206 protein-coding genes, 1 tRNA gene and 5 pseudogenes are annotated in these 223,590 nt (G+C 72.1%); 105 read left to right on the forward strand and 107 right to left on the reverse strand.

All coding sequences use genetic code 11. The features are described from left to right. The coding region (locus IE257_RS37810; protein WP_229920105.1) for a hypothetical protein at window positions 1-502 on the forward strand (502 nt) is incomplete at its 5' end. 262 nt (window positions 503-764) lie between these two features. Here IE257_RS37810 and IE257_RS04110 read toward each other — a convergent pair. Next, a complete protein-coding gene (locus IE257_RS04110; RefSeq protein WP_189964822.1) occupies window positions 765-1,172 on the reverse strand; it encodes a PPOX class F420-dependent oxidoreductase in 408 nt (135 codons plus the stop codon). Between the two features lie 255 nt (window positions 1,173-1,427). Then, window positions 1,428-1,793 (reverse strand): DUF1330 domain-containing protein, encoded by a 366-nt coding sequence (locus IE257_RS04115; RefSeq protein ID WP_189966105.1) that lies wholly within the window; start codon window positions 1,791-1,793, stop codon window positions 1,428-1,430. A 371-nt stretch (window positions 1,794-2,164) separates the two neighbouring features. Here IE257_RS04115 and IE257_RS04120 point away from each other — a divergent pair, with 371 nt between their 5' ends. Together IE257_RS04120 and IE257_RS04125 are read left to right on the forward strand one after the other, a co-directional pair. Then, window positions 2,165-2,746, forward strand: a complete 582-nt coding sequence (locus IE257_RS04120; RefSeq protein ID WP_189964824.1) for a hypothetical protein — start codon at window positions 2,165-2,167, stop codon at window positions 2,744-2,746. Further along, the gene (locus IE257_RS04125) at window positions 2,736-3,371 is read left to right on the forward strand and encodes a Fic family protein (RefSeq protein ID WP_229920106.1); all 636 of its coding nucleotides are present in this window, start codon (window positions 2,736-2,738) and stop codon (window positions 3,369-3,371) included. Before IE257_RS04120 ends, IE257_RS04125 begins: the two co-directional genes overlap by 11 nt. A 244-nt stretch (window positions 3,372-3,615) precedes the next feature. Here the strand turns inward: IE257_RS04125 and IE257_RS04135 are convergent, their stop codons facing one another. The 3 genes from IE257_RS04135 to IE257_RS04145 all read right to left on the reverse strand — a co-directional run bounded on the left by IE257_RS04135 (window position 3,616) and on the right by IE257_RS04145 (window position 5,162). After that, window positions 3,616-4,467, reverse strand: coding sequence for an aldo/keto reductase (locus IE257_RS04135; RefSeq protein WP_189964826.1), 852 nt, complete (start codon window positions 4,465-4,467; stop codon window positions 3,616-3,618). 80 nt (window positions 4,468-4,547) lie between these two features. Further along, entirely contained in the window at window positions 4,548-4,721 is a 174-nt protein-coding gene (locus IE257_RS04140) for a hypothetical protein (RefSeq protein ID WP_189964828.1), read from the reverse strand. A gap of 69 nt (window positions 4,722-4,790) precedes the next feature. Then, window positions 4,791-5,162: a DUF2255 family protein gene (locus IE257_RS04145; RefSeq protein WP_189964830.1), complete on the reverse strand. Its 372-nt coding sequence runs from the start codon at window positions 5,160-5,162 to the stop codon at window positions 4,791-4,793. A 300-nt stretch (window positions 5,163-5,462) separates the two neighbouring features. Between IE257_RS04145 and IE257_RS37815 the strand changes: the two are divergent. From IE257_RS37815 to IE257_RS04160, 3 genes and pseudogenes are all read left to right on the forward strand, one after another. After that, window positions 5,463-5,663: pseudogene (locus tag IE257_RS37815) on the forward strand (MmyB family transcriptional regulator); the annotation flags it as partial. 408 nt (window positions 5,664-6,071) lie between these two features. Continuing rightward, window positions 6,072-6,842, forward strand: coding sequence for an RNA polymerase sigma factor (locus tag IE257_RS04155; RefSeq protein ID WP_189964834.1), 771 nt, complete (start codon window positions 6,072-6,074; stop codon window positions 6,840-6,842). Further along, the gene (locus IE257_RS04160; protein WP_189964835.1) at window positions 6,839-8,287 is read left to right on the forward strand and encodes a M48 family metallopeptidase; all 1,449 of its coding nucleotides are present in this window, start codon (window positions 6,839-6,841) and stop codon (window positions 8,285-8,287) included. Before IE257_RS04155 ends, IE257_RS04160 begins: the two co-directional genes overlap by 4 nt. 156 nt (window positions 8,288-8,443) lie before the next feature. Here the strand turns inward: IE257_RS04160 and IE257_RS04165 are convergent, their stop codons facing one another. The 9 genes from IE257_RS04165 to IE257_RS04205 form a co-directional block, all read right to left on the reverse strand. After that, window positions 8,444-11,455 carry a condensation domain-containing protein gene (locus tag IE257_RS04165; RefSeq protein WP_189964837.1) on the reverse strand — a complete coding sequence of 1,004 codons (3,012 nt, stop codon included), beginning with the start codon at window positions 11,453-11,455 and terminating at the stop codon, window positions 8,444-8,446. Further along, entirely contained in the window at window positions 11,445-13,295 is a 1,851-nt protein-coding gene (locus IE257_RS04170; protein ID WP_189964839.1) for a non-ribosomal peptide synthetase, read from the reverse strand. The genes IE257_RS04165 and IE257_RS04170 overlap by 11 nt, the downstream gene beginning before the upstream one ends. A 1-nt stretch (window position 13,296) precedes the next feature. Beyond that, complete coding sequence (locus tag IE257_RS04175; RefSeq protein ID WP_189964841.1) at window positions 13,297-15,219, reverse strand: non-ribosomal peptide synthetase; 1,923 nt, start codon at window positions 15,217-15,219, stop codon at window positions 13,297-13,299. Beyond that, window positions 15,219-18,404 (reverse strand): non-ribosomal peptide synthetase, encoded by a 3,186-nt coding sequence (locus IE257_RS04180; RefSeq protein WP_189964842.1) that lies wholly within the window; start codon window positions 18,402-18,404, stop codon window positions 15,219-15,221. The genes IE257_RS04175 and IE257_RS04180 overlap by 1 nt, the downstream gene beginning before the upstream one ends. 294 nt (window positions 18,405-18,698) lie before the next feature. Further along, window positions 18,699-20,000 (reverse strand): condensation domain-containing protein, encoded by a 1,302-nt coding sequence (locus IE257_RS04185; protein WP_189964845.1) that lies wholly within the window; start codon window positions 19,998-20,000, stop codon window positions 18,699-18,701. Between the two features lie 182 nt (window positions 20,001-20,182). Continuing rightward, the gene (locus IE257_RS04190; RefSeq protein WP_189964847.1) at window positions 20,183-21,529 is read right to left on the reverse strand and encodes an MFS transporter; all 1,347 of its coding nucleotides are present in this window, start codon (window positions 21,527-21,529) and stop codon (window positions 20,183-20,185) included. 358 nt (window positions 21,530-21,887) lie between these two features. Beyond that, window positions 21,888-23,033 (reverse strand): glutamate--cysteine ligase, encoded by a 1,146-nt coding sequence (locus IE257_RS04195; RefSeq protein ID WP_189966109.1) that lies wholly within the window; start codon window positions 23,031-23,033, stop codon window positions 21,888-21,890. A 178-nt stretch (window positions 23,034-23,211) separates the two neighbouring features. Beyond that, window positions 23,212-23,757, reverse strand: a complete 546-nt coding sequence (locus tag IE257_RS04200) for an EF-hand domain-containing protein (protein WP_189964849.1) — start codon at window positions 23,755-23,757, stop codon at window positions 23,212-23,214. Between the two features lie 208 nt (window positions 23,758-23,965). Continuing rightward, on the reverse strand, window positions 23,966-25,924 hold the full coding sequence (locus IE257_RS04205) for a stealth family protein (protein WP_189964852.1): 1,959 nt from the start codon (window positions 25,922-25,924) through the stop codon (window positions 23,966-23,968). 194 nt (window positions 25,925-26,118) lie between these two features. Between IE257_RS04205 and IE257_RS04210 the strand changes: the two genes are divergently transcribed. After that, window positions 26,119-27,813, forward strand: coding sequence for an AMP-binding protein (locus tag IE257_RS04210; RefSeq protein ID WP_189964854.1), 1,695 nt, complete (start codon window positions 26,119-26,121; stop codon window positions 27,811-27,813). Between the two features lie 399 nt (window positions 27,814-28,212). Next, a complete protein-coding gene (locus tag IE257_RS04215) occupies window positions 28,213-29,883 on the forward strand; it encodes a purine-cytosine permease family protein (RefSeq protein ID WP_189964856.1) in 1,671 nt (556 codons plus the stop codon). 103 nt (window positions 29,884-29,986) lie between these two features. Here the strand turns inward: IE257_RS04215 and IE257_RS04220 are convergent, their stop codons facing one another. Together IE257_RS04220 and IE257_RS04225 are read right to left on the reverse strand one after the other, a co-directional pair. Next, window positions 29,987-30,196 carry an I78 family peptidase inhibitor gene (locus IE257_RS04220; protein WP_189964858.1) on the reverse strand — a complete coding sequence of 70 codons (210 nt, stop codon included), beginning with the start codon at window positions 30,194-30,196 and terminating at the stop codon, window positions 29,987-29,989. An 88-nt stretch (window positions 30,197-30,284) separates the two neighbouring features. Next, the gene (locus IE257_RS04225) at window positions 30,285-31,649 is read right to left on the reverse strand and encodes an AMP-binding protein (protein WP_189964860.1); all 1,365 of its coding nucleotides are present in this window, start codon (window positions 31,647-31,649) and stop codon (window positions 30,285-30,287) included. Between the two features lie 149 nt (window positions 31,650-31,798). Between IE257_RS04225 and IE257_RS04230 the strand changes: the two genes are divergently transcribed. Beyond that, window positions 31,799-32,404 (forward strand): DUF2231 domain-containing protein, encoded by a 606-nt coding sequence (locus tag IE257_RS04230; protein WP_189964862.1) that lies wholly within the window; start codon window positions 31,799-31,801, stop codon window positions 32,402-32,404. A gap of 100 nt (window positions 32,405-32,504) precedes the next feature. Then, entirely contained in the window at window positions 32,505-32,723 is a 219-nt protein-coding gene (locus tag IE257_RS04235) for a hypothetical protein (protein ID WP_189964864.1), read from the forward strand. 91 nt (window positions 32,724-32,814) lie between these two features. Here IE257_RS04235 and IE257_RS04240 read toward each other — a convergent pair whose 3' ends face one another. Beyond that, entirely contained in the window at window positions 32,815-34,326 is a 1,512-nt protein-coding gene (locus IE257_RS04240) for a glutamate synthase subunit beta (protein ID WP_189964866.1), read from the reverse strand. 332 nt (window positions 34,327-34,658) lie between these two features. On the opposite strand from IE257_RS04240, the gene IE257_RS04245 reads away from it, so the two are divergent. Together IE257_RS04245 and IE257_RS04250 are read left to right on the forward strand one after the other, a co-directional pair. Beyond that, complete coding sequence (locus IE257_RS04245; RefSeq protein ID WP_189964868.1) at window positions 34,659-35,294, forward strand: VOC family protein; 636 nt, start codon at window positions 34,659-34,661, stop codon at window positions 35,292-35,294. Then, window positions 35,207-35,598, forward strand: a pseudogene (locus tag IE257_RS04250) (transposase family protein); the annotation flags it as partial. The gene IE257_RS04245 and the pseudogene IE257_RS04250, both read left to right, overlap by 88 nt. Before the next feature lie 15 nt (window positions 35,599-35,613). Here the strand turns inward: IE257_RS04250 and IE257_RS04255 are convergent. Continuing rightward, entirely contained in the window at window positions 35,614-36,759 is a 1,146-nt protein-coding gene (locus tag IE257_RS04255; RefSeq protein ID WP_229920195.1) for a glycoside hydrolase family 64 protein, read from the reverse strand. Window positions 36,760-37,037: 278 nt separating this feature from the next. On the opposite strand from IE257_RS04255, the gene IE257_RS04260 reads away from it, so the two are divergent. From IE257_RS04260 to IE257_RS04270, 3 genes are all read left to right on the forward strand, one after another. Further along, complete coding sequence (locus IE257_RS04260) at window positions 37,038-38,012, forward strand: 5'-nucleotidase (RefSeq protein ID WP_189966111.1); 975 nt, start codon at window positions 37,038-37,040, stop codon at window positions 38,010-38,012. Window positions 38,013-38,103: 91 nt separating this feature from the next. Then, complete coding sequence (locus tag IE257_RS04265; RefSeq protein WP_189964872.1) at window positions 38,104-38,520, forward strand: SsgA family sporulation/cell division regulator; 417 nt, start codon at window positions 38,104-38,106, stop codon at window positions 38,518-38,520. A 164-nt stretch (window positions 38,521-38,684) separates the two neighbouring features. Further along, window positions 38,685-38,930, forward strand: a complete 246-nt coding sequence (locus IE257_RS04270) for a hypothetical protein (protein ID WP_189964874.1) — start codon at window positions 38,685-38,687, stop codon at window positions 38,928-38,930. 5 nt (window positions 38,931-38,935) lie between these two features. Here the strand turns inward: IE257_RS04270 and IE257_RS04275 are convergent, their stop codons facing one another. The 4 genes from IE257_RS04275 to IE257_RS04290 form a co-directional block, all read right to left on the reverse strand. Next, complete coding sequence (locus tag IE257_RS04275) at window positions 38,936-39,517, reverse strand: TetR/AcrR family transcriptional regulator (RefSeq protein WP_189964876.1); 582 nt, start codon at window positions 39,515-39,517, stop codon at window positions 38,936-38,938. 81 nt (window positions 39,518-39,598) lie between these two features. Continuing rightward, entirely contained in the window at window positions 39,599-40,489 is an 891-nt protein-coding gene (locus IE257_RS04280; RefSeq protein ID WP_189964878.1) for an SDR family NAD(P)-dependent oxidoreductase, read from the reverse strand. Between the two features lie 210 nt (window positions 40,490-40,699). Then, window positions 40,700-41,065 carry a darcynin family protein gene (locus tag IE257_RS04285; protein ID WP_189964880.1) on the reverse strand — a complete coding sequence of 122 codons (366 nt, stop codon included), beginning with the start codon at window positions 41,063-41,065 and terminating at the stop codon, window positions 40,700-40,702. After that, on the reverse strand, window positions 41,055-41,966 hold the full coding sequence (locus IE257_RS04290; RefSeq protein ID WP_189964882.1) for an NAD(P)H-binding protein: 912 nt from the start codon (window positions 41,964-41,966) through the stop codon (window positions 41,055-41,057). The genes IE257_RS04285 and IE257_RS04290 overlap by 11 nt, the downstream gene beginning before the upstream one ends. A 113-nt stretch (window positions 41,967-42,079) precedes the next feature. On the opposite strand from IE257_RS04290, the gene IE257_RS04295 reads away from it, so the two are divergent. Next, the gene (locus IE257_RS04295; protein ID WP_372452932.1) at window positions 42,080-43,027 is read left to right on the forward strand and encodes a LysR family transcriptional regulator; all 948 of its coding nucleotides are present in this window, start codon (window positions 42,080-42,082) and stop codon (window positions 43,025-43,027) included. Between the two features lie 138 nt (window positions 43,028-43,165). Here the strand turns inward: IE257_RS04295 and IE257_RS04300 are convergent, their stop codons facing one another. The 6 genes from IE257_RS04300 to IE257_RS04325 all read right to left on the reverse strand — a co-directional run bounded on the left by IE257_RS04300 (window position 43,166) and on the right by IE257_RS04325 (window position 48,867). Then, on the reverse strand, window positions 43,166-43,504 hold the full coding sequence (locus IE257_RS04300) for a MerR family transcriptional regulator (protein ID WP_189964886.1): 339 nt from the start codon (window positions 43,502-43,504) through the stop codon (window positions 43,166-43,168). A 425-nt stretch (window positions 43,505-43,929) separates the two neighbouring features. Next, window positions 43,930-44,256: an SCO5918 family protein gene (locus IE257_RS04305; RefSeq protein ID WP_189966112.1), complete on the reverse strand. Its 327-nt coding sequence runs from the start codon at window positions 44,254-44,256 to the stop codon at window positions 43,930-43,932. A 49-nt stretch (window positions 44,257-44,305) separates the two neighbouring features. Then, on the reverse strand, window positions 44,306-45,850 hold the full coding sequence (locus tag IE257_RS04310) for a DEAD/DEAH box helicase (RefSeq protein WP_189964888.1): 1,545 nt from the start codon (window positions 45,848-45,850) through the stop codon (window positions 44,306-44,308). Window positions 45,851-46,233: 383 nt separating this feature from the next. Then, window positions 46,234-46,437 carry a cold-shock protein gene (locus tag IE257_RS04315; protein WP_004986771.1) on the reverse strand — a complete coding sequence of 68 codons (204 nt, stop codon included), beginning with the start codon at window positions 46,435-46,437 and terminating at the stop codon, window positions 46,234-46,236. Window positions 46,438-46,753: 316 nt separating this feature from the next. Next, window positions 46,754-48,148: a sensor histidine kinase gene (locus IE257_RS04320; protein ID WP_189964890.1), complete on the reverse strand. Its 1,395-nt coding sequence runs from the start codon at window positions 48,146-48,148 to the stop codon at window positions 46,754-46,756. Beyond that, a complete protein-coding gene (locus tag IE257_RS04325) occupies window positions 48,145-48,867 on the reverse strand; it encodes a response regulator transcription factor (protein WP_189964892.1) in 723 nt (240 codons plus the stop codon). The genes IE257_RS04320 and IE257_RS04325 overlap by 4 nt, the downstream gene beginning before the upstream one ends. 73 nt (window positions 48,868-48,940) lie before the next feature. On the opposite strand from IE257_RS04325, the gene IE257_RS04330 reads away from it, so the two are divergent. The 3 genes from IE257_RS04330 to IE257_RS04340 all read left to right on the forward strand — a co-directional run bounded on the left by IE257_RS04330 (window position 48,941) and on the right by IE257_RS04340 (window position 51,686). Further along, window positions 48,941-50,128: a UDP-N-acetylglucosamine--N-acetylmuramyl-(pentapeptide) pyrophosphoryl-undecaprenol N-acetylglucosamine transferase gene (locus tag IE257_RS04330; RefSeq protein ID WP_189964894.1), complete on the forward strand. Its 1,188-nt coding sequence runs from the start codon at window positions 48,941-48,943 to the stop codon at window positions 50,126-50,128. Further along, window positions 50,125-51,120: an SDR family NAD(P)-dependent oxidoreductase gene (locus IE257_RS04335; RefSeq protein ID WP_189964896.1), complete on the forward strand. Its 996-nt coding sequence runs from the start codon at window positions 50,125-50,127 to the stop codon at window positions 51,118-51,120. Before IE257_RS04330 ends, IE257_RS04335 begins: the two co-directional genes overlap by 4 nt. A gap of 86 nt (window positions 51,121-51,206) precedes the next feature. Then, window positions 51,207-51,686, forward strand: a complete 480-nt coding sequence (locus IE257_RS04340) for an SRPBCC family protein (RefSeq protein ID WP_189964897.1) — start codon at window positions 51,207-51,209, stop codon at window positions 51,684-51,686. Window positions 51,687-51,902: 216 nt separating this feature from the next. Here IE257_RS04340 and IE257_RS04345 read toward each other — a convergent pair whose 3' ends face one another. After that, window positions 51,903-52,121, reverse strand: a complete 219-nt coding sequence (locus IE257_RS04345) for a hypothetical protein (RefSeq protein WP_189964899.1) — start codon at window positions 52,119-52,121, stop codon at window positions 51,903-51,905. A gap of 275 nt (window positions 52,122-52,396) precedes the next feature. Here IE257_RS04345 and IE257_RS04350 point away from each other — a divergent pair, with 275 nt between their 5' ends. Further along, window positions 52,397-53,632 (forward strand): NAD(P)/FAD-dependent oxidoreductase, encoded by a 1,236-nt coding sequence (locus IE257_RS04350; protein ID WP_189964901.1) that lies wholly within the window; start codon window positions 52,397-52,399, stop codon window positions 53,630-53,632. On the opposite strand, the gene IE257_RS04355 is transcribed toward IE257_RS04350, so the two are convergent. Genes IE257_RS04355 through IE257_RS04370 form a run of 4 tightly spaced genes read right to left on the reverse strand, consistent with a single transcriptional unit; the run spans window position 53,622 to window position 55,443 of the window. Next, on the reverse strand, window positions 53,622-53,906 hold the full coding sequence (locus IE257_RS04355; RefSeq protein ID WP_189964903.1) for a DUF3817 domain-containing protein: 285 nt from the start codon (window positions 53,904-53,906) through the stop codon (window positions 53,622-53,624). The two genes, IE257_RS04350 and IE257_RS04355, sit on opposite strands and share 11 nt — an antisense overlap. Window position 53,907: 1 nt before the next feature. Next, window positions 53,908-54,417, reverse strand: coding sequence for a hypothetical protein (locus IE257_RS04360; protein ID WP_189964904.1), 510 nt, complete (start codon window positions 54,415-54,417; stop codon window positions 53,908-53,910). Further along, entirely contained in the window at window positions 54,414-54,722 is a 309-nt protein-coding gene (locus tag IE257_RS04365; protein WP_189964906.1) for a hypothetical protein, read from the reverse strand. Before IE257_RS04365 ends, IE257_RS04360 begins: the two co-directional genes overlap by 4 nt. Window positions 54,723-54,774: 52 nt before the next feature. Beyond that, complete coding sequence (locus tag IE257_RS04370) at window positions 54,775-55,443, reverse strand: DJ-1/PfpI family protein (RefSeq protein WP_189964908.1); 669 nt, start codon at window positions 55,441-55,443, stop codon at window positions 54,775-54,777. Between the two features lie 219 nt (window positions 55,444-55,662). Between IE257_RS04370 and IE257_RS04375 the strand changes: the two genes are divergently transcribed. Next, window positions 55,663-56,616, forward strand: a complete 954-nt coding sequence (locus tag IE257_RS04375; RefSeq protein ID WP_189964910.1) for a GlxA family transcriptional regulator — start codon at window positions 55,663-55,665, stop codon at window positions 56,614-56,616. Between the two features lie 639 nt (window positions 56,617-57,255). Here IE257_RS04375 and IE257_RS04380 read toward each other — a convergent pair. The 4 genes and pseudogenes from IE257_RS04380 to IE257_RS04395 all read right to left on the reverse strand — a co-directional run bounded on the left by IE257_RS04380 (window position 57,256) and on the right by IE257_RS04395 (window position 61,424). Continuing rightward, window positions 57,256-58,464, reverse strand: a complete 1,209-nt coding sequence (locus IE257_RS04380; protein WP_189964912.1) for a serine hydrolase domain-containing protein — start codon at window positions 58,462-58,464, stop codon at window positions 57,256-57,258. Between the two features lie 175 nt (window positions 58,465-58,639). Beyond that, entirely contained in the window at window positions 58,640-59,095 is a 456-nt protein-coding gene (locus IE257_RS04385) for a DUF6841 family protein (RefSeq protein WP_189964914.1), read from the reverse strand. A gap of 310 nt (window positions 59,096-59,405) precedes the next feature. Beyond that, a pseudogene (locus IE257_RS39290) lies at window positions 59,406-59,513 on the reverse strand (hypothetical protein); the annotation flags it as partial. A gap of 762 nt (window positions 59,514-60,275) precedes the next feature. Next, a complete protein-coding gene (locus IE257_RS04395; protein ID WP_189966114.1) occupies window positions 60,276-61,424 on the reverse strand; it encodes a nuclear transport factor 2 family protein in 1,149 nt (382 codons plus the stop codon). Between the two features lie 232 nt (window positions 61,425-61,656). On the opposite strand from IE257_RS04395, the gene IE257_RS04400 reads away from it, so the two are divergent. Further along, window positions 61,657-61,920 carry a hypothetical protein gene (locus tag IE257_RS04400; RefSeq protein ID WP_189964917.1) on the forward strand — a complete coding sequence of 88 codons (264 nt, stop codon included), beginning with the start codon at window positions 61,657-61,659 and terminating at the stop codon, window positions 61,918-61,920. A 100-nt stretch (window positions 61,921-62,020) separates the two neighbouring features. Here the strand turns inward: IE257_RS04400 and IE257_RS04405 are convergent, their stop codons facing one another. Then, on the reverse strand, window positions 62,021-62,680 hold the full coding sequence (locus IE257_RS04405) for a maleylpyruvate isomerase N-terminal domain-containing protein (RefSeq protein WP_189964918.1): 660 nt from the start codon (window positions 62,678-62,680) through the stop codon (window positions 62,021-62,023). A gap of 203 nt (window positions 62,681-62,883) precedes the next feature. On the opposite strand from IE257_RS04405, the gene IE257_RS04410 reads away from it, so the two are divergent. After that, the gene (locus IE257_RS04410; protein WP_189964920.1) at window positions 62,884-63,075 is read left to right on the forward strand and encodes an SRPBCC family protein; all 192 of its coding nucleotides are present in this window, start codon (window positions 62,884-62,886) and stop codon (window positions 63,073-63,075) included. A 204-nt stretch (window positions 63,076-63,279) separates the two neighbouring features. Here the strand turns inward: IE257_RS04410 and IE257_RS04415 are convergent, their stop codons facing one another. Both IE257_RS04415 and IE257_RS04420 read right to left on the reverse strand, forming a co-directional pair. Continuing rightward, the gene (locus IE257_RS04415) at window positions 63,280-63,927 is read right to left on the reverse strand and encodes a hypothetical protein (protein ID WP_189964922.1); all 648 of its coding nucleotides are present in this window, start codon (window positions 63,925-63,927) and stop codon (window positions 63,280-63,282) included. A gap of 573 nt (window positions 63,928-64,500) precedes the next feature. Beyond that, window positions 64,501-65,118 carry a TetR/AcrR family transcriptional regulator gene (locus tag IE257_RS04420; RefSeq protein WP_189964924.1) on the reverse strand — a complete coding sequence of 206 codons (618 nt, stop codon included), beginning with the start codon at window positions 65,116-65,118 and terminating at the stop codon, window positions 64,501-64,503. 68 nt (window positions 65,119-65,186) lie between these two features. Between IE257_RS04420 and IE257_RS04425 the strand changes: the two genes are divergently transcribed. The 8 genes from IE257_RS04425 to IE257_RS04455 all read left to right on the forward strand — a co-directional run bounded on the left by IE257_RS04425 (window position 65,187) and on the right by IE257_RS04455 (window position 73,125). Further along, on the forward strand, window positions 65,187-66,521 hold the full coding sequence (locus tag IE257_RS04425; protein ID WP_189964926.1) for an alpha/beta hydrolase: 1,335 nt from the start codon (window positions 65,187-65,189) through the stop codon (window positions 66,519-66,521). A gap of 191 nt (window positions 66,522-66,712) precedes the next feature. Continuing rightward, entirely contained in the window at window positions 66,713-67,114 is a 402-nt protein-coding gene (locus IE257_RS04430) for a GntR family transcriptional regulator (RefSeq protein ID WP_189964928.1), read from the forward strand. After that, window positions 67,111-68,115 (forward strand): ABC transporter ATP-binding protein, encoded by a 1,005-nt coding sequence (locus IE257_RS04435; protein WP_189964930.1) that lies wholly within the window; start codon window positions 67,111-67,113, stop codon window positions 68,113-68,115. The genes IE257_RS04430 and IE257_RS04435 overlap by 4 nt, the downstream gene beginning before the upstream one ends. Then, window positions 68,112-69,140 carry an ABC-2 membrane transporter-related protein gene (locus IE257_RS04440; protein ID WP_189964932.1) on the forward strand — a complete coding sequence of 343 codons (1,029 nt, stop codon included), beginning with the start codon at window positions 68,112-68,114 and terminating at the stop codon, window positions 69,138-69,140. The genes IE257_RS04435 and IE257_RS04440 overlap by 4 nt, the downstream gene beginning before the upstream one ends. A gap of 633 nt (window positions 69,141-69,773) precedes the next feature. Beyond that, the gene (locus IE257_RS37840; protein WP_229920109.1) at window positions 69,774-70,115 is read left to right on the forward strand and encodes a hypothetical protein; all 342 of its coding nucleotides are present in this window, start codon (window positions 69,774-69,776) and stop codon (window positions 70,113-70,115) included. 48 nt (window positions 70,116-70,163) lie between these two features. Further along, on the forward strand, window positions 70,164-70,319 hold the full coding sequence (locus tag IE257_RS37845; protein WP_229920110.1) for a hypothetical protein: 156 nt from the start codon (window positions 70,164-70,166) through the stop codon (window positions 70,317-70,319). Window positions 70,320-70,448: 129 nt separating this feature from the next. Continuing rightward, window positions 70,449-70,784, forward strand: coding sequence for a hypothetical protein (locus IE257_RS04450; protein WP_189964933.1), 336 nt, complete (start codon window positions 70,449-70,451; stop codon window positions 70,782-70,784). A gap of 13 nt (window positions 70,785-70,797) precedes the next feature. Next, window positions 70,798-73,125, forward strand: coding sequence for a hypothetical protein (locus tag IE257_RS04455; RefSeq protein ID WP_189964935.1), 2,328 nt, complete (start codon window positions 70,798-70,800; stop codon window positions 73,123-73,125). A 120-nt stretch (window positions 73,126-73,245) separates the two neighbouring features. On the opposite strand, the gene IE257_RS04460 is transcribed toward IE257_RS04455, so the two are convergent. After that, on the reverse strand, window positions 73,246-74,268 hold the full coding sequence (locus IE257_RS04460) for a helix-turn-helix transcriptional regulator (protein WP_229920111.1): 1,023 nt from the start codon (window positions 74,266-74,268) through the stop codon (window positions 73,246-73,248). Between the two features lie 98 nt (window positions 74,269-74,366). On the opposite strand from IE257_RS04460, the gene IE257_RS04465 reads away from it, so the two are divergent. Next, window positions 74,367-75,002, forward strand: coding sequence for a TIGR03086 family metal-binding protein (locus tag IE257_RS04465; protein ID WP_189964937.1), 636 nt, complete (start codon window positions 74,367-74,369; stop codon window positions 75,000-75,002). 192 nt (window positions 75,003-75,194) lie between these two features. Here IE257_RS04465 and IE257_RS04470 read toward each other — a convergent pair whose 3' ends face one another. After that, window positions 75,195-76,193, reverse strand: coding sequence for an NADP-dependent oxidoreductase (locus IE257_RS04470; protein ID WP_189964939.1), 999 nt, complete (start codon window positions 76,191-76,193; stop codon window positions 75,195-75,197). 56 nt (window positions 76,194-76,249) lie between these two features. On the opposite strand from IE257_RS04470, the gene IE257_RS04475 reads away from it, so the two are divergent. Continuing rightward, window positions 76,250-77,191, forward strand: coding sequence for a LysR family transcriptional regulator (locus IE257_RS04475; RefSeq protein WP_229920112.1), 942 nt, complete (start codon window positions 76,250-76,252; stop codon window positions 77,189-77,191). 604 nt (window positions 77,192-77,795) lie between these two features. Here the strand turns inward: IE257_RS04475 and IE257_RS04480 are convergent. After that, window positions 77,796-78,692, reverse strand: a complete 897-nt coding sequence (locus IE257_RS04480; RefSeq protein ID WP_189966118.1) for a LysR family transcriptional regulator — start codon at window positions 78,690-78,692, stop codon at window positions 77,796-77,798. 137 nt (window positions 78,693-78,829) lie between these two features. Here IE257_RS04480 and IE257_RS04485 point away from each other — a divergent pair, with 137 nt between their 5' ends. The 5 genes from IE257_RS04485 (at window position 78,830) to IE257_RS04505 (ending at window position 83,111) form a co-directional block, all read left to right on the forward strand. After that, complete coding sequence (locus tag IE257_RS04485) at window positions 78,830-79,648, forward strand: inositol monophosphatase family protein (RefSeq protein ID WP_189964941.1); 819 nt, start codon at window positions 78,830-78,832, stop codon at window positions 79,646-79,648. Window positions 79,649-79,689: 41 nt separating this feature from the next. Continuing rightward, window positions 79,690-80,286 carry an NADPH-dependent F420 reductase gene (locus IE257_RS04490; protein WP_189964943.1) on the forward strand — a complete coding sequence of 199 codons (597 nt, stop codon included), beginning with the start codon at window positions 79,690-79,692 and terminating at the stop codon, window positions 80,284-80,286. A 756-nt stretch (window positions 80,287-81,042) separates the two neighbouring features. Beyond that, the gene (locus tag IE257_RS04495; protein ID WP_189964945.1) at window positions 81,043-82,317 is read left to right on the forward strand and encodes a DUF1266 domain-containing protein; all 1,275 of its coding nucleotides are present in this window, start codon (window positions 81,043-81,045) and stop codon (window positions 82,315-82,317) included. A 90-nt stretch (window positions 82,318-82,407) separates the two neighbouring features. After that, the gene (locus tag IE257_RS04500) at window positions 82,408-82,749 is read left to right on the forward strand and encodes a hypothetical protein (RefSeq protein ID WP_189964947.1); all 342 of its coding nucleotides are present in this window, start codon (window positions 82,408-82,410) and stop codon (window positions 82,747-82,749) included. A 167-nt stretch (window positions 82,750-82,916) separates the two neighbouring features. Next, entirely contained in the window at window positions 82,917-83,111 is a 195-nt protein-coding gene (locus tag IE257_RS04505) for a hypothetical protein (protein WP_229920113.1), read from the forward strand. Between the two features lie 584 nt (window positions 83,112-83,695). Here IE257_RS04505 and IE257_RS04510 read toward each other — a convergent pair. From IE257_RS04510 to IE257_RS04535, 6 genes are all read right to left on the reverse strand, one after another. Next, the gene (locus IE257_RS04510) at window positions 83,696-84,112 is read right to left on the reverse strand and encodes an LppU/SCO3897 family protein (RefSeq protein WP_189964949.1); all 417 of its coding nucleotides are present in this window, start codon (window positions 84,110-84,112) and stop codon (window positions 83,696-83,698) included. An 820-nt stretch (window positions 84,113-84,932) separates the two neighbouring features. Then, window positions 84,933-85,733, reverse strand: a complete 801-nt coding sequence (locus tag IE257_RS04515; RefSeq protein WP_229920114.1) for an SMI1/KNR4 family protein — start codon at window positions 85,731-85,733, stop codon at window positions 84,933-84,935. A gap of 219 nt (window positions 85,734-85,952) precedes the next feature. Further along, complete coding sequence (locus tag IE257_RS04520) at window positions 85,953-86,918, reverse strand: LLM class F420-dependent oxidoreductase (protein ID WP_189964951.1); 966 nt, start codon at window positions 86,916-86,918, stop codon at window positions 85,953-85,955. Window positions 86,919-86,982: 64 nt separating this feature from the next. Continuing rightward, a complete protein-coding gene (locus IE257_RS04525) occupies window positions 86,983-87,351 on the reverse strand; it encodes a PRC-barrel domain-containing protein (RefSeq protein WP_189964954.1) in 369 nt (122 codons plus the stop codon). Window positions 87,352-87,436: 85 nt separating this feature from the next. Next, window positions 87,437-88,456: an NAD-dependent epimerase/dehydratase family protein gene (locus tag IE257_RS04530; RefSeq protein ID WP_189964956.1), complete on the reverse strand. Its 1,020-nt coding sequence runs from the start codon at window positions 88,454-88,456 to the stop codon at window positions 87,437-87,439. Next, a complete protein-coding gene (locus tag IE257_RS04535) occupies window positions 88,456-89,052 on the reverse strand; it encodes a hypothetical protein (RefSeq protein ID WP_229920115.1) in 597 nt (198 codons plus the stop codon). Before IE257_RS04535 ends, IE257_RS04530 begins: the two co-directional genes overlap by 1 nt. 516 nt (window positions 89,053-89,568) lie before the next feature. On the opposite strand from IE257_RS04535, the gene IE257_RS04540 reads away from it, so the two are divergent. From IE257_RS04540 to IE257_RS04555, 4 genes are all read left to right on the forward strand, one after another. Next, the gene (locus IE257_RS04540) at window positions 89,569-90,111 is read left to right on the forward strand and encodes a hypothetical protein (protein WP_189964958.1); all 543 of its coding nucleotides are present in this window, start codon (window positions 89,569-89,571) and stop codon (window positions 90,109-90,111) included. Between the two features lie 2 nt (window positions 90,112-90,113). Beyond that, window positions 90,114-90,617: a hypothetical protein gene (locus IE257_RS04545; RefSeq protein WP_189964961.1), complete on the forward strand. Its 504-nt coding sequence runs from the start codon at window positions 90,114-90,116 to the stop codon at window positions 90,615-90,617. A 119-nt stretch (window positions 90,618-90,736) separates the two neighbouring features. Further along, a complete protein-coding gene (locus IE257_RS04550) occupies window positions 90,737-91,156 on the forward strand; it encodes an ATP-binding protein (protein ID WP_189964963.1) in 420 nt (139 codons plus the stop codon). A gap of 52 nt (window positions 91,157-91,208) precedes the next feature. Then, window positions 91,209-91,772: a hemerythrin domain-containing protein gene (locus IE257_RS04555; RefSeq protein WP_189964965.1), complete on the forward strand. Its 564-nt coding sequence runs from the start codon at window positions 91,209-91,211 to the stop codon at window positions 91,770-91,772. A 25-nt stretch (window positions 91,773-91,797) separates the two neighbouring features. On the opposite strand, the gene IE257_RS04560 is transcribed toward IE257_RS04555, so the two are convergent. Then, window positions 91,798-94,296, reverse strand: coding sequence for a SpoIIE family protein phosphatase (locus IE257_RS04560; RefSeq protein ID WP_229920116.1), 2,499 nt, complete (start codon window positions 94,294-94,296; stop codon window positions 91,798-91,800). A 235-nt stretch (window positions 94,297-94,531) separates the two neighbouring features. Here IE257_RS04560 and IE257_RS04565 point away from each other — a divergent pair, with 235 nt between their 5' ends. Further along, complete coding sequence (locus tag IE257_RS04565; protein ID WP_189964967.1) at window positions 94,532-95,074, forward strand: GNAT family N-acetyltransferase; 543 nt, start codon at window positions 94,532-94,534, stop codon at window positions 95,072-95,074. Between the two features lie 54 nt (window positions 95,075-95,128). Here the strand turns inward: IE257_RS04565 and IE257_RS04570 are convergent, their stop codons facing one another. Further along, window positions 95,129-95,983: a hypothetical protein gene (locus IE257_RS04570; RefSeq protein WP_189964968.1), complete on the reverse strand. Its 855-nt coding sequence runs from the start codon at window positions 95,981-95,983 to the stop codon at window positions 95,129-95,131. Window positions 95,984-96,052: 69 nt separating this feature from the next. Then, complete coding sequence (locus IE257_RS04575; RefSeq protein ID WP_229920117.1) at window positions 96,053-96,535, reverse strand: hypothetical protein; 483 nt, start codon at window positions 96,533-96,535, stop codon at window positions 96,053-96,055. Window positions 96,536-97,000: 465 nt separating this feature from the next. On the opposite strand from IE257_RS04575, the gene IE257_RS04580 reads away from it, so the two are divergent. The 4 genes from IE257_RS04580 to IE257_RS04595 all read left to right on the forward strand — a co-directional run bounded on the left by IE257_RS04580 (window position 97,001) and on the right by IE257_RS04595 (window position 101,296). Beyond that, window positions 97,001-97,744 carry a class I SAM-dependent methyltransferase gene (locus IE257_RS04580; RefSeq protein ID WP_189964970.1) on the forward strand — a complete coding sequence of 248 codons (744 nt, stop codon included), beginning with the start codon at window positions 97,001-97,003 and terminating at the stop codon, window positions 97,742-97,744. Window positions 97,745-97,989: 245 nt separating this feature from the next. Continuing rightward, window positions 97,990-99,441: a glucose-6-phosphate dehydrogenase gene (gene zwf, locus IE257_RS04585; protein ID WP_189964972.1), complete on the forward strand. Its 1,452-nt coding sequence runs from the start codon at window positions 97,990-97,992 to the stop codon at window positions 99,439-99,441. 140 nt (window positions 99,442-99,581) lie between these two features. Continuing rightward, on the forward strand, window positions 99,582-100,670 hold the full coding sequence (locus tag IE257_RS04590; RefSeq protein WP_189964974.1) for an acyl-CoA dehydrogenase family protein: 1,089 nt from the start codon (window positions 99,582-99,584) through the stop codon (window positions 100,668-100,670). A 182-nt stretch (window positions 100,671-100,852) separates the two neighbouring features. Then, window positions 100,853-101,296, forward strand: a complete 444-nt coding sequence (locus IE257_RS04595) for a glutaredoxin domain-containing protein (RefSeq protein WP_189964976.1) — start codon at window positions 100,853-100,855, stop codon at window positions 101,294-101,296. Window positions 101,297-101,346: 50 nt separating this feature from the next. Here the strand turns inward: IE257_RS04595 and IE257_RS04600 are convergent, their stop codons facing one another. After that, on the reverse strand, window positions 101,347-102,249 hold the full coding sequence (locus IE257_RS04600; RefSeq protein WP_189964978.1) for a GNAT family N-acetyltransferase: 903 nt from the start codon (window positions 102,247-102,249) through the stop codon (window positions 101,347-101,349). A 326-nt stretch (window positions 102,250-102,575) separates the two neighbouring features. Further along, a complete protein-coding gene (locus IE257_RS04605; RefSeq protein ID WP_189964980.1) occupies window positions 102,576-103,157 on the reverse strand; it encodes a TetR family transcriptional regulator in 582 nt (193 codons plus the stop codon). Between the two features lie 101 nt (window positions 103,158-103,258). Here IE257_RS04605 and IE257_RS04610 point away from each other — a divergent pair, with 101 nt between their 5' ends. Then, a complete protein-coding gene (locus IE257_RS04610) occupies window positions 103,259-104,242 on the forward strand; it encodes an aldo/keto reductase (RefSeq protein ID WP_189964982.1) in 984 nt (327 codons plus the stop codon). 62 nt (window positions 104,243-104,304) lie between these two features. After that, the gene (locus tag IE257_RS04615) at window positions 104,305-105,744 is read left to right on the forward strand and encodes a hypothetical protein (RefSeq protein WP_189964983.1); all 1,440 of its coding nucleotides are present in this window, start codon (window positions 104,305-104,307) and stop codon (window positions 105,742-105,744) included. Here IE257_RS04615 and IE257_RS04620 read toward each other — a convergent pair. Further along, a complete protein-coding gene (locus tag IE257_RS04620; RefSeq protein ID WP_189966128.1) occupies window positions 105,734-107,089 on the reverse strand; it encodes an aminobutyraldehyde dehydrogenase in 1,356 nt (451 codons plus the stop codon). The two genes, IE257_RS04615 and IE257_RS04620, sit on opposite strands and share 11 nt — an antisense overlap. A 145-nt stretch (window positions 107,090-107,234) precedes the next feature. After that, a complete protein-coding gene (locus tag IE257_RS04625) occupies window positions 107,235-108,575 on the reverse strand; it encodes a flavin monoamine oxidase family protein (RefSeq protein WP_229920118.1) in 1,341 nt (446 codons plus the stop codon). Between the two features lie 52 nt (window positions 108,576-108,627). Here IE257_RS04625 and IE257_RS04630 point away from each other — a divergent pair, with 52 nt between their 5' ends. The 7 genes from IE257_RS04630 to IE257_RS04660 all read left to right on the forward strand — a co-directional run bounded on the left by IE257_RS04630 (window position 108,628) and on the right by IE257_RS04660 (window position 116,339). Beyond that, complete coding sequence (locus IE257_RS04630; RefSeq protein WP_189964985.1) at window positions 108,628-109,992, forward strand: NADH-ubiquinone oxidoreductase-F iron-sulfur binding region domain-containing protein; 1,365 nt, start codon at window positions 108,628-108,630, stop codon at window positions 109,990-109,992. Next, window positions 109,989-110,180 (forward strand): ferredoxin, encoded by a 192-nt coding sequence (locus IE257_RS04635; protein ID WP_030385056.1) that lies wholly within the window; start codon window positions 109,989-109,991, stop codon window positions 110,178-110,180. The genes IE257_RS04630 and IE257_RS04635 overlap by 4 nt, the downstream gene beginning before the upstream one ends. Window position 110,181: 1 nt before the next feature. Continuing rightward, on the forward strand, window positions 110,182-112,251 hold the full coding sequence (locus IE257_RS04640) for an acetate--CoA ligase family protein (RefSeq protein WP_189964987.1): 2,070 nt from the start codon (window positions 110,182-110,184) through the stop codon (window positions 112,249-112,251). 43 nt (window positions 112,252-112,294) lie between these two features. Further along, window positions 112,295-113,467, forward strand: coding sequence for an acyl-CoA dehydrogenase family protein (locus IE257_RS04645; protein ID WP_189964989.1), 1,173 nt, complete (start codon window positions 112,295-112,297; stop codon window positions 113,465-113,467). Between the two features lie 38 nt (window positions 113,468-113,505). Beyond that, window positions 113,506-114,678, forward strand: a complete 1,173-nt coding sequence (locus tag IE257_RS04650) for an acyl-CoA dehydrogenase family protein (protein WP_189964991.1) — start codon at window positions 113,506-113,508, stop codon at window positions 114,676-114,678. A 90-nt stretch (window positions 114,679-114,768) separates the two neighbouring features. After that, entirely contained in the window at window positions 114,769-115,731 is a 963-nt protein-coding gene (locus IE257_RS04655; RefSeq protein WP_189964993.1) for a 3-hydroxybutyryl-CoA dehydrogenase, read from the forward strand. Next, window positions 115,728-116,339: a TetR/AcrR family transcriptional regulator gene (locus IE257_RS04660; protein WP_189964995.1), complete on the forward strand. Its 612-nt coding sequence runs from the start codon at window positions 115,728-115,730 to the stop codon at window positions 116,337-116,339. The genes IE257_RS04655 and IE257_RS04660 overlap by 4 nt, the downstream gene beginning before the upstream one ends. A gap of 68 nt (window positions 116,340-116,407) precedes the next feature. Here the strand turns inward: IE257_RS04660 and IE257_RS04665 are convergent, their stop codons facing one another. After that, window positions 116,408-116,761 carry a DUF8108 domain-containing protein gene (locus IE257_RS04665; RefSeq protein WP_189964997.1) on the reverse strand — a complete coding sequence of 118 codons (354 nt, stop codon included), beginning with the start codon at window positions 116,759-116,761 and terminating at the stop codon, window positions 116,408-116,410. 808 nt (window positions 116,762-117,569) lie between these two features. On the opposite strand from IE257_RS04665, the gene IE257_RS04670 reads away from it, so the two are divergent. The 5 genes from IE257_RS04670 (at window position 117,570) to IE257_RS04690 (ending at window position 124,478) form a co-directional block, all read left to right on the forward strand. Beyond that, window positions 117,570-118,667 carry a DUF5954 family protein gene (locus tag IE257_RS04670; protein ID WP_189964999.1) on the forward strand — a complete coding sequence of 366 codons (1,098 nt, stop codon included), beginning with the start codon at window positions 117,570-117,572 and terminating at the stop codon, window positions 118,665-118,667. 136 nt (window positions 118,668-118,803) lie between these two features. After that, window positions 118,804-119,235 carry a VOC family protein gene (locus tag IE257_RS04675; protein WP_189965001.1) on the forward strand — a complete coding sequence of 144 codons (432 nt, stop codon included), beginning with the start codon at window positions 118,804-118,806 and terminating at the stop codon, window positions 119,233-119,235. 162 nt (window positions 119,236-119,397) lie between these two features. Further along, entirely contained in the window at window positions 119,398-120,792 is a 1,395-nt protein-coding gene (locus tag IE257_RS04680) for an LCP family protein (RefSeq protein WP_229920119.1), read from the forward strand. 160 nt (window positions 120,793-120,952) lie between these two features. Next, complete coding sequence (locus IE257_RS04685; protein WP_189965003.1) at window positions 120,953-123,040, forward strand: SpoIIE family protein phosphatase; 2,088 nt, start codon at window positions 120,953-120,955, stop codon at window positions 123,038-123,040. A 112-nt stretch (window positions 123,041-123,152) separates the two neighbouring features. Next, complete coding sequence (locus IE257_RS04690; RefSeq protein WP_229920120.1) at window positions 123,153-124,478, forward strand: cytochrome P450; 1,326 nt, start codon at window positions 123,153-123,155, stop codon at window positions 124,476-124,478. 56 nt (window positions 124,479-124,534) lie between these two features. On the opposite strand, the gene IE257_RS04695 is transcribed toward IE257_RS04690, so the two are convergent. The 3 genes from IE257_RS04695 to IE257_RS04705 form a co-directional block, all read right to left on the reverse strand. Next, window positions 124,535-125,902, reverse strand: a complete 1,368-nt coding sequence (locus IE257_RS04695) for a pyridoxal phosphate-dependent decarboxylase family protein (RefSeq protein WP_189965005.1) — start codon at window positions 125,900-125,902, stop codon at window positions 124,535-124,537. Window positions 125,903-125,942: 40 nt separating this feature from the next. Next, complete coding sequence (locus IE257_RS04700) at window positions 125,943-126,293, reverse strand: hypothetical protein (protein ID WP_189965007.1); 351 nt, start codon at window positions 126,291-126,293, stop codon at window positions 125,943-125,945. Window positions 126,294-126,401: 108 nt separating this feature from the next. Continuing rightward, window positions 126,402-127,064, reverse strand: coding sequence for a DUF4232 domain-containing protein (locus IE257_RS04705; protein ID WP_189965009.1), 663 nt, complete (start codon window positions 127,062-127,064; stop codon window positions 126,402-126,404). Window positions 127,065-127,212: 148 nt separating this feature from the next. Here IE257_RS04705 and IE257_RS04710 point away from each other — a divergent pair, with 148 nt between their 5' ends. Next, window positions 127,213-128,142, forward strand: a complete 930-nt coding sequence (locus IE257_RS04710; protein ID WP_189965011.1) for a hypothetical protein — start codon at window positions 127,213-127,215, stop codon at window positions 128,140-128,142. Here the strand turns inward: IE257_RS04710 and IE257_RS04715 are convergent. From IE257_RS04715 to IE257_RS04725, 3 genes are all read right to left on the reverse strand, one after another. Beyond that, window positions 128,095-128,319, reverse strand: coding sequence for a hypothetical protein (locus IE257_RS04715; protein WP_189965014.1), 225 nt, complete (start codon window positions 128,317-128,319; stop codon window positions 128,095-128,097). The genes IE257_RS04710 and IE257_RS04715 overlap by 48 nt on opposite strands. 130 nt (window positions 128,320-128,449) lie before the next feature. Beyond that, window positions 128,450-128,950: a hypothetical protein gene (locus IE257_RS04720; protein ID WP_189965016.1), complete on the reverse strand. Its 501-nt coding sequence runs from the start codon at window positions 128,948-128,950 to the stop codon at window positions 128,450-128,452. A 21-nt stretch (window positions 128,951-128,971) separates the two neighbouring features. Next, window positions 128,972-129,973: an RNA ligase family protein gene (locus tag IE257_RS04725; protein ID WP_189965018.1), complete on the reverse strand. Its 1,002-nt coding sequence runs from the start codon at window positions 129,971-129,973 to the stop codon at window positions 128,972-128,974. Between the two features lie 112 nt (window positions 129,974-130,085). On the opposite strand from IE257_RS04725, the gene IE257_RS04730 reads away from it, so the two are divergent. Further along, entirely contained in the window at window positions 130,086-130,973 is an 888-nt protein-coding gene (locus IE257_RS04730; RefSeq protein ID WP_189965020.1) for a S41 family peptidase, read from the forward strand. Between the two features lie 18 nt (window positions 130,974-130,991). Here IE257_RS04730 and IE257_RS04735 read toward each other — a convergent pair whose 3' ends face one another. From IE257_RS04735 to IE257_RS04750, 4 genes are all read right to left on the reverse strand, one after another. Next, window positions 130,992-133,745 carry a SpoIIE family protein phosphatase gene (locus IE257_RS04735; protein WP_189965021.1) on the reverse strand — a complete coding sequence of 918 codons (2,754 nt, stop codon included), beginning with the start codon at window positions 133,743-133,745 and terminating at the stop codon, window positions 130,992-130,994. Further along, on the reverse strand, window positions 133,664-135,661 hold the full coding sequence (locus tag IE257_RS04740; RefSeq protein WP_189965023.1) for a VanW family protein: 1,998 nt from the start codon (window positions 135,659-135,661) through the stop codon (window positions 133,664-133,666). The genes IE257_RS04735 and IE257_RS04740 overlap by 82 nt, the downstream gene beginning before the upstream one ends. 189 nt (window positions 135,662-135,850) lie before the next feature. Beyond that, entirely contained in the window at window positions 135,851-139,885 is a 4,035-nt protein-coding gene (locus tag IE257_RS04745; protein WP_189965025.1) for a trypsin-like peptidase domain-containing protein, read from the reverse strand. A 10-nt stretch (window positions 139,886-139,895) separates the two neighbouring features. Next, entirely contained in the window at window positions 139,896-140,219 is a 324-nt protein-coding gene (locus IE257_RS04750; RefSeq protein ID WP_189965027.1) for a trypco2 family protein, read from the reverse strand. Window positions 140,220-140,401: 182 nt separating this feature from the next. Between IE257_RS04750 and IE257_RS04755 the strand changes: the two genes are divergently transcribed. Next, window positions 140,402-142,267, forward strand: coding sequence for a serine/threonine-protein kinase (locus tag IE257_RS04755; RefSeq protein WP_189965029.1), 1,866 nt, complete (start codon window positions 140,402-140,404; stop codon window positions 142,265-142,267). An 8-nt stretch (window positions 142,268-142,275) separates the two neighbouring features. Here IE257_RS04755 and IE257_RS04760 read toward each other — a convergent pair whose 3' ends face one another. The 3 genes from IE257_RS04760 to IE257_RS04770 all read right to left on the reverse strand — a co-directional run bounded on the left by IE257_RS04760 (window position 142,276) and on the right by IE257_RS04770 (window position 148,796). After that, the gene (locus IE257_RS04760; RefSeq protein ID WP_189965031.1) at window positions 142,276-143,226 is read right to left on the reverse strand and encodes an SDR family NAD(P)-dependent oxidoreductase; all 951 of its coding nucleotides are present in this window, start codon (window positions 143,224-143,226) and stop codon (window positions 142,276-142,278) included. 149 nt (window positions 143,227-143,375) lie between these two features. Beyond that, a complete protein-coding gene (locus tag IE257_RS04765) occupies window positions 143,376-144,788 on the reverse strand; it encodes a M1 family metallopeptidase (protein WP_189965033.1) in 1,413 nt (470 codons plus the stop codon). 96 nt (window positions 144,789-144,884) lie between these two features. After that, the gene (locus IE257_RS04770; RefSeq protein WP_189965035.1) at window positions 144,885-148,796 is read right to left on the reverse strand and encodes a Pls/PosA family non-ribosomal peptide synthetase; all 3,912 of its coding nucleotides are present in this window, start codon (window positions 148,794-148,796) and stop codon (window positions 144,885-144,887) included. A gap of 260 nt (window positions 148,797-149,056) precedes the next feature. On the opposite strand from IE257_RS04770, the gene IE257_RS04775 reads away from it, so the two are divergent. Further along, window positions 149,057-149,440, forward strand: coding sequence for a hypothetical protein (locus tag IE257_RS04775; protein WP_189965038.1), 384 nt, complete (start codon window positions 149,057-149,059; stop codon window positions 149,438-149,440). A gap of 24 nt (window positions 149,441-149,464) precedes the next feature. Here the strand turns inward: IE257_RS04775 and IE257_RS04780 are convergent, their stop codons facing one another. Further along, complete coding sequence (locus IE257_RS04780) at window positions 149,465-149,875, reverse strand: Fur family transcriptional regulator (protein ID WP_189965040.1); 411 nt, start codon at window positions 149,873-149,875, stop codon at window positions 149,465-149,467. A 422-nt stretch (window positions 149,876-150,297) separates the two neighbouring features. Here IE257_RS04780 and katG point away from each other — a divergent pair, with 422 nt between their 5' ends. Further along, window positions 150,298-152,529, forward strand: coding sequence for a catalase/peroxidase HPI (gene katG / locus IE257_RS04785; RefSeq protein WP_189965042.1), 2,232 nt, complete (start codon window positions 150,298-150,300; stop codon window positions 152,527-152,529). Window positions 152,530-152,713: 184 nt separating this feature from the next. Continuing rightward, window positions 152,714-152,872: a hypothetical protein gene (locus IE257_RS04790; protein ID WP_189965044.1), complete on the forward strand. Its 159-nt coding sequence runs from the start codon at window positions 152,714-152,716 to the stop codon at window positions 152,870-152,872. A gap of 70 nt (window positions 152,873-152,942) precedes the next feature. Here IE257_RS04790 and IE257_RS04795 read toward each other — a convergent pair whose 3' ends face one another. The 8 genes and pseudogenes from IE257_RS04795 to IE257_RS04815 all read right to left on the reverse strand — a co-directional run bounded on the left by IE257_RS04795 (window position 152,943) and on the right by IE257_RS04815 (window position 158,430). Beyond that, window positions 152,943-153,284 (reverse strand): avidin-fold protein, encoded by a 342-nt coding sequence (locus tag IE257_RS04795; protein ID WP_189965046.1) that lies wholly within the window; start codon window positions 153,282-153,284, stop codon window positions 152,943-152,945. A 154-nt stretch (window positions 153,285-153,438) separates the two neighbouring features. Further along, window positions 153,439-153,864, reverse strand: a complete 426-nt coding sequence (locus IE257_RS04800) for a secondary thiamine-phosphate synthase enzyme YjbQ (protein WP_189965048.1) — start codon at window positions 153,862-153,864, stop codon at window positions 153,439-153,441. A gap of 64 nt (window positions 153,865-153,928) precedes the next feature. Then, the gene (locus IE257_RS37850) at window positions 153,929-154,639 is read right to left on the reverse strand and encodes an ABC transporter ATP-binding protein (protein WP_229920121.1); all 711 of its coding nucleotides are present in this window, start codon (window positions 154,637-154,639) and stop codon (window positions 153,929-153,931) included. After that, a complete protein-coding gene (locus tag IE257_RS37855) occupies window positions 154,636-154,860 on the reverse strand; it encodes an ABC transporter ATP-binding protein C-terminal domain-containing protein (RefSeq protein WP_229920122.1) in 225 nt (74 codons plus the stop codon). The genes IE257_RS37850 and IE257_RS37855 overlap by 4 nt, the downstream gene beginning before the upstream one ends. 25 nt (window positions 154,861-154,885) lie before the next feature. Then, window positions 154,886-155,395 (reverse strand): annotated as a pseudogene (locus IE257_RS39295) (ABC transporter ATP-binding protein); the annotation flags it as partial. Next, window positions 155,392-156,378, reverse strand: a complete 987-nt coding sequence (locus IE257_RS37860) for a branched-chain amino acid ABC transporter permease (RefSeq protein ID WP_229920123.1) — start codon at window positions 156,376-156,378, stop codon at window positions 155,392-155,394. The gene IE257_RS37860 and the pseudogene IE257_RS39295, both read right to left, overlap by 4 nt. After that, the gene (locus IE257_RS37865; protein WP_229920124.1) at window positions 156,375-157,253 is read right to left on the reverse strand and encodes a branched-chain amino acid ABC transporter permease; all 879 of its coding nucleotides are present in this window, start codon (window positions 157,251-157,253) and stop codon (window positions 156,375-156,377) included. The genes IE257_RS37860 and IE257_RS37865 overlap by 4 nt, the downstream gene beginning before the upstream one ends. A 1-nt stretch (window position 157,254) precedes the next feature. After that, window positions 157,255-158,430 (reverse strand): ABC transporter substrate-binding protein, encoded by a 1,176-nt coding sequence (locus IE257_RS04815; RefSeq protein ID WP_189965052.1) that lies wholly within the window; start codon window positions 158,428-158,430, stop codon window positions 157,255-157,257. A gap of 229 nt (window positions 158,431-158,659) precedes the next feature. Between IE257_RS04815 and IE257_RS04820 the strand changes: the two genes are divergently transcribed. Further along, window positions 158,660-160,294: a carboxylesterase/lipase family protein gene (locus IE257_RS04820; protein WP_189965055.1), complete on the forward strand. Its 1,635-nt coding sequence runs from the start codon at window positions 158,660-158,662 to the stop codon at window positions 160,292-160,294. Window positions 160,295-160,304: 10 nt separating this feature from the next. On the opposite strand, the gene IE257_RS04825 is transcribed toward IE257_RS04820, so the two are convergent. Further along, entirely contained in the window at window positions 160,305-161,144 is an 840-nt protein-coding gene (locus tag IE257_RS04825; RefSeq protein WP_189965057.1) for a PaaX family transcriptional regulator, read from the reverse strand. 94 nt (window positions 161,145-161,238) lie between these two features. Continuing rightward, the gene (locus IE257_RS04830) at window positions 161,239-162,579 is read right to left on the reverse strand and encodes a phytase (RefSeq protein ID WP_189965059.1); all 1,341 of its coding nucleotides are present in this window, start codon (window positions 162,577-162,579) and stop codon (window positions 161,239-161,241) included. A 377-nt stretch (window positions 162,580-162,956) separates the two neighbouring features. Between IE257_RS04830 and IE257_RS04835 the strand changes: the two genes are divergently transcribed. The 3 genes from IE257_RS04835 (at window position 162,957) to IE257_RS04845 (ending at window position 166,694) form a co-directional block, all read left to right on the forward strand. Continuing rightward, window positions 162,957-164,363 (forward strand): MFS transporter, encoded by a 1,407-nt coding sequence (locus IE257_RS04835; RefSeq protein WP_229920196.1) that lies wholly within the window; start codon window positions 162,957-162,959, stop codon window positions 164,361-164,363. A gap of 139 nt (window positions 164,364-164,502) precedes the next feature. After that, on the forward strand, window positions 164,503-165,276 hold the full coding sequence (locus IE257_RS04840; protein WP_189965061.1) for a response regulator transcription factor: 774 nt from the start codon (window positions 164,503-164,505) through the stop codon (window positions 165,274-165,276). Further along, window positions 165,273-166,694 carry a sensor histidine kinase gene (locus tag IE257_RS04845; RefSeq protein ID WP_209468326.1) on the forward strand — a complete coding sequence of 474 codons (1,422 nt, stop codon included), beginning with the start codon at window positions 165,273-165,275 and terminating at the stop codon, window positions 166,692-166,694. The genes IE257_RS04840 and IE257_RS04845 overlap by 4 nt, the downstream gene beginning before the upstream one ends. A 17-nt stretch (window positions 166,695-166,711) precedes the next feature. Here IE257_RS04845 and IE257_RS04850 read toward each other — a convergent pair whose 3' ends face one another. The 3 genes from IE257_RS04850 to IE257_RS04855 are packed head-to-tail and all read right to left on the reverse strand — an operon-like array spanning window position 166,712 to window position 168,455. After that, complete coding sequence (locus tag IE257_RS04850; RefSeq protein WP_229920125.1) at window positions 166,712-167,743, reverse strand: TAXI family TRAP transporter solute-binding subunit; 1,032 nt, start codon at window positions 167,741-167,743, stop codon at window positions 166,712-166,714. A gap of 23 nt (window positions 167,744-167,766) precedes the next feature. Beyond that, complete coding sequence (locus IE257_RS39090; protein ID WP_308277832.1) at window positions 167,767-167,973, reverse strand: DUF4389 domain-containing protein; 207 nt, start codon at window positions 167,971-167,973, stop codon at window positions 167,767-167,769. Continuing rightward, a complete protein-coding gene (locus tag IE257_RS04855) occupies window positions 167,949-168,455 on the reverse strand; it encodes a DUF4389 domain-containing protein (RefSeq protein WP_308277833.1) in 507 nt (168 codons plus the stop codon). Before IE257_RS04855 ends, IE257_RS39090 begins: the two co-directional genes overlap by 25 nt. A 319-nt stretch (window positions 168,456-168,774) precedes the next feature. Between IE257_RS04855 and IE257_RS04860 the strand changes: the two genes are divergently transcribed. The 7 genes from IE257_RS04860 to IE257_RS04890 all read left to right on the forward strand — a co-directional run bounded on the left by IE257_RS04860 (window position 168,775) and on the right by IE257_RS04890 (window position 175,965). Further along, window positions 168,775-169,125: a hypothetical protein gene (locus IE257_RS04860; RefSeq protein ID WP_189965064.1), complete on the forward strand. Its 351-nt coding sequence runs from the start codon at window positions 168,775-168,777 to the stop codon at window positions 169,123-169,125. A 680-nt stretch (window positions 169,126-169,805) separates the two neighbouring features. Next, a complete protein-coding gene (locus tag IE257_RS04865; RefSeq protein WP_229920126.1) occupies window positions 169,806-170,630 on the forward strand; it encodes a hypothetical protein in 825 nt (274 codons plus the stop codon). Then, window positions 170,627-171,379: a class F sortase gene (locus IE257_RS04870; protein WP_189965065.1), complete on the forward strand. Its 753-nt coding sequence runs from the start codon at window positions 170,627-170,629 to the stop codon at window positions 171,377-171,379. Before IE257_RS04865 ends, IE257_RS04870 begins: the two co-directional genes overlap by 4 nt. A gap of 126 nt (window positions 171,380-171,505) precedes the next feature. Next, window positions 171,506-172,375: a PhzF family phenazine biosynthesis protein gene (locus IE257_RS04875; RefSeq protein WP_189965067.1), complete on the forward strand. Its 870-nt coding sequence runs from the start codon at window positions 171,506-171,508 to the stop codon at window positions 172,373-172,375. Window positions 172,376-172,523: 148 nt separating this feature from the next. Then, the gene (locus IE257_RS04880) at window positions 172,524-173,789 is read left to right on the forward strand and encodes a serine hydrolase domain-containing protein (RefSeq protein ID WP_189965069.1); all 1,266 of its coding nucleotides are present in this window, start codon (window positions 172,524-172,526) and stop codon (window positions 173,787-173,789) included. Window positions 173,790-174,050: 261 nt separating this feature from the next. Further along, window positions 174,051-174,791, forward strand: coding sequence for a cyclodityrosine synthase (locus IE257_RS04885; protein WP_078626157.1), 741 nt, complete (start codon window positions 174,051-174,053; stop codon window positions 174,789-174,791). Further along, a complete protein-coding gene (locus IE257_RS04890; RefSeq protein ID WP_189965071.1) occupies window positions 174,781-175,965 on the forward strand; it encodes a cytochrome P450 in 1,185 nt (394 codons plus the stop codon). The genes IE257_RS04885 and IE257_RS04890 overlap by 11 nt, the downstream gene beginning before the upstream one ends. A 160-nt stretch (window positions 175,966-176,125) precedes the next feature. Here the strand turns inward: IE257_RS04890 and IE257_RS04895 are convergent, their stop codons facing one another. Further along, window positions 176,126-176,953, reverse strand: coding sequence for an alpha/beta fold hydrolase (locus tag IE257_RS04895; protein WP_189965073.1), 828 nt, complete (start codon window positions 176,951-176,953; stop codon window positions 176,126-176,128). A gap of 77 nt (window positions 176,954-177,030) precedes the next feature. Between IE257_RS04895 and IE257_RS04900 the strand changes: the two genes are divergently transcribed. From IE257_RS04900 to IE257_RS04910, 3 genes are all read left to right on the forward strand, one after another. Next, window positions 177,031-177,708, forward strand: coding sequence for a sigma-70 family RNA polymerase sigma factor (locus IE257_RS04900; RefSeq protein ID WP_189965075.1), 678 nt, complete (start codon window positions 177,031-177,033; stop codon window positions 177,706-177,708). 117 nt (window positions 177,709-177,825) lie between these two features. Next, entirely contained in the window at window positions 177,826-178,257 is a 432-nt protein-coding gene (locus IE257_RS04905; protein ID WP_189965077.1) for a DUF2690 domain-containing protein, read from the forward strand. Continuing rightward, the gene (locus tag IE257_RS04910) at window positions 178,257-178,691 is read left to right on the forward strand and encodes a hypothetical protein (RefSeq protein ID WP_189965079.1); all 435 of its coding nucleotides are present in this window, start codon (window positions 178,257-178,259) and stop codon (window positions 178,689-178,691) included. The genes IE257_RS04905 and IE257_RS04910 overlap by 1 nt, the downstream gene beginning before the upstream one ends. Before the next feature lie 76 nt (window positions 178,692-178,767). Here IE257_RS04910 and IE257_RS04915 read toward each other — a convergent pair whose 3' ends face one another. Then, window positions 178,768-179,778: a LuxR C-terminal-related transcriptional regulator gene (locus tag IE257_RS04915; protein WP_229920127.1), complete on the reverse strand. Its 1,011-nt coding sequence runs from the start codon at window positions 179,776-179,778 to the stop codon at window positions 178,768-178,770. Window positions 179,779-179,857: 79 nt separating this feature from the next. Beyond that, window positions 179,858-180,268: a helix-turn-helix domain-containing protein gene (locus tag IE257_RS04920; RefSeq protein ID WP_189965081.1), complete on the reverse strand. Its 411-nt coding sequence runs from the start codon at window positions 180,266-180,268 to the stop codon at window positions 179,858-179,860. Between the two features lie 2 nt (window positions 180,269-180,270). Here IE257_RS04920 and IE257_RS04925 point away from each other — a divergent pair, with 2 nt between their 5' ends. From IE257_RS04925 to IE257_RS04935, 3 genes are all read left to right on the forward strand, one after another. Further along, entirely contained in the window at window positions 180,271-180,786 is a 516-nt protein-coding gene (locus tag IE257_RS04925) for a hypothetical protein (RefSeq protein ID WP_189965083.1), read from the forward strand. 37 nt (window positions 180,787-180,823) lie between these two features. Then, window positions 180,824-181,273: a helix-turn-helix transcriptional regulator gene (locus IE257_RS04930; protein ID WP_229920128.1), complete on the forward strand. Its 450-nt coding sequence runs from the start codon at window positions 180,824-180,826 to the stop codon at window positions 181,271-181,273. A 130-nt stretch (window positions 181,274-181,403) separates the two neighbouring features. Continuing rightward, entirely contained in the window at window positions 181,404-181,934 is a 531-nt protein-coding gene (locus tag IE257_RS04935; RefSeq protein ID WP_189965087.1) for a hypothetical protein, read from the forward strand. A 70-nt stretch (window positions 181,935-182,004) separates the two neighbouring features. Here IE257_RS04935 and IE257_RS04940 read toward each other — a convergent pair whose 3' ends face one another. Next, entirely contained in the window at window positions 182,005-182,904 is a 900-nt protein-coding gene (locus tag IE257_RS04940; protein ID WP_209468327.1) for an aminoglycoside phosphotransferase family protein, read from the reverse strand. Window positions 182,905-183,053: 149 nt separating this feature from the next. Here IE257_RS04940 and IE257_RS04945 point away from each other — a divergent pair, with 149 nt between their 5' ends. Next, window positions 183,054-186,305: an amidohydrolase family protein gene (locus tag IE257_RS04945; RefSeq protein ID WP_189965089.1), complete on the forward strand. Its 3,252-nt coding sequence runs from the start codon at window positions 183,054-183,056 to the stop codon at window positions 186,303-186,305. A gap of 259 nt (window positions 186,306-186,564) precedes the next feature. Here the strand turns inward: IE257_RS04945 and IE257_RS04950 are convergent, their stop codons facing one another. The 4 genes from IE257_RS04950 to IE257_RS04965 form a co-directional block, all read right to left on the reverse strand. Next, complete coding sequence (locus IE257_RS04950) at window positions 186,565-186,966, reverse strand: nuclear transport factor 2 family protein (protein ID WP_189965091.1); 402 nt, start codon at window positions 186,964-186,966, stop codon at window positions 186,565-186,567. Between the two features lie 22 nt (window positions 186,967-186,988). Beyond that, on the reverse strand, window positions 186,989-187,780 hold the full coding sequence (locus tag IE257_RS04955; protein ID WP_189965093.1) for a class I SAM-dependent methyltransferase: 792 nt from the start codon (window positions 187,778-187,780) through the stop codon (window positions 186,989-186,991). A gap of 103 nt (window positions 187,781-187,883) precedes the next feature. Next, on the reverse strand, window positions 187,884-188,408 hold the full coding sequence (locus IE257_RS04960; RefSeq protein WP_189965095.1) for a GNAT family N-acetyltransferase: 525 nt from the start codon (window positions 188,406-188,408) through the stop codon (window positions 187,884-187,886). Between the two features lie 51 nt (window positions 188,409-188,459). Further along, the gene (locus IE257_RS04965) at window positions 188,460-190,559 is read right to left on the reverse strand and encodes a SpoIIE family protein phosphatase (RefSeq protein WP_372452936.1); all 2,100 of its coding nucleotides are present in this window, start codon (window positions 190,557-190,559) and stop codon (window positions 188,460-188,462) included. A gap of 444 nt (window positions 190,560-191,003) precedes the next feature. On the opposite strand from IE257_RS04965, the gene IE257_RS04970 reads away from it, so the two are divergent. Together IE257_RS04970 and IE257_RS04975 are read left to right on the forward strand one after the other, a co-directional pair. Next, complete coding sequence (locus tag IE257_RS04970) at window positions 191,004-191,336, forward strand: metalloregulator ArsR/SmtB family transcription factor (RefSeq protein WP_189965097.1); 333 nt, start codon at window positions 191,004-191,006, stop codon at window positions 191,334-191,336. Next, window positions 191,333-192,079 (forward strand): DUF2071 domain-containing protein, encoded by a 747-nt coding sequence (locus IE257_RS04975; protein WP_189965099.1) that lies wholly within the window; start codon window positions 191,333-191,335, stop codon window positions 192,077-192,079. Before IE257_RS04970 ends, IE257_RS04975 begins: the two co-directional genes overlap by 4 nt. Window positions 192,080-192,171: 92 nt before the next feature. On the opposite strand, the gene IE257_RS04980 is transcribed toward IE257_RS04975, so the two are convergent. Further along, window positions 192,172-192,447 carry an isoamylase early set domain-containing protein gene (locus IE257_RS04980; RefSeq protein ID WP_189965101.1) on the reverse strand — a complete coding sequence of 92 codons (276 nt, stop codon included), beginning with the start codon at window positions 192,445-192,447 and terminating at the stop codon, window positions 192,172-192,174. A 359-nt stretch (window positions 192,448-192,806) separates the two neighbouring features. Next, on the reverse strand, window positions 192,807-194,294 hold the full coding sequence (locus tag IE257_RS04985) for a lipase family protein (protein ID WP_189965103.1): 1,488 nt from the start codon (window positions 194,292-194,294) through the stop codon (window positions 192,807-192,809). A 335-nt stretch (window positions 194,295-194,629) separates the two neighbouring features. Here IE257_RS04985 and IE257_RS04990 point away from each other — a divergent pair, with 335 nt between their 5' ends. Both IE257_RS04990 and IE257_RS38830 read left to right on the forward strand, forming a co-directional pair. Next, window positions 194,630-195,274 carry a GAP family protein gene (locus tag IE257_RS04990; RefSeq protein ID WP_189965105.1) on the forward strand — a complete coding sequence of 215 codons (645 nt, stop codon included), beginning with the start codon at window positions 194,630-194,632 and terminating at the stop codon, window positions 195,272-195,274. 73 nt (window positions 195,275-195,347) lie between these two features. Continuing rightward, window positions 195,348-195,473: a hypothetical protein gene (locus tag IE257_RS38830; protein ID WP_268251376.1), complete on the forward strand. Its 126-nt coding sequence runs from the start codon at window positions 195,348-195,350 to the stop codon at window positions 195,471-195,473. 67 nt (window positions 195,474-195,540) lie between these two features. On the opposite strand, the gene IE257_RS04995 is transcribed toward IE257_RS38830, so the two are convergent. Next, window positions 195,541-196,332: an MMPL family transporter gene (locus IE257_RS04995; protein ID WP_229920129.1), complete on the reverse strand. Its 792-nt coding sequence runs from the start codon at window positions 196,330-196,332 to the stop codon at window positions 195,541-195,543. A gap of 37 nt (window positions 196,333-196,369) precedes the next feature. On the opposite strand from IE257_RS04995, the gene IE257_RS05000 reads away from it, so the two are divergent. Then, window positions 196,370-197,032, forward strand: a complete 663-nt coding sequence (locus tag IE257_RS05000) for a response regulator (RefSeq protein WP_189965107.1) — start codon at window positions 196,370-196,372, stop codon at window positions 197,030-197,032. A gap of 609 nt (window positions 197,033-197,641) precedes the next feature. On the opposite strand, the gene IE257_RS05005 is transcribed toward IE257_RS05000, so the two are convergent. Continuing rightward, window positions 197,642-197,839 (reverse strand): hypothetical protein, encoded by a 198-nt coding sequence (locus IE257_RS05005; protein WP_189965109.1) that lies wholly within the window; start codon window positions 197,837-197,839, stop codon window positions 197,642-197,644. 454 nt (window positions 197,840-198,293) lie between these two features. Here IE257_RS05005 and IE257_RS37870 point away from each other — a divergent pair, with 454 nt between their 5' ends. Further along, window positions 198,294-198,812 (forward strand): hypothetical protein, encoded by a 519-nt coding sequence (locus IE257_RS37870; protein ID WP_229920130.1) that lies wholly within the window; start codon window positions 198,294-198,296, stop codon window positions 198,810-198,812. A gap of 75 nt (window positions 198,813-198,887) precedes the next feature. Here the strand turns inward: IE257_RS37870 and IE257_RS39300 are convergent. The 3 genes and pseudogenes from IE257_RS39300 to IE257_RS05020 all read right to left on the reverse strand — a co-directional run. Then, window positions 198,888-198,992 (reverse strand): annotated as a pseudogene (locus IE257_RS39300) (BRCT domain-containing protein); the annotation flags it as partial. A gap of 14 nt (window positions 198,993-199,006) precedes the next feature. Next, window positions 199,007-199,366 (reverse strand): DoxX family protein, encoded by a 360-nt coding sequence (locus IE257_RS05015; RefSeq protein WP_189965111.1) that lies wholly within the window; start codon window positions 199,364-199,366, stop codon window positions 199,007-199,009. A 46-nt stretch (window positions 199,367-199,412) separates the two neighbouring features. Continuing rightward, window positions 199,413-199,907: a cupin domain-containing protein gene (locus IE257_RS05020; RefSeq protein ID WP_189965113.1), complete on the reverse strand. Its 495-nt coding sequence runs from the start codon at window positions 199,905-199,907 to the stop codon at window positions 199,413-199,415. An 81-nt stretch (window positions 199,908-199,988) separates the two neighbouring features. Here IE257_RS05020 and IE257_RS05025 point away from each other — a divergent pair, with 81 nt between their 5' ends. From IE257_RS05025 to IE257_RS05040, 4 genes are all read left to right on the forward strand, one after another. Continuing rightward, complete coding sequence (locus IE257_RS05025) at window positions 199,989-200,876, forward strand: LysR family transcriptional regulator (protein ID WP_229920131.1); 888 nt, start codon at window positions 199,989-199,991, stop codon at window positions 200,874-200,876. A gap of 367 nt (window positions 200,877-201,243) precedes the next feature. Further along, a complete protein-coding gene (locus IE257_RS05030) occupies window positions 201,244-202,044 on the forward strand; it encodes a maleylpyruvate isomerase family mycothiol-dependent enzyme (RefSeq protein WP_189965115.1) in 801 nt (266 codons plus the stop codon). Window positions 202,045-202,639: 595 nt separating this feature from the next. Next, entirely contained in the window at window positions 202,640-202,906 is a 267-nt protein-coding gene (locus IE257_RS05035) for a hypothetical protein (RefSeq protein WP_189965117.1), read from the forward strand. A 220-nt stretch (window positions 202,907-203,126) separates the two neighbouring features. Then, window positions 203,127-203,747 (forward strand): L-threonylcarbamoyladenylate synthase, encoded by a 621-nt coding sequence (locus IE257_RS05040; protein ID WP_189965119.1) that lies wholly within the window; start codon window positions 203,127-203,129, stop codon window positions 203,745-203,747. Window positions 203,748-203,783: 36 nt separating this feature from the next. On the opposite strand, the gene IE257_RS05045 is transcribed toward IE257_RS05040, so the two are convergent. The 4 genes from IE257_RS05045 to IE257_RS05060 form a co-directional block, all read right to left on the reverse strand. Beyond that, window positions 203,784-205,940 (reverse strand): bifunctional serine/threonine-protein kinase/ABC transporter substrate-binding protein, encoded by a 2,157-nt coding sequence (locus IE257_RS05045; protein ID WP_189965121.1) that lies wholly within the window; start codon window positions 205,938-205,940, stop codon window positions 203,784-203,786. Window positions 205,941-205,946: 6 nt separating this feature from the next. Continuing rightward, window positions 205,947-208,103, reverse strand: coding sequence for a bifunctional serine/threonine-protein kinase/ABC transporter substrate-binding protein (locus tag IE257_RS05050; RefSeq protein WP_189965123.1), 2,157 nt, complete (start codon window positions 208,101-208,103; stop codon window positions 205,947-205,949). Then, the gene (locus IE257_RS05055; RefSeq protein WP_189965125.1) at window positions 208,103-208,909 is read right to left on the reverse strand and encodes a hypothetical protein; all 807 of its coding nucleotides are present in this window, start codon (window positions 208,907-208,909) and stop codon (window positions 208,103-208,105) included. Before IE257_RS05055 ends, IE257_RS05050 begins: the two co-directional genes overlap by 1 nt. A gap of 133 nt (window positions 208,910-209,042) precedes the next feature. Then, window positions 209,043-209,450 (reverse strand): GNAT family N-acetyltransferase, encoded by a 408-nt coding sequence (locus IE257_RS05060; protein WP_189965127.1) that lies wholly within the window; start codon window positions 209,448-209,450, stop codon window positions 209,043-209,045. Between the two features lie 298 nt (window positions 209,451-209,748). Between IE257_RS05060 and IE257_RS05065 the strand changes: the two genes are divergently transcribed. Then, a complete protein-coding gene (locus IE257_RS05065) occupies window positions 209,749-210,387 on the forward strand; it encodes a LamG domain-containing protein (protein WP_229920197.1) in 639 nt (212 codons plus the stop codon). Here IE257_RS05065 and IE257_RS05070 read toward each other — a convergent pair. Next, window positions 210,367-211,074 carry a ribonuclease H family protein gene (locus IE257_RS05070; RefSeq protein ID WP_189965132.1) on the reverse strand — a complete coding sequence of 236 codons (708 nt, stop codon included), beginning with the start codon at window positions 211,072-211,074 and terminating at the stop codon, window positions 210,367-210,369. The two genes, IE257_RS05065 and IE257_RS05070, sit on opposite strands and share 21 nt — an antisense overlap. A gap of 174 nt (window positions 211,075-211,248) precedes the next feature. Further along, entirely contained in the window at window positions 211,249-211,641 is a 393-nt protein-coding gene (locus IE257_RS05075) for a MerR family transcriptional regulator (RefSeq protein ID WP_189965134.1), read from the reverse strand. A 50-nt stretch (window positions 211,642-211,691) separates the two neighbouring features. On the opposite strand from IE257_RS05075, the gene IE257_RS05080 reads away from it, so the two are divergent. Then, window positions 211,692-212,990 (forward strand): MFS transporter, encoded by a 1,299-nt coding sequence (locus IE257_RS05080; RefSeq protein ID WP_189965135.1) that lies wholly within the window; start codon window positions 211,692-211,694, stop codon window positions 212,988-212,990. Window positions 212,991-213,114: 124 nt separating this feature from the next. Here the strand turns inward: IE257_RS05080 and IE257_RS05085 are convergent, their stop codons facing one another. Then, on the reverse strand, window positions 213,115-213,318 hold the full coding sequence (locus IE257_RS05085; RefSeq protein ID WP_030384970.1) for a cold-shock protein: 204 nt from the start codon (window positions 213,316-213,318) through the stop codon (window positions 213,115-213,117). Between the two features lie 287 nt (window positions 213,319-213,605). On the opposite strand from IE257_RS05085, the gene IE257_RS05090 reads away from it, so the two are divergent. The 7 genes from IE257_RS05090 (at window position 213,606) to IE257_RS05120 (ending at window position 218,874) form a co-directional block, all read left to right on the forward strand. Further along, a tRNA-Met gene (locus IE257_RS05090) sits at window positions 213,606-213,679 on the forward strand. 330 nt (window positions 213,680-214,009) lie between these two features. After that, entirely contained in the window at window positions 214,010-214,507 is a 498-nt protein-coding gene (locus tag IE257_RS05095; RefSeq protein ID WP_189965137.1) for a SigE family RNA polymerase sigma factor, read from the forward strand. Beyond that, window positions 214,500-214,940: a hypothetical protein gene (locus IE257_RS05100; RefSeq protein WP_189965140.1), complete on the forward strand. Its 441-nt coding sequence runs from the start codon at window positions 214,500-214,502 to the stop codon at window positions 214,938-214,940. Before IE257_RS05095 ends, IE257_RS05100 begins: the two co-directional genes overlap by 8 nt. 130 nt (window positions 214,941-215,070) lie before the next feature. Beyond that, window positions 215,071-216,309, forward strand: coding sequence for a mannosyltransferase family protein (locus IE257_RS05105; RefSeq protein WP_189965142.1), 1,239 nt, complete (start codon window positions 215,071-215,073; stop codon window positions 216,307-216,309). A gap of 123 nt (window positions 216,310-216,432) precedes the next feature. Beyond that, complete coding sequence (locus IE257_RS05110; protein WP_229920132.1) at window positions 216,433-217,668, forward strand: serine hydrolase domain-containing protein; 1,236 nt, start codon at window positions 216,433-216,435, stop codon at window positions 217,666-217,668. A gap of 67 nt (window positions 217,669-217,735) precedes the next feature. Then, complete coding sequence (locus tag IE257_RS05115; RefSeq protein ID WP_189965144.1) at window positions 217,736-217,966, forward strand: antitoxin MazE7; 231 nt, start codon at window positions 217,736-217,738, stop codon at window positions 217,964-217,966. A 77-nt stretch (window positions 217,967-218,043) separates the two neighbouring features. After that, the gene (locus tag IE257_RS05120; protein WP_189965146.1) at window positions 218,044-218,874 is read left to right on the forward strand and encodes a class I SAM-dependent methyltransferase; all 831 of its coding nucleotides are present in this window, start codon (window positions 218,044-218,046) and stop codon (window positions 218,872-218,874) included. Window positions 218,875-218,905: 31 nt separating this feature from the next. On the opposite strand, the gene IE257_RS05125 is transcribed toward IE257_RS05120, so the two are convergent. After that, entirely contained in the window at window positions 218,906-219,865 is a 960-nt protein-coding gene (locus tag IE257_RS05125; RefSeq protein ID WP_189965148.1) for a LysR family transcriptional regulator, read from the reverse strand. Window positions 219,866-220,049: 184 nt separating this feature from the next. Between IE257_RS05125 and IE257_RS05130 the strand changes: the two genes are divergently transcribed. Then, a complete protein-coding gene (locus IE257_RS05130; RefSeq protein ID WP_189966154.1) occupies window positions 220,050-223,523 on the forward strand; it encodes a M28 family peptidase in 3,474 nt (1,157 codons plus the stop codon). Window positions 223,524-223,590 lie beyond the last annotated feature (67 nt).

The following is a 223,590-nucleotide window of genomic DNA, read 5'->3' on the forward strand; positions in this document are numbered from 1 at the left end:
CATCGAGGACGAAGCCCGCGGCGGAACCAATGCTGAAATCATCGACCGCGCCCCGACCCAGGAACCCGCCCAGTTCAACAGACCACTCCACATACCACTACAGCACTCCCAACCCACCATCACGGCAGCGGCCCAGACCGTGGACGACCAGCAGTTCAGCCCACAGCCGGCACACCGTGAGATCAACACCGATGGGATGGGCCAGTTGCTTCCGCCCATCCTGTTGCTCGATCACGCCGGCGAGTACGAGACTCGTCGCTCCTGCATCGAGGTAGTTACCAGCGATGCTCCGCAGGTTTCGCAGGTTTCGCAGCAGCATGTCGAAGGTGAAACGGTCATCCGGAGGAGAGGGCCAGAACTGCCTCAGCCAGTCAAGGTCGAGCACGGCATGAGGGACCCCGCCATCGGCGAGGAGGTCGCCCCCCGCCTCGGCAACGGTGGTTTCCCCCACGCCTACGATGCCATTGATCAGGAGAGCCCGAGCTCCCCGGGGGCTGCCTGAGGGCATCTCGGCATCCTACGTCGAGACGCGAACCTCCGATGTGCGCTCAAGTCCGCAGCCACCCACGTCCAAAGCGTGCGCATCGCTACGCCAAGGCAGCCGCCCGTCCGAGCACCACAACCGGGCAGCCGGAGCTGACGGAATGGCCGGGGCACTGCCATCGGCCGGCGAGGACGCGGAGCTCGCAGCCGGCCGCCTCTCGAGGTGGCCCCGTCGGTGGCCCGGGGCACGCGGTGGTGTCAGCGGACAGGCGGGAGGTGGGTCACAGGGATCCGACGACCTTGCGGGGGGTGATACGCACGACGACGCGTTCGTTGTCCTCGGCCGACGCCGGATTGAAATCGGCGTATGCCTTGCCCGTGTACTTGCGCGACAACGCGTCGATCAACTCCTGCCCGCCCTCCGTCGTCAACCGCGCCGTCCCGCGGATCTCCGCATACGTATACGGAGCATCACTCGGATTCACCAACACGGTGACACGAGGATCACGCCGCAGATTCCGCTCCTTACGACGCCCCACCGTCGTCGACACCAACAGGTCATCACCATCTCGCGCCAACCACGTCACAGACACCTGCGGACTGCCATCAGGCTGGATCGTCGCAACCGAGGCGAAAACCGGAGTGTCGTCAATGACTTTCCTCAGCTCCTCGGAGAGCACAACCGACACGGTCGAATCCTTTCCCGGCTGGGTACCGCCATCATCGGGTGAGCGGCGACAACACCATGCGTAAACCACCCGCACCTGACAAACCGGAAACCGCGCCCGCCCTACGCCGCTCCGAACGCGAAATCATCCGAACAGCCCACGCCACCCACCGGGGGCAGGGACGGACCTCGGCCTGCGAGTCCGGCCCATCCGGAAGGAGGACACACAACCCCTGAGCCGGATGAGCACTCCCCGCTCCAGCAGGCGCCTGCAGGACTACCCGGTCGACCGGCCGCCCTCTCGGCCGGCTTCCGTTCGCAGTTTGCGAGCCCGCTCGGCCGGGTCGCAATTCGGACCGACGCCCTCGATCAGCACCACATCACCCTCCACGTGGTCCGTACGCAAACGCAGAATGGCCCGGTAGGCGGGAGAGTCGTACCAGGCACGGGCCTCGGCCAGACCGGGAAACTCGATCAGCACCATGCTGCCGGGCCACTCGCCCTCCACGACTTCGACCGGCGGACCGTGGATCACGAACCGACCGGCGAAAGGGTCCAGGGTCGCCTGGATGCGCTCCAGGTACTCGAGAATGTCGGAGTGATTCCGGCGGCTGCGGAGATGCGCGAAACCGTAAGCGGACACCACAGGTCTCCCTTCGTTCTGTGCCTGTGAGCGACGACCAGAACGTAGCCGCGGACGGCTCGGCAGCACGATTACCTCCGGTGTAATCGCCGAGGGCACACACCAAGCCGCCGCCGGGCCGGGCGGGCTCCAGACCGGCGGGCCGGCGTTGTGTGTCATGGAGGTAGATCGGCGGCGCCGGAAACTCGTATGACAAGGCGGCGAGCCTTTGCCACGATCGCCGAGTTGTCCCGCACGCCCAGCCCCGTTCTTGGAGGAACACCACGGCCATCAATTACGACCTCGCTCCACGCCGGTTGCCGTGGTCTGCCGTCGATCCCGACCTCATTGCCTTCTCGTGGGACGATGCGCAGAGCTCTGAAATCGCCGCAGTGATCGCCTCGATGGTGCCCCCCGCCGGTGCCGGGTGGGAAGAACAACATCGCTTCACCACCGAGGTCACCGCACTCCTCGCAGCCCGATACGGCCGGTGGGTCTGCGGATGGCATTGGGCGGTTGGCGAGGGCGGCGGCGGTGGCGTCGTCACCAGCTGGTGCTGCACCTCCCATTCGATCGGTGAACCCGCAGAGACGGCTGCCAGGGTGATCGCGTCGCTGCTGGAGTGGCGCGACTGGCTGGAGGAGCTGGCCGAGAAGTTCGCCCGGTTGGCGCCGCCCGCCGGAGCGGACGCCGAGGGCCGCAGCTGGCACCTGGAACGGGCGGCTACCCGACTCGTGACGGTGGTAGTGGACCGCACGGGTGCCGAATGCGGTTGGTACGGGCTCTGCCACACGGTGCTGACGTGGTTCCTCTCTTCCACGGGCATGGGGCCGGAACGTGCGAAGGACGCGGTCGAGACCGCAATCGGAGGACGGTTCAAGAGCTGGACGGAGCCACCGCGGCGCCTGGTCGACGCCGTGGGAGAGGATCTTGCCGTGGGGCTGACCGGAGAGCTGCCGTACCGTGACCGCTGACGCTCTGGCTGCCTGGTGCCACGTCAGGAGCCAGGTGGACTGGGCTTCCGCGGCCGGTGAGACGCCGGCTCCGGTCGAGGCGGCCATGGACGGCCTCGTTGCCTGGTGCGATGCGGGAGGCCGGGCCTCGGATCCGGCACGAGCCGACCGGTTGCTCGCGGCGGTGGCCCAGTCGCGCGCCGACGCCTCCCACAAGCGGCCCCTCACCTGCGCGCTTCTCACTGAATGGCAGCAGCTTGTCCTCGGTCTGCCCGGGGTTGAGTTCCGACAGGGCGATGCCTTCGCCAAGGGTGGCAGGGAACGCTACGCACTTACGCCACACACCCGGCGGGACTTCGAGCGGTGCCTGCGCGACAGTGCCGACCTGCGGGTCCCCTTGGCCTCCCGCGCGGCCAGGGCCTACCTGGACGTGGCCTTCTTCCACCCCTTCGACGACGGCAACGCCCGCCTGGCCATGCTCACCCTCGCCCATGTACTGGAGCTGGAGGGAGTCCGGCTGGATCGGACCGGCCCCTTGCAGACCACGCGATACGCGGACGACGCTGCCGGCGCAGCAGACCTGGCAGTCCTTGTCTCCGTCCTCATCCGGTCGACCCATCAGCGGGCGGCCAGAGCCCGGCCCTGAGGCCGCCTCGCACCCGGCTCTCCTGATCAGTCCGGCCGTCTCTCCTTCGCGGGGAGAGGTCAGTGGGCGCGGGTGCGCGGGGCGTTGTACTGCTCGTCCGTGATGTGCTCCAGCCAGGTGGTCTCGGGCCGCTCGGCGTCGGGTGCGGTGCCGTCCCGCAGAGCGAGGTGCTGCATGAACCGGCTGCCCGGACCTTCTCCTGCCGGGTTGAACTCGCGGTGGCCGCTGCTGCGGTGGCCGGCGTTCAGCTGTCCAGGCGGCGCTTGCTGAGCCAGGCGACCATCTCGGGCTCGCGGTGGTCGAAGAACAGCGTCGTGTCGGTGTCCAGGTCTGCGATCCGTGCCATCTGGCCCTCGGTGAGTTCGAAGTCGAAGACGTCGAAGTTCTGCGCCATCCGGTCGGGGCTGACCGACTTCGGGATCGTGACGATGCTCCGCTGGATCAGCCAGCGGAGCACGACCTGGGCCGCGGACTTGTCGTACGCCTTACCGATCTCGCTCAGGACGGGGTGCGTGAACAAGTCGTTCCTGCCTTCGGCGAAGCCGCCCCAGGACTGGTGCTGGACCCCGTGCTCCCGCATCAGGTCCTGGTCGGTGGCGCGCTGGAAGAAGGGGTGGGTCTCGATCTGATTGACCGCCGGGGCGATCTCGTTGTTGAGGATGAGGTCCAGGAGCCGGTCGGGGTAGAAGTTGGCGACCCCGATCGCCTTGGCCAGGCCTTCTCGGCCTGCGGCCTCCATCGCGCGCCACTGGCCGTACACGTCGCCGTAGGGCTGGTGCATCAGGTACAGATCGACGTGGCCCAGGCCCAGCTTGGTCAGGGACGTCTCCAGGGCGCGGCGGGTGTTCTCCTCGGCGGGTGCGTCCTGGATCCACAGCTTGGTGGTGACGAACAGCTCTTCGCGCGGGATCCCGCTGTTCTTGATGGCCCGACCGACGGCCTCCTCGTTGCCGTAGGCGGCCGCGGTGTCGATGAGCCGGTATCCGGCGGCGAGGGCGTCGGCAACGGCCTGCTCGGTCTGCTCCGGCGGGATCTGGTAGACGCCGAAGCCGAGGATCGGCATCCCGATGCCGTTGTTCAAGGTGACGGTCTGCATGGGATCTCCATATTGCTCGGGTGCGTGGCAGGCAGCGGCCGGACGTGCGCCGGCCTGCTGCCGCCCGGTCGGTGGGGTGGTCACTCTCCGGCGGGGAACTCCGTGGACCGTGCCAGGTCGCGCCGGGTCTCGACGTCGTCGATCCGCTTGCGCAGCACGGCGAGGGTGGAGTCCGGCGCCTGCGAGCCGAGCACCATCCGTAGCGGCGCCTGGTCGGTGTCGACGGGTTCGATGATGCGGCTGCCTTTCGTCACCGCTGCGGTGGCTGTGTCAGCTGGAGGGACGCCGGTGGGAGTGGGGTCCGGGCCCGGAGTCCGGGCTGTTCAACGCGGTTCGAGGCGCAGGGTCGAGGCTCGGGCACGGCCGGTCAGGACGTGCTCGACGATGCTCGTGTGGTGCCCGTACTTCTCCCGGTAGGCCGCGTCCACGCCTGGGTACTCGTCGGGGCCGGCGCGGTGGAAGGCGACGTCCTGACGGACGCCGCCGGCTTCGATGCGTCCCCGGTGGCGGGACTGCGTTCCCCGGTACCAGGGGCCGGCCGTGCCCTTGACCGAGCGGACGTACAGCCGGTCGCCGGAGCGGACCACCCACATCGTCACCGGGTCGCGCAGGGTGCCGTTGGGCCGTTCGGATGACAGGTCCAGCTCCTCGGCCGCGGCGAGCGTCTCCAGCTCCGGGGCGTTCCAGTCCGTCATCGCCATTCCTTTCCGCTGTGCGAGGCCGGGAGCCGGAGCTCCGACCAGCCGTGTCGGCGTTCACCACGTCCACCGTTCCCCGCACGCGAGGGGCGCGCCATCGGAGCGGGCCGGACCACCCGGGATCCGGTCGACCGCCGCCCGGGACACGGTGCGACACGACGCGACACGGTCACCGTGCCCCCTCCCGGCCGCCGCAGGCAGGCCGGGCTGTGTCAGGGGGTGATGAGCGGGGGTGTGACAGGGCCTCCTCCAGACGCATACCGCACCGGCGGCGGAGTGACGCAGGCGGGGTGGCATCCGAGCCGCACAGCGCGCCCGCACGTGCGGCTCCTGCTGGAAACGGTGCGCCCGAGCCCCGCCTACGTGGTCAGCCGCAGCATGGACGGCCTGGCGCACAGTCCCGGCGGTCTCGCCCCGTACGCGGGCATCGAGTACTGGCCCGCCGGTCAGCGCAACCTCGGCCGCTACCTCTTCCTCCACCCCGCCGCCCGCCGGGTGCTCGACATGACCGCCACCCGCACCGAGTCCACGCCGTCCCGGCAGGAGCCGTAGGCCCCCCGGAAAGTTCTTCGGCCGACGGGTAAACGCGCAGCCCTGCCACGGGTGTTCAGCGGTGTCGCAGTCGGCAGAGCTTCTGCCGACGTTACGTGGTCGGCAGGGGACGTGGTCGGATATGTGGGAATCAGTGGTGTTTGCGGCACTGGCCGCTACGGTGAGGATCACCCTCCAGGTGGTGGCCTGGCGCCGGGAGTTGGCCCGTGAACGTGAACGGGTCCGGCTGGTGCTCGAAGCGGTACGTCTGGCGGGTCACGGTGTCCAGGTGGAGGACCGCCGGTCGGACGGGGGTGTCCTGATCGTGCGGGGTGATGGCCTGGCCGCGTCGACCGGCCAAGAGGGTGAGGCACGATGAGCGGTGGGACGGGCAGTGCCCGGGCGGGTGCGCATGAGCCCGCCCGGGAGGGTGGCGCGGAGGCATCGGAGGGCGGGCGTCCTCCGGCCGACTTCGACGCGTTCTTCACGGCTCATCGTCCGGCGCTGCTGGCACGGGCGGTGATGCTGTGCGGCAACCGTCAGGACGCGGAGGACGCCGTCCAGGACGCCTTCCTCGCCGCGCTGGAGAACTGGGACCGGATCAGCGGCTACGAGCAGCCGAACGCGTGGGTGAATCTGGTGATGCGGAGAAAACTGTGGCGCATGCTGCGGCTGCGCCTGAGGGCGAAGCGCGCGACGCTGGACGTGTCCCTGCCCCGCCAGGCCCTTCCGGACGAGACGGCGCAGGCCCGACGGGTGCTGACCGCGATGGCCGCACTGCCGCCGCGCCAGCGGATGGTGCTGGTCATGTACAGCCTCTACGCCATGACCCACGAGGAGATCGCCGATGACCTGAACATCGCGCCCTCCACGGCACGAGGGAACCTCCGCAAGGGACGCGACAACCTCCGGCGCATGCTCGGTCTCGACCCGGACACCAATCCTCTGGGTGAGGTGCCGCTGGTGGGAACCGGTGGCCCCGCGCCCGGGGACCGGCTCGCAGCGGCCCTGAGCGCCACCGACTCCTGGCTCTGCTCGGCATTCGAGGAGGACGAACAGGCACAGCGGCAGGCCCGGGCGGGCCTCGCCGGCCGCCAAGGCAATGGCAATGGCAATGGCAACGGCAACGGCACGGGGCGCGCGTGAGAGGGACGGAGCCGACGGCGATCACATCGCGTGCCCTGCTCGGCTGCGCGCTGCTGGCCGGGGTCCATCTGCTCGCCGTCGCCGTCCTGGCCGTCCAACTCCTGCTGGTCATCGCCGTCCTGAGCACGGAGACCTGGCAGATCGCCCTGCTGGGCGCCCTCACCGTGCTCCCCGTGTCCACTCTGGCCTACGGCCTGCTCGCCGGTACGTCCGCGGGCGTGGCCGAAGGTCCCCGGATCGTGCTGACCCCGCAGCAGCAGCCCGAACTGTGGGCTCTGACGGTGAAACTCGCCGACGAGCTGGGCACCGACCCACCCGCGACGATCCGCCTGGCCGACACCGTCAACGCCTACGCCGGCGAGCGCGGCAGGCTTCTGGGCCTGATCGGGGGTCCCCGCACGCTGGACCTGGGTCTGCCGCTGCTCCTCGGCCTCACCGCGGACGAGCTGCGCGGCGTCGTGTGCCACGAACTGGGGCACTACGCGGGCCGGCACACCCGGCTGGCTGCCGTCAGCCACCGCGGCAGCGTCGCCCTGGAACGCACGGTCCGCTACCTGCAGTTCCTGGAATCGGACCGGACCACCGTCAAACCGCCGGTGCGGCTGCTCCTGAAGCTCACCAAGGCGTACAACGGCATCTATCTGCGCCGGACCCTGGCCGTACGGCGCGCTCAGGAGCTCGAGGCGGACGCCGTGGCGGCCCGGATCACCGGGGCGGCCACGTTCGCAGGGGCTCTACGGACCGTGCACGTCCTGGCACCGTTCTGGGACGGGTTCACCGCGGACCGGGCCCGGCCGGAGGGATCGTCGGCGCCTGCGGCCGGGAAGGGCGGCGGGCCTCTGCCCGGAGTGATGCTGCCCGAGGGCGTGTTCCGGGACTTCGCCCACCGACTCGCCGATCCGGTGGGCCTGCCCTTCACCGACGGCAGGGGGGAGGCCCCGGCACGGAACGTCGTCCCCGAGGACGGGCTCGGCAGTCACCCACCTCTGGAGATCCGGCTGGCGGCGCTGTGCCCCGGCGGCGACGCGGACAACGCCCACCGGCCGGGCGCGCGCGCACGTCATTGCGCCGCGAGCCTTCTGCGGGACCTTCCCGAGCTGGCCGGGGCCTTGCAGGACGCGATGCGCCCGGTCGGGGGCACGGCGCCCGACGGGGGCGGCACCACTGTGTCCATGGGACCACCGCCTCGGCGCAACAGGTCCTTCGTCCGGTTCAAGGTCAGAACGACGCTGATCGGGATGTTCCTGATCCTGGTGGCGAGTGCGTTCGTCCACACGGTCATCTCCCCGCCCCGCACCGATTCTCCGCCGTTCTCCCCACCGCCCACCACGCGGAACGTGTGGCCGGAGGCGTCGCCGCCGCCTCCGACACTTCCGACGTCCGTGCTCCCACCTCTCCCGTCGCCCGGCCGGCTCACCCCGCTGCCGCTCCTGCCGGTGAGGTAGTCGGCCGAATCGACGGGCCGCGGTGGGCAGGAGCCGGGGTGCCCACCAGCAGGCCGTGCTCCGTCGGGCGGCAGAAGCGGCGGTGCGGGCGGGCTGCCCCGCAGGAGCCCCGGAGCCCCGGAGCCCCCGCAGGAGGCTCCGGACGCAGGCGGCGTGTCAGCGCTTGTCGGGTGGCACGGCGCCGATCATCTCCGCCAGTACGGTCCGCCGGTCCTCGCCCCGGCGGGCGCGGAGCGGACGGGCCAGGCGGGCACTGTCGTAGTGCCAGCGGTGATCGAGGTCCCGGGGAACCGCTTCGGTCGTACGGAAGTCCGCGCGGGTGCCGAGCAGTTCCGTGAGGTCCTGCGCCAGGTCACGCCAGGACACATGGCCGCTGCACGCGTTGGCGACTCCGTGCACGGGCCGGTCCAGGCACTCGGCTACCGCGCGGGCCAGGGCGGCCGCGTGCACCCAGGCGGCGCCGTACCAGGCGTGTCCGTCGGTACCGGGGCTCGGCAGGTCGATCGGTCGGCCCTGGCGGGCGGACTGGTAGAGCGTGCCGATGGCGCCCCAGCGCAGCTGTTCGCGCAGCCGGTCGTGCGCGCCCCAGACGAGCGGTGACCGCACGGCGCTCGCTCCCCCGCGTCCCTCGGTCCCCGCCGCGCGCAGCACCATGGCTTCGCAGTCGAGCTTGGCCCTTCCGTACGGGCTCACGGGCTCGTGGGGTGCGGACTCCTCGGCGACCCGGTCCGTCCCGGGGTGACCGTAGGCGTCGACGCTGCTGACGAAGACGAACGGTCCGCGCCGCCAGGCACCGACCATCGCCTCCATCGCTGCCAGGTCCACGTCGTGCCGGGTGAAGGTGCAGGCGGCGTGGACGACCGCGTCCGCCTGCGCGACGGCGTCCCGCAGCCCGGCCGGGTCGGAGAGGTCGCCCTCGATGACGTCGACGCCTTCGGTGGCGATCAGATGGGCGGACTCGGGCCGGGCCAGCGCCAGCACGGGGCGGCCCCGGGCGGCGAGTTCACGCACGACGAACGCTCCCACGCCGCCGGTCGCGCCGGTGACCAGTACCGTGCCCGGGCGGATGTCCCGGGAGCGGGGGGCCGGCCTGCTCGCGGCCTTCGCCGCGCTCTGCCGTGCCGCCCGTTCTTCGAGGAGCGCGGTCAGCGCCCGGGGCGTACGGGCCTGGAGCACGTCGAGGCCCGTGAGGGGCAGTCCGAGGTCGGTACGCAGCCGTTCGGCGAGCTGCACGGCTTTCAGGGAGTGGCCGCCGAGGGCGAAGAAGTCGTCGTCCGGCGACGGGAGGACACCGAGCGCGGCGGCGAAGGCCTCCTCGACCGCTTCGGCCCGGGGGCCGGACGGGACGTTCGGCGTGGGCGGCCCGGGCAGCCGGGCCCGGTCGAGAGGCCCGGCGGCCGTGCGCGGCAGCGCGTCGAGCAGTGTGACCGTGGCGGGTACCGTCTCGGACGCGAGCGACCGGCGCAGCAGGCCCAGCAGTTCGTGGCCGGACGGGCCGACGCTGTCGTGCAGCACGGCATAGGCCACGGGCGGCCCTTGCGCGGGCCGGACCACCGTGGCGTCGGCGACACTCGGGTGCGCGCGCAGGGCCTGCGCGGCCGGGTGGCGGTCGCCTTCCGGGTCAGCTCCGTCCCCGGGGCCGGAGCCGTCGTCCGGGCCCGGGAGGGGCAGCTTGCTCAGGGCGAGTTCCGGGTCGGCCGCGACCGCGTGGAGGAGGGCCGCGTAGTCCCGTACGGCTGTCTCCGCCGCGGTGTCGTCCAGCGCGTTCGGGTCGTACTGGACGATCGCCCGGGGCTGCGCGGCGTCTCCCGGGACCAGGCCGTAGGACAGGGTGAACTTCGCGCCGTCGGAGGGGACGTCGACGTACTCGGTCGAGGTGCCCGGCAGCCGCAGTACCGTCGGCTCACCGAGGACGTCGGAGGTGACGCGGACCAGTGCCGTGCCGTCGGCGCCGCGTGCTCCGGCGCCGAGGCGTTCGAGGACCAGGTCGAAGGGGATGTGGCGGTGGTGCTGGGCTTCGAGGAGCGCGTCACTCACGCGTCGCAGCAGTTGGGCGAAGGACGGGTCGCCCGAGACGTCCACCCGTACGGGCAGGGTGTTGACGCACAGGCCGACGAGGCCGCGCATCGCGCTGCCGCTGCGGTGGGTGCCCGCCACGCCGATGACGAGGTCGTCGTCGCCGGTGAGGCGGTGCAGTGCGGCGAAGGCGGCGGTGAGGGACACCGCGAAGAGCGTGGCCTGCCGCTGTGCGCCCAGTGCCCGCAGGGCTTCGGGCACGGCGGGGGCGAGGGGTGCGCTGTGCGCGGCCCCGGGACGCACGGATGCGAGAGGCGCCGCCGGCCGGGGCAGGCGTGGTGGGGCGGCGTCGGCCAGCAGGTCGCTCCAGCGGTTCAGTTCCGCCTCGAAACCGGGCAGGTCGTCGTGTTCGCGGCGCGCGTGGTCGGCGTACTGCGGCGCTGCGGCGAGTGTGGGCCCGCTCGTTCCGTCGGTGGCCGCCGTGTAGAGGACGGCGAGTTCCGTGGCCACCGTCTCCAGTGAGGCGCCGTCGACGGCGATGTGGTGGAACGTCAGCAGCAGCGTGTGGTCCTGCGGGCCGTGGCGCAGGACGAGCGCCCGTACGGCGTCGCCGGCCGCGAGGTCGAACGGCCGGGCCGTCTCGCGACGCAGCAGCTCCGGAGCTTCCGTCGCACCGGTTTCGACGACGTGGACGGGGACCGTCCGCGGCGTCGGGAGCACTTCCTGGCAGGGCTCGCCCTCGTGCTCCGTGTAGCGGGTGCGGAGGATGGCGTGCCGGGCCACCAGCCGGGTGAGGGCGGTGGCGAACGCGGCCACATCGAACGGACCGCGCACACGGGTGGCGAACGGTACGTGGTAGGAGTCGCCGGCGCCGCCGAGCCGCTCCATCAGCCACATGCGGCGCTGGGCGCGGGAGAGGGGGACGCGCCCTGTCTGCGGGACGTTGGTATCGGACTCGGCAGGGGTACCGGGCTCGGCGGTGGTGCCGGAGCAGGCGGTGTCCCGCGGTGCGTGGCCGTCCTGACCGGCGCGGGCACCGGCGGTGGGCCCGGCCGTTGCACGGCGGCCGGTTCCGGCGCGGGCGCGGCGCAGCAGCTCCTGCTGGAGCTGCTGCCGGCGGTCGCCGGCCACGGAGTCGGCGTCAGTGGACATCGCTGTGCTCCGGGGTCTCGGGGTGGAGGTCTGCGTGGGCGGCCAGGAGGGCGCGTTCGACCAGCGCGGCCTGCGCGGCGACGGTCGGGGCGGCGAAGAATTCGGCGAGGGACAGTTCCACGCCGAGTTCCTCGCGCAGGTCGTCGGTGACGGCGAGGGCCAGCAGGGAATGGCCGCCGAGGAGGAGGAACTCGTCCTCGGCGCAGGTGACTTCCACACCCAGGGACTGACTCCACACCTCGGCGACGGCCTGTTCCAGCGGTGTCATCCGCCCTGTCGGCCCGTGGGCTGGCCGGCCCTCGGCAGCGTGCGCACGTGCGCTGGGTACGCGTCCGGAGAGCGCGCGCCGGTCGACCTTGCCGGCCGGGGTGAGGGGAAGCCGCTCCAGCACGGTGACCGTGTCGGGAACCAGGTGGGCCGGCAGGACTGCGGTGAGCCGCTCCCGCAGCGCCGCGCCGTGAGGTACGGGGCCGGGCGCGGCCACGACGAAGGCGACCAGGCTCGCCTCCAGGGTGCCGGCGCCGTCGACCGTGACGGCGGCGTCTGCCACGTCCGGCTGCTCGCGGAGGGTGTGTTCGACCTCGGCGGGTTCGATGCGGAAGCCGCGGACCTTCACCTGGTCGTCGTTGCGGCCGTGGAACTGGAGGATGCCGTCGGGCCGGAGGGAGACGATGTCGCCCGTGCGGTAGAGCCGCAGGCCGGCCGAAGGATGTTCGACGAACCGTTCGGCAGTGAGGGCGGGCAGGCCCGTGTACCCGTGGGCGAGCCTGCTGCCGCCGATCCACAGTTCGCCCCGGTCTCCGTCGGCCACCGGGTGGCCGTCGGCGTCCAGGACGTGCACCGTGGCCCCGGAGATGGGCCTGCCGATCGGTATCGGTCCCTCGCAGTCCTGCTCGGTGACCCGGTGGGCGGTGGCGAAGGTGGTCGTCTCGGTGGGCCCGTAGCCGTTGACGAGCTCCAGCCAGGGGAAGGCGGTGAGCACCTCACGGGCCTGTGCGGCAGCCATCGCCTCGCCGCCCACGACGACCGAGCGGAGCTGGGCGAAGACGCGCGAGCGGCGTGCGGCGAGCTGGTGGAAGAGGGCCGTGGTGAAGAAGGCCACCGTCACGCCGTGCCGTTCGACGTGCCGGGCCAGGTCCTCCAGGGAGGGCCGCTGCTCGGTGCAGACGACGACCGCGGCGCCGTTGGCGAGCGCGCCCCAGACTTCGAACGTCGAGGCGTCGAAGGTCATGGGCGAGTGGAACAGGACGCGGTCGCGGCCGGTGAGGGTGACGTAGTCGGGTGCGGTGACCAACTCGGCAATGGCCCGGTGCGGTACGAGGACGCCCTTGGGGCGGCCGGTGGAACCGGAGGTGAACATGATGAATGCCGGGCTGTCCGGGTCCGACTCGTCGAGCGGCTGACCGCTCGTGAGCGGCTCCTCGGGCAGGGCGAGGACGGGTCCGGGCAGTGTGGCCGCATCAAGCAGCTTCGCGTCGCCGACGGTGAGCGTCACCTCCGCGTCGGCGATCATCGCCTCGGTGCGCGGGCGGGGCTGGGCGGGATCGAGCGGCACGCACACGGCTCCGGCCAGCCACAGCCCGAGCTGCGCCACGACCGTGCGGGAGGATCGCGCCGTCAGGAGCGCGACCCGGTCGCCGCGAGCCACCTCGTGTGCGCGCAGGTGTGCCGCGAGGGCGTGGCCGGCCTGGAGGAGACGGCGGTACGTGAGGGTCGTGTCGCCGTCCACGACGGCGAGGCCGTCGGGGGTGAGTTCGGCGTGCCGCGCGACGAGTGCCGGCAGGGCGGTCGTGGGGACGGCGGACTGCGGGGTGGCGAACTGCGGGGTGGTGAGTGTCATGTCAGGCTCCTTCCGGGCGCGGGGTCCGGCGCTGATCGAGGAGGGCGGCGAAGGCGCGCAGGTCGGTGCTGCGCAGCAGTTCGGGGGCGCGCAGGCGTACTCCGGCCTCGCGTTCGACGGTCGCCAGCAGCCGTGCGGCGACGACGGAGGTGCCGCCGGCGTCGGTGAAGTTGTCGCCGAGGCCGATGCCGGGGCGGCCGAGGAGCTCGCGCACGGTCGTCAGTACGAGCCGCTCGGAGGCGGTGGCGGTGGCGGTGGCGTCGGCGAGGTCGTCCGTGGTGGTGGCCCTGGGCGGCACCGGGACCTGGGCCTGGGCTGCCAGGGCGGGCCGGTCCACCTTGCCGTTGGCATCGAGCGGAAAGCCGTCGACGATCCGTACCGCGCTGGGTACGGCCTGCTCGGGGAGCCAGGACCGGACCGCGGCGAGCAGGTCCCCGGTCACGGGCTCGGCGCCGTCGGCGGGCCGAACGTGTGCGACGAGGCGGCCGTGGCCCGCGCTGTCGCGCAGCACGGTGACGACGGCGGTGCGCACCCGGGGGTCCTGCTCGAAGGCGGCCTCCACCTCGACCGGTTCGATCCGCACCCCGCTGATCTTCACCTGGTCGTCGAGACGGCCGAGGAAGTCCAGGCTGCCGTCGGCCCTCATCCGTACCCGGTCGCCGGTGCGGTAGAGGCGGCCGATCGCGGGCAGCGCCAGTTCTCGGGGAGGCGGGGTGAACCGGCGTGCGGTGAGTTCGGGGTCGAGGTAGCCGAGCGCCAGGCAGTGCCCGCCGACGCGCAGCTCACCCTCCTGCCCGCGGGCGACCGGGCGTCCTTCCCCGTCCGTGACGACGAGGGTGACGCCCGGCAGCGCGGTGCCGATGGGGGGCGGGGCCTGGTCGCCGGCCTCCGGGTCGGTGCCGCGCATCGTGTGGGTGGTGGTGACGACGGTGGCTTCGGCGGGGCCGTAGGCGTTGTGGACGGTGGCGGTGACGTCGGTGCCGGGGCGGCGGCGCATGCGGTCGCCGCCGACGACGAGGTGGCGCAGCTTCAGGTCCTGCGGCCAGGGCCGGTCCAGGAGGGGTTCGACGGTCGGGGTGGCCGCCACCGCGTGGGTGAGGGCGGTGTCACGCCACCAGTCGGTGAGCAGGTGCGAGTCCCAGCGGGTGTCGTCCGGGGCCGGGACGAGGGCGGCACCCGAGGTCAGGGCGGACCACAGTTCCAGCAGATGGGGGTCGAAGGCAACGCCGATCAGCAGGGACTGGCGGTCGCCCGGGGCGAGGCCGGTCTCGGCCCGGTACCAGTCGAGGGCGACGGACAGCGATGACTCGGCGACGGCCACTGCCTTGGGGCGGCCGGTGGAGCCGGAGGTGAGGACGGCGTACAGGGCGCCTTCGGGCGCACGCCGGGTGCCGCGGACGGAGCCGGCGAAGGCCGCCACCGCGGCGGCGGGGGCGTTGACCCCGTCGGTGGGCAGCAGCAGCGGGAAGTGCGCTCCGCTGCGGTGTTCCCCGGGCAGCAGGCCGGGGTCGCCTATGAGGCAGGCGACGTCGAGGTCCTCGGCGACGGCCTGGATGCGGCGTTCGCCGGGGCGGGGGCCGAGCGGCAGGTAGACGGCACCGAGGCGGGCGAGCGCGACGGCGGTCACCACCAGGGCGGTGGAACGGTCGAGGCAGACACCGACCAGGTCACCGGGGCGGACCCGGTCTGCCAGGTCGGCGGCGACGAGCGCGGCCGCCGCGTCGAGGTCCTGGTAGGTCCAGATCTGTGTGCCGTCGATGACTGCGGGAGCCTGCGGGGTACGCCGGGCCCAGTCCTCGAAGCGGGCGACCACACTGGTCGGTTCGGCGGCGGGGCCCTGGGCGATGCTCAGCGCGGAGCCGGTCGCGAGGTGGGCCGTGCGGGGCGTGGTGGGGATGACGGGCGCGGTCGGGGACTGGGTCATCACGACTCCGTGGAAAGGGTGGTGGTGGCGAGGGCTTCGGCCTGGTCGGCGAGCACGGGGTTACGGAAGAGCACCCTCAGCGGCGGGCGCGTGCCCAGCCGGGGCTCCAGCCAGGCGGCCAGCTCGGCGGCCAGCAGGGAATGGCCCCCGCTGTGGAAGAAGTGGGAGCGGGCGTCGAACCTGCCGTGGCCGAGGACCTTGCGCCAGCCTTCCGTGAGCAGAGCCGTCATCGGATCGTCGGACGCGGCGGACCCGGCGGTGGCCGCGGGCCCGGGCCCGTGGCCGGTTCCGGGCTCGGAGCCGGTCGCGGCATCGGACGTCGCGGCGTCGTCGGGGTCGAGCGCCGCGGCCCGGCGGGACAGGGCCGTACGGTCGGGCTTGCCTCCGGCAAGGGTCGGCATGGTGTCCAGCCGTGCCCACCGGGCGGGCACGAGGGGGCCGGGCAGGCGGCGGCTCAGCTCGGCGTGCAGTGCCTTGTCGTCGAAGGCCGCGCCGTCGGCCCCGTCTTCGAGGAATCCGACGAGCCTGGGCCCGCCGGGGTTCTCCCGGTCCAGTACGACGGCGCAGGACCGGCCGCCCAGCGCTGCGGACGCCGCTGCCTCGATCTCCTCCAGCTCGATGCGGTGACCGCGCAGTTTGATCTGGTTGTCGCGCCGCCCGAGGAAGTACAGCAGACCGTCCACACCGCGGTAGCCGAGGTCGCCGGTGAGGTAGACGCGCTGCCCGTCGAGTGCGTCGAGGGTGACGAACCGGGCGGCCGTCGCCTCCTCGTTGCCCGCGTAGCCCTGGGCGAGACCGGGCCCGGCGACGGCGAGTTCACCGACTGCGCCGGACGGCAGCGGGCGCCGGTGGGCGTCCAGTACGTGGATCCGCTCGCCCGGGAGCTCGGTGCCCAGGGGGATTTCGGCGCCCTCGGCGAGGGCGTCGCGGGAGACCTCGTGGACGGTCGAGCTGATGGCTGCCTCGGTGACGCCGTACACGTTGAGGACGGTGGCGTCGGTGTCGGTGAGGACGCCGCGCAGTGCCTCCACGGGGAGGCGCTCACCGCCGAGGACCAGCAGCCTGGGCGCCCAGCTCTCGTCACGCAGCGCGGGGCGCAGGTCCTCGCGGGTGGCGAGGAAGTAGCTGGTGGGCAGGTTGGCCACGGTGACCCGGGCGGACGCCAGCAGTTCGGCGAGCTCGGCACCCGTGGGTACCTCGTGCTCGGGCAGGACCAGGCACGCACCGGCGTGCAGGGCCGGCAGCACCTCTTCGAGCGCCACGTCGAAGGAGGGCTGGGCGAACATCAGGACCCGGTCCGAGGTGGTGAGGCCGAACCGGTCGGCGGTCGCCGTCAGATGGTGCACGAGCGCCGCGTGGCCGACGGCGACCGGCTTCGGCGTCCCGGTGGAGCCGGAGGTGTGGATGACGTACGCGGTGCCGGGGAGTTCGGCGGTCCCGCGCGCGGGAGGCAGTACCGGGGCGTCGATCCGGGCGGTCGGCAGTGCTTCCGGCAGGGCCGGGGTGCCGTCACCGGTGAGGACCAGCGCCGGGGCGAGCCGCTCCAGCAGCAGGCCGAGCCGGGCCGGCGGATCGGACGGGGACAGCGGGCAGTAGACGGCACCGGTCCGCAGGCATGCGAGCAGGGCGACGAGCGAGTCGGTCCCCCTGGGCAGGACCACGGCCACCGGCCGGCCGGGCGTCACGCCGGCGGTGCGCAGTCGCTCGGCGAGCGAGCCGACGCGGTCGTCGAGTTCGCCGTAGGTGAGACGGCGGGCGCCGCACAGCAGGGCCGGCTGCGACGGGTGGTGAGCGGCCACGGGATCCAGCGGATCGCGGTCGGCCGGGACCGGCACGGGCTCGGCGGCCGGCTCGACGACGGTCGGTACCAGGTCGGCCAGCGGCGTCTCGGGGCTGTCGAGATAGGCGCGCAGCAGGTCCAGGAAGCGGCCGGAGAGCAGCCGGGCGACGTCTTCGCCGAGCAGGTCCATGTCGTAGTCCCAGACCAGCGTCATGCCGGGCGAGCCGTGGCGCGGGGTGACGCCGCGCCGGTCGTCCGGGAGCAGGACCACGTCGAGGTCGAAGCGGGTGGTGCCGGTGTTGAAGCCCTCGAAGAGGGTGATGTCGAGGCCGGGCACGTCGATCTCGGGCAGCGGTGCGTCGTGGGCGCTGAACATGACGGAGAAGAGCGGGTTGTCGGCGCCGGAGGTGTGCATGCCGAGCGTTCGGGTCAGCTCCTGGACCGGCACGTCCTGGTGCGGCAGGGCCCGGATGAGGGTGTCGGTGACCTCGTCCATGGTGTCCTGGGCGGGGGCGGCGCCGTCCGGGGCGAGCGGCAGCGGGATGGTGTTGACGAACATGCCCACGGCGTCCTCGTAGCCGACGGGCCGGTTGCCGACGGCGGTGCCGATGACCATGCGGGAGCGGCCGCTGTGCCGGCGCAGGAGTTCGGCGAAGAGCCCGAGGAGCGTGGAGAAGGGGGTGAGACCGCGTGCACGGGCGTGCCCGCGCAGGCGTTCGGCGAGATCGGCGCCGATCGTCTGGCGCAGCTGTCCGCCGTGGTGGTTGCGGCGGGCGCCGGGGCGGGTCAGGCCCGGTAGCGGCAGGTCGTGCTGCTGGTCGCGCAGTTCGGCCCGCCAGAAGTCGAGCGATTCGGGGGCGTACCCGGCACCGGCCCGGTCCCGGACGTGGTCCGCGTACGACGGGGCGGCCGGGAGTTCCAGGGTCTCCCCGAGGACGTGGGCGCGGTAGACGCGGAAGATGTCGTCGAGCAGGATCGCGAAGGAGTGCCCGTCGTGGATCAGGTGGTGCTCGACGTGGATCAGCCGGTGATGACGCTCGGCCAGTCGCACGAGCGTCCAGCGGATCAGGGGTGCCTGGAAGGTGTCGAGGGGTGTCTCGGCCTCGGTGCGCAGGAGGCGGGCGAAGGCCGCCTCGGGGTTCGCCGCCGTACTGAGGTCGACCGTGCGCAGCCTCGGCGCACATTGTCGGGCGACCCGCTGCGCCGGTACGGACCCGGTGGAGACGACGAGTTCGAGCCGCAGACCGGGGTGGCGGGCCAAGGTGGCGTCGAGCCCCCGGCGCAGGGCCTCGCTGTCGAGGGTGCCCCACAGGTCCAGTGAGGCGGTGAAGTTGTAGGCGCGACTGCCGGGCTGCATCTGCTCGTGCAGCCAGACGATCTCCTGCGAGGAGGAGAGGGGAAGCATGGGCGATCCCTGAGGTTGTCGGGTCGGTCTCCGGTGCCGGTCACGGTCGTGTCCGGTCGTCGGGCGGGCGGCTTCGCGGGTCGCGCGGCGCCGCTTTCTGCGTGGGGGGATGCCATGGGGGGTGTTGGGGTGCGTGCCGGCGTGGGGTGCGCGGCGCGGGGGATGTGCTGCGGTGCCGGGCGGTGCTGTGGTGCCGGGCGGTGCTGCAGCGGCGGGTGGTGCTGTAGTGCCGCCCGGCGCGGGGTCCGCGTGAGCGCCGGTGCGCGGTGGCCGCGGGGCGGTGGGGCCGCGGTGTCACTGCACGGGGTGCTCCGAGGGGCTCAGTGCCCGGGTGAGCGTGTGGGTGAGCGCGTCGAACGCCCGGTGCGCGGTCTCGTCGGCGAGTACCGCCCGGTCCCACACCATCCGCAGGCGGATCTCCGCTCCCTGGGTGACGGAGACGGCGAAGGGTCCGCGGACCGGTCTGCCGTCGATGTGGACCTCCCGTCCCTCGACGCCGGCGAGTACCAGGGGCGGGCGACGGCTGTCGTCGTCCACGGTGAGCAGTCCGTCGAGCCCTCCGGTCCAGCCGGAGCCGGCTGCCCGCGCGGCGGTCACGACCGCGTCGAACGGTACGTCGGCCCGGTCGAGGTCGTCCCACCACGCGTCGGCCGTCACCTCCGTGCCGGGTCCGTGGCCGGTGTCGGCCGGAAAGACGAGGGTGTTGAGGAAGCAGCCGACGACCGGCTCCGCTCCCGCGGGACGGCCGCCCCACGGGTAGCCGAGCGGGACCGCGCGGCCGGGGCCGTACAGCTCGCGGGCCGCGGAGCGGCAGGCGTCGAGCAGTTGGGGGAAGGCCACGCCGCCGTCGTGCGCGGGCAGCCGGGCCTGCGCGGCGCCGCTGGGCCATGCGCCGTCGGGCACGCGTGCCGGGCGGGGTGCCGGGGCGTGGGTGTGCAGCGCGTGCAGCCGGTCCGACCAGTAGGCGGCCGCTTCGGGCGTCTCCGCCCTTTCCTCGGCGGCGAGTTGGCGCAGGACCGCGTCCCGGTAGGCGGTGAGTTCGGCTTCCGTATCCCCCGGTGTTGCGTGGGGTTCGGTGGCCTCCTCGCCGTAGGCGGCGCCGAGTTCGTCGACGATCCGCGCCAACGAACGGCCGTCGCAGACGGCGTGGTCCAGGACGACGGCGAGGATGTCCTCCTCCCGCTCCTCGTCGCGCACGAGGAAGAGCCGCACGGGGGGACCCTGCGCATCCCAGGAGTCCACCGCGCGACGGAGCGCGTCGGCGGGCGACTCCCCCGGTTCGAGGGCCGGCCGGGTGACGCCGACGTCCGGATCGGCGACGCGCAGGACGGGAGTGCCGCGGAGGACGGCGGGTCGCGAGCGCAGGGCGGTGTGCCGTGCAGCGAGCCTGGTTGCCGCTGCCCGCAGGCGTCCGGGGTCGATGGTTCCGTACGGGAACGCGAAGAACATGGGCACCACGTCGGGGCGTCCCGCCGGGTCCAGCGAACGCACCAGCAGGAAGCGGCGCTGTGCCCCGGTGACCGGCAGCAGGACGTCGGGACGGTCACCGGTGAGACGCCGGTAGCGGGCCAGGTACTGACTGGTGATGCTGGGCATGTGGTCCTCCTTGTCGTGGCCGCAGTCGCGCGCAACGGTGTGGCGGCGGCAGGGGTGGTGGTGACCCTCGCCCCTGCGGACATGGCGGTGTGGTCGGTGGTGGCGGGCCGTGCCCGCGCGGGGGCCCGTACCCGGCCGCCGTGCGGTGTTCGGGCGATGGCCGGGCAGTGGCCGGGTGGTGGTCAGGCCCTGGGCGCGGGGGCCGGCCGTTCGTCGCCGGCGGCGGAGGCCGTGTCCCGCGGTTTCCCCTGGACGCGGTCGGCGCCGCCGTCGTCCTGCGCACCGGGCAGGTCCCGCATCCGGCGCAGCGGGGAGAGCACCAGCGGCAGTGGTACGGCGAGGATGCCGACGGCGCACCAGGCGAGTGCGGTACGCGACCCGTAGGACTGGGCGAGGGCACCGCCCAGGAGCGCGCCGAGCGGCAGGGTTCCCCACATGAGGAAGCGCAGCGTGGCGTTCATCCGGCCGAGCAGCCGTGGTGGGCACATCCCTTGGCGGAAGCTGACCTGGGCGACGTTGTAGACGACGGCTCCGAAGGAGACGACCGCTGATCCGGCGGCGAAGAGGACCGCCCCGGGGAGACCGTGCCCGGACAGGGGCCACAGCAGCGCGAACGGGCCGGTCACGAGGACGGACAGGAGCATGACCCGGGCCTGCCCCAGCCCGGCTGCGAGGCGCCCGGCGCACAGCGCGCCCAGCAGCCCTCCGACGGCCGACGCGGACAGCACCAGCCCCAGTCCGCCGGCCTCCAGGCCGACGACACGGACGAGATGCACGGTCTGCGTCGCCATGAGGACGGCCGTACTGAAGTTGGCGAGGCCGGTGGTGAGGGCGATGACGCGGAGCAGCGGATGGCCGAAGACGAAGCGGACACCCTCGCCGATCTCCTTGCGCAGGGATGCCCCGGCGGGAGCGGGAGCGGGTGTTTCCTCGGGCTGCTCGACGCGCAGGAGGAAGAGGGCGGAGAGCACGTAGCCGATGGCGTCGACGATGACCGCGAGGTGCGCTCCGACGAGCTGGACCAGTCCGCCGCCGATGCCGGGGCCGGTCACCTGGGCGGTGGAACGAACGGTCTCCAGGGCGCCGTTGCCGGCCACGAGTTGGTCACGGGGCAGGATCTGCGGCAGGTAGCTCTGATGGGCGACGTCGAAGAACACGGTCGCCACTCCGGTCACGAGCGCGACGACGTAGAGCTGCGCCATGGTCAGGACGTCGGCGAGCGCGGCCACGGGGATGCTCGCCATGGCCACGGCACGCACCAGGTCCGCGCGGATCATCAGGGGCCGCTTGCGCATGCGGTCGGTCAGTGCCCCGGCCGGCAGCCCGACGAGCAGGAAGGCGGCGGTCTCCGCGGCGGTCAGGAGGCCCACCTGGAAGGCGGGAGCGTCGAGTTCGAGGACGGCCACGAGGGGCAGCGCCACCAGTGTCACCTGGGCGCCGAGCTGTCCGGTGGCAGCTCCCGCGAGTAACAGTCGGAAGTCGCGCAAGCGCAGAGGGCCACCGGCGGCGGCGCGGGATGTGTCGGACATGTGAACGACATTCATGGATCCATCGCTCAAGAGTCAAAGCAAACCTGTCACTTTCGGACTTGTTTTGCGGCGGTGTGGACACAGATCGGGAAATCCTTCGCACTACCCGGGGTACAGCCGCGTGAATTCCTGCCGGTTGCGCCCCAACGCGGGACAGGTGGGGCAAGGGAGGACAGGGGAGCACCGGGAGGCGCCGGGCGACGCCCCTTACCCTTAGTAACCGGTTCGATCCTGACCGAAAAGACTCACCCGTGATCATGCTTCTGCGGAAGCACCCGTTCCGTCCGCTATGGACGCAGCGGCTGCGGGGTACGGAGATTCGCGCGGCAGGGTCCGGAAGTGCCCCGGCGGCTCCTCGTCAGCGCCGCGTGTCCGGGGCCGCCCGGTCGGCGCCGGCCGTGGTCCGGCGCGCGCAGTGCCGGACGACCGAGGCCAGGTCCCCCTCCGACCGCAACAGGCTCCGCTGGACGCGCGCGCCGTTGCCGTGCTCCAGGAGGCCGGCGATCCCGGCCCGCACGAGCTCCGCGTCGCCGGAGTCGGCCAGGGCGTCGGCAACGTGCCGGTACAGGGCGTCGACGGCGGCCTCGGGCTCGGTCTCCGCCAGCGTCTCGGGGTGCAGCAAAGGACCGTCGAGTCCGGAGCGGCCCGCCTGCCACGACGCGAGCCGGAGCAGTCCGGTGCTGACCCGGGCCGGGGGGTCACCGGCTCGCCACTCCCGGGCCGCGGTATCCACCAGCGCACGCACGAGGGCGGCCAGCAGGACGGGGGTCGACGCGTCGAGACACACGTCCGCCACCCTGACCTCCACCGTCGGATAGGAGGCGGACAGCCGGGCGTCGAACCAGATCATCCCCGTGTCGCGCAGTACGCCCGACTCGACCATGGCCCGCACCTCCGCGTGGTAGCGGTCCGCAGAGCCGAAGACGTCCACCGGCCCGGCCGTGGGCAGCCGGTTCCAGACCCGGCTGCGGTAGCTGCCGTACAGGGTGTCCTCGCCCTGCCAGAACGGGGAGTTCGCGCTCATCGCGGTCAGTACGGGCAGCCAGGGCCGGATGCGGTCCAGTACGGCCACGCCCTCCTCGTCCGACTCGACCGACACGTGGACGTGGCAGCCGCAGGTCAGCTGCTCCTGCGCGGTCATGCCGAACTGCCGCGACACCCACTCGTAGCGGTGCCCGGGGGACATCGAGGGGCGGACGGCCAGCGGTGAGGTGCCGATGGCCGCCACGACCGCACCGGCCTCGGCGGCGTGCCGGGCCGCCTCGCCGCGCCACCGGAGGATCTCCTCCTGCAGCTCGCCCATCTCCGTCACCGGCTTCGTGCCGAATTCGACCTGCTCCTCCTGGAGCTCCGCCTCGAACGTGTGGCCGGACTCCTTGCCGTCCGCCGCATCGGCGGTTGCGGCGCGGTCGGCCGCGGCGAGCACGGCTCCTGACACGGCGAGCGGCTCCCCGCTGTCCGCGTCCGCCAGCAGCAGCTCTTCCTCCACGCCCACGCTTCGCATGCGATCGCCCATCACTTCGCCGTCCTGTTCACCGATCGGTTGTCACCGTCTGCCCGGGCCCACCGCGGATATGCGGAAGGGGACCCGCCGCAACGGGCACCGGGGATGTACAGAACAGCAGGTGGCGGGGGGCTCGGGGGCGAGGCGCGGCCGACCGTCCGCAGCGGGAGGGCGATACTCAGCGGGGACCGGGGATCCGGCCGCAGAGCACGTTGCCCGGCTCCGCCGGGTCGTCGCTGATCCAGAACTGACGCCACAGGAGGGCGAACCGCTCACGGCTGAGGTGGCCGTCGCCGTCCGGGTCGAGCAGCTCGAAGACGCCGTCCAGGTCGGCCGGGCGACCGTTCCAGGTCTCCACGAGTCGCTGGTGCTCCTCCGGCGAGATGACGCCGTCGCCGTTGCTGTCCACGGCGTCGAAGACGGTGTCGGCGGTGGCGGTGACATCCGCGACCATGGTGGGCAGGCGGTCGACGAGGACGAGCAGTTCGCCCATGTCGACCGCCCCGTCGCCGTTCGTGTCGCCGGCCTCCAGCAGCGCCGCCCACCAGCCCATCAGCAGCGCCTCCACCCGCGCCCGCAGCTCCGTGCCGGGCTCGACTCCCGGCAGCCGGCCCCAGCGGCCGACCAGCGCCGTGAAGTCCTCCTCGCGCAGGTAGCCGTCGCCGTCCGCGTCGAACGCGGCGAACATCCCCCTGAGCTTGCGCTCCTGAAACGTGCCGGCCATGAGCGGCCTCCCTCGACGCCGAACGGAACCGTGAACCGCCGCCCACCGCTGCCCGGGGGGCGGCAGCGCGTAACTATAGGTCGGCGACCGCACCGGCTCCCACGGGCACGTATGCACGAAATGTCACCCCGGAGGCGGTGGGTGGGGGCGTCGGCGCAGCGCAGCGCGTTCGTCGCCGGGGCAGGGCCGACGGCGACGCGCGAGACGGTCAGTCGACGGGCCGGGAGGAATCGTTTCCGGTGGGGGTCGACTGCGACTTCTCGAACGGGGAGGGCACCGGGAAGTAGGCCTCCAGGAAGGCCGTGACGACGTTGTGCTGCTGCGTCGCCGACAATCCCCCTCCGGCTCCGCCTTCGTCGGGTTCGTCCGGGTCCTCGTCGTCCGCGAGGCAGAAGGCGTCGTGGCCGCGCTCGGCGGCCAGATCCGGCAGCCGCTCGATCTCGCTGCGGCGCGCGGTGCTGACGTACGTGTGCGCGAGGTCGCCCTCGACCGCATGTCCCTCGGCGAGCGCCAAGTGGGCGGTGAGGGTGACAGGAGCGATGTCGTCGGCGCTGCGGAAGACCGAGCGGGCGGTGGCGGCGAGCCGACCGGGCAGCAGTTCCTCGACGCGGGTGAAGGCGGAACGGGTGAGGGGGTAGGGGGTGTGCGCCAGGATGTGGGGATAGGTGCGGCCGACGGCCTCCTCGACGGCCTGCCGGGTGACCTTCTGGGAAGAAGTGAACACGTCGTCCCCGGCCCGACTGCCCGGGTCCACCGCCCGCCAGTCGTGGAAGACCTTGGGCAGTCCGGAAGGCAGGAAGTAGTTCTGCGGGCGCTGGGGCCGGCCGAGGAAGATGTCGTCGTTGAAGTAGAGGAAGTGCTCGGCCAGGCCGGGAATGTGGTGCAGTCGGCTCTCGATTGCGTGGGAGTTGAACACGGCGGGAGCCGCCGGTTCCGTGGACAGCTCGCGATGGTCGATGACCGTGATGTCGGGATGGTCGGCTGCGAGCCAGGCGGGAGCCTGGTCGTCGGTGACGAGGAAGATGCGCCGGACCCAGGGGGCGTAGGCGGCGATGGAGCGCAGGCAGTAGCGGAGCTCGCCGCGGTCGCGGTAGCGGTTTTCCGCGAGGTCGATCCCGGGGACCCCGCCGGTCCCGTCGGTCCCATCGGTCCCATCGGTCCTGTCGGTCCTGTCGGTCCCGGAGGAGCGACCGGTACCGGCCTCCGCCTCGGCGGCCCGGTCCCGGCGGTGGCGCCAGGCGGGGTCGGCGGCGTCCACCCAGGTGATCACGGCGTCGATCGGGAAGTCGATGTCGTCGGGGAAGCGGCTCGAGAAGCAGTCGACGACGGGGTACTCCCGGTCGTCGATGCGGCGGCTGGCAGAGGCGGCCAGGGAGGGCACCCACCACCCGTACGGGGTCTCGCGCAGCACGGCGAGCGCACCCTCGCCGGAGTCGGGAATCTCCCAGAACTCCAGGTCGCAGCCGGTCTCGGGGCCGTAGGACAGGGTCCGGCCGGAGGTGATGATCGGCTGGTGGATGCGTACGGCCCGCACGCGAGCGGTGTGCGTCGCGTCCTTGGCACCGGAACCGGCACCGCTCGCGCCCCTCGCGTCGGCGCTCTCGGCGGACTCGACCGCCGCCGGAAGGTCCTCGGCGAGTACGTCCCCGGCCTCACCGTCGGCCGTGAGCAGACGTGCGTAGACGGGGAGCCCCGTGAGGGCGGCGGCGCAGGCCTTCAGAGCCGCGGCCCGGTCGCCGGGCGCGATGGCCACCCGGTGGACGAGCTCCCCGTCGGGGACCAGCCCGTAGGGGACACCCGCAGCCTCCAGGGCCTCGGCCACCGAGCGAAGGCTGGCGGTACGGGCATCGGCGGGGAGCAGGTCGTCCCGTACGGTCGCCAGACGACCACGGTGGTGGATCAGGCCCGGCACCGTCGCCAGCAGCTCCTCCTCGCGGGCGGTGAGCCCGCTGGGCGCAGGGGTCCTGCCGCCGATGCGCTCCCGCCCGGCAGGACCGGGCTGCGGCGGGACGCCGCCCGCTCGACGCAGCGTCCGGGCGAGTCTGCGCAGCCCGGCGGGCAGGAGTAGGCGGGGGACACCCTGCATGTACGACCTCGGTGTGCGGTGCCGGTGCGCGGCAGCCGATCCGCCGAGCGTCCCGGGCAGGAGCGGCGCGCTCAGCGGCAACGATGGATACCTTGTTCACCATCACTTTTGCTGTTGTTCGCTTTTCACGCAAGAGCCGTGAGGGCCGCCGTCCCGACTCACAGCCAATTCTCAGCTGCGCCGACGGCCCGCCGTCCCGGCGCTGCCCGATCCGCGGCCCGGTCATCGGGCCGCGACCGCGTACCTCTGGTGCCGCGGCCCGTCGGAAGGGGATCATGGCCGGTGCGCGTTGGCCGTCATCGCCGCAGCGAGTGCAGGAGGTACGTGTGTCCCTAGCGTCGAGTCGTGCGTCCGGGAGTTCCGAGGTCCCGCTGCTCCGCGAGACGATCGGGGACAACCTCGACCGGACCGTACGGCGTTTCCCCGGCCGGGACGCGCTCGTGGACGTGGCCGCCGGCCGCCGGTGGACGTACGCGGAGCTGGCAGCCGACGTGGACGCCCTCGCCCTGGGGCTGCTGGACCTCGGGATCGTCCGGGGCGAGCGGGTCGGCATCTGGGCACCCAACCGCGCCGAGTGGACGCTGGTGCAGTACGCCACCGCGAAGATCGGGGCGATTCTGGTCACCGTGAACCCGGCGTACCGCTCCCACGAGCTGGAGTACGTGCTCGGGCAGTCCGGCATCCGCCTGCTGGTCGCGGCGGAGCGCTTCAAGAGCTCCGACTACGCGGCGATGGTCGAGGAGGTCCGGCCGCGCTGCCCGGGGCTGGAGTTCACCGTCCTGTTCGACGGACCGCGGTGGGACGCGCTACTGGAACGCGGGCGCGGGGCCGATCCGGCCGCACTGGCGCGGGCGCAGGCCGCACTGAGCCCGGACGACCCCATCAACATCCAGTACACCTCGGGCACCACGGGCTTCCCCAAGGGAGCCACCCTCTCGCACCACAACATCCTCAACAACGGCTTCTTCGTGGGCGAGCTGTGCGGGTACGGCGAACACGACCGGGTATGCATCCCGGTTCCCTTCTACCACTGCTTCGGGATGGTGATGGGCAACCTCGCCTGCACCAGCCACGGTGCGGCGATGGTGATCCCGGCGCCCGCCTTCGACCCGGCGGCGACGCTGGCGGCGGTGGAGGCGGAGGCCTGCACCTCCCTGTACGGCGTCCCCACCATGTTCATCGCCGAGCTGGCCGCCCCCGGGTTCGACGGGTACGACCTGTCGAGCCTGCGCACCGGGATCATGGCGGGTTCGCCCTGCCCGGTGGAGGTCATGACCCAGGTGATCGAGCGGATGGGAATGGCCGAGGTCTCCATCTGTTACGGCATGACGGAGACCTCTCCCGTGTCCACGCAGACCCGTGTGGACGACTCGGTCGAGCGCCGGGTCTCCACGGTGGGCCGGGTCGGGCCGCACCTGGAGGTCAAGGTGGTCGATCCGCAGTCCGGCCGGACGGTCCCGCGCGGCACCCCGGGAGAACTGTGCACCCGCGGCTACTCGGTGATGCTCGGCTACTGGGGCGAGCCCGAGAAGACCGCAGAGGCAGTCGACCCGGAGGGCTGGATGCACACCGGCGACCTGGCGGTCATGGACGGTGACGGCTACCTGAGCATCACCGGCCGGATCAAGGACATGGTGATCCGGGGAGGCGAGAACCTCTACCCCCGAGAGATCGAGGAGTTCCTCCACGCCCACCCCGACGTCATGGACGTCCAGGTCATCGGAGTGCCCGACCCGAAGTACGGGGAGGAACTGATGGCGTGGGTACGGATGCGCGAGGGGGCCGAGCCGCTGACGGCGCAGGCCGTGCGCGCGTACTGCGCGGGGCGGCTCGCCCACTTCAAGATCCCCCGCTACGTCCACGTCGTGGAGGAGTTCCCGATGACCGTCACCGGGAAGATCCGCAAGATCGAGATGCGCGCGATGGCGACCCGCCTGCTGGAGGAGGGGGCCGCGTCCGGCGGCGCCTGACCCCGCTGGGGCGGGCCGGGGCGGGCCGGGGCCGGGGCGGGCCGGGGCCGCGACATCGCCCGCTGCGCAGTTGCGCGACCCACCGCCGGTCGGGGCGGAAGGCGCCTCGTCACGTACCGGCGGGCCGCGGGCCGCGTGCGGCCAGCCTGCGCGAGTGTGGCGTGCGTACGCGGCGACGCCGGCGCGGCAACATGGTGTTCACCACATCGCGCACCCGGGGTAACAACCGCTTCCTAGCGTGACGGCGTGGGACCGAGGCATGAACAGCGGCGCCGGAGAACACTCATGACGGCCCATCAGTCCATGCCCTGCCGTCGGCGCGCCCGCACGGGCTCCGTACCGCATCGCAGCACCTGCACCAGCCCTGCACCTGGCCCCAGCCCCACCGGGAGGCGTGGCATGAGCACCACCGAGTCGCGGCATACCACGACAGACACCACGAAGACCGCTGCCGACCAGGCGGTCAAGGAGACGCTGGAGGACTACACCCTCCGTTTCGCACCCCGTAGTTACCGCCGCTGGACCCCCATGGTCGTGGCCACCACGGCCCTCGGCGGAATCGCCTACATGGCCGACTTCTCCATCGGCGCCGGCATCGGCCTGGCCCACGGCACCGGCAACGCTCTCGTGGCCATCACCGTTGCCGCGGTCGTCATCTTCATCACCGGCTTCCCGCTGGCCTACTACGGCGCGCGCTACAACATCGACCTCGACCTGATCACCCGCGGCTCCGGCTTCGGCTACTACGGCTCGGTCCTCACCAGCATCATCTTCGCCAGCTTCACCTTCATCTTCTTCGCCCTCGAAGGTTCGATCATGGCCCAGGGCCTCGAACTCGGCCTCGGGCTGCCGCTCTGGCTGGGGTACGCCGTGTCCACCCTCATGGTGATCCCGCTGGTCGTCTACGGCATGAAGGCGCTCAGCAAGCTCCAGGTGTGGACGACCCCCATCTGGCTGCTGCTCATGGTCGGTCCGCTGGTGTACCTGATCGCCAACGACCCCGGCACCGTGGACCGTTTCCTCGCCTACCCCGGCACGACCGGCGACGGCGCCGTCAACACCGCCTCCGTCATGCTCGGAGCGGGTGTGTGCCTGTCCTTGATCGCGCAGATCGGCGAGCAGATCGACTACCTGCGCTTCATGCCGCCCAAGACCGCGGCGAACAAGCGCAGCTGGTGGACCGCCGTGGTCATGGCCGGCCCCGGGTGGGTCGTGCTCGGTGCGCTCAAGCAGGCCATCGGTGTCTTCCTCGCCGTCCACATCATCGCCGAGGTCGGACCGGCGGCTGCGCCCGAGCCCATCCAGCAGTTCCGCAGCGCCTTCGACGCGATGATGCCGGGCTGGTTGGTCGTCCCGCTGGCCGTGGTCCTGGTGGTCATCAGCCAGATCAAGATCAACGTGACGAACGCGTACTCCGGTTCCCTGGCCTGGACGAACTCCTTCACCCGCGTCACCGGGCACTACCCCGGCCGCATGATCTTCGTCCTGGTCAACCTGGCCTTCGCACTGGCCCTGATGGAAGCCGACATGTTCAGCTTCCTGGGCAGCATCCTGGGCTTCTACTCGAACTGCGCGATCGCCTGGGTGGTCACCGTGGCCACCGACATCGGCATCAACAAGTACGTGCTGAAGCTGTCCCCGCTCCAGCCGGAGTTCCGCCGGGGGATGCTCCACGCCGTCAATCCGGTCGGTGTCGTGGCTTTCGTCGCCGCCTCCGGCCTGTCGATCGCCATGTACTTCCACGCCCTCGGCGACACCCTCCAGCCGTACTCGCCCGTGGCCGCAGCCGTCATCGCCTTCGCCGTCACACCGCTGATGGCCGTCGTCACCAAGGGCCGCTACTACGTGCGCCGCGCCGACGACGGCATCGGCGAGCCCCTGCTGGACACCGACGGGAACCCGAGCGGAGTCACCCTCGACTGCCACGTCTGCCGGCAGTCCTACGAGCGCCCCGACGTCACCGCCTGTGTCACCCACGGCGCGGTCGTCTGCTCGCTGTGCCTGAGCACCGACAGGGGCGGCGACCACGTCCTGCCGGCCGCGGAGCCGCGGGCGGCCGACCGTCACTGAACGGGCCCCGGTCCGGAGCGTGTCCGTGTCCCTCACCGGCACGCTCCGGGCCGGGGGCCGCCCCGGCGATCGACCGTGTACCGGCCGCGGGGGCGAAGCCCCGTCAGCCGCTCCAGGCCCTTCGCACCCTGCCGTCCTCGACCTCGAGGTTCAGCCTGCCTTCGACGTATTCCATGGTCAGCATCGTGCCGGGCGCGACCGTACGCACCGTCGTCCAGCCGTGCGCCAGCGCCCGGCGTTTCGCCTCGCCGGTGTCGAGCCCTGTGTAGTGCGCCGGATCGTCGGCGCCGGGTGAGGAAGCGGAAGCAGTCATGGCCCTCACCTGCCCGACCGAGGTGCTGAACATGCCCTGCCGGCCGGCGCGGCGACTCCGCAGGTCCGAGGACGCCCCGCTCCCGTCGTCACTCCCCGGCCAACAGGAGCCGCTTCTGCGGTTTGCCCATGGCATTGCGTGGAACCGCAGCAATGAAGCGAACCTCACGCGGCCGCTTGTGCACCGACAGATGCGTGGCAACGAAGTCGGTCAACTCGGCGCCGCTGACCCCGTCGGCGACGACGAACGCGACGATCCGCTCCCCCAGGTCGGCATCCGGCACACCGATCACCGCCGCCTCCTGCACCCGCGGATGGTCCAGCAGCGCGTTCTCGATCTCACCCGCCCCGATCCGGTACCCCCCCGACTTGATCATGTCCGTGGACGCACGACCCACGATCCGGTGCACGCCGTCCCCGTCAACGGCGGCAATGTCACCCGTGCGGAACCACCCGTCCTCCGTGAAGGCGGCAGCCGTCGCCTCCGGTCGCCCCAAGTACCCCGAGAACAACGTCGGCCCCACCAGCTGGAGCTCACCGATCTCGGCACCCGGCTCGGCGGCGATACGCGTACGGATTCCCGTGAGCGGCGTGCCGACCGCGCCGGGGCGGACCTCACCACCTGCCCGCCCGCTCAGGGTGATCAGGGTCTCCGTCATCCCGTACCGCTCCACCGGCCGGTGCCCGGTCAACCGCTCCAGATCGCGGAAGACCGGCGTGGGCAGGGCCGCGCTTCCCGACACCAGCAACCGGGCCCTCGACAACGCGGCCGCCGCCTGCGGAGCAGCGGCGATGCGCGACCACACCGTCGGCACCCCGAAATACAGGCTCCCGCCGGCCGCCGCAGCCTCGGCGTACGCCTCCGGCGTCGGTCGGCCCGTGTGCACCAGGCGGCTCCCCGTCCGCAAGGCCCCCAGAACGCCCAGGACCAGCCCGTGGACATGGAACAGCGGCAACCCGTGCACGAGCGTGTCCTGCGCACTCCACTCCCAGGCTGCGGCGAGCGCATCCAGGTCGGCGGTGATCGCGGCGGCGCTGAGGACCACTCCCTTGGGGGCGCCCGTGGTCCCGGAGGTGTAGAGGATCAGCGCGGGATCCTCGGGTCCCGCCGCCTGCGCGGTGGGTGCGGCCGATGCGGCAGGCGCGCGGCGGGCGAAGTCCACCTCGATGAGGCGGGCGCCGGAGTCACGCAGGATGTGATCACGTTCGGCGGGCCCGGCATCGGGGGGCAGCGGCACGCACGGCACCCCGGCAAGCAGTCCCCCGACCACCGCGGCGACGGTCTCGAGCGAGGCGGTGGCGGTCACCGCGAACGCCCGCACCGGGCCGAGGGCGGCAAGGTCTGCGGCCACGGCCCCCGCCGCACCCAGCAGTTCCTCGTAGGAGGCGGTACGACCCGCGACGCTCACAGCATCCGCGCGATCCCCGAAAACACCCGTCAGGGCGGTCAGCATGACGGCAACTCCGATCAGCAATGAGCAGAAGCAACCCGGCCAGCCTACGGCGACCGCACGAGTTCTCCGCCTCCACGGACCTGTCACCGAGCCCGAAGTCCGGGACGCGCCAAGAGGAATGGTCCGCCACCACGGGGTACTCGCAGTACATGAACACACACATCGACGACGGGACGCCGCACTCCGGACGGGTACCTGCCCTGGACAAGACCTCGGAGCGCTGGCTCGGCGCCGTGGCCACCGTCGAGGAGTCGACGGCGCTGGACCCGGCCATCCGGGCCCTCCAGCGGGGCATCCGCGGCCTTCCGCTGGGTGCACTTCGTGGGCTGCTGCGCGGTGAGCCGCTGGGGCACCCCGCACACCCCATGCTGGTGCAGGTACCGATGGGGTGCTGGCTGTCGGCCGCCGTGCTGGACACCGTGCCCGGAGCACACCGGTACGCCACGGTCCTGACCGCGGTCGGCCTTGCCGGCGTCGCTCCGGCGGCCGCAGCCGGATGGGCGGACTGGGCGGAGCTGCCGCCTCGACAGGCCCGCGTGGGTGTCGCCCATGCGCTGGCCAACGCTGCCGCCGTCGGCTGCTACGCGGTCGCACTGTCCGACCGGCTGCGGGGTCGGGGCGCGCGCGGCCGCTTGTGGTCGCTGGCGGGACTGGGCGCGGCGGCGGTCAGCGGGGCTCTGGGGGGACACATCGCGTACGGCGACCGGATGGAGCGCGGCGGAACGGGCAACGACATACCACCCGGCATCGCCTGATTTCTGTGATTTGCTCCGGATTCGCGGATTCGCGGGTTTCCGGCGCCGGGCTCAGGGCACGCGCCGACTGGGGGATGCCGACGTACAGGGAGGATCCGCCATGGAAGACCAGGGAGGCGCCGGAGGCGCCCCGCTCCACGACCACGACGACGAGCAGAGCCGACGCAGGACACCCCACGTCGCGCCTCGCTCCGCTGCGCCGGGCAAGGACGTACCCCCCGTGCGGAGGGCGGACACGGACGAGGCCAGCCGCCTGGACCGGCCGGGCGATGACGGCGAGTCCCCGCGCGAACGGCGCCGGCCCGGACGCGAGCACTGACGTCGAGTGCCGACAGCGAGCAGTACTGAGGGCGAGCAGTGCTGACAGCGAGCTCTCGCGGCCGCAGCGTGATCCGGCGATCGGGACCTGCTCAGGGCCCGTAGCGCATGCGTCCCAAGGCCGTCATCGGCCGGTCGTGCGCGGCGACCGGCGCCGGGAGGCAGGTGGAGCCGGTCAGGTAGCGGTCCACCGCGGCGGCCGCCGCGCGGCCCTCGGCGATGGCCCACACCACCAGGGACTGCCCCCTGCCCGCGTCGCCCGCGACGAACACGCCCGGCGCCCGACCGGCGTCCGCCGCGAACCCGGCGTCCCGCGCGAAGTTGCCGCGTTCGTCCAGGGCCAGTCCCAGCTGCTCGCGCAGGCCGCCGGCCCGCTCGGGGCCCGAGAAGCCGAGGGCCAGCAGGACCAGGCCGACCGGTATGACCTGCTCGGTGCCGGCCAGCGGGCTGCGGGCCACCGGCTCGACGGCGGTCAGGTGCAGCGCCCGTACCCTGCCTTCCTCGTCCCCCTCGAAGCGCAGGGTGGCGCAGGCGAACAGCCGGGGGTCCCGGTCCGCGCGCCCGCGGGCCTCCTCGTGGGCGTGGGAGATGCGGTAGGTCCGCGGGTACACCGGCCACGGCTCGTCGTCGGTCCGGCCCGTTCCGGGCTCGGGGTTGATGTCGAGCTGGAGCACGGAGGTCGCGCCCTGCCGCAAGGCCGTCCCGAGGCAGTCGGAGCCGGTGTCCCCGCCGCCCACGATGACCACGCGCCTGCCCTCGGCCGTGAGGGGGGATACCGGATAGTCACCCTCGCGTACCCGGTTGGCGCAGGTCAGGTAGTCCATGGCCTGGTGGATGCCCTGCAGGGAACGGCCGGGGACCGGCAGCTCCCGGCGCTCGCCGGCACCGATCGCGACGACGACGGCGTCGCACCCGCTCCGCAACTCGTCCGCTCCGGCACCGGCCGCACCGCCGACGTCGGCCCCCGTGGCGAACACCGTGCCCTCGGCCCGCATCTGCTCGATACGGCGGTCCAGGTGCACCTTCTCCATCTTGAACTCGGGGATCCCGTAGCGCAGCAGTCCGCCGATCCGGTCGGCCCGCTCGTGGACGGTGACGCGGTGGCCGGCGCGGGTCAGCTGCTGGGCCGCGGCCAGTCCGGCCGGGCCGGAGCCTATGACGGCCACCGTCTTGCCGCTGTGCCTCTCCGGGGGCCTGGGCATCATGAAGCCGCGCCTCAGGCCCTCGTCCGCGATGGTCTGCTCGACGTTCTTGATGGTCACCGGGTCGGCGTTGATCGCGAGGACACAGGCGTCCTCGCAGGGGGCCGGGCAGAGCCTGCCCGTAACCTCCGGGAAGTTGTTGGTCGCGTGGAGCCGCTCGTACGCGGCACGCCAGTCGCCGTGGGCGGCGTACGCGTTCCACTCGGGGACGAGGTTTCCCAGCGGACAGCCGGTGTGGCAGAACGGGATGCCGCAGTCCATGCAGCGGTCGGCCTGCCGGGAGACGAGCGGCAGCAACGCCCGGCCCGCGTGGACCTCGCGCCAGTCGCCGAGTCTCTCCTCGACCGGGCGGGCGGGCACGGCCTCGCGGGGGATCCTGAGGAAGCCGAACGGATCGGTCACGCGCCGCCTCCCTGGATCGTGCGCGGCGGGGTACACGGCGCGCGCCGTGCCTTCGGTACACGCGTTCTATGGCGGTTCGGCCAGATTACGCCGCCTCCGGGGCCCTGCCCAAGGCCAAGCGAGGTGGGTGACCGGACGGGCACGCAAGGTGGTCGCCGGCCGGCGGTCATGGGCCTCCGTGAGGCGGCAGCGCTGCTGCCCGGCTTCGACCGGGCCTCCCCCGTCGGGACGACGACGATCGATCCGCTCCACGGCTGAATCCACGGCGGACGCGGCCGGGGCGTCGGGCGTGGCGTCGGGATCTGTGCGGGCCGTCGGGTGATGATGGCGCCGTGCGACTTGATCACGTGTCCTATGCGGTGGCCCGCGACAGCTTCGTCTCGACCGTCCAGTGGATCGGATCGGCCCTCGGCGCCGGGTTCGTCGACGGGGGCGTGCACCCGCGATTCGGCACCCGCAATTTCATCCTCCCGCTGAGCGGCGGCACCTACGTCGAGGTCGTCACCACACTCGACCACCCCGCCGCCGACCGCGCACCCTTCGGCCAGGCGGTCGCGCGCCGCGCCGCCGAGGGCGGCGGCTGGCTCGGCTGGGTGGTCTCCGTCGACGACATCGCCCCGGTCGAGGCCCGCCTCGGCCGCACCTCGGCCGAGGGCCACCGTGTCCGCCCCGACGGGTTCGACCTGAGGTGGAAGCAGATCGGCCTGCTGGAACTGCTGGAAGCCCCACAACTTCCCTACTTCCTCCAGTGGTTGGTCCCCACCGAGGAGCGCCCGAGCGCCGACCCGCGCACCTCCACCACCATCCACGGGGTCTCCATCGCCGGCGACGCCGCCTCCATCGCCGAATTCCTCGGCGAACCGGCCGACCACCCCCTCGACCAGATCGACGTCACCTGGGCCGAGGACGAGGAACCGGGCCTGGTCTCGGTCGAGTTCGCCACCGCCCACGGCCCGGTCACGATCTGACCCGGGCCCGACTGCCCCACGGGAGCAGCCGGCCGGTGCGGCGACGCACCCTCCTTCGAAGCGGTCATGGCCCGCATCCGCGTGCCACGAAGCGGGCCCGGCAGGCCCCGAACCCGGCCGTTGGCCGTGCTCGCGGACCGGGCCCACTCCCCCGTGCCATCCGGTCCCACCTGCGACGAGCGTCGAACGCTGCATCAACCGCCTCGAGCAGTGGCGCGGCCGCGCCACACGATGCGACAAACTCGCCATCGCCCACCAGGCAGCACTCCACCTCGCCGCCATCCTCATCCGGGCACGACGCTGACCGAAAAGACAGAACCTAGTTGAACGGTTCGAGCGTCATGAAGGCCTCCTGCGGGTTTCCGTCGTGGACCAGCGACTCGTGGGCGCCCACGTCGTCGAAGGCGAAGCCGTACGCCTTGCCGTCGGCCATCTGTCCGTGGATGATCCGGGAGTAGTGGTTGGTCACGGCGTCACGGTAGAAGTTGGCGTTGTTCGGATCGGGTTGGCCGGGATTGGTCAGAAGCGTCGACCGGTTGAAGCCCGCGCACAGGGTGCGGGAGATCGGGCCGCGGACCTGGTCGTTGGGGGCGTCCAGGAGCTTGTAGCAGCCGAAGACGCTGTCGGAGTCCGGCTTCTGGAAGCTGGTGACGACCGCTCCCGAGCCGTTGGTGAAGTTCATGACGTTGCCCGAGACCCGGCCGTAGTACTTGGTGTTCGGCTGGTTCGCGAACGGCGTCACGGTGAGGGTGGAGGAGCCGTACTTGTTCCAGACCCGGTTGATGTAGTCGTTCATGACGCCGGCCGGTATGCCGCCCGCCTCGATGCCGTGCCCGGGCGAGAGCGCGCGCAGCGGCGTGCCGTCGGGCCGGTTCTGGATCAATCCGCCCCAGCCGGCCGAACGCAGCTGGCTGAAGACGGCGTTGTAGCCGCCCGGCTTCAGCCGGCCCGTGGTGCTGACCGCGCCGTTGGCCGCTTTGACGCCCACCGCGTACGGAGCGGAGAACATGTCGACCTGGGTGCTGTTGATCCAGAGGCCGGCGTCGTTGAGGGTGTACTCGGACCAGTTGAACAGGATGTTGCGGTTCGGGTCGGCGGGGTTCTGCACGGCGGGCTGCACCAGGCCGCCGGTGGTGAGCTTGAAGACGATCTTCTGGCCGATGGAGAAGTAGATCCGCCCGGAGAACTTGGGCATCCGGATCGTCTTGGTCTGCCCGTTGGCCGGACCCGTGATCGATGCGTCGGGTGCGGGCGTGGGGGGATTGCCTCCCACGGGCCAGGGGTGGAACGTGCCGTTGGCGTCGGCCCAGCCCTGCTGGCCGGTGGTCAGCAGGGTGCCCAGGTTGTAGACGTACACCGGCTCGCTGCGGCCCGAGCTGTTCTTGATCGTGAGGGGAATGGTCGCCGGTACGGCCTCTGCGGACGGCGACGGGCCGAAGACCATCAGCCCGGCGGCGACGGCCATCGCCGAGACCCCGGACAGGAATACCTTCGATAAGCGGAACACGTTCTTCCTCCTTGTGGGGGGCACCTGAAGGTGGGGGCAGGTGCGGCATCTCCCAGCACCACGCATTGACACATTGATGCTTGAGAGCGCTCTCAGCCTCGGGCTGCGTTCAATTTATGTCAATGGACCCGACACAGCTCGACGGCCCCGATCGGCCTCGCGGCCGGGCACGTTTTCGCTGCCCGCCGAGGGGAGATAAGGATCCCAACCGTGCAGCTGCGCCAACCGGGGGCGTCATGAGGTACGACCTGTCCCACCGCCTGGTCGTCGGGATCGCCTCCAGCGCCCTGTTCGATCTCACCGACTGCGACACGGTGTTCCGGGAGGAAGGGGAGGACGTCTACCGGACCTACCAGGCCACTCATGCGGACAACGTCCTGGGCAAAGGGGTCGCCTTCCCCTTCGTCAGACGCCTGCTGTCGCTGAACGACCTCTCGGAACAGTCCGATCCGCTGGTCGAGGTCATCATCCTCTCGCGCAACGACCCGGACACCGGATTGCGCGTCATGCGTTCTATCAAGGCCTACGACCTGCCGATCAGTCGGGCCGTCTTTCGGCAAGGGCGTCCTTCCCACCGCTTCATGCCCGCGCTGAACATGTCGCTGTTCCTGTCGGCCAACGGCCCCGATGTCCGTGACGCGGTCGCGGACGGACTGCCGGCGGGCCACGTACTGAGAACCGCACGCATCGACGACGAGACCGACCCTGAACTCCGCATGGCCTTCGACTTCGACGGAGTGGTGGCGAGCGACACCGCCGAGCGGATCTACCAGAGCGGCGGAATCGACGAGTTCCGCGCCTACGAGGTCCGCAACGCCGCCGCGCCCCACGATCCGGGGCCGCTACGGGACTTCCTCGCCGGCATCAACCGGGTCCAGCGCCTCGAGGAAGACAGGCGCCGCACGGATCCGACGTACCGCCCACGCCTTCGCGTATCCCTGGTCACCGCTCGGGACGCCCCGGCACATGAGCGCGCCCTTCTGAGCCTCAAGGAGTGGGGCCTACGGGTCAACGACGCCTTCTTCCTCGGCGGCATCGAGAAGGCCGCGGTCATGAAGGCGCTCGACCCGCACATCTTCTTCGACGACCAGGTCGCCCACCTGAACGGCACGGCGCAGGGCACTCCCAGCGTTCACATTCCGTTCGGAGTGGTCAACGCGACCCCACCCGCGAGTCGGCGCGGATCCCCCGATCAAGGGCACACCACCTGACGGGGTCAAGATTCACATGGGTGATCCAGAATGCCAGGAGTGTTCGGCGGGTACGCGAGGTCGGTCACCTGTTTGCCACGTGGAGGTCACCTTGCCGTCCGCTCTCTCCGACACGATCTCGACCCACCTGGCCGTTGCCGGCAGCCTCCTGCCGGTGCAGACCCGGGCCGTCTACGACACATCCGACCCCTACGCGGTCCGGTTCGACTTCATCCTCGACGGCTGCCCTCCCATTCGGTGGCACTTCGAGCGGGACATGCTGGCCGAGGGGGTGCGCCGCCCGGTGGGGGAAGGCGATGTCAGCCTGCGCCCACGGTGGGCGGGCGGACGTGAAACCCTGGTGATGCAGCTGTGGGGGGACACCCGGGTCGGCTACGAGTCCGCGGTGCTGATCACGGACTCGGCCCAGGTGAGCGACTTCCTCGAGGAGTCCTACCGGTTGGTGGCGCGCGGGGCCGAGTCCTGCGACGTCGACGGATTCCTGTACAGGATCCGGTGTTCGGACTGATCGCGCTTCCGGCGCGGTGGCGGGTGGTGCCCGGTGACGGGGACCGGTGACCGGTGACCGGTGACTGCCGATGATGGCGGAGCGGATGATCGACCTGCGCGGGGCGCATCTCTGGGCCATGCTGATGCAATCCCGTATCTCCCGTTCCGGACTGGAGTTCCGCCGTGCTCGAACGCAAGCGTCACAAGGGTCAGACCGAGGTCGAGGTCAGGTTCGTAGTGCCGGCCGAGGTCCCGGCCGGCGACCGGCAAACCCGAACCCATGGGCTCGACGGCGCCGGGACCGCCGCCGGAGCCCTGGCGGCCCAGGCCGGTGACCGCTCCTTCCGCTACCTCGCGGCGGGCGACTACTGGTTCGACCGGGACGCCACCGCCCGTTGCCCGGAGGGCAACAGCCGCATCCGCCCCTGAGCGTCCTACGTGGGCGATGGCGCGGCGCGCAGGCCCTCGAGCAGGGTGGCCAGGTAGCGGTGCACGGCGTCGATCCGGTCGGCCGGAGCGCCCCCGTGGACCTGCGCGGCGTAGGCGATCCCGCACATGAGCGGGACCAGGTCCGCCGGGGCCAGGTCGGGGCGGATGGCCCCGGACCTGCGGGCCCGGTCGAGGAGGGTGGCGCCGACCGTCCGCACCGAACTCTTGAGTTCGGTGGTGCGCGGGAGAGCATCCTCGACCGCTGCAGTGACCGGGGCCAGTGAGGCGTCGGTGACCTGCGCTTCGGCGGTGCGGGTCAGGAAGGTCTGCAGCGCCCGCCACGGGTCGGAGTCGGCCAGCGCCTGCTCGCCGCACGCGGCGAGGGCTTCCAGGCACGGGGTGGCAACGGTCTCCAGCAGAGCCTCGGGCGTGGCGAAGTGACGGTAGACGGTGCCCACCCCGAGTCCGGCGCGGCGGGCGACATCGTTGAGCTGCATCGGTGTGCCTTCGTCGACCAGGGTGCGGGCGACGGCGACGATCCGCTCCCAGTTGCGGGCCGCGTCCTTGCGCAGTGGTGTCGTCGCCATGGGGACATGTTAATCGGATGGCTCATCCGGATGAACCGTCCCGCTGCCCCTCCGCCCGCGCCCTCGACGTGGCGTGACAGGTCATGCGACCGCGAGCGGTGCGTACTGCTCGCTGAGGCGGCGTACGGCCGCGACAACGCCGGGGTCGGTCGCCGCGCGGAAGGGGGGCACGGGGGTGGTCCGGGCCCCGATGACGATGCCGGTCCGTCCCGTCAGGGCGGCGTCGGTGGCGGCGAGGATCGAGGGCCTGGCCGCCAAGGACGCCGGACCCGAGGTCGAGCGTTCGAACCTGCGCCGTACCAGCGGCCACAGCAGCCGCAGCGCGGGAGAGACGATCTTCGGGTCGGTCATGGTGCCGTTGGTCATGTCGGTCGCGGCTCCACCGGGGTCGGCTGCGAAGACCGAGACGCCCGTACCGTCCAGCCGATCGGCCAGGTCGAGGGTGTGGGCGAGGTGCGCGAGCTTGGCGCGGCCGTACCAGTGGAAGCCGTAGTAGCCACCGGGCGGCTCCGCGGACCGGAACACCCGCTTCGCGAGACCGACCGCGCCGGAGGTCACGTTCACGATCCTGCTCGGCGCGCCGGCCGTCAGGGTGGGCAGCAGCAGCTCGGTCAGCAGGTAGGGCGAGAGGTGGTTGACGACGAAGGATGCCTCGACGCCGCCCAGCTCCCGTCGGTCGGGGAACATCGCCCCGACGTTGTTGACCAGCACGGTCAGCGGTTCGCCCGAGGCGGCGTGGTCGCGGGCGATCCGCTCGGCGAGCGCCCGCACTTCGTCGAGCGAGGCGAGGTCGGCCGCGAGGAAGCGGGCCGGATGGGTCGGGCCCGTCGCGTTGATCCGTTCGACGGCGCGGCCGCCCCGTTCCATACTGCGTCCGACGACGGTGACGGCGAACCCGGCGGCCGCCAGCCCCAACGCCGTCTCCAGGCCGATGCCGGCTGTTCCGGCCGTCACGACAGCTGTCTTCTTCATGGCTCTCCCACCCCGCATCCGAATACGGATAGGTCATCCGTTTGACGTAACCGTAACACGGATGTGGATGACCTATCCGGTTTGGGTGCGGGGGCCGACCATCGGCAGGAGCGAGCACCGGCCGCTTCCGCACCGGATCCGAGGCGCGACGCCGCATGCCCCCGGCCCGGTCGGGGCGGGGGCATGCGGCGTCTCGGGTCGGGTGGTGCGTCAGGTCGTGATGGTGGTGACCGCCTCGACGCCGTAGGTGCGGGCGTAGCCGTTCTCGGTGCCGACGAGGAGGTCGACGACCGTGAAGTAGCGGTCCCAGAAGGGGGTTTCGCGCAGTGCGTCGATGAGGAGCCGGTACGCGTCGTGGTCGTCGGCTTCCCAGACCCAGACGTCGGTGACGCGGGTGGAGTAGAACTCCGTGTCGTAGAAGCGTGAACGAACGCCGGTGGTCTTGGACTTGATTGCCGGAACGACCTGGGTGGAGAAGGCGTTCATGCGTTCCTGGGGGGTCATGGCGAGCCACTCGGGTGTGGTCTTGATGAGCATGAACGCCGTGACCGGCGGTGCGGTCTTCTCAACGGGCATGACGGGTGCCTTCCGAGAGGACCGCGGGCCCGAGGGTTCGGGCGCACCACTGCTGGAAGGTGGTGGGAGAGCCGGTGGCCGGTGTGCGGGTGGTGCCTGCGTCGAGGCCCTCGTTCTTGGCCTTCTTCATGTCGACGACGCCCTGGGCGAACGCCTCGTTGAGGCGGTAACCCAGGAGGTCGGTGTACAGCTCGTCGAGCGGCTGGCGTTCGTAGCGGACGGGGCGGCCGAGTTGTCGGGTCATGATGCGGGCCAGGTCGTCGGGTGAAAGGTCCTCGGGCCCGAGGACGGGGACGCTGTCATTGCCGGTCCATGAGCGGTTCAGCAGCAGGTCGGCGGCGACGGCCGCGATGTCGGCGACGGCGGCGCGGGGGGCCTTGAGGTCGGCCTCGATGGCGTCGGTGAAGACTCCGGTCTCCCGGATCGTGTCCGCGTCCTCGAGAAGGTTCTCGAAGAAGGACGGGCAGGCCAGGGCTCGGTAGGCCACGCCGGTGCCGGCGATGAGGTCGTCCATGGCGAGGGAAGCGGTGACGAGGCCTGCGCGGTGGGCGACCGGGGTGCCGCGGCCGAGCGCGGACACGCCGACGACGTGGCCGATGCCGTGGGCGGTGAGGGCCTTCGCAGCGGGCCGGGTGAAGCCGCAGTAGGCGTCCTCGGGGGTCAGGGAGGCGTCCGGGGGGACAAGCCAGAACACGGCGTCGGCGCCCTCGAAGGCGCGGTCGACCACCTCGGCGTCACCGTGCGAGCCGGTGATCACCTCGACGCGGTCGCGCACCGCGTCGGGCAGCCGGGCGGGGTCACGTACGACCACGCGCAGTTCCTCGTGGGCGGGGGCGGATTCCAGGAGCAGGGACAGCAGGTGACTGCCGATGTTCCCGGTGGGAGCGGTGATGACGATCATCGAAACCTCATGGGTGGTGCCGGATCTGGACGTCCCCCATCCTGTGGAGCTCCAAGGTGTTGCCACAATGGGAACTTGAGCACGGAATCATTGCCTGAAATGGAATAATGCCTATGAGCAGCAGTGCAGAGCCTGTCATCGATGCCAATCTCGCCGTCGCGTTGGACGCTTTGCTGACCGAGCAGAGCGTCACTCGTGCCGCCGCCCGACTCCACACGTCACCCGCCGCCATGAGCCGCACCCTCGCCCGGCTGCGGCGCATCCTCCAGGACCCACTGCTGGTTCGGGCGGGGCAGGCCATGGTTCCCACTCCCCGCGCCCAGGCTCTGCGCGAGGAGACGGCCGCGGTGGTGCGCCGTCTGGGAGCGCTGCTGAGTCCTGGCGCCGGCGTCGATCCCGCCGACCTGCGCAGTACCTTCACCCTCCAGGCGGCCGACCTGGTCGGCGCGGCGTTGGCCCCGGGGATGCTGCGGCTGGCCCGGCAGGAGGCGCCGGGGATTTCGTTTCGATTCCGGGCCGAGGAGCTGGAGGCCGGATCGGCGCTGCGCGACGGCCGGATCGACCTGGAGATCGGGTCCATCGACCACGTGGATCCCGAGACCCGGATCGAAGAACTGGTCACCCTGCGGATGGCGGCGGCCGTCCGTCCCGGCCACCCTCTGACGGAAGGGGCCCTGACCCCGGAGGGGCTCGCTGCCGCCGATCATGTGGCGGTGAGCCGCCGTGGCCGGTTCACCGGCCCCCTGGACGCGGCCCTGGCCGAGCGGAACCTCCGTCGGCGGGTCACTGCCGTGCTCCCCAGCCACCTGGCGGCGATGACTCTCGCTGCGCGCAGTGACCTCGTCTGCCTCGTCCCCACCGCACCCCCCGGCAGCGCTCCCTCCCCTCTCACCGACGCCGCCGACGCTCTGGGCCTTCGCCTCCTCGACATCCCCCTGCCCCTACCGCCGCTCACCATCGGCATGGCGTGGCACCCCCGGCACGCCGCGGACGGAGGTCATCACTGGCTCCGCAACGCCGTTCGCCGGACTCTTCAAGCACCCGCAGATGCGGCTGGCTGACGCCGCGACAAGACGCAGGAGGCAGGGCGCGGTTGGGTGGGCGGCCCGCGGTTGGGTGAGCGGCCCCGTGGACTTCTCGGTACGAAGTCGCCGGACCGGACCGGCCGGTGCCGTTGGGCCGGCGTCCCGGGCAGGCGCTCAGCGGGAGTCGTCGCTCGCGGCGGTCGCGGCGCGGCGGAACTCGGCGTTGATGCGCTGCGCCTCTTCGAGCTGGTCCTCCAGGATGACGATGCGGCAGGCGGCTTCGACCGGCGTGCCCTGATCGACCATTTCCCGGGCGCGGGCCGCGATCCGCAGCTGGTAGCGGGAGTACCGGCGATGCCCACCTGCGGAGCGCAACGGCGTGATCAGACGGGCCTCGCCGATGGCGCGCAGGAAACCCGGGGTCGTGCCGAGGAGTTCGGCAGCCCGGCCCATCGTGTAGGCGGGGTAGTCATCGTCGTCCAGTCGGCCGCCGAGCGAGTCATCCGCTGTCATCTGCACCTCTTCTTTGGACGCGTCGAAGGGCCTTGGTGCCGTACGGCACCAAGGCCCTGAAGGAAATTCAACACCATCTACCGGCCTCAGCGCTGCGCCGGCTCTCTGTTTCCGCTTCGCGCCCTGGACACGGGCGGGAGTGCGGGGATCGGGAATGCCTGACCGGGGACCACCTTCCGTTCGGGGGTCGTGCGGTACCCGGGCGTGAGGTGCCTGCCCGGGCGATCCTGATGGCGTCTGCCTCCTCCGTTCCTTCGATCTTGGCTATGGGAGAAACCATAGGCACGTCACAGCCGGATGTCTACTATGACGGGGATAGATTTTCTCGTGTTCGACGGCGAAGGATCTATATTCGAACAGCACAGCAGTGAGGGCCCGACCGCCATACGCGGTCGGGCCCTCACTGCTGTGCTGCCGGTATCCGATCAGGCGGAAACCGATACGGGCGCGGGCGCGCCGAGCATCGCCGACGCGCGCTGGAACGGGGTCAGGGCGGGTGCGGGCTCGGCGGGGGCCTGCGGCTGGCCGTGGCAGGTGAACCCGAGCATGGTCATGGCCCGTACGACCTCCCCGGCGCTGAAGTCCCGGCGGTCCTGGCGCGTGATGACCTGGCCGACCTGCTTGACCGGGTAGGTCCGGCGTCCGATGGTCACGGACTCACCGGCGATGGGCTCGGGCTTCACGCCCTTCATCGACTCCAGCACTCCGGCCTTGGTCAGGTCGAACGGGAATCGGGCGATGACGCAGCGCATGATGCCTCGCAAGGAGAGAAGGAGAAGGAGCGCGGAGGGGACGCGGGATTCACGCAGCCGTGTCGGCGGCGGACTGCCGTACGGGCCTGCGCCGCGCAGCCGCCGCGGGGCGGCGCCGGTTGCGCGAGGCGGAGCCGGTGCGCTCGCGCCGCTCCGCCACCGGGGCGGTGATGACGACCGGGATGCCGGAGGGGGCCTGGGCGCCGGTGATCCGGCTCAGGGCCTCTTCGCCGGAGCGGACCTGGGTGGTCTGCGGGGTGATCCCGGCCGCTGCCATCAGGCGCGCCATGTCGCGGCGCTGGTTCGGGGTGACCAGGGTGACGACGCTGCCGGACTCACCGGCACGGGCGGTGCGGCCGCCGCGGTGCAGGTAGTCCTTGTGGTCGGTGGGCGGGTCCACGTTGACGACGAGGTCGAGGTTGTCGACGTGGATGCCGCGGGCGGCGACGTTCGTGGCGACGAGCACGCTGACGTGCCCGGTCTTGAACTGCGCCAGGGTGCGCGTGCGCTGCGGCTGCGACTTGCCGCCGTGCAGTGCGGCGGCCCGCACCCCGCTGTTCAGCAGGTGGCTGGTGAGCTGGTCCACCGCGTGCTTGGTGTCCAGGAACATGATGACGCGGCCGTCGCGCGCCGCGATCTCCGTCGTGGCCGCGTGCTTGTCGCCGCCGTGTACGTGGAGCACGTGGTGCTCCATCGTCGTCACCGCGGCCGCGGACGGGTCGACGGAGTGCACGACCGGGTCGGTCAGGTAGCGGCGCACCAGCAGGTCGACGTTGCGGTCGAGGGTGGCGGAGAAGAGCATGCGCTGCCCCTCGGGGCGCACCTGGTCGAGCAGGGCGGTGACCTGCGGCATGAAGCCCATGTCGGCCATCTGGTCGGCCTCGTCCAGCACAGTGATGGCCACCTGGTTCAGCCTGCAGTCCCCGCGGTCGATCAGGTCCTTGAGCCGGCCCGGCGTGGCGACGACGACTTCCGCCCCGCCCCGCAGCGCGCTGGCCTGCCGGCCGATGGGCATCCCGCCGACGACCGTGGCCAGCCGCAGCTTGAGCGAGCGGGCGTAGGGGGTGAGTGCGTCGGTGACCTGCTGGGCCAGCTCGCGGGTCGGTACGAGGACCAGTGCGAGCGGCTGACGGGGCTCGGCGCGCTGTCCGGCCGTACGGGCCAGCAGGGCGAGTCCGAAGGCCAGGGTCTTTCCGGAGCCGGTCCGGCCGCGGCCGAGCACGTCGCGGCCGGCCAGAGAGTTCGGCAGGGTCGCGCCCTGGATCGGGAACGGCACGGTGACGCCCTGCAGGGTGAGTGCGGCGAGCAGTTCCCCGGGCATGTCGAGTTCGGCGAAGGCCTCTACGGCGGGCAGCGCGGGGGTGATCGTCTTGGGCAGGGCGAATTCGCCCTGGATGGCGGCCGGCCGGCGGCCGTACCCGCCCGAGCGGCTCGGACCGCCGGAACGGCCGGAAGCCGGGCCGCCGGAGCGGCCGCTGGCCGAACCGCCGAAGCGGCCGCCGCTCTTGCCGTATCCGAATCCAGAACCGGAACCGGAACCGGCACTGCTGTTACGGGTGCGGGTGGATCGTTCGTTCGTGCGTGTGCGGTTCATGCGGAACCTTCCTCGATACGGCACATATCAAGGAATTCTCGCGGTCGTGCACTGCGCGGAGAATTGCAAGAACGGGCCGAATGAAAATACGAAACAGACCTGGCCGGCCGGATATCGCGGCGGGTGCAGGTGCTGAAAATGAGGTGATGCCGACAGGGCGTGAAACCCGGGGTCGACTCGGGGTGAAACCGGACCCGGACCCGGGCGCAGAAACCCGGCGGGCGTGGCGGCCGGCGCGTCGGCCGGCGGAGGAGCCGCGTACGGAGGACGGCGGATTCCTCGGCGCGGTCCCCGCAGCCGGTGCGGGGACGCGCGGAAAACGCGTGCAGCTGGGGCCCGCACCCCGAAGGATGCGGGCCCCAGCTACGAAGTGCGCGTCAGCGTCAGGCGGGAACGATGTTCTCGGCCGTCGGGCCCTTCTGGCCCTGCGCGATGTCGAAGCTGACCTTCTGGCCCTCGAGCAGCTCGCGGAAGCCCTGGGCGGCGATGTTCGAGTAGTGGGCGAACACGTCAGCGCCGCCACCGTCCTGCTCGATGAAGCCGAAGCCCTTTTCCGCGTTGAACCACTTCACGGTTCCAGTAGCCATGTCATATCTCCTTTGGGGCAGTGAATCGGGATCCACACTGTGTCGATCCCGTGTCGCCGCGATGATTGCCCCGTCCGGAAATGACCGGAAAAGTAAAAGCACACCCACGGCCCGAAGACCTGTTGGAGTACTTGAAGTTTTTGGGAACCACAACTGCAACTGAGATCGACAGTAGCACGCATCGGTACCCGTTGTGTGGTGAGGAATCTCGCCTCGTTCGCTGCGAGAAAAAGCCTCACGGCGCGGTCCGTCCAATTCTCATCGCGCCGCCACAGATATTGATGCCCCGCGGGGCGGTGATCTGCGGAGGCGATGCTCAGAACGTCAACCGGAAGAGGGCGCCGCCGCCCGGGGCGGCCTCCGCCGTCAGCTCGGCGGCGTGCGCCCGCGCGATCTGCCGAGCCATCGCCAGGCCCAGCCCCGAACCGGGCAGGGCGCGGGCCGCCCCCGCCCGGTAGAAGCGGTCGAAAACGTGCGGCAGATCCTCCGCCGCGATGCCGGGCCCGTGGTCACGCACCGTGAGCTCCGGCCCGCGGCCCGGGACACCCGGGACGCCCGGCACCAGCTCCACCTCCACGGGCAGCCCGCCCCGGCTGAACTTGGCCGCGTTGTCCAGCAGGTTCCCGAGCAGCCGGCTCAGCCGGGCCGGTACCCCGGGCACCACGACCGGCTCGGCGGGGACCCGCGCCTGGAAGGGCACGGCCGGCCAGTGCGTCCGCGCGGCCTGCGCGCAGTGCTCCACCAGCGCGCCGAGACGGACCTGTTCCACCAGCGGTTGCGGTTCCTCGTCGCGCGCCAGCTCGATCAGGTCGTTGACGAGCCCCGTCACCTCCCGCAGCTGCCGCCCGAGCGCGGCGGAGGCCCGCTCGCGCTGGTCCGGTGTGAGCCGGTCGGCCCGCGCCAGCAGTTCGGCGTTGGTGCGCAGTGCGGTCAGCGGGGTGCGCAGTTCGTGCGAGGCGTCCGCCACCAGTTGGCGCTGCGCGGTGACCGACTGCTCCAGCTCCCCGAGCATGGTGTTGAAGCTCCCGGCCAGCCGGGTGATCTCGTCCTCCCGGCCCGGCGGCGGCAGTTCGATGCGGTGCCGCGGATCGCGGGTGGCGGCGATCCGCTCGGCCGTCGCGGTGAGCCGGGTGACGGGGGCCAGGCCGGTCCGCGAGACCCAGTACCCGAGGAGGGCGGCCAGCAGTACCCCGGCCGCCGCCGTCACCACGAGCCACCCGGCCGCCTCCTCGATGCCGTCCTCGACCGTGTCGGCCCGCAGGGCGACCTGGAGCGCCCGGCCCTTCGCGTAGTCGGTGGTGAGCATCCGGGCGGGGAACCCGGCCACGGTGATGTTCGTGTAATAGGGGGCCTTCCGGCCCGCGGCGACCTGCCGCGCGGCCGGGTCCACGGGCAGCAGTCCCCGCGTGGCGGGGTGATCTGCCGGGTCTGCGGCCACCACCTCCGCGCACGCGGGAGCCGCCAGGAACCGGCACTCCCCCGCCAGGGGGCCCGGCGCTTCTCCCGGGTTGCGCTGGGCGGCGAGCCGCGCGGACTGGGTCAGGCTGAGGTCGAGCTGCTCGTAGAGCGCGGACCGGACCACGAGGAACGCCGCCGCGCACACCCCGACGGCCACGACGGCCACGGCGGCGGTGACGGACAGGGCGAGCCGGGTCCTCAGGGGACCGCGTCTGCGCCAGGCGCGTCCGAGCCTCCGGCGGCCGCCGCTCATGCCGCGTCCAGCCGGTAGCCGACCCCGTGGACGGTGTGCACCAGCCGGGGCTCGCCCCCGGCCTCCAGTTTCCTGCGCAGGTAGCCGACGTACACGGCCAGGGAGTTGGAGTCCGGCCCGAAGTCCCGTCCCCACACCAGCTCCAGGATCAGCTCGCGCGGGAGTACCTGGCCGGGGTGACGCAGGAGCAGCTCCAGCAGGGCCGCTTCGGTACGGCTGAACTCCAGCGGTCGGCCGCCCCGACGGCCCGTCCGGGTCGCGGGGTCGAGGACGAGGTCGGCGAAGCCGAGCGGGGCGGCGCCGACCGGTCCGGGCGCGGCCCGCCTGAGCAGCGCCCGGACGCGGGCGATCAGCTCGTCCAGGGCGAACGGCTTGACGAGGTAGTCGTCGGCGCCCGCCTCCAGGCCGTCGACGCGCTCGCTGACGGAGTCGAGCGCGGTCAGTACGAGGACGGGCGTACGGTCGCCCATGGCCCGCAGCTGCCGGCAGACGGCGAGCCCGTCGAGGACCGGCATCATCACGTCGAGGACGACCGCGTCGGGCTCCCAGGCCGCCACCTGCGAGAGCGCGGCCAGGCCGTCGGCCGCGCCCCGGACCTCGTACCCCTCGACCGTGAGACCGTCCTCGACGGCCGCCCGTACCTCGGGCTCGTCGTCGACGACGAGGAGGCGCTGCCTGCCCGTGCTGAGTGCGGTTCCCGTGTTGTCCATGGAGCTCATGCTGCAAAGCCTGCCAAACGCTTCTGAGAGAACCTCTTAGAACCTTCTTAGGGCGCACCGGGAGTGTGCGGCCATGACCACACCACCTCACACACCCGCGGCCCTCTCCGTCGTGATCGGTGCGGGCGGCACCGGCGGGCACATCTATCCCGGCCTCGCGCTCGCGGAGGCACTGCGCGACGCCGTGCCCGCAGCCGTGGTCTCGTTCATCGGGACCGAACGGGGCCTGGAGACCGAGCTGATCCCCGGCGCCGGCTACCGCCTGCACACCGTCGACATGATCCCCTTCGACCCGGCCCTCGGCGCGAAGAGGTACCTGCTGCCCGCGGCGCTGCTGCGCTCGGCGCACCAGGCGCGCTCGGTGATCCGGGCGCAGGGCGCCCACGTCGTCGTCGGCATGGGCGGTTATCCGAGCGCGCCCACCGTGCTCGGGGCGCGGCTGGCCGGGCTGCCGGCCGTGATCCACGAGTCGAACGCGGTGCCCGGCCGTGCCAACCAGTTCGCGGCCCGGCTCACCCCGCACGTCGCGGTGGCTTTCGACCGCAGCCGGGGGCACCTGTCGGGCGGGGACCGGGCCCTGACCACGGGAATGCCGATCTCCGCGGCACTCGCCGGCCTCGCGCGACTCCCCCGGCCGGACCGGGCGGCCGTGCGCGCCGAGGCCCGGCGTGCCCTCGGCGTCCCCGCCGGGCGGCGCCTCGTCGTCTTCAACGGCGGCAGCCTGGGCGCCGTACGGCTGACCGGGGCCGCCGTGGCGCTGGCCGGGCTCTGGCAGGGGCGGGACGACGTACAGCTGCTGATCAAGACGGGTCCGGCGGCGCTGCCCGGTGCGGTCGCCGACCTCGCCGCATCCGGCGGGCAGCGGATCGCGCGGGCGGCGGCGTACCTGGACCGGATGGACCTCGTCTACGCGGCCGCCGACCTGGTGGTGTGCCGAGCGGGCTCGGCGACCGTCGCCGAGCTGGCGGCGACCGGGGTGCCTTCGGTGCTGGTGCCCTACCCGTACGCCCCCGGCGACCACCAGACCCACAACGCGCGGGTGCTGTCCGACGCGGGCGCGGGTCTGCTGCTGCCCGACGCCGAGACCACCGCCGGGCGCCTCGCCGATCTCGTCGGCCCGCTGCTGGCCGACCCGGCCCGGCTGGCGGCGATGGCCGGAGCCGCCGACCCCGGCCCGCACGCGCGGGCCGCCGAACTGCTGGCCGCGGAGGTCCTCCGCGTCGCCGGCCTCGTCCCCACCCCACACCTGGAGCGCATATGAACAGCTGGACCGACCGCACCGTCCTCGTCACCGGTGCCGAGGGCTTCATCGGCTCGACGTTGGTGGACCTGCTGGTCGCGCGGGGCGCGCGGGTGCGCGCCTTCGTCCACTACAAGCCGTACGCCGAGAAGGGCCACCTGGCGCGTTACCTCGCCGATCCGGACGGCCCGGTGGAGATGTGGGCGGGCGACGTCCGCGACGCGGGCCGGGTCAGCGATGCGGTGGCCGGCTGCGACACCGTCTTCCATCTGGCGGCGCTGATCGGGATCCCGTACAGCTACGCCTCGCCGGGCGCGTACGTGCAGACGAACGTGACCGGTACGCAGAACGTGGCGGAGGCCTGCCGCCGGCACCGCGTGGGCCGTCTGGTGCACACCTCGACCAGCGAGGTCTACGGGACGGCGCTGACGGCGCCGATCTCCGAGAGCCATCCCCTGCAGCCGCAGTCCCCGTACTCCGCTTCGAAGATCGGCGCGGACATGATGGCGCTCTCCTTCCACCACGCCTTCGAGCTGCCGGTGGCGGTGGTGCGCCCCTTCAACACGTACGGGCCGCGCCAGTCGGCGCGCGCGGTGATCCCGACGATCCTCGCCCAGCTGCACGCGGGCTCCCGGGAGATCCGACTCGGCTCGCTCGCCCCGACCCGGGACTTCACGTACGTGACGGACACGGCCGAGGGGTTCCTGGCGGTGGCGGAATGCGACCGGGCGCTGGGCGAGGTGGTCAACCTCGGCACCGGCGAGGAGATCTCCGTGGGAGCCCTGGCCGAGGCCCTGATCGCTGCCTCCGGCCGGGATGCGGAGGTGGTGGTGGACCCTTCGCGGCTCCGCCCGTCGGGCAGCGAGGTCCAGCGCCTGCTGTCGGACAACTCCCGGGCCCGCGAGTGGGCCGGCTGGCGGCCGCGGGTCGGCCTGGAGGAGGGTCTGCGCCGCACCTCGGACTGGATCGCGGCGAACCCTTCGCTCTTCGCTCCGGACCGGTACGCGGTGTAGTGCCGGTCGGCCCGTCGCGGAGGCGGGTGCGGGGTGGGAGGGGCATTCTGGGTGCCGGAACACCCATTGATCGAGGAGGACGCCCGATGACGGGACCAACGGGACCCGGTGCTCTGCCTGAACCCGACCTCGTCGAGCGACCGCACGGTCTGACGGTGGAGCGCGCGATGAAGGCCTCGCCCGAGGCGGTGTACCGGGCGTGGACCGAGGGGTTCGACACCTGGTTCGCGGAGCCGGGCACGGTGCGGATGCGGGCCGCGGTGGACGAACCGTTCGTGTTCGTCACCCGGCACGAGAACCGGGTCCACCCCCACTACGGAAGGTTCCTGGAGCTGGAGCCGAGCAGGCTGGTGCGGCTGACCTGGGTCACGGGCGCCATGGGCACCGGCGGTGCCGAGACGGTCGTCACCGTCGAGCTGGAGCCCGCCCCGGACGGTGGGACCCGGCTGCGGCTGACCCACACCGGCTTCTACGACCGGGCCGGCGCCGAGCGCCACGAGCAGGCGTGGGCCGACCACGTCCTGCCCCACCTGGACGACGTCCTGACCGCGAACGCACGGGGCTAGGCCGTCTCTTTCGGATCTTGTCGGCCGAGCCCGCGGCGTCCGGTGCCGTTCATCGCAAGGCGGAGGGTCGCCCTTGTACTGGACGTACTGGGGCGGGCCCGACAACGCAGCGAGGTGCGGTGCCGGGCGCCGCGGGCCCGGCAAGATCCGGAAGAGACGGCCTGGATCCTGTCGTCTGCGCAGCCCCGGCCGTGCCACCGGCCGGGGCTGTTCGGGTCAGAGGCGGGAGCCGTTTCCGAGCGTGCGCCGGGAGGCCGGAGGTTCCGCGTCGGCCGGGGCGGGCGCGTCGGCCGGGGCGGGCGCGGTGGGCGGGGCGGGCGGGGGTACGTCGTCGGCGGCTCGTTCGGCGGCGGTGCGGCCGCGGGCGGCGGGCTGCTCCTGGGGGTCGACAGCGGGGGCGGGTCCTTGCCCGAGCGGGCGGCGCGCAGTGCTCATCGTCGTAGTCTCGCAGCCTTCCTGACGTGCCGTCCGGGGAGGGTGCCCGGTCGCGCCGCGCGTACCGCGGGCCGGTGGTGGGGACCCGGTGTCCCGCCTCGGCTGCCGCGGCCCCGAGGGCCGGCTCGCGCGGACCGGGGCCGCATCCGGGACGGATGACGACACGCACCGGACCGGCTGCCGCGTACCCGCGCGCACGGGCGGAGCCGTGGAAATCTGGGTCACTCCGGACTGCCCAGCACTCCGCGGACCACCGAGTGAAGGAAGCCACCGTCATGACCACGAACAGCGCGTACGTCATCGTCGGAGCGGGACTGGGCGGGGCGAAAGCCGCGCAGGTCCTGCGCGAGGAGGGCTACGACGGCCCGCTCGTCCTCATCGGTGCGGAACACGAGCGCCCCTACGAGCGGCCGCCTCTCTCCAAGGACTACCTGCTGGGCACGAAGGAGCGCGAGACGGTCTACGTACATCCGGAGCATTGGTACGCCGAGCACGACGTCGACCTGCGGCGGGGCGCGACGGCCACCGCCCTCGACACCGCGGCCCGCCGGGTGACGCTCGCCGACGGCCGCCGGCTCGACTACTCCAAGCTGCTGCTGACCACCGGTTCCTCACCGCGCCGGCTGCCCGTTCCCGGCGCGGACCTGGACGGGGTGCTGTACCTGAGGCGGCTGGAGGACAGCGACCGGCTCAAGCGGGCCTTTCGGCCCGGCGCGGCGGTCGTCGTGATCGGCGCGGGCTGGATCGGCCTGGAGACCGCTGCCGCCGCGCGTGCGGCCGGCGCCCGGGTGGTGGTGCTGGAGAGCGCCGAACTGCCGTTGCTGCGGGTGCTCGGCCGGGAGGTCGCCCAGGTCTTCGCCGACCTGCACCGGGACCACGGCGTCGACCTCCGGTTCGGCGTTCGGATCAGCGAGATCACTGGTGACGGGGACACCGCCGACGGTGTCCTGCTCGACGACGGCACCCGCCTGGCGGCGGACACCGTCGTCGTGGGTGTCGGGATCACACCCAACACCGGCCTGGCCGAGGGTGCGGGGCTGGAGGTCGACAACGGCATCGTCACCGACGACCACCTGCGCACCTCCGCACCCGACGTGTACGCGGCGGGTGACGTGGCCAACGCCCACCATCCCTTCCTCGGGCGGCGCATCCGGGTCGAGCACTGGGCCAACGCCCTTAACCAGCCGCAGACCGCCGCCCGCGCCATGCTCGGGCAGGACGTCGTGTACGACCGGCTGCCGTACTTCTTCACCGACCAATACGACCTGGGCATGGAGTACACCGGGTACGTGGAGCCCGGCGGCTACGACCGGGTCGTCTTCCGGGGAAGCGCCGAGTCCCGGGAGTTCATCGCGTTCTGGCTGGCCGGCGATCGCGTCCTGGCCGGCATGAACGTCAATGTCTGGGACGTCACCGAGCCGATCCAGACCCTCATCCGCTCCCGCGCGCCCATCGACCCGGTGCGCCTCGCCGATCCGCAGGTCCCCCTGGAATCTCTGCTCACCCGCTGACCGGGGCGGGTGGAGCCCGGTGCGCGTCGAGTCGGCGCAGAGCGAGGATGCCCCCGATGCCCGGGACGGCCGACAGCGGTACGGCCGCTCGGTCCGGGCCGCGCTCTCGGGTGACCGCGATGATGACGATCAGGTAGGCGCAGCCGTGCACCGGGCCCACGGCGGAGGCGAGCGCGGGCAGGTGCAGCACGCCGAGGTTGACCAGCAGGACGGCCAGGGTGGCGAGTTCGAGGGTGGCGGAGATCCGCAGGAGCAGGCTTGCGCGGTTCTGCATGTCAGGCTCCTGTGGTGGATCCGGGACGGACGATCATCAGGACGGTTACCGTGGCCCACAACAGGTTGAACACTCCGGTGTACATGGCCAGTTGTCGGACGGCCCGCTGTACGGCGGCCTGCTGCACGGCGGCCCGTTGTACGGCGGAGGTCGCCCGCGCGTCGGGGTCGCCGTGCAGGCCGGCCAGGGCCGCTGCCTGGCGGGGCAGCACCAGTCCGGCGAGCACAGCGGCGGCTGCGGCGGTCAGTGCCATCGAGGTGAGGAGCCAGGGACTGGTCAGCACCTGGAGGCTCCGGGCGGTCGCCAGGCCGAAGACCGGCACCACGACCGCGATCACGGCGTAGATCCGGCAGATGCGGTGCAGCGTACGGACCTCCGCGAGGGAACGCGCATCCTCGGGGGCGGCCAGGACTCGGCGCGCGGCCGCGGGGAACATACTGGCGGCGACGGTGACGGGGCCGATCGTGATGATCGCCGCCAGGACGTGGACGGCGAGGAGGAATTTCGTCACGCGGCCGATCCCGTCCGGTGGCCGGTGACCTGGGTGGCGGGCAGCCGGCCGGCCCTGGCGGTGCCGGTCAGTTCGTCTTCCGTCACGGTGACGTCGAAGACGAGGTGCAGACGCAGGGGCTTGGTGATCGACTGGCGCCACGTCAGGCGGTCGCCGTGGAGCGCGAGTGCGGTCAGCGGAACCTCCTCCGCGTCCGACGCGGCGACTCCGTGCAGGTCACCGTCGTGCGTGAACAGGCGGAGCACGGCCCGCTGCCTTCCGATGGGGGTGGCGAGGAGGAGGTTCCAGATGCCTTCAACGGACATGGGTGCGCTTTCTCGGTGGTGGGGCCGGTGCGGCGGGGCCGGGTGGTGAGGGTCAGAAGGCTGCGGGAACCGGGCCCGAGGCCTGCCAGACGGTGCCGCGGCGTTCGTGGGCGAACAGCTGTTCCACGGCGTGTGCGATGCGCGGGCCGAGTTCGCGCTCCAACAGGTACAGGCCCAGGTCCAGACCGGAGGTGACCCCCGCGCCTGTGACCAGGTCGCCGTCGTCGACGACGCGGGCGTCGATCGCCACCGCGCCGGTGGCATCGAGCAGGTCTCTCCCGAGATGGTGGGTGGTGACGGGCCGGCCCTCGATCAAACCGGCCATGGCGAGTACCAGGGAGCCCCCGCAGACCGTGGCGACGGTCAGTCCCGGCCGGTCCAGGGCGTCCTTCAGCAGTGCGGGCAGGCCGGTTTCGAGTGCGCGGCCGAGGAGGGCGGGAATGGAGTCGGCGTTCACCGGGGCGTCCGGATCGGAGAGGTCGCCCAACGGGCCGGCGGCGCCCGGCACGAGGACCAGGTCCGCGCTCCGCGGGTCGAGCCGGGCGGTGGCCCGCAGGGAGATCGGTCCCGCGCCGCCGGGTACCTCCCGCGGGCCCTCCGCGGAAACCAGTTCCACCCGCAGGGCTCCCGGTGCGGCCATCGAGCCGGCGTGCAGGACCTCGTACGGGGCGATGACGTCCAGGGGGTCGAAGCCGTCGAACAGCACGATCTGACACAGCATCGGACAGGGTTCCTTGTCTCTGGGATCGGCGCACGGATGCTGCGCCGACACCGACGCTAGTCACGGCCCCCAACCCTCGGAAGAGGCTGGAATGCCACCTTCCAACGGATTCCGGCCAACTGGAATCCCGGTCACCATGAGGCATCTGACCTGTAGTAATGATGAGACTGGTGCCCCGGCACGCGGATCGTGTGCACCGCGCACAGCTATGGTTGGGCCATGCATACCGTGGCCGTGATCGCCCTGGACGGAGTGATTCCGTTCGATCTGTCGACCCCCATCGAGGTGTTCTCGCGCACCCGTCTGCCCGACGGCCGCGCGGCCTACCGGGTCCGGGTCTGCGCGGCCTCCGCCGAGGTCGACGCCGGGGCTTTCACCCTGCGCGCGCCGTGGCCGCTGGCGGCGCTGGCCGAGGCGGACACGATCATGGTGCCGGGCACGGCCGATCCGACGGCGCCCGTACCCGAGGAGGTCCTCGACGCGCTGCGGGAAGCAGCCGGGCGGGGAACCCGGATCGCCTCCATCTGCGTGGGCGCATTCGTACTGGCCGCCACGGGCCTCCTGGACGGCCTGCGCGCCACCACGCACTGGTCGGCCGCTGATCTGCTGGCCGCGCTCCATCCTGCCGTCGAGGTGGACCCCGGGGTGCTGTACGTGGACAACGGGCACCTGCTCACCTCGGCCGGGGCCGCCGCCGGGCTCGACCTGTGCCTGCACATGATCCGGCGCGACCTCGGCTCCGCGGTCGCGGCGGACGCCGCCCGGCTGTCCGTCATGCCGCTGGAACGCGACGGCGGGCAGGCCCAGTTCATCGTCCACGACCAGCCGCCGGCGCCTCGTGGATCGGTCCTGGAGCCGCTCATGCGGTGGATGGAGGACAACGCCCGGCGCGAGCTCACCCTCGACGAACTAGCCCGGCAGAGCGGCATGAGCATCCGGACCCTGAACCGCCGCTTTCGCGAACAGACCGGCACATCACCCCTGCAGTGGCTGCACCGGGCCCGCATCCGCCAGGCCCAGCACCTGCTGGAGACCACCGCCCACCCCGTCGAACGGATCGCCGCGCAGGTCGGCTTCGGCTCCCCCACCGCGTTCCGTGAACGCTTCAAACGCCTCACCGGCACGAGCCCGCACGCCTACCGACGTACGTTCCGGACGCAGCAGGCGCCGTGACCCGGCCGGGGCGGTGTGAGCTGCCGTGCAGCCGGGTCGACGACGTGAGCGGGGTTTTCCGGCCTGATCCGTCTCTTTCGGATCTTGCCCGGGCCCACGACGCCCGGCACCGCACCCGGCCGCTGGCCGAACGTCCTGTGTGTGGTGCGATCACGGCGTCGACGCCCTCCTGGACAGCCCCGTTCACCGGGCGGAGCCCGCTGCTTCAGCAAGCTGGTGACCGTGGTGCAACGCGAAATCACCAAGGACGCCGCGCCGTCGGCCACACCACGACCATCGCTGACGGCGGCCACCAGGGAACCGGACTCGTCATCCCGCAGCTCCGCATCAAAACGAGGCGCTCCCGGCCATGTCGATTGCCGAATGACGGCACCGACGTGTCCCGAGACTCGGTGGCGGTCGTCGAATGGCCCATTGGCATCAGCGATGCGGACCTCGGCGAGAATGGCGAGATGAACCATCCGGTCTGATCCGGTCGCCCGATCCGACCGATCGCACGGTGGTGCAGAAGACAACGGCCGGAACCGGCGACGCAGGCCGGGCCGCCGAGGACCTGGCCTGCGCTGAACACATCGGCCGGCATTTCGCCGGAGGCGGTGCCGCGGCGGCCCCGTATCTCCACCGCGCGATCGACGATCCCTAGTTGCCGAAGGCAGCGAGGGCCAAGCGTTGGGCCACCACGGTTCCGGCGCCGTTGTCGAGGGACGACGACGTACCGATCGCGTATACCGCGCGCCGGTTGAGGTCCTGGGAGGCGAAGACGCCGCTCCGGTATCCCGGATCGGAGCCCGTCTTGCCCCACAGGACCGAGCCGTCGGGCAGCGGCACGGACATGAGGCCGACGCTGAAGCATGCCGTGCCCTTCGACGGGCCGGTGTTGCAGTTGGAGCCGTTGGCGTACGGCAGCGGCTTGCCGTCGGTGCCCTTCGGCACCGCGAACAGCTCCGCCGCCTGCGCCGGACGCAACAGTCGGCCGTCGAACAGGCCGGAGATGAAGCGGTCCAGGTCACCCGTGGTCGAGGTCATGCTGGCGGGCAGTCCGCCCTGCACGTTGACATCGACCAGCTCGCCGTTGCTCCTGGCCATGTAACCCGGCAGGTAGGGCGCAGGCACGGGCGTGCTGCGGCCCGGCACGGCGGCTCTGGTTTCCCGCATCTTGAGCGGCTTCAGGATGCGGGCAGTCACCTCGTACTGGTACGGGTGCTTGGTGATCTCTTCGATGAGCTTGCCTGCGACGCGGTAACCGAAGGAGTTGTACTCCTGCCGGGTACCCGGGCGAAAGCGCGGACCCGGCGCCGGCCTGCCCACGGGGCGAAGCGTCTGCTCGATGACCTCGTCGAAGGAGAGGTACTCGAAGCGGCGCTCGATCTCCTCGTCCGCCGGGGTGGCCGGGGACCCCTCGAAGTCCTGGGGCAGGCCACCGGTGTGGTTGAGCAGCTGCCGGACGCTGATCGGCTCCTCGAACCGGCTCTCCGGCAGCAGCCCGGGCAAGTAGTGCTGGACGCTCTGGTCCAGATCGACGCGGCCCTCGGCGGACAGTTGGAGGAGAATGACGGCCTCCATGGGCTTGCTGATGCTGCCGATACGGAAGTGCGCATCGGGGCTGATGGGCTTGCCGGTATTGATGTCTCCGGACGTACCGCGCCATCTCTGCCCGTTCTTGTGCACGTCGGCCACGATGCCGGCGGCACCGTCGTCCGGGCGCACGGCAATCGCCTCGCGCAGGGCGGCACGGTCGAGGTCCTTTGCGGTGCCGGCGTGCGCGGAGGCAGCGGTGGCGGCCTGCGCGGGGACGATGGCACCGAACGCCAGGGCGGCGGTCAGGGACAGGGCCGAGGAACGGCGCATGGGGGAATCTCCACTTGGAACGTGATGATCAAGTCCAGGTGAGTCTGTCCGTCCGAGTCTGCCCGGTTCGTCGGGGATCACCCTGCCCGGACCCTGATCATTCCCTGACCCTGCATCAGGGGTCCGGAGGACGGTGATCCCCCCGAACTCACGGTTGCTGAGAGGGTGGTTCGCCCTACTGATGCCCCTGGCGAGGGGACAGGCTGACGCCCTTCTCGGCGGCGAGGGCTTGCAGTTTCTCGACGTCGTCGGCGGGGACGCACACGAACGCCCGCAGGCCGCCGTCGCCGCGGCGCAGGATGTAGCTGGCAAGGCTGTCGGTCATCCGGTTGCCTTCCTGGTCGTAGAAGAGCCACCGGACGCGTACGAGGTAGATCGTGGCGCTGAGCCGTTCATGGCTCAGGCGCTCGAATCCGACGGAGGCCAGGCCGAGCCTGCGGTAGAGGGGGTAGGACTGTTCCAGCCCTCTGGCCATCGCTTCCCGGGATTCCAGGACGCCCGCGCCCTGCTCGTCGTTGAGGATCATGCCGGGGCTCCCCCACAGAGCGGCGGCCGCCTGGGCGTCGTAGGAGGTGAGGGTGCCGGCGTAGCGGTCGAGGTAGTCGTCGATCTCGGCTGCGATGTCGTCCATGACACCCACCGTAGGCGCGGGCGCCGTCACGGCCGGGACGGTGGTGTGCGGTGTCCTGCCCGTCGCCGGGAACTGCGTCGGCAGACCTATGCGCGAACGGGGACGGCTGAGGCTTCCCGGGACGCCCGGGGCTAGCGGGAGAGGGTGTAACGGAACATGTGCAGGGTCCAGGACGGCTCGGCGGTCGGCTTCGTCGCGTACTGCACGGCCCCCAATGGCCGCGTAGAACGGAGCGGCGTTCGGATCCGAGGCGACGATGAGCTCTGATCGCCCCAGCTCGCTGGACCGCATGTTGCCAGAGAAGCTTGCCGTGGCCCTTGCCGATCTCGTCGGCGTCGACAAAGAGCTTGCCCAGGAGCAGGTCACCGTCCTCGTCGGTGAAGGCATAGAAGCCGAGCCTCTTGCCGTCCTCCTCCAGGACGAAGACCGGGTTGTTCCGGACACGGCGGCAACGGGATGGGGATGCCGTGGGCTGTGAACGTCTCGGTGAGAGAGGCGTACTGGTCGGTGGTCAGCCGGTCGCGCTTCCAGATCGCTTGTGCGGTCTGGGTCGTACGGGCGATGGCGGACCTCAGCCCGCCCGGGCGTCCGGCGCTGAGCTCATCGCCGCGCGGGGCGAAGGCGTCACGGACCTGTCTGTTCAGTGCGCTGAACTCTGCGGCGGAAAGGGCGGGCACGGCGGCATGGTCGTACGCGCCTGATGTCACCGCTGCGGCGGCGGTCTGCCGGATCGCGTCCAGCGTCCTTTCGGACAGCCGGGATGCCGTGGCGACGAAGGCTGCCACCTCGGGCGGAACCATAGACATGGGCCCACCGTAGCCGTTGGACGAGATGGCGGGCCTTCCGGTCCCGGGGCGAGCGACCCGCACCCGCTTCGGGCTGTCGTGGCACCTACCGCGTCCGGCCGGCCCCGGGAAGCAGTTCCCCACCGGCGTACACGGCACCGAAGGCCTTCGCGCGGCGTGGACGCACCGGCGCAGCGCGCGCCGAGGCGTCGTCCGGTTGGGCCGCAACGAGACCGGCGACGTGGCCACGATCATCGTCACCAGCGGCATGCCCGGCGCCGAAGCATGGCGTAGCAGCCATCGGCCGGGCGCTCGTCGCGCTCGCGCGCCCCCGGCACAACGGCCTGCGCCGGTGTGCGACGCCGCCGAAGCGCTGCTGCCGATCCTCGACCCCCTCAGGAGTGTCGGTGATAGGCCTTGTTGGCGATCCGCCAGCCGTCGTCGACACGGGCCAGCAAGAAGATGTCGGTGAACGTGTCCGAGCCGTGCGAGAGCGACATGGTCGCAGTCGCGACGGTGCCGTGGACATCGATGATGTCGATGCGGCGAGACCGGGTCGGTTCGTCGGGGGCCGGTCGGCCTCGGAAGAGAGCGCAGTACTCGTTCAGGGACCACGAGACGAATGCGCCGTCCCGGACGCCTTCGATGTGGGCGGTGGGGAGGAAGGCGGTCCTGAAGTGAGCAGGGTCGCCGGTGGCGTGTCCGCGGATGTAGGCGCGGAGCGGTTCGAGTACGGCGTCCTGCATGGTGGGCACCGTGGCGGTGTCGGACCCGGGGTCGGCAGGGGTGTCGGCCGGATTGGCTGCGCTGCGCAGAGGGGTGTTCGACGCGGCGGCCAGAAGAGACAGGTCCTTGGCCAGCGCGCCGATGGTGAACTCAGCCGTGACCGCTCCCGGCTCGTCGACGAGGAACGGGCGTTTGCGGGCCACGAGCTCGCCGAGCTGGCCGAGTTCGAGGATGTCCAGTGCCTGGCCGCGGGGAAGACCGAGGGCGTCGGACTGCCGCAGTGAGTCGCGCAGCGCGAGGACGGCGCCGGCGAGGCTGTTGTTGGCGATCAGCTTGAGTGAAGCGGCGGTGGGGGCGTCGTCGACGCGCCGCACGGTGCCCAGCGTTTCCAGAACCGGTCGGACTCGATCGAATGCGTCCTGGCAGGCGGCCGCGAGAATCTGCAGGGTGCCGGCCGAGGCAGCAGGCGGAGAGCCGAGCAGGGGCGCGTGGACGTAGGACCCGCCGATTTGCCGGGCCATCTCCGACGCTTCGGCGGGAGCGATGGTGCTGGTGTTCAGCACGATCGTGTCTGCTCGCAGCGAGCCATGGATGTCTTCGAGGACCTGCCGGCAGGCCGGACCGTCGAACAACGCCAGGAGCACGAGGCCGGCCTTCGCCACGGCCTCCTGCGGATCGCTGGTCATCCTGACGGCGCCTGACGTGCGCCCGGAGCATGTCCAGCCGACGACGTCCCGGTCCTTGGCAGCCAGCCGTGTCGCGATCGAGTCGCCCATGCGGCCCATGCCGAGGACGGCGATGGTGTTCGGTGAGGTCATGAGCGCCAGATTGGTGCACGGTGATGGCTGCGACAAGCGCGTATCTCGCAGCCCAGCTCTGCGCAATGCGCACATCGGCTGGTCATGCAGGTGCCATGGAACTGGCCGTGTGGCGGGCTTTCGTCAACCGTGTGTCGGCTTCTTGCGGCCGTCCGGCCGGCCGCCGATCACGGTGTGCATGGCTGTCTGTTTTCATGAAAAAAGCCATGGAGCAGGCATAGGGTCTTGACCCATGAACATAAACGGAGACCCTGGGGATCCTGAGCCCAACGATGTATACGAGATAGGACCGCTGACGTACCGCCAGGGGTTCATCAGCGTCTGGAAGGAACGGCACGGACAGAGGGAGGAAGCGCTGATGCACGACCGCGCGGTTGTCGCCGTGTACACCGGCACCCCGGAGCGGCCGGCCGAACGTGCCCAACTGTTCCGGGCATGGGTGGATGCCAACGAGCTTCCCTCGGTCCTGGCCCATTGGGCCAACATCCTGCGCTGAGGCCAGGATCTCTCCTCGTGCTCGACCTGCCCGGCCGTGACCGTGGTGGACTCCGAGCCGACCCGCCCGTGATCGGCTCGGAGGGGCCAGCCGGGGCGTATCAGCCCAGGACGAGCGGGAACCTCACCGCCGCGTGGCGCAGTTCGGCGCGCTGTGCGTCCGTGGGCGCGTTGCGGCCGGTGCCGACCAGGAGTGCGTCCCGGTCGGTGAACGTGGTGGGGAACGACGCCCCGGCGATCCGCTCCAGCATGGCGCGCGAGCGGGCCATGCTCTCCCCGGGCGGCCGGGTGGGAGCGCCCGGGAGGTGGGCGATCAGGTCGAGGTGGTGCAGCGTCCACTCCAGGACGTACGCGCCGAGGTAGTCGCCCACGGTGAGGACCTCGTCGCGGGTGCCCACCCGGGCCCGCGGATCGGCGAGTCCGGCGGCGCGGCCGGCGGCGGAGCCGACGTCGTCGAGGTGGAACCGGAGCAGGTGCGGGTCCCCGTACGCGGCGGCCAGCCGGACGGTGAGGGCGTCGAGCGGGTCCTCGCCGGTCGGGGGCCGGTCCTCGACGTGCCAGTAGGTCACCGCGTCGACGGTCGGCTCCGTCGTGGCGGGGGTGGCAAGGGTGATCAGGACGTCCTGGGCATCGATGACCAGGTGGCACACGAGGTCCCGCACGAGCCAGCCGGCACAGCCCGACGGCCGTGCGAAGTCCGGGTCCGGGATCTGGGCGACCGCCGCAAGCAACGCCGTCCAGGAACGGGTGAAGAGGTCCACACCGGCACCGTAGTGCGGCGCTGCCGCGGCGGACAAGCGCGGCCATACGGGCCGGCCGGGCGTGTCCCCCGCCGGAATGCTTTGCGTCACGCGAGGACGAACCCGCCTGCGCATGCCGCCATCGGCACTGGGCGCACAGCCATCCCGCTTCGCCCTCCGGACGGTACTTCCACCGGTACCCGGTGACCGGCGGCCCGATGCCGGTGACCGGCTTTGTCGCCGGGATCCGGGCGCACGCGAGGACCGAGACCACGAGCGAGATCGTGTGGCGGGCCGAGTTCCAGCCGTCGGGAATCCCTGCCGCGGACGCGGAAGGCATCGTCGCCGGCGTCTTCGACGGCGGACTGGACCACCTGGCCGGCCTGATCGCAAGGGAGACGGCGACAAGCGACTGACAGGAAATACAACGCGGGCGCCTACGGTCACGCCGGGAGCTGACCACCGCGTCCAGCTGGACAGGGGTGCGCGGCGCCGCCTCGGCCAGGGCCCGGCCGGAGGGCTGGACGCAGGACGGGACGGACGCCTCCGGCGTCGAGGGCCGGGCCGGCATCATCCGAGTAGGAGAGGCCCAAGGGTCGAGGGCCCGGCATCCGGTGTGTTCAGTCGGTGAGGAAGGCGCCTTCGCGGCAAGCACGGCAGACGAAGACGTAGCCCAGCTGGCCGCCGAGGTTCATCGCGGTCTGCGAGGAGATCCCTTCTTCCAGATGCGCCGCGAATTCCGTCGTCCCGGCGCAGGACGGGCATGCGGGCAGTCGGTCGTCCTCAAGGTAGGAGGGGCTGCCTCCGAGTGACCCGAGCACTTCGCGTTGCTTCCCGAATCGTTCTTCGGGTTCCCGCTTCCATCCTGAGCGGGCAAGGTCGTATGCGTCGGGGGCGAGTTCGTCGTGGCCGTCGTGGCCGTCGTTCTCCTCGGGGTCGAGCGTAACGACGTGGGTGCGGATGGCCGAGACGGCGGGCAGCAGCGTCACTCCCGTCTCGGGCACGGATACCGGCTGCAGTTCCTCCCGCGGGAACAGGTAGACCCGGTTCGCGCCGGAAGTCGCGTCCCAGAATTCACATGCGCCGGGGTCGTTCTGGCACACGAATACCGACAGGACGCCGTACTCGACGGGGAGATGGACGAAGAACTGCAACGGCTCTCCGCAGCAGGAGCCGCACATGGGCCAGGTGAATCCTGCAGGAGCCAACGGCAAGCCCCCGGTACGCGGGACGTCCGAATCGGCCGGAGCGGTGCCGTCGTAGATCATCAGAGTTGTCTGCATGGCGACAGGCTAAGGGCTGCCTACGACATGACCGGCTCCGTCATCGGCAGCCCCACCGAACGCCTTCGGCAGGCGCATCGACCAACTCCCGGTCCCGCCCACCGGCGTGCCGAGCGCCCTTGAGAATGCGGTGTCCGGCGCCGGCGCCCGGCGAAGCGGCCTGCCAAGGGTGTGCGGGGAGCGTCCGGGCGCCGCCACGCCCCCACCAACCCACGGCTCCGGCAGCGCCCCTGCCCCTACCAGCAGGCTCGGGCCAGGCCAGGCCCGCCGTCTCGTACGCCGACGACCATTGCGCCCACCCTGCCGCACCCAGCCGGCACCGCCCCGACCAGGACGCTGCCACCGACACCGCGCTGCCTACCCGGCATCACCACCACACCCTCCCCACCGTCACTTCAAGTCGGCTTTGACGCCTCGATGGCCAAGCTCAACAGCCTCAAACGAGCTCCGACCGATGGCCGGCCGCAGCTGGTTGACCTTGGCCTGCCGGCCTTCACCGACCACGCACCACTGATTCAGCCAGGATCGGGAGAGCCCGGATACCGGACCTGATCCTGTTCACCGAGCGGGTTCGGCCTGGCGAAGACTGCGGAACACCTCCGCGGTCGTCCATCCGCGCAGGGTGGCGTGAATCGACGAGCGGAATGCGGCCTCGGCCGTGGTGTCGTCGAGGACCCCGGCCAGTTCGAGAGTCACGAGCCCGTGCAGGGTTGCCCAGATCGACAGGGCGATCGCGGTTGCGTCGCCAGCGAGGGCGGACGCCGTCAAGGCGCGATCGATCGCCGCGAGGAGCGGACGGATCGGGTCACTGGCACCGACCTCTCCCGACGGGTCGAAGGACTGCACACCGCCGAACAGCACCGTGTACAGGTGGCTGTGTCCGCACCCCCAACGACGGTAGGCAACGGCCAGCGCGTAGAGGTCGGCGAGAGGGTCCGCGGACGTCTGCGCCGTCGACAGGTCCTGGAACAGGCCGGCGACGGCTCTGTCGCGCACCGCACCGATCAGCCCGTCCTTACCCCCGAACAAGGAGTACACCGCCGTCGTCGACGCCTCGGCAGCAGCAGCCACGGCGCGGACCGTGACCGACTCTCGCGGACGGGTGGCGAGCATCTCGGTCGCGCACTCCACGAGCCGCTCTTTGACGGCTTCGTCGTTTGTTCTGGGCCTACCCACGGTCAGCAGCCTACCTTCTTTGATAACGTCGTTTTGAAACAGCGTTCTGAAACTGTCGGAGGTCCGCCGTGCCCACGTCCGCCAAACGCCTCGTCCGCCTCACCGGTCACATACTGCTGACCCTGGCCGCCGTCTCGGCGCTGGTCGTCATCTTCCTCGTGCTGATCGCCCTCACGGACGGGGCAGGTTCCGGGCTCGCCGCGTGGTTGACGATCCTCGGAGCCGGGACTGCCCTCGCGCTGTGGCGGGGCCGGCACCGCACCTGGCCGGCGCGGCTCGTGCCGTTCGTGCCGGCGGCCGTAGCGGCGGCGTTGACGGCGACGGTCTGCATCCCGACCGCGCCGACGGCTCGGCGGTACCCGCCCGCGCTGCCGTTCGTGTCCACTCAGCACTGGGACCTGGCCACGGGCAGCCGGGTCGCGGTGTATCACTACCCGCCCGCGAACCCCGGCCCCCGGCACCCCGTCCCGATCGTGTACCTGCACGGAGGACCCGTGCGCGGCATCTCGGTGCAAGACCACCGGTTTCTGCGACTCCTGGCACGCCAGGGCTACGACGTCCACGCCTACGAACAGGCCGGCGGCGGACGAAGCGACCTGCTCTCCATGGACCAGTACACGATCTCCAGGTCGGTCCGTGACCTCGCCGCCTTCGTCGACCGCCTGGACAAGGGCAGGGTCGATATCCTCGGGTTCTCCGGAGGCGGAGTCGTGCTCACCCGAGCCCTGGCCGACCCTGACGTCGCCACACGCCTGCACCGGGCGATCATCGCCGAGCCCGGGCCCATGGACGGCCCCACCGCACACATCACCGGGCACGAGGGCCGAGCATCCGCACGAGGCCTCGCCCCGGCTCCGACCGGACCGCGGTCGACGCACGCCCCCCGGTACGCCGTGGCATTCGGCCTCATGCGACTCGGACTCCTCACCCCCGACACCGGACTGATCGGACAGGCCGAAGGCGACAACGCCTTCACCGCCGCAGACCTCGGCAGCGACACCGCATCCGCGTACTGCGCGCGCGACGCGCACCGCATCCCCGTCGAGGACACCGCACAGAACTTCTCCTTCAGCCCCGCTGCCAGCCTCCGCGTCCAGCAGACAGTCAAGGACTCGCCCTCCATCGCGCCGTTACTGAGGCAGTCGCGGACTCCCGCGATGCTGATGATCGCCGAATGCTCCTCCCAGGTCCGTCAATGGGCGACCGCCATCCTTGCCCATGACCCCGCCATCCAGCGCACGCAGTACATGCCCGGAGTCGGACACCACATGTGGAACGACCTGGACGACAACAACGACCGCGCCGCCGCCGTCATCACTGCGTTCCTCCAGGACACTCCAGCCCCCCTGCCGAACTACCCGACCCATGATGAGATCCCCACCTTCCTGCGCGACCACAAATGAAGACAGGGAACGCGCAAGCCCCGCCCCCACCCGGCGCGTCCTGGACTCACGGGCTGATCCACCCCATGAGAAGCGACCTGCAGCGAGGCGCAGCGACGCGTGCCGGACCCCGCGGCCGGCGCCCTCCTTGACATCCACGCCCTCCTCGATCCACTATTCACTACTCAAATAGTGAAAGGGTGTTTGCCGGGATGATCGAATACCGGATCGACCGGCGCAGCGGGGTTGCCACCTACGTGCAGATCGTCCAGCAGACCAAGCAGGCCTTGCGCCTGGGTCTGCTGGAGCCGGGCGACAAGCTTCCGGCTGCCCGAGAGGTCGTGGAGGCCACGGCAGTCAACCCGAACACGGTGCTCAAGGCCTACCGGGAACTGGAACGCGAGGGCCTGGTCGAGGCCCGGCGGGGCCTCGGCACCTTCGTGCGCAGGTCACTCGGTGCCACACCGAGTGACTCTCCACTGCGGGGCGAACTCTCCGAGTGGGCGTCGCGCGCTCGGACGGCCGGCCTGGAGCGGGATGACGTGGCGGCACTCTTCGCTGTCGTGCTGGACGAGCACTTCGATACCACCGAGAAGGAACAGGATCACCGATGACGAGCAGTGCCATCGAGGCAACCGGGCTGGGGAAGGCGTTCCGTCGGCGCGGCGGGTGGGCCCTGCGTGACTGCACGTTTCAGCTGCCGGCCGGACGTGTCAGTGCACTCGTGGGGCCCAACGGCGCGGGCAAGTCGACGCTGCTCGCCCTGGCGGCGGGGCTGATCGCCCCCAGCGAGGGTTCGGTCACGGTGCTCGGCGGGCACCCGGCCCACGTGCGGCCGCGGATCGGCTTCGTCTCCCAGGACAAGCCGCTGTACGCGCAGCTCACCGTCGCCGAGACGCTCCACATGGGCGCCGATCTCAACCCCGACAGCTGGGACGCGGACACCGCGGAGCGGGTCGCGGCGGGCGGTGGCCTGGACCTCGAAACCCGTGTCCGCTCACTGTCCGGCGGCCAGCGCACCCGCGTGGCGCTAGCCCTCGCCCTCGCCAAGCGGCCGGAACTGCTGCTGCTGGACGAGCCGGTGGCCGACCTCGACCCGCTGGCCCGGCACGAGCTGATGGGCACGCTCATGGCCACGGCAGCGCGGTACGGCACCACCATCGTGATGTCCTCACACGTCATCGCCGAACTGGAGGATTCCTGCGACCACTTGCTGCTGATCGGCGACGGCCGGGTGCGTCTGGCGGGTGACATCGACGACCTGCTCGCCGTGCACTCCCTGATCACCGGGCCCGCACGGGAGGCCGCCACCGGCGCCGACTTCGACCTGGCCCCGCACACCACGGTGGAATCCCGTATCACCGGTCGCCAGGTCACCGCCCTCGTCCGCCCCGCAGGGCCGTTGCCCGTCGGCTGGCAGACGAACGACCTGTCCCTGGAAGCGCTGGTCCTCGCCCACCTGCGCAACCCGGCGGCGCCCCCGCTCACTCTCGGCCAAGCTTCCGCTTCCGCCTCCGATTCTGCTTCCGCTTCCGCTTCTGATTCCACATCTGCTTCCCCCACGTCCCAGGAAGCGACTTCCGCCTCCGCCATGCCCCAGGAGGAGCCCGCATGACCGCCGTTGCCCCCACCGCTCCCCCGGCCACCCGGCATCCGTCCCCCGCGCCCCGTCTGACCCGGTGGGTGCTGCGCCTGCACCGGCCGGCGCTGTGCGTCTGGGTCGGCCTCGTGGTCGTACTCTCTGCCGCGCTGCTGTGGCTGGGCGGCCCGCTCACCGACGCCTCCGCGGCGGCGTGGGAGCAGTACAACGCGTGTGCCGGGGCGTCGAAGTGCGCCTACGACCAGCCCGCGATCATCCGCTACAAGGAGGTCTACTCCGCCACCACCTTCGCCGTCCTCGCCCTCCCCTTCCTCGTAGCCGCCTGGGCCGGAGCCACACTGACCAGCAGGGAACTCGAAACGGGCACCGCTCAGCTGACCTGGGCCCAGTCGGTTTCCCCGGTGCGCTGGCTCACCACCAAACTCGCCCTCCCGGCCACCCTCGTCGTCGCAGGCGCCGGGCTGGTGGTCGCGCTGCACCACCTTGCCTGGTCGGCCGGGAAGGGCCGCATAGACACCGCCAAGTCCTGGTCCGACGTCTCGACCTTCTACTCGGGCGGGCCGCTCACGGTCGCCCTGGCCCTCCTGGGCCTCGTCGTCGGAGTCCTGGTCGGTCTGCTCTGGCGCCGCTCCCTGCCCGCCCTCGGCATCTCCGTCGTCGCCACGACCGGCGTGTTCGCCATCGTCCACACGGCACTGCCCTACCTGTGGCCCAGCGTGACCCAGGTGCGCAACCGGGTGCAGGGCGCTCCGTCAGGCGCGGGGATCGCGGTCGACGAGGGCATCCTCACCTCCACCGGCGCCCGACTGCCGAACCCCTACTGCGGCGGCGACGTCTTCCCTGACTGCCGCGCCACGTACGACAAGCTCGACGCCGTCGGCTACTACCGCGACTTCCACCCCCTCGCCCACTACTGGCCGCTCCAGCTCATGGCGACGGCCCTCACCTGCGCCATCGTCGCCGTACTGATCTTCGCCGCGTACCGCGTGCTGAAGAGCCGTACGGGCGGCACCCCGCGCGGCGCGAGCACCACCGAGTGAGCGCCGCCCTGCGGCTCGTAGGCACTGCCTCGTAGGCACCGGCTTGTAAGCACTGCCGCGTGAGTGCCGCCGTGTGAGTGCCCGTCTACGCCGTCCCCGGCCGCCCTGGCGAATCGGCGAACCGGCGGGCGGTACGAAGCCCCAGGTCAGGCGGGGGCCGGTCGCCTGGCACCGGCCCCGCGATCGCGCCTGCCCTGGCGCCTGCCATCGCGCCGTGAGACCCGCGCGGCATGTGTCCGGCCCCGCGCACGACGCCGCGGTGATGACGTCCGGTCCCCGGCCAACAGCGGTGCCGCCACAGCCGTCGCCGTCACAGAGAACACCTCGCGCGCCGGCACGTAGTCGGGTTCACCGACACCGGGGGAACGCGCACCGCCGTCACGGACCGGCAGCCGGCAGCCGGCTCCCGGCTCCCGGCTCCCGGCTCCCGGCTCCCGGCAGTCACCGTCGCTGTCGCCGGACCCTGCCACGCCTCTCAAAGCCGTGATGCGAACGCCTCTGGAAGCCCTCCGGTACCGGCGGCACTCTCCCGCCTCCCCCTCACCCCACCCCCACCCTCACGTCGTCATGCCCTCATGCCCTCACCTCTTCTTCAAAGGTTGATGCCTGATGTCGCAAGCTGCTCGGAAACAGGTGCCTCGATCTCGCTCCGCAGCCAAGCCCTTCGGCGGCGGACGACGGTGGGACCGGCTGGTACTGCTGGCGTGCGCGGCGTCGGCACTCGTGGTGGGGCTGGCGTCTCCCGACCACACCTCGCAGAAGGTGTGGGGCCTGGTCGGCGCGGCGGGATACGCCTGTGCGGCCCTGGTCGCGGCGCGGTCGTCCACGCCGTGGGCCCGCACTCCCGCCGTGGTCGCCGTCACCGGTGCGGCGGCCATCCCGCTGCTGTACCTGTCGGTGATCGGCAGGGCGCAGATGGAAGTCGGCGTCGTGGAACGGGCGGCCGACCTGCTGTTCTCCACCGGAGCTCCATAGGACCCCGCGCCGCACGCCGTACGGGACTTCAATCCCTACCTTCCCGGCATGGCGCTCTTCGGGATACCGCACCTGCTGTTCGGTGACACCCCGTTCGCCAGCGCCCGCGTGTGGTTCCTCGTCGGGTTCCTCGCGGCCGTAGCGGGAGCCGTGCGGGTGCTGACCGGGGGCGGGAGCCTCGCTATTGAGCGCACCGGGAGATGAGCTACCGATGACGGCACCACGTTTCCGTGTCCGGAGCGCCGGGAAACACCGTGACGCCGGGTGCGTTCCTGGTGACACGTGAGCGGGCTCCTGCTCCGGCGGCCCGGGTCGGACGAAGAAGGGGGTGCTATGACCCAGGGATGGAAGATCACGGTCGTGGTGCTGGCGGTGGTGGGGGTCGTCTCTACGCCGCTCATTTGGTTGCTGAACAGTCCTGGTGCGGGGGAGCTGGCCGGGGCTTCCATGCAAGTGGCCGTCGGTCTCGCTGCCTTGTTGTGGGCACTGTTCCAGCAGCAGTCCTCTGCCGGGCCGACGGACAGGGCCGAACGGACCGGCAAGGCGAGCCGCGGGGGCATCACGGGTATCAAGCGGCGTGGCGGCCGGGGCCGTGGCTCCGCCACCGCCAAAAAGACAGGAGATGCGAGCGGCCCAGGCTCGCTCTCAGGCATCGAATACACGGACTAGGCCCCGTACATCCATGGCAGAGCCGGCATCAGGTAAAGAGCGCGACGTGGAGCCCGAGTTGGGCGTAACCGTGTCGCACAGCGGCAACGCAGTGTCCGAGGACGGAGAGTCGTCTGTGACCGGCTACCGCGGCCCGGCCCCGGTAACCGGTGACGGACCCCAGAATTCAGTGCAGATATCGCATACCGGAGCATCGACCGCCACCAACGGCGGAACGTCCATATCCGGCTACGTGCAGAACCTGACAGTCCAGCAGCAGCTACTACCGCAGTCCGCGCAACAGGTCGCCGCCGAATCGCTCGCGAGGTCGGTGCTGGGAACCGAGGAGGAGGCTTACAACCAACTCGTGGGCCGGGACATCCATGCAGTCATCGACCTGAGCTTCACCGCTGAGTTCCTGGGCCAGGTTTCGACGCCCGCGGCAGAAGATGCAGCACGAGCCGTGTCGGAACACACCATGAAGAATGTGACCGCCTTCTACAAGGGTCTGCGGCCGGGACGTCTGGTCATCACCGGGCCGGCATCGTCCGCCGCGGGGGCATCCGAGGACGCGGGTACCGGCAAGACCGTGATGGCACTGAAGCTGATCATCGGGCTGGCACATGCCAGGGTGAAGGGCGGGGACGTCAAGGTGCCCGTCCGATTGTCTGCTTCCTCCTGGCCCGGCGGAACGCTCAAGGACTGGCTCACCGAGCAGCTCGACCGAGTCTGGAATCTGTCACGCTCGGATATCGGACTGCTGCTGGATACGTACTCGGTACTGCCGGTCATCGACGGTGTGGACGAGATGGACCAAGACAGCGCCCACGGAGTCGTCACCCGTGCGGCAGCTCTGATGGCGGAGGTCAACAGATACCAGGAGAACACAGAGGCGGGGGCGGTAGTGCTGACCTGCCGTCGGCCTCAGTACGACGCGTTGAGCGCCGATGCCCCGGTCCGTACCGTCACGCTGCTGACTCTGGACCGGGTCGGGAGCACCCAGGCCCACGCATACCTCAAGACCCGGGTCGCTCAAACGAAACGCGGCACGGATCTGTGGAGCGCGGTACTGAACACCCTCGCCCCCGAGCCCGGATGCGAAGAGGGCGTCGCACGCCCGGACGCTCTGGAGGAAGCCGCTCTGCAACGCTCCCTGGACACCCCCTGGCGCCTGGCCCTCGCCGCCACCGTCTACCACCCCGACACGGGGCGAGACCCCGGCGCCCTACTGGTCCACGCAAAGGACGGCACTCTCGATCACCACCTTCTCGATCACTACATCCATGCCGCACTCGAAGTCCATGTCCACGCGGGTGGCCCGTCCTTCGCCGGAGCCGCCAGGACGACCCGATACCTGGGAATCCTGGCCGACTATCTCCATGGCAACGCGGACGCCCCACGCCGCAGCATCGCCGGGCGCGTGCCGTCCTCCACCGATATCGTTCTGCACGATCTGTGGCTCCTGGTCGGCCGCGACAGGGCCCGGCGCACCGAGCGAGCACTACTTTGGTCCATAGTCACCCTGCTGATCGTTCCCGCCTCCGTGGTGGCGTTCTTTCTGCAGCAGCACATGCCGATCCTCCAGGCGAGCATGTTGGCCTTCGCGCCGCCGACCTCCCTGGGATTGATGATCGCTTTGAACAGTGCGAGCGACTTCTGGGAGGAATGGCCGCAGCCAAGACGAATCCTGTTCGCTCGCCTGCGTGCCGCCCACACCCGATTCCTGCTCCTGCCCGGATGGGTCCTGTTCGGTATCGGCGCGGGATTCTGCTGCGCGTGGATGCTGCACCACGGGGTAAGGAATCGGGTTGAGCTGGCACTCGCGTGGGGAGTGGTGGCCGGATTGCTCGCCGTTCTCAAATTCGCGGTACGGACCGAGGCGGAGCACACGTGGGCGCTATGGTTGGGGATGCCGACAGATCGGGACGAGCCCGTCGCTGGTCCCCGCCAACCACTTCGAGACGACCTCGCGGTCGTCCTGCTTCGGTCCTTCGCGATCATGTTCGCCGTCGCTACCACGCTGTGGATCGTTTCCGGCGTCGACCCCATGTTGTGCCTGGCCGCCGCGATCGTGATCGGGATTTGGCTCACGATCTCGCCCAATCCGTGGGACGTCTCAACGCCCGTGCCGACAGCCCGGGGCTCGTACGATCCCCGCCCTTGGCTTGCCGGACGAGCCTGGTTGCGCTACTGCGCGTTCCTGCTGTGCGTACGAGGCCGTCTGCCCTGGAGGCTCGGGCAGTTCCTCGAACACTGCTGGCGGTGTGGCCTGCTCCGCAGAGCCGGACCGGCCTGGCAGTTCCGCCATCGAGAGCTCCAGGACCATCTCACCTGCAGCAGGCCACCACCCGGCAGTGGGTGACGGGCCTGACTCGCCGGTACGGCCAACGGACCGAACGAATGCGGTCGGTGCTGGCCGAAGTCGGCCTCGCCCTGACCGGCCGCGCCGGTACCCGGCTGGCCGACTTCTTCGGGGCGAGGGTCAGCCGGAACACGGTCCTGCGGCCGGTCGACGCTCCCCCGGAGCCTCAACCGCGGATCCCGCGGGTAGTCGGCGCTCCTCCCCCGCGTACATTCCCGTGAGTTCGGCGGCGATCCGGGCCAGCCACTGTCGTACCTCCGGCGGCTCCAACACCTCGACCCGCGCTCCCAGCCCGGCCAGGTGTCCTGCCAGGGCCTTGGCGGCCGGGCCGTCGACCCACACCTCGGTCCAGCCGTCGGGCAGCGTACCGCCGACGCGCACGCGGCCCCCGAGGAACCGTTGCAGCAGGCCCAGTGTGTCGGGGTGGACGCGGGCCCGGGCGGTCACCGCGTACATGCCGTCCTGGAAGGCTCCGGACAACGTCCGCCAAGCGGTGGCGAGGTCGAAGTCGGGCGGCCGGGCCACCGGTTCGCCGGTCGGCTCGACGGAGGTGACCCGGCTGAGCCGGAAGGTGCGCAGGCCCTTGTCCGTACCGGCGACCAGGTAGTCCACGCCCGCCTTGGCCACGAGTCCGAGGGGGTCGACGGCGCGTTCGCCCGCTGGTTTGCCGAGGCCCGCGTACCCGAGGCGGACGCGGATCCCGTCCACGACGGCGCCCTGGAGCGCGGAGCGGTGGGCTGCATCGGCGGTGACGGCGTTGCGGGACCAGTCCGTGGCGTCGACGACCCCCGCACGGGTCGCGGCTCGGGCCTGCGCCCGCATGGTCGGCGGCAGGGCCCGGACCAACTTGCGCAGGGTGGTGCGCAGTTCGGGGGTGGCCGACAGGGGGCCGGTGACGAGGAAGAGCGCCCGGATCTCGTCGGCGGTCAGCCCGGTGAGGTTGGTACGGGCTCCTCCGACGAGGGACCAGCCGCCGCCCCGGCCGCGTTGGGAGTAGACGGGGATGCCGGCCGCGGCCAAGGCCTCCAGATCTCGGCGCGCGGTGCGCTCGGACACCTCCAGTTCGGCGGCCACTTCGGGGACGGTGACGCGGCCGCGTTCTTGCAGGAAGAGCAGGGTCGCCACCAGTCGATCGGCTCGCATGTGCCCTTTTTCCTCCTTCGGGGGTGCCGCGTCGTCGCCTTTCATTCTCTTCGGAAAACTGGCCAGAAGGTGGCCACTTCTGCCTGAAGGATGAACCCATGAACAAGACCGAGCAGCTCATCGAGACCCCGTCCGACTCCACCGTTACCTCCGCCGCGCCCTTCTCCTTCGATCCGCGGACCGACCTCGCTGCGGCCGTCGAGCTGACGGGCCGTACGCTGGCCGCCGTCCGGCCCGAGCAGTACGACGCCCCGACCCCCTGCGAGGAGTTCGATGTACGACGGCTGTCGAGCCACCTTGTCGCCGTCGTGCGCCGGATCTCGGTGATCGGGCGCGGCGAGGACCCCTTCAGCGTCCCGTCCTTCGCCGACGAGATCGCCGACGGCGGATGGGCGGCGGCCTGGGTGCCGGGCGCCCGTGAGGTCGCCGACGTGTGGGCCGATCCGGGCATCCTCGGCAGGCAGCTGCGCCTGCCGATGGGCGTCCTGCCGGGCGCGGCCGCCGCGGCCGTCTACACCCACGAACTCACGGTGCACACCTGGGACCTGGCCAGGGCGACCGGACAGGACCCGGACTGGGACCCGGCCCTCATCGAGCGTGTGATCGGCGTCGTACGCCGCGCGCTGCCGGCCGAAACCCGCGGCGGGCGGATCCCCTTCGCCGAGGTGGTGGCCGTGGGCCCCGAGGCCCCGGCCATCGACCGGCTGGTGGCCTGGGCAGGACGTCGGCCCTGAGGGCCCCGGTGCGGGGGGGGCGGCCTCCTGGGTCAGCTGGAAGCACCCGGCCTGAAAAGGCTGCTTGGAGTCCCAGGCCTCGGCGAGCGAGACGATGTGATCGATGTCCGGGGCCCCGGCCGGCGTCACCGGGCACATTCGGCTCGTCCAGGGCGTGGGCGTAAGTCGCCGCCACCTGCCGGAGTTCGGCGATCACGGGACCACGGTCAGCACGATCTTGCCTTGGAGGTGCCCCTGCGCGGCTCGCGTGTGTGCGCTGCCCGCCTCGGGCAGCGGGTAGGTGCTGTCCACCCCGACGTGGAGCTTGCCCTCGTCGAGCAGGTGCCCGATCTCGGCGAGCTGGGGGCCGTTGGAACGCACCTGAATGTTCGAGACTGTGATGCCCAGACTCGCTGTCTCTTCCGGATCGTACTGGGCGAAGAACACCGGAAGCATCGTGCCGCCGCGCTTGAGCACCGTCAGGAAGCGTGAGCTGTCCGGGCCACCGACGGTGTCGATCACCAGGTCGACACCGCTGACCACGTCCGCGGCCTGAGTCCTGGTGTAGTCGATGAACTCATCGGCGCCGAGCTTGCGCAGGAACTGCTCGTGCCGGCCCGAGGCCACCGCGATGACGTGTGCCCCCTTCCATTTCGCCAGCTGCACCGCGAAGTGGCCCACTCCACCGGCGGCCCCGTTGACCAGCACGGTCATCCCTGGCGTGATCGGGACCGGCTGGTGCACCTGGCCGGTGAAAGGAGACGGTACGTCGTGGCCGAGATCAACCAGGTACTGCCAGGCCGTAAGCACGGCCATGGGCGCCCCCGCCGCTTGCACGTGGTCGATTCCGGCCGGCTTGTGAGCCAGGTCAGAAGCCGGCGCGGCCACGTACTCCGCGTACGTGCGACCGTCGAATCCGGGGAACCGCAGCATGCCAAAGACCTCGTCACCGACGGCGAACCCGAGCACGTCCGGAGCGACTGCCTGGACCACTCCCGACATGTCCGTTCCAGGGATCAGGGGGAACTCCAGCGCAGGCCTCATCTCGGCCGGCATGACCTTCATCCCCTCGCGCAGGTACCAGTCCGGCGGGTTGATGCCCGCCGCGTGCACTCGGACGAGCACCTCGCCGGGGCCGATCTCGGGAACCGGCACCTCGTCATACTGCAAAACTTCCGGCCCGCCCGCTGCGTGGAACTGGATCGCCTTCATCGCGCCTGTCGCTTTCTTGGGGAAACGTTGTTCCCTCAGTCAAGGCCCAGGGGGGCATGGCCGTCCAAGACCGGTGCGGCAACCTGGTCATTCCGAAACGGCATGACGCGTACGCTGGAAGGGTGAACGATCTCGGACAGGACCTGGAACTGCGGCTGGTGCGCTACTTCACCGTGGTGGCGGCGCACCAGCACTTCGGCCGGGCCGCCGCCGACTTGCACGTTGCCCAGCCGGCGCTGAGCCGCCAGATCCAACGGCTCGAGAAATATCTCGGCGCACGCCTGCTGGACCGCGTACCCCAGGGCGCCCGGCTCACTCCGGCCGGCCGGACGTTCCTCCCCCGGGCTCATGCCCTGCTCCAGGCCGCCCACCACGCCGAGTTGGCCGTGCGTGAACAAGTCAAGACCGAACGAATCGTCATCGGCTACGTTGAAGACCTGGTGATCACTGCCGCCGTCCGGGAACTGAGCCACCGTTACCCGGATGCCGAGATCGCCACTCGGTACCTGAGCTGCCGCGACGTCGTGGCGCTGTCCGACAAGCGCGTCGACGCCCTGATTGCGCGGGCCCCGCTGCCGCTGGCCGCCGACGAGGTGTTCACCACCCCGCTGTACGAGGAGCCCCGGATGCTCGTGGTCCCGCGCGGCCATCCCTTGGCCGACCGCGCGTCGGTGACCGCGGAAGAACTGGCCGGCGAGGAGGCGGCGCCGTGCGCGTTCGAGACCGCGGACTGGACGTCCTACCGGATCCTCGGGGCCGGCGTTCCGCCGATCGAGAGCTATGAGGACAAGCTCGAACTCGTCGCGAGTGGCAGAGCGATCGCCGTGCTACCGGTCGGCGATCGGCGTAGCTCACTGCGTCACGACCTCGTCACCGTCCCGATCGAGGGTGCTCCCCCCAGCCAGGTCGTCCTGGCCAGCCGCAAGGGTGACCCGAATCCGATGATCAGGAATCTCCGGCGGGCGGCCAAGGCCGTCCTGACCGGAGCGACAGCCTGACCGGGACCGGCCGACCCGCGTGGCGCTGAACCGCATCAAGCGGGCTCACCTCCGCGGTGTTCGTCGCGCGTCTGCGGCATCGCGCGGGGTGAGGTTGTGCCGGCTCGGTGTCCGACCCTCTGGAGCGGCGATCGAGCACGCCGACCGACGCGGTTCGCGTCTTCACGGCGGGCCTTACGCGCGATGGATCGCAGGCACGGCGGTGACGCAGGGTGCAACCCTGGCGGCCCGTGTCCTGCATGTGCACGGCATCCCGGCCACGGACTACGAGGCGGATCCGACGCCGACCTCGCGCCGCCAGGGAGGCCTGCTTCGACGTCCACCCCCACAACGCGCAAGCGGCACTGGAGGTCGGGGCGAGAGCGCCGACCGTGGGCCCGCCGAGGTCCTGTGCATCCTCGACGCCAACGGCGAACGCAACCACCTCCCCACGAGCCCGTGACTGCCCCAGTGCGAAGCCCCGCCGGGAGTCCGCGGCGCACCCGTGCGGCAATACGGCAAGAAGTTCCACGGCCCGCGCTCCATCCTCGTGCCCGCGCTCCGCGAAGAACTGTGCAGTCCTCGTCCTTGAGGATCGCGGCCCCGGGCGGCCGTTCGAGCGCGCTCAGCACATGGCCAGCGCGGTTCGCGCCAGCCCGCGCAGCCAGGCGTGGGCGTTGTCGGTGTCGTAGCGCTGATGCCACGACAGGTATATGGGCGCCGACGGCAGTTCGAGCGGGAGCGGGAGCACGACCAGGCCGAGGTCGGCGACCGCGGACCGCGTGGTGGCTTCGGGGACGCTGACCAGGAGATCGGAGCCGCGGGCGAACTCCAGCGCGGCCGCTTCCGTGGGCGCGGTCGCCACCACGCGGCGGGTGAGGCCGAGCCGAGCGAGGGCGTCGTCGAGGGCGTTGCTGAGGTTTCCACGTCGCGAGACGGTCACGTGCTCAGCGGCGGCGTACCGCTTTGCGGTGATGGTCCTGACGCGGGTGAGGGGGTGCCCGTGCCTCACGACGATCACGAGGCGGGTCTCGCCCACGTTCTCGGCACGGATGTCCGGTGCGCTCGGACGATTGGCGTTCGCCTCGAGGTCGACCTCGCCCCGTCGCAACTCGGGGGTGTCGATGCTCGATTCGGCGACGAAGCGCAATCGCACGCCCGGCGCCTGTCCACGCACGGCCGCGAGCAGTGCGGGGCCGCTCAAGGCGACCAGGGAATCGTGCCAGCGGAGTGTGAAAGTGCGCTCCAGCGTTGCCAAATCGAGTTCACGGCTCGGCGCCAGCACCCCCTGGACCTGGTGCAGCAACTCGTGCACCTGTTCCCGGACGGCGATCGCATACGGCGTCGGGGTCATCGTGCGGCCGGTGCGCACCAGGATCTGATCGCCGGTCGTGCGCCGGATTCGGCCCAGGCTCCGGCTCATCGCGGGGGCGGTGACGTGCAGGCGCGCGGCAGCCCCGGCCACACTTCCCTCTTCCAGCAGCGCGTCGAGCGCGGTGAGCAGATTCAGATCCAATTGCATGTGAGTAATCCTAGCCGTGCTTGACATGCAGTTGAGGTTAATGAAGGGGCTGTATACCTTCGAGACGAGAGCGCAAGCGAAACGCACAACTCGGCCCGACTGGCCTCATCACCCCCTTCTCACACGGGAGTACCCCCATGTCCGAAACGCTTCAGACCACTGACGTCGCCGCCTCCGACGCCGACCTGCTCGGCCAGACCGCGATCGCCGTGCGCGCGGCGGGTTCGGCGCTGCGCGAGCGCTTCGGCGAGGTGGTCCGCTACCGGACCCGCGAAGAGCTGATGCGCGCGCTCGCCGCCAACGACGACACGGCCCTCGACATCCTGCGCCCCCGCCTCACGCGCCTCCGTCCGGACGCCGGCTGGGTGGAGGAGGAGCTGGACGGCGGGGCGCTGCCCCCCGGCGAGTGGTGGGTCGTGGATCCGGCCGAAGGCAACGTCAACCACCTGCACGCCCTGCCGGAGTGGGCGGTGACCGCCACCCTCGTGCGTGAGAACCAGCCGGTGCTCACCGCGGTCCACCTGCCGTTGACCGGCGAGACCTACACCGCGCTCAGCGGCGGGGGCGCCCACCTCGACGGCCGGCCGCTCGGCGCCTCCCAGACCGCCGACCTCGGCCTGAGCATCGTGGCCACCAGCCAGGCCCGGCCGGACGAGGACGAGAAGGTCGTGCGGCGCGTCGGCTCCTCGATCACCGCGATGCTTTTCGACGCGCTCGTCGTCCGCACCGCCGTGCCCGCGACCCTGCACCTGCTGGACGTGGCCGCCGGCCGGGTCGACGCCTTCTGGCAGTTCGCCGGTGCCCGCGCGGACCTGCTGCCCGGGGCGCTGCTCGTCACCGAGGCCGGCGGACGGATCTCCGATGCCGAGGGCCGCCCCTGGACCCCGCAGAGCGAGAGCTTCCTGGCCGCCGCGCCCGGCGTCCACGCCGAGGCCGTCGCCACGCTCTCACGCTGACCGCGCACCACAACCTGCACACACGGAAGGACCAGATCATCATGACCACGATCGCAGTTCTCGGTAACGGCCGCGTCGGCGGCAACCTGGCCGCAGCCCTCATCCGGGCAGGGCATGAGGTGACCGTGGCGGACCGCTCGCCGGGCGCCGCCGCCCACGCTGCCCGGACGGCCCGGATCGTCATCAACGCCACCCCGGGCGCCGGTTCGCTGGACCGGCTGGTCGCCCTGCGCGAGGAACTGCGCGACAAGATCCTCGTCGACGTTTCCAACGCCACTGTCGACGGACCGGACGGACTGCCCGCCGACCTGATCTACCCCGGCTCAAGCCTCGCCGAGCAACTCCAGGAAGCACTCCCCGAAACGCATGTCGTCAAGACACTCAACACCATGCTCTTCCCGGTGATGACCGCGCCGGCCACGCTCGCCCAGGCGCCCGATGCCTTCCTCTCCGGCGAGGAACCGCAGGCCAAGCAGACCGTCCGAGAACTGCTCATCGACCTCGGCTGGCGCAAGGAGTGGATCACCGATCTCGGCGGGATCCGGACCGCCCGCGCCACGGAGGCCGCGATCCTGTTCGTACCGCACGTGATTCGGGCCAGCGGATTCGCGCCCTTCGCGATCTCGATCGCCCGCTGATCCGCACACAGTGCACCGCCCCGAGGCGGACCCCCATCCAGAACGGATGCGACAGCGCAGGCCAGGGCCGGCGATTCAGCGCCGGCCGGCGACCCGTGGCCCCCTTCCCGGGCCGCCGGCCTCTCAACCAAGGAATCGGCCCATCTCAAGGCGGACGCGCTTGCTGAGCTGCTCGCGTCGTCACCGAGATCGTCTGATCCCCGGCCATTGCCTCACCATCGACGCCGGCCGGCGCGAAGTCGCCGACACCGCAGTGACATTGGTCCACCGCGCGTGCCGGACTCCACCTCGCCGCCATCTTCATCCGGTCAGCGAGGTGATCCAAAGGAGACGGCCCGGTCGAGGCGTTCCCGGCCACCGAGTCGCCCCTGTGGGCGCCGGACTTCACCGTGATGTAGCCCCAGGCGCCCGGCTTGTCGTTGCTGCCAGCCGGGCCCCCGCACAGCCCGGCCCCCGGGCCGGCGTAGCGGGCGCCGTAGTGGTGGACGGCCCAACCCCGGCGAACCCTTGTCGCCCTCTCCCTGCGCGGGGCCCAACAGAGGGGCGAGGCCCGGGTTGCACGCTCGGCCGAGGCTCGCCGCACGGTGTTTCGGCGGACGCGCCGACTCGCGCAGCGCGTCGGCCGGATCGGTCTCCTACGGGACGTGCGATCCGTCGGCGGTGGCGATCCGGCACCTCGACGCCGCCTCCCCGGTCGACCCCCGCCCAGCGGGACCGGCGCGCCGACCGCACTGGACCAGCCCTTAGGGTTTGCCCATGAGTTTGACAGCAGGTCACGAGGAAGGAGCCCCGCCCGGTCCGACGGCATCGGCGCGGGGCTGGCAGGCGCCGAGCGCGGTCGAGCGGGGGCTGTACGAGGCGAAGGCGCGCGGCGACTGGCCGGCCTACTACGACCTCGTCGCCCGGGCCGACCTGTACATGATGCAGTCGCGGGCGTACGTCGACGCGAGCGCGGGCAACACCCGCTTCCACCCCTACTGGAACCCGCAGACCCAGACCGTGTGCCTGGCCGTCTACACCGGCGGCATGCTGCCGCCGCCCGTCGCCGACCCGGTCTACAACTGCTACGACCTGGGCTGGTTCGCGGAAGTCTGGAACCAGGACGACCCGCCCTACCTCGTCGTCAACCCCGGCAGCCCCTGCGAGGGCGTCCTGCCGGCCGGGCCGGAGGGCCGCGCCCTGTGGCAGCGTCACTCCGCCCCGGTCGAACGGCCGGGGCTGGCCCAGGACGTCATCCACACCCTGAAGGTGGGCGGCCCCCGCACCGGTCCCGTCGCCTTCGGTCTCGCGGCCGGCGCGCACATCAACGTGCACAACGGGCGCTACTGGAACTCGATGGCCTACCACGGCTGCGGCTACCGCAACGAGAAGCGCGCGCTGGAACGCTGGTGGGGCGTCACCACCCGGGGGGACTGGCAGGACACGCAGGAACAGCTGCTGCGCGCCGAAATGGTCAGCGGGGTCTGGGAGTTCGTCCTACAGCTTCGCCGCTCCATGGCTCTGGACTTCGCGGGCCCCGTCGACGTCGACCACTGGCGCCAGGCCGCGGGGAAGGTGGTGCGCCGGCGCGCCGAGGCCGCCGCCGAGCCCCGCCTGACGGCGGACGGCGTCACCCCGGGAGGCACCGTGCCCGCCGCCGAGCTGGAGGGCCAAGTGACCGGCCTGCAGAGGCTGATCGGCCGCATCGCCCGCTACGAGGCGCGGTTCCGCGCCGACGGCCTGCTGCCCGAGGCGGGCTTCGTCCGGAGCGTCGAAGCCTGGGACTACGGCCGGGCCTCCGGCATGGCCCGCTGGGGACTCGCCGCCCGCCTGTGCTCCCTGCAGGAGGCGGAGGCGGCCGTGGTCCGGGCCGGCCGTCTCGTCCAGCTCAACTACCGCTCGTGGGAGGACTTCTCGGCCGCCTACGTCCTGGGCCGCTGCCTCCACTTCGACGAGGAGGAGTTCGGCGAGTGGTACGAGACGGTCCTCGCGACCCACCGTGCCCTGACCACGGACCCGGCCAGCCCGTGGCGCACGCTTCACTGGACCTGAGGATCTCGCTTCAGCGCTGGGTACGAAGACCAGGCCGTCTGAGTAGGTACGCCCATGCGCACGGCGCGCTCCGGTCGGTGTAATGAGTCCATGACCGCGACTTCTCCCCCGAGGCCTCCGGCCGCGCGGCTCCTGGCCCCGCCGTGGTGGCTGGCCCCCGCCCTGTTCACCATGGCAGCGGCACTGAGCGGCGTGTGGGGCTACCGCTCCTCCCCGATCCTTCATGCGTCGGCGTGGCTGGCCCTGCCGTACGTCGTTCCGGCGGCACTGGTGGCAGCCACCTGGTGGCCGCCGTCGCGCACAGGCACAAAGGCCCGCGGCATGGTCCTGGGCGGGGTGGGCGTCTTCGTGGCCCTGGTGTACGCGCGCCTGGCGACCGTCGTGCTGTACGCGGTGGCCTTCGGGCTGTGGGCCTTTCAGCGCGGTGGCTGAGGCCGAGCGAACCGGAGCGTGGGTTTCTGCCAAGGCGTCTCCGGTGTGCAGCGCTGTGAGACGGTACGTACATCGTCGCGGAGGTCGACGACCCGCACCGTCTTCCGGGCCGCCCGAGCCGCGGATCACCGGCGCAGGCGAGAACGGAAGGAACGGGGGCGGCGGAAATGGAATACCTGGTAGTCGTGGGGATCGGTCTCGCCTGGGGGCTCTTCCAGGCCTGGCGCGGCGGCGCCTTCGGCGGCAGGCCGGCGCAGCGTCAACGACGTTCCCGCTCGTGGAAGAACGACGGCGTCAGCTTCTCCTGTGGGAACGATGCGTCCTGCGGTGGCGGCTCCTCCTGCGGTGGTGGCGGCGACTGATACCCGGCAACTCACCGCACTCGCCCCAGCCGGCGTCAGTCGTGGCTGCGGGTGCCGCCGGCGAGCATGCCCACCAGCGGGGCGCGACGGCCGGTGTGGCGGTGGAGCGGGAACGGGCAGACCCGGGACGCAGTCGCGGACGGCGGCGTCAGGGGGCGAGGAGCGCGTCCACGAGGCAGCCGGGCCTCGAGCCACATGCCGAATCCGAGTTGGCGAACCACAAACGATGCCCGCAGACCGCCCACCGGCGGTGCGTCATCGAGCGTGTGCAGCGCCCGGCCGACGGCCCGGGCAGCCGATTGACCCGGTCAGACTCCAAGTCCACCTCGGCGTTGCCCCGCGGCGCGGCCAGGGCCTCCGCGATCCGCCGGCTCGTCCTCCAGGCACCGGGACCCGTACGTCCGGGCCATCCCGGGCACGGGCGACCCGAAGCACTGGCGGCGAACATGGCGGCGGGGCGCTGCGGCTGTCCGGAGACGACCTCGCGCTGCTGGACTCGCTGCACGGGCACCGCCTGACGGCCCGCGGGGACGCCGCAGGGGCCGGACCCGGCGGGTCCGGCCCCTGCGGCCAAGTATGGGGCGTCAGTTCTTGACGGGCTCCATGCAGAGGACGAACTTGTCCGCTTCGAGCTGCTGCGCGAGAGCGACCTCGGCCACGCCCTCGCACTTGTCGATGTCGAAGGTGTTGTCGACGACCTTGACGACCTTGTAAAGGTCGGCCACCTTCTCGGTGCAGCCCTTGCTCTCGACCTTGGGGTCGTTCTCCGGGCCGGTGACGACGACGCAATCGCCGGCCTCCGCGTGCACCGGCGCCTCGCCCGTCAGGTAGGGAAGGCCCAGGCGCCAGAACAGTACGACCGCGATCGCCACCACGACGCCGAGGATCTTCTTCCCCAGGGCGCCCTTCTTCTTCGCGGGCTCGGACGGCGCGACGGGGGCGTCGAACGGGCCGGGAGCGGCGGGCTGCTCGGGGGTCTGCGGCGCGGGAGGCGTGGCCATGAGGGTTCCTTGGGGACGTGTACATGATCGAACGCGCGTACGTTACAGGCTCCTGAACGCGCAAAAGGGACTATCCCCTTCCGTTTTCCAATCAGATACGGAGTCGTGATCCCTGCCGACCCGTCAGGCCACGCCGCCGGATCCTGCCCTGCGGGCGGGACCTCGGGCCCGCGTACGGATCTGAACGGTGTTCCATACGGCTCAGTGCTGGGCATTTCGCCTGCGCGGAGGGGTGTTGAGGGCCGAGGCGGTGAGCACATGGCCCAGGTGTCGGCCGCCGCGCCCGCCACCCCGGCCGGCGCCACGCCCCAGGCGGAGCGAACCAGTGTGGAGTGCATGGACCGCAGCGGCGATCCCCGGGTCGCCGCGTAGAGCTCCTGCACCCACGACGTTGACGCCCCGTCGCCGGCCACAACCGGATGATGGCCGCAGCCGGGCCCTCTCGGGGACGGCGGGGGTGTGGCCGATCCGGGCGGGCACAGGCTGGTCGGGGATGACGGCCGGCCCCTGCAGGTGATGCCGACCCGGATCAAGCGGACCGTAGAGGTGCGAACGGCCAAGAGCGTCAGCGCGAGTTCGGCCCTTCAGGCAAGTGAGCCACGTAGCCGGTCTGATCAGTGGTCCGGTCGGGTGCGAAGGGTCGGCGGAGGCTTTGGGCGGCGGGCCGTGGTCTGCGGTTGCGTGGTCAGGGCGCCCTGCGGCCACTGTCCCCACCGGCGTGTCCCCCGACGCCGAATCTCTACCGCCCAACCGCTGCGCCCGGATGAATCGGGCACAGCGCACTCATCGGGCCCGCCCGACCGAGGGCGGCACGTTGGAGTCACTCGTTGTCGCGGTAGTTCATGAACCAGTGGGTGTCGAAGTAGTGGGCCATCGTGAACGGATGGTGCGGGTCGAGGAGGATGCGGCAGATGAACTCCGCGGCCGAGCAGTCGAAGGGGGCCAAGTCGCCGTCGAAGGTCCGGACGGCGACAGACCAGCGGTCCGGGTCGGTGCTGTCGTCGGTCTGCCAGCAGTACAGGTTCTCGTGCTCGGTGCTTGCCCAGATGAGCAGGCCGTCCTCGCGGAGGTGGGTCCACGGCTCCTGGTTCAGAGTGAGGTATCCGTCGAAGGCGCCTTCCCCGAATGTCTCCACCATGCGTTTGTAGTCGCCGGGAAGGCGCGTGCCCACCTCTGCCTCGATCTGCGCCCAGTCGACGTCCGGCCGCTGCGGGGGCGAGGCCCGGGCGGTGATCGCTACAAGCCGCTCGACCCAGTCCTCTTCCCGGCCGTTCGCCCCTGTATCCGGCACCCGTACCCGCCGCGGCACGGCCGCCAGCACCGGCCGGACGACCCCGTGCTCGTCCCGAACGGTCCCGGCGCCGATCCATTGGCCTCCGTACGCCCATGCCCGAATCGTCTCGCCCCGGCCTTCGAGTACAGCGAGAAGAGCGGCGCCACGTGACTCGTCCACGGTCGGGTCCGCAAAGCCGTCCAGGACCAGGGTCCGTGGTGCCCCGTAACGGTCGGCCAGCCGATCCACGAGCATGCGCGGGTCGGTGTCCCGTGGCAGGTGCAGAGAACCGCCTGGGGCGTCGATCCGGTCCAGCAGGTCGTTGAGCATCGAGTGCGTGATGTCCATGACGGACAGGAAAGCGCACTTCACTGACAAGGGCACTCGGTCCGGCCTCGGTGGCACTCGGCGCAGCTTCACTGCCGAGGACCGTGGCGCACCAGACAGCCCACCGTCCGGGCGCGACCAGGTGCTTCACTACCGGCCCGAACGTGCCTGCGCGGACCGGCCGGGTCAGTTCGCCACTGCAGGGGGGCAGGCCGCGGGGCGGCCGCGGCCGACGCCTCTTCAGAGGGTCCGCAGGGCGGGCAGCAGCTCCGAAGCGGCCCAGTCCAGGAAGGGCTCCTGGTGGTCGCCGCCGATCTGGATGAGGGCGACCTCGGTGAATCCGGCCTCCGCGTAGGGGCGTACGGCGTCGACGAAGGCGTCCACGTCGTCACCGCACGGGACGGCCCCGGCCACGTCCTCGGGCCGGGTGTGCTGCGCGGCCTGGTCGAAGGCGGCCGGACCGGGGAGTTCGGCGTTGACCCGCCAGCCGCCGAGCGCCCAGCGGAACTGGTCGTGCGCGCGGGCCACCGCGGCGGCGCGGTCGGGGTCGTAGCAGACGGGCAGCTGGCCGACTCGGGGCTTCCCCGCTCCCCCGTGCGCGTCGAACGTCCGCAGCAGTTCCGCCTTCGGTTCCGTGGCGATCACAAGGTCGGCGTGCCGGCCCGCGACCTCGCACGACCGGGGTCCCGACACCGCGATGCCGATGGCGGGCAGCTCCTCCGGCAGGTCCCACAACCGGGCGTTCTCGATGTCGAAGTGTGCCCCGTGGTGGCTCACGTACCCGCCCTCGAACAGCCTGCGGATGATGTCGACTGCTTCCTCCAGCATCTCCAGGCGCACGTGGGCGGCGGGCCAGCCGGCACCCACGATGTGCTCGTTCAGGTTCTCGCCGGAGCCCAGCCCGAGACGGAACCGGCCCTCGGCCAGGAGCTGCATCGTCGCCGCCTTCTGCGCGACGACGGCCGGGTGGTAGCGGAAGGTCGGGCAGGTCACGTACGTCATGAGCGGGATCCGGGAGGTGGCCTGGGCGGCCGCCCCCAGGACGCTCCACGCGTACGGAGCGTGGCCCTGGGAGTCCAGCCAGGGGAACGAGTGGTCCGAGACGACGGAGAAGTCGAATCCGGCGCGCTCCGCCCCGATGACGTGGGACACCAGCTCCTTCGGGCCCGACTGCTCGGTCATCATCGTGTATCCGATGCTCACCATATGCAGCGGCTAGCCCGAACGGGCCGGATGAAACCTCCGCATCGCGGCGGAGGCCCCGGCGCGGCTACACGAAGGGGCCACCGAGCCGGCCGATGGCCCCGTAGTACTTGGAGATCTCGACGCGGTAGTCGGGGTCGGCCAGATGGCTGTCCCGGTGGAATTCCGGGGCCGCCTTGATCTGCTCCTTCGTGCGGTCCACGTGCACGCTGTGCGTCTCGCGGTCGATGCGGGTGACCGTGCCGGCCGGGATCAGCACCTCCTTGCCGAAGATCCAGACCCCCGTGTCGACGACCAGGTACGCGTCCGTGACCTCCGCCGAATGCTTGTCGACCTTGCCGATCCGCCCGTCGGCCGCTTCCACCGTGAATCCGGTGAGGTCCTGCCCGGTCGGGTGGACGATTCCGGACCGGTAGGCCCACATGTCGTCGTGCATGATCAACCACTCCTCGCATCGGTCGTCGTTCCGCCGGATCCTCCGCCCGGCCGGTTCGCACCCCGCCTGCCCCACCGACCGGACCTCATGCGCGGGACGCGCCTGCGGAGGCCAGGGGCGGGGTGTCCAGGCCCGCTCCCCGGTGCAGGCCCTCGATGAAGGCCGAGACGGCCTCGGTGGCGGTGACCGACGGTGTCCACCCCAGCTCGTCGCGGGCCCGCCCGGCGTCGAGCAGCGGCAGCCGGAGGACGGCGTCCAGCAGTCCCGGGGAGGCCGGTACGAGGTGCATGCGCCAGGCCGCGGCCAGCACGGCGCGGGCCGCGCCCGCCGGGAGCGTCACCGTACGCGAGCGCAGGAGGCCGGCCACGGCGGCCATGTCCAGTACCGGGTCGGCCACCAGGTTGAAGGGGCCGCGTACGGGTCGTACGACCGCTGCCCGGTAGGCCTCGGCCGCGTCGTCGGTGTGCAGGGCCTGGAAGCGCAGGCCGGACACCGCGGGCAGGGCGGGCAGAAGCCCCGGCCGGATCAGGAGCCGGGGCAGGAGCGGCCCGGCGAAAATCCGGCGTTGCTCGCCGGCCGCGCCCTCCTTGAAGAGGAACGCCGGCCGCAGCCGGACCACCCGCATCTGGGGGTGGGTGAGCTGGAAGCCGTCGAGGTAGCGCTCCAGGTAGGCCTTCTCGCGCGTGTAGGCGGCGCCCGGCCAGCCGTGGGTGGGCCAGGACTCGTCGACCGGGCGTCCGTCGTCGGGGCCAGGTGAGTACGCGCCGATCGACGAGGCGTGGACCAGGGTGTGCACCCGCGCCCGGGCGCATGCGTCGAAGACCCGGATGCTTCCCAGGACGTTCGTCCGCCAGGTGGTGACCGGGTCGTGGGTCGGCTGGAACTTCCAGGCGAGGTGGACGACCGCATCCGCGCCCGCGAAGACCTCGGTCAGATCGGCACGTCCCGGGTCGATGTCCGCTTCGGCCCATCGCACCCCTGGGATGCGGAGGTCGGGGCGGCGGCGGGCGACGCCGAGCACGTCGGTGATCGTACGGTCGGCGGCCAGGGCTCTCACCACGCTGGTGCCGGCGTTGCCGGTGGCGCCGGTGACGACGACTCTCATCACGCCCACCTCGTCCTTCGGGGCAGGCCGCGGGTGCGGCGGGCGGACGGAGGCGCGGCCGCGGGTGCGGATGTGATGGATCGTCGGGCCGCGTCACCGTGCAGCCGATCCAGTACCGCTGCCTGATGCCGTGCGCGGGTCAGGAGCCGGTCGACGGCGGCCCGGTCGAGGTGGTCGGCGGTGTCGGCGAGGAGGCCGAGCGACTGCCAGAGCGACGCCTTGCCTTCCACGCCGATCCGCATGGCTTCCAGTTCGAGTACGTCGCTGAGGGGCGAGCGGCTCACCAAGTGACCGTTGAGTTTCACCCGGCCCGCCTTCTCGGCCAGGCGCCCCACGACGACCCGGTGCCACTGGGCGGGGACATCGAGGGCGGTCATGATCTCGCGCAGGCTCTCCCGGTCCTCGGCGATCTGCTCGGCGAGCTCGGCCAGGGGCGGCCCGGCCGGCGTGCCGCGGTGGGCCCGGGCCATGCGGCGGATGAGCGACACCCCGCTGCTGGCCCCCGCGAGATGGTCGTTGAGGTAGATCGCGAGAAGGCGCTGCGCATGCGGAGGAGAAGCGGAACCGGAAGATGATCCGACGGGGCGGTCTTTCATGGCGCTGTTCCGATCGCTTGGACGTCGTCGACGTCACGGCTGCCGGCACGGGGGCGGCAGGCCGTACGCCCGCCCTCGACCCGTGGTGCTCACGTGGGGCAGTGGGATGGCTCCGGAGGGTGTGCCGCGGTCGACAGAACACCCCCTCAGGCATCTGACCAGCCTGCAGGCCTTCAAACCGGGGCGGGCGGTTCGATCCCGGCTCCTTCACGAGCGACGGCGACGGCGACGGCCACGGCCACGGCCACGGCCACGGCCACGGCCACGGCAACACCTACGGCACGGTTCTGGCCCGCGTCCCGCGTCCCGCGCCCATGATTTCCCGGGTCACGGAAACCGCGGTGACATCGAGGGGAACGGCGACGGTGAACAGGCCGTATAGGACGCCCCTTTCCGGCGGCGCGGTGGGAGGCCCGGGCGGCAATCCCCGCGCCGGGAGGCCGATCCTGCGTTTGGCAGGGGGCGCGAGGGGCAGCCGCGTGGCAGAGGCCGCTGAGGCCCGGATGGAGGCGAGCCATGTCGAACAGCATGCTCATCACCGTGATCGTCATAGCGGCGGTCGTGGTCATCGCGCTCGGCGTCGGGCTGTGGACGATGTCCCGCCGACGCCACCTGCAGCAGAGGTTCGGGCCCGAATACGAACGGACCGTCGAGGCCGAGGGCGGCCGGGTGGCCGGGGAGCGCGAGCTTCGGGCCCGCGAGGAGCGCCACGCCGAATTCGAGCTGAGGGAGCTGCCGTCGGAGCGGCGACACCAGTACACGGAGGAGTGGAGCGGCGTCCAGGAGCGATTCGTGGACCGGCCCGAGGGCTCCGTCGGTGAGGCCGACGAGCTGGTGACGCGACTGATGCGCGAGCGCGGCTACCCCACGGAGGGGTTCAGCCGGCAGCTGCGCGATCTCTCGGTGGAGCACGGACGGACCTTGGAGCACTACCGCGCCGCGCACGACGTCAAGGTGCGCAGCGGTGCGGGGCAGACGACGACGGAGGAACTCCGCGGAGCGATGGTTCACTACCGCGCGCTCTTCGAGGAGTTGCTCAGTGACCAGAGGAGCCGGTGAACATGCGGAACCACGCGGACAGGGACGATCGGGCCGCCGGCGTCGAGCTGACGACGGAGGACATAGCGAACCCCGGGGCGCCCACCGGAGCGGCGGCTGCCGCGCCGGACGCCCGGGCGGACGAGGGACGGCAGGTGCCCACGTACCCGGGTGAGGCCACGGCGGACACGCGCGGCGAGGGCTCGGCCGATCAGGAGGCAGCCGTCGGCCACGAGGACGAGCGGCCCCCGGCGGCGGACGAACCGCTGCTCGGCACCGAGGAGGCCGAGGGCTACCGCAGGTCCTGGAGCGCGATCCAGGGACGGTTCGTGGACGACCCGCAGGACGCGGTCAAGTCGGCGGACGCCCTGGTCGCCGAGGTGATGCAGGCGCTCGCCCAGACCTTCTCCTCGCGCAAGCAGGGGCTGGAGGGCCAGTGGGACCAGGGCGAACAGGTCGCCACGGAGGAGTTGAGGCTGGCACTCCAGCAGTACCGCTCCTTCTTCAACCGGCTGCTCAACACCTGAGACGACGGCTCGCCGGTGCCGGGCTGGCAACCCCGCACAGAACTCGCCGGTGCCGGGCGGGCACCCCGCACAGAAGGAGAGAGCCCTCACGCGCCTCCCACCATTCACCGGAGCCCACGATGACTCCCTCGAACCGACCACCACAACCACAGCGTCATCTCGACCTGCCGTCGGACGTGCGCGCCGCCGGCCGGGCCCGTGACGAGACCTACCGGTTTCTGCACGGCATCGGCGACCGGGAGCACCCGGTGCACCCGGCCGCCGTGGATGCCGCCGCCCTGATCGTGACCGAGCTCGTCACGAACGCCGTCCGGCACACCGACGGCCTCTGCAGCCTCGATCTCGCCCTGCACGAGGGCCTGCTCGACATCGACGTGACCGACACCAGCTCGGTGCCGCCCGTGACCCGGCTGCCGCACCTCAACGGGAGCGGCGGCTGGGGCTGGATCCTCGTCCGCCACATCGCACATGACGTCGACGTCGTGCCGACGTCCACCGGCGGAAAGCGCATCCACGTGTCCATGGCCGTCGCCGGGTGACACACAGCAGTACCGGCCCACACCACGTACCAACCTGACCGAGGAGGACACCATGGGACACGGCGGTGACGTCATCGCAGAGCTGACCGTCGACCACCAGGAGGTGGAGGACTTCTTCAAGGACATCCAGGGGCTGCCCTCCGGGGATCCCCGCAGGAAGCACTACGCGGACAAACTGACCATCGAACTGGTCCGGCACTCCGTGGCCGAGGAGGAGTACCTGTACCCGGCCGTGCGCGAGCACCTGCCGGACGGGGACGCGATCGCGGACAAGGAGCTGGAGGACCACGCGGCGGCTGAGCGGATCATGAAGGACCTCGAGGGGTGCAGGGCGGACGACCCCCGGTTCGACGGCCTGGTCGACAAGCTCATGACCGAGATCCGGGAGCACGTGGCGGACGAGGAGGGCAGCCTCTTCCCCCGGCTCCGCGGCGCGTGCTCGGCGGACACGCTGGCCGAACTCGGGGACAAGGTGCGCTCGGCCAAGAAGACCGCGCCCACCCGGCCGCATCCGTCCGCCCCGGACAAGCCCCCGGCCAACAAGCTCCTCGCCCCCGGGGTCGGGCTCGTCGACCGCCTCCGCGACGCGATGAGCGGCCGCGGAAAGGACTCCTGACCGGCGCTTGCCCCGGGGCTTCGGGTCATTCGGCGTCCGACGGCAGGTTGATGTCCAGGACGCACACGTCGTCCCGTCCGGCCGGGTGCAGCGAAGCCAGGAGCTGCGCCAGCGGTTCGGTGAATCCCCCGCCCATGGCCCTGGCGGCGGCATCGGCGAGGCGGGCGAGTCCGCGGTCCACGGTCTCCCCCGGTACCTCGATGAGGCCGTCGGTGTAGAGGAGAAGGTGGTCCCCGGGCTCCAGCTGGAGCGTCTCCTCCACGTACACGGAGTCGAAGGACGCTCCGAGGAGGTTTCCCTCCGGCAGGGGCAGGAAGTGCGCCTCGCCGCCACGGATCAGCAGGGGCGGCAGATGGCCGGCCCGCACCCAGGCGAGGCGCCGCTCCGCCGGACGGTACCGCGCCATGATCATGGTGGCCGTGGTGGCCGTCTGGTCGGCGGCCGTGTGCAGGAGGAGGGTGTTGAGCCGTCTCATGGCATCGGGGAGCGCCGAGCCGGTGATGATCATGCCTTTGGCGGTGAACCGCAGCTGGGCCATGGCCCCGACGGCGTCGAGGCCATGGCCCGCGACGTCACCGACCACGAAGAGGGCGCTCTTGTCGGGGAGTTCGATGGCGCTGTACCAGTCGCCGCCGACGTTGACTCCGGTGTCCGAAGGCACGTAGGCGATGTCGACGCAGAGGCCCACCAGCTCGATCGACTGCTCGGGGATCGGCAGCAGCGCGTGCTGCAGGCGTGCGGCGATGGCCCGTTCGGCCTGGAGCACGCCCCGCTGGACGAGCACGGCCCGCTCGACCTCCTGCAGAGCGAGCTCGGTGTCCCGCTGGGGGGTGAGGTCCTGGAAGAATCCGTGCACCTCGACCGGGGCACCGTAGGCGTCCGCCTCTGCTTCGGCGACGATGCGCAGGTGACGGACCCCGGCCGCGGTGTGGATGCGGAACGTCCGGTCGATCGGGGTCCCTTCGCCGAGCAGCCGCTGGACGGCGCCGGCGAGTTTCGGCAGGTCTTCCGGAACGAGCTGCTGCGGGAGTTCCTCCAACCGCAGGGGCCCCAGGCCGGGCGCGCGGTCGAAGATCGCGTACACCTGGTCGGACCAGTCAATGGTGTCCGTGGCCAGATTCCAGTCGGCCCAACCGAGGTTCCCCAGCCGCTGCATGGTGGTCAGCCGACGGATCTCGCGGGCGGCGGTGTCGTGGCGTACCCACGAGACGATCAGCCGGCCGCCCAGCCGGGCCGCCCGAACCGAGAACACGGAGGTCTCGGGAACCCCCGCGATCACTTCGCGGTACGGGAACGGCTCGCCGTCGTAGGTGTCCCCGATTTCCAGTGCGTCGAGATAGCCCTGCCACAACGGTGTGCCCGCCACGGTCGGATAGGTCTCCAGGACCCGCCGGCCCACGAGCTCCTTGCCGCGGCGGCCCGCCACGTCCACCGAGTCCGGGGCGGCCGCCTCGATGCGGAAGTCCTCCACCTCGCCGTGCGGCGCACGCACGGGGGCGAGCAGGATGGCCGCCCCGGAGACGGTGTCGAAGATCTTCTGAACCGCCGCCACCTCGGGGTCCGTGGGCGAGGCGGTGAGGCATTCGAAGACGCGCAGGGAGCCACCGCACAGCCGCACGGCCTGCTGGAGCAGGGCCCTCTCCCCGTCGCCGAACGGGGTGCGGAGCTTGCGGAAGAACCCGATGGCGCTGGTGACCCCCTCCTCGCCCGGTACGGGGAGCCACGCGCGGGTGGGCCACCGCTCCGGTGGCCCGATGAGCTGGTACTTCACGGTGTCCTGCGCCGGATCCTCCAGCCATCGCGGCTCGCCGGAGGTGATCGCCTCCAGGGCGGCGACACCGGCGAGCGGGGGAATGTCCTGCCACTGTGCGGCGAGGACCCCGTCGATCCCCGAGTGACCGATGAGCTTCAGCCGCCCGGCCCCGCCCAGGCTGTAGATCATCACACCGTCCACCGCGACGGGGCGGCGCAGCGCCTCGTGCAGGACCTCCGCGGCATCGCCGGTGGTCCGGGCATCGGCCAGGGATACGGCCAGGTCGGCGAGGAGCGCGCGTGCGTCCTTGTCACCGTGACCGGCGGTGAGGTAGCGGTCCGAGTCGAAGACCGACCTGCCTCCGTCCGGGGCCGCACCGCGGCCGGTCGTGACGGGTGCGGGCTTCTTCGGAACGGCTGCGGTGCTGTGTGACGGCCTTGATGATCCCGACGGCCCTGATGATCCCGACGGCCTCGATGGTCCCGGCGGCCTCGATGGCCTCGATCGGATCCCGCCGAGGGTGATCCAGCACTCCTCCATCAGTGTCTCGCCGCGGTGCCCGGCACGTTCGACCAGCGCCTCGTACGCCGCGTCGGCCGACAGGCCCTCCCGGGCCATCAAGACGCCCTTGGCCCGTTCCAGTACGGCGGTGATGGAGCCAAGGCTTTCCAGGTCCGCCACCTCTGCCCTGAGCCTGGCCACGACCTTGGCCAGGGCGAGCACCTCGGGCGACGCACCCTCATCGCTGGAGGCCGCCGAATCCGTCTGCACCCTTCGAGCATGGCAGGTAACGGATCCCGGCGCGGAATCTCGGCGATCTCCGGTCCGCCCCTCCCCGCGACCCCTCCCCGCGACGGCACAGCTGCGGCCGGTCCCGGCACGGCCTTGCGCCTCGTCCGTTCGGGCTGTGACCTGCGCTTTTGCTATCGGCGGATAATCCGGTGAACCGATGGCCCGACCCCGGATATCCTGCCTCGTCCCGCACCCGTCCCGGAGGTCCCCCAGCATGAGCAGCACCGCGCCGTCCTTCCCCGACCGGATCGAGCTGACGGGCGAGGGCCTGGTCCTGCGCGACTGGGCGGAGACGGACCTGGCCGCGATGCCCGAGCTGTTCGACCACCCCGACATCGCCTACTGGACGCCGATCGTCTCGCCCTTCGACGACGAGGCGGCCCGCACCCGCCTGGACCGGGCCCGGCGGCTGCGCACCGAGGGCACGGCCCTCCTGCTCGCCATCACCGTCGACGGTGGCACCCCGCTCGGCGAGGTGATGCTCAAGCGCGCTCCCGAGGGCACCGAGCTCGGCTACGCACTGGGCCCGGCGCACCGGGGCCGGGGGCTGGCTGCCCGGGCGGTGCGGGTGATGGCCTCGTACGCCTTCGAGCAGCTGGGCGTGGACCGGGTGATCCTGGAGCTGGAGGCCGAGAACGCGGCCAGCGTCGGGGTGGCCACCCGCGCAGAGTTCCGGCTCCTCGACGTCCCGTTGATCACGGGCGAGGAGAAGGGCCGTCCGTACGCACTCCAGACCTGGGGCCTCGACCGCCCCTGACCGGGGCCCCAGGCGCCTGCCCGGACGCCGCAGTGGCGGACGGAGCCCGGTCCCTCAGCCCTCGCTCCGGTCCAGTTCCGCCAGTCGGCGTCCGGCCTTCTCCGCCGTGCGTTCGGCTTCGGCACGGGCCTGCTCGGCCTGCCGGTGGAGGTGCTCCGCCTCCTGGGCCGCCCGCTGAGCGGTCCCGAGCCGTTCCTGCAGGGCGGCGAGTTCGCCGCGCAGGCCGGCCGCGTCGGCCTCGGCCCGGTCCCGGGCGAGCGACGCCTCCGTGAGGTGCTCCTCGGCCTGCCGCAAGGCCGCCGATGCCGCCGCGGCCTGTTCCCGGGCGGCCGCCGTCGCGTCCCGGTCGACGGCCGGCGGGGCCGGTGCATCGGCCGTGCGGCGGGGTACGGCGCCCGGGGCCGGCTCCAGGCCCTCGAACCCCACCGCCGCGGTGGGGGCCTTCCTCAGGCAGCCCGCCGCCCACTGGCGGGCGGTCACCTCATCGGCCAGCAGCCCGTGGAAGATCCCTTCGACCTCACGCACCACGGTCTCCCGAAGCTGCTCCCCCGCGTCGGCGGCCAGTTGCCCGGTCTCCGCGGCCAGCGCGGCAATCACCCGGTGCTGTTCGTGCGACAGCGCACGCAGCTGCGCGCCGTCGAGCTCCCGATAGGCCCGGCGCAGCTCCGCGCCGAGGCGCAGCAGTGCCTCGGCCTGGTCCGGATGGGCGCGCGCCAGCAGGTTCGCCGCCCATACGGCCAGGGTCGGCCTGCGCAGGGCGCCGATCGCGGCCGCCGCGGCGGTGTCCTTCTCCCGGCGGGCCCGCGCTGCGTGGGCGTCGCGGACCGCGGTGAAGTCCGCCGGCCTCAGCCCGTACAGCTCGAAGATCACCGCATCCACGTCCACGCCGACCACCCTGCCCCGCGCCATGGCCCTGTTCTGACGACAAGCAGAACGGGCCGGCCCGTCGAAGTCCGGGCCGGCCGCGACGATGTGCTGTCAGAACACCAGCTTGTAGGTGACGTCCTTGGGGACCGGAGAGGGCGCGGTGTCCGTGTAGAGGAGCCGGATCGTCGTGAAGCGCTGCACGCCGGGGTGGTCGGGCCAGGGTTCCGGGCTGCTCAGGGTCACCGTCACCGGGTAGGACCGGAAGCGGCCCGCGGCGCAGTAGGGCTTGCAGTCGTTCACCATGTCGCTGCCCTTGGCCGTCGCGGCCTTCGGGCCCCAGGTGTCCCAGTCCAGCCCGACAAGGCGGTTGTTGCCGTCTCCGCAGGCCAGCAAGTACTCCTCGGGCCGTACCTGGGCCTGCGAGAAGCAGTCGACGACCACGAGCGGCTCCGTCACCGGAGCCGCTACGGTCCGGGTCTGCGCGGAGGCAGGGACGGTGGCCGTGGCGAGAGCCGCCGCTGCACACAGCAGGGTGATGTTCCGCGCCCTGGACCGCAATGCACGCACGAGCCGGCCGTCTGCTGATCTGTCCACGAGGCCCTCCTCGCCCGTCGTTCCCGCCGTCGGCACGGCGGGCATTCCCAGCTTCCCCCATGTGGATGTTCCTCGCACTCGCAGCGGCCTCAGGGCCCGCTGCGAGGCCTGTCGGAGCCCTTGCCCGGCCAGGCGGAAGGCGTTCGCGCGGTGGACGGAGGGGGTCGTCCCGCAGGCGTCATGGAAGGCCGCGGCGGCACCCGCCCCGTCGGCATCCGCCGGCATCGGCCCCTCCGGCGTCCCATGCTCGGTTGTCGTCCGGCCACGGCCTCACACGGTTCACCCGGCCTCACGGGAACCTTGGGCGATCGGAGGATCACCCCACCAATTTCTTTGTGCCATCTGCCAGTACGGCGCTCCGACACGTCCGGAGCAGACTTTCTGCCACGACCACGCCCCCGGTGAGCCGCTGGATCCGGGGAGCCCGTGTGGCCGCGTACGGGACGCATCAATAGGGGGAAACACGTGAGCGTGCAGCAGTACGACGCGATCGGCGAGGAGTTCGAGGGGTTCAAGGCTCTGCCGCTGGCGCGGTTCGGGGAGGTTCCGAGCTTCCTGGGCATGGTCGGTGACGTGAGCGGAAAGTCCATCCTCGACCTGGCCTGCGGCACCGGTTTCTACAGCCGGGAGTTCAAGCGCCGCGGCGCCACGGATGTCTTCGGTGTCGACATCTCCGTCGAGATGATCGCCGCCGCGCGGGAGATCGAGCAGCGCGACCCGCTGGGTGTGCGGTACGAGGTCGGCGACGTGGCCGAGCTGCGGCCTCTGGAACAGCGTTTCGACATCGCGCTGGGCGTGCAGTGCCTCAACTACGCCGAGGACGTCGCGAGGTTGGAGCGGATGTGCCGCAACATCCACCGGAGCCTGGTACCGGGTGGGGAGTTCTTCGTGTTCGCCCAGAAGCCGGACTACCGGTTCGACTGTGCGTCCCTCGCCACGTACGGCTTCCGCTGCGAGCCGACCGGCGAGGAGACCGAGATGGGTCCGCGGGTGCAGGTCACGGCGTTGCTCGAGCCGCGGCCGATCACCATCGTCGGGACGGCCCTGCGCCGCGAGGTCTACGAGGAGTCTCTGCGGGCGGCCGGGTTCGGGGAGCTGAAGTGGGTCCCGCTGCAGGTGTCCGAAGCCGGTATCCGTGAGTTCGGCCAGGACTTCTGGGCGGATCTCCTCGCGAGCCCTCCGCTGGAGATGCTGCGGTGCCGCGCCTGATCGACCGACCCGCCTGACCGGGGGTCCGATGCGGCGCGGTTCGGCGCGGTTCGGCGCGGCTCGGCGTACCGGGACCCTGCCGGCCCCGCGGCCCGCACCCCCACGGGTGCGGGCCGCGGCCGACTTCGTACCCGTGCGCGGCATGCGTGACCCGGGTGGTGGACTCCCGGGTGCCGGATCCGGGGTGAGCTTGCACAGTGGGGGCCTGAGGGCGATGCGACCGCCCGGAACGGGAGTACGGCCCCATGAACCAGCCCGCCCCGTCCCCCGCACCGAGCCCGGCGGACCACGTCATCGTCGTCTTCGGCGCCACGGGCGACCTGGCCCGTCGCAAACTGCTGCCCGGGCTGTTCCATCTCGCCAAGGCGGGGCTGATGCCGCAGCGCTACCGCATCGTGGGCTCCGCCCCGGCGGCCGAGGCCCTCGGCGACGACGCGTTCCGCGCCCACGCGCGCGAAGCCGTGGCCGAGTTCGGCCGCTCGCGTCCCGAGGGTCCCGAATGGCAGCAGTTCGAGTCCGCCCTGTCCTTCGGGGCGGCCGACGCGGATGCCGCGGAACCCCTGGTGAACGCGGTGCGCGAGGCCGAGCGGGCCGTGGGAGGCAGTCCGCGACGGCTCTTCCACCTCGCTGTCCCGCCCGTCGCGTTCACCTCCATGGTCGAGCTCCTCGGTGCCACCGGGCTCGCCCGAGGGGCCCGGGTGATCGTCGAGAAGCCCTTCGGTACCGACCTCGCGTCCGCCCGCGCGCTCAACGCGGCCATCCACGCCGTCTTCGACGAGTCCCGGGTGTTCCGCATCGACCACTTCCTCGGCAAGGAGGCGGTGGACAACATCCTCGCCCTCCGGTTCGCCAACGGTCTGTTCGAGCCCCTCTGGAACCGCGACCACATCAGCCACGTGCAGATCGACGTGCCCGAGCAGATCGACATCCAGGGCCGCGCGCACTTCTTCGAGGGCACCGGAACCTTCCGCGACATGATCGTCACCCATCTGTTCCAGCTGCTCGGTTTCGTCGCGATGGAGCCGCCGGTCACCTTTGACGCCCAGGCGCTCCGGGACGAGCAGGTGAAGGTCTTCCGGAGCATGCGGCCGCTGGACCCGGCGCACGTCGTTCGCGGGCAGTACACCGGCTACCGGGCCGAGCCGGGGGTCGATCCGGCCTCGGACACCGAAACCTTCGCCGCCCTGCGCGTCGAGATCGACAACTGGCGCTGGGCCGGGGTCCCCTTCCACCTGCGTTCCGGCAAGGCCCTCGCCCAGGGGCGGCATGTCGTCACCCTGGGGCTGCGCGAGCCCGTCCTCGGCATGTTCCCGCTGGACGCGCGGGCGGCGGCCTCCGGCCGGGGGAACGAGCTCGTCATCGACTTCGCCGATCCCGGCTCCGTCACCGCCCGGTTCCTCGTCAAGGAGCCCGGCCCGTCCATGCAGTTGGCCGAGGCCGAGATGGTCTTCGGCTACCGCGGTTCCTTCACCGCGGACAACTCCCTGGAGGGCTACGAGCACCTGCTCCTGGAGGCCATGCTCGGCGACCAGTCCTTCTTCACGCGGTCCGACGGCATCGAACGCCTCTGGGAGGTCTCGGCCCCGCTGCTGGAATCGCCCGCGCCCGTGGAACCGTACGCTCCGGGAACCTGGGGACCCGACCGGATCGACGCGCTGGTCGCCCCCTACCGCTGGCACCTTCCCGACGCGCACTGAGCCGGCCCGGCCTGACCCGTGCGAAGCACCGGCGTGCGCATGCGTAGGGTCTGTCGGGGACGGTGCGCCGACCGGGCGTACGGGACGCATCCACGATGAGGTGAGCGCAGTTGCGAGGGTTACCGGGCGACGGGACGCAGTTGGAGACTTCGACGGAACTGGCGGCCGAGCCGTTGGTCGCGTCGGTGGCGCGCGTCGCAAGCGCCGTACTGCGGCCCGAGGCCGAGCGCACGGCCGTGGAGGGTGTCTCCCGTGCCCATCTGGACCTACTGGCCCGCAGCGGCGCCCACGGGATCCTCGAGTACGAACCGTCGCCGGACAGCGGTTGCACCAGGAAGCAGGTGGTCCGCGAGGTCCACGAGATCCTCGCCGCCGTGGATCCGTCGACCTGGTTCGTCTACACACAGCACTTCGGCCTCGTGAAGGCGCTGGCCAAGAGCGGCAACGCCGCACTGCGCGAGCGCTGGCTTCCCGACCTGGCCACGGGCGTGACGCAGGCCACGGCCGGCTTCGCGTACCTGCGCCATCCGCAGCCGCCCGTGTTCGCGGAGCGGTCCGAAGAGGGGTGGCGGCTGCGCGGCCGGGTGCCCTGGATGACCGGCTGGGGCGTCACGGACGTGGCGGTCGTCGGCGCCGTCACCGCCGACGACCAGGCCCTGTTCGTGCGCATCGACTGCGGGCCGGGGCCGGGCCAGGGCCTGTTCGCCGTGGAATCGCCACCGCTGTGGGCAATGGGCGCGACCCACACGGCGGCGGTGGAGCTGCGGGATGTCGTCGTACCGCAGGAGGACGTGATCTCCATCGGGCCCAGGTCGCAATGGGCCCGGTCCTACGATCTGGAGAACGCGAACACCAACCCGGCCGTCTTCGGCCATCTGCGCGCGGCCGTCGGCCTGCTGCTGGCGGCCGCGCCCCGGGCCGGAGCCACTTACGAGGACCTCGCCCACCGGCTGGCGGAGGAGGGCGCCCGGCTGCGCACCGAGGCGTACGCCCTGCGCGACGAGCGGGCCCCCGAGGTGGAGGTGCCGGCCCGGATCGAGAACCGGGCCGCTGCCCTGGACCTGGGGGTACGGGCCGCCACCGCCTGTGTGGCGGCGACCGGCGGCCGCGCCGTGCAGTACGGGAACACGGCGGGCCGCCTGGCCCGGGAGGCCCTGTTCCACCTGATCCAGGCGCAGACGCCGCAACTGCGCGAAGCCACGGGCGAGATGACGCTGCGGGGGATCTGAGGCCTCGCGCTTCGCGGGTACCGGCGCCCGATCTGCACGAACACCATGAGCGTGCGGCCCGGGGCGACGGGGATCTTGGGGCGGGCCACGGGATCCGGGCCGGGGATCACCCGTGTCCTGCTCACCGCCTCCGCCGGGGCGGCGATCGCGCCGGACCCGGGCCCCCGATAGCCTTCGCCTTCATGATGCGCGCTTGGATCCTGCCGTTGCTGCTCCTGGTGTGCGGCTCGCTCGTCGCGGCCACGCCGGCCGTCAGGGGTTTCGCCGCTGCCGCCGTTCCCCTGCTGGTGCTGTTCGTCCTGCTCGCGGGCCTGCACTCGCCGCTGGTGTTCCCGCGGTCGATCGGTGCGGCGGAGGCCCGGCGCCGCAGCGAGCTCGACGGCCGGCCGGTCGTCTACTGGCGGGCGGGCTGCCCGTACTGCCTCCGGCTGCGGCTCCGCCTGGGGCGCGACGCCGGCCGTTTGCACTGGGTCGACATCTGGCGCGACCCGGCCGCGGCGGCGGCGGTCAGGGAGGCCAACGACGGCAACGAGACCGTGCCGACCGTCGTGGTGGCCGGTCGGCCGCACACCAACCCCGATCCCGCATGGGTGCGCGGACAGCTCGCTCCCCGTCCCCGCGCCTGAGCAGGCGGGGGGACGGATGCGGAGCGAGCGGTCCGCGACCTCATGGGCTCCTAGGACACGGCCTCGGCGGCCGGGTGGAAGTTGATGCGCTCGCGCACCACGGGGAAGCCGGCCCTGGTGAAGTTCGCGGCCATCGGGAAGTTGCCCCGGTCCGTGGCTCCGGTGACGGCCTCGGCGCCGTGTTCCACCAGGAAGTGGGTGCACTCCGCGAGGAGGTCGTAGGCGTAGCCGCGGCCGCGGTGTTCGGGCAGGACGCCGATGAAGCCGATGGTCGGTCCGGAGGGGTTGTGGGCCGGGATGTGGATGCCGGCCAGCTCGCCCTCCGGGGTGTGGGCGAGTTGCCACCACTCGCGCGGGGACGGGCACCAGTGGAAGAAGTCGAGTTCTTCCTGCGCGGCCCGGTCGAGGCCGCCCTCCTCGATGGCCTTCAGCGCGTGCGCGTCCAGCGTGGCCGCGTGGATGCGGCGCAGCGCGTCGAAGAAGACCGCGTCGTCGGCTTCGGGGGTGAAGAGGAGGCGACCGGGCCGCTCCGGCAGTCCCCGCTCCGGGGTCCAGCGGTACAGGAAGCGTTCCACCAGGAGCTCGTACCCGGCCGCCCGGGCGGCGGCGAAGCGGGTTTCGGCGGCGGCGGCCAGGTCGGGGTGCTCGCGCCAGTCGCCGGGCAGGTTGAGTTCGAGTTCGACCTGCCACGGGGCGGAGCGCAGGAGTTCGGCTCCCGCCTCCACCTCGCCCTCGGCGACGTCGAACCAGTTGAGGTTGACGGGTTGCTCGTCATCCGGTCCGCCCCACCAGGCGCCGCGGGCGACGACGTTGCCGTCGCGCAGGGCAACGCGCTTCCAGTGGGGGCGGTGCGTGGTCCGCTCGTGCGCGGCGCGGGCGTTCAGCGGGTCGGGGTGGGCGTCGAACAGGTGGGCGTCGCTCTCGTCGAGCGCGCGGATGACCGTATCGGTCACGGGTTCCTCCGGGAGGTGTACGGCAGGAGCGCTCCCGGTCGGATCAGACGTACCACACCGGGGTAACGGGGAGGGAGCGCTGGTTGGTTGAGGACTGCACGGCACTCGCCTCCTTCCGTTCGTCTCACGCGGCGTGGTCCGGAGCCAGACGTTACTTGATCACCGTCGGGTCCGTCCACGGAATTTGCGGAGCCGTGCCGACGGTCCCTGGCCCCCGGCGCCGACTGCACGTCCCGGTCGCCCGGCGGCCGCGCCGACATCGGCATCGGCATCGGCATCGGCATCGGCATCGGCGCCACGTTCGCCGTGGTCCGGCCCGATGTCCGTCAAGCGGCGGGTGCGGTGAGCCGGCGTACCGACTCCACCACTGCCGACCGGTGCTCGGCGAGCCGCTCCGCGGCCCAGTCGGCACCCGGCCCTCCCCCGGCCGCCGGGCCGCCCACCGCGCCGAACCAGGCCTGCGACAGTCCCATGACCAGCGTCAGCACATCGGCCGGGGCCAGCCGGGCATCGATGCGGCCCGCTTCCTGCGCCTGCCGCACCGCCTCGATCTTGCCCGCGTAGGAGGCGGACTCCGCGTCCGCGGAGCCCGGGCGCTCCAGCTGCTTCCACAGGACGAGGCGCATCAGCGCCGGGCGCTCGACGAGGTGGTCGAAGACCGCCCCCGCATAGCCGGGCAGGTCGTCGACATCGAACGGGACGGACTCCGAGCCCGCCTCCAGGGCCTGCTGGAGCACGGCGTCGAAGAGCTGCTCCTTGTTGCCGTAGTAGACGTAGATCAGCCTCTTGTTCGCCTGTGCCGTCTCGGCGATGCGGTCGACGCGCGCCCCCGCGATGCCGTACGTCGCGAACTCGGTGAAGGCCGCGTCGAGCAGACGCGTCCTGGTCGCTTGGGAATCCCGTGCCATGGAGCGCAGCCTAGCAAGTAACTATCCGGTTATTGACAAACGAGGCCGGCGCGTCGCAGACTCAATCTATCCAGTTAGTTACATCCGATGAGGAGCACACCATGGAGATCCGCGCACTGGGCACCCAGGGCCTGGAGGTCGGCGCCGAAGGCCTCGGCCTGATGGGCATGAGCGCCCACTACGGCGCCACCGACGAGACCGAGTCGCTCGCCACGATCGACCGCGCCCTGGAGCTGGGCGTCACCCTCCTCGACACAGCCGAGGGCTACGGGCCCTTCCGCAACGAGCAGCTCCTCGGCAAGGCCCTGTCCGGCCGCCGCGCGGCCGCCGTGGTCGCCACGAAGACCGGCATCGAGTTCTCCGACGAAGGCACCCTCCTCGGCCACAACGCCTCCCCCGAGTACATCCGCCGCTCGGCCGACCGCTCCCTGCGCCACCTGGGCACCGACCACATCGACCTCTACTACCTGCACCGCGTCGACCCGAACGTGCCGATCGAGGAGAGCGTGGGCGCCCTGGCCGAGCTGGTCGAGGCCGGAAAGGTCCGCCACATCGGGCTGTGCGAGGTCTCCCCCACCACGATCGCCCGCGCCCACGCCGTGCACCCGCTGACCGCCGTACAGACCGAGTACAGCCTCTTCGAACGCGGCATCGAGCACGACGGCGTCCTCGACACCCTCCGGGAGCTCGGCATCGGGCTCGTGGCCTACTCCCCGCTCGGACGCGGATTCCTCTCCGGCGCCATCACCAGCCCGGACGACTTCGCCGCGGACGACTTCCGCCGGACCGACCCCCGGTTCCAGGGCGAGAACTTCCACCGCAACCTCGCCGTCGTGGACCAGGTGCGCCGGCTCGCCGCCGAGAAGGGCGTCACCCCCTCGCAGCTCGCCCTGGCCTGGACCCTCCAGCAGGGCGCGGTCCCCATTCCGGGCACCAAGCGCCGCCGCTACCTGGAGGAGAACGTCGCCGCCACCGCCGTGACGATCACTCCCGCGGAGCTGGCCGCCATCGACGCCGTGGCGCCGCACGGCGTGGCCTCCGGCGACCGTTACGCACCCGAGCTGATGGCCTCCCTGAACGGCTGATCTTGTTAGGGTGCGGAAACCGGGCCGGGGGGCGGCACCCCGGGGGACGGACGGGGCAGGCGATGGCGGGGGCGGCGGACGGGCTTTCCCAGAGCGAGCGGATGACGGTGCGCTTCCACCTCACCTGCCTGGCCACGCTGCTCCCCTACCATCAGCGCCCCGCCGCCCTGGAAGCCTGGCTCGGCGTCGACCCCGCTCTCTTCCACATGGGATTCGACCCGCCCACCCCCGTCACCGAGGCGATCCTGCGCCTGGGCGGCGCCCGGCTGCAGGCCGCCCTCGCGGGCGCCGTCCGCAGCGGTGACACGCAGCAGGCCCTGTGCACCCTCGACATCCCCGAGGTCGACGCCGCGCTGCGCGACAACCACCAGCTGGACTACGGGACCACGCGCCTGCTGCGGCTGCGCGACCCTGCGGCCACTGCCCTGGGGCGCGGCTACCACCCGGGCCACCACCAGCGGGCGCTCCTGTCGGGCGACCCGGATCTCGTGGCGGCCGCCCTCGTCGACCGGCGGGGCGAGCACCGGCCGACCACCCGCGCCACCGCCTGGGCGACCGTACGCGCCCACGGCGGCACGGCCCGGCTGCGGGAGCTGGCGGCCGCACCGACCGGCCACGTCGACCCGAACGACGCCGACCCCACCGACGCCGACCCGACCGACGCCGGCATCGCCCAGGCCTGTGCCGAGGCCGATCCGGAGCCCTTCCTCGACACGGCCCTCGAACGCCGGCTCGGCACCGGCGCACTGCTGCGGGCCCTGCGGGCGGCGCACCGCGGGGATCGGGCGCCCCGGGTGGTCCACCGCGCGATGGAGCGCGTCCTGAGGGAGCCCTACCGGATCGACTGGGCCCTGATCGCGGCGGCGCGGCTCGGCAGTCGACTGCCGCGCACGGCCACGGAGGTACTGGCCGGGCGCCCCGATTGCCCGCCGGAGGTGGCGGTCGTCCTGCGGACCGGGCAGCCGGCCCGTCCCGGACGCCCCCTGCCGCCACCGGCACCCGAGCCGGAGGCCCCGAAGCGGTACCAGCCGCCTCGGTCCACCTGGCTGCCCGAGTGGAAGCCGCCGGGGGACACCGGCCCGCTCGGGGCCGGCGCCGATTCGGCGCGCCACGCCCTGCGGACCATGGCCGTCGCCTTCGACGCCCGCAAGGACCCGGACGCCGCCACCCTCGACCACCTCGGCGCGGTGATCGAGCGCGGGCAGCTGTCGGCGTTCGAGGTGGCCCCGCTGGTGCGTCCCGCCGCCCTGCTGACCTCCTGGGTGGGCCAGGGTTCCGGCTGGGGGTCGGTCTCGCACGCCGCCTGGAGCGGCCGTGCCGCACTCCACGTGGAGACGTCCGCCCTGCTGGCCCGCTGGACCGGCGGCGGCGTGGCCGCCGAGCGGTGGGTCGCGCTCGGCTCCCGGCTGCGGCGGTATCCCGGCTCGCTGCCCGAGCTGCTGGCCGAGGTGGCCGCCGCCCACCCCGAGGCTCCGGCCTGCCCGGACGGGCTCACAGCATGACGTGCTTGACCTGGGTGTAGTCCAGCAGGCCCGCCATCGAGAGGTCGCTGCCGTAGCCCGAGTGCCGTACTCCGCCGTGGGGCATCTCGGAGACCGTGGTGCCGTGCGTGTTCACCCAGACGATGCCGGTGTGCAGGGCCCGGGTCGCCCGCATCGCACGGTCGTGGTCCGTGGTCCACACGCTGGCGGCGAGGCCGTGACGAACGCCATTGGCCAGGTGCAGGGCCTCCGCCTCGTCCTCGAAGGACTGCACGGTCACGACCGGCCCGAAGATCTCCTCCTGCACGATCTCGCCGCCCTGGCGCACACCCGCCACGACGGTCGGTTCGTGGAAGAAGCCGGGCCGCGCGAGGCACGCGCCACCGGTGACGATCTCGGCGCGCCGCGGCAGCCGGTCGAGCAGCGCCCGTACCGATGCGAGCTGGGTCGCGTTGTTGAGCGGGCCGAAGTCGGCGTCCGGCTCGTCCGGGGCGCCCGCCCGCAGGGTGCCCGCCTCGGCCGCGAAGGCCGCGAGGAACGCGTCGTGCACCCGTCGGTCCACCAGGAGCCGGGTCGGCGCGGTGCAGTCCTGGCCGGCGTTGTAGTAGGCGACCGCGGCGAGGGCGGCGGCGGTCGCCTCGATGTCCACGTCGTCGTGGACGAGGACCGGGGCATTGCCGCCGAGCTCCAGGTGGACCCTCTTGAGGTCGGCGGCCGCCGCGGCGGCGATCTGCCGGCCGGCGCGCACGCTGCCGGTGACCGCGATGAGGGCGACCTCGGGGTGGGCGGTGAGCGCGCGGCCGGTGTCGCGGTCGCCGCAGACCACGTTGAGCACGCCCGGCGGCAGGTGGGCGGCCGCGATGCGGGCCAGCAGCGCGGAGGACGAAGGGGTGGTGTCGGCGGGCTTGAGCACGGTCGTGTTGCCGGCGGCGATCGCCGGGGCGATCTTCCACACCGCCATCATCAGCGGATAGTTCCAGGGGGTGATCTGGGCGCAGACTCCGACCGGTTCGCGCCGCAGCACGGAGGTGCGGCCTTCGGTGTACTCGGCCGCGGCGAGGCCCGGCAGGTTGCGCGCGGCTCCGGCGAAGAAGCGCACGGTGTCGACGATCGCGGGCAGTTCGTCGGTGCGGAACCGGCGGGCGGGCTTTCCGGTGTCGCCGGCCTCGGCGGCCACGAGGGCGTCCGCGTGCTGCTCGATGGCGTCGGCGATGCCGAGCAGGGCGCGCTGGCGTACGGCCGGGGTGGTCGTGGACCAGTGCGCGTACGCGGCTGCGGCGGCCGTGCAGGCGGCGTCCGTGTCGGCCCGGCCGGAACGCGGGGCGAGGCCGTGCACGGCGCCGGTGGCCGGGTCGACCAGCTCCATCGTGGCGCCCGAAGCGGCGGGCCGGTCGACGCCCGCGATGTGGTTCAGCACGGTGAAGGTGCCGGTCCCGGTCCCGGTCTGTGTCTCGGTCTGTGTCTCGGTCTGTGTCTCGGTCCGTGTCTCGGTCTCGGTGCCGCTCCCGTTGTCAGCCACGGCGCAGCACCTCGCGGGCGGTGTCGCGGCCGGTGCGTACGGCGCCCTCCATGTAGCCGGCCACCCACTGGTCGGATCCGCAGACGTAGAAGGGGGGTTCGTGCGTGCCGTGGCGGGGGCCGACGGCCGTGACGTCGCCGGGGGTCCACTGGGTGACGTACCCCTGGGTCCACGGGTCGGTGCCCCACATCCGGAGGTGCGTGGCGAGCGGCCGGTACGCCTCGTCGCCGTAGAGGCGGGCGATGTCGGCGAGCAGTTCTCGGGTGCGCAGCGGGGCGGGCATGCCGAGCAGGACTCCGAGCCTCTCGGGTGGTACGAGGGCGGAGAGGATGCCGTCGCTCTGCGGCCAGGTGCTGCCGAGGACCCCTTCGCATTCGGAGAGGCCGCTGCGGCCGAGGCCCTGCCAGAAGGGCCGCTCGTACGCAGCCACGAACTTGGCGGCGAGTGCATGGCGTTGGCGGTGCAGGGAGGCGAGACGCTCTTCGGAGACCCCCGTGACGGAGACCTGGCGGAGCGGGCCGACGGGCAGGGCGCTGACCACGGCGCCGGCGGTGAGGGTCTCGCCTCCGGCCAGGCGTACGGAGCACCGCCCGGGCCGCCGGACCGTGACGGCCCGGACCGGTGCGCCGGTACGGATGCGTCCGCCGAGGGCAGCGGCCATGCGCAGGGCGACCGTCGCGGAGCCCTCGGCGACCCGCAGCCCCTCCCAGGCCTCGTAGTCGTAGTGGTCGGGGCCGGGTACGGCGGCGTGCTTGCGCAGGGCGGCGAGCAGCGACGTCCGCTCGTACGAACCGTCGGCGAGGGCGAGTTGGCCTATCTCCCAGAGGCGGACGACGGCCGGCGTGGCTCCCTGCGCACGCAGCCAGTCGCCGACCGGGGCGTGGTCGAGGGCTGTCGCGTCGGGGTGGGACCAGGGGTCGTGCGGGTCGACGGTGCGGGCGAGCGCGCAGAAGGCGGCGGTGACCTTCTCGTGGCAGGTGTCGTCGCCGGGGCCGAACCAGTGGGGCGGGTCGCCCGCGGAGACCCCTTCGGGCGTGGCGCGGGTCAGGGCGCCGGGTTCGGCGACATAGCTGGGGACCGGTGTCAGGCCGAGTTCCGCGGCGAGGGCGAGGTAGGCGGTGTGGGCGCGGCCGACGACCTCTCCGCCGAGCTGGACCAGTCGGCCGTCCGGGAGTTCGGTCTGCTCAACGCGCCCTCCGACCCGGTCCCGGGCCTCGACGACGAGGACGTCGGCTCCGCCGGCAGCGAGGTCGCGTGCGGCGGCGAGGCCGGCCAGGCCCGCGCGGCCTCCCCGGACCGGGATACGGCCGCACCGCGCAGGACCGCGCCGCACTGGAGGGCGCCGTACGGAGCCTGCGCACCCGCACCAGGAAAGGAGCCGACCGATGACCACGATCCGTCTCCCGACGGCGCAGCCGCCGGGCACCGCCCTCGGGGCGGCCCCGGCCGTGTCGGAGAACGCCGGGGCCTACCGGGCCACCGGCGGCTACGCCGACGCCACGGGCCCGGAGGAACTCCTCGCCGACCTCGCCGCCTCCGGGCTGCGCGGCCGCGGCGGGGCCGGGTTCCCGGCCGCCGTCAAACTGCGCTCCGTGCGCGATCGAGGCGGCTCCCCGGTCGTCGTGGCGAACGGCGAGGAGGGGGAACCGGGCTCGGCCAAGGACCGCTGGCTGCTGCGGGCCCGGCCGCACCTGGTCCTCGACGGTCTCGCCCGCGCCGCCGCGGTCACCGGCGCCGTACGCGGCTTCGTGTACCTCTCGGACCCGGCGGCGGGCGAGAGCATCCGCCGGGCCCTCGCCGAACAGCCGCCGCCACTGCCCGTCGAGGTCGTCGAGGTCGACCACACCTACGTCGCCGGTGAGGAGACGGCGGTGGTCCGCCGGATCGACGGCGGCCCGGCACTGCCCACAGCCAAACCGCCCCGACCGTTCGAGCGAGGGGTGGGCGGGGCCCCGACCCTGGTCTCCAACGTCGAGACGCTCGCCCGGATCGCACTCACCGCCGCCCGCCCCGACCTGCGGCACGCCATCGCCCGCCACACCCTGGTGACACTGTCCGGCGGCCCGGCGACTCCCGTGCTCACCGAGGTCCCGTACGGGATCCCGCTGCGCACGCTCGCGGCGCAGTACGGCAACGCCGACGCGACCGGCGCGCTGATGGGCGGGCTGTTCGGCGGCCTGGTCGACGCCCGTGCCCTGGACCTGCCCCTCGAACCCGGCGCGCTCACCGCCGCGCGCACCGCCCTGGGGTGCGGGGCGATCCATTTCCTCGCTCCCGACAGCTGCCCGGTGACGACCGCCGCCGACGCGGCCGCCCACCTCGCGGCCGAGAGCGCCCGGCAGTGCGGGGTCTGCGTCTCGGGCACCGCGGCCGTGGGCAGGACCCTGTACGGACTCGCCGCCGGGACGGCGGGGCCGGACACCGCGGACAACCTGCACCGCTGGTCGCAGCGGCTGCCCGGGCGCGGTGCCTGCGGGCTGCTCGACGCCGCCGCGGGCATCGCCGGCAGCCTGCTCCGGTCCTTTCCCGAACTCGTCCGGTCCCATCTCGCCGCGCCGTGCCCGGTGTGCGCGGACGCCGCACCGGCGGCCGGCCGCCGGCGCCTCACCGTGGCCGTGCCGGAGGTGGCCGACGCGCCGCGCCAGGCCCGTGTGCCCGCGCCGCCACCGGCCCGCTCCCCTTCCTCGTCCCCTTCCGCCTTCCCCTCCCCCACCGCCCTCCCGCTGCCCGCGCTGAAAGGAACGCCGTGAAACTCCTGCTGGACTCCACCCGCTGCCAGGGCTACGGACTGTGCCAGGAACCGGCACCCGAGCTGGTCGAACTCGACGAATGGGGCTACGCGAACGTCATCGCCGTGGTCGTCCCGGCCGGCACCGAGGACGCCGCCCGTGCCTGTGCCGAAAGCTGCCCCAACTCCGCCCTCCGCGTGGAGGGATGACATGGGACGCGATCTGACCGCCCTCTTCGACCCCCGCTCGGTCGCCGTCGTCGGAGCCAGCGACGACCCGGCGAAGTACGGCCACGCGGTGGCCGCCCAGGCCCTGCGCGCCCCCGACCGGAGGCCCGTGCACCTGGTCAACCGGCGCGGCGGGGCCGTACTCGGCCGGACGGCGGCCCCCTCCCTCTCCGCCATCGGCGAACCGGTCGACCTGGTGGTGATCTCCGTACCCGGCGCCGGCTTCGAGGCGGCCGTCGACGAGGCCCTGGCCTGCGGGGCGAGGGCGATCGTCGCCATCACCGCGGGCTTCGCCGAGGCCGGCCCGGCGGGCCTGGCCCGGCAGCGGGCGATCACCGCCCGGGTACGGGCCGCCGGAGCCGTCCTCGTGGGCCCCAACTGCCTGGGCATCGCCGACAACACCACCGAGCTGTACCTCGCCTCGGACCGTTTCGCCCCCGGCGGTGTGGCGCTGCTCAGCCAGAGCGGCAACCTCGCCCTCGAGCTCCAGCTCCGCGGTGAACCGCACGGCCTGGGCTACTCCCGCTTCGTCTCCCTCGGCAACCAGGCCGACGTCACCCTGGTCGACCTCGTCGAGGACTGCGCCCGCCACGACGCCACCTCCGCCATCGCCGTGTACGCCGAGGACTTCGGCGACGGCCGGGCCTTCGCGGCGGCGGCCGCCGCGGCGGGCAAGCCGGTGGTACTCCTCACCGCCGGCCGGGGCACCGCCTCCGCGCGCAGCGCCCGGTCCCACACCGGGGCGCTCACCACCTCGGCCGACGTGGTGGCCGCCGCCTGCCGCGAGGCGGGGGTCGAACTCGTCCGCACTCCGCGCGAGATGACGGTGGTACTGGCCGCGCTGGGCGCCGGGGTGCGGTCGAGCGGCCGGCGGACCGCGGTCTTCACCGACGGCGGCGGCCACGGCGCGGTCGCCGCCGACGCGGCCGAGGACGCGGGGCTCGCCGTGCCGGAGTTCGGCGCGCCGACGCAGGACAGGCTGCGGAGCGTGCTGTGGGAGCAGTCCTCGGTCGCCAACCCCGTCGACCTGGCCGGGATGGGCGAGCAGCGGCCCCGTTCGTACGCGGACACCGTCGGGGAGCTCCTCGCCTCCGACGAGGTCGACGCCGTCCTGATGACCGGGTACTTCGGCGGGTACGCCGCCGCCGAGGGCGGTCTGGGCGGCGGCCCGGCGGGTGGCTCCGTACTCGCCGACGGCGAGGCCGCGGCCGCCAAGGAGATCGTCGCGCACCTCACCGCCCGGCCGAAGCCGCTGGTCGTGCAGTCGATGTACCCGCAGTCGCCGAGCTGCCGGGCGCTGGCCGAGTCGGGGGTGCCGGTGTTCGCCGCCACCGAGGACGCCGCCCGCGCGCTGGCGGCGATGACCGGCCGGGGGACGGCGGACGCCTTGGGCGTGCCCCCGCTGCCGCCCGCAGCTGCGGCGCTGGAGGATCCGGGGTACCACGGGGTACGGGCCCTGCTCGGCGGCGCCGGCGTGCCGTTCCCGGCGGCGCACGAGATCACCGACGAGTCCGGTCTGCTCGCCGCGGCGGCCGGGTTCGACGGCCCGTACGTGCTCAAGGCCCTGCACGTCCTGCACAAGTCCGACGCCGGGGGTGTGGCGCTGCGCCTGGCCGACCGGGCCGCGCTCCTCGCCGCGTACCGGGAGATGCACGCCCGGCTCGGTGCGCCCGCGTACTCGGTCGAGGCGATGGCCGACCTCACGGACGGCGTCGAGCTGATCGTGGGCGTGAACCAGGACCCCCGGTTCGGGCCGATCGCCCTGGTCGGGCTCGGCGGCGTCCTCACCGAGACGCTCCGTGACGTCGCCTTCGCACCGGCCCCCGTACCGGCCCGGCGGGCCGAGGCCCTGCTGCGCGGGCTGCGCAGTGCGGCGCTGCTGGACGGCGTCCGCGGCCGGCCGGCCCTCGACGTGGCCGCGGCGGCGGCCGTCATCGAGCGCATCACCACCGTCGCCGCGGCGCACCCGGAGATCGCCGAGCTGGAGGTCAACCCCCTGCTGCTGCGCCCGGACGGCGCCCTCGCCCTGGACGCGCGGGCCGTTCTGCGCTGACCGCTCCACCCCCACCACCTGTGCTCTGGAGGACTGACGCCCCATGGACTTCCGCTACACACCCGAGCAGGCCGACCTCAAGGCTCGCGCCGCCGCCTACGCACGCCTCCTGATGCGGTACGAGGATCGGTCGGAGGAGGCGGGTGGCCCGCTGCCCGTGGAGACGGTCCGCGAACTGACCCGCGCCGCCGTCGAGGCCGGCGTCTACGCGATCAACATGCCCGCCGAGTGGGGCGGGGCCGGCCTGTCGCTGCTGGACCAGGTCATCGTCGAGGAGGAGTTCGGCAAGGTGACCAACTGCCTCTGGGACATCCCGTGGCGGCCCGCGAACGTCCTGGCGTACGGGACCGAGGCGCAGCGGGAGAAGTACCTGCTGCCGGTGATCCGGGGCGAGCGGTTCGACGCCTTCGCGGTGACCGAGCCCGGTGCCGGATCCGACCCCGGCTCGGGCACGAGCACCGCGACCCGTACCGACGGCGGCTGGCTGCTGAACGGCGAGAAGTGGTTCGTGACCTGCGGTGACATCGCGGACTTCCTGCTGGTGCAGGCGGACGCGGGACCCGAGCGGGCGGCGACCCTGTTCTTCGTGGACAAGCAGGCGCCCGGGGTCGAGATGACCCGGGTCCCCCGCTTCATGCACTCCGCGGTGAACGGGCACCCCGAGTTCACCTTCACCGATGTGTTCGTCCCCGACGAGGACGTGCTCGGCGGTGTCGGCAAGGGCTACGAGCTGACGAAGGAGTGGTTCACCGACGAGCGGCTGATGATCGCCGCCCGGACCGTGGGCGCCGCCGAGCGGGCCCTGGAACTCGCCCGGGACTGGGCGGTGGAGCGCCGCCAGTTCGGCTCGCCCATCGCCGACTTCCAGCTCATCCAGGGCATGCTCGCCGACTGCGCCGTCGACATCGCCGTCAACCGCGCCTACACCCACCAGGTCGCCTGGGAGGCGGACCGGCCGGAGACCGACCGCAAGACGCTGCACGCGAAGGCCTCGACGGCGAAGCTCGCGGCGAGTGAGGCCGCGGGGCGGGTCGTCGACCGCTGCGTGCAGATCTTCGGCGGGCGCGGCTACGACCGTACGTACCCCGTCGAGCGCATGTACCGCGAACTGCGCGTCGACCGGATCTGGGAGGGCACCTCCGAGATCCAGCGCCTGATCATCGCCAACGAGCTGATCAAGCGCGGCACCCGGTCCCTCGCCCTCCCCACCTCCTGACCATCGTTCCCCGACCACGACCACGAGGACAGACAGACATGGACTTCCGCCTCACCGCCCGTCAGGAAGAGCTCCGGAGCACGGCGCGCGCACTGACCGACTTCATCGCGAAGTACGAGCTCGACTGCGAGGAGAACAACGGGCTGCCCCCGCAGGCCCACACCGAGATCCGCGACGCGGTCCTCGACAGCGGGCTGCAGGCCGTCAACATGCCGAAGGAGTGGGGCGGCGCGGGCCTGACCATCCTGGAGCAGGTCACCGTCCAGGCGGAACTCGGCCGGCTCACCGGCGCCCTGTGGGACATGGTGTGGCGTCCGGCCAACGCCCTGTCCTTCTGCACGCCCGAGCAGCGCGAGCGCTACCTCGTCCCGGTGATCCGCGGGCAGCGCCGGGACTGCTACGCGGTGTCGGAGCCCGACGCCGGCTCCGACCCGCAGAACCTGCGGACCACGGCGACGCGGACCGCCGAAGGCTGGGTGCTGAACGGCGAGAAGTGGTTCGTGACCGTCGGCGACCACGCCGACTTCATGATCGTGCTGGCCGCCGCCGGGGAGGAGCGCGCGCCGACCCTGTTCCTCGTCGACAAGGACACGACGGGCATCGAGATGACCCGGGTGCCGCGCTGGATGCACACCTTCGTCTACGAGCACCCCGAGTTCACCTTCACCGAGGTGTTCGTCCCGCACGGGGCGGTGCTCGGCGAGGTGGGCCAGGGCTACGACATCACCCGCGCCTGGTTCACCGAGGAGCGGCTGATGATCGCCGCCCGGACCGTGGGCGCCGCCGAGCGCGCCCTGGAACTCGCCCGGGACTGGGCGGTGGAGCGCCGCCAGTTCGGCTCCCCCATCGCCGACTTCCAGCTCATCCAGGGCATGCTCGCCGACTGCGCCGTCGACATCGCCGTCAACCGCGCCTACACCCACCAGGTCGCCTGGGAGGTCGACGAGGGCGTGCTCGACCGCAAGACGCTGCACGCGAAGGCGGCCATCGCGAAGCTGGCGGCGAGCGAGGCGTCGGGCCGCGTCGTCGACCGGTGCCTGCAGATCTTCGGCGGTCGCGGGTACGACCGTTCGTACCCGGTGGAGCGTCTCTACCGCGAGCTGCGCGTCGACCGGATCTGGGAGGGCACCTCCGAGATCCAGCGCCTGATCATCGCGGGCGAACTGGTCAAGCGTGGTACGGGCGTTCTGCGGATGCCGTCCGCAGGATGAGCCGCACCCGCGGTCCGGGCGCACGCACAACCACAGCACAGCACAGCACCCGGTAATACCCAGTGGCACGCAAGGAGGGAGGACGGACAGATGACCGATGTCGAACGGGTCGGGGTCGTGGGCAGCGGGCTGATGGGATCCGGCATCGCCGAGGTCTGCGCCCGCGCCGGCCGGGACGTCGTGGTGGTGGAGACGACCCGTACGGCCGCGGCCGCCGGCCGGGAGCGCATCATCCGCTCCCTGGGACGCGCGGCGGCGTCCGGACGGCTGACCGCCGCCGAACGGGACGCCGCCGTCGGCCGGATCGCAGTGACCACGGACCCTGTGCGGCTCGCGGACCGGGACCTCGTCGTCGAGGCGGTGGCGGAGGACGAGCGGGCGAAACTGGCGGTCTTCGACCTGCTCGACCGGGTGGTGGAGCGCCGGGACGCCGTCCTGGCGACGAACACCTCGTCCATCCCCGTCATCCGGCTGGCCGCCTCCGTCTCGCGGCCGGAGCAGGTCATCGGCCTGCACTTCTTCAACCCCGTACCGGTGCTCCCCCTGGTCGAGCTGGTGCCGTCCCTGCTCACCGGCGAGGAGACCGTACGGCGGGCGCACGCGTTCGCCTCCGAGGTCCTGGGCAAGGAGGTCGTCCGCGCCCAGGACCGGGCGGGGTTCGTCGTGAACGCGCTGCTCGTGCCGTACCTGCTGGCCGCCGTACGCATGGCCGAGTACGGGACCGCCTCGGCCGAGGACATCGACCGGGGCATGACGCTGGGCTGTGCGCACCCGCTGGGTCCGCTCGCCCTGGCCGACCTGATCGGCCTGGACACGGTGCAGGCCATCGCCCGCTCGATGTACGCGGAGTACCGGGAGCCGTTGTACGCCCCGCCGCCGCTGCTGGCCCGGATGGTCGACGCGGGGCGGCTGGGCCGCAAGACGGGCCGGGGCTTCCACACCTACGGAGCCCGCGGGCCCGGTGCGATGCGCGAGGATGGGGGTGTGGTGGCCGCGGCAGCGGGGCCCACCCGCCCGGTGGGCGGGCGTCGAGACGGGGAGCAGCCAACGTGACCAAGGCCGAGCGCGCACTCGAGACGCGCGAGCGAATCCTCACGGCCGCGTGCGAGGTCATCGCCGACATCGGCTTCGAGAACGTCAGCATGCGCAAGGTCGCCGAGCACGCCGGGGTGTCGAAGGCCCTGCTGCACTACCACTTCGACACCCGCGAGAAGCTCTTCGCGGAGGCGATGACGCACTCCTTCGCCCAGACGGGTACGGACACCGAGGGCGTCCCCGACTCGGTGCCCGCGTCCGTCGTGCTGGCGCGCATCCTGCGGAGCATGCTGCCGAGCGACGCCGAGCTGCGGCAGGACTGGAAGCTCTGGCAGGAGTTGTGGGTGCGCGCTCAGCGCGACACGGCGGCCCGGCACCTGGCCGTCGACCTGTACGACCAGCTGCACGCGTGGGTCGGCGGGGCCGTGGAACGGGGCATCCGGTCCGGGGAGTTCACCGACTGCGACGTCGCGGCGCTCGGCACCCTGGTCCTGGCCCTGTGCGACGGTCTCGGCATCCGCCTGATGCTCGACGATCCCCGCGTCGACCTCGCGGCGGCCCGGTCGACGATCTGGCGGACGATCGCGCCGACGCTGGGCATCGCCCCGGAGTTCCCCGACATCTGACCGGCCCGGACGGTGCACCGGTTCCGGGCCGCACGGCGGACCGGTTCGGGTCGGTCGGGCGGTGGCGGTCAGCCCGGGCCGTGCACGGTCTGGACGGAGCCGTTGGGGTCGACGGTGAGGGCGACGCGCTCCTTCTTGTTCCCCAGGGCCAGCACGATCCAGACGACGCCCCACAGCAGGCACGTGAAGATGGTCAGGATGGCGTGCAGGACGTGGTTGACGTCTCCGCCGCGGACCAGTACCGCCTGGGTCGGGGAGCGCGATTCGACGCGCCACCCGAGGCTGATGTACCGGTTCACGGTCCAGTCGAGGATCGCGGTGCGGCGCGCGCCGTCGAGCGGTTCCCCGGCGGGCGCGTAGAGCAGGTCCGGGGGCGGTTCCATGGACGGCCCCCAGGGCTGTGGTCCGTCGGACTTGGGCATCGGTCCAGCCTCCCCACGCATCGGGAACGGTCCCGCATACCCCCAGGGTGCGCCGGACCGGTCGGCCCGGCATTCCGAGCCCCGTGCGCGCACATGCGTTCGATCCCGATGCCCTGCCGGCCGGGGATTGTCAGTGCCCGGCCCTAGAGTCGGAGCATCCCCATTCAAGGGTTGAGGCGGGCTGCCTCGCTGCACGATCCCGCCCCACCGGACCCCCTCGGGGGACAGCGCCCGGTGGGGCGGCGCACAGCCTCCGGACAGGTCGCAGTCACCGGGCCAACTCCTCCGGTGCGGCGCAAGAGGGCCTCCGCGAGGGCGGCCCGGGAGTCCACCGAGGCGTACACGGTCGATGCGTCCACCTGCCCGGCCGGGCCCAGGTCGAGGCGCACGGGCGGGTCCAGGTGCACTGCCACGTTCAGCGCACGGTCCACCGAGCAGGCCACGGCATCCGGCTCTCCGGGCACCGGCCTCGGGCCCCGCCCGGGAACGTTGCGTACCACCGGGGACGTGGAGACGACCGACGAACACCGGCAGGGTCACGTCCCCGAGGAACCCGGTCCGCAGCACCACCCGTTCCTCGTCCACCTCGTGCGGATGCCGGACGATCACGGCCACCCGCCCCCTGCCCCTGAGTCGCTTCCTTGCTGCCCCCAGGCTCGCGCGCGTCCGGCGGGAAGGACAGTGACGAATGTCAGGGGTGCGCCGGGAGGTGGCACAGGTGCGCGGACGGTACCGCCCGGGGCACCCCGAACGCCGGGGAATGGGCGAATCGGGGACGGCGTCCCGTCGGGGTCGGCAGGATGGGGGCATGGACCGTGGGGACATGAGGCCGCGCGGGTCGCGGCCGGTGGTGGTGCGCGTGCCGGTGGAACCCGTAGAGGCCGCAATGGAGGCCGACGCGCTCGACGCAGTGGCGCGGGCGGGCGATGTGGTGGTGCGCGGCCCGCTGTTCGGGGTGGCGGCGCAGTCCCCCGACGACGGCCGGCGGTGGCGGGTGGTCCTCGAAGTGACGGCCGGCTGCCCGCAGCAGGCGCGCGACGGGCTGAACTCGCAGCTGTGGTTCCACGCCAAGGACGAGGCGCAGGACCGGGCGGAGCGGCGCGCGCTGCTGGCGGCGGTCGCCCGGCTGGAGGGCGAACGGGTCGACGAGCTCGAAGTGTCCGGGACCCGGTACCGGGTCGTGCGCGCCGAGGAGTACGCGGCCTCGGGCCCCGGCGGTATGGAACCGCCGCGCCCCACCGATCCTGAGCCCCTCGTGCCCGACTGGGACCGCGCCGTCAGGGAGCCCGAGATCGACGACGGCCTGGTCATGGATCCCGACGCGCCGGTCACCCCGACCCGGGCCTACGAGCAGCTGGCGCTGCGCGACCTGTGCTACACCGGCGAGCGGTTCCCCGAGGACGTGCGCGCCGATTCGCGGCGGGCACTGGACACCCATCCGGACGTGCTGGTGATGCCGCCGACGTTCACCGTCGTGGAGCAGACCACCGGCGGCTGGCGGCCGGTCAGCGGCCCGCACTCCACTCCGCATTCCGCCCGCAAGTCGCTGGACTTCGCCCTGACGTGGATGTGGCCGCGGATGCGCGGCCACATCCCCGAGGACGCCGACCCGCGCACCGATGCCCGTACCTGGGCGCCCCCGGACGGCGGGGACGGCAGGAAGGCAGCAGACCTGCGGGCCGCGAAGCTGGCCGCGTACGCCCGGGCCGCCGACACGCTCCGCGTCGGGCGCGTCAACCGACTGGAGTTCCAGGGCGCCGTGTACCGGATCGTCCGCACCCGCCGTCTGTTGCGCTGGGGCCCCGACGGGCCCGAGGGCCCGCGGCCCTCCGACGTCAACAGCCAGGAGCCCGCGCGCATCCACCTCACGCTCGACGAGGACGGCCACGTCCTCCCCGACGACTGACCCGGCGTTTCGACGTGCACCACCGGTCCCCATGGGAAACGGTGGACCCGCCCCACTGCACGGCCTGACGTGCGACCTGACGTGCGACCTGACGTGCGACCCCTGTACGGCCCGCTGATGCCCGGAGGAGACACCCATGAACTGGACGCTCGAAGTCGTCCCCGTCCCTGTCACCGACATGGATCGCGCGAAGAGCTTCTACGCCGACCAGGTCGGCTTCGGCATCGACCTCGACGACGAGGTCTCGCCCGGCGTGCGCATCATCCAGATGACCCCGCCCGGTTCCCGGTGCTCCATCGCCATGCTCCAGGGAATGCCCGAGGTCCCCGGTGGCCGGACCATGGGGCCCGGCACCCTGCACGGCCTTCAGCTGTGCGTCACGGACATCACGGCGGCCCGCGAGGAGCTGGTCGCCCGGGGCGTGGAGGTGTCGCCGGTCCGGCACATCGGCGAAAAGGGCTGGGAGGAGGGGAAGGGCGGCACCTGGAACTCCTTCCTCACCTTCGACGACCCGGACGGCAACAGTTGGGTCGTCCAGGAGGCCCCTTCGGAGCTGTCCGAGCGCTGAAGGGGCGGGCACCCGGTACGCCGCGCCGGCGGGCAGATGTACCAAGCCCGCCCCCCTGCGGGGAGGAATCCCGGCGCGTACGGCCCGGCCGCCCGCTCATATGACTCGTAGGACCAGTACATTCCCCATTTCATCCGGTTCGTTCTATTTTGGGGATGTGCCTTGCGTCGTACCGCTGTCGCTCTGACCCTGCTGACCGCCCTCTCCTGCGGTTCCTTCGTGGGCTCGCAGGCCGTCTCTGCCGCGAGCGCACCGGCGGGCGCCGGTGGCGGAGGCGGTGGCCGGGGCACCAACATCCTGGTCGTCGGCATCGACAGTCGTGCCGGGCTCTCCGCGGCGGAGAAGCGCCGCCTGCACGTGGGCGGCAAGGGGTGCAACTGCACCGACGTGATGATGCTCGTCCACCTCTCCCAGAACCGGCGGCGCGCGAGCATCGTCTCCATCCCGCGCGACTCCTACGTCGAGTACGCGGGCACCACCTCCCCGGCCCGCAGCGGCAAGATCAACGGTGCGTACGCGATCGGCGGCGGCCCGCTCACCGTGGCCACCGTCGAGAAGGCCACCGGTCTGCACATCGACCACTACCTGGAGACCGGTTTCACGGGCTTCGAGCAGACGGTGAACAACCTCGGCGGCGCCACCCTGTGCACGGACCGGCCGCTCAAGGACGAGAACTCCGGACTCGACATCGGCGCCGGCCGTCACCTCGCCGACGGGAACGGAGCACTTCGCTACGCACGGGCCCGGCACGTCAACCTCCGGCCCGGCGACCTCGGCCGGGTCCGCCGTCAGCAGCGCGTGGTCAACGACCTGCTGGCCCGCCTCACCGCGGAGGGCTCCCTCGACGGACCCATCAGCACGGCACGGACCGTGCGCACCCTGCTGAAGACCGTACGCACCGACGCGCGGACGGGACTGGACGACCTGGTCCGCATCGGGTGGGCGCTCGGTCGCCTCCGGGCGGACCGGACGGAGTTCGCGACCGTCCCGATCCGGCTCTTCGACCACCGCGTGCCCGGTGTGGGTTCCACCCTGGTGTGGGACGAGGCCCGCTCCGCCGCGTTGTGGGACGCGCTGGGCGCGGACCGCCCGATCACGGGCGACACCCGTATCCAGCCCGTCGCGGAGCATCCGGCCCCGACCGACCCGACCCGGATCACGGTCCGCGTGGACGACGCCGACGTCGCCGCCGCCCTGCGCGGCAACGGATTCGCCGTCACCGACACCTCGCCGACCGCACCCGCGGTGCGCCCGTCCGGGCCCCCGGTCGTCCGGTACGCCACCGGCCAGGAGGAGAACGCGGCGACCGTCGCGGCCGCCCTGCCCGGCTCCCGCCTGCAGGTGGATCCGGACCTCGACGCGGTCGTCGAGGTCGCCGTCGGTAGCCGGCCCGTGCAGGTCGACACCATCACCTATGACCGCAACGTGGCCGACGGCGCCCCCGTGACCGCCGACCGCCTCCGCTGCGCCGAAGCCCCCGCGGCGGCCGGGTCGGCCGGGGCCGCGCGGCCGGCGGGCGGTACGGCGGGCGGTACGGGGCCGACCGGGCGACGATGAGAGGTGTCGACGACGCACGGCCACAGGCCGCACCGAATGAGCGGCCGCCGGGGGCGACCGCGGCGCGGCTGCGGTACTGGAGCGGCGACGGCGCGCACCGCTCCCGGTGGGCTGCCGCGGCCGGGGGCCGGGGCCGTCCCGGAGGAGCGGGTGCAGCAGGATGCATGAGGACACCCCACTCGAGGAGCTGATCAGCAGCGCCGCCCAGGACGCCGGAGGGTGGTTGGGCGCCCTGCCGGTCGCGCTGGTGGCCACCAGCAGCGACGGGATGGTGGTGCGCTGGAACCTCGGCGCCCAGCAGCTCCTCGGCTACACCCCGCCGCAGGTGCTGGGTCGGCACATCTCCGACCTCCTCCACCCGGGAGCCGACCGCAGCCTGGGCCGGTCGTTGTGGGAAACGGCCGCCACCGGCCGCGGGGTCATGGGGACGGTCACCGCCTGGCACCGCGAGGGCCACCCGCTGGAGCTGGAGATCTGGGCCTGCCCGGTCCCCGACCGCCGCCACGGTGCGTCGGCCGTCCTGGTCTTCGCGGCCGACGCCCACGCGGCCCGCCGCATCAGGGGTTCCTCGGCCGTCTGGGACGGGTTGTTCGCGCGCTCGCCGGTCGGGATCGGAGTCCTCGACACGCAGTTGCGTTTCCTCCAGGTCAACCCGGCCCTCGAAGCGATGAACGGGCTGGCGGAATCCGCCCATGTGGGGCGGCGGCTGGCCGAGGTGCTGCCCGAGGTGAACGCCGGTGAGATGGAGGCGGCGATGCGCCTCGTGCTGGACACCGGCGAGCCGGTCCTCGACCGGCGCCGTACCGGCCGGACCCCGGCCGATCCGGAGCACGATCACGTGTGGTCGTGCTCGTACGTGCGCGTGGAGGATCCCGGTGGCCGGCCGATCGGCGTCATCGCCTCCCTCCTCGACATCACGGCGCAGCAGCGCGACCACACCGAGGCCGAAGCCGGCCGCCGCCGGCTGGCCCTGCTCAGCGAGGCGAGCTCCCGCATCGGCGCCAGTCTGGACCTGGAGCGCACGGCGCAGGAGCTCGCCGACCTCGCCGTCCCGCACCTCGCCGGCGCCGTCACCGTCGACGTGCTCGACTCCCTGGCCCGCGGCATCGAACCGGGCACGGGACTGGCCGGGGGCGTCGCCCTGCGCAGGCTGGGCAAGGCGCCGTTGACCGGGTCCACCGTCACTCGGGTCCTGGCGCCCCTGGGCAGAACCCTCATCTTCCCGTCGAACGCCCCGTACACCCAGGCCCTCTCGGCCCGCCAGCCGTTCCTGATCGCCCACCTCGACGAGGAGGCGGTCGCCCCGGCCGCCCGACACTCCCCCAGGCCCGTCCAGCTCCTGCGGATCGGCGTGCACTCGTTCATGATGATCCCGCTCATCGCCCGCGACATGGTGCTCGGCGTGGCCACCTTCTACCGCACCGGGCCGGTCGGCCCGTTCGGGTCCGACGACGTCACCCTGGCCGGCGAGCTCGCGGCCCGTGCCGCCATCAGCATCGACAACGCGCGCCTCTACCACCACGAGCACGAGACCGCGGTGGTCCTCCAGCGCAGCATGCTCCCCCAGCACGTCACCCCACCGCCCGGTATCGAGATCGCCCACCGCTACCTGCCGGCCAGTGACGTCAACGAAGTGGGTGGTGACTGGTACGACGTGCTCCACCTGAGCGGCGGCAGGGCAGCCCTGATCATCGGCGACGTCATGGGCCACGGCATCGCGGCCGCCGCCGTCATGGGACGCCTCTCCGCGACCGTCCGCGCGCTCGGCCGGCTCGACATGCCGCCCACGGCCCTGCTCCACCAGCTCGAAGCCGCCCTTGCCGACCTGTCCGACCCGATGCTCGCGACCTTCCTGTACGTGGTCTGCGACCCCGCCACCGGCCACTGCACGGTCACCCGCGCCGGACACCCGCCCCCGGCCGTGGTCCAACCCGACGGCACCGTCTACCTCGTGAACACCCCGCCGGGCGTCCCGCTGGGCGTCGGCGGGATCGCCTTCACCACCACCGACATCTCCCTGCCGCCCGGCAGCCTCCTCGTGCTCTACACCGACGGCCTGATCGAGGCGCGCAGCCGCGACATCGACGAACGGCTGGGCGAGCTCACCGGCCTGCTCTCCGGACCCCAGCAATCGCTCGACCACCTCTGCGACTCCCTCATCGCCCACTTGGTCCCCGCCTCCGCCGACGACGACATCGCCCTCCTCGCGGCCCGCATCGGCGGACCCGTCGACCGACGGCCCGGGTGAATCGGGCCATCGGCCCTCCTGCACTGTCACTCCGCACGCCCGGACCCGTACAGTCCGTGATGCCGATGCGCCGCCCCCGGGCAGCGCCCCGACAGCCGGACAGGAGTCAGCCGTGGCCACCGACGCCAGTAGCAGGCCGATCGCCCCGCAGCGGTCCGGAGCGGGGCGACCGCTCCCGGAGGCGGACGCCGCCTGCGTCGAGCGGTGGCTTACCCATCAGGGTGAACTGGTCGACCTGTTGGCGCAGGTACGGGAGCGGCTCGGCGGCGTCGCCGCCTTCCGCCTCGGGTCGCAGCCGACCGTGCTGGTCACCGGGCCCGAGGCCGTGCAGCACGTACTGGCCCTGCACCCCGACCGGTACGTCAAGCGCTCCCACCGCGCCCGCCTGCTCATCGGCGACGGGGTGCTCGCCGCGACCGGCGAGGCCTGGAAGCGCCAACGGAAGCTGCTCCAGTCGCAGTTCACCGGAAGGGGGATGCGCCGGTACGAGCAGCGGATCACCGAGGCGGCGCGGACCACGGCCGGGCGGTGGGCCGGCCATGCGCGCAGCGGGCGGACCTTCGACCTGGGTGAGGAGATGCGCCGTTTCGCGCTGGACACCATCTGGCGGGCCTTGACCGGGCATCCGCTCGACGATGCCACCGCCCGCGAACTGACCTCCGTGGCCACCGTGGTGGCCGCGCTGCCGAGCCTGCCCGCCGATCGTGTCGACGCCCGGGACGCCGTCGCCGACGACCTGGCCAGGATCGACGAGGTCGCCCGGCGGGCGGTGGCCGCCGCCCGGGACGAAGCGCCCGGCGCCGACGGGCCGGGGCTGCTGCAGGTGCTGGTCGACGCCTCGGCCGAGCGTCCCGAGTACACCGACCGGCTGCTGCGCGACGAGCTCGTCACCCTGCTGGTGGCCGGCCACGAGACCACCGCGACCACGTTGACCTGGCTGTACCTCCTGCTCGACCGCCACCCCGCGGCGCGCGAGGAGGCCCTCGCGGCGGGCGGCGAGGGCTCACCGGAACGGCGCGAGGCGCTCCAGGCACTGGTCAGCGAGACGCTCCGGCTCTACCCGTCCGCCTGGATCCTGCCCCGGCACGCGCCCGAGGCCGACGTGCTGGCGGGCTACCGCGTCGAGGCGGGTACGGATCTGCTGGTCTGCCCCTACCTCACCCACCGCGATCCCGGGCTGTGGCCGGACCCCGAACGCTTCGACCCCCGGCGCTTCACCACTCCCGGCGGCCGTCCGACCGGGCCCGGGACCTACCTGCCGTTCGGAATCGGTCCCCGCGCCTGCCTCGGCCAGCAGTTCGCCCTGCGCGAGTCGGTCGCCCTCCTCGAACTCCTGCTGCCCGCCCATGTCCCGGCCTTCCGGACCGTCCCCACCGGGGCGGCGTACAGCATCATGGTCCGCCCCGACGGTCCGACGCCCGTGACCCTCACGTCCTGAGCCGAAGGCGCGCCGCACCGTCGCGCCGCACCGCCCGGCCGGCCCGGCGGCTTCTGTCAGGAGGAGGCGCGGCGGATGGCGGACAGGGTGCGGGAGACGTCCTCGTCGGTCGTCGACCAGTTGCTCACCGAGATGCGCATGACGCGGCGGCCGTGCCAGGTGGAGCCGCTGATCCATGCCGTTCCCTCGGCGAGGAGCCGGGCCAGTACCCGGTCGGTGCGTTCGTCGTCGCCGAACTCGGCGCAGACCTGGGTGAACACCACGTCGTTGAGGACGGTCGCGCCGTCGATGGCGCGGATGCCGGTGGCGAAGGTGCGGGCGTGGCGGCACAGCCGGTCGACGAGGTCGGCCACGCCCGAGCGGCCGAGGGATCTGAGGGCGGCCCATACGGTGAAGGCCCTTCCGCGGCGGGAGAGTTCGGGGACCTTGTCGACCGGGTCGCCGTGCTCGTGCTGGATGAGGTACTCGCCGCGCAGGCCCATCGCGGACCGGAGCGCGGAGGGGTCGCGGACGACGGCGAGGCCGCAGTCGTAGGGGACGTTCAGGGTCTTGTGGGCGTCCGTGGCCCAGGAGTCCGCCTGCGAGCAGCCCCCGGTGAGGTGGGCGCGGGCCGGGGAGGCGGCTGCCCACAGGCCGAACGCGCCGTCCACGTGCACCCAGGCGCCGGCCTCGTGAGCCGCCCGGATCGACTCGGTGAACGGGTCGAAGGCGCCGGAGTGGATGTCGCCGGCCTGGAGGATCACGATCGTGGGGCCGTGATCGACGCCGGCGGTCGTGAGGGTGCGGCGCAGGGCCTCGGGGTCGATGCGTCCCTGCTCGTCCGCCGGTACGAGCTCGGGCCGGCCGAGACCGAGGTAGCGCAGGGCAAGGTCGATGGCCATGTGGCGGTCCTGGCCCGCGATGACGCGTACGGGTGGCCCACCGGTGAGTCCGTCGTGGGCGACGTTCCAGCCGGCCCGCCGCAGGACGGCGTCGCGCGCGGCGGTGAGGCAGGTGAAATTGGCCATGGTGGCGCCGGTGGTGAAACCGACGGCGCTGTCGGGCGGCAGACCGAGCAGGTCGAGCAGCCAGGCGCCGGCGATCTCCTCCGCCGCCGTGTACGCGGGTGACGCCGCGCGCATCACGCAGTTCTGGTCCCAGGCGCTGACCAGCCAGTCAACTGCGAGTGCGGCCGGTTCGGTGCCGCCGACCACGAATCCGTAGAACCGGCCGCTGGGGAACGCGGTGAGCCCCGGCTCGCAGGCCGTGGCCAGCAGGTCGACGACGTCGGCGGGCGTGCTCGGCGCATCGGGCAGCTCGACGCCGAGCGCGCCCACGATCTCGTCGACCGAGGCGCGGGCGGGAACCGGGCGGTCGGACAGGCTGGCCAGCCAGCGGACGGCATGGCCGTGCGCCTGTCGGAGCGCCGCCTCGCGCTCGTCCATACCTCGGACTATGGGACAGTCCCCGCCCGCCCGCAAGCGGTCAGTGGATGACGCTGAAGCTGCGCCAGGGCAGGCTCACCGGGGCCGTCACGTTGCTGAGGGTCGTCGCCACGTAGATCCCGTCGGCCTTGTCGGTCTTCTGGCAGTCGGGCGTCCGGTACAGGACCACGTCGACGAGCGTGTTGTTCTCGACGTGCGTGGCTCCCTCCGGGATGGCGATCCTGTGGCAGCCGACGACGAGCGTGTTGGAGTAGCTCACCTCGACCGGCGAGTCGTGTCCGCGGAAGCTCAGCATGCCGACGGTGCTCCGGCCCAGGCCCGAGCAGGCGCTGGCGGTCAGCAGCAGTGCTGCGGTGCCCACGGTGATGCTGATACGTCGGCTGTGGGACATGGGCTCGGTCCTCGTCTGTGCGGTGGTGACGGTCCTTGTCCACAGCCTGACCCGGCGGGGCGCGGGTGGCCTCCGCTGCTCCGCCGACCGGATGAATGTCCGCACCCCCTACAGGCTCAGGGCGTCCTCCGCGTTGTTCATCCAGGCGGTCACGGAGTTCTTGTCGGGCGAGACGTAGAGGCCCGGGGTCGAGGCCTTCAGCGGTGTCTGCTTCAGGTCCGACTCGGTGCTCATGGTGAGGGCGATGGAGTTGACGGTCTTGCCCTTGCCGTCCTTGGCTCCGCCCATGAGCCCGGCGTAGGCGGACTGGCCCGGCTCCAGCCTGATCGCGTCGTCGATGCCGGGGGCGGCGCCGCGCTCGGTGGCCTGACCGTCGAGATCGCCGAAGGTGACGACCGGGTGCCCCAGAGCCCTGCACGCCTTGGTGCCCTTGTTGGTGATCTTCAGCAGGTAGCTGCTCGTCGTGGGCTCGGCCAGGGACGCGGTGAAGGTCACGTCGAAGGTGCTGCACGGGAAGACGTCGTAGTCGGGGTCGGTCGAACCCGGCGTCGGCGACGTGGCCGGCGACGCGGACTTCGACGGCTTGGCCGAAGCGGACTTCGAGGGGCTCGCCGACGCGCTCGTGCTCGTGCTCGGGCTCCCGGACGCGGATGCGGATGCGGACCCGCTGCCGGAGGGACCCGCCGCGCCGTCCTCGGTGGGCCCGCAGGCCGTCAGGGCCAGTGCGGATACGGCGGCGAGGGCGATGGCGGCCTTGAGTGCAGTGCTCATGATGGTGGTCCCCCTGGGAGAAGCGCGGAACGCGCCGGGCTGGGCCGAGCTGGTGAGCACCAGCGTCCCGCAGAAGCTTCACAGCTTGGTGACGGTGCGTTGCCGACTCGAACACGGTCGGGGCCGCCACGCCCTACCATCTCGGTCCATGGGGAGATCAGAGGAGAACGGCCGTGCCGACGCGTGGGCCGTCACCGTACGGGAGCACGAGCAGAGGTCCGGTCCGCCGCCGCGCGGGCCGGCCCGTCCCGCGGGCCGGCCGCTCGCCCGGCGGCAGGATCTGCGGATCCACGGCACCACCGGCAAGATCAGCTGCGTCGACGACTCCGGCCGCACCCGCTGGACCTCACCCTGTTCCGGCCGCCCCAACGCCGCACACATATCCGGCGGCCGCGTCCTGGTCACCACGGACTCCCTCGCGTACACGCCCTGGGGCAACCTCGGCCCGGCCCTGCTGCTCGACCTGGCGGACGGCAGCCTGATCACCGAACTGCGCGGCGAACGCGGCGCGGCCCTCGGCGGCGGCCGGTTCGTACTGGGTCTTGCGGGCTACGACGCCTTCGACACGTGGGCGTACGACCGCGACGGCACCCTGTACGACTCCTGGCGCAGCTACGGCCATTACGTCGTCGGGACCGGCATCCGCGTCGTCGAAACCGACCGCAAGCTGCCCACCGGCAGCCGGGTGGTCCGGCTGCTGCCCGGCGGCGCCGTCGACCGCGGACCGTTGCTCACCGATCCGCAGACCCCGTCGCCGCTGGTCCTGCCGGACGGCACGATCCTCGTGCTCGACGCCGGCGTGCTGCGTGCCGTCGGCCGCCGGCTGGAGGACACGGTCCTCGCCGAGCTGTTGCCCGTCGACCCCGAGGAAGCCTGGCGTTACCACGGAGCGCTCCACCGCACCGGCGACGAACTCACCGTGACACTCACCGAACGGCACCCCGACCGGCTCGGCACGGCCGACGAGCACACCGTCCGGACCTGGACTCTCGCCCTGCACCCGAACGGGGCAGGGCCCCGGCCGGGGCCGTCAGTTCGCCACGACGGTGAGCAATGCCGAGACGACGGTGACCGCTGACGCGGCCACCATCCAGTTCCGGGCCGGGCCCGACAGCACCGGGATCCCGTCGGCGTCGTCCTCCTCCTCGGATTCCTCTTCCGGCTCCCGCCGGCGCGGGCACGAGCCGCAGGCCGGATCGTGGACCAGTGTGTCGAGCCAGACGACACCGTCGAGCGGTGCCCGAGCGAACAGCATCCCGTCAGATTCCATAACCGGACAACGCCATGATCCGCATCAGGCCACTGCCGACGGCCGGACCGAGGCCCAACCGTTGCCGACCAGCCGATCACACAATGAGGTGAACCGACCGGGTCGTCGGGACCGGCTACCGGACCCGGCGGTTGTCGTAGACGGTGAGGCAGAGCGCCCGCATCGCGGTTTCCGCCCGCTCGGGGTCCGCGCCGTGGTCGATGGCTTCGAGGGCGGCGGCCGCCGAGGTCCGTACCGGGTACGGCAGGCCCTCGTAGGCGGAGATCCGGTAGGCCATCTTCCGGCGGGCCTCCCGCTCGCTCCCGCTCACCCCGTCGAGGGTCAGGGGGAAGACGGCCGCCTGATAGGTCGCGATGCAGACGAGCGCGGCATCGGCGAGCCCCTCGGCGTATCCGTCGGCCGGGACGACCTCCCGGTCCGGCTCGAAGAGCGCGAGGACCTGCCGACGGGAGAGGAACGATCCCAGCCCCGCGCCGAGAGCGGCCGCACCTCCGAGGACCACGGCCATCAGCCGGCCGGACAGCAGCAGGCCGAGGCAGGCTCCGGCGACCGCACCGCAGGTCACCAGTACGAAGCTGATCATCAGGTGGATGCGCGCGGCGGGCGGGGACGTCATGGCAGCAGTATGCACAGCGGCTCAGACCCGGCGGTCGGCCGCGTCGAAGCGGGCCAGGGCGAGGGCTCCGGCGTGCAGGGATCCCTCCAGCGCGCGGTAGGTCGCCCCGTCCAGGCCGCCCAGCGCCTGCGCGACCTCCTCGGCGGCGTCGCGGGCTATCTCGGCGGCCAGCTCTTCCTCCGGGATACGGGGCCCCAGCTTGCTGACCGCCGATGCGGCTCGGGCCGGGGTGAGCAGGCCGGTGCCGTGGGCGAGCAGCCAGCCGGGGACTCCGGCCGCGCCTTCGGCCGGGGCCTCGTAGGGGCGTGAGCCGTCGAACCGCTCGTCCTCCGCGAAGGCCGGCTGCTTGAACTTGGCCATGGGCCGCCCGGAGTCACGGGATTCCCCCGCGGGCTTGACGACGAGGCCCTCGGCGAGGTTGTCGGGCAGCGCGGGCAGGCCCAGCAGGCCGGGCAGCCGGGTGGGGAAGACCACCGGCAGCTCCTGGAGGCGCGCGAGCGGGCCTTCGGCCAGCAGCGGGACGCAGCGCAGCCCGGCCGCGGTCGCCGCCGCGCGCAGGGTCCGGTCGCCCACCCAGCGCAGGCCGTCGTCGTCGGCGACGGTGGCGTCGAAGGGCAGCCAGAGCAGATCGGGCGCGTACCAGACGCCGGTCTGGACGGGCTCGGCTCCGGGCACGGCGGGTACGTCGGGGTGGGGGTAGCGGCCGCCCGCCAGTTCGCCGTAGACGGTGACGATCGCGGCGGCCGGGGCTCCGGTGTCCTCGCGCAGGGTCCGTGCGCAGCGGGTCGCGGCGACGGCCAGGGCGGGCCAGATCCGGCCGACGCCGAAGAAGTCGTCCAGGCCGCCGTCCGCGAGCAGTTCACGCCGCTTGGCGGGGTGCGCGCCCGACGCGTCGCACACGATCGCGAAGTTGGCGCCGTGGATCTTCTCGTGGGCCACCCAGTTCCGCCCGCGGGCCTGTCCCAGCCGGGTGTTCGCGGGGATCTTCGGATACGGGGTCCAGGGGCGGGGTTCCGGGTGCACCGCACGATCGTAACGAGCGCGTCCGAGACGCCGGTGCGGGGGTGGCCGGCACCCCTGGCCTGCCGCAAAAACCATTTACCACCGGAGAGTCGGCGCTTTAGCATGACGCCCCATGCCTACCACTGAAGAGATCATCGAGAGTGCCCTGGACCGGATCGGCGCCGGTTACGTCTTCCCCGAGAAGGTCGCCGCCATCGAGGCCGCGATCCGTGGCCGCCTCACCGTGGGTGCCTACGAGGGCCTGGACGGGCCCGCGCTGTGCGCGGCGGTGACGGCGCACCTCCAGGAGGTCTGCCCGGACAAGCACCTGCGACTGCTGTGGACGGACGAGCCGCAGTCGCTGGATCCGGTGGACGAGGACGGCGGGCAGGCCGCGTTCCTGGCACTGCTGCGGGCCGAGAACCAGGGGATCCGGCGCGTCGAGCGACTGGAAGGCAACATCGGGCTCATCGAGATCACGCGCATCGCGAGCGCCATCGAGGGCGCGAGCGCGATCGGCGCCGCGATGCAGCTGGTCGCCCACAGCTCCGCCCTCGTGCTGGACCTGCGCGGCTGCTTCGGCGGGGCGCCGGAAGGGGCCGCCCTGTGGTGCAGCTACTTCTTCCCCGACGACCAGGTGCACCTCAACGACATCTACGACCGGACCTCGGACACGACCCGCCAGTACTGGACGACCGCGCAGCTGTCCGGGCCCCGCTACCTGGACCGGCCGGTGCACATCCTCACGAGCGGGGTCACCTTCTCCGGGGGCGAGGACGTGTCGTACACCCTGCAGGCGCAGGGGCGGGCCGTCGTGGTGGGTGAGACGACCCGGGGCGGCGCCCACCCGACGGCCCGGTACGCGGTCGCCGAGCACGTGCTCGTGACGGTGCCCGCGGCCCGGACGATCAACACCGTCACGGGCGGCAACTGGGAGGGTACGGGCGTCGTTCCCGACGTCGAGGTCCCCGCGGAGCAGGCTCTGGAGGCGGCGCTCAAGGCTCTGCGGCCCGGCCTCTGACCCCTCGGCGCGGTCGGGTCAGAGGGGGTCCACGTCCAGGAAGGCCGCGAAGGCGGCCTCGGTGTCGCCGGTGCCCCCGGGCAGGGCCAGTTCCGCCCAGATGACCTTGCCCTCGGGCGTGTAGCGCGTGCCCCAGTGCTCGCTGAGCTGAGCGACCAGGAACAGGCCCCGGCCGCCCTCGTCCGTCGTGGCGGCGTAGCGCAGGTGGGGGGCGGTACTGCTGGCGTCCCACACCTCGCAGGTCAGGTTGTGGTCGTGGAGCAGGCGTACCCGTACGGGCCCCTTGCCGTGCCGCAGCGCGTTGGTGACCAGCTCGCTGAGGATCAGTTCCGTGGCGAAGCCGAGGTCGGTCAGACCCCACTCGTCGAGCTTCTTGGCCGCGGCGTTGCGTATGGCGCCCACCGCGCTCGGCCGGAACGGTACGTCCCACTGGGCGACCCGGTCCGGGCCGAGCGTCCGGGTCCGGGCGATGAGCAGGGCCACGTCGTCGGTGGGGCGGGGCGGCAGCAGCATGTCGAGTACGGCCCGGCAGCTCTCGTGCGGGTCCCGGTCCGGGTGGCTGAGCGCCACCCGCAGCAGTTCCAGTCCCTCGCTGATGTCCCGGGTCCGCTCCTCGATCAGCCCGTCCGTGTAGAGGACGAGCTGGCTGCCTTCCGCGAGGTCCAGCTCCGCGGTCTCGAAGGGCATGCCGCCCAGCCCGAGCGGGGGTCCGGCCGGCAGTTCCACGATCTCGGTGGTGCCGTCGGGGGCGACGACCAGCGGGGGCAGATGGCCGGCCCGGGCCATCGTGCAGCGCTGGGACACCGGGTCGTAGATCGCGTACAGGCAGGTGGCGCCCAGTACGCCGCCGTTCACGTCGTCGCCCTCCCCGTCGTGGTCGATGCGCTGTACGAGGTCGTCCAGGCGGGCCAGGATCTCGTCGGGCGGCAGGTCGAGGGAGGAGAAGTTGTGCACGGCGGTGCGCAGCCGCCCCATGGTGGCGGCGGCGTGCAGACCGTGCCCGACGACGTCCCCGACGACCAGGGCCACGCGGCAGCCCGCCAGCGGGATCACGTCGAACCAGTCGCCGCCGACCCCGGACTGCGCGGGCAGGTAGAAGTGCGCCACGTCCATGGCGCTCTGCTCGGGCAGGGCGCGCGGCAGCAGGCTGCGCTGGAGGGTCACGGCGAGGGCGTGCTCCCGGGTGTAGCGGCGGGCGTTGTCCATGCTGACGGCCGCGCGGGCGACGAGTTCCTCGGCCAGTGACAGCTCGTCCTCGTCGAAGGGCTCCTGCTTCTCCGAGCGCCAGAAGTTGACGACGCCGAGTACGACGCCCCGGGCCATCAGGGGCGCCGCGATGAGCGAGTGGATCCCGTACTCGACGATGGCGCGGGCGCGGGGCGGGTCCTGGGCCTCCCAGCCCGGCGCCTCGGCCAGGTCGGGTACGAGTTCGGCCCGGCCGGTGCCGTAGCCCCGGGCCTGGGGGGTGGAGGGCAGGAAGTCGATCAGCCGGCCGACGGGGTAGAGGGGGTGGTCGGAGCGGATGCCGCTGACCGCGGTGCGCCGCATGTCGGACCCGGCGCGGGGCTCCTCGCCCTCGATGACCTGGTCGGCCAGGTCGACGGTGACGAAGTCCGCGAACCGGGGGACGGCCACGGCGGCGAGCTCCTCGGCCGTGCGCACCACGTCGAGGCTGGTGCCGATGTCGCCGCCGGCGTCGTAGAGCAGTTTGAGGCGCCTGCGGGCCGTCTCCGCCCGGGTGGTCAGGACCTGCATCTCGGTGGAGTCGCGGATGGTGACGGCGGCGCCCTCCGGGCGGCCACCCGGGTGGGTGGGCCGCTGGTTGACGACGAGCAGCCGGTCGCCGCTCTCCAGGACCTCGTCGGTGGCCTCCCGGCAGGAGAGCAGCAGGTCCGCCATCCGGCGGTCCAGGCCGGGTACGTCCGCGATGTGGCGTCCGTCGGCGTCCTCGGGCAGTCCGAGCAGGCGTTTGGCCTCGTCGTTGGCCAGCAGGAGCCGCCCTTCGCCGTCGGTGATCAGCACCCCCTCGCGGACGGCGTGGAGCACCGCGTCGTGGTGCTCGTACATCCGGGTCATCTCCTGCGTGCCGAGCCCGTGGGTCTGGCGACGCAGGCGCCGGCTGATCAGGGCCGTGCCCACGGTGGCCAGGGCCAGACCGGTGGCGATGGCGAGGAGGATGACCGGGAGCTGGCGGTCGACGACGCCGGTGACGTTCTTGACCGTGAGGCCCGCCGATACGAGGCCGACGACCTTGCCGTCGGGCGCCGTGACCGGCACCACGGCCTGGATCTCCTTGCCGAGCGGGCCGTCGACGCTCTCGGTGTGGACCTGGCCGTTCAGCGAGGGTTCGATCGTGCCGACGAACCGTTTCCCGATGCGGTCGGGCTGGGGGTGGCTGTACCGGATGCCCTTGGTGTCCATCACCACGACGAAGTCCACTCCGGCGGCCTTGCGCGTGGTCTCGGCGAGGGGCTGGAGGACCGCGGACGGGTCCGATGTCTTCAGGGTGTCCTGGAGGCCCAGGGAGTGGGCGAAGGTCTGGGCCACGGACACCGACCTGTTGCGCGCCTCGCGTTCGGTGTCGTGCTTCGACTGGAGAACGAGGGCCAGCAGGGCCCCGGCCGCGAGCAACACCACGATCGCCACCTGGAGGACGAATACCTGTCCGGCGACGCTCTTCTTCCGGTTGCCTAGCAGTGACCGCACCGACGTGCCCGGCACGGGTGGCGAGGAATGGTCACGCACCCAGTTGTAGCACTTCCGGGCGTCCATGGCGCCCGGCGTGCACGATACGCGCCCGGATTGTCACACCCGGTCCGCCGGTTGCCGCAGTCGGTGCGGCTCTGGGCTTCGGCCCGGACGCCGTTCGCGGGGGCGCCGGACGGGTTCTGCGGGGACTGCGGGGTGGCGCCGGGGGTGGCGCCGGGGGTGGCGCCCGAAGTCGTCTCCGGGGCGCCCTCGGGGGTCCCATCCGGGGTGCAGGTGACCTCGTCGCGCGGCGTGTAGTGGGTCTTGAAGTCCTCGTGCCGGACTTCCTTGCCCCCTTGGACGAAGACACGGCCGACGGTGACGTCGAAGCCCTCCAGCGGGGTCTGGACCTCGCACGTCTCGCCGCTGCCGGTGCGCTTGCCGGGCGGGGTGACGTTGGTGCGCGGCCCCTTGGTCGCGCGTATCTCGTCGTACTTCTTCGTACCGAGGAGGGAGATCGTCAGCGAGGTGTCCGTGGACTGTGCCTGGATGTACAGGGGGTGGCCGGAGTCGTTGATCCAGCGCAGGTCGAGGGTGCCCCAGGCGACGGTGGCCTCCCGGCCCTCGGGATAGCGCTCGATGTAGAAGGAGTGGGCCCCGTGCTCGACGGGCTTGACGCCCGCGAAGAACATGGCGTTGTACATGGTCGTGGCGACCGCCGAGACACCGCCGCCGGGCGATTTCACGTACTGGCCGTCGTTGATCATGATGCCGTCGACGAAGCCGTTCTCGGGGGTGCGCTCACCGACCGTGCGGTTGAAGCTCCACTCCTCCCCCGGCATGACGACGGAGCCGTTGATGAGCTCCACGGCGCGGCCGATGTTGGTGGTGCGGTAGGGGGCGGCCGGGAAGTTGACGGTGAAGGAGGAGACCTTCTCCTTGATGCCGAGGCGCCGTGCTTCCTCACTGCTGAAGTCCGGCTCGACGGCCACGGTGGCGACCTCGCCGCTGCGGGCCGCGCCGGTACGGGTCAGCAGCGGCAGCACGGCCCGGCCGAGCGCCTCCTGGGTGACCTGTCGTCCGTCACGGCCCAGGTCGGCGAGCACCACGCGGCCGTCCGCACCGAGGCGGGGCGCGGCATCGCGCGGCGGGTGGGTGACCTCGTCGATCGGCCGGGCCACGGCGGGGTCGGCGAGCAGGCCCTTGGAGTCGAGCGCGGGCACGAGGCGGCCCTGTCCGTCGGCGCGCATCTTCAGGTGCTCGCCGAGGACTGCGGGGGTGATGGACAGGCGCTTCCCGGCGACCGTGAGGTTGACCGGCCCGGACATCGCGGGCTCGGCGAACTGGCGCATGGCCCGTCCGGTCTCCGCGGCGTCGACCCGCGGCCCTGTGCGCGTCACCGGCAGGACGACGGGGCCGGCGGCGGGCCGCAGATAGGCGGCACGGAGGGTGTCGAGGGCCTTGTCCTCGACGAGGGAGACGCCGGGGAGCGGGGCGACGGCCTTCGCCGTGCCCTTCTCGAAGGTGATCACCCCGTCGCGGACCTGCTGCTCGGTGGACTTGCCGAGGCGGTCGACCGCGGCCCGGGCGGTCTGCTCGTTCATACGGATCACGGGTGCCACTTCGCGGTCGGCCGAGGTGAAGAGGCTGCCGATGACGGTGACCGGGCCGTACCCGGTCCGTACGGCGCTGTCGAGGGTCGCGTCGGTGTCGAGCGAGAGCCCGAGCGCGGCGGGGTCGGCCTTCTCCACGCGGTCGCCTATCTTCACGGCGATCGGCGCGGCCGCGGTGGGCCCGAGCTCCCGGGTCAGGGCCCGGCGGGCCTCGGCGCGGCTCATGCCGCCGACGTCCACGCCCAGGACCCGCGTGCCCTGGGCGATGTCACCACCGACCGCGAACGCGGTCCCGTAGAGGCCGCCCAGGCCCAGAACGACGGCTCCTGCGGCCACCACCGGCAGAGCGATCCGTCGGTTGCCGACCCAGCTGCGCACGCGTCCCATATCTCTCCCGTGGCGCCGGCCGGTCTCCCGGGCGACGCGGGCCGCAACGGCAGCCATATACGACAATTACGGGGAAAATCATCCCTGCTGGGCGCTCGATTTTGGGATGAATGTAATAGTTGTCACGATTCTCACCCCTTGCGCATTCCCGCTCACCGACCGCACGCCCGGGCCGCCCGACGGCTGCGGTCAGCGGGGTCCGGCGGGTGGTCCGAGCCGGGTCAGCAGTGCGATCGCACGCGCCAGGTCGGAGCCGGAGCCCGGGCTCCGCAGGCAGCTGTCCAGCCGGGCCGTGGCCTCGGCGGCCCGCTCGCGGTAGGCGCCGGCCTCGCCCAGCTGGGCACCGGCCACGGCGATGCGGAAGAGGGGCATGACCCAGGAGTCGGCCGGTCCGCCGGGCAGGGCCCGCAGCGGACCGCGCACCACCTCCAGGGCTTCGGCGAGGACGGACGTCGCCTCGGCCGTGCGCCCGAGCTCGGCCAGGATCCAGACGCGCGTCCCCAGCGCGTCGAGCAGGTCCGGTACGTGCCGGCCGGGGTCCTCCCTCACGAGGGTGCGCCGGATCCCGATCGCCTCGGCGAGGGCGCGGTCGGCCTCGTCACCGCGTTGGAGCAGGGACAGGATGACGGCACGGTGGTGCAGGATGGCGGCGGTCAGCGTCGGGATGGGGGCGGCGGCCGCCCGGTGGACCCGGAGGGCAGTGTCCACCCCGCGCAGTGCGCCGCCCCCTCGCCCCTGGGCGAAGCGCTGCATGGCGTACCGGTCGATCAGGAGGGCGGTACGCAGCGGGTCGAGCCCGTCGGGAACCGTGCCGAGGCGTCGCAGCACGCCCACGGCGGACTCGGCCGCGTCCAGCGACTCCTCGGTCCGGTCCAGGACCCTGAGCACCTCGCTGTGCTCCAGGAGAGCCGCGGCGAGGTCGGGCAGGTGGCGGTCCGGTTCCGCATCGGCCAGCGTGGTCAGCAGGGCCACGGCCTCGCCGGACGGCGCCTGCGCCTCTGCGGTGCGGCCGGCCGTCACGAGAAGCCTCAGCCATTGCCTCAGCACGCTCGGGAGTTCGGCGCGCGCCGCCCCGGGGTTCGTGCGCGCCGCCTCCCGGACGGCACCGACGGCCTCGACGACGGCGTCCAGGGCTCTGTCGTGCTGCTCGGCCTTGGCGAGATCGGCGCTCAGGTTCTTCAGGGTGTGGGCGAGCATGATCCGGCCCGTCTCCGGGCGCTCGGCCGCGGCGGCGCGAGCGACCTCGGCCGCCTCCTCGCTCACCGTCAGCGCCTCGGCGTGGCGGCCCAGCGCGTGCAGCCTGTTGCCGAGACCGAGCAGGGCCGCGACGAGGGAGCTCCGGTGGCTCCCGGGGCGCCCGCGTACGAGGGCCCGGCTCACGTCCACGGCTTCCCCGGCCGAGGCCACCGCGGCCTCCAGGTGCTCCAGCTGCTCCTGCACATTGGCCAGGGTCGTCAGACTCATGCCCAGGTCACGCAGGTGGGTGTCGGGCGAGTCGGCCGCCAGTTCCCGCCGCAGCCGTACCGCCTCCGTGATCTTCTGGTGCGCCTCCTCCACGTGTCCCGTGCGACGCAGTGCGATCGCGAGGGTGTGGAGGGCGTGGGCGTGGGCGGCCAGGTGCTCGGCTCCCCGCAGTTCGTACAGCTCTGCGTACAGGTCGGCCGTTTCGCGGCTCGCTTCGAGGGATTCGGGCAGGCGGCCCAGGTCGTCCAGCCGTACGGCGAGGTTGAGCAGTCCGCTCGCGAGATCCCGCAGGTGTGTCTCCCGGTCCAGCGCCACGAGGCGGCGCCGCAGCGCGACGGACCTCGAAATCGCGCCCAGGGACTCGTCGCCCAGGCCGTGGTCGGCCAGCTGCCCGCTGAGGGTGGCCAGCCCGACCGCGACCCGGGGCAGCCACTGCCCCGGCTGGGCCGCCTCCAGCCTCTCCCAGATGTCGACGGCCTCGAAGGCGGCCTCCAGTCCCTGATCCCGTTCGCCCGCGTCGTCGAGACGCAGGGCCAGCTGGCGCAGGTGCTCCGCCAGGTAGGGCAGGCGCGCGGGGTCGTGCGGTGGGCGGGCCCGGTCGTGGGCGACGACGCGCCGGGCGAGGAGGACGGCCCATGAGGCCAGCCGCTCGCTGTAGGGCGGCAGGACGGCGGCAAGCCGCCGGAGCACGTCCGGGGACAGGTCCGGGGCCTTGACGATGGTGTCGAGGGCCGACAGCAACGGTCCCGGGGCGGCGGTGCGCGTGGCGAGGGCGACGGCGTGCGGGGCCAGCACATCCGGGTGGGCGAGGCACAGGTCCCGCAGCGGGGCGTCGAGCCCTCCGCGGAAGACGGGGTGGGCTGCCGCCCTGGCGTAGAGGTCGAGCAGGTGCGCGGCCTGTGCGGGTGCGGCGCTCGCGGCCAGGTGGTGGGCGAGGGATGGCTCGTCGCTCAGCCGTCGGCCGACGAACCGCTCCGTGAGCCGGTCGGGCTGCAGGCTGCCCCACGCGGCGCCCGTGGTGGGCGGGTAGAGCTCGGAGATCCAGGTGCGCACACTGGCCCGACGACCGCCGCTCTCGCCGTCCAGGGAGGGCAGCCGCCGCAGAACGGCATCGGCCTGCTCCCGGTTCACCCTGCCGACCAGGAACGATGCCGCGAGCGCTTCCTCCAGCGTGCGCCGGCTCAGATGGCCGTGCAGGTCCGGCCGGGTCCGCGCGCTGCCCCGCCAATAGCCGTCCTCGTGGGCGAGCAGCCGGTCCTCGACCCGTTCCACGTCGTTGCGCCGCGACTCCCCCGACTCCCCCGACTCCCGCGGCACCTGCGGCTCTCCGGGCCCGTACGCGGCGGCAGCGGCGTCCAGCAGATCGACGAGGGCCGTCATGTGCAGGGTGAGGGCGTTGCCGTGGCCGTCCTGGTCCAGTGGGGGTGTCGGCAGGGACCCCGCGAGGGCGGCCCAGTCCGGCGGGGCCGAAGCCGTGTGCGCGCTCCGTCCACCCGGCGCGGCCAGGGCGGTGGCGAGCGCCGTCAGAGCGTGCCGGTATGCGCTGCGCCGGTCGGCGGGCCCGGTCTGGAGCTCCTCCAGGGCGATCTTGTCCTCCTCGGCGAGGAGTTCCTCGGAACGGCTCGAACAGGAGCGCAGTGCCGTCCACCAGTCCCCGTCGGCCCGGGCGAGGAGCAGGAGCTTGAGGCGGTGTTCCCGCGGATGCCGCGCGGCGGCGCGCAGCAGCGCTTCCGCCTGTGCCGGGCGGGTCTCGGCGTAGTCCAGCACGACCAGCAGCGGTGCGGCCACCTCCCGGACGACCGCGAGGTCCCGGGGTTCCGCATGGGGGTCGGGCCACCACACCTGCCACGGGACGGGCCTCCCGTCCGCGCCCCCCACCGGCGTCCCCGCCAGGTCCGCGGCGAGGCGTCCCGCCAGCCGGGTCTTCCCCTGGCCGCCCGCACCGTGGAGCAGCAGACCGCCGAACCCTTCGGCGGCGCACCACTGCCGGAGCCGGGCGAGGAGGTCGCTGCGCCCGTAGAACGGCACGACACTCTGTTCGGGACGCAGCAGCCCCGCCGGGGAGGCCGGTGGTGCGTTCGACGGCCGCCGATCGAGGTCGGCCAGGGCGCCGAGCTCGGCGCCCTCCGGCGGGGCGTACGCACCGGCCGCCTTCAGCGCGTCGCAAAAGCCCGGGTCACGGTGCAGTTCGGCGGCGGGCACCGCCAGAACGGCGCCGTGTGCGAAGTCCGCGGCGTCCTCGGCGACCACCCCGACCAGCAGCTCCCCGCAGAAGACGGGGCCGCCCGAGAGACCGCCCCAGGGCGAGCCCTTGCGGTCGGTCCAGGTGGGCGGGTGCTGGGTGACGCCGCAGTAGTGACGGCCGTTGACGGATCCGCTGCCGGGGTTGACCTCGCACGTCAGTTGGTACACCTCGATCTCCCGGCCGCGGCGCTGGACCACGTTCGGCAGGCCCCAGACCTCGACCCGCTGCTTCGGCCGGTCGGTGACGAAGCAGCCCCAGCGCACCGGCCCGGCGTCCGCGCCGGACCAGCCGGGCCCGGTGACGCGCACCAGGGCAGCGTCGTCCGTGCCCTGCGGCGTACCGCACCACACCACCTCGCCGGTGCGGTCGTCGCCGTGCAGGGGCCGGAACAGCCGGACCCGGGCGCCCTGCCCGGCGACGACATGGGCGGAGGTGAGCACCAGGCCCGGCCCGACGAGACACCCCGTGCCGGGCCCGCCGGCGCCGATGACGCCGACCAGACGGGAGCGGATCATGCGGGCCCGGTCAGGGGGTACCGGGGGCGGTGGGCCGCTCCCAGGCGCCGTGGACGGAGACGTCCCGGCCGTCGGCCAGACGGGGAGTGAGGGTCAGGGCGATGCGCTGGGTGCGTTCCCGCCCGAGGCCCGCCTCTGCGTCCGCGGACACGACCCAGGCCCGGAACCCGGACTTCACCGTGGCGTCGGTGCGCAGCACCACCGTGAACTCCAGCTCCACGGGTCCCACGGTGAACTGGAGTTCTTCACCTGCCCCGTTGGCGGTCGCGGCCTGCAGTTCCTCGCGTATCGCGGCGACCGCGTCCGCCAGGCCGATCTCCCCGGAACGTGCCATCGATTCCCCCTTACGCCCAGCGCGCCCGCGGCGGGCGGCGCATGGTTTCCACGGTAGCGAAGGCGGGGCTCCGCCGGGCCGAAACCAGGATCAACTCGGCCTTCGGGCACCCGCGTTGCCGTCGCGGGATCATCGGGCTAGATTTCTGGAAACTGTTTCTAATTCGAGCGGGGCTGGCTGACGTGTTGGAGCTGACGGGGAGCGGAGCCGAGCCGCTGGAGGCGGGGGATCCGCGCCGGATCGGGTCGATTCCGCTGGCGGGCCGGCTCGGCGCCGGAGGCATGGGGCGGGTGTACCTCGGGATCCGCGAGGGCCGGTACGTCGCCGTCAAACAATTACTGTCCTCCGTCGTCGGCGAGGACCAGGACTTCCTGCGCCGCTTCGGACACGAGCTGGACAACCTCGCCCGGCTGCCCGCCGACGCCACCGCGCCGCTGCTGGACAGCGACCGCACCGCCGCTCCCCCGTGGTTGGCCACCGCATACATTCCCGGACTCACCCTGCGGGAGGCCATCGCTCTGCACGGCGGCCCGCTCCCCGCACACGCGCTGTGGCTGCTGCTGCGGGAGGCCGCGGCGGGGCTGGCGGCGGTGCACGCGCTGGACATGGTGCACCGGGACCTCAAGCCGTCCAACGTGATGCTGACCCTCGACGGCCTCACCCTCATCGACTTCGGCGTGGCCCGGGCCGCCGAGCAGAGCCAGCTGACTCGGACCGGCATGGTCGTGGGCACGCCCGCCTACATGGCACCCGAACAGGCTTCGGGGCGGCGGCGGTTGAGCGGCGCCACCGATGTGTTCGCACTGGGCTCGGTACTCGCCTACGCGGCGTGCGGTCAGCCGCCGTTCGGCGACGAGTCGGGGCACGGCGTGCTGTACCGCATCGTCCACGAGGAGCCCGACCTGGAGCCGTTGCGGGAGCTGGAGCCGGACCTCGCCGACCTGGTCGCGGCCTGCCTCGACAAGGACCCGGAGGGCCGGCCCGCCGCCGCTGAACTCCTCGAACGCGCCCTGGAGCGGGGTCCGTTCCCCGACCCGCTGTGGCCGGAGGCCGTCACCGAGCGGCTGGCCGCCCGGGCCGCCTTCGCCGCGAACGTGCAGGAGGTCGACGTACCGACGGTCCCGCTCACCGGGGAGAAGACGGAATCGGAGCCCGACGCGGAGCCGACCCCGGCACCCGGCCCGGCCCCGGGGCCCGTCGACCTCGCTCCGCCGGCCACGGTCCGGCCGGAGCGGACCGAGCGCCGGCGCCGGACCCGCGTGCTCCTCGCCGTCGTGCCCGTCGTCGTGGTCGCGGGCGGGACGACCCTCGCCATCCAGCACCTCCCGTACACCTCGACGCCGCAGGCCGGGTCCGGCAGCACCCCGTCCACCCAGGTCACCGCGCCGGTCGACCCGACGGCGGCGGCAGCGGGCGGCAGCCCCTCGGGTACGGCGTCACCCGTGCAGCCGCCCGCCCAGGACCCGGCGCAGGGCGGTACGGGCGGCCCCCCGGCCGCGGCCGCCGGAGGCGCGGGCGGAACCGGCCCCGGCTCCGGCACGGGCCCCGGCGCCGGGGCGCAGCCGGGCTCGGGCAACGGCGGTGGCGCCGGCAGCCCCGCGAACGCGGGTGGCACCGGCAGCACGCGTCCCTCCGGCGGCGGGACGTCCACGGCCCCCACCGCCCCGGTACCCCCCGCGCCTCCCGCGTCCGGCACCTTCCGCTTCCGCAACGGCAACAACAGCAAGTGCATCACGCAGGTCTTCGGTTCCTCGGACATCGGCGACTGCGCGGACGCGACCGCCCGGTGGACGGTGCAGGGCAGGCCGGACGGCAGCTTCAAGCTCGTCAACCAGCAGAGCGGCAGCTGCCTGTACGCCAACATGCTCGGCCAGGCGGTCTTCGTCGGCGACTGTGCCCAGGACACCGCCCGTCTGTGGCGCACCGGGTCGGGCGGCAGCCTCCGCAACGACTACAACGGGGGCTGCCTCGACCTGGGCATGAGCAGCGGCCTGGTCACCAAGTCCTGCGGCGGGGAAGCGTCACAGCGCTGGACGCGGCAGAGTTAGGCCGTCTCTCATCCGGGGAGGGCGCCTGGATCGGCGCCGGTCAGGTCACGACTTGCCTCCCACAACGGCGCTGCGACGGAGGCGTCGGCGAGGTGGCTCCAGATCGGTTCCTGCCGGGGCTCGCCGCTCAGGCCGAAGACCCGTGGTCCCCACAGCTGGCCTCCGGCCACGGCCGGGTCGAGCACTGCTCGGACCGCGGGCCATGCGCCGGCGTGCTTGCCCTGGAGGAGGAGGGCCGCAGGGGCCGCGCTCAGCCGGGCGCCGGTGGTTCGCGTGTGGACCGGCGGCCGTGACGGGGTGAGGGAGTCCAGCGCGCCGCCGGGGTGGACCACCACGCTCGTCACCGTACGGCCGGCGGCGCGCAGGCGGCGGTCGAGTTCGATGCCGAAGTACATCTGCGCCAACTTGGAGCGTCCGTAGGTGCGCTTGGGCCGGTAGTCCGTCCGGGACTGCAGGTCGTTCAGCTCGATCCGCTCCGACTTCGCCGCGAAGCTGCCCATGGTCACCACGCGTGCCGCCGGCGCGGCCGACAGCAGCGGCATCAACCACCGGGTCAGGGCGAAGTGCCCGAGGTGGTTCGTGCCGAACATGAGCTCGTGACCGTCCCCGGTCTCTCTGCGCGGCGGGTCGTCGAGCGCGACGCCGGCATTGTGGACCACCGCGTCGAGGCGGTCCACGTCCATTGATTCCACCGCTGTTTCGAGCGAGGAGAGGTCGGCGAGGTCCAGCCGTACGGCCCGCACCCGCGCACCGGCCACGCGCGCGCGGATCGAGGCCGTGGCGGCCTCGGCCCTGGCGGGATTCCGGCAGCCGAGTACGACGGTGGCTCCGGTCCCCGACAATTGCTCCGCGACGAAGTACCCGATGCCGGCGTTGCCGCCGGTCACCAGGAAAACGCGGCCATCGGCACGCGGCAGCCGTTGGACATTCCAAGGCGGGGTGAAGGATGCGGAGGACATGGCGGCGGCTCCCTTGTGCTGGTGAAGGCGGCTGCGACTGCTCCGCCGGCACCGCCCACGGTTCCAGCGGCCACCGACAGATCGCCTACGGATCACCGACAGTGGAAAGGGAGCGGAACACCTGGCCGCTCGCCGCCGCTCGGTCCCGCCTACGCCGAGGTCTTGCCCCTGCCCTTGGGCCCACCGTTCGTCGGCGGGTATCCGGGCCTCGCCGGTATCGACGGGCCCGTCCCCGGTGACGGTACCGGCAGCGGCGGGAGCGCCGGCTCGTACAGCCAGGCCGTGAACAGGTCGTCCAGCGGCTCGGCCGCGTACCGGGCCACGTGGTGGGTGAAGCCGGTGGTGGACACGACCGCGTGGCGGTGGACCGTGGGCCAGTCGCGCAGCATGCGGAAGAACGCGCTCTCGCCCAGCGCGCAGCGGATCGCGTGCACCGCGAGCCCCCCGCGCTGGTAGAGGCGGTCGTCGAACATCAGCTTGCGGCCGGGGTCGGCCAGTCGCAGGTCCTGCGGCTGCGAGGCCAGCAGCCGGTGCGCGTTGGCCGCGAGCTCCTGCGCGGTGCGGCCGCCGGAGCGCTCCGACCAGAGCCATTCGGCGTACTTCGCGAAGCCCTCGTTCAGCCAGATGTGCCGCCAGTCGGCGATGGTCACGCTGTTGCCGAACCACTGGTGCGCGAGTTCGTGGGCGATGAGCCGTTCCGAACCCCGGACGCCGTCCACGTGGTTGGCCCCGAAGGTGGACAGGCCCTGCGCCTCCACGGGGACGTCCAGCTCCTCGTCGGCGACGACCACCGCGTACTCGCTGAAGGGGTAGGGCCCGAAGAGCTCCTCGAACAGCCCCATCATGGCCGGCTGCCGGGCGAAGTCACGGGAGAACCGCGGCAGCAGGTGGGCCGGTACGTGGGCACTCTGCGGGATTCCGCCGAGCCCGGGGTCACCGAGGAGCACCGTCTGGTACATGCCGATGGACAGGCCGACCAGGTAGCTGGAGGTCGGCGCGGCCTGCTCGTAGACCCAGGTCGTGGTGCTGGCCTTCGTCGTGCGGGTGAGCAGCCGGCCACCGGCCACGACCGTGTACGCGGACGGCGTGTTGACCGAGATCTGGTACGAGGCCTTGTCTGCGGGCCGGTCGTTGCACGGGTACCAGGACGGCGCGCCGACGGGCTGGCTGGCGACCAGCGCCCCGTCGGTCAGCTCCTCCCAGCCGAGGCCGCCCCACGGGCTGCGCACGGGCTTGGGGTTGCCCGCCCAGTGCACCTCCACGGTGAAGGCGGAGCCGCCGGGGAGCGGCTTGGCCGGGCGGATCCGCAGTTTGCCGGCGCGGTGGGTGTAGTGCGGGGCGCGCCCGTTCACCAGGATCCGGCCTATTTTGAACTCGGCCAGGTTCAGGTGGAACTCGGCGAGCGGCGCCCGCCCGGCGATCGCGCTGATCCGGGCCGTCCCGGCGAGCCGGTTGGGGCCGGGACGGTACTCCAGAGCGATCTCGTACCGGTGCACTCGGTAACGGGAGTCGCCGTTCGCGGGGAAGTACGGGTCCGATGGCGCTGTTCTCTGGCCGCTCACTGCCGCTTCCGCTCCCTGCGCTGTGCTCGTACGACGTGCTGGTGTACCGGTGTGCCGGTGCTCCCGCCGGTGCCGGCCGTGGCGCGGACGGCCCGGTCAGGACCGCCACGCCTCGATCGGGTTGCCCAGCCAGCGGGTGTCGGCGGGGACGGATTCCCCGGCCATCACGAGTGAGGCGGGGCCCAAGGTACTGCGGGCCCCCACCGTGCTCCCGGGCAGGACGATTCCGCCCGGGCCCAGGGTGGCGCCCTCATGGAGCACCACAATATCCGTCCTCAAGATCCGGTCGTGGAAGAGGTGCGTCTGCAACACACAGCCACGGTTCACGCTGACCCCGTCGCCCAGGACGACCAGGTCCGTCTCGGGCAGCCAGTAGCTCTCGCACCACACGCCGCGGCCGATCCGGCCCCCGAGTCCCCGCAGCCACAGGGCCAGCACCGGTGTACCGGGCACCGATCCGGCCAGCCACGGCACGGCGAGGACCTCGACGAAGGTGTCGGCCAGCTCGTTGCGCCACACGAAACCGCTCCACAGCGGGTGCTCCCCCGTCCGGTGCCGGCCGACCAGCAGCCATTTGGCGCACACCGCGACCGAGCAGGCGGCCAGTCCCGCAGCCAGCAGGACCGCTCCGGAGAGCAGCGCGGCGCCCCAGACGCCCGGTCCGCTCCGCGTGGTGAGCGCGCAGAGCGCCGCCACCGTCAGCACGGCCAGGGCGGCCGAGCAGAACACCGGGACGAGCCGGCACAGCTCCACCAGCCCGCGCGCCCACAGCAGCCGTGCGGGCGGCTCGTAGGTCCGGCTCTGGTCGGCGTCCGCGGTGGACCGGGGCAGCTTGACGGGCGGGAGGCCCAGGTAGGAGCTGCCCTTCTTGGCCTTCTTGGGAGTGGCGGACAGGACGCCCACCAGCCCGTCGTCCGGCACGGTGCGGCCCGGGGCGGTCATGCCCGAATTCCCGAGGAAGGCCCGGCGGCCGATCTCGGAGTGCCCGATCCGGACCCAGCCGCCGCCCAGCTCGTAGGGGGCGGTCAGGGTGTCGTCTGCGAGGAAGGCGCCCTCACCGACGGTGGTCAGGCTCGGCAGCGCGAGCACGGTGGACACTTCGGCGCCCCGGCCGATCTTCATTCCGAGCAGCCGCAGCCACACCGGTGTGATCAGTCCGGCGTACAGCGGGAAGAGCGTCTCGCGGGAGAGGTCCATCAGCTGGGTGACCGTCCAGGCCTGCCAGCCGACCCTGCTGTGCGTCGGGTGGGTTCCCGTCCGCAGCCCGAGGCTGAGCAGGCGTACGGCGACCAGCAGCAGGGCCGCGTACGCGCATCCGAAGGCGAGCGCCCCCGGCACCACGGCGAGGAGGGCTCCGCGCAGCGCTCCGGCGAGTCCGGCGTCGGCGGGCACGAAGAGGCTCACCACGAGGAGGGCGGGCAGGGCGGCGAGTACGGGCAGGGCCGTGAGGCAGAAGCCGGCCGCCCCGTACGCGGCCCGCCAGGGAAGCCCGCGCTGCGGGCGCTCCTTGGGCCAGTTGTGCTTGGCCTTGCCGAGCTTGCCGGCGGGTGCGCCGGCCCAGCGCTGGCCGGTGGGGATCTGCCCGACCACGGCCGAGCCGGGGGCCACCTCGGCACGCTTGCCGACCCGCGCGCCGGGGAAGAGGATGCTGCGGGTGCCGACCGCCGCGCCCGCACCGACCTTGATCGCGCCGATCTCCAGGTGGTCCCCGTCCAGCCAGTGGCCGCAGAGGTCCACCTCGGACTCCACGGCGCAGCCGCGGCCGAGTTTCAGCATGCCGGTGACCGGGGGCAGGGAGTGCAGGTCGACCTCGGGGCCGATCTTGGCACCGAGAGCCCGCCCGTAGCGCTCCAGCCAGGAACCGGTGAGGGACGTGGCGCCGACGCACTCGGCCAGTCGCTCGGCCGTCCACAGCCGCAGGTGCACGCTTCCGCCGCGCGGGTGGCGTCCGGCCTTCACGCCGCGCATCAGGAGGCGGGCTCCGCCTGCCGCGATCGCGAGCCGGCCGGGCGGGCTGTACAGCAGCAGTGCACCGGCGGCGACGAGCCACCAGGAGGCGGTCGGCGCCCACGGGTAGGGCCCGAACCGGTGCAGCACGTTGCCCAGGGCCAGCACGGCGACCGTCCAGCGCAGGCCGACCAGGGTGAAGAGCGGGAGCAGCAGGAGGGACTGGACCAGCTGGGATCGCAGCGGGACGGGGGTGACGGTCCGCGCCGTTCCGTCGTCGTGGGCGGACTTCTCCAGGTGCCGGGCCAGCTTGCGCAGGGTGGGCTGCTGGTAGATGTCGAGGACTGCGGCGCTCGGGTAGCGGGTCCGCAGCCGGGTGGTGAGCCGGGCGGCGGCGAGGCTGCCGCCGCCGATCGCGAAGAAGTCGTCGGCGGCGCCGCTGACGGTCACCCCGAGGGTCTCGGTCCACTGCTCGGCGAGCCAGGCCTCGGTGCCGTAGAGCTGTTCCGTGGGGCCGGAGGTCTCCAGGTCGGGCAGCGGCCAGGGCAGCGCGTCCCGGTCGACCTTGCCGGAGGTGCGGGTGGGCAGCTCGGCGACGGGTGCGAGCAGGGGGACGAGGGCGGCGGGCAGCTCGGCGCGCAGCCGGGTCACCGCCGCCGCGTGGTCCCAGCCGTCCTGGGTGACGAGGTAGCCGACGAGCAGCTGGTTGCCGCTGCGTGCGGTGCGTACGGCGGCGGCCGCGCCCGCGACGCCGGGCAGGGCCTGCAGCGCCGCGTCGACCTCGCCCAGCTCGATCCGGCGGCCGCCGAGCTTGATCTGCTCGTCGGCGCGACCGAGGAAGATCAGGCCTTCGGGTTCGGCGCGTACGAGGTCGCCGCTGCGGTAGGCGCGCTGCCAGCCGAGGGATTCGAGCGGGGCGTACTTCTCGGCGTCCTTGTCGGGGTCGAGGTAGCGGGCCAGGCCCACTCCGCCGATCACGAGCTGTCCGCTGCCGCCCATGGGCACCGGTTCCCCGGACTCGTCGACGACGGCCAGTTCCCAGCCGTTCAGCGGGAGGCCGATCCTGATCGGCTCCTGTCCGGTCAGCAGGGCGGCGCAGGCGACGACGGTGGCCTCGGTGGGGCCGTACGTGTTCCAGACCTCGCGGCCTTCGGTGACCAGGCGCTGGGTGAGCTCCGGGGGGCAGGCCTCGCCGCCGAAGATCAGGAGCCGGACCTCGTTGAGCGCCTCGGGCTCCCAGAGCGCCGCCAGGGTCGGCACGGTGGAGACCACGGTGATCTCCTGGTCCACGAGCCAGGGGCCCAGGTCGGCGCCGCTGCGCACCTGGGAGCGGGGTACGGGCACGAGGCAGGCGCCGTAGCGCCAGGCCAGCCACATCTCCTCGCAGGAGGCGTCGAAGGCGACGGACAGTCCGGCCATGACGCGGTCGCCGGGGCCGATCGGCTCCTCGGGGAGGAACAGCGCGGCCTCGGCGTCCACGAAGGCCGCGGCGCTGCGGTGGCTGACGGCGACGCCCTTGGGCTTGCCGGTGGAGCCGGAGGTGAAGATGATCCACGCGTCGTGCTCGGGGCCGGGGCGCGAGGCGGCGGCGCGGGCGCCGGGCTCGGCGGCCCGGCCCGTGAGGATGCGCTGTCCGCCGCCGAGTACCGCGCGGACCCCGGCCTCTCCGAAGACCAGGTCGGCACGTTCGTCGGGGTCCTCGGCGTCGACCGGTACGTAGGCGGCGCCGGCGGCGAGCACGGCCAGGATGGCCACGTACAGCTCGTTGGTCCCGGACGGCACGCGGACGCCGACCCGGTCGCCGAGCCCCACTCCGGCGGCCGCGAGGGCCCGGCGCCGGCGCTCGACCTCGATGGCCAGCGCCCGATAGGTCAGTCGGGTGGTTCCGTCGTCGAGGGCGAGCTCGTCGGGGTACGCCCGTACGGTGGCCTCGAAGATGTCGACGAGGGTGCGGGTGGGGGCGGCCGGCCCGGCAATGAAGCGGGCGGACTTGCCGGACTCCTCCGGCGTCTCCCCGTCGTCGAGCAGAGTGAGTTCACTGCACTCAGGTGTGACTGCCATCGGCCCTCACGTCTCGTTCCCGGCAATGTCCGGGTCGCCGGCGGAGCCCGGGTCTGCCCAGGTTGTTCCGGATCGGCGCCAAACAACCCACCAGTCTAGTGCGCCATCAAGGGTTTTCTTGTTGAAGCCTCGCGCGTGGCCGGGAAGAGACGGTGGTCAGCCAGCGGATCGCGGGGCTGCCCGGGGCGACCGGTGCGGCAACCGGGGGCAGGGCGGAGCGTGAGCGGCCGGTCGCATATCGTCCGTCGATATGAGCGATCATGTTGCGCCGACAACGCGTTTCCTCGTACTGCGCCAAGCGGGAGGCCCAGCGCGGCCTGGACGGCTTCGGCGCGCTCGCCGACCGGGAGATCGTGTGGCTGCGGCGGCGCTGGGACTACGGGAACGACGAGGATCAGACGCTCTACCTGATGGAAGTCGAGTCGGACGGCCGGCGCACGCGCCAGGTCGAGCTGACTCCGGACGGCGCGGGGGTGCGCAGCGGACCCGACGACTGGCCCTTCAACCCGCCCGTCGTGGACCTCTTCGACCCCGAACTCGTGGGCATGGAAATCAGCCAGGACGAGTTCGAGAGGAACTGGCTCGGCGCCCGACCGATGGAGTGGCCGGACGAGGAACAGTCCGAGGAACAGGCCGAGGGATAGAACGCGCGGTGCGGGTGCCCGCGGCTACGCGCAGTTCGGGCACAGGCCGCGGTAGGTGACCTCGACCGCGGACACCGTGAAGCCGAAGCGCTCCTCCGCCGGGAGGCCCGCCAGTGGGTCGCCGGTCGGGTGGACGTCGCGGATGGCCCCGCAGGCGGAGCACACCAAGTGCTGGTGCGGGTGGTGCGCGTTGGGGTCGTAGCGCTTGGCCCGGCCGTCGGTGGTGACCTCCGCGACCTCGCCGAGGGCGACCAGTTCGCCCAGGGCGTTGTAGACGGTCGCCCGGGAGATCTCCGGCAGCCGCTGGGCGGCGCGGGCATGGACCTCGTCCGCCGTGAGGTGCACGTGGTCGCCGTCGAGGACCTCCGCGACCACCCTCCGCTGGGACGTCATCCGCCAGCCACGCCCGCGCAAACGCCCCAGCAGGTCACTCATATCGGCCCACCTATTCAGGTTCGACGGGGTGCCCCGAAGTGTGTCGAGGGACATCCGGAATCCGATCACATGTGGATCTGGTGTCCTTCTTGACTTGGATTCTGTCCATCGTAGGATCGGATTCGTAGATAGCCAAGAGACAGGGAGACCCCAGGGCGGCAGGTGACGAAGACGTGACGGAGCACCGCCCGCGAGCTGCGCGGTGCAGACACGCGCGTACCGGCCGCCGGCGTCCCCCTGTTCACAGCCGTCCGGGGCGGTGACCCCTCGGCGCCGTGGCGATCGACGAGGCCGAGCAAGTGCACTCGGGGCCCCGCGCCCCGGCCGTTCCATCGCATTCAGTCGTATTCAGTCGTATTCAGTTGCTTTAGTTCGCATTCAGTTCCTGAACACCGTGATCCGCCTGGTACGGAAGGATTCCCATGTCCGAGAACCATGATGCAATCGTCACCGACTCCAAGTCGGAGGGTGGGGAGGGCTGTCCTGTGGCCCACGGGCGGGCCCCGCACCCGACCCAGGGTGGCGGAAACCGCCAGTGGTGGCCGGAACGGCTCAATCTGAAGATCCTCGCCAAGAACCCCGCCGTGGCCAATCCCCTCGGCGAGGAGTTCGACTACGCCGCGGCGTTCAAGACCCTCGACCTTCCCGCCGTGAAGCGGGACATAGCGGAGGTGCTGACCACCTCCCAGGACTGGTGGCCCGCCGACTTCGGCCACTACGGCCCGTTCATGATCCGGATGGCCTGGCACAGCGCGGGCACGTACCGGATCAGCGACGGCCGCGGCGGCGCCGGAGCCGGTCAGCAGCGCTTCGCCCCGCTCAACAGCTGGCCGGACAACGGCAACCTCGACAAGGCCCGTCGCCTGCTGTGGCCGGTGAAGAAGAAGTACGGCAAGAGCCTCTCGTGGGCCGACCTCATGATCCTCACCGGGAACGTGGCCCTGGAGACCATGGGCTTCGAGACCTTCGGGTTCGGCGGCGGCCGACCGGACGTCTGGGAGCCCGACGAGGACGTCTACTGGGGCCCCGAGACCACCTGGCTCGACGACGAGCGCTACACCGGCGACCGTGAGCTGGAGAACCCCCTCGGCGCGGTCCAGATGGGCCTCATCTACGTCAACCCGGAGGGCCCGAACGGCACTCCCGACCCGATCGCCGCGGCGCGCGACATCCGGGAGACGTTCCGCCGGATGGCGATGAACGACGAGGAGACGGTGGCTCTGATCGCGGGCGGCCACACCTTCGGCAAGACCCACGGCGCGGGCCCGGCGGAGAGCGTCGGACCCGACCCCGAGGCCGCCCCGCTGGAGGCGCAGGGTCTGGGCTGGAGCAACTCCTTCGGGACCGGCAAGGGTGGCGATGCGATCACCAGTGGTCTTGAGGGCATCTGGACCAACACCCCGATCGCGTGGGACAACACCTTCTTCGAGATCCTGTTCGGCTACGAGTGGGAGCTGTTCAAGAGCCCCGCCGGAGCGCACCAGTGGCGGCCGAAGGGCGGCGCCGGGGCGGGTACCGTGCCCGACGCCCACGACGGGTCGAAGACCCACGCCCCGACGATGCTCACGACCGACCTCTCCCTGAGGTTCGACCCGGCGTACGAGCAGATCTCCCGGCGCTTCCTCGAGAACCCCGCCGAGTTCGCCGACGCCTTCGCACGCGCCTGGTTCAAGCTGACCCACCGCGACATGGGCCCGATCGTGCGCTACCTCGGCCCGGAGGTCCCGGCCGAGACGCTGCTGTGGCAGGACCCGCTCCCCGCGGTGACGCATGCGCTCGTCGACACCGGTGACGTCGCCGCCCTCAAGCGCCAGGTCCTCGCCTCCGACCTGTCGGTGTCCCAGCTCGTCTCCGTCGCGTGGGCCTCGGCCTCGTCCTTCCGCGGCAGCGACAAGCGCGGCGGTGCCAACGGCGGGCGCATCCGCCTCCAGCCGCAGAGCGGGTGGGAGGTCAACGAGCCCGACCAGCTGGCAGGGGTACTGCGTACCCTGACCGGGATCCAGGAGTCCTTCAACTCCGCCCAGAGCGGCGACAAGCGGATCTCGCTCGCGGACCTGATCGTGCTGGCCGGTGCGGCCGCCGTCGAACAGGCCGCCGAGGACGCCGGATTCGCCGTCCAGGTCCCCTTCACTCCGGGCCGCGCGGACGCGACGCAGGAACAGACGGACGTGGAGTCGTTCGCCGCGCTGGAGCCGGCCGCCGACGGATTCCGCAACTACCTCGGGAAGGGCAACCGACTGCCCGCCGAGTACCTCCTGCTCGACCGGGCGAACCTGCTGACCCTGAGCGCCCCCGAGATGACGGTCCTGGTCGGTGGCCTGCGCGTGCTGGGCGCGAATCACCAGCAGACGCCCCTGGGCGTCCTCACCGCGACCCCCGGGTCCCTGACCAACGACTTCTTCGTCAACCTGCTCGACCTGGGCACGACGTGGACGGCCACGTCCGAGGACGCGAACGCGTTCGAGGGCCGCGACTCCGCCACGGGCCGGGTCAAGTGGACCGGGACGCGGGCCGATCTCGTCTTCGGCTCGAACTCGGAGCTGCGCGCGCTCGCGGAGGTCTACGCGAGCGACGACGCGAAGGAGAAGTTCGTGAAGGACTTCGTCGCCGCGTGGCACAAGGTGATGAACCTGGACCGGTTCGACCTCGCCTGACGGTGCCGTGACGTCCGGGCCGGCCCGCACCGGCCGGCCCGGGCGGCTAACAGGGCTGCAGGAAGGCGTCAAGTCACGACATTCAGCGGCATGACACGGTTCGACCTCCGGAGGCTTACTCGGGGTGTGGGCGCTCACACGCAACCGGTGACCCGCATCCCATCCCTTCGACCTGGAGGTTCCCATGTCCCCCACCTCCCGCACCCTGCGCTTCGCCCTGCTCGCCGCCTCGACCTCGCTGGCGGCAGGAGGGGCACTGCTCCCCACGGGCGCCCTCGCCGCCCCGGCTCCGACGCATACGATCACGCTCCCGGCCGGCTCGACCGCCAGACTCGCGGTGTGATCCCGTAGTGCCCGGACGGGCACCCGAACGGGCACCCGAACGGGCACGGCTCCCGAAGGAGCCGCGCCCTTCAGCCCGGCAGCTGCTCGACCACGCTGGTGCCGCTGCCCTCCTGCGACTCCCACGTCCATGTCTCCTCCAGGCGGAGGCGGCCGTCGGCCAGTTCCGTCAGGACCGAGGTGCAGTGCCCGGACGCGGTCGTTCCGTCGAGGCGGAGCTGGACGTAGCGGAAGTCGATCGTGTCGGCGTCCCTGGTGCCGACGAGACAGCCCCTGGCCACGTCCCCGCCCCAGTACTCGGCCCAGATCCGGCCGTCCTGCTCGTGGTAGTCGAACCGGGTCTGCCGGCCGACCTGGCCGGGTGCCTGGTCGGCCACGGGGGCGAAGACGAGGCCGTCGAGCGAGCGCGCCACCGATAACTCCTCAGGGGGGGAAGGCGATCCGGCCCACCACCCTAGACGGGTCGCGTCCGGCCGGACGCGACCGGGGCCGTCCCGGCCCGCAGGGCCGGTGAGGTCTCGGGTCCGTGGGCGAAGTCCTGACGTACGTACTCGTGCAACGCGACCGTCAGCAACCGAGGAAGGACAGCCGGATCTGGCGCCGCGGGTTGTCCCGGTTGGTGTCCACGAGGGTGACGGACTGCCAGGTTCCGAGCTCCAGCATCCCGTCGAGCACCGGCAGCGTCGCGTGGGGCGGGACGATCGCGGGCAGTACGTGGTCCCGCCCGTGGCCGGGGGATCCGTGCCGGTGCCGCCAGCGGTCATCGGCCGGCAGGAGGGACTCCAGGGCCTTCAGCAGGTCGTCGTCGCTGCCCGCTCCCGTCTCGATGACGGCGAGTCCGGCGGTCGCGTGCGGTGTGAAGATGTTCAGCAGTCCGCTCCGGCCCTGCGCCACCTCCCGGAGGAAGGCGGCGCAGGCATCGGTCAGGTCATGGACGGTCTCCCGGTCCCCGGTCGTCACGTCGATCGTTCGTGAAGCAAAGAAGTCGGCCATGCCTGCATCCTCGCGCCCGGGCCCCTCGGGAACACGCAACCCCGACCGGTGTCGGCCGAGCGGGTCAGTCGACTCCCAGGAGGCGACGGCGGTCGTCGGGGCGGGAGGCGAACTCCGCGCAGGCCGCCCGGTGGACGATGCCGCCCTTCTGCATGACGGCCACGTGCTCGGCGACGGAGAGGGCCAGCCCCAGGTTCTGCTCGACCAGGACGACCGTCATGCCCTGCGCGGCCACCTCGCGGATCACCTCCCCCACCTGCGCGACGATCGCGGGAGCCAGCCCGTCGGACGGCTCGTCGAGGAGGAGCAGCCGCGGATTGCCCAGGAGGGCCCGGGCGATCGCGAGCATCTGCTGTTCCCCTCCGGAGAGTTCGTCACCCCGGTGTCCGAGCCGCTCCCCCAGCCTCGGCAGCAGGTCGAGGATGCGTGCCCGGGTCCACGGCCCGGGCGCGGCGCGCCGCGGTGCGGCGATGGCGAGGTGCTCCGCCACGGTCAGCGGCGCGAACACCCGGCGTCCCTGGGGTACGACCCCCACTCCGGCCCGGGCGATCACATCGACCCGGGCTCCGGCGATCTCCCGGCCGTCGACGGTGATGCTGCCCTCGTAGGGCCGGACGAATCCCATGACGGTCGATATCAGGGTGGTCTTGCCGACCCCGTTGCGCCCGAGTACGGCGAGGATTCCGCCGGGTTCGACGTCGAGGTCGACGCCGGTCAGGACCACGCCCCCGGCGTATCCGGAACGCAGGCCGCGAATCTGGAAGTACGGTTTCACGAGGTGGCCTCCGTGGTGCCCAGGTAGGCCCGCTGGACCTCGGCGGAGGCCCGCACGTGGTCCGGTGTACCGGTGGTGAGGTGTCGGCCGAGGTGCATGACGGTGACGGTGTCGGCGAGCTCGAAGACCATGTCGAGGTCGTGTTCGACCAGGAGGACGGTCACCTCTTCGGGCAGGGCGGCGATCAGCTTCGTGAGCCGCTCGGTCTCCGCCGGCGACATGCCGGCGGCCGGCGTCCAGGAGCAGCAGCCGCGGTTCGGTGGCCAGCGCGACGGCGACCTCCAGTTGCCGGCGTTCCCCGTGCGAGAGGGCGGCCGCGCTCAGGTCGTGCCGGTCGGGCAGGCCCACTCGTTCCAGCAGCGTGCGGGCGCGCGCGAGATCCGCCGCCCGGGCGCTCACCCTCCGCCATCCGCCGAGCCCCGCCCCCGTCCGAAGCAGCACGGCGAGCAGGACGTTCTCCAGCACGGTCTCCCGCATGAAGAGGCTGGAATGCTGGAAGGTCGCGGCCGTCCCCAGCCCGACACGGCGGTGCACGGGCAGCCGCGTCACGTCCCGCCCGTCCAGCAGGACGGCGCCCGTGCTGGCGGGCAGGGTTCCACTGATGAGGCCGAACAGCGTGGACTTGCCCGCACCGTTGGGACCGATGATCGCGTGTCGCGCACCGGACCGTACGGTGAGGGACACCTCGTCGACGGCGGTGAAGGACCCGAAGTGCTTCGACACCCGGCGCAGTTGCAGTAGGTCGAGATCGCTCACGCCGTCCTCTTCCGGCTCGGCTGGTGCGGGAGCCGTACGCCGGCCAGTCCGCGGGGCAGGGTGTAGACGGCGATGACGAAGAGCAGCCCGAGCAGCAACGGGCCGCGCCCGGCGACGGCTTCGAGGTTGCCGAGGTAGTCGCGGGTCAGCCAGATGAGCGCGGCCGCGGCGCAGGCTCCCCACATCGAGCCCGTGCCGCCGATGACGACGGCCAGCAGCGCGAGGGCGGCGATCTCGAAGCCGGCGTCGCCGGGCGAGACGAACCGCTGGACCGAGACCCACAGCGAACCGGCGGCACCGGCCAGCGCCGCCGCCCCGCAGTAGACGGTCAGGGCGTACCGCCGGGTGGGGTAGCCGATCGCCTTCATGCGCGGCTCGTTGTCCCGGATCCCGCGCAGGGCGAGGACGAAGGGGGTCGAGCCCAGGCGGGTGACGGCCCCGAGCAGCAGCAGGAACACGGCCAGTACGTAGAAGTAGACCAGACCGTCGAGCTCCAGCGCGGGGGTGCCGGGCAGTGGCACGACGGGCGGGACACCGGATATCCCGTCGGTGCCGCCCGTCACCGGCTTCCAGTTGACGGCGGCGCTGTAGACGATCTCGCCGATGGCGAGCGTCAGCATCAGGAACACCACGCCGCGGGCGCGGACGGCGAGCCACCCGGTGGGCACGGCCACCAGCGCCGAGACACCCGCCGCGATGAGCAGCTGGAGCGGGCCGATGTCCGTGAGGTTCTTCGCGACGACGGCCGCGGTGTAGGCGCCGACGCCGAAGTAGGCGGACTGGCCGAGGGTCGGCAACCCGGTCAGCCCGGTGAGCAGGTTCACGCTCAGTGCGAGCAGCGCGAACACCAGGATCCGCGACAGGGTGGCGACGGCGTACGGGCCGAGCAGGAAGGGGGCCAGGGTGAGCCCGAGGAGTACGGCGGTCCCGGCCACCCGGGACGCCGTGGGTGCGGTGAGGGACGTGCTCGTGGACGTGCTCATGTGCGCACCGCCGAGGGGACCAGGCCGTGCGGGCGGACCACGAGCACGAGCAGCATGGTGCCGAAGAGGAGGAAGGGCGCGTACTGCGGGAGCAGCGCCACCCCGAGGGTCTGGACCTGGCCGATGAGCAGCGCCCCGGCGAGGGCGCCGCGCACGGATCCGAGGCCGCCGACGACCACGACCACGAGGGAGAGGACGAGCACGCTTTCGTCGACGCCGGGGCCGGGGCCCAGGATGGGCGCACCGAGCACACCGCCCACCGCCGCCAGGGCGGCGCCGAACGCGAAGACCCCGTAGAGCACCTTGCGGATGTCGACGCCCTGGGCGCGGACCATGTCCCGGTCCGCGACGGTGGCCCTGACGAGCGCTCCGAGCGAGCTGCGTTCGAAGACGAGGTGCACGAGGAGCGCGAGGGCGGCCGCGACGGCGATGAACACCAGCCGGTACACCGGATACGTGTGGCCGAGCAGGTCCACCGTGCCGCGCAGCGACGCCGGGGGGTCCGTGGGCAGTACCTCGCCGCCGAAGGCGGCCGCGAGGAGGTCGGCGACGATGAAGGTGATGCCCAGGGTGAGCACGGCCTGGTCCAGGTGACCGCGCCGGGCCAGCGGCTGGGTGAGCAGGGTCAGCGCCGCGCCGCCGAGGGCGCCCACCAGCGCGCCGGCCGCGAGGGCGAGGAGCAGGCCCGGCACGGTTCCGTCCGAGAGGGCGTAGGCGGTGTAGGCCCCGGCGAGGTAGAGCGTGCCGTGCGCCAGGTTGAGCACGTCCATCATGCCGAAGACCAGGGAGAGGCCGACCGCGATCGTGAACAGCAGCAGTCCGAAGGCGATCCCGTCGACGACGCTGACGAGGTTGCCGTCCAGCCATCCGGCCATGTCAGCCGCCCAGTCTGCCGAGGTCGCCGGCCAGGGTGTTGGCGCCCAGCTTCACCTCGCGCAGGTACCAGGGCCGGATCGGCGTGCCGCCGCTGTTGAACCGCCAGGTGCCCCGCGGGCTGTCGATGTCCCCGACCGTGGAGATGGCGGCGTTGACCGTTTCCGGGGTCACGTTGCCGCCGGCCGCCTTGATCGCCTTGTCGAGCACCTGCGCCGCGTCCCACGATGCCATCGCGTAGGTGGTCGGGTCCGTGCCGTGGGCGGCCCGGTAGGCGGGCGCGAACTTCCGGTTGGCGGCGTTGTCCAGGTCGGCGCTGTAGTTGAGGGCGGTGAGGACGCCGTCGGCCGCATCGCCCTGCCCCTTGAGCACGCCGCCCTCGGTGAGGAAACCGGGTGCGTAGAGCGGGATCCTGCCGGCCAGTCCGAAGTCGCGGTACTGCTTCACGAAGTCGACGGCCGCGCCGCCGGCGTAGAAGCAGAAGACGGCCTTCGCACCGGAGTTCTCGATCTGCGAGAGGTAGGGCTGGAAATTCTTGGTCCCCGGGAACGGCGTGTAGACCTCCTCCCCCGCGATCTTTCCGCCTGCGGGCAGGAAGGTGGACTTGAAGCCCTCGATCTCGTCCTTGCCCGCCTGGTAGCCGGCGGCGACGAGGAAGACCGGGCCCCCGGCCCGCTCGGCGACGTGCTTGCCGAGGGCCTTGCCCGGCTCGTCGTTGACGTACGAGGTACGCCAGATGTACTTGGTGCCGGTCAGCGTGGTCGGTGAGGCGTTCGAGCCGACGAGCGGGATCCGGCTGGTCTCGAACAGGTCCTTGACGCCGTTGACGGTGGCCGAGCTCACCACTCCGCTGACCGCCAGGACCCGGTCCTGCTTGACGAGCTTCTCCGCCGCCGCCTTGCCCGAGTCGGCCGTCTCCCCCTCGTCCGCGATCACGATCTGCACCTCGCGGCCGCCGAGCCTGCCGCCGTGCTGCCGGACGTAGAGCTCGAAGCCCGCCTTCATGTCGTCGCCGAGGGCCTTGTAGGTCCCGGACTGCGGAACGAGGAGCCCGATCTTCACGGGCCCGGTCTGCTTGCTGTCATCGCCTGTGCCCAGGCTGGCACCGCCGCATCCCGTGGCCAGCAAGAGGCCAGTGGTGACGGTGATCAGGACCAGGGGGCGAAACCGACCTGCCATGGAGACTCCGTACGTCGTCGAACGGCCCTTTCGGGCCGGGTGCTTCTCCTGTGGTGACACGTGTCTATCGCGTAAATACGACGCCCGTCAAGACTTCGCTAGATAGCTGCCGGAGAGTCGCCCCGCCCCTTGACCCGCGCCGCGCGTATGCCGTAGCACTAACCCTCGTCAAATTCGCGCCATACCACTTCGGTGGGCGAAGCCATGATCAGTCAGGGAGTGAAGCACCATGACCGACGATCCATCACGGCGCAGAATCCTCCGGAACACCGGGGTCCTGACGGGCGCCGCACTGCTCTCCGGCATCCCCGGCGGACCGGCCGGCACGGCGGAGGCCGCGCCGTCGGCGGCCGGGACCCCGCCGGTCGTCGAGCTGCCCGCGGGCCGGCTGCGCGGCAGCGCGGAGGGAGGGCTCGCCGTGTTCAAGGGCGTGCCCTACGCGGCGCCCCCGGTCGGCGCGCTGCGGTGGCGCCCCGCCCAGCCGCACCCCGGATGGCAGGGCACGCGCGACGCGACCGCCTTCGGGCCCAGCGCCCCGCAGCTCTACCGGGAGGGCGGGGACGCGGTGCTCGGCACCCACGGGTCGCCCCCCTTCAGCGAGGACTGCCTCACGCTCAACGTATGGACGCCCGGGGCCGACGGGGCCCGGCGACCGGTCATGGTCTGGATCCACGGAGGCGGCTTCATCTCCGGATCGGGCTCCCTGCCCAACTACTCCGGCGAGACCTTCGCCCGCAACGGCGACCTCGTCGTCGTGACCCTCAACTACCGGCTCGGGCCGCTGGGATACCTCTACTTCGGCGAGGACGGCGCCGACGGGAACTTCTGGTTCACCGACCAACTCGCCGCACTGCGCTGGGTACGCGACCACATCGCCGCGTTCGGCGGCGACCCGGACAACGTCACGCTCGCCGGTCAGTCCGGCGGAGCCCTGTCGGTCGCGGCGCTCGCGGGCGCCCGCCCCGCCGGCCGCCCGCTGTTCCGGCGCGCCATCCTGCAGAGCCCGCCGCTCGGGCTGCAGATCCCCGGCCGCGCGGAGTCGCTCCGGCGCAGCGCCACCTACCTCGACATCCTCGGGGTCAGGAACGTGGCGGAGCTACGGGCCCTCCCCTGGCAGCAGTTGATCGCCGCCACGATCGAGATGTTCCGCCGCACCGGGCAGTGGGGCTACTGGTCGACCCCGTTCCTGCCCGTGCTCGACGAGGTGACGCTGACCCGCAGCCCGGCCGACCTGCTGCTCAGCGGCCCGGGAGCCGACATCGACCTCCTGATCGGGTGGACCAGGGAGGAGGCCGCCTTCGCCTTCGCGCTGAACGAGCCGTACGTCGCTGCCACCCGGGAGCAGGTGCTCGCTCGGGCGCGGGACACCTTCGGGGCCGGGGCGGCCGAGGCCTACACCGCGTACGAGCAGGCCCGGCCGGGGGCCCGCCCCGTCGACGTGCTCATGGACCTGATCGGGGACGACCTGTTCCGCATCCCCGGTCTCGACCTGGCCGAGAAGCGGGCGGCCCGCGGGCGGCCGGTGTGGGCGTACCAGTTCGACCTGCCGACACCCGCGCACAACGGCCAACTGGGCGCGGCGCACTGCCTGGAGCTGCCGTTCGTCTTCAACAACTTCGACAAGTGGTCTCAGGCGCCCTTCCTGGCGGGGCTGAACCCGCGGATCCGTGACGGTCTCGCCGGGGCCGTGCACGCCTCGTGGATCTCCTTCATCCGCAACGGCGATCCCAACCACGGGCCCATGCCGAACTGGGCACGCTACGAACGCGGTTCCCGGACCACGATGAGCCTGGACGCGGTCACCGGCAGCGTCGACGACCTCGCCGGCTACTGGCGGCGTCTGCACCGCCCGACGGCTCGGTAGGCGCGGCCGCCTAGGACTCCGGCGTCTGCTCGGCCAGGCCGGTGACCTGCTGGACGTGGCGCAGGCTGGGCGGGGCGAGCACGTCGTTCAGCTGCTGGAAGATCTGCCGCGCGGCGACCGCGTTCCAGTCCGCGGGGAGCAGCTCGGCGGGCAGGCCCGGGTCGAGGTAGGGCAGGCGGCGCCACTGGGTGAGCATGGGGACGTAGTGGCGGAAGGCCTCGGCGCCGTCGATGCCGGGCTGCCGGGTCAGCCCCGCGGCGACGGGGCCGTAGGACTCGGTGAACCCGGCGTACTGCTCCTCGATCGCCGGGAAGTCCCACCACGAGCTCACGGTCCCGGGCAGGTCGCTGAACGCCGCGTACTCGGCGGCGAAGAGGTGCACGTACTCGCTGAGCCCGAGCCGTACGAGCATGTCACGGGCGTCGCCGAGCAGGCGGCCGGGCGCCAGCCACACACCCGGGGCGATGTTCCCGAAGCCCAGCCAGGTCAGCCGGGTGCGCAGCTGGTAGCGGTACGAGCGCTCGGACTCCGGCACGGAGAAGACGGCCATGGCCCAGCCGTCGCTCAGCCTCGCCGGTTCGAGGCTGCCGAAGATGCGCCGGTCGCCCTCGTCGAAGACGGTTCGTACGGCCGGGCTGAGCCGGTATCCGGTGGCGCCGCGGCGTTCCGGTTCGAGAACGCCCTTCTTCTTGAGCCGGGAGATCGCCGAGCGCGCCGCCGGGCCGTCCACGTCCAGCTCGGACATCAGGGTGATCAGGTCGGCGACGGAGATCCAGCCGCCGAGGCGTCGCAGGAACGCCCCGTAGACCGTGTTGATCAACGAGCTGGGCCTGAGGGGACTGTCCGCCATGATCGCCTTCCGTCGTATGCGGTGGCGATCCTACCGACCTGGGCGAACGCGGCGCCGCCCAGGTCAGGTCCGCGCCGGAGGGGGCGGTGCGGACTCAGAGACGGGCGGCCCGCTTCAGCCGGCCCAGGTCCACGAACTTGAAGTCGGTGTCCGTACGGACCTCCCCGTCGGGTGCCGTGGTGGCGGGGGTGTTGTGGCCGTCCTGGACGACGAGCAGGCCGTTCGGGAACCTCTGGCCCAGCGGCGCGGTCGTGACGGCTGCGCCGTCGCACTCCTGCGAGCCGTCCGGCGATCCGGGTGCCGCGCCGTCGCCGATGCGGAAGCCCCGGACGTACGCGTTCCCGTGCTCGCGGTCGAAGACGGCGAAGGTGTCGTCGCCCTGGCTGGAGGCGAGCAGGTAGCCGCGGCGGCCGGGCTGCGCGGGGTCGCGCCAGATGGTCAGGCCCTCCACGTCGGCGGAGACGTGCCGGCCGCCGAATCCGGGGTCCGCGCCCGCGTCGCACTCCTCGGTCTCGGCGTTCCAGGTGCCGGGTACGCCGAAGGAGCGGACCTTCTCGATGAGTCGGGCGGGGGAACGCAGGTCGGCGTCGAGCTTCCAGATGCCGATGTCCTCCTGGCCGGCGTAGAGGTCACCGGTGTCGGGATCGACGACCATGCCCTCGACCTGGGGGCCCTCGCCCGGTTCGCCGCACGGCGCCCAGCTCTTGCCGTTCGGCAGGGTGAAGGAGGAGGGCAGCGAGGTGGTGCGGACGGTGCGGTAGCCGACCTTCCCCGTGGCGTTCGGGAGGAGTTCGGCCAGCGCGAGGGCGGTGGCGTGGCGCCGGCTGGTGACCGCGTAGGAGCGGCCGCTGCGGCGGTCGGTGTAGGCGGCGAGGCCGTAGGCGGTCCGCTGCTCGTTGACCTCGTCCTGACCGGTGGAGAAGATCCGCGGGGCGGCCGACTCGTCGGTGACGTCGACCAGCGGGGCCGTGGGCCGCTTCGGGTCGATCCGGTAGATGCGCAGCTGGTCGCGGCCGCGGTCGGAGACGACGGCCACGTCGTGACGGCCGTCGGGGAAGCGGAGTCCGGTGATCAGGTCCACGTTGTTGAAGCGTCCGGGCATGTCGCCGTCCTTCGGCGGCGCAGGCGCCGGTAGGGACTGCACCTGGCGTCCGTCGAGGTCGTAGACGCGCAGTCCGCCCTCCTTGGCGGTGGCGATCACCAGGCTGCGGTCGGGGTCCTTCGCGTTGCGCCAGATCGCCGGGTCGTCGGCGTTCGCGTTGCCACCGGCCTCGTCGTCGAAGAGGGAGGGCGTCTCGACCGAGGCCGACACCCGGGGCAGCGGCTGTGAGGGGTCCCGGTCTCCACGGGCGTGCGCCGGTACGGCGATCACGCCCAGGGCCACCATGGCCGCCGCGGCCACGGCCGGGGTCCGCCTGCTCGAGATCACGCGCATCTTGCCTCCTGCTGAGGGGTCCGAGGTCGGGCGGCCCGCCGTGTGGTGGCCGGGGTCGTCCGGCGCCCCGTGACGGGCCGACCCCACCGTGGGCCACGTTCGGGTGACAACCATGGAGCAGAAATGGCATGCACATGACCGAGTGGTGAAATCCGGCGACGCCCCGACCGCCCCGGAGGCTCCTCCGGGGGCTTCCCCGGGGGCTTCCCCGGGGAGCTTCCCGGGGGCTTTCTTAGCGGAACGTTAGATCTGCGTGGCGGACCTTGTCCGGGTACGACGGCCGCCGCATGCTCTGGACACTCCCCCACCGCCGGGGCAGTTCTACCGTCTCTCACCAGGGACTTCCGTCTGGAGCCGCCATGTCCTCGTCCGTCGTCATGCCCGCACAGCCGCCCGGGGACGAGCGCCGCAAGCGCCGCCTCGCCCTGGTCGGCGGCTCGCTCGGCAATCTCGTCGAGTGGTACGACTGGTTCGTCTACGCCAGCTTCGCGATCTACTTCGCCGACTCGTTCTTCCCCAACGACAACCCGACCACGCAGCTCATGAACACGGCGGGGATCTTCGCCGTCGGCTTCCTGATGCGTCCCGTCGGCGGCTGGATCCTGGGCCGCGCCGCCGACCGACACGGACGCAAGAGCGCCCTGACCCTCACCGTCACCATGATGTCGGTGGCCGCGCTGCTGATCGCCGTCGCACCGACCTACGGCCAGGCCGGCTACTTCGGCGCCCTGGTGCTGCTGCTCGCCCGGCTGCTCCAGGGAATGAGCATCGGCGGCGAGTACGCGGCCAGCGCCACCTACCTGACCGAGGCGTCCGCCCGCAACCGGCGCGGCCTGGGCTCGTCCTTCCAGTACGTGTCGATGACCTGCGGCCAGCTGCTCGGTCTGGGCATCCTGATCACGCTCCAGCACACCCTGACCACCGCACAGTTGGAGAGCTGGGGCTGGCGGCTGCCCTTCGTCATCGGGGCGCTGTTCGCGGTGGTCGTCTTCTGGCTTCGCCGACGGCTCCAGGAGACCGACGCGTTCAAGGAGGAGTCGGCGTCGGCGGAGACGGGCGGGGAAGCCCACGACGACAGCACGCGGGGCACGCTGAGGGCCCTGTGGCAGTACCGCCGGCAGGCGGGTCTGGTCATGGCGCTCACGCTCGGCGGCACCGTCGCCTACTACACCTACACCACGTACCTCACCAAGTACCTCGTCGGCAGCGCGGGCATGGAGAAGACCACCGCCACGCTCGTCAGCTTCACCGCGCTGACCCTGTTCGCCGTACTGCAGCCCTTCGCCGGCATGCTGTCCGACCGGATCGGCCGCCGACCTCTGCTGATCACCTTCGCGGTGGGCTGCACCGTGGGCACGTACCCGATCATGACCGCTCTCGGATCGGCGTCGTCGTACTGGTCCGCGCTCGGCCTCTCCCTGCTGGCACTGGTCATCATCACCGGCTACACCTCGATCAACGCGGCGGTCAAGGCCGAACTGTTCCCCACGCGGGTGCGCGCGCTGGGCGTGGCACTGCCGTACGCGATCGCCAACGCGCTCTTCGGCGGCACGGCGGAGTACGTCGCGCTCTGGTTCAAGAACAGTGGGCACGAGACCATGTTCTTCTGGTACGTCTCCGGGTGCGCGCTGATCTCCCTCGTGACCTACGTGCTCATGCCGGACACCCGCAATGCCGCGCTCAGCCGCGCCGAGGCCGAGGCAGACGGGGACGGGGACGGGGACGGGGACGGCAAGGATGACCCGGGCCGGTCCGCGGTCGCTCCCGCCGAGGCCGCACGCTGACCCGTCCCGGCGATCCGTTCCGCTGCTCCGTTCCGCTGCTCCGTCCCGGTGACCCGGCGCGTCGGCTCCCGTAAGCTGCTGCGCCGGGTCACGGGGATCCGGTGATGCGGGTCCGGTCCAGGTCGCAAGGAAACCGTCTATGCACGCGCTGCTCGTCGAGGACGACGATCGCATGGCCCAGGCACTCGGCACGGCGCTCGCCCAGCGCGGGCACACCGTCCGCCGCGTCGGCCGCGCCCTGGACGCACTGCGGCACGTCCGCGAGGCCGAGTTCGTCCTCCTCGACCTCGGGCTGCCCGACCTCGACGGACTGGAGCTGCTGCGGCGGCTGCGTACCGTGTGCGCCGCGCCACTGATCGTGGTGACCGCGCGCTGCGAGGAACGCGACATCGTGCAGGGACTGCGCGCGGGCGCCGACGACTACGTGGTCAAGCCGTTCCGCATGGCCGAACTGATGGCCCGTATCGACTCCGTACGACGCCGGACCGACCCCTACCCCGACCGCCGGCCGGACCCCGCCGCGAGCGGCGCCCGGCCCGTGCACACCGGTGACGTCGTGGTGGACCTGGCGGGCCGGACCGTCACGGTGGCGGGCGACGAAGTACGGCTGACACGACGCGAGTTCGACGTACTCGCCTTCCTGGCCGCCCGCCCGGACGAAGTGCATTCCCGCGAGGAGATCCTGGACCGGATCTGGGGTGACGCCTTCCTCGCGACCTCCCGCTCCCTGGACGTCCACGTGGCGGGCATCCGCGCCAAGACCGGGCGGTCCGGCCTGGTTCGCACCGTCCGCGGGTTCGGCTACCGGCTCGGCCGGCCGACCGCGCCGGACGGAGAGGACGGAAGCGGGGGCGGAAGCGGGGGCGGGAGCGGGAACATGGACGAGGGCGGCAGCGGGGGCGGCGCGCGGTGAGGCGCCGGCTCCTGGTGGTGCTGATGGTGCTCATGGGGGCGGCAGCCGTGCTGCTCTGTGTCCCCCTGGCCGATGCCTACGCGCGCGGGCGCACCGAGCACCTGCTCCTGCAGCGGCGTTCGGAGGCGGTCCGGTTCGCCGATCTCGCCGACCGGATGCGCACCGCCGCGGACCGGGCGGAGCTCTCGGCCGAGATCAGCCGGTACGCGCAGTTGTACGGTGCCGGGGTCGTCGTGGTCGACACCGCGGGAGCGACGGTGGCCCGGGCCGGGACCGGACCCGCGGAACGGGCCGCTTCGAACGCGGCCACCGACAGCGCTTCCGCCACGGGCGGCCCCTCCGAAGGTGCGGACGCCCGTCGCCGTGCCCTGACCGGCCGCTCCACCGACCGGCTGCCCACCCTTCGCCCCTGGGGTCCGCGCACGGTCGTGCTCGCCGAACCGGTGGGGCGGGACGAGCGGGTGAGCGGGGCGGTCCTGATGGCCGTTCCCACCGACGCCGCACGCCGGGACGTGGCGATCCGCTGGTCGCTCATCACCGCCGGGGCGCTGGCGGCCTTCGCGGCGGCGGCCCTGGTCGCGGCCGGGATCGCACGTTGGCTGATGCGCCCGGTGCTGGACCTGGACCGGGCGGTCGAGCGGCTGACCGCCGGCAGCCTGCAGGCCCGGGCCGTGTCCGACACCGGTCCGCCGGAACTGCGCCATCTGCGGCAGCACTTCAACACCATGGCGCAGGCCATGGCCGACTCCATCGGCCGCCAGCGCGACTTCGTCGCCGATGCCTCCCACCAGCTTCGCAACCCGCTGGCCACCCTGGTGCTTCAGCTGGAGAACGTCGAACCGCACATCGCACCCGGGCCCGGCCTGACCGAGCACAGCCGCGCGCTGGACGAGGCCGAACGCCTGGAGGAACTGCTCGACGGCCTGCTGGCACTGGCCCGTGTGGAGTCGGGCACGGCGGAGCTGGGCGATCAGGACGTCACCCGGGCGGTACGGGACCGGGTCACGGCCTGGGCCCCGGTCTTCCGCGCCGCGGGGGTGGAACTGGTGGCGACCGGCCTCGCGGAGGGGCTGCGGGCGCGCGCCCTGCCCGACGCGGCGGGCCGGATCCTCGACGCGCTCCTCGACAACGCCGTCAAGTTCGTCCCGCGCGGGCGCCGCGTCGAGGTGCACACCGCGCACGGGCCGGAAGGCTGCGCCGTCGTACGGGTCACGGACGACGGCCCGGGCGTTCCGGAGGCGCAACCGGCTTTGCTGCTGCGGCGCTTCGCCCGCGCCCCGGAGCACCAGAACGTCCCCGGAAGTGGTCTGGGGCTGGCCATCGCCGACGAGATCGCCCGGATCAGCGGCGGGCACCTCGCGGTCGGCGGCAACGAGCCGCACGGCCTGGTGGTCGAGTTCCGGCTCCCGTCGCCCTGAGCCGGCCCCGGGCGTCCTCAGCCGTACACCGACCGGTAGTGCGCGACCGCGCCGGGGTGGAGCGGTACCTCGCCGGTGGAGATGGCGAACCGGGGCTCCAGCCGCGCCCCCGCCGTCACCTCCCGCAGCAGGTCGCGCCACCGGTCGAACACCACCCGGAGCAGGTCGCGTACCGCGTCCTGCGGTACGTCCGCCCGCGCCATCAGGTAGTTGCCGACCCCGATGGTCCCCACCGGCTCGGTCGGCCCGTACACCCCGGCCGGAAGGGTGACCGCCGTGTAGACGGGGCCGTAGCGCTCGCGGAGCGGGCCCACGTAGTCGTCGAGCGGCAGGAACCGCAGCGGAAGCTCGCGCGCCAGTTCGGCCAGCGCCGCTGTCGGCACCCCTCCGGACCAGAACAGTGCGTCGACCGAGCCCTCGCGCAGGGCGCTCACCGATGCGGCGAGGCCCAGGGCGCGCTCGTCCGCGGCCTCCGCCGAAGCGGGTGCGGGTGCGGGTGCGGAAGGGGATGCCGGTCCGGGCGCGGGTGCGGGTCCGGGCGGGCCGCTCAGGCCGGCCGCCCGCAGGACCCGTTCCGTCACCACCTGGACCCCGGAGCCGGCCGCGCCCGCCGCGACCGGGCGACCGGCGAGGTCCCTGACCGAGCGCACCGGCCCGTCCGCCGGGACGACCAGGTGCGTGTAGTTCACGTAGACCCGGGCCAGTGCGGTCACGGGGGTGGGCCGGGGAAACGACTCCCGCCCCAGCACGGCGTCCTCGGCCACGTCCGCCATGGCCAGTGCCAGCTCGACGGAGCCCTCGTCGAGCTTGCGCAGGTTGTTCACGCTGGCCGCGGTGCTCACCGGGACGATCTCGATCCTGCGGCCGCTCGCGGCGACGGCCTGCGCCAGGGCCTGCCCGAAAGCGTTGTACGGCCCGCCCTCGGGTCCCGTCGCGAGCCGTAGCCGGCGTACCGGACCGGAATCCCCCGAGCAGCCGGCCAGCGCCCCCACCAGGGCGCCGAGTCCGGCACCCATCATCCGTCGCCGGGTCACTTCCGCGCTGGTCACAGCAGAAGCCTAGACCGTCCTCGTCACCCGGCGGGGGCCGGCTCCAACCTGCCGGCAGCGGGCTCGCTCCCTCCCATGTCCAGCCGGAACGGCGGGTACTCGTCGGTCATGAGGGCCGCGTAGACGAGCACCCGCAGCATCCACCGCATCAGACCCATGAGCAGGTCGAACAGCCCCCGCGGATAGGTCCCGGTGCGCATCAGGATCACCACGGCGACGAGGGAGAGCACACCGACGAGCCCCGAGGAGAACGGACTGTAGTCGGCCAGGTACCGGTAGCAGTCCAGCCGCTGGTGACCAGCAGCATGGTCACCAAAAGCTGCGGGACGACCAGCAGCCACTTGACCAGAACCAGCCCGCGGGACAGGCGCTCGGGGTAGGTGACGTCGACACGGATCGGGTAGTCGGGCACGTCCTTGAGGGTGAACGGCGGGTACGAGTCCGTGCCGAGCACGACGGAGGAGTAGTAACTGACCCGCGTGGACCAGCGGATGACGCCGACATTGAAGTCGAAGAGCGGTCGTGGATATCTGCCTGTGCCGATGATGCCGAAGAACGCGATGACGGTCACCGGAACGAATGCGACCTGCAGGAGTATCAGGGTGAAATAGTGCGGGATGGCGAGGAGCCACTTCACCAGCCACATCCATCGGGTGAGCTCGGGATCCAGGGCCGCCTCGACGCTCAGCGGGTTCGGGGAATCGGGGAACATTGCGGTCAAATCCTCTGTCTCGCGCGGGGCGCGGCAAAGGCGGCCCGCAATTCACGGGGCCCGGGGTGAGCCGAATTCCATTAGGCCTCGATCCCTCCCTGCGCACCTGCCACGGGACTGCGTAGCACGAGAACGCGTGACTTGACGGATGGCTGCCGCCCTGGTGCCGGGGCCTTCTCCACCGGCCCGACCGGCCGAGACGCGAGGAGGCCCGGAGACCGCGGATGTCAAGCCACGACATCACGGGGCATGACGCGTGGCGTTCCGGCCGGTTTTCCTGACCGCGGGAGGAAATCCGCACGTGGGAAAGGAGACTCCCATGCATATTGCGACGATCATTGCCGCCTCTTTCACCGCGGCCTGCACCGGCATCGCCTATTTCCACTACACCTCGACGATGAACCCGAATCGGCACATCCCCCTGTTCTGCCCCCGATTCCCGAACGTTCCGCTGTGGGTCGACCTGGTCTGCTGCCCGGCCTGGTGGGCGAGCGGGACCGTGCTCTGTCTCGCCATGCCGTTGTGGCCGGGCCTGGCCCTCTATTGCGCGGCGGCGCTGCCGCCCATGGAGATCATGCGCCGCCGTCACAACCGCCGGGTCGGCAGACCCGTCTCCGCGATCAGCGGTGCGCGGGATCCGGGGTCGGGTACTTCCCGGTCCGCCGGTTGATGCGGGCGCAGCCGGCGCACCCGGCGCACGCATCGGGGGTGAGCGACGGTACGGCTGCGGTGGGGCCGCAGCACCACACGGTGGCGGCCCCGAAGGCGGCGTGCACGGCCGGCAACCCCCGGGCCGGGGCTCGGGCCGGGGCCCCGGCCCGTGCGAGGCCGCAGCTCCGACCGAGGCCGCGCTCCGCTCACTCGCCGTGATCGGCCCCGACAGCATTTCTTAGCATCGGAGGCCAACTATTCGCCCGGTCACCTCCGGGACGACTAGAAAGGTCGGGACCGAACCGGAGCCGGCGATGGGGTGATGCCACCCATCGACGATCAGAGCGATGTCGAAGGCGGTGCATGTGCGTGCGTTGGTGCGGGCGGATCGAATTGATTGCGGTCTTCCCCGACCTCTCCTGGCACGTTCGACTGAGAGGTCTGTTCATCGCACTCCGCATCGAGCTCTGGCTCGGGGAAGGCCGCTGACATGCGGCGTTCGGAGATCTACTGCGTGCTCACACGTGTAAGTGCACAGCGTTGATCCCATGGCGCAACAGTCGCCTGAATTTCTTCAAATGGGCACCCATCCGCAGGCGTTGCGGCACCGAAGGAGGAAAGAGAGCCTCTCCAGGGGCTCCTTTCCATCCCGTACGAACTGCGATTCCCGTCCCGGGGATCCACGGAACAGGAGCGAATGTGATAGTCAAGCGCGCCGGTCGCCTCGTGGTTGTCGCCGCCATACCCGCCGCCGTGTTCCTGACGCTCGGCCTTTCCGGACCAGCTCTCGCGCAGGGCGGAAAGGCGTACCAGATCGACCTGGCGCAGCTGAACGATTCAGGCTCCCGCGGCACGGTCATGCTCACCCTCAAGGGCAATCAACTGACCGTGCAGATCGAGTCCGAGGGCATGGTGCCGGGACAGCCGTCGGCACAGCACCTGCACGGTTCGACGAAGGGGCACGACTTCCACTGCCCGGACAAGACCGACGACACCGACGGCGACGGGGTCCTCAGCAACACCGAGGCCACGCACGACTACGGCGACATCAACATCTCGCTGACCACGGGCGGGGACACCAAGGCCACCAGTGGCCTCGACGTGCAGCGCATGCCCGTCGCCGACAAGCAGGGCACGATCCGCTACAAGCGGACGATCGCCGTCGGCCAGGACGTGGTCGACCACATCAAGGACCTGCACGTCGTGCAGCACGGCATCGACCGCAACAACAACAAGAAGTACGACTTCGAGGGGGCGGGCAAGAGCGAGCTCGACCCGAAGCTGCCCCAGGAGGCCACGGCTCCGACCAACTGCGGCGAGGTCAAGGGCGCGGCCGTGGGGTCCGTTCCCGTCGGCGGCATCGAAACGGGTGGCGGTACGCCGGAGCAGCCCACGGTGTCGGTGACGATGCGCGACGGTGTGGCGATCACCGTTCTCGCGGCGGTGGCCGGCGCGGTGATCCTCGGGCGGAATCGGGCCGCTGCGGTCCCCGGCCGCAAGGAGACCACCGGAGGCGGCGCGTGAAGTCGACCCCCGTCCTCACCGCAGCAGCTGCCGGGTCGGCCGGGCGGCGGCCCCGCCGCCGGACCGCGGTTCCCGTGGCGGCGGCCGCGGCCGCCCTCGCCGGGCTCCTCCTGGCGGGGTGCGGCGGCCAGAACGCGGCGAAGCCCCCCACGTCGGCGGAGCAGCCCCAGCCTGCCGGGGCACCGGCCGCCGCCGGCGGTGCTCCGACCGCGAAGGCGCCCGCCGGCGGCAATTCCGCGCCCCCCGCAGACGGATCCCAGAGCGGTACGGGAGGCGGTGCCGGCGGGGCCGCCCTGGCCCGGTCGGAGCCGCAGAAGATCACGATCCCCTCCCTCAACGTGTCGAGCTCACTGGAGACGTTGGCGCAGAACGCGGACGGCACCATGCAGACCCCGAAGGACCCCGCTCTGGCGGGCTGGTACGAGCCGGGGCCGACCCCCGGCTCCCAGGGGCCGGCCGTGATCGCGGGACATGTCACCTGGAACGGAGCCTCCGCCGTGTTCGAGAAGCTGAAGACGATGAAGGGTGGTGACACCATCAAGGTGACCCGGCGGGACGGCAAGACGGTCACGTTCACGGTGGACCGGGTGGCCGAGTACCCGAAGGCCGAGTTCCCCACGCTGGAGGTCTACAAGAACCTCGACCACGCGGGCCTTCGCCTGGTCACCTGCGGCGGCAGCTTCGACCCTGCCAAGCACTACTACGACAGCAACGTGGTGGTGTTCGCCCGGATGACGGGTGCCGCGTAGCCGGAAACGGCCGGGCCGGAGGTATGCCCGTCGGTCGCAGGGCCCCACTGCGACCGACGGGCACCCGCACGGGTCCGGATGCGGGCCCGGGCCTCATGCCCGAGGGCGCCCGGTAGCGTCGCCGCCATGCGCTTCCACCACGTCGACGTCTTCACCGACCGTCCCTTCAACGGCAACAGCCTCGCGGTGTTCCCGGACGCCGATGCGCTGACCGGCGCCCAGATGCTCGCCATCACCCGGGAACTGCGGCACTTCGAGTCCGTCTTCCTCCTCGGCGAGGGCACGTCCGGGCCGCACGTCCGGCGGGCGCGGGTCTTCGACCTCGCGGGGGAGCTGGAGTTCGCCGGACACCCCCTTCTCGGTGCGGCCGCGGTCCTGCACGCCCTCCACGGCGCCGCGGACCACGAGGCCTGGACCCTGCGTCTGACGGCCCGTTCGGTGGAGGTCACCACCGACCGCCGCGGCCCGGGGCGGTACGCGAGCCTCCTCGATCAGGGCGCCGCCGCCTTCCTCGGCCGCCCGGACCCGGACGGGCTGGCCGCCCTGTTCGACCTCGAACCGGGTGATCTGGATGCCGATCTGCCCCCGGAGGTGGTCTCCACGGGCCTGAGCTACCTGGTGCTCCCCGTACGCGGTGACGCTCTCGCCCGCGCCCGCGTCACCGCACCGCTGGACGAGCCCCTGGCCCGTCTGGGCGCCGAGTACGCGTACCTGCTGGACACCGCGGCCATGGAGGGGCGGCACTGGACCAACGACGGGGTTCTGGAGGACGTGGCCACCGGCAGTGGTGCGGGCTGCGCGGCCGCCTACCTGCGCTCCCACGGCCGGATCGGCGCCGGGCAGGAGAGGCTGCTCCGGCAGGGCCGTCACACCGGGCGGACCGGTGAGATGACCGTCAGTGCCGAGGGGGACGGCCGCACCATCCACTCGGTACGCGTCGGAGGCGGCGTCGCCCTCGTCGCGGAGGGACGTCTGCGCGCGCTCCCGCCGGCCTGAGCCGTCCGGAGGCGCGCCGCTCTCCATCGCGGCCATCGCGGCCACCACAGCCCCCACGGCCCCCACCACGGCTCACCTCGCGACCCGGGTGGTCCGGACCTACGCTGATGGTGTTGCCCGGGGCCCTCGGACGGCAGGAGACCATGCGGTGAAACCAACCCACATCCGGCTGCGCCGGGCCTGCGCGGCCGCTGCCGCGGCAGGGATCCTCCTCACCCCGGCGGTCGCGGGATCCGCCTACGCGGCGCCCGTCCCGGGGCCGTCCGCCCCCATCGCCGCCGCACCGACCCCGACGCCGGTCCCCACCTCCACCCCGTCCCCGGACACCGACACGGTGTTCCGGCAGATCACACCCGCGGTCGCGGCGCAGCTGGACGCGGCCGTGCGTCAGGTCATGCGCGAGGCACAGGTGCCGGGCGTGACGGTCGGCCTGTGGGCGCCCGGCAAGGGGAGCTACGTCCGCTCCTTCGGCGTGGCCGACAAGGCGACCGGGGCGCCCATGCGGCCCGACCTCCACGTGCGCATCGGCAGTGAGACCAAGACGTTCACCGTGACCGCCCTGCTCCAGCTGGTCGACCAGGGAAAGGTCGGCCTGGACGACCGCATCGGCGACTACATCACCGGGGTTCCGAACGGTGACCGCATCACCCTGCGCCAACTGGCGGGTATGCGCAGCGGGCTGTTCAACTACAGCATGGACGGGGACTTCATCACGAGGCTGGAGAAGAATCCGGAACTGCCGATGTCACCGAGGCAGTTGCTCGACTACTCCTTCCGGCACCCCGTCCTGTTCGAGCCGGGCGCGGAGTTCGACTACAGCAACACCAACCTGATCCTGCTCGGCCTGGTGGTGGAGAAGATCACCGGCCGGCCGCTGCACGAGGTCATCGCCAAGGACGTGGTGGCACCGGCCGGGCTGCGCAGTACGGTCTTCCCCACGAACGCGGCCATTCCGGCTCCGTACGCGCACGGCTACACGAACCAGACGGCCTCGGGCAAGGTAGAGGACTCGACGCACTGGAACCCCTCCTGGGCCTGGGCCGCCGGGGCGATGATCTCCGACCTCCAGGACCTGCGCAGTTGGGCCCGCACCCTCGCCGTCGGCACGCTGCTGAAGCCCGCCACCCAGGCCGAGCGCCTGAAGACCACGCCGATGGACATTCCGGGTGCCGGCTACGGGCTGGGCATCTTCGACGTCCAGGGCTGGATCGGCCACAACGGTTCGATCCCCGGGTACGAGGTGCTGCCCGTCCACCTGCCGGCGGCGGACGCGACGATGGTGATCCTCCTCAACACCGACAGCCAGTACAAGGGCCAGGAGCCGAGCACGCTGTTCGGCGAGGCGGTCACCGGCATCGTGACACCCGATCACGTGTACCCCGGCCACAAGCCGGTCGTGCCCAGGACCGGTTGACGACCGCGGCCCTTCTCCCTGCGGAATGGGCGCACGCAATTCCGGTCGGCCGACCGATCGCAGGAAGGCGCCCTTTTCCGGGAAACAGGCGACAAAACGCGGCCGTCCGCCCCCGTCCGGGGCTCGATCGGCCTCCCCAAAAGATGCCCCGGTCAACCGTGTTGTCCGACAGGTGAGTTATTACACAGAAGACATGGAAGGTCGCACACAGTTCGGGTAACTTTCCATCACGTCGCCGCCACACCCGGGGCACAGGGCCCCATGGGACTTGCGGCGCAAAGGACCCGACCCCTGTTGACGACAGCAACCGAAGTCTTCACAGTCCGGCCGTACACCCCTCATTGCCAGGTGATCAGCACCGAAGGCGATCATGCCGTGATAGGAATTTCCCCGGGGAACAGCTACTTCTCGGCCCAACGTGTCATTGACCTCGCCCATTGGGGCATGCGCAACTTCGAGCAGGTCGACCTCATCTACACCGACCTGCACGTGGCCGAGATGTACGAGGCCCTCGGATACGGCGAGGACGAAGCCCGACGCAAGGCGGTGAAGAACCTGCGCGGTGTCCGCGCCAAGGTCAACAACGCCGCGGCCGAAGCCGACCCCACCGGCGCCCGCCTCCGCGCCCGCCCGATGTCGTCCCTCACCGACATCCCGGCGTACCGCACGCTCCACAACCACTTGACCAACCTGCTCGACATCGACCCGGAGTTCCGCGAGACCTGCAACTCCCTGGTCGACGTGTTCCTTTCGTCCAAGGTGCTGGGCGGCGAGGCAGCCACCACCCGGCAGCGCGACGTCTGCCTGGAGTACGTCTGCGCCGAAGCCCCGCTCTTCCTCGACACGCCGGCCATCCTCGGCGTGCCGTCCTCCCTCAACTGCTACCACCAGCTCCTGCCCATGGCGGAACTGCTCTACTCACGCGGCTCGGGTCTGCGCGCCTCGCGCAACCAGGGCCACGCGATCATCACCCCCGCCGAAGGAGTACCCGATGTCCACTGACACCCTTCTCGACTTCCCGTTCTCCGCGCGCGGCGACCAGCTCCCGCCCGAGATCGAGGAGCTGCGCAGCGAGCCGGTGAAGCGGGTCCGCACGATAGCCGGGGACGAAGCCTGGCTCGTCTCCTCCTATCCGCTGGCCAAGCAGGTGCTCGAGGATCCCCGGTTCAGCCTGAAGGACACCTCGGCACCCGGCGTGCCCCGCCAGTACGCGCTGACGATCCCGCCCGAGGTCGTCAACAACATGGGCAACATCACCGGCGCGGGACTGCGCAAGGCCGTCCTGAAGGCGATCAACCCCAAGACCGACGGCCTCACCGACTGGATGCGCGCCCAGGCGACGACCCTGGTCGACAACCTGCTGAGCCACGGGGCGCCGGTCGATCTGCGCGGCCTGTTCACCAACCCGTACGCCGAGAACCTGCACTGCCGCATCCTCGGCATTCCCGAGGCCGACGCGCCGCGCCTGGCCGCCAGCCTCGACATCGCGTTCATGAACTCGGCGTGCCCCGTCACCGGCGCCAAGCTCAACTGGGACCGGGACATCGCCTACATGGTGGAACGCCTCGACGACCCGACCACCACCGGTCTCATCGCCGAGCTCGCCGCCCTGCGCAACGACCCCGCCTACGACCACCTGACGGACGAGATGCTCGCCACCGTGGGCGTCACGCTGTTCGGCGCGGGAGTCATCTCCACCATGGGCTTCCTGACCATGGCGATCGTCTCGCTCCTCCAGCACCCGGAGATGTGGGAGCGGCTGCGCAAGGAGCCGGAGAAGATCCCGGCCGCGGTGGACGAACTCCTGCGCATCAACCTGTCGATCGCCGACGGCCTGCCCCGACTCGCCCTGGAGGACCTCACCCTCGGCGACGTCGAGGTGAAGAAGGGCGAGCTCATGCTCGTCCTGGTCGAGGCCGCCAACACCGACCCGGATGTGTACCCCGACCCGCACGTCGCGGACATCGACCGGCCGAACGCCGGCACGCACCTGTCCTTCGGCGGCGGGCAGCACTACTGCCCGGCGACCGCCCTCGGCAAGCGGCACACCGAGATCGCCATCGAGGTGCTGCTGGAGAAGATGCCCAACCTCGCGCTCGCCGTGCCGGTCGACCAGCTGGTGTGGCGCACCCGCTTCATGAAGCGCCTGCCGGAGCGCCTGCCCGTTCTCTGGTGATCGGGTCGGCGCGCGGGAGCGCGCCCGTCCGATGACGGCCCCGGCCGGGGGGAATCCGGCCGGGGCCGTCGCCCTGCCCCGACCGTTCCGGTCCCGTACGCAAGTCCCGTACCGCAAGTCCCGTTGCCGCAAGTCCCGTACGTCGGCTTCGTACGGGTGGCTACGCCAGGAACGCCGCGGTGCTCGCCACGAACCGCTCCGCGTCGTCGAGCCAGGGGTAGTGCCCCGCACCCCGCTGCACGACGAACGTGGCGCCGGGGAACAGCGCGGCGGACTCGGCAACCGACCGGGGCGGGCTGTTCACGTCGAACTCCCCCGCGAGCAGCAGGACGGCCGTCCGGCACCCGGCGAGCGCGGCGCGCGTGGCCTGCGGGTCGAAGGCGCCCTCGGCGGCGAAGAGGGTGACGGCCTCCGTGTTGTCCGGCCGGGACGCCGCCTGGTGCCGCCGTGCCGCGGCGTCCCACCGGCCGTGGAAGAAGGGGCTGACGGCCTCCCAGTCGCTGCCGGTGCCCTCGGTGATCGCCTCCAGCGCGGCGAACGCCGCCGGGTACCACGGCTCGTCCCTCCTGAGTCGCGCGACCTCGCGCCGGGCCTCCGCGCTGATGGTGAGGCCGACGGCCCGGGTGCCCGGGGTGATCAGGGCGAGTCTGCGGACGCGGTCCGGGTACCGGGCCAGGTACTGCGTCGCGGGGTTGGCGCCGGCCGAGTGGGCGAGCAGATCGGTCCGGGCGAGGCCGAGGTGTGCGCGGAGGGCCTCGATGTCCTCGACGAGGCGGTCGCAGCGGTAGCTGGAGGTGTCCGCCGGGACCGCGGACCGGCCGGTGCCGCGGAGGTCCGGAACGATCAGCCGGCGGTGCGCGGACAGACCGCCCAGGTCGCCGAGGTAGGAGGAGTCCGCGGGACCTCCCGGGACGCAGAGCAGCGGGTCGCCGTCCCCGTGGATGCGGTAGGCCAGCCGGGTTCCGTCAGGTGCGGTGAAAGTGGGCATGCCGCGGATCCTGACAGCCATAACCTGGTTGTACAACCAGGTTATAAGTAAGGGGCGGCTCGGGGTATAACCGAGGCATGACAGAACCGGAGAGTGAGAGTGCGCACCGGCAGTCCGGGACGTCCGCCACGGACGGGACTCCCGCGACGCTGACCGAGGAACAGGCCGTACGGATGCTCGCAGGCATGAACGAGGTCATCCGCGCGGGCGAGGAGATGCGCAGGCTGCGCGCCGAGATGATCAAGCTGTTCGCCGGGTTCGGCTGGACCCAGGACCGGATCGCGCGGATCGCCGACATGAGCCAGCCCGCCGTGTCCAAGCAGGTGGCGAAGTACGCGGTCGACGCCCCCGCGCGCCCGATGACTCTCGCCCTCGGCCAGTACGACGGCCCGTGGCTCGAAGGGCGGCTGTGGGGGCTCGCGGAGGTGGTCGCCGAGACGATCGACGGCGCGCGCTGCGCCCGTTACGTCGATGCCCTGGCCCGGGGCCGGAAGCGCTTCACGCCCCGGAACGTGGATGAGCTGCGGCGCCTGCTCGAAGAGGACCTGAGGCTCCGCCGGGCGGAGCTGTCCGACGACTTCCGGGCTGCGTACGACGAGATCGGCCGCGGCCTCGACGACCCCCCGAAGGGTCCGGCCGGTACGACGTCACCGGTATCGGCACCGGTATCGGCCTCGGCCTCGGTCCGCCGCACCCTCGCCCACCAGCTGCAACGCGACCGGCTGGAGGCCGGCCGGCCGCCGGGCGGGAGCTGACCCCCGCCTGGGAGCAAGCTCTCAGGAGCGGTTGCTCCCATCCCTTGCGCCTTCCTCCGCGGCCACCGCGGGACCGATGCTTCCGGCGTGCCCCTTCCTCCTTCCGAAAGGCATGTCATGAAAGCTCGAATCCTCGCCGCCTCGTTGAGCGCCGGCGCCCTGCTGGCCACCGGGCTGCTGGCCGCGCCCACCGCGTCGGCCGCCGCGGCTGCTCCGAGTTGCGTCGGATCGGCGTGCAACGGCAAGAACCCGGCCGGCACCAGCTGCCAGAACGACGCCCGTACGGTCGCCGAGTCCGGCGACCCGATGGGCGCCATGGAGCTGCGCTACAGCCCGTCCTGCCGAGCCGCGTGGGGACGATTCAAGATCAACGCACCGTCCGGATCGCGCATAGAGATCAAGAACAACCAGGGCAAGAAGTACACGACCAGCGGCACCGGCAAGTTCTACAGCGTCATGATCAACGACAAGGACGTGAAGGCCTGGGCCTGCGGCATCTGGCCCTCCGAGTTCGGTGGCACCAACACCGCCTGCACCGAGGACTACTGATGGGCCGCCGAGCAGCGAAGACCACCCGGACCGACCCGCTCGGCGGCGCCCGGCGCAGGCTCCTCGTCACCGGCGCCGCGCTCGTCGGCACGCTCGCCCTGGCGACCGGCCCGGCCCTGGCCACCACGGCGAACGTCGGGGGCCAGGTCGGCGGCAGCTCCACGTACTACGGCACCGCCCGCACCGTCACCGCCGACGGCTCGCACATCTGCCTGAGGGCCGACAGCGGCGGCATCGCCATGAAGGCCTTCTGGTACAAGTGCAGCGACCGCAGCACCCGGGGCGCGGACCGGGAGGTCGGTTCGGGGACGCGCCAGCGCCTGGGCTCCGGCTTCAAGGCCGGTACGGTCTACTGCCTCGGAGCAGCGGCGGACGTCGTCAGCCCGAACAAGACCTCCTGGAGCGGAACCCTCGACTGGAACGTCTTCTCCTGAGTCCGGGGCCGTACGGGGATGCCCCGTCCCGGCGACGAGCGTCAACGGGCCGGGGCGGCGACCCCGTTCCCGCCCGCTACAACCAGGCCGCCTGCGCGGCCCGCAGACCGGCCTCGAAGCGGCTGCGGGCACCGAGCCTTTCCATGATCGATGCCATGCTGCGGCGGACGGTGCTCAGGGACACCCCGAGTCGCCCCGCGGCCGTCTCGTCGGTGAGCCCCTTGGCCAGCAGGGTGAGCAATTCGCGCTCCTGCGCGGTCAGGCCGGTGCCCTCGTGCCGGGGCTGCTGTGCGCCGAGCGGCAGGCCCACCGCCCATACCTGCTCGAAGAGCCTCGACAGCGCGGTCATCGCCCCGGCCGTGTGGAGGAGTACGGCGCCGCGCCGGGTGTCCGAGGGATCGAGCGGGACCAGGGCGCTGGTGCCGTCGATGAGGATCATCCGCAGCGGCAGGGTGGGGACCGTACGCACCTCGCCGCCGTTCTCGGTCAGCCAGCGGGCGTACGCGAGGGTGGGGGCGCTGTTGCGGACACTGTCCAGGCAGACCGTTCGGACCTCCACACCGCGCAGCAGGATCTGCGCGTCGTTGTGCCGGGCCGCCTCGATCGATGCCGGGGAGTGCCCGCCGCCCGGCATGAACGTACAGACCGAGTCGGTCGCCTTGTTGGCGACCTGCTCCAGCCGGCTCCGGATGGCATCCATGCCGATCAGGCGCTCGCTGTCGGGTTCGGCGCCACCGACGGCGGGCCCGGCGCAGTCTGCGATCATGCGGGTGACCGCCACGTGCGTGTCGTCCAGTTCGCGCCGGCGCCGTTCGAGCTCCTCCTGCCGGCGGCGCAGCAGCAGCTGCAACCCGAGTTCGGGGTGGATCGCCCGCCAGCCTCCGGGCCGATCCGCCGACCTGCGGAGCAGCGCGAGTTCGGCGAGTCTGTCCAGCGCGTCCCGCACCTGCTGTTCCTCGAGCCCCAGCTGCTCGGCCATCTGCCCCACGCCCCAGCCCTCGGGCCGCGTGGCCAGCAACCGGTAGACGGCCTCGGTCGGTGTGTCGAGTCCCAGTGCGGACAGCATCCCGGCGTTCTCCTCCCCCACGTCGACGACTTCTCTTCCAGGCGCAGCAGCATGGGGGGAGGCAGGGCCGGAGGTCTTGTAGGAATCGGAGAACCGGAGTTCAGTCCGTGGCCGTGTCCGGCAGCAGCAGGCTCGTGACCCGGCCCGCCACCCGGTCCAGAGGTGAGCCGGGGCGCAGTCCGCCCCGGCGGGCCGCGAACTGCGAGGGTGTGAGCCCCGTCATCGCCTTGAACTCACGGATGCAGTGGGCCTGGTCGTGGAATCCGCCGGAGGCGGCCACGGCCGCCCCGTCCAGGCCGAGGGCCTGGAGGCGCAGCGCACGCTGGAGTCTGGCCACCCGGGCGACGGCCTTCGGCGCCAGCCCCACCTGCTGCCCGAAACAGGCCCGCAGGTGCCGGTCGCTCCAGCCGACCTGCCGGGAGATGGCGGTGAGGGCCTCCGGCCGGCCGTCGGCACCCCGCCGGAATTCGACGAGAAGGGCACTCCAGCATGAAGTCGCGCGTGAAGTCACCCGTGAAGTCATTCGCCGCCCTCGGCGTGTTCGTCGTGGGCCTGTCCGCGCTGCTCTCGGGGTGCGCCGACGGGCCACGGTCCGCCGCCGCGACGGAACTGCTGGACCGGCAGGGGTACGACGCCGTGCTGCGGCGGAGTTCCCTCAGCTACCGCTGGCCCGCCGACTACCGGCCCGACCTCGACCGGCTCTCCGCGGACAGCGCGCCGGGCGGCGGCGAGGCGGCGCTCGCCGGGAGCGAAAGGATCATTCTCGAAATCGCCAACTCATGTGCCTGGTACCGCTCCTGGGACGATGCACGAGGCCGTGCGGACCATGCCCGGGCCGAGGAGGCGCTCACGGTTCTGGAAGAGGTGCTGCCCGGCTACGGACCCCAGAACCCGGACGGCCGGCGGTACGCCCGTGAGGCCGCCTCCAGGGCCCGGGCCGGTGACCCCTCCCTGGCCCGGCAGTTCACCGAGGCCAACTGCGACGGTGTGATCGCCTGGGACCGGACGGGCATCGACGCCGAGGGCTGAGCCCGGCGGCAGGTACGGGAGGACCACCATGACCACGATGACCACGACCGGTGCCGGTGCAGGTGCAGGTGCCGGTGCCGGTACTGCTTCGCCGGTCGGTGCCGGTGCGGGCGGGCGCACCCCGCCGGTGCTGCGCCTCTACCACGAGCTGTTGGCGGATCGGGAGCGGCTGATCGAGGCGCACCACCGGCTGCTGGCCGAGCAGAACGCCCTGCTGGAACAGATCGACCTGCTGTGCGCACGGTCGACGGCGGCCGGATCCGACACCCCGTGCGGCAGTCCGCCTCCGCTGTCCCCGGTCCAGCGGCAGGTACTGGTGCTGATGGCCGGCGGGGCGAAGGACGGGGCGATCGCCCGCCGGCTGAACCTCAGCGAGCGCTCCGTGCGCCGCCAGGTGGAGTCCCTGACCCGGCGAACCGGAGCGAGCAACCGGTTCACCCTGGCTCTCGCCGCCATCAGGATCGGCTGGCTGCCCGCCGGCCGCTGAACCCGTCCGCGGTCCGGAACCGGCGCCTGTCCTGCACCGGACAGATGTCCTGTTCGGCCTGGGCAGGACCGACTCCGGCTGCTGGACTGTGTGTTGCCAGCACACCGATCCGGACAAGGGGAAGATCCTCATGCGCAGCCGAGTCCGCAGCACCCTCGCCACCAGCCTCGTCGGCACCACCGCGGCCCTCGTCGCCCTGCTCGTGCCCGGCACCGCCCACGCCGCCCCGGCGAAGCTCAGCCACTCCTCCGCCGTGAGCAAGCTGAACGCGACGGGCGGCATCGGCCTGTCCTCCAGCGGCGGTTGCAGCAACCGCAACAACAGCACCTGCACCTCACTGGAACAGGTCAACGCCGCGAGCATCAGCGATGTCATCACCCTGCGCAAGGCGAGCAACTGCACCCTCACGATCACGGGCGGGACCGAAGTGGGGCACGCCTCGGGCACCTACAGCCACTGGAACGGCTACAAGATCGACTTCAGCCCGACCAGCTGCGTCAGCAACTACGTCACCAGCAGCTTCACCCGGATCGCCAACCGCGGTGACGGCGCAGCCCGTTACCGGTCCGCCGCCGGAAACGTCTACGCCCGGGAAAGCAACCACTGGGACGTCACCTTCTGCGGGGGCAGCTCGGCCTGCACGTCCGCGGCCAGTTCCTGAGCGGTCCCCGGCCGGCCGGCGGGGGCGCCGCCATCATCACGCCCCCGCCGAGCCGCTCCGAGCGGCCCGGTCAGTCCTCTTCCAGCACCGCCCTGATCACGTGCCGGGCGTTGTCCGCCATCGCCGGGTTCGTCGTGCGGTAGTAGGGCAGGGCGATCACCGCCTGCGAGAGCGTCCGCCCCCGGCCGCGGCGCCAGGTCGCGTCGTCCACACCGAGCGCCTCGCGGAAGACGGTCCTCGCGCCGGCCGGCAGCGGGTTCCACGCCGGGAACAGATCGCAGGCCGGATCACCCACCCCCATGCACCCGAAGTCGATGACCGAGCTCAGTCTGCCCCCGCTGATCAGCAGGTTGCCCGGCATCAGATCGGCGTGCAACCACACCGGCGGCCCGTCCGGCGCGGGCGCGCGCAGCGCGTCCTCCCACACGGCGGTCACCGCATCGCAGTCGACGCCCTCCTGCGGGATCCCCCGCAGTTGCCCGATCGCCGCCCGGGTCGCTGCGTCCAGCGAGGCCGGCGGCCCGCCCCGGTGGGCCCGCGGCGCCCCCGGCAGGGTGACGCTCCGCATCGCCGCCACGAACCCGGCCAGGTCTGCGGCCAGCGCCTCGGGCTCGGTCAGCCCACCGGCCCGCGGGTTCTCCCCCGGCAGCCACCGGTACACCGACCACGCCCACGGATACCCGTGCGCGGGTTCCCCGGCCCCGAGCACCTCGGGGACGGCCGTGGGCAGCCGGGGCGCGAGTCGGGGCAGCCACTCCTGCTCCATGGACACGTCCGCGGCCCCGCCCGCGAGCATCGGCAGCCGTACGACCATGGTGTCGCCCAGCCGGTACATGACGTTGACCGTGCCGCCGGACGGGATCCGCTCCACGGCCGACGCGGCCCACTGGGGGAACTGCCCGGCGATCAGACGGCGTACCAAGTGCTCGTCGACGGGGTGCGCGCCGGGGTGCATCTGTGCGGTGCTCATCGACCGCCATCCGACCGCCGAAGGCCCGCCGGGTCAAACCCTTTTCCCTCCGCCCCGTGCGGTGCCGTTGCCCGACCGGGGTCTTGATCGTTCGGCTCACTGACGGGACATACGGGGGCAGTCGGCAACGGACGGGGCAAGTGATCGGGATGCGGGTCGCACGAAGGACTGTTCTGCAGGCGGCTTCGGTGGGAGCCCTGACGGCGCTGCTCGGCCGCACGTCCGCGACGGCCGGGGCGACTGCGGCGACGTCGGCCACCGTCGCGGGGGCGCCGGGTGCCGCCGCGGACCTGGTACGGCTGCGCTTCACCCGGGCCACCAACGGGGCGGCCACCGCCGTCGGGGACCGGGTCGTCGCCGAGGTGCAGGGCGTGCTGTGGGCGCTGCCCCCGGACGGCGCGCCCGCGAAGCCGCTCACCCCGCCCGACCTCGAACCCGGCCGCCCGGTGCTCTCCCCCGACGGCCTCCGGGTGGCGATGAGCGCCTACCGCGGGGGCGCCTTCCACATCTGGGTGATGAACGCGGACGGCTCGGGCCTGCGCCCGCTCACCGACAGCCCCTTCGACCACCGCGCGCCCGCCTGGTCGCCCGACGGCCGCAGCATCGCCTTCAGTTCCGAACGCGGTGGTGATCCGGTCACCGGAAGTCCGTACCGGATCTGGACCGTCACCGTCACGGGCGGCAGCCCGCGCCGGCTGACGGGCCTGCCCGGGCAGGACGGGCCGGGTCAGGACGGGGAATGGGAGGACTTCGACCCGGTCTGGTCGCCGGACGGCTCGCGCGTGCTGTTCGTACGCGGCACGCCCACCGGGGACACCCTGACCGCCCGGACCATCGCCTCCGTCGCCGCCGGGCCGGACGCCGACGGGCCGGTGCGGATCGAGCACACCGTCACCGGCGGCAGGCTGCTGAGCCCGGCCCTCTCCCCGTCCGGACGGACCGCCTGGCTGTCCGCCGCCCCCGGCCCCCGCAAGGCCGAGCACCTCTCCCTGTACGTCGACGGCCGACCGGTCCCCCTCGACGGAGATCTCGCGCCGGCTCCCCCGCGCTGGATCGGCGACGATCGGCTGCTGATCACCCTCGACGGTCGGTTCCGGACGGTCCGCCCGCACCGGGAAGGCGCCGACGGCAGCGGCGACGGCCGGGACGGCGGCGGCCGCGATATCGGCGAGATGCGCGAGATCCCCCTGAACGCCACCCTCGAAGTGCCCCGCCCGCGCTACCGGGTCAAGGAGTACGTGCTGGAGGCCGAACGAAGCCTTCCGGTCCGGGGCATCCACCTGCCGGCCCTCTCCCCCGACGGCCGCAACGTCGCCTTCGCCGCGCTGAACGCGTTGTGGGTCGCCCCCGTCACCGGCGGTGCGCCCCGCCGGATCGTCCGGGCCCCCGAAACGGCGTACGTCCAGGGGCCCGTATGGACCCCGGACGGCCGCGCCCTCCTCTACACCGACGACCGCGACGGACTGAACACCGTGCGACGCCGGGAACTCGACAACGGCCGCGAGAGCGTCCTCGCCCCGGGCGGCCGTGTCTACGGGGTGCTGTCACCGGACGGCAGGCGACTCGCGGCGCTCGACCTCGCCGGCCGGCTCCTCGTGCGCGACCTCGCGACCGGTACCGAGACCGCGCTCGTCGCGGCCCGCGGCGGCGGCGGTCTGCCCGGCCCGCCCAGCTGGTCGCCCGACGGCCGCCACCTCGCCCTGTGCGACCGCAACCGGCTCAGCCGGCGCTTCCGCGAGGGCTACAACGTGATCCGGATCGTCGACACCACCACCGGCGCCGCCCGGCTCCACGCGCTCGCCCCGCACGCCTCGCTCGCCGACCGCTATGCCTCCGGGCCGGTCTGGTCCCCGGACGGCCGCTTCCTGGCCTGCGTCAGCGAGTCGGCCCTGTGGCTGCTTCCCGTCGACGCCGACGGCAACCCGGCCGGCCCGGCCCACCGGCTGACCGGGGAACCGGCCGACCACCCCTCGTGGTCCGCCGATTCCCGCACCCTGCTCTACCAGTCCTGTGCCCGGCTGCGCCTCCTCGCGCTGGACGGCGCCGGCGCACCGGCCGGTCCGCCCCGGACCGTGCCCGTCTCCCTGACCTACCGGCGCCCCGCGCCCGTCGACACCGTCGTACACGCCGGACTGCTGTGGGACGCCACCGGATCCACACCCCGCGCCGATGTCGACGTCCTGATCAGCGGCGGGCGGATCACCGCCGTCGAGCCGCACCGGACGGGCCGCCGCGCCGCCCGCACCGTGGACGCCTCCACCGGCACGGTCCTGCCCGGGCTGTGGGACGCGCACGTGCATCCGTACCCCTACACCTACGGGGCGCGCCAGGGCGCGCTGCACCTGGCGTACGGGGTCACGACCGTGGTGTCCCTCGGCGGTTCCGCCTATGAACAGGCCCGGCTGCGCGAGGACATCCGCGCCGGGCGGCTCGCCGCGCCCCGGATGCTGGCGGGCGGGGAGCTCCTGGACGGTTCGCGGGTCGCCTACAGCATGGGCCGCGCCCATCGCACGGAGGCGGGGTTCGCGCGCTCGCTGGCCCGGGCCGCCGCGCTGGACTGGGACTTCGTCAAGACGTACGTACGGGCTCCGTATCCGTACATGGCCGAGGCGGCCCGCTTCGCCCACGAGCGGCTCGGCGTCCTGGCCGGCTCCCATCTGTGCGCCCCGGGTATCCGGTCCGGCCAGGACCTGACCACGCACCTGGTGGCGACCGAGCGCGCCGAGTACGGGTACGGGGCGACCCCGCGGGGGCACACCTACCAGGACACCCTGGAGGTCTACACGCACGGCGGTTTTGACCTCATCGCCACTCCCTTCACGGCCCTCCCGCTGATCGGGGCCGATCCGGCCCTCGCCGACGATGCCCGGGTGACCGACCTGATGCCGCCGTGGGACGTGGCGGCCGTCCGTGCCGCGGCCGCCGCGCCCCCGAGTGCGGAGCAGAGCGCCGCGCTGGAGCGGGAGGTGGGCGTCTACCGGCGCGTCATCGAAGGCGGCGGGCGGGTGGCGCTGGGCACCGACGCGCCGCTCACCCCGGTGGGCCTGCACCTCCACCTCGCCCTCCGGGCCCTGCACCGGTACGGCCTGACGCCCGCGGAGGCACTGACGACGGTGACCCGGACCCCGGCCCGGGTGTTCGGCGTCGCGGACCGGCTCGGCACGGTCGAGCCCGGCCGGATCGCCGACCTCACCCTGGTCGGCGGCGACCCCTTCACGGACTTCGACGACCTGGTCCGCGTACGGGCGACCGTGCGTGGGGGTACCGTCCGTGAACGTCCCGCCCTGGAACGCGCCTTCACCCGGTCCGCCGGGCCCTCGACCCCGGCCCCGGACCCGGCCGACTGGCGCGCGGTGCTGGACCAGATGCTGCGCGACGGCTGCTGCACCCCGCACGGCTAGGAGACGTCCGGCCCTGTCAGCGGCCGCACCCGCAGTCGCCGTACGACGGTGCACGACGGGACGGCTGCGGCAGGCCCCGGCCGGGGCGGCGTGTCAGGCTGCGGCACCGGCGGTCCGCCGGCGGCGCAACCCGATGGCGGAGAGTTCGATCAACGTAGGACTGCAGGGAGGTACGGGGCCCGGCCGGCGGGTCCTCGGTCCGGACGGCGTCGACGGGCAGGGCGCGCGGGGCGGACCTGGCCGGAGCGAACGCTCGTGATCAGGGCCGGTCGTACCAGGCGAAGGCAGTGATCCGCCAGCCCTCCGGGGTGCGGACGAACTGGATGGTCTTGGTCCCGCCGCCCTCGAACGGCTCGCCGTCGAGGACCCCCGACTTGCGGTACTCGCCGAACCTCGAGGCGATGTCGCCCACGATCTCGGTGCGTTCGGAGGTCTCCCACTCGGAGAACTCGACCAGCCGGCCCTCGGCCAGCAGGCGCCGGCGGGGCTCGATGAACGTGTCCACGGTGTAGACGGTGAACTGCGGGCCGGTCATGGTGATCACGCCGCCCGGCAGCACCAGCCGGCGGATCCGGTCCAGGTCGGCGGTCCTGCCGCCCCGGTTGTCGAAGGCGCCGAAGAACTCGGCGGTCACCACGTCTATTTCGGCCTTGGACGACATGGCGCGACAGTAGCACCGCCCTTCAGGCGGCCGACGCCGTAGTGATCACCAGGGGTGGTCTCGCCCGTTCCGCCGACCACGGCCGGCCGGCCGCGAAGTCCGGGTCGGCCACGGTCAGGGCCTCGGCCACGGTGGGCCGGTGCTGGGAGGCGGCCCGGAAGCCCGCGCGCTCCAGCAGGGCCGGGAGGAGGCCGACGGGCCACGCGTGGTTGGGCATCTCCTGCCAGGATCCGTCCGTGCGCCGCAGCCGCACGGTCAGCTCGTCGCCCGGCCCGTACACCTCGCCCGGGTCGCCGATCCGCAGCGAGGCGTACTCGGTGCCGCTGCAGGCGGGGTCGGTGGTCAGCAGCACGAACAGGGCGCCCGGCCGCACCAGGCGGCGGATCTCCGAGAACACGCCGAGCAGCGCCTCTCGGGTCGGCAGCGACGCCAGCACGTGATTGCACATCACGGCGTCCGCGCAGCCGTCCGGCAGGTCGGTCACCCGTCCGTCCTCGACCAGATGGAACCCGTCCACCGCGGTCGCCGAGCCGCGGGCCAGGGCCAGCATCTCCGGGGAGGTGTCCACCCCGAGCACCCGTGCCCCGAGGCGCCGGGCCGCCTGGTCGGCCACCTTGCCCGGACCGCATCCGTAGTCCACCAGGACCTGGCCGGTGCCGATCCGGCGGGACAGGGCGCGGAAGACGAACGGGTAGCCGAGCAGCCAGTCCGTCTCGGCGTCCACCGCCGCGAACGCCTGCGCCCCCGCACGTCCGGACCAGGCGGTACCGTCCTCGGCGCCGTCCTGCCCGGGTCCCTCCGGTCTGTCGCTCACGGGCCCACTATCGACCCGTACAGGCCGTGCGGGGGTGGAGCGACACGGGGATCGCCGTGGCCGGCCCGCGGTCGCGGTCCGTCGGTCGCGGTCCGCAGCTGCGCTAGAGGTCGATCCAGTAGCGGCGCTTGGGTCCGATCAGGGTTTCGCGGACGTCCTCCAGCACCCCGCCGTTGCCCTCGATCGTCCGGATCGACGCCTCGTTGTCCGGGTCGCAGGTCACCAGGACCCGGTCCATCCCCAGCACGCGGGCCTCGTGCAGTACGGCGGCCAGGGCCCAGGTGGCCAGGCCCCGGCGACGGGCCGAGGGCCTGATGCCGTAGCCGATGTGGCCGCCCGCGTCGAGGAGGAACCCGTTCAGGTAGTGCCGCAGGTCGATCGCACCCAGGTAGGTGTCGCCCTCGGCGATCCACCAGTACGTGGCGTGGACCCGGCCGTGGTCGACGGGCGCCGTGCGGTCCGCGTACCGGCCCAGTCGCTCCACCCAGGCCGCGAAGCCCTCGGGGGTGTCCACGTCGTCGTCGGAGCCGAGTCCGGCGCCGTCCATGGGGGCGTCGGGTCCCCATTCCTGCTGCGCGGCGAGCCAGGAGGCGTGCAGGCGGGAGGCGGGGGCTATGAGCTCGGGCATACCTCGGACGGTAGCAGCCGCGCGGGCGGGTCCGGCCCCGGACGTGGCCTCCTACGACGCGTCTGTCGGCAGCGTTCTCGCGCGGGCGATGACCAGGGCGACGTCGTCGTGGTCGTCCGTGCGGCGCAGGGAGTCCAGGAGACGGTCGCAGGTCTCCTCCAGCGGGCGCCCGGTGTCGGCGAGCAGGGCCAGCAGGAGGTCGAGGCGTTCGTCGATGGGCTGGTCACGGGTCTCGACCAGGCCGTCCGTGTAGAGGACCAGTTGGTCACCGGGGTCCATGGCGATGGCGGTGGACTCGAAGGGGATGCCGCCCACACCGAGCGGGGCGCCGGTGGGCAGGTCGAGCAGGCGGGGGCTGTGGCCCGAGCGGATGAGGACGGGGGGCAGGTGTCCGGCGAGGGCGACCCGGCACTCGGCGGCGTGCGGGTCGTAGACGGCGTAGACGCACGTGGCGATGGTCTCCTCCAGCGCAGCGGTGGTGCGGTCCAGTTGCTGGAGCACCTGGGGCGGGTCGAGGGCGAGCTCGGCGAGGGTGCGGGTCGCGGTGCGCAGTTGTCCCATGCTGGCGGCGGCGTTGATGCCGCTGCCCATCACGTCGCCGACGACGAGGACGGTGGTGTCGTCCGGTCCGGCAATGGCGTCGAACCAGTCGCCGCCGATCTCGCTGCTGGCCGCGGCGGGCCGGTACCGGTAGGCGACCTCCAGGCCGGGGGTGGGCGGCGGGTGGTGCGGGAGGAGATGGTGCTGGAGGGCGAGGGCGGTGTGGTGCGCGTTGCGGTACCAGCGGGCGTTGTCGATGCAGACGGCGGCGCGGGCGGCGAGTTCGCCGGCGAGCACGATGTCGTCGTCGTTGAACGGCAGCGGGTTGCGCGTGCGTTTCAGGTCGAGGGCGCCGAGCACCTCGCCGCGGGCGATGAGCGGCACGGCCAGGTAGGAGCGCAGTCCCGCGCGGGTCAGCAGGTTGGCGGCGGTGCTGTCGCGGGCGATGCGCGAGATGTCCCGGGCCTGTACGTGGGCGACCAGGACCGGGTGGCCGGTCGTGACGGACTGGGTGACGAGCCGGTCGGCGGCGTAGCGGGCGATGTCGCCGGGCGGGTCGGCGGCGCGGACGGCGTCGCTGGGGTAGGCGGCGGCGAGGGCCAGTGCGCGGAACACCGCGGGCTCGTGGGCGGAGGACCTCAGGGTCGGCCGGCCTTCGAGTACGGAGTCGAGGATGTCGACGGCGGCGATGTCCGCGAGCTCCGGCACGACGACGTCGGCGAGCTCGCGGGCGGTCTGGTCGAGGTCGAGGGTGGTGCCGATGCGCACGGTGGCGTCCGCGATGAGGGCGAGTCGCCGGCGGCTGCGGGCGATCTCGAGGGCCGCCTGGTGACTCTGCGTGACGTCGACCACGGAGGTGGCCAGGCCCAGAACCCTGCCGGTGGCGTCCTCCAGCCGGTAGTACGACACCGACCAGGCGTGTTCGGTGCGCTCCCCGCCGTGGGCCCGGCCGGCCGTGAACTGTTCGAGCAGCGGCCTTCCGGTGGCCAGGACCTGGCGCATGGCCGACTCGGCGGCCTCCGTGTCGTCGAGGAAGGCCAGGGCCTCCCGGACGCCGCGGCCTATGTGCTCCTCGGCGGGCAACCCGTTGATCCGCTCCAGCGTCGGGTTGACGAGCACGTACCGGAGTTCGGTGTCCAGGACCGCGAGCCCGATGGGTGACTGGGCCACCAGCCGCGCGGAGAGGGCGAGGTCCCGCTCCAGCTGGCGCAGCCTCGTGCGGTCGGTCGCGATGCCCAGTGCGTACATGTCCCCGTGCTCGTCGAGCAGCCGCATGTTGCGGAACTCGACCAGGCGTGTGGTGCCGTCCCTGCGCCGTACCGGGAAGGCTCCCGCCCAGTCCCCGGCGCCGCCCATGACCCGCGCGAACAGCTCCGTGACCAGGCCCACGTGCTCCTTGGCGGCCAGCAGCCCGGCGGCCGGGCGGCCGAGGGCCTCCGCCGCCGTCCACCCGAACAGCTGCTCGGCCTGCGGGCTCCACAGCGCGACCCGGCCTTCGGCGTCGAGGACGACCGCCGCGACGTTCAGTACGTCGAGCAACCCGCTCGGCGGGGAGACCCCGGTCATACCGGGCCTGATCCCACCGGTCCCCGATTCGTCGATCGCACTCATCGGCGACGCTCCTTCCGGCATCGTCGGCCCGACGCCGCCCGCCATCGCCCGCCCCGGGGGGGTGCAAGGCGCGCGGCTACTCTCATCGTGCCCCCGAACCTGCGGGTCAGCGCCCGGAGCGGTCGCTCCGGGTCCACCGGGCACAACGCGGAGAACACCGCAACCCGACGTTCGTCGGGGTCGGGCAGCCGTTGGGCCGGGGCGGGCGGGGTCCGCAGATTTCTACGGTCGGGACCCATGGAATCCAACACCCGATACGTTCCCGAGCAATCACGCCACCCTCGCCGTCGCGCTGGCGGGAGGCGTGCCCCTCGTACGGCCCCGACCCCGGCTCCGTCACCCGTACCGGCCGCGCCCCCACCCCGGCCTCGTACGCGACCACCGCCGCGGCGGCCCCGTTCCGGCACCTTGATAGGTCTTTAGCTAATGTGCTAAATATCTACCATGACAGAAGCTCAGGACGAGGCGGGGGCCTTCCGCGCGCTCGCCGATCCGACGAGGCGCCAGATCCTCGAGGACCTCCGAGGCGGCGAGCTCGCGGCGGGCGAGATCGCGAGCAGGTTCGCGATCAGCGCGCCGTCCATTTCGCGGCATCTCGGCGTGCTCAAGGGAGCGGGGCTGGTCACCGAGCGGCGGGACGGCAACCGGATCCTCTACACGCTGGCCGAGGACCGCCTGGCGACCTGCATCGGCCGGTTCCTCAGTGCCGTCTGCCCCGAGCAGATCGTCCTGCGCCACACCAAATGGCGCCCCGGGGCGCAGAGTGAGGAATCATGAGGCAACCGCGCCTGTCCAGCGTCATCGAGCGACGCCTTCTGGTGAACTACCGGGTCGCCCCGGATGCCGCGGCACGCCTGCTTCCGGAGCCGCTGCGCCCGCAACTGGTGAACGGCCACGCGGTAGCGGGCATCTGCCTGCTGCGGTTGGGAAGCGTCCGGCCGGTCTGGGCGCCCAGGGCCTTCGGACTGCGGAGCGAGAACGCGGCGCATCGTATCGCCGTCGAGTGGGACGGGCCGGACGGCGTCGAGACGGGCGTCTACATCCCTCGTCGCGACACCGCCTCGCCGCTCAACGTCTGGGCCGGCGGCCGCGTCTTCCCCGGCGAACACGGCCGCGCCGATTTCGAGGTGCACGAGACGCCCGGCCAGGTGCGCGTCGCCTTCGCGACGCGGGACGGCGACACCCGGGTGGACGTCACCGTCGAGCCGTCCGACGAGCTGCGGGGCAGCGAGCTCTTCGCCGACCTCGCCGAGGCCTCCCGCTTCTTCCAGGAGGGGGCGAAGGGCTACTCGGCCACCGGTTCCGGCCGCCACCTGGACGGCATGGAACTGCACACCGACGCCTGGCACGTGGAAGCCGGCCGGGTTCGCTCCGCCGCATCGTCCTTCTTCGACGACCCGGACCGCTTCCCACCGGGCAGTGCGACCCTGGACTGCGCCCTGGTCATGCGCAACGTTCCCGCCGGCTGGCGCCCGCTCCCGGCCATGGCCGCCGACCGAGGTCTTCCACTCGCCGGGTGAAGCACCCGCCGCACGGCAGGCGCACCGCCCCCGGAAGCGGCGGTGCGCCGCCGGCGCCGGCCTTCACGGCGCCGGGTCCCGGTCGCTGAGGGTCAGGTGTGCAGGCGGCTGTTGGGGCCGTCCTGGTCCCCGGCCGTCTCGTCGTTGAACCAGTAGTCGCCGGCCGCCAGGTACCGGAACGAGTGGACGCTCTCCATGGGCAGCGCGACCGTGACCGCGCGCTTGCCGTCCTTGCGCGCCTTGAGGGTGTGGACTCCTGGCTGCCAATCGTTGAAGTCACCCACCACGCTGACCGGACCCGGCGGAATGTCCGCGGGGAGGATGAAGGTGACCTCGGTGCGGTCCTTCTTCAGCGTGCGTTCCAGCATGGGGCAGGCTCCTGACGGCGTCAGCGGATGGGTACACCGCCCATCGTCGGGGGCAGACCCGCCGACCAACCGCCGACCCGGCCGCCCACCGTCCCGGCATCACCCACCCACCACATTCGGTGACACAAATGGTGCGAGATGTCACATTCTGTGTCAGCCTGGCCCGAGGAAGCCCCAGACCCACTCGTCGACACACGTGCCCGGAAGAGCTCAGGCGGGGCCGCGGGGACGGGCCGCGCGAGGAAGAACGCCGACCCGACCCGCCGTCACACCCCCCGCACGCAGGACCCGGCCGGGGCCGTAGTCACCCGGCCGGGTCCTGTCACGTGTCCCGAAAGACGCACCGCGTCTGCCCGGTTTCACTCCGGGTAGGTGAACTCGTCCGCCGGGCTCGCGGGGGACGAGTAACCGTTCGAGAGGACGGTGACGTTGACGGTCGCGGGCTTGCCCAAGCCGATGGTCGGCTTGGGTGCCGTGACGAGCAACTGCTCGGGGGCGCAATCGACGAGCTCCGCGAGATTGTCTCCGAAGTAGACCTGGGGGTCCGGGGCGAAGTGGATGCCGCTGATCTGGACTTGCTCGCCGGCCCGGGCACTGTCCGGGCTGATGCCTGTGACCGCCACGGCGGCGGGGCCGCCGTAGGCGAACTGGCCGCGCGGGACGGCCGGGGAGGTACCCAGATTGCTGGTGACCCGGACGTCGACCACGCCGACGCCCTCGGGTGCCCAGGCAATCATCACATCGTCGCGGATGACGTACTGCTTGGAGCTCGGCACCGTGCCGAAGTCGACCATGACACCCTGCCCCAGCCCGCTGCCGACGATCTCGATCGGCGTACCGGCCGCGCCGACGGGATCCACGAGAGCCACGACCGGACCCGGCTGCACGTCAGGCGCGCCGAGGAGACCCAGATAGGTGGAGTTGGAGTGCTGGAAGTCCACCTGGCCCATGAAGTCCTGGAGCGACTGCTTCACCACGTTCCGGTCGACGGGGTCGTAGCTGCTGTTCAGCGCGTCGCATTTGCCCGGCTGAACGTAGACGTTGGGACCGGGGAGGGCGACGAGCGCCGAGATGACGGCTTTGACGTAATCGGTCGCCGCCGGGCCCGGATCGGGGTACCACTGCTTGGTCGCCCCGAGGTTGTTCCAGGCCTGCGGCACCATGTCGTTGCTGTTGTAGTGGCGCTCGTTCGCCTGCCACTCCAGGGAGTCGACGTAGGCCGCGAATTCCGCTCCGCCGGCGGTGGGGGCAGCGAAGGTGTGCAGCTCGAAGTTCGGTTTCCCGTTGGGCCAGGTGAGCGTCTGGAGGTAGGGGGCGACCATGGTCGCGATGCAGCCGCCCAGGCTGTGGCCGGTCACGTACACCGTCGGGTTCGGTTGCGCGCGGCCCAGGGCGGTGATGAGCGCCTGCGCCAGGGTGACACCCGCCGTGCTCATGGTGACGACCTCGGTGAATGCCTTCATCGCTCCCTTGGAGACCGAGACCGGGGACGGCATCCCGATGAGGTTGAACGGGACCACTGTGCCGACGTCCAGGTCCTCCAGCAGATCGGTCACGCTGCCGACGGTGCCGCGGATCACCACCGCGAACGCATTGGAGCCGTCGGTGTTCCTGGCCAGGTAGGCCATGTTGGCGTTGCCCGGACTCACCCCGACCCATGAGAGGACCCATGTGCCCCGGGTCCCGAGCGAGGTGTCGGCCAGTTGCTGGTTGATGCCGAGGATGATCCGGGTGCTCTGTTCGGCAACGGTCTCGCCCGAGGGGCGCGGGGTGGCGGCGGTCGCCGCGATCGCGGAGAGCGTCATGGTCACTTGCGGGACGGTCGGCTGGTTCACGTCGGTCGCCATGCTCGCTCCTCGGAGAACACCCGATCCGGCCGGAGCAGGTTCGCCTCCAAGCTACTTTTCGCCGGGGAATCCCGACGGGAGGCGGGTCCGGGGTTCACGCCATCGGGCCAGCAGCCCCTGGGGCTGTTCCTGTTCGGGCCCAGGTCCTCAGGTGGTCGGGGGCCGCTGGGGATGTGCGCGCGCCGGAACGGATGCGGCGTGGCCTGCTTGACCGGACGGGCCGCCGCCTGCAAAGTCAGGATGCGACACCGCAGCAGCGCCAGCTGACTCTGCCGACCGGTCCCGCCCGTCCACGCACGGCAGACCGGCCCTTGCATCCGGGAGCGGCTGAACCGATGGTCCTCGACCTGGTTGTGATCGGTACGGCCATCACCCTGGGTCCTCTGCACAACAGCGCCTTCATCCTGCTGCTCTCCTCACGGCGCGGTGTCCGTCAGGGCCTGGCGTTCCTGTTGTCGTGGCTGGCCAACCTGCTTGCGGTGATCGCCTGCGTGATGCTGCTGACCGGCGGCCAGCCGCCGGCCCGTCACAGCGTGCCCTCGACCGCCGCGATCGCCGCCAAACTCGTCATCGGCGTGGCACTGGTGCTGTACGGCGCGCACCGGCACCGAAGGCCGCCCCGCCCGCACGGCCCGCCGCGCTGGGCAGCTCGGATCGACGGCGCATCCCCGGCCACGGCAGCCGCGCTGGCATGGCTGCTGCAGCCCTGGGCGCTGGTCGGTGCCGGCGCCGCGACCGCCGTCGACGCGGACCTCTCCACCCTCGCCGACTGGCTCGCGCTGGCCGCCTACTGCCTGCTGGCCACGCTCAGCCTCGTCGTCATGGAGATGTACGCGTTCTCGGCGCCCGCGCGGGCGAACGCCCGGTTGAACGCCCTGCGGAGCTGGCTGGAGCAGCACCAGGAGCAGCTGATCGTCGTGCTCTCCCTGCTCGCCGGCCTTTGGCTGACGGCCCGGAGCGTCTACCAGCTGATCGTCTGACACGTCCGGCCCCGGCGGCGGCACCCGCGCCCCTGGGGCCTGCGGGCTCCGGTGGGAGCCGTGGGCTCTTCGCATGGTGGGTACACAGCCGCGTGGGGCGGAGCGGGGGCCGGGTCGGACTCCCGACAGCTACCTCGCCGGTCTCCACCTGCGCGCCTCGGTGATCTGGATCAAGGACCTCACCAGGACCACCCGATGATCACGACTGGATATGCCCCTGGCTGACGCGCTGAGGTGCCGGACGCCAAGGGCGGGCAGGAGTTGAGTCAACGGTCCACCAGCCCTTGACGCGGGGCCTCACCCGTGGATTCCGCGTCGGTGTCGTCGGTGCCGACCGGGCCGCGGGGAAGCATCCGGTCCAGCCACTTCGGCAGCCACCAGTTGGTCCGGCCGAGGAGTGTCATGGTCGCCGGTACCAGCACCATGCGTACGACCGTGGCGTCGATGAAGATCGCGGTGGCCAGGCCGAGCCCGAACATCTTGGTGGAGGGGTCCTCGGCGACGGCGAAGGACAGGAAGACCGCCACCATGATGAGGGCGGCCGACGTGATGATCCGGGCGGTGCCCGCGACCCCCTCCACGATCGCCGTGCCGTTGTCGCCGGTGCGCACGTACTCCTCGCGCACGCGCGAGAGGAGGAACACCTCGTAGTCCATCGACAGGCCGAACAGGATGGCGAAGAGGAACATCGGGATGAACGACACGATCGGAACCGTCGCCTCCAGCCCGATGAGCGCACCGCCCCAGCCCCACTGGAAGACCGCGACCATGACCCCGTAGGCCGCGCCGATGCTCAGCAGGTTCAGCAACACCGCCTTGAGCGGTACGACGACCGAACGGAAGACCAGCATCAGCAGCAGGAACGAAAGCGCCAGCACGGCGGCGACGAACACCGGCAGGCGTTCGCTGGTGCGTCGGCCCACCTCGGAAAGGCTCGCGGCGGCGCCGCCTACGTGGGCCCTGGCCGGGCCGTGCCCGATCGCAGCGGGCAGCACCTCGGTGCGCAGCCGGGCGATGGTGTCGGCCGTGGCGGCCCGGGTACCGACCGGGGCTGGCATGTCGAAGCCGAACTGCCGAGAGCGAGGAGCGAGAGCGGTGTCCATTCGCGTCCTCGTCGCTGACGACCAGACGATCATCCGCACCGGGTTGCGGATCATGCTGAACGCCCAGCCCGGCATCGAGGTGGTCGGCGAGGCCGCCGACGGGCGGGAAGCAGTACGTCTGGCCCGCGAACTACGCCCCGACGTCTGCCTGTTCGACATTCGCATGCCCGTACTCGACGGGCTCGAGGCCACCCGGCTGGTCGCCGGCCCGGGCGTCGCCGACCCGCTGGCCGTGGTCGTCATCACCACGTTCGACCTCGACGAGTACGTCTACGGCTCACTGCGTGCCGGCGCCCGCGGATTCCTCCTCAAGGACACGGGACCGGACCTTCTGGCGCAGGCCGTACGGTCGGCGTCCGAGGGTGAGGCGCTCATCGCGCCCAGCGTCACCGTCCGCCTGCTCCAGGCATTCGCGGACCTGCCCGCCGGCCGGCCTGCAGCCCAGCCGGTCTCCCCCGTCACCGCCCGCGAGGAGCAGGTGCTCCTCGCCGTCGCTCGCGGCCTGACCAACACCGAGATCGCCGATGCACTGCACATCAGCCTCAGCACGGTGAAGACGCATCTGGCCAGCCTGATGGCCAAACTCGGCGCCCGCAACCGGGTCGAGATCGCGATGTGGGCCTACGAAACGCGCCGTATCCTCCCCGGAACCTGAGCCGGGTGCCGGGCCATGTCCCATGAGTCCCCGCCCGGACGTCAGTACACCGGTCGGCTCACCAACGGTTCTACAGCGGGGAGGGCTGGACGGCCCGCGGCACGAGAAGTCCGGGATGCCTGGCCGCAAGGACCGGTGGAACCTCCGCCACGACCCCTACGGCACCCGGCTCGTCTGGCTGCGTGGCCACCGCATGGGCACCTGGGTCGGTCACGGTCCCGTGGCGGTTGCTGTCATCGACCGCGACCCCGTTCGGCAAGCCGGCCGGGGACCATGCGGTCCGTGCACAATCCGGTCGCACCGCTGGCTGCGCAGGTGTGATCTGGCAGCGCACGTCGGGACGGCGCGATCGTCGGGCCAGAGCCGGGTCAGGGGCCGCGCAGCAGCTGCGCGGCCCTGACCCTGAGCTCCGGTCGATGTCGCCGGACAGGTTCGGCAACCGACTGTCCCAGGCGGGTCTACTACCAGCACGACCGCCGCCACGATCAGCGGCCTCGTGACCCGCTCGCCCACGTGCCGCCGGACGGAGAACCAGGAGATGCCGTCGTGCAGGCTCGTGCCGCTGCCGCTCTCCGGGCTCGGGCGGGTGCACGAGCGGCCAGGCCAGTGTCAGAACTGCTGAGCTTCAGGGGTGTTGTCCAGCCACCACTGGCAGACGTTCCAATGGTTCCCCGTACTGCCCGCGTCGTCGAACGTCACGTCGGCTACGACCGGACCGCTGCAGTTCGGGCTGGTCGTGTCGTGCATGCTGCACTTGAGGGCGTTGTCCGGCGCAACGGGGTCGATGGCCGCGATAACCGACTTCATGGTGGAAGGCTACGCGATGGTGTCCATGCGGATCCGGATCGGATTCAGAGCGAGCAGCACCCCCGGACAGTGTTCATGTCCTCGCCCTGGCAGCGCCGACGCCCCCATGGAGTGCCTCACCCCTGGTCGGCTTTCCTCGGCGCCCGATGCTCCGGCATCCATCCCGCGCCAAGGCCACCGCACGCATCTACGCGCTCCGGTTCGTGAGTCTGGCGCTCGATGTCCGGAATACGCAAGCCTCCGCGCCTGGAGTAGTGAACACTCGTGCTCGAGGCTAAAACGGCAGGACGCCACCGCCCTGCCCCGCTTGGGCGAGACAGCCTTGGAGTCGTGGAAGCCCCCAGCTGACCTCCGTCTCCGTCCCCGGGGGATCGGCACTGTCCCAGCCCGCTCGGACGCTTCGCCCCGGGACTCCGCACAAACCACATCGCCACAACACCGAGGAGACCCATCAGTGAGCGACGAGCAGTCCGTTCCACCCATGCCCACCGAACCACCCGCACCCAGCCCCAAGCAGCGGCCTGGTTGGCTCGTCCCGGTATCGACGGGCATAGCCGGGCTGGTACTCGGCATTGGCTCGACGCTGCTCGTGCAGGCTGCAGGGGGTGATGACGAAGCCGCAAAGACGTTCACACTGACGGGCACGGTCGAGGTGATGGGCGACACCAAGGCCGTGGTAACGACCAACTCCGGCTTGTGCGGTGGGACTGGTGGCTACAACGACCTGAGGGGCGGAGCCTCGGTCACGGTGTACGACAAAGCCGGCCTGATAGTGGGGACCGGCTCTCTGGGCAGCGGCACTGTCAAGGATGCTGCGACGGCGTACAAGCGGACGTGCCGCTTCGCTGTATCGGTGCCGGATGTGCCAAGGGGCAAAGAGTTCTATCAGGTGGAGGTCAGCCATCGAGGAAAGGTCAACGTCAGCGAGTCGGATGCGGTCGCGGGCCTGTTCGCGGCATCGATCGGAGACTGAGGCGGAGTGCCCCGCACCCGCGGGGATGGTCCCAGGGGCGCCCTGGGACCCCCAGTTCTCCGGCTGGGTCAGCACGGTGAGCTTGGAGCCGGCCTTCTCGCCCGCCACCAGGAGGGTGGTGCGCTTGGACACCGACGACGATGCCTTTCCACCGGCCCGCTCGATCAGCTCGTTCAGTCGAGGGTTGAGCTCCATCACAGCCTGGTGGCCAGCCAGATGGTCACAGCCGCCGTGATGGTGAGCCCGACGTTGAGCGCGATCCGTCGGTCTTCGCCGGTCAGGTGGACGGCGATCGCCCCTCCCTGGAGGAGTACGAAGCCGCTGGCCGCGGCCGACGCCAGCGGGAGCGCGATGCCCGTCAGCGGCGGCAGGATCAGGCCGGTCGCGCCGAGTATTTCGACCGTCCCCAGCGTCCTGAGGACGGGCACGGGCATGCGGTCGACCCAGGACATCATCGGCCGGAGCTGATCGCGGCTGCGGATCACCTTCAGCATGCCCGCGTAGACGTAGAAGAGGGCGAGCAGTCCCGCGACGATCCAGTAGGCGATGTACATAGTTCCCGTTCATGAGTCATCGGTTCACGGAGACCCGTCGACTGCTTCAGTCGAGGTCGGTGGCAGGCTCGGTCGCGTAGCGGCTCATCGCGTCGACATTCGCCTGGGGCGTCAACGGCCGGCCGCCGGCGAGTGCCCCTTGGAGGTCTCGGAAGTACTGCACGTACAGGTCGGGGGTGAAGGTACTGAGCAGGACGGCGGGCTGGTCGGTCAGGTTGGCAAAGGTGTGGGGGATACCGGGCGGAACCATCACGAGCGTGCCCGTGGTGGCGTCGCGGTCCTCGTCCCCGACGGTGAACCGGACGGTCCCGGAGAGGACGTAGAAGCCCTCGTCGTGCAGCCCGTGGCGGTGCTGAGGTGGGCCCTGGGTGTGCGGGGCGAGGACGGACTCGGTGATCGCGAGGCGGTGCCCCGTGTGGCTGCCGTCCTCCAGGACGCGCATGCGCGTGGTGCCCAGAACGATCGTCTCGCCCTCTCCGGGTCCCACCACCGACAGGGCGGATCCGGTCCGCGGCTCGCTGTTTCGTGCTTCTTCGGTCATGGTCACCAGTGCACCGCCCGAGCTGCATCAGTGTCCAAGACCTGTTCCGCGGCGCCGATACGCGGTGGGTATCGTTGCAGCGTGGAGCTACGCACATTGCGCTATTTCGTTGCGGTCGCCGAGGAACTCCACTTCGGCCGGGCCGCCACCCGACTGCACATGAGCCAGCCGCCATTGAGCCGGGCGGTCAAGCAGTTGGAAGCCGAGTTCGGGGCCCTGCTCTTCGCCCGCTCGCCCACCGGCGTCACGCTCACACCGGTGGGCACGGTGCTGCTCGACGAGGCGCAGGCCCTGCTCGGCCATGCCGACCGCGTCCGGGTACACGTGAGCGCGGCGGCCGGCGCCGCGACCATCACCATCGGCATCCTGGGCGACGGCACCGACCCGGGGGTGTCCAGGCTGGCCGCCGCCTACCGCCGAACCCATCCCGGCATCGACATCCGCATCCGCGACACCGATCTGACCGACCCGACGTGCGGGCTGCGCACCGGACTGGTCGACGTCGCCCTGACCCGGGCGCCCTTCGACGAGACCGCCCTGACGGTGCGTACGCTGCGAACCGATCCGGTCGGCGTGGTCCTGCGCGCCGACGATCCGCTGGCCCGCTGCGACCGGCTGCGGCTGGCCGAGCTGAACGACCGCCGCTGGTTCCAGTTCCCGCAGGGCACCGATCCCGTCTGGCAGTCGTACTGGAACGGCGGCACACCGCGCGAGGGCCCAGTGGTGCGCGCCGTCCAGGAATGCCTGCACGCCGTGCTGTGGAACGGCACGGTCGGCCTGGCCCCCCTCGGACACGACCTGCCCGCAGAGTTGGCCGTGGTGCCGCTGATCGACATGTTGCCGAGCCGAGTGGTGGCGGTGTGCAAAGAAGGTGACACCAACCCGTTGGTCCGATCCTTCATCGAGATCGCGGCAGCCGCATACCGCCACCAGGGCCGTCCCGCAAATGATCTACCGCATGCTCGTTGAACCCGGTTGCGTCCCAAACGCGAAGGGTGGCCACCGAGCCCGCTGTGGGAAGCCCTTTTCCCGCTGCGGTACCGCGCGGCAGTGTCGGCAACCGACAAATGGTCCGCAGCCGTGAGCGCACTCGTCAAATACGGGACGCAAGCCGCTCGTCACATCTCTCGGCCTCCTCCTGCCGGGCGAGCCGGCATGCGAAGCCTCGCCGCTCAACCTGGCCTTCAACGACTGACCACCTTCGCCGCACTCGTCCTGGGAACGGTGCGCAGCTTGTCACCCGAGCGGTGGGAGGCCAGGACGGCCGCAATGGCCAACCGGCGGTGACTGTGAAAATCGCTGTCCGATCACCGGAGCACGGTGATAGACATCCGGCGTGGAAAAGAATCTTGAGTTCCCCGACCTGTTGCGACTGATCGGAGAACGGTCGACCGCCTTCCGCGCCGTGGTCGCCGCCGCGCCCGGTCTCGACGCGCAGGTGCCGACCTGCCCCGGGTGGACGCTGTTCGATCTGGTGAAGCACCTGGGTGGGGGAGACCGCTTCTGGGCCGCCATCGTCGGCGCGGGGTCTGCCGACGCGCCCCCGGCCGAGGCCGTCGCCGCGCGCGCCGCGCTGGAAGTGCCGCAGGAGCGTGAGGCCCTGCTGGCCTGGCTGGACGCGTCGACGCAGCTGCTGCTGGGCGCCCTGCGCGCGGCGGGACCGGAGAGCGGTTGCTGGACGTGGTGGCCCGCGTCGCAGTCACCGCAGACCGCCGGCGGCACCGCCCGGCACCGGGTCCAGGAGACCGCGGTGCACACCTACGACGCCCAGCTCGCCGGGGGCGCCCCGCAGCCGCTGCCGGTCGAGCTGGCACTCGACGGTGTGGAGGAGTTCCTGTTCACCGTCTGCGCAACGCCGAGTGCCTGGCCGCACAAGCCCACGGCCTTCGACTTCCACGCCGCCGAGGGCCGCTCCTGGCGCCTCAGCGTCGACGGCGACGGCGCACGCACCACCCGCATCCCCGCGCCCACCGCCGCGACCGGCGAAGACTCGGACGCAGCCGGCGCCTCCGTCCACGGCACGGCCAGTGAGCTGGTCCTCTACCTGTACGACCGGATCCAGGCCGACTCCTTGCACGTTGACGGAGACGCAGGGCTGCTCGACCTGCTCCGCGCCTGGGAGCCGGAGGAGAAGTAGGACGTAGCGGGGGCTGTTGGCCGCGCCTCGAGCCGGTAAGACACGACTCTTCGCCAGGTTCGTCAGTCGCGGCACCGGACTCAAACCCGCGAGGCGGCCTCCGGGCGTCACCAAGCCGACCGTCTACCTGGATGGCAGGGCGATTTTGTCCGTCCCAGCGATAACGGGAAGCGACGCGACTGCCGTCGTCCCGATCTCGTCGAGAAGTCAGTCGATCGGGTGACTGCGGCGGCTGCCGTGCATGCGAGCAGGGCTTCTTGGTAGCTCGAAGGGTGTCAAAGCCAACGTGCGGTCCAGGAGGCCCTGTTGTCGCGGCTCACAGGTTCGGGAACGCCAGAGACCATGGGGCGCGCGAGCGTCGGTATCCCACCGGCATGTCGGACGCCGAGTGGGCGGTGGCCCGGCCACTGCCTCCGGTGCCGGGCTGGCTGCGGGGCCGGGGCGGGGCGGGGCGGGGCGGGCCGGGGCGGGGCGGGGCGGGCAACCATCCCGGAGGGGGTCCGGTCCGGACCCGCGAGCACGCCGCGCGAACCGGAGGTCACGAACCTGGCGCGCGGCCGCGGGTTACGCGCGCCCGGCAGACGACACTGGACCCATGAGCGAACACCGCTTCACCCTCGACGACACCGGCGCCCGCATCTCTCCGGCCGCTGCGCGCCCACCCCACTACCTGCACAACCTCCGCTACAAGAAGCCGACGGAGGCGGCCCGGACCGGCCCCGAGGGGCACACCCTGCGCGCCCTGTCCGACCTCACGGTGGTGACCTGCGCCTGCGGCCTCACGACCCCGGCGCTCCCGGACGACGAGGCGCGCCTCGCCTACGAGTCGCACCGCAACGAGATCCGTGACGAAATGGCCTGAGCACCGGTCACGTCGCTCCGAGTACGGCCGATCCCCGCTCTCGGAGCGGACCCCGGTCTCCCTCACGGTCCGGGGGTACGGCCTGCCGCCCCCGGGCCGTCGGAGCACACCGGTGAGGCCCGGGTCCACCCCCTCGTTCTCCCTCCAGTTCCGCGGCCTCCTCCCGGCGGGCCGACCCGGGCGGACCGGAGCCGGGTCCCCGAGCGCGTAGGCTCGGCGGATGGCGAAATACTTCGACGTTCACCCCGAGAATCCCCAGCGGCGCACCATCGACAGCGTGGTCGACATGATCCGCGGCGGGAAACTCGTCGCGTACCCGACGGACTCCTGCTTCGCGCTGGGATGCCAGCTCGGCAACCGTGACGGCATCAGCCGGATCCGGTCGATCCGGAACCTGGACGACCGTCACCACTTCACCCTGGTGTGTCAGAACTTCGCGCAGTTGGGTCAGTTCGTACAGATCGACAACGACGTGTTCCGCGCCATCAAGGCGGCGACCCCCGGCAGCTACACGTTCATCCTCCCCGCGACGTCGGAGGTGCCGCGCCAGCTGCTGCACCCGAAGAAGAAGACGGTCGGGGTCCGGATTCCCGACCACGTCGTCACCCAGGCCCTGCTCGCCGAGCTCGGCGAGCCGCTGCTCTCCAGCACCCTGCTGCTGCCCGACGAGGCCGAGCCGATGACGCAGGGCTGGGAGATCAAGGAGCGGCTCGACCACGAGGTGGACGCCGTGCTCGACTCGGGTGACTGCGGCACCGAGCCGACCACCGTCATCGACTTCTCCGGTGGCGACGTCGAGATCGTGCGCCGGGGGGCGGGCGACACCTCCCGGTTCGAGTAGTCACCGCACCATCACTGCACCGTGCACCGTGCACCGTCACTGCGTGGACGCCGGCTTCAGGTCCGTGTAGCGGCCCAGGTACCGGTACGTGCCGGATACGACCTGGTAGAGGTGGGCCGTGCCCTGCCTGGTCAGCACGTGGGTGTTGGAGTCGAAGGACAGCGGCTTGGCCAGGCCCTGGTGGGCCGTCCGGAAGATCCGGCGGGTCAGGCCCGCACGGCTACGCCCGTCCTCCCCCAGGCCGGTCAGGGCCTCGGCCACCAGGCCCACGGCGTCGTGGGCCTCGGTGGCCCAGCGGGCGGGCGGCTGCCCGTACGCGGTGCGGTGGGCGGCGACGAACTCCGCGGCGGCGGGCACGGCCAGGGGGTCGGTGAACAGGGCGCTGAACAGCCAGCCCTCGGCGTCCTGGCCGGCGGCCGTGAGGAAGGCCGGTTCCATGGCGTGCTGGACGCCCATCCGCGGGCCCTGGAATCCGGCCACGGTCAGGGCGCGCGCCATCGCGGCCGCCCGCTGCGGTGAGGTGCCCGCGTAGACGACGGCCTCGGCCCGGGCCTCGGTCAGCGCACGTGCCGCGCCCGCGAAGTCGGAGCCGCCCACCGGGATCCGGTGGACGCTGACCGTGCCCTGCGAGGGCGGGCTCTGTTGCAGGTTGCGGACGACCGGGAAGACCGGCTCACCGCCTTCGAGGTCCTCCACCAGGCCCGTACGGTGGACGGGCCTGATCCTGCTCAAGTAGTCGATCACCGGGAGGGCCAGCTGGTCGGCCGCCGGGCGGGTGGCGCACACCGTGCGCCATTCCTGCTGGGACAGGGCGGACTCGGCGATGTCGGCGGACACCAGCAGCAGGGCGAGATCGGCCGCGCCGCAGGCGGTGGCCAGCTCGGGCACGGCCGCGTCCCAGGTGGGGCCGACCAGGGCCACCACAGCGGGGTCGGCGGCCAGCTCCTTGACCACCTGCGCCGCGCGCGCGGGGTCCCCGCCGTCGTCTGCCACGCGCAGGGCCAGCCGGAACGCGGCGTCCGGCCGGCCGTTGTGCCGCTCCACGGCCAGCTTCGTACCGCGCTCGTGCGCCTGGCCGGTCTCCTTGCCGGGCCCGGTCAGATCGGCCTGCAGGGCGAGGGTGAGCGTGGCGAGTTCACGGGCCGGGGGCGCGTTCGTGCCGCGGCCCCGCCCGCGGGTGGTGAACCAGGCGACCGGTGCGCCGACGGCGGCCAGGCCCGCGCCGGCCGCGAGCAGCCGCCTGCGCGTGAGACCCCGTACGGGCGCCTGCGGCGCGTCGATGCGGGTCGGCTCCGGGGCGGGCAGGTCCAGGGCCCGGGTGGAACGCTCGGCTATGAGGCGGGGCAGCGGAGCCGGCAGCCAGTCCTCGGCATCCGCGCCGCCGGGCAGGCCGTCGCCGAGTACGGTGCGCAGCTCGTCCGGGGTCGGCCGGGCCGCCGGGTCCTTGGCCAGGCAGGCCAGCACCGTGGCGAGCAACTCCGCGGGGAGTCCGGTGAGTTCGGGCTCGTCGTGCACCGTACGGTAGACCACGGCGGCTGCGTGCCCGCTGCCGAACGGCCCGTGCCCGGTCGCCGCGTAGGCCAGGACGCAGCCGAGGGAGAACACGTCGCTCGGGGCTCCCGCGACGGCGCCGTCCGTCCGCGCCTGCTCCGGTGCCAGGTATCCCGGGGTGCCGAGGACCGCGTCCACGGCGGTCAGGGTGGCCGCGCCCTCGGCACGCGCGATCCCGAAGTCGATCAGCCGGGGTCCGTCGGGGGCCAGCAGGATGTTGCCGGGTTTGACGTCGCGGTGGATCAGCCCGGCGGAGTGCACCTGCGCCAGCGCCTCGGCGAGCCGCGCGCCGAGGATCCGTACCGCCCGGGCCGGCAGCGGACCGTACCCCGCCACGGCCTCGGACAGGGAGGGCCCGGGAACGAAGGGCGTGGCGAGCCAGGGCTCGCGCGCGTGCGGGTCGGCGGCGACGACCGGGACGACCCAGCGCCCGGTCAGCTGGCCGGCGGCCGCCACCTCGCGCCGGAAGCGGGCGCGGAAGTCCGGGTTCGCGGCGTGGTCGGCGCGGATGACCTTGACCGCGACCAGGGTGCCCGCGGCGGACCGGGCGAGGTACACGGTTCCCATGCCGCCCGAACCGAGGCGTCCCAGCAGCCGGTTGCCGCCGATCGCGGCCGGATCGGCGGGGGTGAGGGGGCGCATCGGGGGCTACCCCGCCGTGAGCGGGTTGGCCGGGCCGACGTAGCGCATCCGGCCGCCCTCCACCTTGTGCATGAAGTAGATGTTGCCCTTGACCTGGCGCCGCTCGTCGAAGGTGTACTCCTTGGTCAGGCCGCGGAAGGTGCCCTGGGCGAGCGCGGTCAGCAGCCCGGCGCGGGACGGGCGCTCGCCTCCCGCCGCGGTGGCGACCAGCCGGTCGATGACCAGGCGGGTGGCGTCGAAGGCCTCCGCCGTCCAGATGTCGGGGGCCGATCCGTATGCCGCCCGGTGCGCGCGGGTCATCTCTGCGACCTCGGGAGCCTCCGGGCCGGTGTACGGCGTGAAGAACTGCCAGCCCTCGGCCGCGGGTCCGGCGGCGGCGAGGTACTCGGGGCCGGCGATGGTGTAGTCGGCCGCCCGGGGGCCCTTGAACCCGGCGGCGGCCAGCAGCCCGGCCACCTTGGCCCCGCCGGCCGGGGTACCCGTGTAGAAGAACCCGTCGACGCCGTGCGCGAGCATGTCGGTGACGACCGCGGCCAGGTCCTGGACGCCGCGCGGGACGACCCGCCCGTAGTAGGTGGCCTCGGCTGCGAAGTAGTTGATGGTGCGGCCCACCAGCAGGGACGCCTGCCAGGTGTCGGTGTCGCCGCCGCGGTCGCTGAGGATTCCCATCCGGCGGACGCCCTGCTTCCCGGCGAGTTGCAGGTTGACCATGGCGGCCTGGGCCGAGGAGATCGGGCAGCTCTGGAAGAAGCTGCGCCGGTCGGTGATGCTGAAGGTGGTCGCGAGCGCGGACACGGTCACCAGGGGCACGGAGGCTTCTCCGTACAGTTCGAGGCACGGGATCACGGAGTCGTTGCCGGTGGGGCCGATCACCGCGAACAGGTCGCGGTCGGCAATGAGTTCGGTGGCGGCGGCCGCCGAGCGGTCGGCCTTCCCGGCATCGTCGGCGGTGGCGACGGTGAGGGTGAAGGGCTTGTCCTTGCGGGAGTTGAAGGCCTCGACGGCAAGGCGCACCCCGCGTTCCTGGGCCTGTCCGGCGGCCTTCTGCGGGCCGGAGAGGTCGGCGTGCACACCGATCGTCCACTTCCGTGGGGCGGCGGCGGTCGGGTCCTTGGGCTTGCCCCCTTCGCGCAGCGCCAGCCAGGCGGCGAGGCCGCCTCCGGCCGCGAGTACGGCGCCGCCGGAGGCGAGGGCGAGGAACCGCCGGCGGGTGGGCACGGCCGTGCCGGGTGCCGGGGCGGCGTCCGGGTCGGCGACGGTCTCGTCGATGCCCGGCAGCGCGAGCAGCGCGGCGGCACGCTCGGCGATGGTGGCGACGACCGGGTCGGGCAGCCAGTCGGTGCCCTCCCCCGGGGTGTCCTCGGTGAGGGCGTCGTCGAGCTCGCGCGCACTGGGGCGGGTGTCGGGGTCCTTGGCGAGGCAGGTCCGCAGCAGCCCGGTGAGTTCGGGGTCGGCGAGGACCTCCGGGCCGAGGTCCGCCTCGTCGTGGACCGTTCGGTAGAGCACCGCGTCCACGGTGCCGGCACCGAAGGGCAGCCGGCCGGTGGCGGCGTAGGCGAGGAGGCAGCCGAGCGAGAAGACATCGCCGGCGGGTTCGGCGGGGCGGCCCTCGGCCTGCTCGGGCGGGAGGAACCCGGGGGTGCCCAGGACGGCGTCCGCCGAGGTCAGGACGGTGTGCTCACCGCCGCGGGCGATCCCGAAGTCGATGAGCCGGGGACGGTCCATGCCGAGGAGGACGTTCCCGGGTTTGACGTCGCGGTGTACGAGGCCCTGCTCGTGCATCACCCCGAGGGCCTTGGCCATGGCCTTGCCGAGGAGCCGAACGGCGCGCAGCGGGAGCGGGCCGTGGGCGGTGACGGCTTCGGCGAGCGAGGGTCCGGCGACGAAGGAGGTGGCGAGCCACGGTTCGGGGGCGTCCGGGTCGGCGCCGGTGATCCGGACGGCCCAGGGGCTGTCCACCTCGGTGGCGATGTCGGCCTCGCGCCGGAAGCGGGCCCGGAAGTCGGCCTCTTCGGCGTACTCCGCGCGGATCACCTTGACCGCGGCGAGCGCTCCGTCGTCGGTACGGCCGAGGTAGACGACGCCCATGCCGCCCGCGCCGAGCCGTCCGAGGAGCCGGTGCCCGCCGATCCGGGAGGGGTCCGAGGGGTGGAGCGGCTCCATCAGCCCGCCGCCTTTCCGAGCTCCTGCTTGGCCTGCAGCATCATCCGGCTGGTGCCCTGGGCGACGAAGGCGTTCATGCTGTCCTCGGTGACGCCCACCGCGCCCTTGGCCGAGACGGCCACGGTGACGGGTCCGAACTGGGCCTGGGACCAGGTGTAGCGGTAGGGCCCGCCGTCCTTGGCGCTCACGTACTCACCGGTTTCGGTGAAGGCGTCCTCGGTCCAGCCGTTCATCTGCTCGCCGCGGTAGAAGGAGCCGCCCCACAGGTTCTTGAGGTCTTCGCCCTCGCGCAGTTTCTGGTTCGGGCAGCGCAGGATCTCCTCCATGGCGCGGGCGGTCTCCCAGCCGGATTCCTCGCGGTTGTGGTGGACGGTGACCGTGGCGTTGATCCGCACGCGGCCGCGGCCGTCCTTGGCGGGGATGTGGAAGTAGCGGGTGCTCGTGGCGAGTACGTCGGCCGGCAGGCCCGCGGTCTGCCAGACGCAGCCCTCGTCGAGCACGGGCCAGTGGCCGGGATCGCTCTCGAACGGGGTGCTGCGCACGACCTCGGGCCCGAGGGCCTGCTCGGCGATGACGATCCGGCCGAGCAGGTCGCGGGCCTCGGCGACCGTCTTCGGCTGCTTGGACTCGTCGAGTTCGGGCACCAGCTCGGAGCCCGAGCCGCCGGCCGTGGCGGCCGGGGTGCTCGCGCCGGCGCCGCCCGGGCTCGACGTCGTGCCCGACGCGGCCGGGGTGCGGCTCGTCGCCGCACCGTTCTTCGGACTGCCGTCGGCCGTGCATCCGGCGATGAGGAACAAGCCCGCCACCGCGCAACCGCATGCGCGCAGGACGGCGCTCCCTCTGCTGTGATCTACCAGTCCCCCCACGGCACGGATCGTACCCCGCCGTGGAGACAGATAACTGGCTTACGTAAAAGGGATGTTGACGGCTGTCGGCACGTTACTTCAGGCGGTCCAGGGTCCATGCGGACTCATGGCGGGTGAAGCCGACGTGCCGGTAGTAGTCGACCGCGGCCGGGGCGGCGAGCAGGATCAGCTTCGCCTCGGGAGCGGCTTCGCGCGTGACGCGGATCAGGTCGCGGCCCACGCCCTTCCCCTGGTGGGCGACGTCGACGGCGAGATCGCTGACGTAGGTGGAGTAGGCGCCGTCGGTGATGGAACGGGCGATGCCGATGAGACGGCCGTCCTCGGCCCGGGCGACGACGACGAGGTTGGCGCCGGCCAGCATCCGGGCGAAGCGCTCCACTTCGGCCACGGGGCGGCGCTCGGCGAGGGTGGACGCACGGTAGACGCCGATGACCTCCTCGACATCGAGGTCGGCGCCGATGACACGTTCACACTTCCACATACGGGTGCAACCCCTCGATCGGTTCTTCGAGTCGGAAGCCCGGACCCGGGCGACCCGCACGGGACCCACTCTCACATGTAATAGGTCAAGCCGTTCATTGATTATTACATAACAGTGAAAGCAAAAGACAAACCGGTCCACCGGTATGTACTGCACCGCGGCCGGGCATGCTGCAGGAGCGTCCACTCAGGGGAAGGGAGCCGCCGTGCTCACTCAGGTTCTCACTTGGTTCCGACGGCTCACAGGACGCTTCACCGGCGCGGCCGACCGGGCCGCCCCGGCGAGCGCCCGGGCCCCGGTGTTCACCGCGGACTTCGAGTCGGTCACCCAGTGGGTGGCCGGCCGGTCCTGGGCATATCCGAACGGCGGCCCCACCAATCCCGGTGACAACAAACTCGACCACCTGGTGGCCGATCCCTCCTACAGCCGCACCGGCACCTTCCGGGCCACCCGCCGGCCGGACGGCAAGTGGAACGCGGGACTGCTGACCACGGAGGGCAGCGACGAGGGATTCATGGTGCGGACCGGTGACGTACTCGAATCCCGGGTACGGCTGCCCGCCGAGATCGGGGCCTGGCCGGCGATCTGGACCTGGCGGGACGGCGGCAACGAGATCGACGTGTTCGAGTACCACCCGGACAACGCCGACCTGCTCGAACTCTCCAACCACGTGAAGGGCGGCTCGCGCTACTACCGGGACCGCTCGATCGCCCCCGGCGGCTGGGTCGACCTCAAGGTCGAATTCGGATCGCGCTCGGTGGTGTGGTGGGTCAACGGCGCCAGGGTCTTCGCCGACCGCAGGGGAGTCGGGCGCAACTGGCGCGCGTACCTCATCGTCAACCTGTCCGTGTGCGCCGGGCGCTACCACCCGGCGCCCGACCCGGCCGTGTCGCAGATGTCCTACGAGGTGGAGTACCTACGCGTCCACCGCCCCTAGGGAACCGCAGGCCTGGTGCCCCCAGCGGCTGCCGTTCTTGGTGATCATGTCCCCGGCGGCGTAGGGCTTCCCGCACGGGCAACTTCCGGGGAACTTCGCCTTGATGGCCCGCGATCCGCCGCCCGTGGCGGCGGATCCGGACGTACGCTTCCTCGGCGCGGCCGACTTGCGGCGCGCGGGCGGGGCCGAGGCCGGAGCCGGTACCGGCATGTCCGTGCTGCCGAGGGCGGTACCGGCGGCGGCCTGGGTCACGGCCGCGTCGCTGGCGGCCTGGTCGGCGATCGCGTTCAGGTGGTCACCGTCCTCGCGGTGCGCGGGAACGTACTGGAAGGTGACGTCACGGTCGGCCAGCAGCCGGTCGATCGCCTCGACGAGTTCACGGTTGGCCACCGGCTGCCCGGAGGCGGTCTTCCACCCGTTGCGCTTCCAGCCCGGCAGCCACTGGGTCACGGCCTTCATCGCGTACTGGGAGTCCATCCGCACCTCGACGGGCGTCCCCGGATCCACCGCCTCCAGCAGCCGCTGGAGGGCGGTCAGCTCCCCGATGTTGTTGGTGGCCCGTCCCAGCGGACCGGCCTCCCAACGCTCGGGGCGTCCCTGGGCGTCGGCAATGACCCAACCCCAGCCCGCCGGCCCGGGGTTACCTTTGGCCGCTCCGTCACAGGCGGCAATGATGCGATCAGACATCCCCCGATCATGCCTCATCCGCCGGTCCTCCCCGATCGCTCGGCCCGGCAGCACGTCCTCGGCCGCCGGACGGGAGCCGGGCCACTTCGCCGCGATGCCGACCCACCCGGACTCCCCAGCGGGCGATGGGTGGGCGGTGTGCCCGCGCGGAACGCCGGGTCGCTGAGCGGGCGGTCAGGAGCCGGGGCCGTCGGCGGAGAGCAGCTCGCACTTCTCGAAGTTCATGCATCCGCAGGCCAGGCAGTCGGCGACGGCGTCCCGCAGGATCTGCGTCTGCTCGATGAACCGGTCCAGTTCGGGGAGCTTGCTCTCGGCAAGGGCCCGCCACTGCCGGGTGGCGCCGCGCTCGGCGTCGGCGTCGAGCAGGCCGCGGATCTCGGCGAGGGTGAATCCGGCCCGCTGGGCCATCTTGATCAGCGCGATCCGCCGCACGATGCCGGCCGGGTAGACGCGTCGGCCCGCGGCCCGTTCGGCGGCGGGCAGCAGGCCGACGCTCTCGTAGTAGCGCAGCGCCGAGGGTCGCATCCCGACCTGCCGCGCGAGCTCACCGATTCCGAGCTGTCGCACCCGTCACTCCCCCTTGACCTCAAGTGCGCTTGAACCATGAGTCTGACCCGGTGACTCCCGCACGGACAACTCGCCTCCTGCCACAGGCCTATCGACCGCTGTTCGCCCATGCCGACTTCCGACGGCTGCTGCCCGCCCTGGCGGCCTCCGATCTCGGTGACGGGATGAGCGTGGTCGCGGTGGCATGGCTGGCCATCGAGATCGCGCCCCCGGGGCAGTCCGGGATGCTCCTGGGGGCCGCGCTCGCCGCGTACGCGCTTCCGGGGGCGACCGGCGCCCTGCTCTTCGGGCGCTGGCTGCGCCGGCTCCCGGCCGGCCGGCTGCTGGTGGCCGACAGCCGGATCCGCGCGGTGCTCCTGGGCTGTGTGCCGCTGGCCTGGGCGACGGGGGTGCTGCACCCGGTGCTGTACGTGGCCCTGCTGGCGGGTTCGTCCGTCCTGCACGCCTGGGGCAACGCAGGGAAGTACTCACTGCTCGCCCGGCTCCTTCCCCCCGACCAGCGGCTGGCCGCCAACGCTCTGGTCAGTTCCAGCGTCTCGGCCTCCATCGTCATCGGCCCCGCCCTCGCCGGGTTCCTGGCGGCGGTGATCAGTCCCGCCTGGCTCATCGGCCTCGACGCCCTGTCGTTCGCCGTGCTCGCCGTCCAGGTCGGACGCCTGCGGGACGTATCCCCACGTAAGGACGGTACGCACGCAAAGGACGGGAACGGCAGCGAGGGCGAGGCCGCGCCGGTCGAGGCGGACCGTTCCGCCACCGGTCTGCAGCTGTTGCGCAAGCAGCCCGAGCTCCTCGGGGTGCTCGCCCTCACCTGGTTCTTCAACTTCCTCTACGGACCTGCGGAGGTCGCCCTCCCGCTGCACGTCACCGACGACCTGCACGCCGGCGCGGGCCTGCTCGGGCTGTACTGGGCACTGTTCGGTGCGGGGGCGGTGCTGGGCGGGCTCGCTGCCGGGGCCCTGCGGCGGTTCCCGCTCTGGCCGGTCACCCTGGGGATCGTCGCGGGCTGGGGGCTGACCCTCGTCCCCTTCGGCCTGGGCGCGTCCGCGCCCGTCACCCTCGCCTGCTTCACCCTCGGCGGCCTGATCTACGGACCCTTCACCGCACTGTCCTACACCCTTTTCCAGGAACGGACCCCGGCCGCGTGGCTGACCACGGTCCTCGCCGCGCGCAGCGCCACGCTCCTGACCGCCGGACCGGTGGGCACCGCTCTCGGCGGCCCGCTGATCGCGCTCCTCGGGCCCCGGCAGGTACTGGCGGCGTCCGGGATCGCGACCGTCGTCCTCGCCGTCGTCGCGGCCGGGGTCCGGGCCCGGGGGCTGCGGCGCGTCAGGACCCCAGCACCCGGGTGACGAACGGATCAGGGCCGCCCGGCGTACGCCGCGCGGCCCTGATCTTTTCCGCGGCCCGTGCGATGACGGGGCAGCGAAACGGTTCTCCGGAGCCCGGCGGTCAGGCCGGGCCGCCGTCCGGGAATCAGGCGGGGGTGATGTTCTCCGCCTGCGGGCCCTTCTGGCCCTGCGTGATGTCGAAGGTCACGGCCTGACCCTCCTGGAGCTCACGGTAGCCCGACGCGTTGATCGCCGAGTAGTGGGCGAAGACGTCCGGGCCGCCGCCGTCCTGGGCGATGAAGCCGAAGCCCTTCTCCGAGTTGAACCACTTCACAGTTCCCGTAGCCATGTTCATGCCTTCCCGTTGACGTACGTCTTCCACACGCGTGGAAGACGGAGGTGATCGCCCTGGTCCTACGGCACAACACAGCAAAACTGCCCACACCAAAGGGCACGGGCAAGGCACTTGGAACCACGACAGCTACCCGTGAAGGTACACGCCTGCACGCACTGTCACCAGGGGGAATGATCTCGCCGTGGCGGCGAGATTCAGCCCTTTCGCGCACACTCCGGACACGGCCCCCCGTAAATGTGTCGAGTACGCCCTCCGGGATGCCGTACTGTGAGGTCTACCGACGCGGGGTGGAGCAGCTCGGTAGCTCGCTGGGCTCATAACCCAGAGGTCGCAGGTTCAAATCCTGTCCCCGCTACTGCTCGGAAGGGCCCGGATCCTCATGGATCCGGGCCCTTCTGCTGTCCGGGCCCCTTCCGCCGTTCCGGACCCATGCGCCCCGCCGGCCCCCTGCGCCCGCCGGGCCCGGTGTGAACGTCCGACGTCGGAGCCGTCCCCCGGCCCGGACCCGCATCACCCGGTGGCCCGGGGCGCCGCCGCCCTCCCTCGCCACGGCCGCCGCCACGATGAAGTACCCCGGCCCCCTGTGACGGCACTCACACAACGAATCGTCGTCCGGTGTCGACCGGATGCGGTGCGGCGGGCGTATGCCCGGTGAGAGGGACACAAGGATTCGGGAGCGATTTTTTTGACCATCGAGGAGTTCGAGGAGTTCTACGCGCAAGCGGCGGGACGGCTCACAGGACAGCTCTACGTGATGCTCGGCGACCACCACGAGGCGCAGGACGTGGTGCAGGAGGCTTTCGTCAGGGGGTGGGGCCGTCGACGCCAGCTGGACCGCGACGGCCGGCCCGAGGCGTGGATCCGCACCGTCGCCTGGCGACTCGCCGTGAGCCGCTGGCGCGGACGGCGGCGCGCCGCCGACGCCTGGCAGCGCACGGCGCCCGCCGGCCATGTGGAGGGTCCGGGCCCGGAGGCGGTGGCACTCGTCGAGGCGCTGCGGCAACTGCCTCTGAAGCAGCGCCGGACCATGGCGCTGCACTACGTGTGCGATCTGAGCGTCGAGCAGATCGCCGCCGAGACCTCGCTTTCCGCGAGCACGGTCAAGACCCACCTGTCCCGGGGCCGGGTCACGCTCTCCCGTCATCTGCAGGACCCGCGCATTGAGGAGGCTCCCGATGCCTGACCCCCACGACCCGTTGCGGTCCCTGTTCCAGGAGGCTGCCTCGGCCGGGCAGTCCGCCAGTACGACCCCGCCCGTCTCCCTCATCGAGCGGCGCGGGGAACGGCACCGGCGGCGCCGGATCGTCGGCATCGCCGCGGCCTGCCTGTTCGTCCTCGCCGGATCCGGGGCGGCCCTGTCCGCGTTCCTCCCGGGTGACTCGGGCCCGACCCTGCCGGCGACGACTCCCTCCCCGGCGGCGCCGTCCCCCACGTCCGCGCCGCCCCCGGCGAGCAACACCATGGCACCGCCGAGCAACACCACGGCCCCGGCGCGCAGTACCTCGGCGCTGCCGAACAGCAGCATGACACCGCCGCGCAACACCGCGCCGCCGTCCAGCACCACCGGGAGCACGGAGCCGGGCATGTCCCCCACTCCCACCCAGCCGCCCCGGTAGCACCGGCCCGCTCCCACCCCCCTCTTCCACCTCCCCCTCTCGCCTCTCCCCGCAGCACACCGCCCGCGGACACCGGCCCGCACCACGGCCGGTGACTCCGCACGCCTTCAGACGGCCAGGAGATCCCGATATGCCTGTTTCCACCCCCAGCCGGCCGGCCGAGCTTCCCGACTCGTCCACGACTCGGCCGCCCGTGCGCGACACCCTCGGCCGCCCCGGCCGTGCCCGCCCGGCGCTCCTGCGACTGGACCCGGGCGACCGCGAGGTGCTGTGGCTCTACCTGCTGACCCGGATCGGCATCTGGGCCACCGCCGGCGCCGTCGGGTGGCTGTTCCCGAGCAGCAGCGAGACCCGCCGGGCCGCTTCGCCGCTCTCGGCCTGGCAGCAATGGGACTGGTGGCACTACCTCCACATAGCCCAGGACGGCTACTTCCCCGACCTGGCCGGACCCTGGACTGCGGGCTGGGACAACCGGGAGGCGTTCCTGCCCGGCTTCCCCCTCGCCCTGCGCGCCGTCCACACCGTCGTCCCCCACTGGGCCGCGGCCGGCGCGCTGATCTCCTTCCTCTCGGGAGGCGTCGCCGTCCTGGCCCTCGCCCGCATCGCCCGCCACCACCTGCCCGACCTCGACGCGGGCCGCCGCGCGGTGGCGTTCCTGCTGCTCTCGCCGTGCGCCGTGTTCCTCGCCGCGGGCTACACCGAGGCCCTCTTCCTCGCCCTGGCGCTGCCCGCCTGGCTGGCGGCGCAGCGCCGGAACTGGCCTGCGGCCGCGGTGCTGGCCTGCCTGGCCTGCTCGGTCCGCATCACCGGCCTGTTCCTCGCGGCCGCCCTCGTCCTCCACTTCGTCCTGACCGCCCGCAGCCGCCGCGCCTGGCGCGCGGCCCCGTGGCTGTTGCTGCCCGCCCTCGCGCCGCTCCTCTACAGCTGGTACCTGCAGACGCGGACCGGGGACTGGATGGCCTGGAAGCACGCCCAGGAACGTGGCTGGTACCGGGACTTCCACGCGCCGTGGGAGGCCTGGGCGAACACCTGGCAGGCCGGGTTCGGGCACACCCAGGCCACCGGGTACGCGCTGATGTGGCAGGCAGAACTCCTGGCCATGCTGGTCGGCGTCGTACTCCTGGCCCTGCTGGTACGGGCGCGCCGCTGGCCCGAGGCCCTGTACATCGGCCTCACCCTGTGGGCCCTGGGCACCTCCTACTGGTACACCTCCGTGCCCCGCTCCACCCTGCTGTGGTGGCCGCTGTGGATCGCCCTGGCCTCCTGGAGCCAGCGGCGCCCCCGGATCCAGACCGCCTACCTGTACGTCGTGGGTCCGCTCTCGGCCGTGGTCGCCCTCACCTTCCTCACGGGCCGCTGGGCCGGCTGAGCCGTCCCTTCCGGATCTGCGCGCAAGGCGACGGGTGTTACGCCGGCTGGCCCAACCCGGCCGGCGGGCGTTCCATCGAAGGGTGGGCCTCGTCCCGAGGGCTCTTCGCGGCAGGAGATCACCATGACCGGAGTCATGACCGCGCACCCGGGCCGCGCCCGGACGGCTCTGCTGTGCGCCACCGCGCTGCTCGGCACCGTCCTGCCGGCCGGCGGCGCATGGGCGGCGACCGGCGCGGGGTCCGCGCCCGCGTCCTGCGCGGCGTCCCCGGCGCCCTCGGGCGGCGAAGCCGCGCAGATCATGGACATCGCCAGGACGGCCCAGAAGGAACTGGATCTGAACGCCGTCGTACTGCGGGTCACGCGCGACGGGCGGGAAGTCGTCACGGGCGCGCTGGGCGAGTCGATGACGGGGGTCCCGGCCACGGCGGACATGCACTTCCGGGCCGGTTCGGTCGCCATCGTCTACATGGGCATCGCCATGCTGCAACTGGTCGAGGACGGCAAGGCCGCCCTCGACGACCCGATCTCGCGCTGGCTTCCCGATGCCCCGCACGCCGACCGGATCACCCTGCGCATGCTCGGCGCCTCCACCTCGGGCCTGCGCGACTACGTGCCGGACCCGAAGTTCGTCGCCGCCCTGTACGCGGACCCGTTCCGTCAGTGGACTCCCGCCGAGCTGGTGGGCATCTCCGCCGCCCACCCCCTCTGGTACGAGCCGGGGTCGAGCTGGAGCTACTCGCACGCGAACTTCGTACTCCTCGGGCAGGCCCTGGAGAAGATCGCCGGTATGCCGCTGGCCAAGGTGATCGAACAGCAGATCACGGGATCCGCCGGCCTGGACAACACGGTCAACAGCTTCACGCCGCAGATCGAGGAGCCCGTCCTGCACTCCTTCGACGCGGAGCGCGGCAGGTACGAGGAGTCCACCTTCTGGAATCCCTCCTGGACCACCGCCCCCGGCGCGGTCCTGACCACCCACATCTGCGACCTGGCCCGCTCGGCCGAGGCCGTGGGCAGCGGCGAGCTCCTCTCGCCGCAGAGCTTCAAGGTCCAGCTCGACCCGGGCACCGTGGGCCTCGGCGGCAACACCCCCGGCTGCCCGGCCAAGGACTGCTTCCGCCAGCTTCCGGCCCGGCACTTCGGCTACGGCGTGATCGTCCAGAACGGCTGGATCCAGTCGAACCCCTCGTTCGCGGGGTACGCGGCCATCCAGGCGTACCTCCCGAGCGAGCGCCTCGCCATCGCGGTCTCCACCACCGTGGGGCCCAAGGCCCCGGGGGACAACACGGCGCAGACCATCGCCGGTCGCATCGCCGAGGTCCTGGCGCCCGGGAACTCGCTGATGGGCAAGAACTGACGGCCCTTCTCCCGGCCTGGCTCCCGAACGGGCCCCCACCAGGTCACCGGGCGGCCATACTCGGAGCATGGCCGACACCACCACCGTCGAGGTCGACACCGATGTGCACGACCGCCTCGCCGTGCTCGCCGCGGACCGCGGGCTGAGCCTGCGCGCGTACCTCGCCGAACTCGCCACCACCCAGGAGAACGAGGCCGCACGCACGCGCGCCGCACGGGCTTTCGAGCGGGCTCTGGAGCGGCCCGGCTTCCGCGAGGGGTTCGCGCGCGACTTCGGCGGCCCGGCGCCCCGCGACTGAAGCCGCCGAGGGGCCGGGACCGCGGATCGTCCCTATGCTCGGAGAAGGGGTTGCTCCGAGCCTGGAGGACGGCTGTCATGACCGAGGCGAGCGATGCGGCCCAGGCGGACCGCACCCTGAAGGCCCGGCACCGCGCGATGTGGGCGCTGGGCGACTACCAGTCGGTGGCCTCGCACGTCATTCCGGATCTGGGTGCCGTGCTCGTGAAGGAGTGCGGCGTCCAGCGCGGTGACCGGGTGCTCGACATCGCGGCGGGCTCGGGGAACGCCGCCATTCCGGCCGCCCTGGCCGGGGCCGATGTGATCGCGTCCGACCTCACCCCGGAGCTGCTGGAGATCGGCCGGCACCTGGCCGCCGTACGCGACGCCCGCCTGGAGTGGCGGGAGGCGGACGCCGAGCACCTGCCCTTCGCGGACGGCGAGTTCGACGTCGTGATGTCCTGCGTCGGCATCATGTTCGCCCCTCACCACCTGGCCGCCGCCGAGGAGATGCTGCGCGTCTGCCGTTCGGGCGGCACGGTCGGGCTGATCAACTGGACCCCGCAGGGGTTCGTGGGCCAGCTGTTCGCCACCATGAAGCCTTACGCTCCCGCGCCGCCGCCCGGCGTCCAGCCGCCCCCGCTGTGGGGCGACGAGGAACACGTGCACGAGCTGCTCGGTGACGCGGTGACCGACGTGGAGGCCCGCCGCCGGACGGTCCGTGTGGACCGCTTCACGGGACCCACGGACTTCCGGGAGTTCTTCAAGGCCTGCTACGGGCCCACCGTCGCCGTCTACCGGGCCGTCGGCGACGATCCGGACCTGGTCGCCGAGCTGGACGCGGCGCTCGACGGGCTGGCCGCCGAGCACACCGTGGACGGGGTCATGGAGTGGGAGTACCTGCTGCTGACGGCCCACCGCCGCGGCTGATCCACCGATCCGCCCCGCGCATCACCGCCGGTCAGTCGAGGGCCGGATGCACTTCCGGGTGGGCGTCCCACCACTCCTTGTGGAAGGGGTTGTTGTCCACGTTGGCCAGGTAGGCGCGGGCCGCGGCCCGGTAGAGCAGTTCCGCCTGCCCGGCGGAGAGCGCCGCACGGCTCCAGGCGAGACGGATGCGGCCCATGATGGGGGTGCCGACGAGCGGGCGCATCACCGTCCCCTCCCCCGGCGGGGCCGTCGGCTGGGTGAGGGCGACCGCGCGGCCTGCCGCAATCAGGTCGTGCTGCATTTTGCGGTCGGTGATCCGGTAACGCAGTGAGGGGCTGAATCCGGCCTTCGCGCAGGCCGTGACGAGGGCCTCGGGGCCGCCGTCGTCGTCCTCGACCAGGGTCATCCACGACTCCCCGGCCAGGTCGGCCAGTTCTATGCGGTCCTGAGCCGCGAGCGGGTGCCGTGCGGACAGCCGGATGCAGAACGGCTCCTTCGGGATCAGCGTCCGGGCCAGGGTTCCCTCCGGCAGCGGCACCTCGTGGTCGTTGACCTCCCCGTACACGATGGCGTCGTAGCGCCCGGCGCCGAGCATCCGCGCCAGTACGGTGACGGAGTCCTCCAGGTCCACGGCGATCTCCCGGCCCGACATGGACAGGTCGGTCTGGGCGAGGAGGCCGTCGAGCAGGACGAGCATGATGCAGCCCAGGCGCAGCGGGCTGCCGGCCGCAATCGCGCGCGCCTCCGCCCCCAGCGCGTCCATCTCGCTGAGCACGCGACGGGCTTTGGCCAGCACGAACTGACCCAGCGCCGTGGGTTCCACCCCGCTGCGGCCCCGGAAGAACAGCTCGCCCCCGGTGACCCGTTCGATGCGGCGCAGCTGGGCGGAGAGTGCGGGCTGGGACACCCCGAGCCGCCGCGCCGCGCCCCCCAGGCTGCCCGCCTCCGCAATCCGGCAGACGGCTTGCAGATGCCTCAACTCCAGCTGCATCCGGGCAGCGTACGAGCCGGACCGCCGCGGCACCATAACGCGGACCTTATGCCTGCCGGGATGTCCCAATCTCGTCATGTTCACGCTCATACTCGGCCGCGAACGAGCACTCATCCCCACCCCCCACCCCCCACGATCGGAGTGGACGTTGCATCCCAGCAGATGGACGGCGGCCGTGGCAGCGATGGCGCTGACCGCGAGCCTCGCCGGCGCCCTCGCCGGGACGGCATCGGCGGCGCAGCAGGCGCAGCCCTCCCCGTCCCAGAAGGACACACCCGTCGCACGCGCGGTCGCGGCCGCCGACCAGGCCGTCGACAGCGGTCTCGACTCCCTGGTCAACTCCGCCCAGGAACAGTACGAACGGCGCCTCGTCACCCCCTGGGTGAAGGACCTCTATTCCGTCTCGTACGAACGCAGCTACCGCGGCCTGCCGGTCGTCGGCGGCGACGCGGTCGTCCTTGCGGACGGCAGCGGCAAGGTGCGTGCGCTCCAGTCCGCCTCCTCCGTGCGCATCGACGTCTCCACCAGGGCGTCGGTCTCCGCGAAGGACGCCGAGTCCACCTCCCGGGCCAGGCTGGTCTCGGTCGACAAGGTCGAGAGCAGCCGGCTCGTCGTCCGCCTCGAGGACGACAAGCCGGTACTGGCCTGGGAGACCGTGCTGAGCGGCCGTACGAAGACCGCGCCCAGCAGGCTGCACGTCTTCGTGGACGCGCGGACCGGCGCCTTCGTCGACAGCTACGACGAGGTGGTCGCGGGCACCGGCAACAGCAAGTGGAACGGGCCGGGCCCGCTCACCATCGACACCACCAACTCGGGCTCCACGTACACGCTTCGCGACCCGAACCGGACCGGCCTGAGCTGCGCGGACTACAGCACCGGCACGGTCTTCACGAAGTCCTCCGACTCCTGGGGCACCGGCAACCCCACGAGCAAGGAGACCGGCTGCGTGGACCTGATGTTCGCCGCGCAGAAGCAGTGGGACATGCTCTCGCAGTGGCTGGGCCGCAACGGCATCAGCGGCAACGGGCGCAGCTTCCCCGCCAAGGTGGGCCTGAGCGACCTCAACGCCTACTGGGACGGCAGCTCGGTCACCATCGGGCGCAACAGCGCCAACGAGTGGATCGCCGGTGTGGACGTGGTGGCCCACGAGTACGGGCACGCCATCGACTCGAACACCCCCGGTGGCACCAGCGGCCAGGAGGCCGGGCTCGGCGAGGGCACCGGTGACATCTTCGGCGCGCTGACCGAGGCCTTCATCAACCAGCCGGCCCCGTACGACACTCCGGACTACACGGTCGGCGAGGTCATCAACCTCCAGGGCCGGGGGCCGATCCGGAACATGTACAACCCGCCGGCCGTCAACAACGACCCGGCCTGCTACAGCTCCGCGATACCCGGCACCGAGGTACACGCCGCGGCCGGACCCCTGAACCACTGGTTCTACCTGCTGGCCGAGGGCACCAACCCGGGCGGCGGCAAGCCGAACAGCAGCACCTGCAACGGCACCACGCTCACCGGTGTGGGCGCACAGAACGCCGGCAAGATCTTCTACGGCGGCATGCTCCTCAAGACCAGCAGCATGTCCTACAAGAAGTACCGTACGGCGACGCTGAGTTCCGCCAAGTCGCTGGACGCCACCTGCGACCTCTTCAACAAGACCAAGGCCGCGTGGGACGGCATCAGCGTGCCCGCCCAGGCCGCCGACCCGACCTGCACCCCGAGCGGTCAGAACAACGACTTCTCGATGTCGTTGAACCCGTCGTCGGGCACCGTCCAGCAGGGCGCCTCCGTCACCACCACGGTCGGCACCGCGGTCACCACCGGGACCGCCCAGTCGGTGACGCTGACCGCGTCCGGCGTGCCGGCCGGTGTGAGCGCCTCCTTCAATCCGGCCACCGTGCAGTCCGGCCAGTCCTCGGTGCTGACCCTGACCGCCACCGCCAATGCGGCGCCCGGCGCGTCCACCGTCGTCGTCAAGGGCCAGGGCACGACCCTCTCCCACACGGTCGACTACTCACTCAACGTCGGCGGAACCCAGCCCGGCAACGACCCGCCGGACATCAACGTCGCCAACGTGCAGGCGCACCTGACCCAGTTCGGCACGATCGCGAGCCAGAACGGCGGCAACCGCCGTGCGGGCAGCGCCGGCTACACCCAGTCGCTGGCGTATGTGAAGGGCAAGCTGCAGGCGGCCGGTTACACCGTCACCGAGCAGAACTGCTCCTCCTGCACCTACCCCTCGAACAACCTGATCGCAGACTGGCCGGGCGGTCCCGCCGACCAAACCGTCATGTTCGGCGCGCACCTCGACGGCGTCTCGGCCGGCCCCGGTATCAACGACAACGGATCCGGCTCCGCGACCCTGCTGGAGAACGCCCTCGTCCTCGCCCAGAAGAACCCGACGATGACCAAGCACGTGCGTTTCGCCTGGTGGACCGACGAGGAGCAGGGCCTCAACGGCTCCCGCTTCTACGTCAACCAGCTGACCAGCGCGCAGCGCAGCGCCATCAAGGGCTACTACAACTTCGACATGGTCGGGTCCACCAACGGCGGCTACTTCATCAACAACGTCAACTCCGTCACCGCCGCCCCGCTCAAGGCGTACTGGACCTCGCTGAACCTGGCGCCCGAGGAGAACACCGAGGGCCAGGGCCGCAGCGACGACTACTCCTTCCAGCAGGCCGGCATCCCCACCTCCGGCTACGCGGCCGGCGCCAGCGCCCGTAAGGCCTCGGCGCAGGCCACGAAGTGGGGCGGCACCGCCAACGCCGCCTACGACCCCTGCTACCACAGCTCCTGCGACACGACGAACAACATCAACGCCACGGTGCTGAACCGCAGCGCCGACGGCGTCGCCTACGCCGTCTGGAAGCAGGCCGTCGGCGGTGAGACGCCCGCGCAGGACTTCTCCATCGGCGTCAGCCCGTCCGCGGGCAGCGCGGCCCCCGGCGGTTCCACCTCCGCGACGGTCAATACCTCGACCGTGAGCGGCGCCGCCCAGACCGTCGCCCTCTCCGTCTCCGGCGCGCCGGCCGGGGTGACCGCGACGCTCAGCCCGACCTCCGTCCAGTCCGGCAGCTCCTCGGCGCTGTCCGTCCAGGTCGGCGCGAGCACCGCGCCCGGCACCTACACCCTGACGATCACCGGTTCCGGCACCGTCAGCCACACCACCACCTACACGCTCACCGTCACCGGTGGCGGCACTTGCACCCCCCGCCAGTTGGTGGTCAACGGCGGCTTCGAGAACGGTGCCACCCCGTGGAGCGCGACCACGGGCGTCATCACCAACCAGTCCGGCCAGACCCCGCACGGCGGCAGCTACAAGGCCTGGCTGAACGGGTACGGGTCCACCCACACGGACAGCGCCTCCCAGACGCTGGCCATCCCGTCGGGCTGCTCCACGTACCGGCTCGGCTTCTTCCTCCACATCGACACGGACGAGAGCGAGAACGTCGTCTACGACCGCTTCACCGTCTCGGTGGGCGGCCAGACGCTGGAGACCCTGTCCAACCTGAACGCGAACTCCGGCTACGTGGAGAAGTCCTACGACCTCTCGCAGTTCGCCGGCCAGAGCGTCACCCTGAAGTTCAACGGCACGGAGGACCAGTCCCTCCAGACCTCCTTCGTCGTGGACGACGTCACCGTCCAGGTGAGCTGACGCCACCTGAGCGCCCGCCCCGCACAAGCCCGGCCCGGCCCCCGCACCGCGGGGACCGGGCCGGGCC

The sequence above is a fragment of the Streptomyces avidinii genome, from assembly GCF_014650695.1.
In the GTDB taxonomy this organism is placed as follows: Bacteria; Actinomycetota; Actinomycetes; order Streptomycetales; family Streptomycetaceae; genus Streptomyces; species Streptomyces avidinii.

What these genes read in the sequence shown, in the direction of transcription:
- IE257_RS04195 (WP_189966109.1), bottom strand. Translation starts at nt 23,033, where the DNA reads ATGCGAAGCGTGGGCGTGGAGGAAGAGCTGCTGCTGGCGGACGCGGAC.
- IE257_RS04900 (WP_189965075.1), top strand. Translation starts at nt 177,031, where the DNA reads ATGACAGAACCGGAGAGTGAGAGTGCGCACCGGCAGTCCGGGACGTCC.
- IE257_RS04700 (WP_189965007.1), bottom strand. Translation starts at nt 126,293, where the DNA reads ATGTCCCACAGCCGACGTATCAGCATCACCGTGGGCACCGCAGCACTG.
- IE257_RS04730 (WP_189965020.1), top strand. Translation starts at nt 130,086, where the DNA reads ATGCCTACCACTGAAGAGATCATCGAGAGTGCCCTGGACCGGATCGGC.
- IE257_RS04780 (WP_189965040.1), bottom strand. Translation starts at nt 149,875, where the DNA reads ATGAGTGACCTGCTGGGGCGTTTGCGCGGGCGTGGCTGGCGGATGACG.
- IE257_RS04695 (WP_189965005.1), bottom strand. Translation starts at nt 125,902, where the DNA reads ATGGACGAGCGCGAGGCGGCGCTCCGACAGGCGCACGGCCATGCCGTC.
- IE257_RS04990 (WP_189965105.1), top strand. Translation starts at nt 194,630, where the DNA reads ATGGTCCTCGACCTGGTTGTGATCGGTACGGCCATCACCCTGGGTCCT.
- IE257_RS04910 (WP_189965079.1), top strand. Translation starts at nt 178,257, where the DNA reads ATGGGCCGCCGAGCAGCGAAGACCACCCGGACCGACCCGCTCGGCGGC.
- IE257_RS04980 (WP_189965101.1), bottom strand. Translation starts at nt 192,447, where the DNA reads ATGCTGGAACGCACGCTGAAGAAGGACCGCACCGAGGTCACCTTCATC.
- IE257_RS04290 (WP_189964882.1), bottom strand. Translation starts at nt 41,966, where the DNA reads ATGATCGTCATCACCGCTCCCACCGGGAACATCGGCAGTCACCTGCTG.
- IE257_RS04275 (WP_189964876.1), bottom strand. Translation starts at nt 39,517, where the DNA reads ATGGCGACGACACCACTGCGCAAGGACGCGGCCCGCAACTGGGAGCGG.
- IE257_RS04295 (WP_372452932.1), top strand. Translation starts at nt 42,080, where the DNA reads ATGAGCAGCAGTGCAGAGCCTGTCATCGATGCCAATCTCGCCGTCGCG.
- IE257_RS04465 (WP_189964937.1), top strand. Translation starts at nt 74,367, where the DNA reads ATGAACAAGACCGAGCAGCTCATCGAGACCCCGTCCGACTCCACCGTT.
- IE257_RS04935 (WP_189965087.1), top strand. Translation starts at nt 181,404, where the DNA reads ATGCGCAGCCGAGTCCGCAGCACCCTCGCCACCAGCCTCGTCGGCACC.
- IE257_RS04165 (WP_189964837.1), bottom strand. Translation starts at nt 11,455, where the DNA reads ATGTCCACTGACGCCGACTCCGTGGCCGGCGACCGCCGGCAGCAGCTC.
- IE257_RS04355 (WP_189964903.1), bottom strand. Translation starts at nt 53,906, where the DNA reads ATGCAGAACCGCGCAAGCCTGCTCCTGCGGATCTCCGCCACCCTCGAA.
- IE257_RS05120 (WP_189965146.1), top strand. Translation starts at nt 218,044, where the DNA reads ATGACCGAGGCGAGCGATGCGGCCCAGGCGGACCGCACCCTGAAGGCC.
- IE257_RS04525 (WP_189964954.1), bottom strand. Translation starts at nt 87,351, where the DNA reads ATGCACGACGACATGTGGGCCTACCGGTCCGGAATCGTCCACCCGACC.
- IE257_RS04155 (WP_189964834.1), top strand. Translation starts at nt 6,072, where the DNA reads ATGAGCGGTGGGACGGGCAGTGCCCGGGCGGGTGCGCATGAGCCCGCC.
- IE257_RS04345 (WP_189964899.1), bottom strand. Translation starts at nt 52,121, where the DNA reads ATGAGCACTGCGCGCCGCCCGCTCGGGCAAGGACCCGCCCCCGCTGTC.
- IE257_RS05015 (WP_189965111.1), bottom strand. Translation starts at nt 199,366, where the DNA reads ATGTACATCGCCTACTGGATCGTCGCGGGACTGCTCGCCCTCTTCTAC.
- IE257_RS05050 (WP_189965123.1), bottom strand. Translation starts at nt 208,103, where the DNA reads ATGGAGCCGCTCCACCCCTCGGACCCCTCCCGGATCGGCGGGCACCGG.
- IE257_RS04890 (WP_189965071.1), top strand. Translation starts at nt 174,781, where the DNA reads ATGTCCACTGACACCCTTCTCGACTTCCCGTTCTCCGCGCGCGGCGAC.
- IE257_RS04415 (WP_189964922.1), bottom strand. Translation starts at nt 63,927, where the DNA reads ATGATCTACGACGGCACCGCTCCGGCCGATTCGGACGTCCCGCGTACC.
- IE257_RS04640 (WP_189964987.1), top strand. Translation starts at nt 110,182, where the DNA reads ATGGGACGCGATCTGACCGCCCTCTTCGACCCCCGCTCGGTCGCCGTC.
- IE257_RS04375 (WP_189964910.1), top strand. Translation starts at nt 55,663, where the DNA reads ATGCATACCGTGGCCGTGATCGCCCTGGACGGAGTGATTCCGTTCGAT.
- IE257_RS04200 (WP_189964849.1), bottom strand. Translation starts at nt 23,757, where the DNA reads ATGGCCGGCACGTTTCAGGAGCGCAAGCTCAGGGGGATGTTCGCCGCG.
- IE257_RS04440 (WP_189964932.1), top strand. Translation starts at nt 68,112, where the DNA reads ATGACCGCCGTTGCCCCCACCGCTCCCCCGGCCACCCGGCATCCGTCC.
- IE257_RS04260 (WP_189966111.1), top strand. Translation starts at nt 37,038, where the DNA reads ATGAGGTACGACCTGTCCCACCGCCTGGTCGTCGGGATCGCCTCCAGC.
- IE257_RS04815 (WP_189965052.1), bottom strand. Translation starts at nt 158,430, where the DNA reads ATGGCAGGTCGGTTTCGCCCCCTGGTCCTGATCACCGTCACCACTGGC.
- IE257_RS04615 (WP_189964983.1), top strand. Translation starts at nt 104,305, where the DNA reads ATGGCGGGGGCGGCGGACGGGCTTTCCCAGAGCGAGCGGATGACGGTG.
- IE257_RS04675 (WP_189965001.1), top strand. Translation starts at nt 118,804, where the DNA reads ATGAACTGGACGCTCGAAGTCGTCCCCGTCCCTGTCACCGACATGGAT.
- IE257_RS04655 (WP_189964993.1), top strand. Translation starts at nt 114,769, where the DNA reads ATGACCGATGTCGAACGGGTCGGGGTCGTGGGCAGCGGGCTGATGGGA.
- IE257_RS04215 (WP_189964856.1), top strand. Translation starts at nt 28,213, where the DNA reads ATGAGCACCACCGAGTCGCGGCATACCACGACAGACACCACGAAGACC.
- IE257_RS04825 (WP_189965057.1), bottom strand. Translation starts at nt 161,144, where the DNA reads ATGGCGGACAGTCCCCTCAGGCCCAGCTCGTTGATCAACACGGTCTAC.
- IE257_RS04985 (WP_189965103.1), bottom strand. Translation starts at nt 194,294, where the DNA reads ATGGCGACCGACGTGAACCAGCCGACCGTCCCGCAAGTGACCATGACG.
- IE257_RS04230 (WP_189964862.1), top strand. Translation starts at nt 31,799, where the DNA reads ATGAACACACACATCGACGACGGGACGCCGCACTCCGGACGGGTACCT.
- IE257_RS04380 (WP_189964912.1), bottom strand. Translation starts at nt 58,464, where the DNA reads ATGCGCCGTTCCTCGGCCCTGTCCCTGACCGCCGCCCTGGCGTTCGGT.
- IE257_RS04400 (WP_189964917.1), top strand. Translation starts at nt 61,657, where the DNA reads ATGAACATAAACGGAGACCCTGGGGATCCTGAGCCCAACGATGTATAC.
- IE257_RS04950 (WP_189965091.1), bottom strand. Translation starts at nt 186,966, where the DNA reads ATGTCGTCCAAGGCCGAAATAGACGTGGTGACCGCCGAGTTCTTCGGC.
- IE257_RS04855 (WP_308277833.1), bottom strand. Translation starts at nt 168,455, where the DNA reads ATGTTCCCCGATTCCCCGAACCCGCTGAGCGTCGAGGCGGCCCTGGAT.
- katG (WP_189965042.1), top strand. Translation starts at nt 150,298, where the DNA reads ATGTCCGAGAACCATGATGCAATCGTCACCGACTCCAAGTCGGAGGGT.
- IE257_RS04170 (WP_189964839.1), bottom strand. Translation starts at nt 13,295, where the DNA reads ATGACACTCACCACCCCGCAGTTCGCCACCCCGCAGTCCGCCGTCCCC.
- IE257_RS04820 (WP_189965055.1), top strand. Translation starts at nt 158,660, where the DNA reads ATGACCGACGATCCATCACGGCGCAGAATCCTCCGGAACACCGGGGTC.
- IE257_RS04430 (WP_189964928.1), top strand. Translation starts at nt 66,713, where the DNA reads ATGATCGAATACCGGATCGACCGGCGCAGCGGGGTTGCCACCTACGTG.
- IE257_RS05115 (WP_189965144.1), top strand. Translation starts at nt 217,736, where the DNA reads ATGGCCGACACCACCACCGTCGAGGTCGACACCGATGTGCACGACCGC.
- IE257_RS04190 (WP_189964847.1), bottom strand. Translation starts at nt 21,529, where the DNA reads ATGTCCGACACATCCCGCGCCGCCGCCGGTGGCCCTCTGCGCTTGCGC.
- IE257_RS04735 (WP_189965021.1), bottom strand. Translation starts at nt 133,745, where the DNA reads ATGGACGCCCGGAAGTGCTACAACTGGGTGCGTGACCATTCCTCGCCA.
- IE257_RS04365 (WP_189964906.1), bottom strand. Translation starts at nt 54,722, where the DNA reads ATGTCCGTTGAAGGCATCTGGAACCTCCTCCTCGCCACCCCCATCGGA.
- IE257_RS04970 (WP_189965097.1), top strand. Translation starts at nt 191,004, where the DNA reads ATGACAGAAGCTCAGGACGAGGCGGGGGCCTTCCGCGCGCTCGCCGAT.
- IE257_RS04620 (WP_189966128.1), bottom strand. Translation starts at nt 107,089, where the DNA reads ATGGAGCTGGTCGACCCGGCCACCGGCGCCGTGCACGGCCTCGCCCCG.
- IE257_RS04875 (WP_189965067.1), top strand. Translation starts at nt 171,506, where the DNA reads ATGCGCTTCCACCACGTCGACGTCTTCACCGACCGTCCCTTCAACGGC.
- IE257_RS05100 (WP_189965140.1), top strand. Translation starts at nt 214,500, where the DNA reads ATGCCTGACCCCCACGACCCGTTGCGGTCCCTGTTCCAGGAGGCTGCC.
- IE257_RS04135 (WP_189964826.1), bottom strand. Translation starts at nt 4,467, where the DNA reads ATGCAGACCGTCACCTTGAACAACGGCATCGGGATGCCGATCCTCGGC.
- IE257_RS04760 (WP_189965031.1), bottom strand. Translation starts at nt 143,226, where the DNA reads ATGTCCTCCGCATCCTTCACCCCGCCTTGGAATGTCCAACGGCTGCCG.
- IE257_RS05045 (WP_189965121.1), bottom strand. Translation starts at nt 205,940, where the DNA reads ATGCGCCCCCTCACCCCCGCCGATCCGGCCGCGATCGGCGGCAACCGG.
- IE257_RS04340 (WP_189964897.1), top strand. Translation starts at nt 51,207, where the DNA reads ATGACGGGACCAACGGGACCCGGTGCTCTGCCTGAACCCGACCTCGTC.
- IE257_RS04210 (WP_189964854.1), top strand. Translation starts at nt 26,119, where the DNA reads ATGGCCGGTGCGCGTTGGCCGTCATCGCCGCAGCGAGTGCAGGAGGTA.
- IE257_RS04505 (WP_229920113.1), top strand. Translation starts at nt 82,917, where the DNA reads ATGGAATACCTGGTAGTCGTGGGGATCGGTCTCGCCTGGGGGCTCTTC.
- IE257_RS04470 (WP_189964939.1), bottom strand. Translation starts at nt 76,193, where the DNA reads ATGAAGGCGATCCAGTTCCACGCAGCGGGCGGGCCGGAAGTTTTGCAG.
- IE257_RS04495 (WP_189964945.1), top strand. Translation starts at nt 81,043, where the DNA reads ATGAGTTTGACAGCAGGTCACGAGGAAGGAGCCCCGCCCGGTCCGACG.
- IE257_RS05105 (WP_189965142.1), top strand. Translation starts at nt 215,071, where the DNA reads ATGCCTGTTTCCACCCCCAGCCGGCCGGCCGAGCTTCCCGACTCGTCC.
- IE257_RS04515 (WP_229920114.1), bottom strand. Translation starts at nt 85,733, where the DNA reads ATGGACATCACGCACTCGATGCTCAACGACCTGCTGGACCGGATCGAC.
- IE257_RS04490 (WP_189964943.1), top strand. Translation starts at nt 79,690, where the DNA reads ATGACCACGATCGCAGTTCTCGGTAACGGCCGCGTCGGCGGCAACCTG.
- IE257_RS04545 (WP_189964961.1), top strand. Translation starts at nt 90,114, where the DNA reads ATGCGGAACCACGCGGACAGGGACGATCGGGCCGCCGGCGTCGAGCTG.
- IE257_RS04510 (WP_189964949.1), bottom strand. Translation starts at nt 84,112, where the DNA reads ATGGCCACGCCTCCCGCGCCGCAGACCCCCGAGCAGCCCGCCGCTCCC.
- IE257_RS04610 (WP_189964982.1), top strand. Translation starts at nt 103,259, where the DNA reads ATGGAGATCCGCGCACTGGGCACCCAGGGCCTGGAGGTCGGCGCCGAA.
- IE257_RS04790 (WP_189965044.1), top strand. Translation starts at nt 152,714, where the DNA reads ATGTCCCCCACCTCCCGCACCCTGCGCTTCGCCCTGCTCGCCGCCTCG.
- IE257_RS04895 (WP_189965073.1), bottom strand. Translation starts at nt 176,953, where the DNA reads ATGCCCACTTTCACCGCACCTGACGGAACCCGGCTGGCCTACCGCATC.
- IE257_RS04905 (WP_189965077.1), top strand. Translation starts at nt 177,826, where the DNA reads ATGAAAGCTCGAATCCTCGCCGCCTCGTTGAGCGCCGGCGCCCTGCTG.
- IE257_RS04235 (WP_189964864.1), top strand. Translation starts at nt 32,505, where the DNA reads ATGGAAGACCAGGGAGGCGCCGGAGGCGCCCCGCTCCACGACCACGAC.
- IE257_RS04830 (WP_189965059.1), bottom strand. Translation starts at nt 162,579, where the DNA reads ATGCGCGTGATCTCGAGCAGGCGGACCCCGGCCGTGGCCGCGGCGGCC.
- IE257_RS04325 (WP_189964892.1), bottom strand. Translation starts at nt 48,867, where the DNA reads ATGAGCTCCATGGACAACACGGGAACCGCACTCAGCACGGGCAGGCAG.
- IE257_RS05060 (WP_189965127.1), bottom strand. Translation starts at nt 209,450, where the DNA reads ATGTGGAAGTGTGAACGTGTCATCGGCGCCGACCTCGATGTCGAGGAG.
- IE257_RS04185 (WP_189964845.1), bottom strand. Translation starts at nt 20,000, where the DNA reads ATGCCCAGCATCACCAGTCAGTACCTGGCCCGCTACCGGCGTCTCACC.
- IE257_RS04930 (WP_229920128.1), top strand. Translation starts at nt 180,824, where the DNA reads ATGACCACGACCGGTGCCGGTGCAGGTGCAGGTGCCGGTGCCGGTACT.
- IE257_RS04570 (WP_189964968.1), bottom strand. Translation starts at nt 95,983, where the DNA reads ATGGCGCGGGGCAGGGTGGTCGGCGTGGACGTGGATGCGGTGATCTTC.
- IE257_RS04550 (WP_189964963.1), top strand. Translation starts at nt 90,737, where the DNA reads ATGACTCCCTCGAACCGACCACCACAACCACAGCGTCATCTCGACCTG.
- IE257_RS04485 (WP_189964941.1), top strand. Translation starts at nt 78,830, where the DNA reads ATGTCCGAAACGCTTCAGACCACTGACGTCGCCGCCTCCGACGCCGAC.
- IE257_RS04175 (WP_189964841.1), bottom strand. Translation starts at nt 15,219, where the DNA reads ATGACCCAGTCCCCGACCGCGCCCGTCATCCCCACCACGCCCCGCACG.
- IE257_RS04800 (WP_189965048.1), bottom strand. Translation starts at nt 153,864, where the DNA reads ATGGCCGACTTCTTTGCTTCACGAACGATCGACGTGACGACCGGGGAC.
- IE257_RS04450 (WP_189964933.1), top strand. Translation starts at nt 70,449, where the DNA reads ATGACCCAGGGATGGAAGATCACGGTCGTGGTGCTGGCGGTGGTGGGG.
- IE257_RS04280 (WP_189964878.1), bottom strand. Translation starts at nt 40,489, where the DNA reads ATGAAGAAGACAGCTGTCGTGACGGCCGGAACAGCCGGCATCGGCCTG.
- IE257_RS04220 (WP_189964858.1), bottom strand. Translation starts at nt 30,196, where the DNA reads ATGACTGCTTCCGCTTCCTCACCCGGCGCCGACGATCCGGCGCACTAC.
- IE257_RS04370 (WP_189964908.1), bottom strand. Translation starts at nt 55,443, where the DNA reads ATGCTGTGTCAGATCGTGCTGTTCGACGGCTTCGACCCCCTGGACGTC.
- IE257_RS05085 (WP_030384970.1), bottom strand. Translation starts at nt 213,318, where the DNA reads ATGGCTACGGGAACTGTGAAGTGGTTCAACTCGGAGAAGGGCTTCGGC.
- IE257_RS04685 (WP_189965003.1), top strand. Translation starts at nt 120,953, where the DNA reads ATGCATGAGGACACCCCACTCGAGGAGCTGATCAGCAGCGCCGCCCAG.
- IE257_RS04960 (WP_189965095.1), bottom strand. Translation starts at nt 188,408, where the DNA reads ATGCCCGAGCTCATAGCCCCCGCCTCCCGCCTGCACGCCTCCTGGCTC.
- IE257_RS04630 (WP_189964985.1), top strand. Translation starts at nt 108,628, where the DNA reads ATGACCACGATCCGTCTCCCGACGGCGCAGCCGCCGGGCACCGCCCTC.
- IE257_RS04395 (WP_189966114.1), bottom strand. Translation starts at nt 61,424, where the DNA reads ATGACCTCACCGAACACCATCGCCGTCCTCGGCATGGGCCGCATGGGC.
- IE257_RS04885 (WP_078626157.1), top strand. Translation starts at nt 174,051, where the DNA reads ATGGGACTTGCGGCGCAAAGGACCCGACCCCTGTTGACGACAGCAACC.
- IE257_RS04645 (WP_189964989.1), top strand. Translation starts at nt 112,295, where the DNA reads ATGGACTTCCGCTACACACCCGAGCAGGCCGACCTCAAGGCTCGCGCC.
- zwf (WP_189964972.1), top strand. Translation starts at nt 97,990, where the DNA reads ATGAACCAGCCCGCCCCGTCCCCCGCACCGAGCCCGGCGGACCACGTC.
- IE257_RS04965 (WP_372452936.1), bottom strand. Translation starts at nt 190,559, where the DNA reads ATGAGTGCGATCGACGAATCGGGGACCGGTGGGATCAGGCCCGGTATG.
- IE257_RS04665 (WP_189964997.1), bottom strand. Translation starts at nt 116,761, where the DNA reads ATGCCCAAGTCCGACGGACCACAGCCCTGGGGGCCGTCCATGGAACCG.
- IE257_RS04225 (WP_189964860.1), bottom strand. Translation starts at nt 31,649, where the DNA reads ATGCTGACCGCCCTGACGGGTGTTTTCGGGGATCGCGCGGATGCTGTG.
- IE257_RS05070 (WP_189965132.1), bottom strand. Translation starts at nt 211,074, where the DNA reads ATGTCTGATCGCATCATTGCCGCCTGTGACGGAGCGGCCAAAGGTAAC.
- IE257_RS04705 (WP_189965009.1), bottom strand. Translation starts at nt 127,064, where the DNA reads ATGAGCACTGCACTCAAGGCCGCCATCGCCCTCGCCGCCGTATCCGCA.
- IE257_RS04305 (WP_189966112.1), bottom strand. Translation starts at nt 44,256, where the DNA reads ATGCGCTGCGTCATCGCCCGATTCCCGTTCGACCTGACCAAGGCCGGA.
- IE257_RS37865 (WP_229920124.1), bottom strand. Translation starts at nt 157,253, where the DNA reads ATGGCCGGATGGCTGGACGGCAACCTCGTCAGCGTCGTCGACGGGATC.
- IE257_RS04745 (WP_189965025.1), bottom strand. Translation starts at nt 139,885, where the DNA reads ATGATCCGCTCCCGTCTGGTCGGCGTCATCGGCGCCGGCGGGCCCGGC.
- IE257_RS04475 (WP_229920112.1), top strand. Translation starts at nt 76,250, where the DNA reads ATGGCCGTCCAAGACCGGTGCGGCAACCTGGTCATTCCGAAACGGCAT.
- IE257_RS04335 (WP_189964896.1), top strand. Translation starts at nt 50,125, where the DNA reads ATGAACAGCTGGACCGACCGCACCGTCCTCGTCACCGGTGCCGAGGGC.
- IE257_RS04770 (WP_189965035.1), bottom strand. Translation starts at nt 148,796, where the DNA reads ATGGCAGTCACACCTGAGTGCAGTGAACTCACTCTGCTCGACGACGGG.
- IE257_RS37860 (WP_229920123.1), bottom strand. Translation starts at nt 156,378, where the DNA reads ATGAGCACGTCCACGAGCACGTCCCTCACCGCACCCACGGCGTCCCGG.
- IE257_RS04455 (WP_189964935.1), top strand. Translation starts at nt 70,798, where the DNA reads ATGGCAGAGCCGGCATCAGGTAAAGAGCGCGACGTGGAGCCCGAGTTG.
- IE257_RS04715 (WP_189965014.1), bottom strand. Translation starts at nt 128,319, where the DNA reads ATGCTGTTCGCTCGGGCACCGCTCGACGGTGTCGTCTGGCTCGACACA.
- IE257_RS05130 (WP_189966154.1), top strand. Translation starts at nt 220,050, where the DNA reads ATGGCGCTGACCGCGAGCCTCGCCGGCGCCCTCGCCGGGACGGCATCG.
- IE257_RS04650 (WP_189964991.1), top strand. Translation starts at nt 113,506, where the DNA reads ATGGACTTCCGCCTCACCGCCCGTCAGGAAGAGCTCCGGAGCACGGCG.
- IE257_RS05040 (WP_189965119.1), top strand. Translation starts at nt 203,127, where the DNA reads ATGGCGAAATACTTCGACGTTCACCCCGAGAATCCCCAGCGGCGCACC.
- IE257_RS04350 (WP_189964901.1), top strand. Translation starts at nt 52,397, where the DNA reads ATGACCACGAACAGCGCGTACGTCATCGTCGGAGCGGGACTGGGCGGG.
- IE257_RS04835 (WP_229920196.1), top strand. Translation starts at nt 162,957, where the DNA reads ATGCCCGCACAGCCGCCCGGGGACGAGCGCCGCAAGCGCCGCCTCGCC.
- IE257_RS04535 (WP_229920115.1), bottom strand. Translation starts at nt 89,052, where the DNA reads ATGAAAGACCGCCCCGTCGGATCATCTTCCGGTTCCGCTTCTCCTCCG.
- IE257_RS04255 (WP_229920195.1), bottom strand. Translation starts at nt 36,759, where the DNA reads ATGGCCGTCGCCGCCGGGCTGATGGTCTTCGGCCCGTCGCCGTCCGCA.
- IE257_RS04710 (WP_189965011.1), top strand. Translation starts at nt 127,213, where the DNA reads ATGGGGAGATCAGAGGAGAACGGCCGTGCCGACGCGTGGGCCGTCACC.
- IE257_RS04740 (WP_189965023.1), bottom strand. Translation starts at nt 135,661, where the DNA reads ATGGGACGCGTGCGCAGCTGGGTCGGCAACCGACGGATCGCTCTGCCG.
- IE257_RS04605 (WP_189964980.1), bottom strand. Translation starts at nt 103,157, where the DNA reads ATGGCACGGGATTCCCAAGCGACCAGGACGCGTCTGCTCGACGCGGCC.
- IE257_RS04975 (WP_189965099.1), top strand. Translation starts at nt 191,333, where the DNA reads ATGAGGCAACCGCGCCTGTCCAGCGTCATCGAGCGACGCCTTCTGGTG.
- IE257_RS37845 (WP_229920110.1), top strand. Translation starts at nt 70,164, where the DNA reads ATGGCGCTCTTCGGGATACCGCACCTGCTGTTCGGTGACACCCCGTTC.
- IE257_RS04480 (WP_189966118.1), bottom strand. Translation starts at nt 78,692, where the DNA reads ATGCAATTGGATCTGAATCTGCTCACCGCGCTCGACGCGCTGCTGGAA.
- IE257_RS04285 (WP_189964880.1), bottom strand. Translation starts at nt 41,065, where the DNA reads ATGCCCGTTGAGAAGACCGCACCGCCGGTCACGGCGTTCATGCTCATC.
- IE257_RS05125 (WP_189965148.1), bottom strand. Translation starts at nt 219,865, where the DNA reads ATGCAGCTGGAGTTGAGGCATCTGCAAGCCGTCTGCCGGATTGCGGAG.
- IE257_RS04860 (WP_189965064.1), top strand. Translation starts at nt 168,775, where the DNA reads ATGCATATTGCGACGATCATTGCCGCCTCTTTCACCGCGGCCTGCACC.
- IE257_RS04435 (WP_189964930.1), top strand. Translation starts at nt 67,111, where the DNA reads ATGACGAGCAGTGCCATCGAGGCAACCGGGCTGGGGAAGGCGTTCCGT.
- IE257_RS04320 (WP_189964890.1), bottom strand. Translation starts at nt 48,148, where the DNA reads ATGAGCGGCGGCCGCCGGAGGCTCGGACGCGCCTGGCGCAGACGCGGT.
- IE257_RS04530 (WP_189964956.1), bottom strand. Translation starts at nt 88,456, where the DNA reads ATGAGAGTCGTCGTCACCGGCGCCACCGGCAACGCCGGCACCAGCGTG.
- IE257_RS04540 (WP_189964958.1), top strand. Translation starts at nt 89,569, where the DNA reads ATGTCGAACAGCATGCTCATCACCGTGATCGTCATAGCGGCGGTCGTG.
- IE257_RS05035 (WP_189965117.1), top strand. Translation starts at nt 202,640, where the DNA reads ATGAGCGAACACCGCTTCACCCTCGACGACACCGGCGCCCGCATCTCT.
- IE257_RS04310 (WP_189964888.1), bottom strand. Translation starts at nt 45,850, where the DNA reads ATGAACCGCACACGCACGAACGAACGATCCACCCGCACCCGTAACAGC.
- IE257_RS05005 (WP_189965109.1), bottom strand. Translation starts at nt 197,839, where the DNA reads ATGAAGTCGGTTATCGCGGCCATCGACCCCGTTGCGCCGGACAACGCC.
- IE257_RS04385 (WP_189964914.1), bottom strand. Translation starts at nt 59,095, where the DNA reads ATGGACGACATCGCAGCCGAGATCGACGACTACCTCGACCGCTACGCC.
- IE257_RS04775 (WP_189965038.1), top strand. Translation starts at nt 149,057, where the DNA reads ATGTTGCGCCGACAACGCGTTTCCTCGTACTGCGCCAAGCGGGAGGCC.
- IE257_RS04945 (WP_189965089.1), top strand. Translation starts at nt 183,054, where the DNA reads ATGCGGGTCGCACGAAGGACTGTTCTGCAGGCGGCTTCGGTGGGAGCC.
- IE257_RS05110 (WP_229920132.1), top strand. Translation starts at nt 216,433, where the DNA reads ATGACCGGAGTCATGACCGCGCACCCGGGCCGCGCCCGGACGGCTCTG.
- IE257_RS04995 (WP_229920129.1), bottom strand. Translation starts at nt 196,332, where the DNA reads ATGCCAGCCCCGGTCGGTACCCGGGCCGCCACGGCCGACACCATCGCC.
- IE257_RS04500 (WP_189964947.1), top strand. Translation starts at nt 82,408, where the DNA reads ATGACCGCGACTTCTCCCCCGAGGCCTCCGGCCGCGCGGCTCCTGGCC.
- IE257_RS04180 (WP_189964842.1), bottom strand. Translation starts at nt 18,404, where the DNA reads ATGCTTCCCCTCTCCTCCTCGCAGGAGATCGTCTGGCTGCACGAGCAG.
- IE257_RS04145 (WP_189964830.1), bottom strand. Translation starts at nt 5,162, where the DNA reads ATGACGGACTGGAACGCCCCGGAGCTGGAGACGCTCGCCGCGGCCGAG.
- IE257_RS04670 (WP_189964999.1), top strand. Translation starts at nt 117,570, where the DNA reads ATGGACCGTGGGGACATGAGGCCGCGCGGGTCGCGGCCGGTGGTGGTG.
- IE257_RS38830 (WP_268251376.1), top strand. Translation starts at nt 195,348, where the DNA reads ATGGTGGGTACACAGCCGCGTGGGGCGGAGCGGGGGCCGGGTCGGACT.
- IE257_RS04565 (WP_189964967.1), top strand. Translation starts at nt 94,532, where the DNA reads ATGAGCAGCACCGCGCCGTCCTTCCCCGACCGGATCGAGCTGACGGGC.
- IE257_RS04520 (WP_189964951.1), bottom strand. Translation starts at nt 86,918, where the DNA reads ATGGTGAGCATCGGATACACGATGATGACCGAGCAGTCGGGCCCGAAG.
- IE257_RS04840 (WP_189965061.1), top strand. Translation starts at nt 164,503, where the DNA reads ATGCACGCGCTGCTCGTCGAGGACGACGATCGCATGGCCCAGGCACTC.
- IE257_RS04940 (WP_209468327.1), bottom strand. Translation starts at nt 182,904, where the DNA reads ATGAGCACCGCACAGATGCACCCCGGCGCGCACCCCGTCGACGAGCAC.
- IE257_RS04460 (WP_229920111.1), bottom strand. Translation starts at nt 74,268, where the DNA reads ATGCGAGCCGATCGACTGGTGGCGACCCTGCTCTTCCTGCAAGAACGC.
- IE257_RS04315 (WP_004986771.1), bottom strand. Translation starts at nt 46,437, where the DNA reads ATGGCTACTGGAACCGTGAAGTGGTTCAACGCGGAAAAGGGCTTCGGC.
- IE257_RS04300 (WP_189964886.1), bottom strand. Translation starts at nt 43,504, where the DNA reads ATGACAGCGGATGACTCGCTCGGCGGCCGACTGGACGACGATGACTAC.
- IE257_RS04750 (WP_189965027.1), bottom strand. Translation starts at nt 140,219, where the DNA reads ATGGCACGTTCCGGGGAGATCGGCCTGGCGGACGCGGTCGCCGCGATA.
- IE257_RS37855 (WP_229920122.1), bottom strand. Translation starts at nt 154,860, where the DNA reads ATGTCGCCGGCGGAGACCGAGCGGCTCACGAAGCTGATCGCCGCCCTG.
- IE257_RS04330 (WP_189964894.1), top strand. Translation starts at nt 48,941, where the DNA reads ATGACCACACCACCTCACACACCCGCGGCCCTCTCCGTCGTGATCGGT.
- IE257_RS04595 (WP_189964976.1), top strand. Translation starts at nt 100,853, where the DNA reads ATGATGCGCGCTTGGATCCTGCCGTTGCTGCTCCTGGTGTGCGGCTCG.
- IE257_RS05020 (WP_189965113.1), bottom strand. Translation starts at nt 199,907, where the DNA reads ATGACCGAAGAAGCACGAAACAGCGAGCCGCGGACCGGATCCGCCCTG.
- IE257_RS04720 (WP_189965016.1), bottom strand. Translation starts at nt 128,950, where the DNA reads ATGACGTCCCCGCCCGCCGCGCGCATCCACCTGATGATCAGCTTCGTA.
- IE257_RS04555 (WP_189964965.1), top strand. Translation starts at nt 91,209, where the DNA reads ATGGGACACGGCGGTGACGTCATCGCAGAGCTGACCGTCGACCACCAG.